Source organism: Bifidobacterium samirii (assembly GCF_003952945.1).
Lineage (GTDB): Bacteria > Actinomycetota > Actinomycetes > Actinomycetales > Bifidobacteriaceae > Bifidobacterium > Bifidobacterium samirii.
Map to the genome: position 1 here is coordinate 1 of NZ_QXGK01000001.1, position 230,686 is coordinate 230,686.

Below are 230,686 nucleotides of genomic sequence, written 5' to 3' on the forward strand. Positions count from 1 at the left end.
GTCACGCATTACTCACCCGTTCGCCACTCTCACCAACCAGCAAGCTGGTCGGATCCCGTTCGACTTGCATGTGTTAAGCACGCCGCCAGCGTTCATCCTGAGCCAGAATCGAACCCTCCACAAAAAAACAGTGAAGAGAACCAATACATTGACTCTCAAAACATAATTGACGGAACATCCTATAAGGAAGGACGTTCGCACAAAAACCCCGCTCCCCCTCGCAACGCTCTCGCGTACCCGGAACAAAACAACCGGGCGAGGAACGGACTGGCAATCATTGACTATAAAGAAGTAGTACAAACACGCTCTTGAGTTCTCAAACCACCACCACGTCAGCAGGGCGACACTCTAATCAAGGAGAAGAACCCCGCCGCGCTGAGCGGCAACAGATGAGTAATTTACACACCCCCGGCCCCCAACGCAAATCGGGCCCGCGGAACAGGGGCAGAATCGTTGGAAACACTGGACTCCATCGGCGTGTCGCACACAGCGAAAACCGGGCGGAACAGCAGTGGACAGACAACGGACAGACGTTCCAGCTACAGGAAACGGGACAACAGGGCCGCAGCGCGACCATACAATTGACGGTCGGCGGATACGCGAACGGGAAAGGGGACGGTCATGATCCGGGTGGCGGTGTGCGACGACGACGAACGGTACGCCGGATACGAGCGGGAGCTCGTCCAACGGTGGGCCGACCTGCGTGGTCTCGACGTGCACGTCGACGTGTTCCCGTCGGCCGAGACGTTCCTGTCACGCTACGAGACGCACCGCGACTACGACATCCTGCTGCTCGACGTGGAAATGGGGCGGATGGACGGCGTCACACTCGCCCGCACCATCCGACGGCAATCCGGTGACGCATCACCGCAGATCGTATTCGTCACCGGATACGACGACTACATCGCCGACGGATACGATGTGGAAGCACTGCACTATCTCATCAAACCCGTCGACGAAGCGAAGACGGCCGCCGTGCTCGACCGGGCGGCGCAGCGCATCGCCGGCAACGAGCGATGCCTCAACCTGCAATGCGTGGACGGCATCGTCCGCATCCCCATCCATCAGGTGCGCTACGTCGACGTGGCGCAGAAGAACTATGCGACCGTCCACGCCGACCGCGACCACACCGTCAAACGGCCCCTGTCCGACTTCGAACCCGAACTGCGGCCCGCGTTCTTCCGCGCCGGACGGGCGCTCATCGTCAACCTCAACGCGATACGGCGCGTCACCCGCACACGCATCGAACTGACCGACGGCACGGTCCTGCCATTGGCGCGCAGCGCCTACGAACCACTCAACCGGGCCATCATCGAAAGGACCTGACATGGCAGTAACGACACCCGGCGAACACCGGCATCGGCTCCCCCGGATCAGACTGCGCGGACGCGCGCAACGCGAGCTCGCCGCCTACCAGCGCAGCCTGCTCGACACGCACCATCACGAGGTCGAAACCATGTACGCGCGCATGCGCACCTGGCGACACGACTACCGCAACCATCTGCAGACCATGAAGGCGCTGGCCGACCAAGGCGATCTGGACGCGCTGCGACGTTACCTCGACGAACTCGACGACCAGCTCACCGCCCTCGACTCCCCCATACGATCCGGCAACGCCATGGCCGACGCGATCCTGAGCAGCAAGATGGCGCTGGCGCAATCGCAGGGCATCGACGTACGGGTCGACGCGCACATCCCCGTACGGCTGCGCGTCGGAGAACTCGACCTGTGCGCCGTCATCGGCAACCTGTTCGACAACGCCATCGAAGCGACCCGGCCGCTCCCCGACGGCGAGCGCCTCATCCGCGTCTACATGGACATGAAAGGCACGCAACTGTACATCTCGTTCACCAACACGACCGCGAGCGCCAAACTGGGAGGGATACGGGGACGGTTCGCATCCACCAAACGCGGAGCCGGGCACGGGTTCGGCCTGCTGAGCGTCGACCGGATCGTCGAGGCGGCCGGCGGGTATCTGAGCCGCAACAGCGAGGACGGGGCGTTCACGACGGAGATCCTGCTGCCGCAGGAGTAGGCGATGGCCATAAATTCACGGCATGCCGTTGTCCGTCGACCGCGTGTCGGCACCCGGATCAGGCGTGTCGGCACCGATGGGAGACGATACGGGAGCAGACGGCGTATCACAGGATCCACAAGGAAAGGGGAACCGTATGGACGACAACGACGGCAACAATCAAATGCAATCCTCGGATGCGCACGCACCGGAACGACCTCGCTACGGCATGTGGCGCAACAGCGCGTTCATGGTGCGACTGGCATGGTGCAACGCGCGCGTCGTGCCGTTCATCGTCGTGGCGATGGCGCTCGCCGCGGCCGGACGGTCCATCACCGAACTGTACGTCGGACCGACCGTGCTGAATCGGATCGAAACGCACGCGTCCCCCGTCCTGCTGCTCGCCACCATCGGCGTGTTCACCGCGACGCTGACCGTGTTCGCCGCGGTACGCGCCTACTTCGACGTGTGCAGCGAAACCGGACGCATCGCCACCCGGATCGCGCTGCTCAGACTCATCAACGGCAAATCCGCGTCCACCGCATACGCCAATACGCTCGACACGCGCTTCCGGGCCAGCGAGGAACAGTCCGCGCAGGCGTGCAACAGCAACTGGACCGCCACCGAACGTATCTGGGACACGTGGACCGTCCTGTTGACCGACATCGTCGGATTCGTCGCCTACCTGAGCGTGCTGTCCGGCCTCGACCCGCGGCTCATCGCGCTCATCCTCGCGACGTCGCTCGCCGCATACCTGCCGGGCAAACGCATCAACGAATGGGGATTCCGGCATCGGCGCGAACTGCAGGCGCGGCGCAAACGGCTCGGCTACCTGTACACGCTCGGCGACGAGCCACGATATGCCAAAGACATACGTATCTTCGGCCTGAGCGGATGGATCGGCGAACTGCGCGACGGCGCCGTACGCGCGATGGCATCGTTCCTGCACCGGCGCGAACGCATCCACCTGTGGGCCAACGTCATCGACGTGGCGCTCGCATTCGCGCGCAACGGCATCGCCTACGCCTACCTGCTGCACCTCACGCTCGACCAGGGACTGTCCGCCTCACGGTTCCTGCTGTACGCGACCGCGGTCAGCGGATTCACCACGTGGGTGACGGACATCCTCGACCGGTTCGGCGAACTCAACCGGCAGAGCCTCGAAATCTCAGCGATACGCGAATTCCTCGAATGGCCCGAACCCGCCGGCATGGAAGGCGGCGAAGCGTTGCACGCCATCCCCGGGCATGAGTACGCGATCGCATTCGACCACGTGTCATACCGGTATCCGGGCGCCGACCACGACAGCGTGCACGACATCGACCTGACCATCCAGCCCGGCGAGAGCATCGCCATCGTCGGACTCAACGGCGCCGGCAAGACCACGCTCGTCAAACTCGCCTGCGGACTGCTCGACCCGACCGAAGGACGCGTCCTGCTCGACGGCATCGACATCCGCCGATACGCCCGACGCGACTACTACGAACTGTTCGCCACCGTATTCCAGGACTTCAGCGTGCTCGACACGACCATCGCACAGAACGTCGCGCAACGCATCGACGGCATCGACACGCGCCGCGTCATCGACTGCCTCGACCAAGCGGGACTGGGCGACACGGTCCGATCCCTGCCCGACGGCGCCGACACGCATCTGGGACGATCCATATACGAAGACGGCATCGAACTCTCCGGCGGACAGACGCAACGGCTCATGCTCGCCCGCGCCCTCTACCGGAACGCGCCCATCCTACTGCTCGACGAACCCACCGCCGCACTCGACCCCATCGCCGAAGACGACATCTACCGCCACTACCAGGCCATGACCGACGGACGGACATCCATGTTCATCTCGCACCGGCTCGCATCCACCCGCTTCTGCGAGCGCATCCTGGTCATGGATGACGGGCGCATCACCGAAGAAGGCACGCACGACTCGCTCCTCGCTGCGAACGGCGCATACGCGCGACTGTTCGACGTGCAAAGCCGCTACTACCGACACGACGCCTAGGAGAACACCATGACCGACAACACGACGACGGACGACGACACCATGACGCAAGACGACATGACCGAAGACACCACCGACCCAGCGGATACGCGCACGCCCCGCACCAGCCGCATCCGCACACTCGCCCACGCTCTCGCCCGCGCATGGAGACACAACCTGCGCGCGACACGGATCGTCGCCGGCATCCGACCACACTGGCTCGCCGCGACCGCACTGCACGCGGCGCTCGCCGCCGCACTCCCCTACGTGACGATATGGTGTTCGGCACGGCTCATCGACGAACTCGCCGGAGCGCGCAACCCGGACGAGCTGGCCAGACGAGCCCTCACGCTCGTCGTGGCGACGGCGGCGTTCACGCTGCTCACCGCCACGGCCGAGCATTGGAAAAACGCCGAGAACGAGATGATCGAAACGATGTTCCGCCAGCCGGTCACCGACAAGCTCATGACGATGGACTTCCCGATCGTCGACGACCAGCGTACTGCCGACGCGGTCGAACGCATCCGGGAAAGCGACAATTTCGCCGGCAAAGGAATACCGCAGACACTGATGATCTTCGAAAACGGGATGCCGGCGCTGTTCCAGCTGATCGGCGGCATCATCCTGTCCGCAGGCCTGTTCATCTCGCCGGTTCCGCAGGCCGACGGCTGGACGGCGGCGCTCGCCGGACCGTGGATGTCCGTCGTGATGTTCGCGCTCATGATCGGTGCGGCGGTCGCGTCGGCGGCGTGCGCGAACCGGTCCGGCTCCTACTGGGCGAAATTCGATGAGGAAGGACGGTTCGGCAACCGGCTGTTCGCGTTCTTCGGCATCGAACTGCCGTACAGTCCCAAGCGTGCGATGGACGTGCGCATCTACCGTCAGCTCGAACGGGTGGGCCTGCCCGGCTGGGAGCGCAACCCGTTCACCGAAGGACCGATCGTGCGCGCCAGCTACGGTCCGATGGGATTGTGGATGGCCGCGTCGGCCGCCATCACCACCATGCTGACCGGCATCGTGTACGTGTTCGTCGCCTGCAAGGCGTGGGCCGGCGCGTTCGGCATCGGTTCGGCAGCCCAATACGTGGGCGCGATCACCACGATGTTCCTCGGCATCGCGCAGCTCATGCAATCCTTCGGCGACATGGTCAACAACGTCGAATTCCTCGACCGGCAGTTCACGTTCCTCGACACGCCCAACCGCATGTATCAGGGGTCGCTCACCACCGAAAAACGCAACGACCGCCAATACGACGTGGAATTCCAGAACGTGTCGTTCCGATATCCGAACGCGCCGGACGGCACATGGGCACTGCGCCACATCAACCTGCGGTTCCGCATCGGCAGCCGGCTCGCCGTCGTCGGCGAGAACGGCAGCGGCAAGACCACGTTCATCAAACTGCTGTGCCGTCTGTACGATCCGACCGAAGGGCGCATCCTGCTCAACGGCATCGACATCCGCAAATACCGGTACGACGAGTACATGCGCATCTTCGCCGTCGTCTTCCAGGACTTCCAGCTGTTCGCCCTGCCGTTGGCGCAGAACGTCGCCTCCAGCGCCCACTACGATCCGCAGCGCGTACGCGACTGTCTGGAAAAGGCCGGATTCGGCGAACGGCTCGCCTCGCTGCCCGACGGATTGGACACGAGCCTGTACCGCGACCTCGACGAGCGCGGCGTGCAGATATCCGGCGGCGAAGCGCAGAAGATCGCCATCGCACGCGCGCTCTACCAGGATGCGCCGTTCATCATCCTCGACGAGCCGACCGCGGCGCTCGACCCCGTCGCCGAAGCGCAGGTCTACGCGAAATTCGACCAGATCGCCGGCGACAAGACCGCCGTGTACATCAGCCACCGGCTGTCGTCATGCCGATTCTGCGACGACATCGCCGTATTCGACCACGGCAGCATCATCCAGCAGGGACCGCACGAACGGCTGCTGGCCGATGTCGGCGGCAAATACCGGGAGCTGTGGCAGGCGCAGGCGCAATACTATGCACAGTGACGCGGCCAGATATGGCGGGACGCAGGCATGACGGTCTGCGGCGGTGGCGTTGGTACCGTTGCTATCGTGGAGTCATGGACGAAACGACGAACACGATCATGACGACTATGACCCCCGTGGCTACGACCGGCACTGACGGTACCGACGCCGCCGGCGATCCCCTGCCCACGCGACTCGACATCGGACAGGCCGCGCCCGATTTCACCCTGCCGGCGGTCATGCCGGACGGAACGACGACGGGCATCACCCTGTCGGATGTGCTTGCGCAGCGGAGACGGCGCGTGATCCTGTACTGCTATCCGGCGGCGATGACGCCGGGATGCACCACACAGGCATGCGACTTCCGCGACAACATCGCCCGACTGGGCGGCATGGGATACACCGTGCTCGGCATGTCGAAGGATCCGATCGACAAGCTCGAACGGTTCCGGCAGCGCGACCAGCTGACGTTCCCGCTCCTGTCCGACCCGGACCTGCGCGTCCACCGCCTGTACGGCGCGTACGGCGAGAAGAAACTGTACGGCCGCACGCACGTCGGCGTCCTGCGATCCACGTTCGTCATCGGCACCGACGGGCGCATCGAACTCGCACGCTACAACGTGCGCGCCAAAGGCCACATCGACTCCCTCATCAAGGCACTCGGCAAACTGGACGACGCCCGATGAGATGAACGAACCGGCAAGAATGGAGGCAAACCACATAAGCAGCATCTACGACGACAGCGAATTCTTCGCAAAATACGCGAACATGGCACGAAGCAAAGGCGGCCTGCAAGCTGCCGGGGAATGACATCAGCTGCAGCCCCTGTTCCCCGACCTGCGCGGCCGGAAGGTATTGGATCTGGGCTGCGGCTATGGGTGGCACTGCGCGTACGCCGCGCGCATGGGAGCCACCGCGGTTCTCCGGCATCGACGGCAGCGAACGCATGATCGTGAAGGCCAGAGCCATCAACGCCGGTGAACGCATCACGTATGAGGTCTGTGATATCGAGGAATACGCGTACCCCGAACGGCATATGATGTAGTCGTCTCCAATCTGGTCCTGCACTATATCGAGGATCTGGACGGCATCTACCGCAAGGTGCATCGCACGTTGACCGACGGTGGATGCTTCCTCTTCAACATCGAACATCCGACCTTCACCGCCGGCGTCGACGAAGACTGGATCTACGACGCGGACGGCAACCCAGCATACTGGCCAATCGACCGATACTACTATCCCGGCGAACGGGAGACGAACTTCCTCGGCCATCGGGTGGCTAAGTACCATCACACCCTGACCCAGATCCTGAACCCGCTGATAGCCGCCGGATTCCGAATCGAAGCCGTCGAATAGGCGACGCCTCCCGCCGACATGCTGGACATTCCGGGAATGCGCGACGAAATGCGTCGTCCCATGATGCTGCTGGTAAAAGCCAGAAAAAGAATCGAAGCTCCGGAGATTATTCCGGAGCTTCGTATCTTGCTGTCTTGCTGAAAAAAACAGTGGCTCCTCAGAAAAAGCACGGAATCACAATCCCGTGCCAACAGTCGTAATAGACATCAATAGCATGGCTGAGGCTCAGTCTCAATGAGAAGAGTCCTTCACCCAACTTGATGCAGGACTCTTTCTCCGATATCACGAATATGAAGGGCGAATCAATTCCGGGGGCTGATCCAACAGCTTCTTCTGTTGCTCAAATTGTTGCTCAAGTCGATGCCAGCAAGGGGCGGTACAGCAATGGGCCGGTCGATACTGCTTGCGGGCCTTCGAAGATAGCGGCTGGTCGCACATTCGACATTTATCACCAGGATTGGCGGGAGTCTCGTACAACGCATTTATCCATTCCTCGATTGTGGCGTCCGGCATTGCTTCGATGACGCTTCGCATATCGGTCGGGATGGTTTTGTCCGAAACGACGTTACGGAACGCAATGCCACGGCTAATGTCTTGCAACGTCGATGCGTTTACCAGCCTAGCTAGTGATACCAGCAATTCACCACACTTCTGCGCATCATATGCGGCAGTGTGATAAAGGGATGCGTTCCAATCTATCCCCTGCGCTTTGCACATGCTGCTTAGCGTATGTTTTCCTTTCCCCTGGCGATTGGGAAACATCAGTTTCGACAATGAGTAAGTGCAGAGGTAATCAAAGGGGCGATACGCCAGATCATAGGAATCACATGCCTTTTCCAAGTGGGGAAGATCGGCACTCTTGGCGTTATGGAATGCGAGTACGTCTTCACCGGTGAAGTCCAGAAAGTCATCGTAAATGTCGCACCATTCGGGTTCGAACATAACGTCTTCAAAGGTAACATGGTTCTTCTTGATGGCCCATTGCTCCCACTGGGAGTACGGAGTTTGAGGTCGCACTTTGACGTCAAATGCTTCTTGCGGCTTTCCGTCTCGGAATCGTACTGCTCCAACCGAGCAGATTGCAGCACCCTGGTTAGCAACCCATTCAAGGTCCACTGCGGTGAAGTCTAGTGGCATATGTACTGAACCTCCTTACTCAGTTTCTGCATATTCCGACCTCGTCTAGGATATCTGCGTCCACAGCCGTGGGTAGACGCTAGCTGTCATAGCCTTAAAATTATCACCGTCACTAAATTTTATCAACCTGAAAATGTGTCGAGGTGATGTTCAGGGCTCTTCGTATTTTGGTGTGTATGAGTAGTGGTTCAGAGGTGGGCCTGGATGGCTTGTCTGAACCCGCCGGTGTGCAGCAGGCTTCTGACGATGTAGTTGCCGAGGCTGCGGAACCCCAGGGCGACGCCCCGGAGGGTCTCGAGCCTGCCGTTGATGGCCTCGGTGGGACCGTTCGCCCCGTGGGGGTGGTCGAAGAACGCGAGCACGTCCGCCATGCGCCGTTTGAGCGTGCGGCCGAGCGCGGCGATCTCCGGGCATCCGGGCGCCGCGCCCCTGACGGCGAGGGACTCGATGAGTTCGGCCATCATGCCCCGTCCCTTCCCGCGGTCCCCCTGCGCATAGCAGTCGATGATCCTCTGGTAGACGCCGTGCGCGAGGGCGAGCGGCCTGTTCGCCGGATCGGCGAGCAGCATGTCGACGCGCGCCTGCTGCCTGTCGGTCCTGAGCCCCGCGGTCCTGAGGAGGATCCTCCTGCCCTTGTAGAGCGGGTCGTCGCGCCGGCCGCGCCGGCCCGTGGCCTCGCGCTGGAGGCGGCATCGCACGGCCGTGAGCCTGTCGCCGGCGAGCCTGACGACGTGGAACGGGTCGAGGATCTCCACGGCGCGGGGCACCTGGCGGGCCGCGGCCCTCTTATAGCCGGCGAACCCGTCCATCGCGACCTCCTTGACCCGGTCCCGGAATGATCGCGGGCGCTCGGCGAGCCATCGGGCGAACGCCTTTTCGCTGCGGCCCTCGACCATGTCGAGCAGACGGGCCGGCCGCCCGTGCCTTCGCGGGGTGAGGTCCACGATGACGGTCACGTACCGGCCGCCCGTGCGGGCGTGCCGCCATACGTGCTCGTCCACGCCGATCGACTCCACGTCGTCCAGCCGGCGCGGGTCCGCGGCCAGCACGCCGGCGCCCTTCTCCAGCACGGCCCGGTTCAAAGCGCCCCACGAGCAATGCAGGTCGTGCGCGCACGCGGACACGCTCTTCGACTTCAGCGCCGCCTCGGCCGCCGCCCACCACACGGCCGCGTTCGTCAGCCGTCTCCCCCTGTCGGCTATGCGGGTCAGATCGTCGGTCCACGAGCGGGCGCACGCCGCGCATTCATAGCGCCTGACCCTCACCAGCAGGTGCACGGCGTGCTGGCCGACGGGAGTGTGCGCAAGCCTGCGGCGCCGCGAGGAGCGAACCCGGCCCATGGCCCCGCATTCCCGGCAGTAGCGGGCGGTCTCGTCCTCGATCTCGCAGCCGATCAGCCACACTCCCGCCCGCGAGCCGGCCGCCACGTGCCTTTGCGAGACGGGGTTCAGCCCCAGTGTGTCCAGGCCGAGCAGGACCCGGCCGTCGAACGCGCTAGACTTGTCACCAAGCCGCGCGGTTTCCTTCACTTTTTCTTTCACACACCGAATGAAACCGCACGGCCCTTACACACCAAAATACGAAGAGCCATGTTCAGTAGCTGAACATCACCTCACCCCCGTATACACGGGGAACACGTTGCATCACCACATTTTCAGGGGATCATCCCCGCCATAGCGGGGCCGAAACCAGAAGGAGTCCTTCCGGACTGCTGCCCGGAAGGACTCCTTCAGAACGCTAGTTCAAGCGTGTCAGATGCTCTCTGATTGAAATCAGGCGAGGATCTTGGTGACACGGCCCGAGCCGACGGTGTGGCCACCCTCACGCACGGCGAAGGTCAGGCCCTCCTCCATAGCGATGGCCTGGATCAGCTCGACGGTGAAGGTCGCGTGATCGCCCGGCTGAACCATCTCGACGCCTTCCGGCAGCTCGATGACGCCGGTGACGTCGGTGGTGCGGAAGTAGAACTGCGGACGGTAGTTGGAGAAGAACGGCGAGTGACGGCCGCCCTCATCCTTGGTCAGAACGTAGACTTCGCCCTCGAACTTGGTGTGCGGGGTGACGGAGCCCGGCTTGACGACGACCTGGCCACGCTCGACATCGGTACGGTTGATGCCGCGGAGCAGCAGACCGGTGTTGTCGCCGGCCTCGCAGGAGTCCATCGTCTTGTGGAAGGTCTCGATGGAGGTGACGGTGGTGCTGCGGGTCTCGCGGATACCGACGATCTCGACCGGGGTGTTGACGGCCAGCTGGCCACGCTCAACACGGCCGGTGACGACGGTGCCACGACCGGAGATGGTGAACACGTCCTCGATCGGCATCAGGAACGGCTTGTCCAGGTCGTGAACCGGGGTCGGGATGTACTCGTCGACGGCAGCCATGAGGGCCTTGACCTGCTCAACCCACTTCTCGTGCTCCGGAGCGTCATCGTGCAGCGCGCCGTAGGCGGACAGACGGATGACCGGGCACTCGCGGTCGAAGCCGTTCTCGTCGAGGAGGTCACGGACCTCTTCCTCAACGAGCTCGATGAGCTCCTCGTCCTCGACCATGTCGCACTTGTTCAGGGCGACCAGGATCTTCGGAACGCCGACCTGACGGGCGAGCAGCACGTGCTCGCGGGTCTGGGCCATCGGGCCGTCGGTGGCGGCCACAACGAGGATGGCGCCGTCCATCTGGGCAGCACCGGTGATCATGTTCTTCACGAAGTCGGCGTGGCCCGGGCAGTCGACGTGGGCGTAGTGACGAGCCTCGGTCTGGTACTCGATGTGAGCGATGTTGATGGTGATACCGCGGGCGGCCTCTTCCGGAGCGGAATCGATCTGGTTGAAGTCGTACTCCGGGTTGACATCCGGGTACTGCTCGTGCAGGACCTTGGAGATGGCCGCGGTCAGCGTGGTCTTGCCGTGATCGACGTGACCGATGGTACCGATGTTAACGTGCGGCTTAGTACGCTCGTACTTTTCCTTTGCCATGTGTGTTTGTCCTCCTGGACGTCTCGTGTAGTACGGCCTTCGGACTCGTGATCCGAAAGCACTCGCTACAGTTTACTGGGTTTCTGGGTTATGTGCCACTTTGGAGCCAGAACCCAGTCAGCGCTACAAAATAGTAGCGCCGACTGGAGACACTGTCACGTCAAAGCGACTGCGCGTGTCACTCGCCGCGCTGGGCCTTGATGATCTCGTCGGAGACGGTCTTCGGGACCTCGGCGTACGAGTCCATCTGCATGGTGAACATCGCGCGGCCCTGGGTCTTGGAACGCAGGTCGCCGATGTAGCCGAACATCTCGCTCAGCGGCACCTTCGCGTCGATGACCTTGACGCCGGTGGCGTCGTTCATCGCGGTGATGCTGCCACGGCGGGAGTTCAGGTCGCCCATGACGTCGCCCATGTACTCCTCCGGAGTACGGACCTCGACGGCCATGATCGGCTCGAGGATGACCGGCTTGGCCTTCGGAGCAGCCTCCTTGAACGCCATGGAACCGGCGATCTTGAAGGCCATTTCGGAGGAGTCGACCGGGTGCATCTGGCCGTCGTAGACCGTGGCCTTGACGCCCACCATCGGGAAGCCCGCGAGCACGCCGGCCTCCATGGCTTCCTTGACACCGGCCTCGATGGGTCCGATGAATTCGCCGCTGATGTGGCCGCCGGTGACCTTGTTCTCGAACTCGAAGGTCTCGCCGGCCTCGGTGTCGAGCGGCTCGAAGTTCATGAAGACCTTCGCGAACTGGCCGGAACCACCGGTCTGCTTCTTGTGGGTGTAGACCTCGTTCATGACCGCCTTGCGGATGGTCTCGCGGTAGGCGACCTGCGGCTTGCCCACGTTGCACTCGACCTTGAACTCGCGGCGCATACGGTCGACGATGATGTCGAGCTGGAGCTCGCCCATGCCGGCGATCAGGGTCTGGCCGGACTCCTCGTCGGTGGTGACCTGGAAGGTCGGATCCTCGTCGGAGAGCTTCGCGAGGGCGACGCCCATCTTCTCCTGGTCGGCCTTGGTCTTCGGTTCGACGGCCACCTGGATGACCGGGTCCGGGAAGGTCATGGACTCGAGGGAGATCGGAGCGTTCTCGGCGCACAGGGTGTCGCCGGTGGTGACGTTCTTCAGGCCCACGAAGGTGTAGATGTTGCCGGCCTCGGCGGAATCCACCGGGTTCTCCTTGTCGGCGTGCATCTGGAAGATCTTGCCGACGCGCTCCTTCTTGCCCTTGGTGGAGTCGAGGACGTTGTCGCCCGGCTTGACGGCGCCGGAGTAGACGCGCACGAACACCAGCTTGCCGTAGAACGGGTGGGTGGAGATCTTGAAGACCAGAGCCGCGAACGGATCGGTGGTCAGCGGCTTGCGGGAGATCTCGATGGACTCGTCCTTCGGGTCGAAGCCCTGGATGGACGGGACGTCCTCCGGGCTCGGCAGGTAGTCGACGACGGCGTCCAGCATCGGCTGAACACCCTTGTCCTTGAACGCGGAACCGCACATGACCGGGTAGGCGCGACGCTCGATGGTCAGCTGACGGATGCCGGCACGCAGCTCCTCCTCGGTCAGCTCGCCGTTCTCGAGGTACTTCTCGGTCAGCTCGTCGCTGGCCTCAGCGACGTCGTCGAGCAGCTGGGAGCGGTACTCCTCGGCCTTGTCCTGCAGGTCGGCCGGGATGTCGGTGGTCTCGTAGTGAGCACCCTGATCGGTGGTCACGTCGTTCCACACATAGGCCTTCATGCGGATCAGGTCGACGACGCCGGAGAAGTCGTTCTCGGCGCCGATCGGCAGCTGGATGACGAGCGGCTTGGCGCCCAGCTTGTCCTTGATGGTCTGGACGGAGAAGTAGAAGTCCGCGCCGAGCTTGTCCATCTTGTTGATGAAGCAGATACGCGGGACGCCGTACTTGTCGGCCTGACGCCACACGGTCTCGGACTGCGGCTCCACGCCTTCCTTGCCGTCGAACACGGCGACGGCGCCATCGAGCACGCGCAGGGAGCGCTCCACCTCGGCCGTGAAGTCCACGTGGCCCGGGGTGTCGATGATGTTGATCTGGAACTTGTCCTTGACGTCGTGGGTCTGACGGTTCCAGAAGCAGGTGGTGGCGGCGGACTGGATGGTGATGCCGCGCTCCTGCTCCTGAGCCATGAAGTCCATCGTCGAGGCGCCGTCGTGGGTCTCACCGATCTTGTAGTTCTTGCCGGTGTAGAAGAGGATGCGCTCCGTCGTGGTGGTCTTACCGGCATCGATGTGGGCCATGATGCCGATGTTACGAACCTGGTTGAGGTCGTTGAGCACGTCTTGTGCCATTGCTTTTCCTTAGCTCTCGATCTGACGGAATTACCAGCGGTAATGAGCGAAGGCCTTGTTGGCCTCGGCCATCTTGTGGGTATCCTCACGACGCTTCACGGAAGCGCCCAGGCCGTTGGAGGCATCGAGGATCTCGTTGGCGAGACGCTCGGCCATGGTCTTCTCGCGACGGGCGCGGGAGAAGTCGGTCAGCCAGCGCAGGCACAGGGTGTTCGCGCGGGCCGGCTTCACCTCGACCGGGACCTGGTAGGTCGCGCCGCCGACGCGGCGGGAGCGGACCTCGAGGGACGGACGGATGTTGTCCAGCGCGCGCTTGAGCACGGCCACCGGCTCCTGGTCCGTCTTCTCCTTGACCATGTCGAGCGCGGAGTACACGATGTCCTCGGCGATCGACTTCTTGCCGTCGAGCAGAATCTTGTTGATCAGCTGAGCCACGACGGTCGAGCCGTAGATCGGATCAGGCAGAACGACGTGCTTCTTAGCGGGTCCTTTACGAGACATATTTCTTACTTCGCCTTCTTTGCTCCGTACAGGGAACGACCCTGCTTGCGATCCTTCACACCCTGGGTATCAAGCGCGCCGCGCACGATGTGGTAGCGCACACCCGGCAGATCCTTGACACGGCCGCCGCGCACGAGCACGATGGAGTGCTCCTGCAGGTTGTGGCCCTCGCCCGGGATGTAGGCGGTGACTTCGACGCCCGAGGACAGGCGCACACGGGCGACCTTACGCAGAGCCGAGTTCGGCTTCTTCGGGGTGGTGGTGTACACACGGGTGCACACGCCGCGACGCAGCGGGCTGCCCTTCAAGGCCAAAGTCTTCGACTTCTTCGGCTTGGCCTGACGTCCCTTACGGACGAGCTGTTCGATAGTAGGCAACTTGAATTCTCCGATTCAGTGGTTTCTTTACTCCTGTGAGACCGCCGCACTGCGCCCACACTCCGCCCACTGAGAGAACGAAGACAGCCACAGTCCACCGGCCCGATGGCCCGCTCCTCTTTCACAGTCCGCATTGCTGCGCGCGATCCAACCGATTCACGGGATATCCCGGCCCGCACACCTGTCACATAAGGCGTACCGCCGGCACACACGAATTCCCATGATACGGACACGCCGGACATTTCCGGACCCGTGCGACACGCCGGCAGCCCGAGCTTCCCCACCATGACCGCAATCCACCGCGACAAGGACGAGGCCCCGTCGGGCTGCCTGCCCGCGGGGCCTCGTCGTGCCGAAGGGACGTCGTCGGTCATATCTCGCATCATCCGGGGCGCCTCCGCGTGGGGAGCGGCCCGACCGACGAACCCTTCGGTGGATATCGTCGCTGCGACCCGGCTTCCTCGCCGTGCTTCCTCGGTGTCGCCTTCGTCACCAGTGTTGAATTGTGTCTGTTGAAAGCGTTGCGCACGTTTACCGAACCGTTGCGCTTCGTTGCGACCTGAAGGATTCCCGACCGATCCGCAACTCCGGCCTTCGGTCCCCAGTATAGTCCGCTTCGTCTCGATGCGCGAGGAACGCCACGGCCGATTCTTGCGTTTCTTCCGCGATGTTGCGTCGCGTTCGTTTCCGGTCGAGTCGAATGCACGATGCCGCACATCGAACCCGTTCATCACGCACAGAACCGCACATTTCCAACGGTTTCCGGCGTGTCATGCCGACATTCCGGCGACCCGGAGAACACCGCGACACGCCGAAGTGGCACTCCCACAGGATTCGTGTATAGTATCCATCTGTTGTCTGGTTCCAGTCCGCTGGAGACGACAATGATGGTGGCTATAGCTCAGTTGGTAGAGCAGCTGATTGTGGTTCAGCAGGTCGCGCGTTCGAGCCGCGTTAGCCACCCCATCACGGAAGGCCTCCCAGTCGGAAGGCCTTTCTGCTTTTCCGCACCGGTTCGTCACCGGCAGCAACCTCAGCGAAGCCTCACATTGCTAGCGCAATCGACAGGTCTGCGCTAGCAATGTGACAATCCGGACGCTCATAACGTCACGTTGCTCGCGCAGACCTCATGATTGCGCGAGCAACGTGAGCCTTCCGGCCCGCATTCGCCGCCACGCGGCATCGAAGCGGCTCTCCGATCCCGGACATCCCGGCCATGAAACGGCCGACGGCGGTAGAGTGTGGGTGGAAACAGACCAGACCCCACCTCCACGTCCAAAGGAGACGACATGCCCGAACCGCAGCTGTCCTTCGCCAACGACTATTCGTGCGGCGCCACGCCTGAGATCCTCGAACGCCTCGCCCGCACCAACGACGTGCAGTATCCCGGCTACGGGTCCGACGACGTGTGCGCGTCCGCCAAGGAGAGGATCCGTCGGGCGTGCGGCGCGCCCGGCGCGGACGTGTGGTTCCTCGTCGGCGGCACGCAGACCAACCAGACCGTCATCGACGCGATCACACCGCAGTACGCCGGCGTCGTCGCAGCGGCCAGCGGGCACGTCAACGTGCACGAGGCCGGCGCCATCGAGGCGACCGGACACAAGGTGCTCACGCTCCCCCATCATGACGGCAGGATCGACGCGGCCGAACTCGACTCCTACTGCGCCACGTTCTACGCCGACGCCAACTACGAGCACATGGTGTTCCCCGGCAGCGTCTACGTGTCGCAGGCCACCGAATACGGCACCCTCTACACCAGGGCCGAGCTGGAGGCCATCGCCGACGTCGCCCACCGCCACGGCATGCCGCTGTTCGTCGACGGCGCGCGCCTCGGCTACGCGCTCACCGCGCAGGGCAACGACCTGACGCTGGAGGATCTGGCGCGCATCGCCGACGTGTTCACTATCGGCGGCACCAAGGTGGGCGCGCTGTTCGGCGAGGCCGTCGTGTTCACCAACCACGGCGGGTATTCGCGCACGCCGAAGCATTTCCTCACGCTCGTCAAGCGGCACGGCGCGCTGCTCGCCAAGGGCTGGCTGCTCGGCGTGCAGTTCGACACGCTGTTCGACGACGGCCTGTACCTGCGCATCGCCGCGCACGCCAACCGCGCCGCCGACCGCATCCGCGCGGCGCTCACGGAACGCGGCTACGAGCTCACGTTCGACGCGCCCACCAACCAGGTGTTCGTCACGCTCGACGACGCCACGCGCGCCCGTCTCGAATCGCAGGTCGCGATGGGCTACATGGAGCCGACCGCCGACGGCCGCACCGTCATGCGGTTCTGCACCAGCTGGTCCACGACCGACGAGCAGGTCGAGCGTCTGATCGCGCTGCTGTGACGCCGCCGTGACGGCATCGCCGCGGATATGACAAGGGGCGTGTGCCCCGCCGTCCGTAAGCGGACGGCGGGGCACACGCCCCTATCGTTGCGGGACGGCGGCCGGCGCACGGTCGCGCCGACGCCTCCCCGGCTACTCCAGCTCCACCGCGCCGGTGTACAGCTGGTAGTACTCGCCCTTGAGGGCGATGAGCTCGTCGTGCGAGCCGCGCTCGATGATGTTGCCGTGGTCGAGCACCATGATCACATCCGAGTTGCGCACGGTCGACAGACGGTGGGCGATGACGAACACGGTGCGGCCCTTCATCAGGTTGTCCATGCCGGCCTGCACGACCTCCTCGGTGCGCGTGTCGATCGACGAGGTCGCCTCGTCGAGGATCAGCGCCGGCGAGTCGGCGACGGCGGCGCGCGCGATCGAGATCAGCTGGCGCTGGCCCTGCGACAGGCCGGAGCCGTCGCCTTCGAGCACCGTCTGGTAGCCCTGCGGCAGCATGCGGATGAAGCCGTCCGCGTTGGTGAGCTTCGCCGCGGCGATGCACTCCTCGTCGGTGGCGTCGAGACGGCCGTAGCGGATGTTGTCCATCACGGTGCCGGTGAACAGGTTCACGTCCTGGAGCACGATGCCCAGCGAGCGGCGCAGATCCGGCTTGCGGATGTTCTTCACGTCGATGCCGTCGTAGAGGATCTGGCCTTCCTGGATGTCGTAGAACCGGTTGATGAGGTTCGTGACGGTGGTCTTGCCGGCGCCGGTCGCGCCGACGAGCGCCATCTTCTGGCCCGGCTTGGCGAACCAGGTGATGTCGTGCAGGACCGGCTTGTCCGGGTTGTAGCCGAACGTGACGTTGGTGAAGCGCACGTCGCCCTGCAGCAGCGTGTAGCAGCCGTCGGGCGAGGTGATCGCCTGCTCCTTGGCCTTGAGCGCGACCTCGCGGGCGGAGCCGTGCAGCTTCTCGGCGGCCTTGAGGGAGCGGGTGCCGTCGTCGTCCGCGGCGCGCTTCCACGCCCAGTGGCCGGTCTCGTGGTCGACTTCGGTCATCGTGCGGCCGTCGGCGCCGAGCTCGACGTTGACGAGCGTGACGGAGCCGTCGTCCTCCTCGACCGGCTCGTCCATCAGCGCGAAGATGCGCGAGGCGCCAGCGAGCGCCATCATGACCATGGTCATCTGCTGGGAGACCTGGCCGATCGGGTTGATGAAGGAACGCGACAGGGTGAGCAGGGAGATGAGCGTACCCAGGGTGAGGTCGCCGAAGCCGGACAGGCCGAAGTTGCCGACGCCGGCGAGGGCCATGGCGCCGCCGACGAGGGCGAGGAGGATGTACAGCAGGTAGCCCATGTTGCCGACGATCGGCATCATGACGTTGCCCCACGTGTTCGCTTCGGCGGAGGCGTGGAACAGCTCCTCGTTCTTCCTGTCGAAGGTCTCCTGCATGGCGTTCTCGTGGTTGAAGACCTTGACGACCTTCTGGCCGTTGACGGCCTCTTCGACGAACGCGTTGACGTCGCCGATGGCGACCTGCTGCTTGACGAAGTAGCGGCCGGAGCGCGAGACGATCTTGCGCAGGATGACGAACAGGGCGGCGGTGAACACGACGACGAACAGCGTGATCGGCACGCTCAGCCACAGCATGGAGATGAGCGCGGCGACCGCGGACACGGCGGACGAGAACATCTGCGGGAACGACTGGCTGATGGCCTGGCGCAGCGTGTCGGTGTCGTTCGTGTAGTGGCTCATGATGTCGCCGTGCTCGTTGGTGTCGAAGTAGCGGATCGGGAGCCGCTGCTGGTGGGCGAACATGTCGTCGCGGATCTTCTTGAGGGTGCCCTGTTCGACGGTGACGATGAGCCACTGCCACAGCCAGGATGCGACGATGCCGGCGACGTACAGGCAGCCCATCAGCGTGATGACGTGCAGCAGCGGCGACCAGTCGGGGTCGGTGGCGCCGACCATCGGCAGGATGTACGAGTCGATGAGGGACTGGAGGAACAGCGCGGAGCCGGCCTGGGCGGCGGCGCCGATGAGGATGCACGCCACGATGGCGATGACGCGCCACTTGTATTGGAAGATGTATCCGAAGATGCGGCGGGTGGTGCCGGGCGCCGCCTGGCCCATGCCCGGCTTGCGCTTGGCGAACGAGTTCTTGTCGCTCACTGCAGCTCTCCTTCCTGGGCGGTGTTCTTGGTCTGGGATTCGTAGATGGAGCGGTATTCGTCGCACGTGGCGAGCAGCTCGTCGTGCGTGCCCTTGGCCATAATGCGTCCCTTGTCCATGACGAGGATCAGGTCGGACTCCTGGACGGAGGCGACGCGCTGGGCGATGATGATCTTCGTCGTGTCGGGGATCTCGTGGTGGAAGGCGCCGCGGATCAGCTGGTCGGTCTTGGTGTCGACGGCGCTGGTGGAGTCGTCGAGGATGAGGATCTTCGGCTTCTTGAGCAGCGCGCGGGCGATGCACAGGCGCTGGCGCTGGCCGCCGGACACGTTGGTGCCGCCCTGTTCGATGTAGGTGTCGTACTTGTCGGGGAACTCCTGGATGAAGCCGTCGGCCTGGGCGAGCTTGCAGGCGTGGCGCAGCTCCTCGTCGGTGGCGTCGGGGTTGCCCCAGCGCAGGTTCTCGGCGATGGTGCCGGCGAACAGGATGTTCTTCTGGAGCACCATGGCGACCTGGTCGCGCAGGACGGTCATGTCGTAGTCGCGCACGTCGACGCCGCCGACCTTGAGGGAGCCTTCGCTCACGTCGTACAGGCGCGGGACGAGCTGGACGAGCGACGACTTGGCGGAGCCGGTGCCGCCGACGATGCCGACGGTCATGCCGGAGCGGATCGTCAGGTCGATGTCGTCGAGGACGGGCTTCTCGGAGCTGTCTGAGTAGCGGAACGTGACGTGGTCGAATTCGATCGTGCCGTCCTTGACGGCGGTGACCGGATGCTCCGGGTCCTTGACGGTGCTCTCCTCCTGCAGCACCTGGCAGATGCGTTCGGCGGAGGCCTGGGAGATGATGAACATGACGAAGATCATCGAGAGCATCATCATGGCCATGAGGATCTGCATCGCGTAGGTGACGAGCGCGGTCAGGTCGCCGGTGGTCAGGCCGAACGCCGCGTTGTTGCCGGATGCGACGATCTGCTGGGCGCCCATCCAGGCGATGAGGATCATCGTGCCGTAGATGCACACCATCATGATCGGGCTGTTGAAGCTCATGATGCGCTCGGCGAGGGTGAAGTCCTTGAAGATCTTCTCGGAGATGCGGCCGAACTTGCCGATCTCGTGGTTCTCGCGGTTGTAGGACTTGACGACGCGGATGCCCTGCAGGTTCTCGTCGACGACGTTGTTGAGGTCGTCGTAGGTGTGGAACACGCGCTCGAACACCGGGTGGACGAGCACGGCCAGGCCGCACAGGCCGATCGCGAGGATCGGGATGCAGGCGAGGAACACCAGCGAGATGGACTTGCTGATGCGGAACGAGAAGATCCACGCGACGACGACCATGATCGGGGCGCGCACGCCCATGCGGATCATCATCGAGTACGCGTTCTGCAGGTTGGTGACGTCGGTGGTCAGTCGGGTCACGATCGAACCGGTGGAGAATCGGTCGATGTTGGTGAAGCTGAAGCCCTGCACCTTCTCGAACTCGTCGTGGCGCAGGTTCTTCGCGAAGCCGGCGCCGGCGATGGCGGCGAACCGGCCGGCCAGGAAGCCGCTGGTCAGCGACACGGCCGAGCAGCACAGCAGGATGATGCCGAACTTGACGATCGCGGGCATGCTGCCGCCGGTGATGCCCTCGTCGATGAGCGAGGCCATGACCGTCGGGATCAGGATCTCCAGGACGCTTTCGACGGCGACGAACGCCGGCGCGAGCCAACTCGCCTTCCTGTATTCGCGCATCGATTTGCCCAGCGTGCGCAGGATATGCTTCGGCCTGGCCGGCTCGTCCGCGCGGCGCCGGGAGTCGGTTGCGGTGGTGCTCACTTGCTTTCCTCCTTCTTGTCGTTCTTGTCGTTCGTTTCGTTCATGTCGCCGCGGGCCGGCTCTCCGGCCTGCGGGGCCGCGGCCGTCTGACGGCGGTCGGGCTGACGGTTCTGGAATTCCCTGCGCGCGTCGTCCAGGTTGGCGCGCATGCGTGCGATGCAGGAGGCGAGCGTCTCAAGCTCCTGCGCGCTCAGGCCGGCCATCAGGCGGCGTTCCATGTCGGCGCCGCTGCGTCTCAGGTCGTTGACGATCGCGTCGGCCTGGTCGGTCAGCACGATCTTCTTGAGCCGGGCGTCGTGGTCCACGGATTCGCGCACGATCATGCCCTTCTTCTCCATCAGCGCCAGCACGCGCGAGGCGGTGGAGCGGGTGATGCAGAACTTCTGCTCGATCGTGTGCTGGTACACGTCCCGGTCGCGGTTGCGCGCCAGGAACATGATGATGTGGGCATTGCCGCCGGTCGCATCGCATGCGGACGGCGGCATCGTCTCGCCCAGATAGCGGTCGATGCTGCGCGTGAGCGCACGCAGGTCCATGCTGAGGATGTGTCGGTCCATGATCCTCCCTCTCCTCAACTGTTGTATATGCAACAGGTGAGGATAATACGTCCCACATACAACAGTTGCACATACAACAATCGGCGTGTCGCGGCGAACCACCCATCCCTTCATCCACGGTGCCATCACCGATACGACGAGGGGTGCCCTCAGAACGATGGATAGGTTCCACGCAGTGGCGGAATATCCAATGGTTACTTCTGGTAACCGTCGTTCTGGGGGCACCCCTTCGATGCGCCGCGGGATCAGGCGGTGCGGCGGGCGTAGTCGGCGAGCATGAACTCGGTGATGGCCTTGCCGCCCTCGCCCATGAGCATGGGCATCGAGTTGACGGGCATGGTCATGAGGAACATGCGCATCATCGAATTGTCGGGCAGCTTGGGCAGGTCGCCGCGTTCGCCGGCGTCGGCCACGGCGGCGACGACCTGCGCGCCGACCGGGTCGGCGGACCATTCGCCGTACGTCGACCATGCGGTCAGCGGCTGCGTCTTGCCGTCGCCGTCGAGCGCGACCGGGACGCGGGCGACGATGTCGCGGCTCGACGTGCCGACCTCGACCGTGTATTCGCCCTCTTCGACGTGCCAGTCGGCGTAGCGCTCCGACCAGTAAGCGAACGCGCGCTCGTCGAGGTCGATCGTCACGGTCGTGGATTCGCCGGCCTTGAGGAACACCTTCTCGAAGCCCTTGAGCTCGTGGACGGGACGGGCGACGTCGGCCTTGCCGGGCGCGACGTACACCTGCACGGTCTCGGCGCCGTCCACGTCGGACGTGTTGGCCACGGTCGCGGTCACGCGCGCCGTGTTCGCGCTGGTCTTCTCCACGCGCACGTCGCCGATCGCGAACGTCGCGTAGCTCAGGCCGTAGCCGAACGGGTAGTCGACGGCCTTGCCGCAGGTGTCGTAGTGGCGGTAGCCGACGAACACGCCCTCGCCGTAGTCGACGTGGCCCTCCTCGCCCGGCCAGTTGAGCATGCTCGGGTCGTCGTTGATGTCCATCGGGATCGACTGGGCGAGCTTGCCGGACGGGCTGGCGTCGCCGAACACGACGTCGGCGAGCGCCGCGCCGCCGGCCTGGCCGAGGAGCCAGGATTCGAGGATGCTTTTGGCGTCGCCGGCCCACGGGCGGATGGTGACGACGGAGCCGTTGGAGAGGATGACGACGGTGTTGGGGTTGGCTGCGGCGATGCGGCGCAGCAGGTCGGTCTGCTTGGCGGGCAGGTCGAGGTGGGTGCGGTCGAAGCCTTCGGATTCGGCTTCTTCGGGCAGTCCGAGGAAGACGATGGCGACGTCGTTGCGGCCGGCGGCTGCGATGGCTTCGGTTTCGAGCGCGGGGTCGGCGGGCGCGAGGTCGAGGGTGTAGCCGGGGGCGAAGTCGGCGTCGATGCCGCGTGCGGCGAGGGCGTCGAGGAAGGAGGTCATGCGGTTGGGGGTGATGTGGGAGGAGCCGCCGCCCTGGTAGCGCGGGGTGCGGGCGAATTCGCCGATGACGGCGATCTTCGCGTCCTTGCGCAGCGGGAGGGTCGCGTCGTCGTTCTTGAGCATGACGATGGATTCGATGGCGGCGCGGCGGGCGACGTCGTCGTGGGCGTCGATGTCGTAGCGGTAGCCGTCGATGCTCATGGCGGCGCGGGTGCGCTCGACGAGGTCGATCATGCCCTGGGCCATGCGGTCGAGCTGGGCGGGGGCGATGCGGCCGTCGCGTACGGCGTGGACGATCTGGTCGTCGGTGTAGCTGGGCGGCATTTCGAGGTTGAGGCCGGCGTTGAGGGAGGCGACGCGGTCGTGGTCGGCGCCCCAGTCGCTCATGACGATGCCGTCGTAGCCCCATTCGCCGCGCAGGAGGTCGGTGAGGAGCCAGTGGTTCTGTGCGGCGTGCACGCCGTTGATCTTGTTGTACGCGCACATGATAGTCCACGGCTTGGCGTGCTTGACGATGTGTTCGAAGGCGGGCAGGTAGATCTCGCGCAGGGCGCGCTGGCTGATGCGTGCGTCGATGCGCAGGCGGTCGGTCTCCTGGTTGTTGGCGGCGAAGTGCTTGAGGGAGGTGCCGACGCCCTTGGACTGGACGCCTTCGACGATGCCGGCGGCCTCATGGCCGGCGAGGTACGGGTCCTCGCTCCAGTATTCGAAGCAGCGGCCGCCGAGCGGGTTGCGCTTGATGTTGACGCCGGGGCCGAGGATGACGGCGACCTTCTCCTGGATGCACTCCTCGCCCATGGCCTCGCCGACTTCGCGGATGAGGGCGGGGTTCCACGAGCTGGACAGGCCGGCGGCGGGCGGGAAGCAGGTGGCGGGCACGGAGTCGTTGAGGTCGGTGTCGCCGGTGTTGGAGGCGAGGGACTTGCGCAGACCGTGGGGGCCGTCGGTGATCATGTAGCCGGGGATGCCCTTGGATTCGACGCCCTGGAGGTGCCAGGCGTCGCCGCCGGAGGTGAGGGACGCCTTCTCCTCGAGGGTGAGGTCGGTGACGGACGGGTATGCGGATTCGCTCATGGTGCCTTCTTTCGCGCCGGGTCGCCGACCGGCAGTGCCGGCTCGGCGGGGGGTGGGTTGTACTGGGTCGGGTTGTGCGATGTTCGGTCCGGTGTTCGATGGTCGTCGTCTCGTCGGCGAAATTGCGACCGACCGGTTGGTAGGTAGATTATCAAAACGAGGGTCGGGACACGCCGGAATCGTTTGGAAAACCTACCGACCGAACGTAAGGTGGCAATCATGACCAACGCAGGCGCATCATCATCCGACAATCCATCGCGCGACGCGATCCTCGACGCCGCGGTCGCGTCGTTCGGCCGGCTCGGCTACCACGGCACGTCGATCCAGCGCATCGCGACCGACGTGGGCCTCACCAAGGCGGGCGTGCTCCACCACGTCGGCAGCAAGGAGGGGCTGCTGCGGCTCGTGCTGACCGAGATGTACGACAGCGGCACCATGGACATCATGGCCGAGACGATCCGCGACGAACGGCCCTCCATCCCGACGATGTGGCGCCGGGTCGTCGCGTTCAACAACCGGCGTCCCGCGCTCGTGCACATGTTCTCCACGCTCAGCGCCGAGGCCATCGACCCGGAGCATCCCGCGCACGACTACTTCGCCACGCGCGAGCACGACATCGTCGCCACCGCGCTCAACATCAACTGGAACGTGCCCGACGGCGTCGACGTGGAGAAGCTGCTGCGCGCCGGCTTCGCGATGATGGACGGCATCCAGCTGCGCTGGCTGCGCACCCCCGGCCAGGACCTCACCGCGATGTGGGCCGACTGCGAGAATGTGCTCTTCCCCCTGCCGCAGTGGGAGGGATACCGGTAGCGCCGCGGCCGCGTCGCGATCCGCATGCGACGGGCCTGATATATACGATTCCCGACGCGGAGAGGCGGCTCCGCGTCGGGAATCGTATGTGAAGGTTCGGAATCGTACAGGAAGCGACGCTACGGGCGTGTGTTGCGTCGTTATCTGTTGATGAAGAGACAAGTCTGTACGGATTGCGACGCTGCGGAGGTCGCAAGCGTCGCGATCCGTATGGGAATGGGGAATCCGTACGGATTGCGACGCTGATCGGCCGGACCGGCCGCCGGACGGGGACGGACGGTCCGGCCGGGGACGTCAGGCGGACCGCAGGTCGGCGACGATGCCGTCGATGCGGGCGTCGAGGTCGTAGAACCACAGGAGCACGGCCATCACCGCCACCATCGCGACCGGCACCCACACGAACGTGTCCACCATCGCGGCGATCGTGCCGGCGGACTGCACCGCGGCGGCGCCGTCGTAGCCGGACATGCCGAGCACCCACGCGATGGCCGCCGACGAGACGCCCATCGCGACCTTCATCGAGAAGCTCGAAGAGCTGAACACGATGCCGTCGGAGCGCACGCCGGTCCTCCACTCGCCGTATTCGACCACGTCGGCGCTCATCGCGTTGAGCGCGGCGTTCATCGGGACGATGCCGACCATGCGCACGACGATCGACACGAAGAACACCCACAGGCTGTTCGGATCGACGAACACGAGCAGGCTGCCGGCGACGACCAGGACCAGGCCTGCGAGCGACGAGTTGCGCTTGCCGAAGCGCGCGACGAGCGGTCCGGCGAACGGCAGCACCACGACCATCGGGATCACCGTGGCCAGGCCGATCACGGCCGTCAGGTTCGAGTTGCCGAGCACGTACTTGGCGATGTAGGCGGCCATGCCGTTGGCGATGCCGTTGTACATCCACAGCGCGAAGTTGAGGCCGAGCGTCAGCCACCAGTAGCGGTTGCGGGCCAGCGCACGGAAATGCTCGGCGATCGGACGGCGGGCCGCGGCGGAACCGGCGGAACCGGAGCCGTCGGGCGAACCGGCGCGCTCACGCGTGTTCGCGAACGTGAACCAGTAGCCGAACGGGATCATCACGGCGATGACGCCGAAGAACACGCTCCAGCCGACCGACGAGCCGCCGAACAGCCCGACCACCGGCATCGCGAGCACGTAGACGAGCATCGCGCCGACGTTGGCCGTGGTCATGCGGTAGATGTTGAGCTTCGTCTTCTCGTTGGTGTCGTCGGTGAGCAGCGACGTGAGCGACGCATACGACACGTTCACGGTCGAATAGGCGACGTTGACCGCCGTGTACACGACCCACGCGTAGATGATGCCGGCCAGCGAGCCGCCGAACGGGTCGACGAACAGGAACAGGAAGGCGACGCCGTAGGCGATGCCGCCGAACAGCATCCACGGGCGCGCCTTGCCCCAGCGCGACTTGGTCTGGTCGACGAGGATGCCGACGGTCAGATCCCAGAACGCGACGGCGAGACGCACGACGAGCAGCATCGCGGCCACCATGGACGGGGACAGGCGGACGACGTCGGTGTAGAACATCGTCAGGTACGTGGACATCGCGATGTTGCCGATGGAAGTCCAGAAGTCGCCCATGCCGAAGGCGAGCTTCGTACGGAGGGAGAGCCCGCGGGACGCGGGGGCGGTGACGGATTGGGACATGGTCGTTCCTGCTTTCGGGAATCGGAAGGACGGGCGAAACGGGGAAAAACGAGCGGCGGGAAGCGGAAGGAATGGGGAAACGGGAGGAACGGGAAACGGATCATCCGGGCCGCCGCACGGAATCGACGGCCCGGATGATCGGCGATCGGCCGATCGGGCGGAATCGGGCGGATCGGAAGACCCGGACCGACCGGCTGCGATCAGACGGACCGGACCGACCCGGTCAGGCGGCCCGGCGGATGCGCACCGCCATCCACTGACGACCCAGGTCGACGCGCACGGAACCCTCGTGCGTGCCCGGCAGCGTCTCGACGGTCATGTTCCAGGTGTCGATGACGTCGACCTCGTAGCGGCCGCCGGCAGGCAGCGGGAACTCGCGGTAGGCGGGACGGTACCAGCCGAAGTAGGTCAGCTGCCAGTCGTCGCCGGAGCGCAGGACCGGCACGTCCCAGTACTGGATCGCCTTCTCCGACGCGGGGGTGAGAACCGTGCCCTCCGGCAGGGCGGAGGCGACCGGCCATACGCGGCGCGCGTCCATCCGCGCGTCGAGCGGGGTCGCGTCGAGCGGCGCCTGATCGAAGATGCCGCGCATGAACGCGATGCGGGCGGGGGCGTCGCCGTGCAGTTCGCCGCCGTGCGCCCACCAGACCTGCTCGCCCTTGTCGATGAAGGTCTCGCCGTGGGTGACGTAGCCGCCGCGCATCGCGCCCTCCCAGAAGCGGCGCATGAGCTCCTCGCCGGTCAGGTTGCCCCAGCCCCAGTAGATGTTGCCCTCGTAGCCGGGTTCGTCGCACACGACCGGCTTGCCGTACACCCTGCGCCAGTCGGCGATGCATTCGGTGGTGCGGGTCACGTCGACGCGCTGGATCGAGCAGTGGGTGCACCACGGCTCGTTGTAGTCGTAGATCGGGATGCAGTTGTGCACGGAGCGCAGGTGGCCGAACGCGTCGTTCGCCATCACGATGCGCGCGTAGTCGCGCCAGTCCTCGAGGGTCTTGTGCGGCAGCAGGTCGTATTCGTTGGCCAGCGACCACCAGACGTTGCGGTACGCGCCGTAGCGGCGGGCCATGTAGCTCAGGTAGAACCCGTCCTCGGCCTTGGTCATCTTCGAGAAGCCCCATTCGGGCTTGTCGTATGGGTGCAGCAGGATGACGTCCGCCTCGATGCCGAGGTCTTGCAGCTGCGCGATCCGACGGTCGAGGTTCTCGAAGAACGCCTCGTTGAAGCGGCTGTGGTCGAAGCCGTCCTCCATGGAGCCTTCGTAGGCGAACATGGCCGGATCGGCGGTGTTGAAGTCGTAGGACTTGGGGAACACGCACATGCGGATCTTGTTGAACGGGGCATGCTTCAGCGTCTCGACGGTGCGGTCCTGCACGTCCGGGGCCTGATTCGTCCACGCGTAGCAGGTGGTGCCGTACGGCTGGTAGGGGGTGCCGTCCTCGTAGCAGAACCGGTAGGCGATCTCGTCGCCGTAGGCCGCGCGCGCCTCGCCGGCGAGCACGTCGGCGGCGCGCAGGACGCGGCCGTGGTTGCCTTCGGAGGCCGGGTCGACGGTCAGCGCGCCGGATGCGCCGTCGAGCGCCGGGTCGTCGCTGGCGGTGACGTAGCGCCAGTCGCCGGTCTCGTCCGGCATGAATCGGATGGCGTAGCGGCCGTCGCCGCGGTAGAAGCCGCCGACGGTGACGGCCTTGCCGCTGCCGGTGTGGGTGAAGGTCGCGCTCAGCTCGACGTCCGCGTACGGGTTGCCGAGCGAGGTTCCGGTCAGGTCGATCTCGTACAGACCGTAGCGCTCGATGTGGGTGGTCTCCGCCATGATGGTGCTTCCTTACTGATCGGGCCGCCGCACGGCTGCGTGCCGACGGCCGGTGTACTACGTACTACGGGGCAGCCGATGATGGGCGGGTACCGGAACCAACCCGCTCATTATCGGTTACTGACCAGTAAGTTACATCCGCGGTGGCGTGCCGTCAAATCGACGACACGCCGCGCAGACCCATCCATGATGCGACGGACAGACGGGCGGATGATGCGCGCCCGACGCGCGGATCAACGGTAGCCGTCCCACAGCGGGGACGGGAACAGGTAGTCGGCGTAGCGGTCCCATTCGGCGACGAAATCGATCTTGTCGGGGTTGGCCAGCCACCGCCCTTCCAGGCCGTACATCGCCGCATTGGCGAGCATGTAGACGAATTCGGCGTCCACGCCGTCCGGCACCGCCCACTCGTGCTCGCGGAACTGCCGGGCCAGCCGCTCGGGACGCTCGGCGAAGTAGGCGTAGGCCGGATGCGTCGGCGACATCGCCTCCGTGTTGAGCATCTCGAACACCTTCACCATCTCCGGCTGGCGGGAGTTCTGCTCGACGACGCGGCGCAGCGCCTCCGGCACGCGCGGCCGGCCGCCTTCGCGCGCGCCGCCCGGCTCGAACAGGGACAGGTAGCGTTCGATCGCGTCGATTTTGTCGTAGTGGCGCTCGATGACCGCGATGAGCAGCCCCTGCTTGCTTTTGACGCGGTGGATGACCGCGGTCTGCGAGACGCCGATCTCGTTGGCGATGTCCTGCAGGGACATGCCGTAGTAGCCCTTCTCTCCGATGAGCCGCACGGCCACGTCCACGATCTGCTCGAAACGCTCCTCGGATGTCATGCGCCGGGGCTTGCGCGCCGCCTTCCCCTGTCCGTCGCCGGACACATGGCCATTGACCAGCTGCGCGATGCGGGCGCGGCCGGCCTCGCCCCTCGTCGCGGGACCGCGCCCATCGGCGGGCGGCGCCGCCTCCGGCCTCCCCGCCGTCGTCTCCACGGTCGTCTCGTCTTCCGCCGCCGCGTATTCGGACGTCATGTATCCCCATCCTTCCCGGAATCCGGCCGGCCCGGTCACACCGCGCACGGAACGCCGCCGGACCCGCATCGGCCCCGATGCGCCGTCCCGCCTCGGGGCCGGCGCATCAGGCTCGAACATCATCATCAGCAATCGGTAACCAAGTCTGCCATGCGCCCGAGTCTGCGACGACGTCATCCGACACGCCGCCTTGACGCCGTTTCGTCACGGGATTATATTCCAAGTTACTAGGTAGTAATCAGTAACCAACGAATGCAGATCCGATGGCCGCCCATTACCACCCAACCGGAACAGCGCAGTTTTATCCGACATACTTCACAGCCAAGGAAGGTGTGAACATGGAAACCCAGACCACGACGGCCGCCCCCCGAGGAGCTGGCCCCCGACACCGGCAGGCCCGTCAGCCGCCTCGACCTCGGACGCTTCGGCGCCGGCTTCATCTTCTTCTGCATCGTCTTCATGATGTCGGGCACCATCGGCTCGACCGTCCTGCTGCCCGCCCGGTTCGACACGCTCGGCATCGGCCAGGGCGAGACGATCCTGGGCACGATGAACTCCGTCGGCATCATCTTCGCGCTCATCTCCAACGTGATCTTCGGCGCGCTGTCCGACTCCTCCCGCTCCCGCTTCGGCAAGCGCACCCCGTGGATCATCGTCGGCGGCCCCATCGCCGGCATCGGCTTCTACCTGACGTCCGTCTCCCCCACGCTCGTCACCATCGTCGCATCGTGGTCGCTGCTGCAGATCGGCCTCAACTGCATGATCGCGCCGTGCGTCGCCATCCTCTCCGACCGCATCCCCGGCAAGTACCGCGGCAGCATGAGCGCGTTCTACGGCGCCGGCCAGATCGTCGGCCAGTCGCTGGGCACCATCATCGGATCGCAGTTCATCGACGCGCCGACCACCGGCTTCATGATCGGCACCGTCTGCTGGTTCCTGTGCGGCGTCGGCACCGTCATGCTCATCCCGCGCGAGCTGCCCGCCGCCGGCGACGGCGAGCGCCGGAAGTTCGACATCCGTCAGGCGTTCATGCAGTTCCGCCCGCCGACCAAGGGCGCGGCCGACTTCTACAAGGCGCTCGTCGGCCGTCTCATGCTCATCTTCGGCTACAACATGATCGTCGGCTACCAGCTGTACGTGTGCATGCGCTACATCGGCCAGGACAAGAACGCCGCGTCCGCGACCGTGTCCGCGATGGCCGTCATCACGATGGTCGTCTCCCTGGTCGTGTCGCTCGCCTCCGGCCCGATCTCCGACCGCATCGGCATGCGCAAGCTGCCCGTGTTCGTCTCCTCCGCGATCATCGCCGTCGGCATCGCCGTGCCGTGGCTGTGGCCGACCAAGGGCGCCATGCTCGTCTACGCCGCCCTCATGGGACTCGGCTACGGCATCTACATGGCCGTCGACCAGGCGCTCAACGTGGACGTGCTGCCCAACCCGGACGAGGCCGGCAAGGATCTGGGCATCCTCAACCTCGCCAACACGCTCGGCCAGGTCATCGCGCCGATCGTCGTCTCCTCGATCGTCGTGGCCACCGGCGGATACTTCCTCGTGTTCCCGATCGCCATCGCCGCCGTCATGGCCGGCGCAGTCGTGATCCTCTTCATCCGCAAGGTCCGCTGACCGGAGCGCACAACCGGCAGCCGACGAAGGCGGCCGTCCCGTGTGCCGGGACGGCCGCCTTCGTCGTCTGATATCTGATAGGGGGTCTCCGCGGGAGCGTCACACGTACCGGCGGCAATAGTCCGCGATGTCGCCGATCACGCGATGCGCCTCCGCCGCATCGGGGTCGCCGGCCTGCACGATGTTGAACACATGGCCCAGCACGCGCTCGTCGCCCTTGGGCCACACGCTCATCGCATGGTCCCTGTGACGGGCGTGCAGGATGCGGGCCAGCTCGTAGGTGTTGTCCGCGATGAAATCCTCCACGCTGGTGATCATGTACACCGGGGGCAGGTCGCTGTCGACCACGAGCCGGTCCAGATCGAGATACGGTTCGATCCTGATGTGATCGGCGGGCGTCTGCAGATAGCCCTCCATGTAGTAGCCCAGCGCGGTGGCATGCACGCCGCCGCGCAGACGGAACATGCCGGACGTCACGACGAGCGCCTTCACATCGACGCCGGAGGCCGTCACCCCCAGCGCGCCGGCGAGTCGCGGCGAGCTGTTGGCCGCCGCAAGATACAGGGCAAGCGCACCGCCGGCGGAATCGCCGGTCACGCACACGCGCCCGGCATTCAGACCGTATTCGGCGCCGTGGTCGCGGACCCATTCGAGCACGGCCATCGCGTCCTGAAGCTGCGCGGGGAAGCTCACGTCGGGCACGAGCCGGTAGTTGGCGTTCACCACGGCGAAGCCGTGACGGGCGAGCAGCATGTCGCGGCACTCGTTGTTCTCCTTGGCGCCGTAGTACAGTCCGCCGCCGTGGAAATCCACGACGACCGGCAGCGGTTCGCCCGATTCGCGCTTCGCGGGGGTGTACACATCCAGCAGATGGTGCCGATCGCCGTCATCCACGTAGGCGATGTCCTTGCGCCGGTCCACGTCGTCCGGCAGCGTCTGCGCGGCGAGATGGGGCGCGTCGCCCGCGGTCATGGCCTTCACGTTCGCCGCGAACAGGTCGCGGGCTTCCTGACTGATCATCGTTGGTCTCCTTCCTGGTTCTTGCAGGGTTCGCATGCGGTGTCGAATCACCGTTCAGCCGCGCACCGGCAGCATGATGGCGGAGGGGCGGTCGGCTCCCATATGGATGGTCTGATGCGCCACCTGCGTGTCGGTCTGCTCGCTCCACAGGCCGGCATGGTTGGTGTGCACGGCGTACTGCGGGAAATCGGACGAGGAGATGTCGCAGCGGATGCGCGATCCGGCGGGCACCTTCCAGCAGATGTCCCACATATCGATGGTCACACGACGGGTCTCGCCGGGAACGTACGGGGCCGCATCCGGCGCGTCCAGCCCGATGGTGGTGATGGAGGTGCGGTAGTTGCGGGCGGTGCCGTCCGGGTCCACGCACATGAGCTTGGCCGTGAACGCGGTGTCCGGTGCGCTCGAGGAGACGTACAGCTCCACGCTGATCCCGCCCTGGATGTGCAGGTCGTGGTCGAGCGGCTCGGATTCGAAGGTGATGACGTCGTCGCGCCAGTTGGCCTCGGGCTGGATGCGCGCGCCGATCTCGTCCATCGTGGTCAGCAGCGCCTCGCCGCCGCGGGTCATGACCGGATCCGTCGGATCGTAGTCGTATTCGGCGCTTGCAGGCTCCTTCGGGGCCTCCGTCACCAGATGACCGTCTGCGGCGAGATACAGGCCGACGGTCCCGGTGTCTCCGGCGGGCAGCGGCCACGAGTCGGCGGTGTGCCAGGAGTCGTCGCCGACCTCGTAGTATTCCACCTTGCGCTCCGGCGTCTGCCTGCGCTTGAGCGTCAGGTCGAACCATTCGAGCGCCGCGGGCACTTCGGTGGCGTCCAGATGCTCCGGTTCCAACCCTTCGAGCGGGTTGAGGAAGTAGTGGTTCCAGCAGCCGATGCGCAGCCACGAGTGCCGCTTGACGTCGTCGTTGAGGGACTCGTAGCCGGTCAGCGCGCTGCCGAGGTGATGGTCGAACCAGCCCTCGTGGATGAACATCGGCACCTTCACGCGGCTGGGAATCTGCTTGAGCAGTCCCCAGAAGCCCTCGTCCCAGTAGGAGTCGTCGCCCTGAGGATGGCTGATCCAGTCGCGATACCAGTCGAGACGACCGCCCCACATGTCCTCGTCGACGGTCATCTGCGGCAGATGGCGCGCCGATTCGAGATAGTCGGCGGAGACGGGGTGGCCGGCGTTCTGCATGGCCCAGGCGGTGAGCACGTCGCAGCGGAACGCCCCCTTCTGGTAGGCGGAGGAGAAGCGGTCGGTGCCGTAGTGGTTGGCGCAGATGGAGGCGACCTTCGGGGTGGTGATGTCCGCCACGGTCCAGCAGGTCAACGACAGGTAGGAGGTGCCCCACAGACCGATGACGTCGATCCATTCCTGCTCCTCGCACCAGGCGAGCAGATCGGCGCCGTCGTTGCGCTCGTTCACGTTCGGCTCCCACACGCCGCCGGAGGTGTAGGTGCCACGGCACCATTGGCAGACCAGCGCATAGCCGCGGCGGTTGAGCTGGTCGCCGTGCAGCTTCCACTGCTCGACCTGCTGCGGATAGGGACAGCGCACCACGATGGTGGGCCATGGGCCGGGAACGGCGGGCTTGTAGATGTCGACCGTCAGCTCCACGCCGTCGCGGCAGGCGACCTTGGTGGTCTCACGCTCGCCGGGCTCGCATTCCGCCGGGAAACGTGAGGATTCATACTGCTTGGTGATGTTGGCGAGGTATCGGGTCATGAAGTCATCGGTGTCGCTCATGATAATGCTCCTTGGTGTATCCGCCGCGCGGCACGGCATCCCGGCCACGCGACGATGAGGGACGGTTGGGAAACGGATGCTGTGGGAATGAACCCTTGGGGATGCCGGGCGGTTCGGGGTTCATACGAACCGCCCCGCGCGATCAGGCCTTCTCGGCCTTCCTGGCGTCCTGATGGAACGGGCGCATACGGAAGCCGACGATCATGCAGATGGCGGCCACGACGTAGAGGGCGACGTTGCCGAACAGGGACGGCACGTAGGATCCGGTGGCGTCGAACACGGCGCCGTGGGCGGTGACGGCGACCGCGGAGGCGATGCTGGCGATCATGCTGTTGATGGACAGGATCTCGCTGTAATCACGCTGGCCGAAGGACTGGCGGATGAACCAGGGCAGGGCGACCAGGACGACGCCCTGACCGATGCCGGCCATGAAACCGGCGACGATCGCCAGGGTGGGTGCGGTGGCGATGGCCATGAGACCCCAGCCGAACAGACCGATGAGCGAGTAGATGACGATGGTGAGTTCCGGCTTGAGGTAGTCGAGCAGAATGCCGATGCCGGCCTTGCCGGCGGCGGCGCCGAGCATGATGCCGGAGACGACGAGTGCGCCCTGTTCGAGGGTCAGGCCCTGGGAGATCTCATGGGCGGAGATGTGCTGGACGACGGCGGCCACGATCTGCAGCAGCACGCCGACGGCGGCGAACAGGATGAAGGTCGGGGTGCGGAACGCCTGCTTGGCGGCGAGACCCGGCAGTTCGGCACCGCCCTTGGCGGCCCCTTCCGCCTTGCCTTCGACATGGCCGTAGGCGTATTCGCCCTTGGCCTCGTCAGGACGGAACTTGAACACGAACAGGGAGAAGGGCAGGATGCACACGAGCAGGATAACCGCGGTGATGCGGTACGAGTTCTGCCAGCCGAGGTTGGTGATGAACGCGGAGACGACCGGGTTGAAGATGGTGCCGCCGATGCCGGACAGGCCCAGGGCGATGCCCATCACCGTGCCGAGCTTGCTTTCGAACCAGTTGGAGAGCAGCACGCTGGGGGCCAGCGAAATCGGGATGACGTAGAGGATGCCCATCAGCGCGAAGGAGACGTAGAACTGCCAGACCGCGGTGAAGAAGGACTGGACGAAGAACAGGGCGGACACGCCGATGATGCACACGCTGATGAGGATGCGCGCGTCGATGATCTTCATGAGCCTGCCGGCGAACAGCATGGCCGGCAGCGCCGCGAAGGCCATGATGGACGAGGCGAAGGCGATCTGCGTGCGCGAGACGTTCAGGGTCTCCCCGAGCGTGGTGAAGTACAGGCCGGGCGTATTGACGATCAGGCCGAATCCGACCAGAGACAGTACGCAGCATCCGATGAAGACCCACCAGGACCGGGCTGAAGATTTGTTGGCTGACATCCGAACCTCCGTTGTTCGTGTGATGTGGTCGCTTGCCGGCGGCGGATCCTTTCATTGCACCCGTCGTCTCGATCAGTAGGTAAGTAAGTACTTACTTTTTGTGATATCAGATAGGTTAGCATTTACTTACTTACCCGTCAATCCCACGACACGCCGCCGGAGACGTCGACCGGCCTTACAATCGGCAGGGAACAGACAGGAACGGCGTCGCACGCATCCATCAGCGCACGACGCCGGATCACGGCAACCACCACACCGAAGGAGAAGCAACGATATGGGCGCACGCGGCGAGGCACGACTCAAGGAAATCGTCGACGCCGCCACCCAAGTGGTGGCCGAACGGGGCTATTACGGCATGACCATCCAGGAGGTGGCCGACCGCGTGGGCATCACGCAGGCCGGACTGCTCAAATACGTCAGGAACAAGAACGGCCTGCTGATGCTGGTGCTACGTCGATACGAGGATTCCAGCGAAGCCGAAGACTACATCCAGAGCAAACTCACGCTCACGCCCGAGCAGCGTGAGCAATCCCCCTTGCTGATGCCCGAATACTACCGGGTCATCGCCGACGACACCATGAAACGACCGCAGCTTACGCAGCTGTATCTGGTGCTGCGCGCCGAGGCCATCGATCCCGATCACCCGGCGCACGAGTACTACGCCCAGCGCGGCGGACGGCTGCGCGCGAAGATCGGCGGATACCCGTGGAAACTGCCGCCCGAATACGACACCCCACAGAAAATCGGCCTGCTGTCGATGTGCGTCGGTTCAGCCATGGAAGGCCTGCAGTCCCGCTGGCTCGGCGAGCCCGATATCGACTTCGCGTCCAGCTGGGCCCAGTATGAGGACATCCTCTTCCCCCTCCCCCATTGGGAGGGCTATCGCTGAGCCACGCCGGAGACACGGCACATCCCGAGATCCGGCAGGAGCCCCCCGGGCCGCGGACCGGCCGGGAAGGCCGTCACCGACCGGTCCGGGACGACGACGATACGGACGTGTGCTGCGTCGTAATCCGCTCACAGAAGACGAAATCCTTACAAGTTGCGACGCTACGAGCGCGTGTTGCGTCGCAATCCATACGGGAATCAGGAAATCCTTACGGATGACGACGCGGAGACGGTCCGCAGCGTCGCAACTCGTTCATGGAAGACGGAATCCTTACGGATGACGACGCTGCGATGCAGGTCGCGGCATCTCCTGCGCGGCGGAATCGAACGGCCGGAAAGTCGGAATCAGTCGGACAGCATGTCGCCGTAGCGGCGGACCAAGCCATCGTTCACGCGCTCGAATTCGGGGATGCAGTCGGCGATGACCGTGTCCACCAGCCGGCGCGCACGGTCGGCGTCGTAGATGTGAGCCGAATCGTTGCGGTCGCGCAGCATGCGCAGCCACAGCGATTCGTCCATGAAATCGTAGTACTGGAACGCCGCCTTGATCACGTCACGCGGCGAACCGGTGGCCGACACCGGATCGCCCTCGTAGGCGAGCATCGTCTTGAACAGCTTCCAGCCGAGTTCGAACTGCAGCTCGAACCTGTCGATCACGCCGCTCTGCACGAACTCGTTGTCCAGGTCCTGCACCGGGGCTTGGCGCAGCGAGGAGAGCGCCGACGCGTAGTTCTCATACTTTTTCATACAGCACCTTTCCGGTCGCGGCGATCTCGCGGCGCAGCGCGTCGGATACCGGGGCGTCGAGGTCGACCACATCCACCTTGAGCAGCGACCACAGGTCGTCCTGCAGCCGGCGCTCCAACGCGGCGAAATCGGCGCACCCCTCCACCGCCAGGTCGATGTCGCTCTTGGGTCGGGCAGTCCCCTTCGCACGCGAGCCGAACAGGATGACGCGGCCGGCACCCGCATCGGCGGCGAATCCGCGGATCTGCGCGTACACGTCCTCGATGGGAATCATGGCGGCCCTCCTTCCGACGTTCCGCACTCCCCGACCATCATACGATGCCATACAGCGGGATACGGATGTGCCGGACCAAGCCGCCGTCGGCGTCGCAACCGGTATGGGAACGGGCGGAATCCTACGGATTGCGACACGGTGGCGACCCTCGGCGTCGCAATCCGCATACAGGGGACGGATCCCATACAGGTTGCGACGCTACGGGCGCTCGTTGCGTCGCAACCTGTTCACGGAAGACGGAACCCATACGGATTGCGACGCTATGACAATGACAAGCGTCGCAATCCGTACGGGAATAGGGGATCCCATGCGGATTGCGACGCGAATCGGGTACGGAGACCGTCAGGCGACGGTGAAGACGGCGCGCCTGAGGTCCTCGCGGCGGCTCGAGTGGCCGATGAGCAGTTCGAACTCGCCCGGCTCGACGATGCGGTTGGCGTCCGGGTCGACGATCGTGCAGTCGGCGACGGGGATGTCGAACGTGACGGTCGCGCTCTCGCCCGGCTCGAGTTCGACGCGGCGGAACGCCTTGAGCTCGCGGTCGGTCCAGCTGTACGAGGTGACGATGTCGCCGATGTACGCCTGCACGACCTCCGCGCCGGCGCGAGCGCCGGTGTTGGTCAGCTCGATCGACGCGTGCACGGTGTCGCCGGTCGCGAACGTGCCGTCCGCGCCGCTCGCACCGCCGGTGATGACGACGTCGCCGTAGGAGAACGTCGTGTAGCCCTCGCCCTCGCCGAACGCGAACGCCGGATCCTGGGTGAGGTCGGCGTAGCGGTCGCCGTGCTGGCCGCGGATCTGGCTGTAGTAGACGGGCAGCTGGCCGACGTGGCGCGGGAACGTGATCGGCAGTCGGCCGGACGGGTTGACCTCGCCCAGGATGATCTCGGCGATCGCGCGGCCGCCCTTCATGCCCGGGCTCGGCGCCCACAGCAGGGAGCCGGTGCCGTTCTCCGGATCGTTGCAGCGCTTGGCGAACACGCCGGATTCGCCGATGATGGACGCGGGCAGCACCTGCGGCTTGGAACTCATGAGCACGGTGACCAGCGGCTTGCCGGTCTCGCGCGCGACGGCGGCGAGCGCGTCGAGCAGCGCGTTCTGTCCGCCGACCAGTTCGAGCGTGCCGGTGGAGCAGGTCTCGCCGATCAGCTGGACGACGTCGCCCACGACGGCGACGATCAGGTCGGATTCGCGGGCGAGCGCGACGGCCTCGTCGATGAGCGTCTGGTCGACGGCGGCGACCACGCCGACCTTCGGTCGCGGCTGGCCGTCCGGGTAGAATTCGCCGGCCGGGTCGGGTACGAGGTCGATGATGTTCGCGCCGCGCGCGTAGGCGACGTCGACGCCGTCGCCGGCGAGCGCCTTGAAGCCGTCGAGGACGGTGTCGATCATCTCGCGCGGGTGGCCGTCGGGCATCCAGTTGACCTGGCCGGAGCTGCCGGCCCAGTCGCCCAGCTGGGTCTGGGCGTCGTCGGCGAGGGGGCCGACGACGGCGATGCGGCGGGTGCCGGCGGCGGCGTGCGGCAGGTGGCCGTCGTTGCGCAGCAGGACGATGGATTCGCGGGCGATCTCGAGGTTGAGGGCCTGGTGTTCGGCGGATCCGATGACGGCGTCGATGCGCGCCTGGTCGGGCAGGCGCGGGTCCTCGAACAGGCCGAGGCGGAACTTGAGGGCGAGGATGCGGGCGACGGCGGCGTCGATGAGGGTTTCGTCGAGCAGGCCGGTGCGTACGGCTTCGATGGCGCCGTCGTAGAACTGGGGGGTGGTCATGATGAGGTCGTTGCCGGCCTTGACGGCGTCGGCGGCGGCGTGCACGTAGTCGGGCTTGACGCGCTGCTCCCAGACGGAGCGGCCGACGTTGTCCCAGTCGGTGATGAGGGTGCCCTGGTAGTTCCATGCGCCGCGCAGCTTGTCGGTGAGGAGCCACTTGTTGAAGGTGACGGGCACGCCTTCGATGGATTCGTAGCCGAGCATGAACGTGCCGCAGCCTTCCTTGGCGACGCGTTCGAACGGGGGCAGGAACCAGGATTCGAGCTTGCGGTGGCTCAGGTCGGCTTCGGAGGCGTCGCGGCCGCCCTGGGTTTCGGAGTAGCCGGCGAAGTGCTTGGCGCAGGCGAGGATGGCGTCCTTGGGGAGGGGTTCGCCCGCCTTGGCACCGCCCTGGTAGCCCTTGACGATGGCGGAGGCGAGTTCGCCGATGAGGTGCGGGTCCTCGCCGAAGGTCTCGCCGACGCGGCCCCAGCGGGTGTCGCGGCCGATGCACAGGACCGGGGAGAAGGTCCAGTGGACGCCGGTGCAGGAGACCTCTTCGGCGGTGGCGCGGCCCATGGCCTCGACCTTGTCGGCGTCCCAGCTGGCGGCCATGCCGAGCTGTTCGGGGAAGATCGTGGCGCCGGGCCAGAACGAGTAGCCGTGGATGCAGTCGTCGCCGATGACGAGCGGGATGTTCAGGCGGGTCCTGGTGTCGACGATGTCGACGGCGCGGGGCAGGTCGGCGGGGCTGGTGTGCAGGATGGAGCCGACGTGGCGGTTGACGATGAGGTCCTCGAGGTCGGCACTGCGGGCGTCGAGCTGCATCATCTGGCCGACCTTCTCTTCGAGGGTCATGCGGCCCAGCAGGTCGGCGATGCGTTCGGCGACGGGCAGGTCGGGGTTCTTGTAGGGCAGGGTTTCGGCGGTGGGTTCGGTGATGCCGGTGGTTTCGGTCATGTCGCGTCGCTTTCCTCGGTGAAATCGGATGCGGTTTAATTACCGATTGGTAGTTTAACATCGACGTAACCGCGACACGCGGCCGGGCCACGCGCGCAACGCCATCGTCGGCGGCCGGCGACGGTCATCGACGGTCATCGACGGTCATCGACGGTCAGCGGTAGCCGTCCCACAGGGGCGACGGGAAGATCATCGGCTCCAGATCGGACCATTCGTCGGCGAGGCCGATCGCCGGCTCGCGCAGCCAGCGCAGCTGCACGCCGTCCATGATCTCCATAGCGCGGCGCACCACCGGGCGCATCGACGCGTCCCACTCCCCCACCGCGGGCGGGATGCGCCAGTCGAAACGCGAGTAGTAGCGCCAGATCTCGTCCTGACGGCCGGCGAACTCGTCGTGCAGCGGATGCGACGGGTTGAACGACTCGACCTGCAGCATCGAGAACAGCTGCACCAGCATGCGCCGGCGCTCGTTGAACGCGACCAGGAAACGCAGGTAGGCGGGGAAGCGCAGGTCGCCGGGCTCGGAGCCGGGCAGGCCGGACGCCATGAACTCCTCGATGTTGCCGGTCACGTTGTAGTTGTCGCGGTACACCATCGCCAGCAGATTGTCCTTGCTGCCGATGTAGCGCAGCACGCCCTGCTTGGTGACGCCCACCTCGTCGGCCACGTCCTGGATGGAGATGCCGTTGTAGCCGCGCTCCGAGATCAGGCGGACGGCGGCGTCGAGGATCTCGCGGCGGCGTTCGTCGGGGCTTTTGCGCACGCGCTTGGGCTGGGGCGATCGGGACGACGGGGATGGTGCAGGTACGGGCATAACTGCCCAGTGTAGCGTCCGGACGGCGGCGGAACCGCGCTCCCCCGCGTGACATGCGGGGCGACCGGCGGCGACACGCCCGGAGTGGTCATACACAACGGCGGTTGGATGCCGAAAACACCGGTTTTCGGCACCCAACCGCCGTTCTGTGTATGCAATCCGGGCGTGCCGCCTCAGGAACCGCCCCGATAGAGACGCCCCACCCCGGCCGGGCGGCCCCTATCAGGCCACGGGCTTCGACCCGTCGGCCCGGTAGTCGAAGAAGTCGAAGTCGGCGGTGCGCTCGTGCAGCGCGGCGTCGGTGACGGCCACGCCGACCATCGTGCCGGTGAACTCGCCGAACTTGCAGTACTCGTCGGAGAAGGTCGTCGTGTCGAAGTCGGGGCCGATCTTCGTCCACGTCTCGCCGTCGTAGCCCCACTCGAACCACAGGGCGCGGCCTTCGACGCGCAGGCGCAGGTAGAGCGGACGGTCGTCGACCGCGACGCGCGTGTCGAGCATCTCGGTCTTCTCGCCGTTCTCCAGGCGGGTCAGCGAGATCGCCGGGCTGCCCAGCGTCTCGGACCAGTACTTGCTGAGGAAGATGTTGTTCATGTTGTCGTAGTAGACGGCGAGGCCCGCGTGGTGCTGGTACACCTCCGGCTCGAACTCCATCTTCGTGGTCACGGTCGCGTACACGCTGGTGAGCTTGCGCGCCAGCAGGCTCGTGCGGTTGAGCGAGGCGAGCGACTCCTGGCCACGGATGCGCGCCCAGCCCGGCCGCGCCGTCACGTCGGTGAACGACGTGGGCATGATGCGCGGCGCGTAGTACCAGTTGCCGAGTTCGCCGCCGTCGAAGTCGTCGAACGACGGGGTCTCGCGCACCGGCACGTCCGGCAGGTCGGCGCCTTCGACGTCGCTCTTGGCGAGGTTGGATCCGTCGGCCATGCGCAGCCAGCCGTCCTCGGTCCACGTCATCTTCTGGATCGCGGTCTCGCGGCCGAGCGTGCAGCGCAGCTCGGGCGCGAACGGGCGGCTCGTCAGATGCGTCAGATACGTCTCGCCGTTGGGCAGGTCGACGTAGCTGCCGTGGCCCGACTTCTGCAGCACGGACGCCGGATTGTAGTACTTGGGCTTCAGATGGTCCGGATCGTGGCGTTCGTTCGACGGCTCCGGCTGGGAGGTGACGATCGCGCCCATCGGGTCCGGCTCGTACGGGCCCCACACGTTACGCGAGCGCCCCATCGTGACCGCATGGTTGTAGCCGGTGCCGCCCTCGGCGCACATGATGTAGTACCAGCCGTCGCGCTTGGTCAGGTGCGGCGCCTCGATGCAGCCGCGGTCGGTCGCGCCGCGCCAGATGCGCTTCGGGTAGCCGACGACGTGCCTGGCGGCCGGATCGTATTCGACCAGACAGATGACGCCCGGCTTCTCGTAGCCTTCGCGGGTCTCCCATTCGAGGGACACGATGTACTTGCGGCCGTCGTCGTCGTGCAGGATCGATGCGTCGAAGCCGGACGAGGTCAGGTAGACCGGCTCGCTCCACGGGCCTTCGATGTTCTTCGCGGTGATGACGTAGTTCTCGACGTCGAAGTAGCGGGCGTTCATCGAGTTCATCACGCCGTACACGACGTAGAACAGGTCCTCGCTCTCGCAGTAGGTCAGGCACGGCGCCCAGATGCCCTTGGCGCTCGGCAGCTTGGTCAGGTTCGGGTTCGTGTCGTCGGTGAGCACGTGGGTGAGCAGCTCCCAGTGCTTCATGTCCTTCGAATGGTAGACGGGGATGCCGGGCATCCATTCGAACGTGGAGACGGCGATGTAGTAGTCGTCGCCCTTGCGGCAGATCGCCGGGTCGGGGTTGAATCCGGGGAGGATGGGGTTGTGCAGCATCATCGCTTGCGTTCCTTTCTGTGGTTCCGTTGGGGTTGTGTCTGTCGATGCGGTCACTTGTGGTTGACGGGGTACCAGTCCTGGGCGATGCAGCGGCCCAGGTCCCAGCAGTCCCAGCCGATCCAGCCGGGGGTGTTGACGGTGTCGGTGAGCAGCTTGTAGTTCCAGTAGTAGTGGCCGGCGCCCTTGGACCAGGCCTTGAGCTGCGAGTCGGCGAGTCCGCGGTAGAGGGCGCGCTTCTCGTCGACGGTGAGGGTTTCGGCGGCGGCGCCCTCCTCGCCGTTGAGCACGCTCTGGCCGCCGTGGGTGTCGACGCCGCAGCCGAGCGAGTTGAACAGGCACCATTCGCCGACGATCACCGGGAAGTAGGCGCTCATCTCCTCGATCATCGGCGCGTACGTGCCCTGCACGAACGCGTCGTAGCCTTCGACGGTCTGCGGGCAGCCGTTGATCTCGGCCATCATCAGGTACTGGTGGGTGTCGAGCACGACGTTGCGGTACTCGTTCTTGTCCTGCATGAAGTCCTTCCACACGGCGATGTCGAAGCCGTCGTGGAACACGATCGCCTTGTCGTCGCCCATGTGGCGGCGGATGCGATGGTAGGCGGTGATGTAGTAGTCCTTGAGCCAGTCGGCCGCGATCGGCGCCGAGCCTTCGGCCATGGCCGGGTCGACGGCCTTGTAGCGCTCCATCGGATTCATCGCGTTCCAGCCGGCTTCGAGCAGCGGCTCGTTGACGATCTCGATGCCGTACAGGCCCTTGCGCGAGCCGTAGCGCTGCGCGAGACGTTCGAGCACGGTGAGCGCGAATTCGACCTCGCTGGGCGTCTGCGCCCATTTGACGACGCCGGACAGGCCGCCGTTGTCGAAGCCGTTCTGGCTCATCGGCACGGTATGCAGGTCGATGAGGACGCTCAGTCCGTACTTCTCGGCCCAGTTGAACGCCTTGTCGAGTTCGTCGACGCAGTCGACGAACGGCGCGCGGTCGCCGAAGATGAAGTAGGGCACGGGGATGCGCACCGAGTTGAGTCCCCACGACCGGATGGTCGCGAAGTCGCGTTCGGTGATGTATTCGGCGCGGTGCGTGCGGATGCGCGCCTCGTAGACGGCCGGGTCGAGCTGGGTGGGCAGATAGTATTCGTCGTCGGCGGTGGTGCCGTCGAAGAGGGCCGGGTTCATCCATTTTTCGAGGACCAGCCAGTTGCCGAGATTCACGCCGTTGATGGTCTCGTTCATTCGCGTTCCTTCCCCCGCCGCGGGTTTCGGCGGGCACGATGGGTCTCCACATTGAGGGTGCGCTCTTGGCGCCGCGATAGTCGCCGGCGGGCGTTCCGTCCGGTCCGGCGGAACGTTACCTAGTAACTACTAAGTAAATAGTAATATGATTTTCCAAACGCCGGGAATCGGCGTGTCGCCGCCGATTCCGCCGCCGTCGCACCGCCGACGACGCGCCTGCGACGCGCGCCGGACACGCCTGCCGAATCATCAGTAGGTACTCTGGTAGCGACACGACGAGAAGGGACGACCATATGCGACGCAGGACGACCGCGACCCCGCGCATGAGCGCCGGGGCGCGCCGCGAAAGCATCCTCAACACGACCATCGGCTGCATCGCGCAGTTCGGCTTCTGGGGGTTCACGATCCGCGACGTCGCCCAGGCCGAGGGCATCACCGAAGCCGGCCTCCTCTACCATTTCAAGGGCAAGGAGGATCTGCTGGCCGAGACGCTCAAGTACGCCGACCACGTCAACCAGATCGCCATCGCCGAACGGCTGGGCGTCGAGGGCGTGACCGGCGACGTGCTCGCCGACGGCATCGCCTACCACTGCGACCACGGACTCAAGACGATCCTCGCCGCCACCGTCGAGACGAACGCGGCACGCCCCGAGCTGGTGCGCCTGTACGCGCTGCTGGAAAGCGAGGCGCTCAGCGCCGACCATCCCGTCCACGCGTACTTCAAGGAACGCGAGACGAACCTGCTGCGCGAGTATGCGTTCGCCGCCGCCCGCGACGGCGTCGCTGACCCGGAGCGCACGGCCCTGCAGGCGCTGTCGGCGATGGAGGGGCTGCAGCTGCGCTGGCTCAACGACGCCAACGACATCGACTTCGTCGCCGAATGGTCGGCGCTGGCCGACCTCATCATCCCGTAGGACCGCCGGATGCGACGGACCCCGCCCCGCCGGGGGAACGGACGGCGGGACGGGGTCGGGTCATCTATACGCCGTCGGCGTGCGGCAGACGCCGACGGGCGGATCGGGCGCTACTTGACGCCCTTGATCATCATGATGAACACGCAGCCGAGCAGCGCGAACACGATGGAGATCGGGAAGGCGGCGGCGTAGCCGATGCTCACGGTGATCGCGGACATGAGCACCGGGCCGAGCATCTGGCCGAGCGTGGTGGCGAGGTTGAGGACGCCCAGGTCCTTGCCGGCCTCCTCCTTGTTCGGCAGCACGTCGACGTTGAGCGCCTGGTCGACCGACGAGTACACGCCGTAGCCGAGGCCGGCGATGGCCGCGTAGAGGAACATGCCGGTCGTGGTCGGCATCAGCCACGGCATCGCCATGCCGATTGCGAACAGCACGGAGGCGGCGATGACCGGGAGCTTGCGGCGGCCGATCTTGTCGGAGATCGGGCCGGCGACGACGGAGCCGCCCAGGGAGACGACCATCGTGATCACGGACATCGTGGCCATCGCAGCCGCGGCGGCCTTGTCGTCCAGGCCGATGTACTTCTGGAAGATGAGCAGCTGGTAGACGGTGATCATCTGGTAGCTGAGCAGCATGCACACGCGGCCGGCGAACGCCTTGTAGAAGTCGTGGGCGGTGGAGAACTTCGGCGGGGTGAAGCTGCGCAGCACGTCGGACGCCTTGCCCTCGTCCTTGGGCAGGAAGTCGGCGGAGCCCTCCTTGGGGACGATCAGGACGGCGACGAGGCCGCCGAGGAACATGAGCACGCCGGCCAGCGCGAAGCCGGCGGTGCGGCTGGCGATGAAGAAGGAGCCGATGAGGGTGCCGATCGGCGCGCCGCAGGTCTGGCCGGCGCCGAAGAATGCGGACATCGTGCCGCGCACGTTCATCGGGATGCGGTCGGAGATCATCGCGACCAGCGGGGCGATCATCGCGTTGAGGCCGAACATGCACAGGCAGTAGATGACCGTGATGGCGACCGGGTTGGCGACCATGCCGGTCAGGAACAGGGTGACGCCGCCGAGCACGGCGCCCAGCAGGATGAACGGGGTGCGGCGGCCCATCTTGGAGCGCGAGCGGTCGGACAGGGTGCCGAACAGCAGGTTCGAGACCAGCGACGCAAACGCGGTGCACGAGTTGATGATGCCGATCAGGCCTTCGACGTCGTCACCGAACAGGCCCTGCAGGTGCTTGGTGAGCAGCACGGACGAGACGATCGCCAGACCGCTCATCCACAGCAGGCCGAACACCAGGAAGCCGGCGCCGAAGCGCATCAGCGTCACCTTGTCGTACGGCTTGCCGGTCTCGGGCGACAGCGTCGGGTCGGCGTCGGCCGCGGCGATGTTCGCGTTGTATGCGGCGAGGCGGTCGTCCACGGCCGCGGTGCGCATGTCTGTCATTGCATCCTCTTTTCTCTTTCCTTATCGGCGATGGCCGATGGTGGGTTCCGGTGCGCGCCGTCGATGCGCGCGGTACGGCCCGTCCGTCGCGGGCGGGCCTGCTGGAGGACGCCGCGTCGTCGACCGGCGTCCGGGAGGAAGGACCATTCACTTACTTAGTGATTACTAGGTACATAGTAATATCATTTGCCGAAGTCGTGCGACGCGGCGTGTCGGCATGGACATCGGCGGCCGATTCGGCGACACGCGCGGATCGGTCGTACGGAAGCGCGGTTGCATCCCGGAATCGGGCGATCATCGTCCGCAACCGCGGTTCTGCATGACCGATCCGGGCGCGTCGCGGCGAGCGACGGCGTCATATGACGGTCGCGTCGCGGCGGAACGGGCCGTCGCGCCGCGGCGGCAGGCGTCAGCCGGCGATGACGGCCAGGTTCCAGCGCGGGATGACCAGCTCGTCGCCGACGGCGACGGTCATGCCCTCGCGTACGGCGAGCGCCGCGGACGCGGTCTCGTCGACGGTGCCGTCGGGGCCGATGATCTGCGGGGCGACGACGATCTCGCCGGCGACGGGGCTGGCGACGCGGACTTCGTCGGCGGAGTAGTTGAGCAGGTAGGTGACCTGCTCCCCCGCGTTGTTGACGCCCTGACGCACCGTGACCTTGCCGGCGAGCGCCGTGCCGTCGGCGGTGATGCCGGCGGCCTCGACGGCCTCGCGGATGATGGCGCGCGTGGTGTCGGCGTCGGGCAGGGTGCCGATCCATTCGCCCCAGCCGTCGCCGTACGCATGGCGGGTGACGGCGGCGTAGGTGTTCCATGCGTAGTGGCCGTAGCGGGCGATGACCTGCGTGTCGGGGTCGGCCTTGAGCAGTTCGATGAGCGCTTCGGCGGGCGTGGAGGGGGTGCCGGCGAGGGGGCCGTCGTCGGTGAAGTCGATGGTGACGTGGCCGGCGGGGCGGGTGAACTGGTTATAGGTGAGGCCGAACACGTCGGTCAGGCCGTGGGGGGCGCGGTCGTGCCAGACGGTGACCTCCTCGTCGGTGACGAAGGATCGCATGGTGGCGAGCAGGTGGCCGCCGTCCTGCACGTAGCCGCGCAGGTTGTCGATGGTGCCCTGGGAGGCGCAGTAGAGCGCGGGCGCGGCGATGAGGTCGTAGCCGGCGAGGCGTTCGGCGGGCGCGTCGGCGGGGAGGATGTCGCATTCGATGTTGAGTTCGAAGAACGCGTCCCAGATGCGGCGCACGACGTCGTTGTACTTGAGTTCGCCGCCGAAGGGGAAGCCCGCTTCGATGAGGAACCAGTCGAGGGCGCTCAGGGATTCGTTGGACACCATGATGGCGGCGCGGTTGCGCTTGGCGAGGTTGACGAGGCGCGCGCCGATCTCGGGGCGGGCGACTTCGCGGCCGAACACGCCGGCCTCCTCGTAGGTGGGGTTGGGTTCGAGGTCGTGGCTGAGCAGGCCCTTCCAGTAGGTCTCGAACGAGTTGTGGATGGAGTGCCAGTGCCAGTATTCGACCATGTCGGCGCCGGAGGCGAGGTGGGAGTAGGCCTGGAGGCGCAGCTGTCCGGGGAAGGGCAGCCAGCCGTGCTGGCCCTGGGCTTCGGTTTCGAGCACGAAGTAGTTGGCCCCGCCCTTGGTGGAGCGGGTGACGTCGCCGCCGAAGGCGATCTCCTTGCCGGTGAGGGAGTCCTCGGTGGGGTGGTAGATGTCGACGCCGGTGACGTCGAGCGTGCGGGAGGCCTTGAAGTGGTCGACGGCGGGCTGGACGCCGTAGGAGTAGCCGCGCCATTCGAAGTCGAAGTTGTGGGTGACGAACTGGTCGTCGCGCGCGTATTCGCGTACGATCGCGGCCTGCCAGTCGAGGAATTCGGCGACCTGGGCGCGGCGGAAGCGGTCGAATTCGCCGCGCAGCGACTGGTTGATGCTTTCGGTGACGTCGGGGAAGTCCTCCCACGCGTTGATGCGGTTGGACCAGTAGTCGAGGCCGAAGTGCGCGTTGAGGGCGTCGAGGTCGCCGTCGAACTTGTCGCGCAGGTACTTGACGAACAGGGCCTGCATGTCGCGGCTGACGGAGTCGTAGTACTTGGTCTCGTTGTCGACCTGGTAGCCGATGACGGCCGGATGGTCGGCGACGTGGGCGATGAGGCGGCGGATGACGCGCTCGCCGTAGTGGCGGTAGGCGGGGTTGACGATGTCCATGATCTGGCGGGCACCGTACTTGCCGGGGCCGGCGGGGGTGTCGGCGAGCACGTCGGGGTGCATGCGCACGAGCCAGGTGGGCACGGCGTAGGTGGGCGTGCCGACGATGACGGCGATGCCGTGGCGGCGCGCCGCATCGAGGGCGCGGTCGACGTGGGTGAAGTCGAAGACGCCCGGCTGCGGTTCGCAGGTGCTCCAGGTGGATTCGGCGATGCGGATGAGGTTGATGCCCGCCCGTTCCATCATCGCCATGTCGGTTTCGATGCGGTCTTCGCCGGCCGGCATGTACTCGTCGTAGTACGCCGCGCCGAACAGGATGTGGTCGACTGACTGCTTGCCCACTTCCGTCTCCTTACTGCATGGTCGCATTCGTCGCTGTCTGCGTTGACTTGATGCCCACCCGCTTACCTAATAACCATTAGATAACGGATGATGTAAGCGATGATAGCGGCGGCGGAAACACGACACGCCGTCGCCGACGATTTTATCTAACAATCATTAGAAAGCGGATCGGAGACCCCGGCCCCTACCGGTAGCCATCCCACAGCGGCGACGGGAAGATCATCTCCTCGAACTCCAGCCATTCGTCGTACAGGTCGACCGGGGGCCGGCGCATCCATCGCAGCTGGATGCCGTCCATCGCGGCCAGCGAGCGCCGCACGAGCGGCCGCATCGACGTCTCCCACTCCCCCATCTGCGGCGGGATGCGCCATGGGTAGCGCGAGTAGTGGTCCCATGTCGCCTCGGGACGGTCCTCGAAGTACTCGTGGAGCGGATGCTCGGGGTCGAACGACTCGGTCTCGAGGATCATGTACAGGCGCAGCAGTTCGGGCCGGGCCGCGTTGAACCGGACCAGATAGCGCAGGTATGCGGGGAACGACGGGCCGTCCGGGTCGCTGCCGGGCAGGCCGGAGGCGAGGAAGTCGTCGGGGGTGCCGTGCGCATCGTAGTCGTCGGTGATGAGCAGCGACAGCAGCCCCTCCTTGTTGCCCACATAGTGCAGCATGCCGGGCTGGCTCATGCCCACCTCGTCGGCGATGTCCTTGAGCGAGGTCCCGTAGTATCCCTTCAGTCCGATGAGCCGCACCGCCGCATCGGTGATCTCGCGGCGTCGTTCCTCCGGGCTCTTGCGTACGCGTCTGCGTTTGTCGTCCACCATGCGCCCCAGTCTATCGAATGGTCGGTAGGTATGACGACACGCCCGGATTGCATACACAGAACGGCAGGCAGGTCCCCGAAACGGGCATTTTGAGAACCTACCTGCCGTTCTGTATACGCAATCCGGGCGTGTCGCCCTATCGCGAGCATGTCGCCGCGGTCACGCCCTTCTGCGCCGTGACCGCGGTGCGGCCGTCAGCGGCGACGCCGCACGACGCCCAGCGAGATGCCGCCGGCCAGGGAGACGAGCGCGGCGACGGCGACCGTGGCCACCGTGGCGCCGGTGCGGCCGATGGTCGGTTTCTTACCGCCTGTTCCGGTGTCCGGCTTCGCCGTCGACGTCGCCTTCACCAGCGCGCCGCGCGCCTTGGCGAGGGCCGTCGCGGCGGCGTCGACCTCGTCCTGCGTGGCGTCGGTCCGCCCGTCGACCTCACGCGCCTTGGCGAGGGCCGTCTGATAGGCGTCCCACGATGCGGCGGTGTAGTCGGACTGCTTCAGACCGTCCGCGCGGGCGATCTCGGCGGCCAGCCCGCTCTTGTCCACGATGACGGGACCGGGTTCTGGGTCGGGCGTCGGGTCAGGGCCGGGATCGGGTTCCGGTTCCGGCTCCGGGTCGGGGTCGGGCTTGGGATCGGGATCCGGGTCAGGCTCCGGATCCGGATCCGGTTCGGCCTCCGCCAGTGCGTCGCGGGCCGCGGCGAGCTTCGCCGTCGCGGCGTCGACCTGTTCCTGGGTGGCGTCGTCCGCTGCGGCGATCTCGCGCGCCTCGGCGAGGGCGGTCTGGTAGTCGGCCCACGATGCGGCGGTGTAGTCGGATTCATCCAGCCCGTCCGCACGGGCGATCTCGGCGTTCAGCCCGTCCTTGTCCACCTCGACCGGACCGGGTTCCGGATCCGGGTCGGGGTCCGGATCGGGATCGGGATCGGGGTCCGTGCCGTCCAGGTCGGTCGTCCAGCCGGCGTCGGTCTTGCCCAGCCGGTCGAGCGCATCCCGGAAGCTCATGATCCCGTCCATGCCGGTGAAGCCGGCCTTCGGCTCCGCGCCTTCGCCGTACGACGTGACGGTGATGGGCTGGTCGTCGGTACCGTAGCCGAACACCGCGAAGTCGCCGGTGAGCGTGGTGCCGGCCTTGACGTGGATGGTCGAGCCGGCGGGCACGGTCACGTCGTGCAGCTGTTCGATGGAGGTCATCGGCGTGCGCTCGCCGCGGCCGTCGCCGGCCTTGTCGGCGGTCGGGTCGATGTAGTAGTCGCGGGCGCCCGTCTCGACGTCGTCCTGATAGTGGAAGACTTCGAGGCGGCTCAGCCGCACCGGGCCGCGGGATGCGGTGATGCGCACGCGCACCGCGTCCACGGTCTTGACGGCGAACCGCAGATTGCGCTGCTGGCCGATGGTGGTGGAGGTGCCGGAGTACAGCCTGCGCCAGACGCCGTCCACGCGGCCTTCCAGTACGAACGATTCGACCTGCTGGCCGGCGCTGCGCACGTCCTCGCCCAGCCGCACCGCGTCCACGGCGGTGGGCGATCCGAGTTCGACCGTGTAGGTCGGGGTGTCGCCCACGGCCTCGTCGGAGCTGAGCTTGGAGCCGTCGGTGAGCTTGGGGGCGGGCACGGCCTCGCCGTCGGCGGAGGCGGCCACGGTGGCGTCGCGTCCCAGCGCCAGGTCGGTGCCGTAGCGCTTCTCCAGCTCCTCGTTCATGCCCCGGAGCATGGCCACGTCGGCGTCGGCCAGCCGTCCGTTCTTGGCGGGCGGCACGTTGAGCAGGTACTGGGAGTTGCGTCCGGTGGACTGCTCGTAGTACTTGACCAGCGTGGCGACGTCGGAGGGGGTGCCGTTCTCCTTGTGGAACCAGCCGTTCGCACTGTTCTTCACGTCGACTTCGGCCGGATACCAGTGCAGCTGGTTCGCGTTGCCGGCGCGGATTTCGGACAGCACGCCCGACGTGGCGCCGAGCACGCCGTCGGCGGCCGTCTGGCTGGGTTTGACCATGACCTTGTCGTCGCCGTCGTTGTAGGCGGCCTGCGGGCTCCACTCGGTCTCGCGCGCCCAGCCGGCCTCGTTGCCGACCCAGCGCGCGTCGTATGCGGCGTTCGCCTGGATGGCCGAGGGCTGGAGCCGGCGGATCATGTCGTAGAACACGCCGTAGTCGTAGTGTTCGGAGCCGGCGGTGTTGCCCTGGGCGCCGTCGAACCAGACTTCGGCGATGTCGCCGTATTCGGTGAGCAGCTCGTACAGCTGGTTGAGCATGTACGCGCCGTAGTCGGTGGCCTCGTATTCGAAGGTCGGCAGCGTGCCGTCGGCGACCAGCTGCGCGCGGTCGTCGTCCTCGACGAGCGTGGGGATCGTGCGCGTGACGCGCGCCGACCCGTTGCCCCACACGCCCTGCTTCTCCATGTAGGAGTCGGCCGGCGAATAGTAGATGCCGACCTTGATGCCGTAACGGCGGGCGGAGTCGACGATCTGGCGCAGCAGGTCCTTCTCGCCGGTGCGTTCGGCCACGGCGGTGTCGGCCCAGTCGTGTCCGGTGTTGTAGCGCGAGTCGTACAGTTCGAAGCCGTCATGGTGTTTGACGGTCACCATCATCATCTTGAATCCGGCGTCGGCGAAGGAGCGCGCCCACTGGTCGGTGTCGAGGTCGGTCGGGTCGACGATCGTCGGATCCTCATCGCCGTAGCCCCATTCCCTGCCGTTGTACGTGTTGACGCCGTAGTGCACGAAGCCGATGCGCCCCCAGTCGATGTAGTCGGCCTGTTCCTCGGTGGGGCGCAGTGAGGAGAGCTTCGCCCTGATCGACGCCGTGCATTCGGCCGGCGTCACCTCGAACGTGTTCGACGGCGAGATGCCGCTCACGTCGCAGTCGGTCGGCGTGTAGACGAGGCGGAACTCCTTGTCCGTGAACGCTTCGCTGGTCCGCGCGAGGCGGATCCGGCCGACCGTGCCCTTGAAGCCGCGTTTGCGCGCGTCGGCGGCGGTGTGCGTTTCGTTGCCGAATCCGACCTGTGCGTTGACCTCGGTGACGAGCGCCGCCCGTCCCGGCACGTCCTTCGTCTGGATGTCGCCGTCGTCCACGCGCATGACCAGCGTCGTCGTGCCGTCGGACTTGGGTATGTAGGCGATGGATACGACGTGCTCCTCGCCGGCGGGGGCCGAGGCGGTGAGCTTGTGGTCGGCCCATGCGCCGTTCGTCTGCGTGGAGATGCCGTAGACGAACGCGCCGTTCTTCTCGTAGCGGACGAAGAGGTTGCCGCCTGCGGCGAACAGCGTCTGCATGTCGTCGGTCGCGGTGGGGGTGAAGCTCATTTCGGCGACCAGCGGCGTCGTCACCGTGTCGCCGTCGCCGAGGGAGAAGTCCGTGGGAGCGAAGTCGAGGCCGGCCGTGCCGCCGGTCAGGCTCACCGCCGAGTCGGCGACGGCCGGGGCGTCCGTGCGCGAGGTCAGCGCGCCCGTCATCTGCTCGTCGCCGGCCTTCGCGTACGTCGTGCCGGAGAACGAGCCGGCGAAGTCGACGTCCATCAGCTGCGTGGCGTCGAGGAACTCCCAGGGGGCGTCCGCGGGAGCGATGCGCGCCCGGTACATGTCCGCCTCGAGGCCTCGGTCGGCCGCCGACGCCGCGGTGTTGACCTCGTAGCCGATGCCGAACCGCTTCGCCAGCCCGTCTCCGATGGCCGCGTACTGGCCGGCGCCGGAGGTGACGGTCGGGCCGGCCGCGCCGTCGACGCTCAGCTGCAGCGTCGAACCGTCCTGTGCGGGCGTGTAGGCGAGCTGGAGGATGTGCCGCACCGTGTTGGCGGGCAGTACGACCGACGTCTTGTGGTCGTGCCAGGTGCCGTCGTCGAGCGACGAGAAGCCGTATTCGAGCCGTCCGGACGATTCCCTCACGAAGATGTTGCCGAATGCGGAGAAGACCGTGTCCATCGAGCCGGGCGTCGTCGTGGTCCGGTATTCCAGTTCGGCCCGGAAGCCGGTCGTCGCCTTGCCGTCGGCGCCGAATTCGGCGTTGGCGTCGAATCGTACGCCGTTGGTTCCGCCGGCCAAGTGGACGCCGCCGCCTTCCAGCGCCGACGGCGTGGACCCGTGACGGGTGACCTTGCCTTTGGCGATTTCGTCGCCGCCGGTGGTGTACGTGTCGTCGGCGAACGTGCCGCCGAAGGCGATGTCGAGATGGTCGGCGTCGGCCGCCTGTGCGGGGATGCTCCCCGCCATCAGGGATGCGCCGAGGATCGCCGCCGCGCCGACCAGCGACAGCGTGCGTTTCAGCGCGCCGCCCGTCGTCCGGCTTCGTGACGAGAACATGGGTTCGCTCCTTCATTGCAGTGTTTGCGCGGACGGCGTCGTCCGCGCGGTATGATGCCGGTCCGTTCCGGCCGGGATCCGACCGGGTTCCGGCCCGTTGCGCCGGACCTCGGTCGGGATGACGGCGGCCCGCCCGCCTCGGTTCGGCGGGGAGGCCCATTCGATGAGGGTCGGGGCGATGCCGGTACAGGCCGTCCCGACCGGGGCGTCGCGCCGGGGCCGCCTTCGGTCCGGCGCGACGCATGGCGCGCGTCCGTCAGCGGCGACGGCGTGCGATGACGATGCCCGCGCCGGCCGTCGCCGCGGCGAGCGCCGCGACCGCGACCGCGGTGACGGCCGAGCCGGTGCTGCCGATCGTCGGCTTCCTGCCCGACTCGGGCTTGGCGGCCGGCTTGGTCTCAGGCTTGGTTTCCGGCTTGGTTTCCGGCTTGGTGTCTGGCTCCTGTCCCGGATCCGGTGTCGGTTCGGGATCCGGTGTGGGTTCCGGTTCCGGATCCGGATCGGGGTCGGGAGTCGGATCCGGGTCAGGCTTGGGATCGGGATCCGGTGTCGGATCCGGATCGGGATCCGGCGTGGGTTCCGGCTCCTTCTCGGTCAGCCCGTCGATCGCATCCCGCAGCGCCGCCGCGGCGTCATCGACCTGTTCCTGCGTGGCCGCGGCGTCGTCGAGCAGCGCCTTGGCGGCGTCGCGCGCCTCGGTGAACGCGGTCCACGATGCGTCCGTGTACGCCGTGCCGTCGTCGCCGTATCCGGCGGCGGAGTCGTAGGCGGACTGCAGCCCGGTCCGGTCGACCGTCACGGGCGCTTCCGTCACGCGCACGTCGAGTCGGCCGTCGTCGAATCCGACGACGTCGGTCGGCTTCGCGACGATGCCGGCGGCGCTCACGTCGACGCAATTGTCGTACGTGCCGGCGAGCCTGAGCGCGGCCGTGGCCGTAGTGCCGGCGACGGTGCCTTCCGGAATGGTCACGGTCATGTCGACGTCGACGCTCCCGCCGGCGGGCAGCGAGCCGATCGTGGCCGGCGCGGCGCTCCACCCGTCGGGCAGGCCTTCCGCCGTGACGGTGACGTCCGTGTAGTCGTTCGTGCCGTCGTTGGTGACGTGCACCGTGGCCGTGGCCTGTGTGGCGCCTTCCTGCACTTCGGTCGTGGCGGTGGCGGTGGCGGTCATGTAGCCGAGCCAGTCGAGCGTGAAGCGCGTGTACATGATCTCGTGGCTGTCGACGCCCGCGGGGTGGACCCAGTCGCCCTCGTAGAGCAGGCCGTATTCGCCGCCGTCACCGTCGAGGGCGGTCATGACCGAGTAGGCGGCGCTGTCCGACTTGAACATGCGGCCGGCGGACCAGGTCGCGCCGTCGTCGAAGGAGATGCGCACGACGCCGTTGCTGCGGCTCGCGTTGTTGTCGGGACCCGAGTAGAGCAGGATCCTCGCCTTGGTGGAGCCTGCGGGCGCGTTGGGGTAGGCGCGCAGCACGTGCGCGTTGTTGTTCGGGTCGGGCAGCTGCGTGTCTTCGGTCACCTCGCCGTAGGTGACGCCGCCGTCCTTGGATACGGCGATCTTGCGGTAGGCCCTCGCCGCGCCGGGGCGCGCGTTGAGCATCACGTCGCCGTTGGACAGTTCGACGACCTTGTTCTCGTCCATGTTGGTGGTGGTGACGGGGTTGCCGACCTGCCATGTCTCGCCGTGGTCGTCGGAGTACACCGACACGGCGTAGTTGATGCCGCCGGTGGTGGGTTTGACGGCGTACTGCTGGATCAGCCGGCCCTTGTGTTCGGCGTTGGTCTTCAGCTGGATGCCGGCGCCCGACGTGGCGAAGCGGGACTTCCATTCGGTCTCGTGGCCTTTGGTGACGTCCTTGGTGATGTTGACCGGCTCGCTCCAGGTGCGCCCGTTGTCGGAGGACCTGACGTAGACGGCCTGCAGGACGTCGCGCGTGTCCTCGACGCCCGCCTGGGAGTTGGCGAAGCCGCGGTCGTAGGACTTGACGAAGAAGAGGAACACGTCGCCGGTCTCCTCGTCCACGACGTAGGAGGGGTCGGAGTAGCCGTATTTGAAGCTGGCGTTACGGCCTCGGGCGACGTACGTGAGTTCGCCCCACGACCTGCCGCCGTCCGTGGAGATGCGCTGGACGATGCTGTTGGGGTTCGGGGCGTCGCCGCCGACCGGCCGCAGGTCCCATGCCGCCAGCAGGTCGCCGTTGGGCGCCTTGGCGATGGCCGGGATGCGGTAGCTTTCGTTGCCGTACTGCTGTGCCCGGGCCAGATACACGGCCTCGCCGTCCCTGCGGTCCGCGGCCGTGGCGGCGTCGTCCGGGGCCGGCGCCTTGATGGTCACCGGATCGCCGGTGACGACGATGCCGTCCTGGATGACGGTGGTGCCCTCACGGTCCCCGGTGGCCTGGAACAGCGTCTCGGGCGTGAAGGTGCCGGCGATGACATCCTCGGCGGTGACGACGTGCGTGGCCAGGCTCCGCTGGTCGCTGTCGCATTGGGAGCTCTGCCCCGCGGCAAGGCCGGTGATGCGGCAGTTGGCCGTGCTCTGGGTGTCGGTGTTGGTCAGGTTCGACATCTTGGGGAACACGGTGACGGGCGACGAACCGGTGTTCGTATAGGTGAACGCGTATCGCAGCCGGGTGCCGACCGCGACGTCCTGCCCGGCGTCGTCGACGCGCTCCATGGTGACGGTCAGTGTGTTCGCCGTCGTCTCGACGGCCTGCGTCGCGTCGACGGCCTGGGCGACGCCGACGCCCAGGGAGGCGAGCATGGCCGTCGCGACGGCGCACGCCCCGATCCCGACCCACGCCGAGTGGCGTGGACGGCGATGTTGAGGATGTGACATGGGGATTCCTTCCACCGGGGCCGACCATCCGGATTCCACCGTGAATCCGGTCGGACGCGGCACCATCGCCGCGAGGCCGCTCTTCTTCGTCCGGTCCTTCCGCGGCCGGGTGCATCCCGCCGCGACAACCGCATCCCATCATACTTCACATCAATGAAGTTAACAACCGACCGCCAACGCGACAATTCCACCGCCGTCACCCTCGAACACACCACAGAACCCAATGATTGCAACGCATTCCAACCCCATAAGACAACCCCGAAGCCCACTCGCCCATCCCACGACGGCGATGCTACACTAAGACAGGTAAAGTTCATTTACAAAATCGACAAGGACGCCGACCGCACACAGAACACGCAACGCCGCAACCGGCCGCCGCCGTCGAGACCGCCCGGCAACGGGCCATCCAGCACACCACCCGCGTGGAACCGACCAGATAAGGAACCATCATGACAACCGGCAAGTCACGGGGCATCGCGCTCCTGGCCGCACTGGGCACGGCGCTCGCCTTCGCCGCGCCAGCCGCGACGGCCGCCGCCGAGGAGACGCCGCCGTCTTCGGGCACCACCTACTACGTATCCGCGGCCAACGGCGACGACGCCAACGACGGCACCAGCCAGTCCTCCCCGTGGAAGACCCTCGACAAGGTCAACGGGATCGCCTCCGACCTGCAGCCCGGCGACGCGGTGCTGCTCGAATACGGCTCCCTGTTCTCCGACCAGTACCTGCACATCGCCGACGTCTCCGGCACGCCCGAGGCGCCGATCCGCATCGGCGCGTACGGCGACGAGGGGCAGGGACGCCCCGTCATCGCCGCCAACGGCGTCAAGGGCAGCCAGTGGCATCAGGACTACCGGGCCAACGTGGGCAACCATCGCACGCACGGCACCGTGTCCACCACACTGCTGCTCAAGGACGTGTCGTACATCACCGTCGCCGACCTGGAGATCACCAACGACGATCCCGACGTGTACGATCCGATCGACACCTGGCAGTGGACCGACCAGGCCGACGCGGACGGCACCAGCCTCGACCGCGCCGCCGACCGCATGGACCGCACCGGCGTGGCCGGCATCGCCGAGAACGGCACCACGATGAGCCACATCACGCTCGACAACCTCGACATCCACGACGTGGACGGCAACCTGTACGACAAGCACATGGCCAACGGCGGCATCTACTTCATGGCGCACCTGCCGCGCGAACGCTCCGGCGCCGCCGACGACGCCTGGCTCAAGGAGCACGTCTCGCGCTTCGACCACATCACCATCCGCAACAGCACCGTCAAGGACGTCGACCGCTGGGGCATCGCCGTCGGCTACACCGCCTACCTCAACTACATCGACCGTTCCACCCGCTGGCAGAACGACTTCGACTACGGCGACGGCACCATCGACGACGCGCTCATCGCCAAATACGGCGCCACCAACGTGCTCATCGAGAACAACACGGTCGTCGGCGCCGGCGGCGACGCCATCACCGTCATGTACTGCGACCGTCCGGTCATCCAGCACAATGTGGGCGACCGCGTCTCCAAGCACATCAACACCGCCGACTACACCGCCAACGTGCTCAACAACACCGGCAACGCAGGCGTCGGCTACGGCCGCGTCGCCGCCGGCATCTGGCCGTGGCGCTGCAAGGACCCGGTGTTCCAGTACAACGAAATGTACGCGAACCTCAACGCCGAACACGGCAACGGCGACGGCCAGGCGTGGGACGCCGACTACGGCGACGGCACGCTCTACCAGTACAACTACTCGTACGGCAACTCGTTCGCCGCGCTCATGATCTGCAACCAGAAGGCCGTCAACACGACGTTCCGCTACAACATCTCGCAGAACGACCGGCGCGGCGTGTTCGACCTGCCGTCCAACGGCCCCGGCAACCACATCTACAACAACACCGCGTACATCGACGCGGACGGCCAGGTGCTCACCGACCGCTCCAACTCGCAGGCGCTGTTCGAGAACAACATCTTCATCAACGCCACCGGCGAGAAGAAGACCGAGACCTGGAACCGCGGCAGCTACAACGGCGGCCAGACCTACGACAACAACCTGTACGTCAACTACGCGAACACGCCCGCCTCCGACCGGCATGCGCTCACCGCCGACGACGCGGCCGCCGTGCTGCGCGACGCCGGCAGCGCGCCCGCCGCACCGCAGGCCGACGGCGCCGCATACGCGCGCGACGGCCAGACCACCGCGTTCGACGGCTACCGTCCCGCCGACGACTCCCCCGCCGTCAACGCCGGCAAGACCATCACCGACCTCAACGACTACGCCGTCGAACACGACTTCCTCGGCGCCGCCATCAAGGGCCGCCCCGATCTGGGCGCCGTCGAATCGCCCGTCGCATCAGCCTCGATGGAATCCTCCCGGCTCGAAACCGGCGTGCGCGACGGCACGCAGGTCATCTACGCGACGTTCACCGACCATAATCCGATGACCGTGGCCGAACTGACCGGCAAGGTCACCGCCGGCAACGGCACCGACGTCACCGTGCTGCGCGACGGCACGGCGCTCGCCGCCGGCGATCCGATCGCCGAAGGCGACATCCTGCGGTTCAGCGTCGACGGCGTCGCCGAGACCGACGACTACACCGTCGTGCGCCGCATCTCCTGGGATTGGGTCGCCGACTACGAGCACGGCGTCCAGGACTTCGACTGGAAGGCCGTCCAGCGCGCCGGCGACGGCGACTGGACCGAAGTCGCCGCCTGGGACACCACCGGCTGGGCCAACTGGAAGATCGCCGGCAAGGACTTCCCCATCGGCATCGAGAACCCGACGCAGGGCGACGTCGCCCCCGCCGACCGCACGTCGATCCACGGTCTGCTGTGCAACGGCCCCGACGGCTACACCGGCGCGATCGCATGGCAGGCGCCCCGCTCCGGCACCATCACGCTCTCGTTCAAGGACGACGAGCCCGCCCGCCGCGCGACCGGCGGCACCGTGAAGGTCAGTGTCGAGCATGACGGCGACGTCCTGCAGACGGCCGCCCTCACCGACAGGACGCGCCCCGCCGGCTGGCAGGCCACGCAGCGCATCGTCGTGCGCGAAGGCGACTGGATCCGCATCAGCGCCGTCGCCGAAGGCGCCGTCGGCAACGGCTCGCTGCGCATCAGCCCGACCATCGCCTACGAGGACGTCGAACCGCCCGCCGGCGCCGAAGCCGACCGCTACGACGTCGCCTACGAGGCCGTGGACGCCGCCGTCGACGCGGAGGCGAGCGCCACGCCCGTCTTCACCGTGTCCGGCGCCGCCGCCGACGCGCCCGCGGGAGACGTGTTCTCGCTCGCGTCCGGCGACGGTCTGAGCGTGGACGGCGCGACCGGCAAGGTGACGTTCACCCCCGACGCGTCGCAGTACGGCGCCGTCGTCTCCGGACGCGTCCGCGTCGCCTACGCCGACGGGTCCGCCGACGAGACGGACGTCACGTTCCGTGTGGCCGCCTCGCATGCGCAGCGCTACGCCGTGCTCTACCGGTCCGTCACCGCCGATGCGGGCACGCGAGTCGTCTCGGCCGCGCCGCGCGTGACGCTCAAGGCCGACGGCGCCGCGGCCGCCCTGCCCGACGGCACCATGTTCTCCCTCGGCGACGGCGCACCCGACGGCGCGACGATCGACCCGGCCACCGGCGTCGTCACGTTCGACGCGGGGCTCAAGGCCGCGACGTTCACGATCCCGGTGAAGGTCACCTACCCGGGTTCCAACGGCGTCACGGACACGTCGGTCGGCGTCACCGTCCGCCGGCCCGCCACGCTCGGCTCCAGCGAACTGGAGACCGCGACCGTGGACGGCGTGCAGGTCGTCTACGCGTCCTTCGCCGCCGACGCGCCGATGAGCGTCGCCGAACTCCTCGCCAAGGTGAGCGCTCAGCCGGCCGACGCCATCAAGGCCGTGTACCGCGGCGATGCGGCGCTCGCGGACGGCGAGCAGGTGCGCGAGGGCGATCTGCTGCGCTTCTCCGCGGCCGGGTCGAGCGTGGCCGACACGTATGAGATCCGCGCGAAGAACGCGTGGGATTGGGTCGACGACTTCGCGGTGCGCGTCCAGGGACCGGTCTGGCACGGTCAACGGCAGACCGCCGACGGCGGCGCGTGGAGCAATATCGCCGACTTCGACGGCACGTATCCGAACTGGATGTACGAGACGTACTACGGTCCGGGCGTCGACTACGCAACGCACGACCTGCCCGCCGACCGCACCGGCATCCACGGTCTGATCAGCGATTCGCCGGCGTCCGCGGGCGGCGCGGCCATGGCGTGGCAGGCGCCCCGCGACGGCAAGGTGACGGTCGCCATCCGCGAGGGTGAACCGTATCTGCGTCAGGACGGCAACCGCAACGGTTCGCTCGTGCTCGCGCTCACGCACGGCGACGAGACGCTGTGCTCCGCCGCACTGTCCGAATCGAAGGCCGTGTCCGACGAGTTCGCGTCGTGCGTGGCCGGACTCGGCGCGATCGACGTGCAGGCCGGCGACTGGATCCGCATCACCGCGACCGCCGAAGGCAGCCCGACCCGCCCGTCGGCGCACGTCAGCCCCGCCATCGCCTACGTGGTCGCCGAAGAGCCGGACCCCGAACCTGAGCCGAAGCCGGAACCGTCGGACAAGGCGGCGCTGCAGGCCGAGATCGCCAAGGCCGACGGACTGGACGAAGCCGGCTACACCGCCGAATCGTGGGTCGACTACCAGACCGCGCTCGCCAGGGCGCGCGAGGTCAACGACGACGCCGACGCCACGCAGGACGAGGTGGACGAGGCCCGCACCGCCCTCGCGGATGCGTACGACGGACTGACCGAGAAGGAACCGGAACCGAAGCCGGATCCGGACCCCGATCCCGAGCCGACCCCGGCGGACAAGACGGCATTGCAGACCGCGTACGACGAGGCCGTGAAGCTGTCCGACGGGTCGTCGTACACGGACGAGTCGTGGGCCGCGTTCATCGCCGCCCGAGACGCCGCCGCATCCGTGCTCGGCAAGGACGACGCCACCCAGAACGAAGTGGACGCGGCGTTGCAGACGCTCGACGACGCATCCCGCAATCTGGTCGAGAAGGAGCCGACGCCCGATCCCGACCCAGACCCAGACCCGGATCCCACACCGGATCCCGACCCGGGTCCGGAGCCGGAGCCCGATCCGACCCCGGACCCGACGCCTACGCCGGACCCCGGCACCCAGCCCGGCACCGATCCCACCACCAAGCCGGACACGGGCAAGAAGCCCGAATCCGGCAGGAAGCCGGTCATCGGCAGCACCGGTTCGGCGGTGACCGCAGTCGCGGCCACGGCGCTCGCGGCCGCTGCCGTCGGCGCGGGCATCGTCATCGCGCGACGTCGCCGCAACGGCTGACGGACCGCATCCGGGCCGCCGCCGTAAGGCTGCGGCCTCCATCCGGGGATGGAGCACCGGCCGACGCCGGGACTCCACCCCCCGTCATACGACACCGAGGACGATCATGACGGCAATGCGACGACCATCATCCGGACGCGGCGGCGACGGCCTGCCGCGGATGCCCCACGGGCGCGACCGCGCACGGCCGCCGCACCACCGGCGTCTGCGCACCGCACTGGCTGCGGCGATGGCCGGCCTGCTGGTCGGCGCGCTCGTCGGCTGCACCTCCCCCGCGGCCGACAGCGGCGACGATCATGTGGACACCGTCGACTTCCCCACGATCACGTTCAATGAAACGGCGGTGACGGAACGCGAGTACACGCAGGCGATGCGCACGCAGCGCACCGCCGCGGTCAGCCATTTCAGCCGCACGTACGGCGTCACGCTCGGCACCGATCCGGAGCAGTGGACCGCCGACCATGACGGCGGCAACGCGTGCGAGTGGCTCGCCCACCGGGTCATCGACGCGCTGCTCGACCGGCATGCCGCCTACCGGATCGCCGCACGCGCCGGACTCGTCGACGACGACTCGTACGAGGGCGTCGAGGCGCGCATGAAAGCCGCCAACGAGGCGAACGCGCGCACGAAGCGCGACGGCGACATCGTGTACGGGCGTTCGTCGTACGACATCGGCTCGTGGCTCGACTACGAGGCCACTGCCCTGCGCAACGCGTACACGGCCGACGAATCCAACCCCGGCATGGCGCTGGGCGACGACGAGGTGCAGGCGTACTACGACGCGCACGACTGGACCGTCGACGGCGTGGACGGCAAGGCGCCGCTCGACAAGGTGCGCGGCAACGTCAAGGCGCAGATGCGCGCCGAACGCTACACGGCGATCGTCGCCGACGAGGCCGCAGCGATCGACGCGGATGTGCCGTGGGACGAGCTGGTCGGGTACACGCTCGACCGGATCTGACGTCGGTGGCGACGGCAAAGTAAGCGGCGTCGCTGGCGACACGCCCGGATTGCGTATGCAGAACGGCAGGTAGGCCCTCACAACGGGCGTTTCAGGAACCTATATGCCGTTCTGCATACGCAATCCGGGCGTGTCGCCAGTAACGCCGCTCAGGCGGCGAACCGCGTACGCCTTATGATGTGACGATGGAGGAACGGCCCCACGTCCGTTCCGCGGACGACGGGAGACGCATGACGGACGACGGGCGACACGACGGGCGACACGACGGGCGAGGCGACGAATCGCAGGACGATTGCCGGGACGCGTACGACGCACAGGGCGACGTCTCGCCGCGCGACGCGCTGGCGACGAGGCTGATGGTCGCGTTCCGCCGCGCCGACCGCGCGATCCAACGGCACGAGGGGGACGTCGTGCACGCGCACGGGCTCACGCCGGCGCAGTTCGGGGCGCTCGACGCGCTGCGCCGCCGCGGGCCGCTGAGCGTCGGCGGCATCATCGAGGAGACGCTGGCCACGTCGGGCAACATGACCGTGGTCATCCGCAACATGGAGCGGGACGGCTACATACGCCGGGAGACCGATCCGGAGGACCGGCGCAGCACCGTGATCTCGCTGACCGACGATGGCCGGCGGATCATCGACGAAACGATGGCCGAGCATCGGCGGCATCTGGGCGACCTGTTCGCCGTCTTCTCCGCCGACGAGCAGCGCGAGCTAATCCGGCTGCTGGAACGGTGCGAACTGCTGCGCTGACGGGACGATGCGGCCGGCACATTCGCCCGGAGCGAATTCCACCGGCTTCCCGCATCCATTTATCACTAACTAGTGATAAATTGGCCGCCGTTACGGACGGCATCCCATCCGGACCACCCGGATCACCCAGACCGACCAGAGCGACACGACAAGGAGCGACCATGACCAAGCACGTCACCTTCATCATCGGTTCCCTGCGCAAGGGATCCTTCAACGCCCAGTTCGCGACGATCGCCGCCGAGGCGCTCGCCCACCGCGGCATCGACGTCGACTACCTCGACTTCGCCGACGTCCCCGTCTTCAACCAGGACACCGAGCAGCCGACGCCGACCGCCGCCGACCGCGTGCGCACGCAGGTCGCCGAAGCCGACGCCCTGTGGGTCTTCTCCCCCGAATACAACTTCAGCTATCCGGGCGGCCTGAAGAACCTGCTCGACTGGCTGTCGCGCCCGATCAAGCCGTTCGACTTCGGCGGCCCGACCCCGCTGAGCGGCAAGACCGTCGCCATCGCCTCCGTGGCCGGCAAGTCCGCCGGCGCCGGCGTGCGCGCCAAGCTCGCCGAGCTGTTCCGTTCGCCGTTCACCAACAACACGCTGATCGGCGGCGAAGGCACCGGCGCCTCCCTGACCCCGGACGCGTTCGCCACCGGCACGGCCTCCTTCGACGAGGAGACCCGCGCCAAGCTCGTCGCCCAGGCCGAGGAGCTCGCCGCGGCGATCGCCGACTGACAGTCCCGACCTCCGACGGATATGGTTGTGGCCCGCATGCCGTAGCATGCGGGCCACAACCATATCCGGGACCGTCCTGCGGAACGTCGTCCGCCGGCCGGATCAGGCGGCGGACTGCTTCGCCGCGTGCGCCTTCTTGGCGGCGGCGATCATGAGCTTGATGCGGTTGAGCTGGTTCGCCTCGCTCGCGCCCGGATCGTAGTCGATGGAGACGATGTTCGCCTCCGGGTGCAGGCGGCGGATCTTGCCGAACATGCCACGGCCGGTCACATGGTTGGGCAGGCAGGCGAACGGCTGTGCGCAGATCACGTTCGGGCAGCCCTGTTCGATGAGCTCCAGGATCTCCGCGGTGAGCAGCCAGCCCTCGCCGGCCTGCACGCCGATCGACGTGACCTCGGCGGCCTTCTTCACGAGTTCGGGCATCGGCTCGTCCTGCTGGAACTTGCCGTTCGCGGAGGCGATGGCGGCGCGGATCGGCGCATTGTAGCGGTCCAGAGCCCAGCGCATGAGCGCGTAGCCGAGCTTGTTGCCGCCCTTGCCGAGGTAGTGCTCGTTCCAGTCGTCCGTGTACGGGCGGGTCGTCATGAACTCCATGATGCCCGGCACCACCGCCTCGCAGTCCTGCGATTCGATGACGTCGACCACATGGTTGTTCGCGTCCGGCTGGTATTTGACGAGGATCTCGCCGACCACGCCGACGCGCACCTTGCGCGGCACGTCCTTGAGGGGCAGCGCGTCGAACGAGCGCACGATCTCCTTGGCGAGCGTTGCGTACGGCAGCCAGCCCTTGCGCAGCCACGGGGTCTTCGCCGCGGTCTTCGACCAGCCGTGGTGTTCGAGCGTCTCGCGCACGATCGTGTCCCACTGCTCGTACAGGCGGTTCGCCGCGCCCGGCTCCGCCTCGTACGGGCGCACGCGGTACAGGCACTTCATGAGCAGGTCGCCCAGCACGAGCGCCTTGACGGCGCGGTGCAGCAGCTGCGGCGTGGCCTTGAAGCCCGGATTGTCCTCCAGGCCCTGCGTGGAGATCGCGATGATCGGGATCTGCGGGTAGCCGGCGTCGATGAGCGCCTTGCGGATCAGGCCGAAGTAGTTGGTCGCACGGCACATGCCGCCGGTCTGCGTGATCGCCAGGCACACCTTGTCCGGGTCGTAGCGGCCGTCGAGGATCGCGTCGATGAGCTGGCCGATGACCATGATCGCCGGATAGCACGCGTCGTTGTTCACGTACTTGAGGCCCGTCTCGACGTCCTCGCGGCTCGCATGCTTGAGGATGTCGAACTTGTATCCGCCGGAGCGGATCACCGATTCGACGAGCGAGAAGTGGATCGGGCTCATCTGCGGGGCCACGATCGTGTAGTCCTTGCGCATGTCCTTGACGAACTTCTCGCGGTGCGCGTAGCGGGTCATCGTCGCGTTGTTGTGGCCCGACTTGGCGGAAGCGCCCGGCTTGCCGGACGCGTCGGCCTTGCCGGCGGCGGACGCGGCGGCCTCGACGTCGCGTCGCAGCGCCTTGCGGGACGCCTCGCGCACCGACTCGGTCAGCTTCGGATTGGCGGCCATCGTCGTGTCGAGCAGCACCTGACGGCCCGGCGTCGGCGCCTTGGATCCGGTGCGGCGGAATCCGGAGGACGACGGCGCGGTGGCCGTGGACGCGACAGCGGCATCGTCGGCGGCCGTCGCGGACGACGCCTCGCCGGACGCGGCGGCGTGGGCGGCCTCGGCCGCGTCCACGGCGGCCTGCGCGGCGGCCAGCTTCGCCTTCGCGTCGGCCAGTTCGGCCTCGGCGCGACGCAGCGCCTCATCGTCGGCGACGTCGCGCTTGGCCGGCGCGGCGGCGACGGACGCGCGGTTGCGCTCGCGCTCCTCGACGGCGGCCTTGAGCGAACGCAGACGGATCTTCGCCGCGCCCAGGTTCGACACCTCGTCGATCTTGAGCAGCGTGTACACGTCGGCCTTGTCGGCGAGCACCTCGGCCACCTGGTCGGTGGTGATCGCGTCGAGGCCGCAGCCGAACGAGTTGAGCTGCACGAGCTCCAGACCCGGGTAGGACGCGACGAAGTTCGCCGCTGCGTACAGGCGCGAATGGTAGGCCCACTGGTTGGTCACGCGCAGCGGCATGCGCGACGTGACCTTGCGGTCGTCCACGTGGCGGAAGCCGTTCGCGTTCCTGGCGCGCGGATCCTCCTCGCCCTCGGCGAGGAACTCGGTCAGGTCGAGCCTGGCGCCCGGCTCCAGCTCGCACACGGAATCCTCGGAGAGCACGACCATGCCCAGCGAGCAGATCGTCTCGGGGATGCCGTGGTTGATCTCCGGGTCGATGTGGTACGGGCGGCCGGCGAGCACGATGCCGCGACAGTCGTGCTCCTTCATGTACGCGAGCGCCTTGAGGCCCTCCTGCTGCACGTCGTGCTTGAAGACCTTGTCCTCGGCGTAGGCGGCGGCGACGGCCTTCTCGGCCTCCTCGCGCGTCACGCCCGCCCAGGCGAACTCCTCGACGATGCGGTCGACCATGAGCGCGTGGTCGGCGAGGTTGAAGTAGGGGTGCATGTAGCGCACGCCCTCGTCGCGCAGTTCGGGCATGTTGGCGCCGACGACGAGCGGATAGTTGGCCACGACGGGGCAGTTGTAGTGGTTGTCGGTGTCGGGCACGAGGTTGTCCTCGTAGCTGACGCACGGGTAGAAGATCGTGCGGACGCCCTTGCCGAGGAGCCATTTGATGTGGCCGTGCACGAGTTTGGCCGGGTAGCAGATGTTCTCGGAGGCGATCGATTCGATGCCGGTCTCGAACAGTTCATGCGAGCTGCGGCCGGAGATCATGACCTTGAAGCCGAGCGAGGTGAGCAGCGTGAACCAGAACGGGTAGTTCTCGTACATGTTCAGGCCGCGCGGGATGCCGATCTCGCCGCGGGTGGCGGCCTTGTCGGTGAGGCGGCGGTAGGCGAAGCAGCGCTTGTACTTGTAGTCGTACAGGTTGGGGCGGTCGCTGCGCTTGCGCTTGGCGTCGCCGCCGCGCTCGCAGCGGTTGCCGGTCACGTAGCGCGAGCCGTCGGCGAACGTGGTGATGGTGAGCTTGCAGTGGTTCTGGCACAGCTTGCACACGTCGCGTTCCGACGTCATCGACATGTTGTCGAGCGCCTCGCCGGTCAGGATCGCGGATGCGGTGTGACGCACGCCGTCGACGACGACGGTCGGCTGCGCGGCGGCCGCGGCCGCGGCGGCATCGTCGGCGGCGTCGGCGTTGCCGTCGGCGGACGCGACGGCCGGCGCGGTGCGGCGGAATCCGTCGGCGTCGGCGATGTCCTCGTAGTGCATGCGGGCGGTGAGGGCCGCGCCGAACGCGCCCATCAGGCCGGCGATGTTCGGACGGGTCACCTCGCGTTCGGTGAGCAGCTCGAACGCGCGCAGCACGGCGTCGTTGAGGAACGTGCCGCCCTGCACGACGACCGTGTCGCCCAGTTCGCCCGAATCGCGCAGCTTGATGACCTTGTACAGCGCGTTGCGCACGACCGAATAGCACAGGCCGGCGGCGATGTCCTCCATCGAGGCGCCTTCCTTCTGCGCCTGCTTGACGGACGAGTTCATGAACACGGTGCATCGCGAGCCGAGGTCGACCGGGTGCGTGGAGTTGAGCGCCGCCTGGGTGAACTCCTCGATCGTCAGGCCCATCGAATGGGCGAAGGTCTGCAGGAACGAGCCGCAGCCCGACGAGCACGCCTCGTTGACGGCAATCGAGTCGATGACGCCGTCGCTGATCGCCAGGTACTTCATGTCCTGGCCGCCGATGTCGATGACGGCGGTGACGCCCGGGCTGGCCATTTCGGCGCCGCGGTAGTGAGCCATCGTCTCGACGACGCCCTCGTCCAGGTGCAGGCCGGTGGCGATGAGGCCCTCGCCGTAGCCGGTGGCGCACGAGCGGGCGATCCACGCGCCTTCGGGCAGTTCGGACTGGATGCGGCGCACGATCTCGATGGCGGCCGTCAGCGGGCTGCCCTCGTTGGTCGCGTAGCTCGACCACACGATCTCGCGGTCGTCGTTGACGAGCGTCGCCTTGATGGTGGTGGAGCCGGCGTCGATGCCCAGGAAGTGCGGGCCGTGCGCGCCCTCCAGCGTGCCCACGTGCACGTGCTCGCGGTGATGGCGGGCCATGAACGACTCGCGGTCCTCTTCGGTGGCGAACAGCGGCGGCATGAGCGGCGTGTTGGCGGGCAGGCTGCGCAGCTCCTCGAGTCCGGCGAGGATGTCGTCGCAGGTGCGCGGGTCGAAATGCTCGCCGTCCACGTCGATGCCGTCCGGTTCGCCGGCGATGAGCGCCGAACCGTACGCCACGTACAGGTGGGCGTCGCCGGGCACGACGAACTCGTCGACCTTGCCGTCGAGCGCGCGCTGGAACGCGGCGCGCAGCTCCGACATGAAGAACAGGGGGCCGCCCAGGAACACGACGGTGCCGTGGATCGGGCGTCCGGACGCCAGGCCGGCGATGGTCTGGGTCGCCACGGCGGTGAAGATCGACGCCGCCAGGTCGGGCTTGGCCGCGCCGTCGTTGATGAGCGGCTGCAGGTCGGTCTTGGCGAACACGCCGCACCGCGACGCGATCGGGTAGAGCGTGCGGTACTCCTTCGCCATGTCGTTGAGGCCGGACGCGTCGGTGTCGAGCAGCGTGGCCATCTGGTCGATGAACGCGCCGGTGCCGCCCGCGCACGAGCCGTTCATGCGCTGTTCGGGCGTGGGCTTGAGATACGTGATCTTGGCGTCCTCGCCGCCCAGTTCGATGATCACGTCCGCCTGCGGATACTCCTGGTCGATCGCGCGCGTCTCGGCGATGACCTCCTGGACGAACGGCACATGCAGGCCGTCGGCGAGCGCCAGGCCGCCGGAGCCGGTGATGGCGAGGCGGATCGGTTCGTCGGCGCGGCCGAGTTCGGCCAGTCGGGCGCGGATGTCGACGAGCAGGCCGGCGACGGTGGCGCGCACGTTGGCGTGATGGCGGCGGTAGTCGGCGAACAGGACGTCGCCCAGGGAGTCGGACCGGTCGAGCACCACGGCCTTGACCGTGGTGGAGCCGATGTCCAGTCCCACGCGCAACGGCTTCGTATCGCGGTTCTGCGCCGCGGTATTCGCTTCCTTCACCATGCAAACCTCTTCAACTGATTTCCGGGGCATGGTCGTTCCACGCCATGCTTCGCCCGGCCACTCAAACCCACCATATTAGTCGGACGCCCCGCCCAAGGCGCGGGCCGGGCTTCTCCCAGCGCGTGATATACGTCATATCACGCGTTTCCGTCGGTATTTCGTCACGGAAGTTCCGAAACGGCATGAATGCGGGTCACCGATTTGATGGCAGGGTGATGCGGACGATCCAGGTGTCGTCCTCGATGCCGGTCTCCATCGTGCCGCCGAGGCCGGCGATGAGTCGCCGGTGCAGCGACAGGCCGCGCCCCGATACCACCGACTCCCGTTCCGGCGGACGTATGGCGTTCATCTCCATCACGCGGATCTCGTCGGCGCCGATGCGCACGGTCATCACGTAGTCCGCCGGTGGCGCGCAATGACGCCGGATGTTGGCGAACAGTTCGCCGATGACGTTCGCCAGCTCGCGCCGGACGTCCGCGGCCGGCGGCGTCGGCTCGCCGTCCATGATGACGTCGCATTCGCCGCGGAAGCCCAGGACCTCCAGTTTCCGTTCCTCCTCGCCGACCATGGTCCGCAGTCCATCGATCCATGATGGCCCCGGATTCTCCGTTGGCGGGATGTCGGGACGCGGCCGGATGGCATCGCCCGGCTCCTCTGCCGCATCGGCGGCATCAGTATCCGGATGGCGTGATGCCGCGCCGCGCAGCACGTCGATCATGTCGTGCGACTGGTCCAGGGCGTGCTGGGCGCGGTCCCGAACGCCCGTCAGCATGGTCTCCATCTGCGGATCCGAACGGTCGAGCAGCATCGTCTCCGTCATCGTGATGATGCAGGAGAGGTCGTTGGTCACGGTGTCGTGGAGACGGCTCGCCAGTTCCAGATGACCCGCGACCGTTTCCGACCGCAATCGGGCCTCGATCGCACGCTCCCGTTCGCTGGCGGCACGGCGCCGCTGCCGGACGGAGAAACCGGCCAATGCCGCCAGCAACTGGAACAGCACCGCTCCGGTCAAGGCCGGCGTCCCTTGCAGCCACAGGGTTTCGATGACGGCGATGCCGGCGAGTCCTGCGGCTGCCGGCATGGGCGTGAAGGCGAACGCGACGCCGACCGCAAGCAGCATGCAGCACGACAGGGCCGGAAATCCCGCCGCCGGCACCGCCATGGCGATCATTCCCGCCGTCACACAGACCGGTGCCGCGCATGCCGGTTTCAGAGGCATCAGACAGCACAGCAGCGTGAACGCCACGAACACGATAACCTGCGGCACGGTCGCCTCCAGCCGGAGCGAGAACAGCGCGAGGTCGGCGAGCGCCGCGGCGGCCGTAAGCGACGGCAGCCACAGGGAACGGGGTCCGGAGTGCCGTCCCATCGCACTACCGCCGACCGTCGTTTGATTTGAGCCAGAGCGCCACCAGATGCGTCCGGTTTCTGGCGCCCAGTTTGGTCATTGCGCGCTGCAGATAGGTGTTGACCGTGGTCACGCCCATGCCCATCCGTTCGGCGATCTGCGCCGACGTGTCGCCCTGCGCGCAGCGTTCGACGACGGCGGTCTCCTGGTTCGACAGCGCGCCGACGCCGTCGAATCCGTCGCGCGCGATGCGCCGGAACGCATCGCCGGGCGGGTCGAACCGGACGCCCGGATACGTGGTCGGCATGCCGTGGCCGGCGATGGCGGTCAGCGCCGCGGCGATGTCCGACACCCGGTTCTTACCGACGATGCCCTGACCGCCGGCCCGGGCGACGTCCGCCGCGTAGTCGCCGACCGGGAACGAAGTCACGGCGAGCATCGCGGTGCGCGCGTTGCGGCTGCGGATGCGGCGCATCACCTCGACGCCGCCGATATCGCCCAGCGACATGTCGACCACGATGATGTCCGGGCATGCGCCGGCGTGCGCGTCGGAGCAGCGCAGCACGCCGTCGCGTCCGCTTTCGACCGCCCAGATGATGTCGAACGCCGATGGCAGCGCCTTGTTCAGGTAGCCGACCATCGCCTGCAGGGCGAACCGGTCGTTGTCGATGACGCCTACGGTGACCGTGCGTTCCGTCATGTCCCTCCCCTCGCCGCCGTTGACTTGCTTCAGTATAGGAGCGCGAACGTCTCCCGAACCGCATTCCTGTCCTGCATTCCGAGGACACGATGCGGCGTTTCGGGAGGATTCGAGGACGCCGACCGCCGTCCCCACATCCCGGCCGCATATCGTACGAACCATATCGTCCGCAACATCGAAAGGGGTTCGCCATGAGGAGGATGCTGGGAGTGCTGATCGGCGTGCTGGTCGCCGTGGCGCTGGTCATCGTCGCGACGGCCGCGTGGGGCATGATCGCGACGCAGTCCACGACCGTCGATCAGGAGGTGCGGTCGTCGGCGTCACTTTCGTAATGGTGAAGCGGCGCAGACCGGTTCAGGAGGCCTGCTGGCCTTCGCCGGCGGCGCGGTCCTTGAGGTAGGTTTCGGGGATGAAGCGCTCCTGGTCGTGCAGTTTGGCCCAGATGACCGGCTCCCCCGCCGCCAGGGAGCGCGGCACGTCGAGGATGCGCTGGTTCCTCGAGCCGCGGAACTGCAGGAGCGAGTCGTGCAGTTCCTGGATGTAGCGGCCGTCGACGAGGATGTCGATCAGGGTGAGCAGTTCGCTCTTGTCGGGCGTCTCGCCGTCGCGCATCAGCTCCTCCCACGTGTAGCCGGTCCAGCACCAGATGTCCTTGTCGTGGCCGAATTCGGCGCGGATGCGTCGGGCGAGCGGGATGAGCACGCCCGTGTTGAGCATCGGCTCGCCGCCGAGGAACGTCAGGCCCTGCACCCAGGGGGCGCGCAGGTCGTCGATGATGCGGTCCTCGAGCTGCTGCGTGTATTCGCGGCCGGCCTTGAAGTCCCAGATCGACGAGTTGAAGCAGCCTTCGCAGTGGAACGGGCAGCCCGACACGTACAGGGAGTTGCGCACGCCTTCGCCGTCGGTGACGAGGAACGTCTTGTAGTCGGCGATCATGCGCTTGGACATGCGCGCCGCGTCCCATTGCCCGGCGCGTGGGTTGTTCGCCTGACGGGTGGGGATCCACGGTCCGCGCCCGGTCTCGTCGGATGCGAAGTCGCGCAGGGTCATCGTCGCCATATCGGCCTCCTTACCTCATCGTTCGCAGAGAACGTCAATCGGGGCGGATCGTCCCGCCCCCGCTCGGGAATCGGCGCGCGCATGCGCCGACGAGCGACGGAAGCCCGGGATGCGTCGTCCGACCGTAGGCTCGGCCGAGCGGCCTTGAGCGTGTCGGATGACGTATCCCGGGCTTCCGTCGCGGACATCCACCTGTCGTCGCTTCACTACGCCGGATTCAGCGGACCGCGATCCACGGTCCCGGCGAAACGGCGACGGCGGGAGCGGAGGCTACTTGGCCTCCTCGAACCATTCGCGGGTCTGGCCGTCGTCGAGCGTGACGCGGCCGGTGGAGCCGCTCATGTGCTTGACGCGGTGCGAGATCTCCTCGTGGCGGCCGTGGACCATCGGACGCTGGACCGGGTTGCCCAGGTAGCCGCAGGTGCGCTTGGTCACGTTGCACTTGTCCGGGTCGGTGTTGCCGCATTCGGGGCACTTGAAGCCCTTGTCGGTGGGGTCGAAGTCGCCCTGGAAGCCGCACACGAAGCAGTGGTCGATCGGGGTGTTGGTGCCCAGGTAGCCGATGCCGATGTTGTACGCGTAGTCCCACACCGCCTCGAGCGCCTTGGGGTTGTCCTGCAGGCACGGGTACTCGCAGTAGTTGATGAAGCCGCCGGACGCGTAGTACGGGAAGTCCTTCTCGTAGTCGAGCTTCTCCATCGGGGTGGGCTGGAGCCACACCGGGTAGTGGAAGGAGTTGGTGTAGAAGTCGTGGTCGGTCACGCCCTCGACCTCGCCGAACTTCTCGCGGTCCATGCGGTTGAAGCGGTCGGTGAGGGATTCGGCCGGGGTGGAGTACACCGAGTAGTGGTAGCCTTCGGCCTTGCTCCACTCGTGGCACAGCTCGCTCATGCGGCGCACGATCGACAGCGCGAACTCCTTGCCTTCCGGATCCCACGCGTGGTCGCGGATCCAGTTCTTGCCGTAGAACACGGCGGTCGCCTCCGCGAGGCCGATGTAGCCCAGCGAGATGGTGGCGCGCTCGTTGCGGAACAGCTGGTCGACGTTGTCGTTGGCGCCGAGGCGGCCGAACGCGCCGAAGCGGAACAGGGTGGGCGCGTTGACGGGCGTGGCCTGCTTGCAGCGCATGATGCGGAACTGCAGCGCCTGGTGGGCGATCTCCATGCGCTCGTCGAACAGCTTCCAGAAGCGGTCCTTGTCGCCGTAGGATTCGAGGGCGATGCGCGGCACGTTGACGGACACGACGCCCAGGTTCATGCGGCCGTCCTCCTCGTCCTGGCCGGTGGCCGGGTTGATCCAGCTCTGCAGGAAGGAGCGGCAGCCCATCGGCGCCTTGAAGGAGCCGGTGATCTTGACGATGTTCTCGTAGAACACGACGTCCGGGTACATGCGCTTGGTGGCGGATTCGAGCGCCAGCTGCTTGAGGTCGTAGTTCGGGTCCTCCGGGTCGGCGTTCACGCCGTGCTTGACGGTGAACACGAGCTTCGGGAAGATCGCGGTGTGGTGGTCCTTGCCGAGGCCGCGGATGCGGTTGAGGAGGATGGCGCGCTGGATCTCGCGGGCGAACCAGTCGGTGCCCAGACCGAAGCCGATGGTCACGAACGGGGTCTGGCCGTTGGAGACGCGGTTGGAGTTGATCTGGTACTCCATGGTCTGCATCGCGTCGTAGATGGCCTTGCGGGTGCGGATCTTGGCGAGGATCTCGCGCTCCTGCTCGAGCTCGTCGACGTCGTCGTGGAACGGGGTGTCCATCGGCAGCGGCTCGCGCGAGCCGAAGTGCAGCTTGGCGGGCTCGTGCTCCTTGGCGTTCTCGACCTGGCGGCGGGCGAATTCGACCGGCATGCCGTCGGGGATGGTCTCGCGGGCCTCCTCGAGGAACTTCTCGTAGTCCTTGCGCGCGTAGCGGGCCAGGTGCTCGTCGGCGCGGTTGGCGGTCTGGCCGCCGTACTGGCTGGAGGCCACGTCCTTCATGATCTGGGTGATCTGGGTGGCGGCGATGGCGATGGACTTCGGGGAGGCCATCGGCGCGTTGCCGAGCGTGAAGCCGTTGGCGAGCATGTCCCAGAAGTTGGGCAGCGAGCAGTTGGACTGGGCGGTGAACGGCGAGTAGTCGGCGTCGTGGAAGTGGATGTCGCCCTTCATGTGCGCGTTGGAGACGGCCGGGGGCAGCATCGTGAACGCGGCGGCCTTGCTGACCGCGCCGGCCAGCAGGTCGCGCTGGGTGGCGTAGACGTTGGCGTCCTTGTTGGCGTTCTCGTGGATGAGGGTCGGGTCCTGGTTGATGAAGCGGGACACGGCCTCGTTGACGTCGGTGGCCTTGGCGCGCTGGATGTCCTTGTCGAGACGGTAGTTGGTGTAGGCGCGGGCCACGTCGTACAGGTGGGCGTCGATGAGCGCATGCTCGACGAGGTTCTGGATGTCCTCGATCTTGGCGGGGCCGTTGTAGCGTTCCTTGATCTCGCCCTCGACCTGGTCGGCGAAGCCGCGGATCAGCTTCTCCTCCTCGGGACCGACCTGCTTCTTGAGGTCGCCGAAGGCGGCCTTGACCGCTTCGATGATGTTGATCGGATCGAAATCGACCACGCGGCCGTCACGCTTCTCGACGAGCACCGTGCCGGCGGGGCGGGCGGTCGTCGTGGCGGTCGTCATCTGAACTTCCATTCGAGGTCCTTCCAAAGTCGTATCTGAAGCGCATACGCCGGGGCGCATGCGGGGCGCGGTCCCGGGAATCATCCCACGCGTGCGGGGAGCGGTCGGGAGCGCTTGCAGACGCGCGGATCCGGGAATCCACGCGGCGGTTAGGCGGGCCGGAGCTTGTCCGGCCTCATAGACTGTACCACTACATCTAGTGACGCCACACGGGCGCAATTCCTAGATATAGCGGTTTTGCGCGGAATGGCGCCAAAACAAGGCACTGTGAGAAACACAACATCGCGCCCCGCCCGCGTGTCGCCCCGAGCACCGGTGCGGCGGGTGTAATCGGGGTCCGCGACGCAGGTCCGGCCCGCCATTGTTGTCCCTTACATGGACGAATCTGGACGCATGACTTGGGACACGAACAACGCGCCGGCACGCCGGCCGCTCGACCAGCTGCCGCGCCTCGCCAGCGAGACCACGGCGCAGAACCCGTGGCCGGTGTCGGTGCTCAGCCAGAAGTTCCACATCGCCGTCGAGAAATGGCCGGCGGCGTGGATCTGCGGGCAGATCACCGAGATCAACACCCGGCGCGCCGGCTCCGCCTATCTGACCGTCCGCGACGATTTCGAGGACATCGCGATCTCCGTATCCGGATGGCGCGAGTTCGCCGCCAAGGCCGCGCAGTTCCGCCAGGGCGACCGGGTCGTCATCCACGGCCGCGCCGACATCTGGGTCAAGCAGACGCGGCTGAGCTTCATCGGCGACGACATCCGCAAGATCGGCTCCGGCGGCGGACTCAAGGAGCAGATCGACGAGCTGCGCCGCAAGCTCAAGGGCGAGGGCCTGTTCGACGCCGACCGCAAGACGCCGCTGCCCGAATTCCCCTCGTGCATCGGCCTAGTGTGCGCCCCGCAGGCGCGCGCCGAGGGCGACGTGGTCACGAACGTGAACCTGCGCTGGCCGACCGTGCGCTTCAAGATCGTGCACGCGCACGTGCAGGGCCCGCAGTGCCCGCCCGACATCGTCGCCGCGATCCGACGCCTCGACGCCGACCCGGACGTCGACGTGATCATCGTCGCGCGCGGCGGCGGCGCGTTCGAGGACCTGATCGGCTTCTCCGACGAGTCGGTCGTGCGCGCCGCGGCCGCGTGCGCCACGCCGCTCGTCTCCGCGATCGGCCACGAGGACGACTGGACGCTCATCGACCTGGCGGCCGACCTGCGCGCGTCGACGCCCACCGACGCGGCCAAGCGCGTCGTGCCCGACGTGCGCGAGCAGATGCAGATCGTCGAGCAGACGATCCGACGCGCCCGCATGCGCGTCGAGGCGCGCGTCGAGAACGAGCGCCGTCTCGTCGACGGCTACGCGAACCGGCCGAGCCTGACGCGGCCGCAGACGATGCTCGACCCGCATCAGCGGCTCGTCGACGACGCCCGCCGGCGCATGGACATCGGATTGCGACGCATCGTCGACGACGCGTCGCTGACCGTCGAGAAGCTGCACGCGAGCCTGACCGCGCTCAGCCCGCAGTCGACGCTCGACCGCGGCTATGCGGTCGTGCAGACCGCCGACGGCCACGTCCTGACCGACGCCGACGCCGTCGCCTCCGGCGACCGGCTCAGGCTGACCCTGCGCCACGGCACGCTCGACGCCACCGCCGACTGACGGACGGCAGCCCACCGCGTCCACGACCGACGACGGACCGGCGGCGGGCCCCGGCAAAGCCGGCACCGCAGCGACCACAACGACCACAACGCCAAACCAGCACGACCATTAGAAGGAACCATCATGACCGACACCGAAACCACCGCCACGACCGACGAGACCACCGAGACCACCGCGCCCGCGCCCGTCTCCACGCTGAGCGACAAGGAGCGCGAGGCGATCGCGCGCATGCCCTACGAGGAGGCGCGCGACAAGCTCATCCAGGCCGTGCAGGCGCTCGAAGCCGGCGGCCTCAACCTCGACCAGTCGATGCGCCAGTGGGAGATCGGCGAGGCGCTCGCCCGCCGCGCCCAGTCGCTGCTCGCCGACGTGCGCGCCCGTCTCGACGCCGCCCAGGCCGAGCAGGCCGCCAACGCCGGCACCGCCGGCACCCAGTCGAACCTCGGCTGAGCGTTCGACGCGACGCCCCCGCGGCAATCCGTGACGATCCCGCAGATGCAAGGAAGGCCCCGACCGAACCGCTTCGGTCGGGGCCTTTCGTCTGCTCCCCTATTCGACGGCGATCGTGGCGATCAGCGCCGCATGGTCGCTGCCGGGCACCTTGGCGGTCGTCACCTGGCCGACCATGATGCCCCGGTCGAGCACGATGTGGTCGATGCCGGCGAACCGGGGCACGCCGAACCGGTCGGCCGGCCAGGTGAACGCGAAGCCGTGCCCGGCGGCCATCGCCGCGTCGACGAAGCGTGTGCCGAGGAAGCTGCGGAACGGCGTGTGGTCGGTCGTCGCGTTGAAGTCGCCCATGAACACGTAGCGCGTGTCCGTGTCGGCGCGCATCAGCGCCAGTTCGTCGAGCGAGCGCCGCCACTGCGCCCAGTAGCCGCGCGTCGGCGACGTGGTGTGGACGGACACGAAGCGGATGTCGACGGCGCCGGTGCCGTCGGATCCCGTCGGGTCGCCGAAGGTGACGGTGCCGCCGGGCATGAACGACGCGCTTGAGTCCACGTCGTCGTCGCGCGGCGAGCCGAGCGGCGTGGCGGACCAGATGCCGTTGCCGTAGATGCCGTCGGACGAGGCGACCTGCGCGTACGGCAGGTAGTCGCCGATGCCGGCGGCGTCGAGCGCGGCGACGAAGTCGTCGCTCGTCTCCTGCAGGGCGAGGACCTCGACGCGCTGGTCGCGCACGAGGCCGACGATCGTGGCCGCGTCGGCGCGCCCCTGATACACGTTGCAGGTCATGACGCGCGCGTACCGGTCGGTCGTGACGGCGCTGGCCTGCGAGACGGCGCTGCCCGCCTCGGCGGGCAGCGGCCGGCTCGCGGCGAAGTACGGATACTGCCACCACGCCTGCAGTCCGATGCAGGCGAGCGCGACGACGACGGTGAAGCCGCGCCGGCCGATCGCGCCGAACACGACGCCCAGTATGGCCGGCAGGACGAACCAGGGTGCGGCGGCCACGACGACCGGCACCCACGGCAGGGACTGCAGGTCGGCGGGCAGTTCGCGCGCCAGGCAGCCGAGCAGCGCGATGATCGTCATGAACGCGCCGAGGGACCCGGCGAAGCGCCGGCCGCGTCGGACCGCGCCCTTGCCGCCTTTGCCGCCCCTGCTCGGCTTGCCTCCGGATCGCCCGCCTTGCTTGCCCGCCATGCATCCTCCCATCGTCATCGGGCCGGCGGAGGCGACTGGCGTCGCGCCGGCCGCCGGCGCTCACACGTTACCGTGCGCCGCCGCCATCCGCCATCGTCCCCGGGAATTACGGATTGCGACGCCGTTGCCCCGTTCTGCGTCGCAATCCGCCAGGATCGGACAGCCGGCATACCGATTGCGACGCTACACCCTCGTTTTGCGTCGCCATCCGTTCACGATGCCATCCGATCTTACGGATTGCGACGCTGAGGAGCCGATTCGCGTCGCCGTTCGTATAAGGGCCCCGTCCGGCATACGGATTGCGACGCGACCAGCCCCAGCCCGACCGACCGGTGCGCCTTCGCCCGGATATGCGAAAGGCCCTCCGCGGGAACGGAGGGCCTTGGCTGGTGCCCCAGATCGGATTCGAACCGACGACACCCGCTTTAGGAGAGCGGTGCTCTATCCACTGAGCTACCAGGGCAACGATGCTCCATTATACATACGCCTCGGCCAGCCCGCCACGCCGCGGACGCACCCTGTGATGCGACGCCACGGCGGAAGCATTCTGCAACCGTTTGCTTGACACGCGGTAACTAGACGACGTGTCAATCGCACCTTTCCGCAAGAGCCCCAAGGCTTCGGTGTCCCGCAGACTAGGCTCCCTTTTCGACAATATATGCGGCAACGGTTGCGAGGTCGCCGCGCAACGCTATGATTTGCGTGTCCCACCACAGTCACAGAGATGATCAAAGGAGAATCATGTCCACGCTCGCCATTGATATCGGAGGAACCAAGATCGCCGCTGCCGTTTGCGATGCAAACGATTCCATCATCCAGCGCTGGCGCGTGCCCACGCCGATGGACGCCGACGCGATCAACCGTCACATCGCCGACGTCTACCGTGAGGCCGTCGCGGCCGGCCACGACGTGCAGGCCATCGGCATCTCCGCGGCCGGCAACGTCGGCGCCGACCGCAAGACCATGACCTTCGCCGCGAACATCCCGGCGTGGATCAACTACAACCTGTCCGAGAACGTCGGTGCGCTCATCGACCACGCGGTGCCGGTCGTCGTCGAGAACGACGCCAACTGCGCCGGCTGGGGCGAGTACGTGCACGGCGCCGGCCAGGGCAGCCGCAACATGGTGGCGCTGACCGTCGGCACCGGTCTGGGCGGCGCGATCGTGATCAACGGCGAGCTGTTCCGCGGCTCCTTCGGCATGGCCGCCGAGCTGGGCCACCTGCCGATGGTCCCGGACGGCGACCACTGCGGCTGCGGCCTGCGCGGCTGTGCCGAACGCTACACGTCCGGCACCTCGCTCGAGAACTTCGCCAAGTCGGCCGTGCGCCGTCGTCCGCAGGACGCCGGTCGTCTGCTGGAGCTGTGCGGCGGCGACGTCACCAAGCTGGAGGGCCCGATGGTCTCCCAGGCCGCGCAGGAGGGCGACGTGCTCGGCCTGTACGCGTTCGGCAAGATCGGCGAATGGCTCGGCCGCACGATGGCCGCCGTGTCCGCCGTGCTCGACCCGGACATCTTCGTCATCGGCGGCGGCGTGGTCGCCGTGGGCGACATCCTGCTGGAGCCGGCCCGCTACAACTACGCCCGATTCCTCGAAGGCAGCGCCTACCGTGGCCATGCGAAGATCGTCGCCGCCACCGCCGGCCAGGACGCCGGCCTGATCGGCGCGGCGAACCTCGCCCTGCGCTGACGCGCGCCCCGGCGAGCGGACATGCATGAGGCGGCCTCCCGCAGCGATGCGGGAGGCCGCCTCATCGTATAGACGCCCGTTGGCCGTCGTCCGACGCCCGATGACCGGCGGCAGTCGCCCGCCGTCGTCAGTCGTCGACGGACGGCAGCAGCTGCCACAACGCGTACGACAGCACCGGGCACACGATCATCGACGTCGTCACGTCGGTCGGGAAATGCACGCCGAGCACGAGCCGTGAGAACGCGACCGCCAGCACCAGCGCCACGCCGGCCACGACGGCGACGAGACGCCAGCGCGTGCCGCGGGTCATCAGCACCAGCATCACGGCGACGATCACGGCCGCCGCGGTATGGCCGCTCGGGAAGCTCGGATCGGACGGCAGGTACGCCGATCCGACCGACGTGGCCGGCCGCGGCCGCACCACCAGCCATTTGACGCCGGTCACGTACAGGATCGGTCCGGCCGCCGCGACCAGTTCGACCAGCAGGCGACGCCACGAGCGCGTGCGCACGTATTCGACGACCGCCAGCAACGCGACGATCGCAACGCACCCGCCGAACGAGAACAGCGCGGCGCACGCGACCGCGTACGCGTGCACCGGCCCGGGCAGCGTGCCGAGCGTTTCGAGGACGGCGGTCTCGCGCGCGGTCATCGCGGCGGACCCGCGCAGCCAGAATCCTTCGACCGGGACCATGACGCACAGCAGCACGGCGAGTGCCAGGGCGAGCGCCCGCCCGCGTTTCATCATCATTCGCATACGTCGATTCTTACGGAACCCGTGGCCGACGCGCCGGCCGGGATGTGAGGGAGTCGTTCAGGACGCTTTTACCAGCGCGACACGCCCGGAGTGGTCATACAGAAAGAGGGTTGCACCCCCGAAAACCGTCCTTATCGAGACCTGACGTCCGTTCTGTGTACGCAATCCGGGTGTGTCGCGTCCATTGAGGGCGGTCGGGATCACCCGACCAGACCGGGTGGGGATCGGACGGACCCGGCACGTCACCACGGCGTCAGGTCAACTTCCCATGAAACGACACGCCCGGAGTGGTCGTACAGAACGAGGGTTGCGTCCCGAAAACCGCCTTTTCAGGGATGCAATGGCCGTTCTGCACAACCATCCCGGGTGTGTCGTGTCCATTGAGCCCGATTGGACGCAATCAGTCGGACCTGATGGGAACGGACGGGTATGACACGTCGTCATAAGGTCAGAGCATCTTCCCATAAAGGGACACGCCCGAATTGGTCATACAGAACAGCTGATACCTCTAGATAAGGGGCGTTTTCATCAGATACCCGCCGTTCCGTATCACCAATCCGGGCGCGTCTCCCCTACCCCGCCAGCGGGAGAGCCACCGTCCGAATCCGGGACCGTCACGTCAGGCGAAGTACGCGTCGACCGCGTCCGGCAGATCGGCGGGCGTTTCGGCGACGGCGACCGCGCCGTGCGCCTCGAGTTCGCCGCCCTCGGCGTAGCCCCAGCGGCAGCCGATGCAGTCGAGGCCGTTGTCGCGCGCGCCGTCCACGTCGTTGTCGCGATCGCCGACCATGACGGCCCGGTCGCCGGCGGCCGGATCGTAGCCGAGCGCGTCGAGCGCGTAGGCGATGACCTGCGGCTTGCGGTTGCGGCTGCGGTCGAGCGTGGCGCCGTACACGGCGTCGACGAGCGGCGTCAGGCCGAAGTGGTCGAGTACGGGGAACGCCATCGCCTCGGGTTTGGCGGTGGCGGTCACGACCGTGCAGCCGCGCGCCTTGAGTTCGCCGATCATCGCCTTGACGCCGTCGTACACGCCGCCCAGCAGGCGGCCTTCGATGAGTTCGCCGGGACGGTCCGGGTCGGGGAAGGACGGGTTGGCGTACACGCGGCGGTAGGCGGCGGTCGCCTCGTCGGCGGTGGCCGCGTCCATGCCGAACGACGCGAACGTCTCGACCAGCGGCGGTCCGATGAAGCGGTTGAGCGCGGCCGCGTCCGGCACGTCGTAGCCGAGTTCCTCGAAGGCGTGACGGACCGACGCGAGGATGCCGGGCGCCGATTCGACCAGCGTCCCGTCCACGTCCAGCATCACGATCCGTCGTCCGCGCGCGCCGCCGTCGGCGGTCGTCGCCGCGGCGTCGGCGCCGGCCGCCGGCGCACCCATCGTCGTTTCCTGCGTCATCGTCGTCTCCTTGCGTATCGTCGTCGATCGCCCGCTGCGGGGCGTGTCGCCGCCACTATACCAACCGTCCGCCACGCACGCCCGCGTGCGGCGCACATGTCGCGCCGGCGCGCGGCCTATCATGGTGGCGACGATTGATCGACGACGATGCGAAAGGCGGCGACGATGGCGGCCATCACCACGGCTGAAGGACACGGCAGAACGGGCGGCGACGCCCACGACGACGGGATCGACGCGGCGGGCGCGGCCGGCGGCGGCGCGGCGCGGCCGATCGACCCGGTGCTGAAGGAGCGGTTCGAACGCTGGACCGAGATCGACGCCGACCTGGACGGACTGGACGAGGCGACGGCGGAACGCTTCCGCCGCAACCGCTACGACACGGCCCTGTTCGACCTGCCGCGCAGCGAATACTGGCACGATCCCGAATCCGTCGACGCGATCTGCGACATCCCCTACCTGCCCGACGGCGGCTACGACCGCGAGGCGGGCCAATGCCGCGGCCATCTGCTCGACATCTACCTGCCGCATGAGGCGGTCGTGCGCGGCGGGCACACCACGCCCGTCTACATCGACATCCACGGCGGCGGGTTCACGTACGGGTACAAGGAGCTCAACCGCAACTTCAACACGCATCTGGCGGCGCGCGGCTTCGCGGTCGCGTCGCTCAACTACCGTCCCGCGCCGCAGACCGGTCTCAAGGGCCAGCTGGCCGACGTGCAGGCGGCATTGCGCTGGCTGCGCGACCATCTGGGTGAGTATCCGGTGAACCCGGACGCGGTGTTCGTGACCGGCGATTCGGCCGGCGGCGCGCTCGCCCTGCTCACGCTGGCGATCGAGGCGAACGCGGATGCGGCGCGCGCGTTCGGCGTGGAGAAGCCGTCGGGCATCGGGTTCAAGGGCGGGGCGCTCGTGTGCGGCGTGTACTCGCTCGCCTCCCCCGACGCGGCGCGCGCGGCCGGGTTCGGCGGCGTCGGCTACGATCCGGCGAAGCGGACCATGCTCGAGGCGATGCTCGGCGAATCGTTCTTCGACGGTCTGGACGACGCCGATCCGACGTGGCTGACCGCCGAGGGCATCGTCGCCAACGCGGACCTGCCGCCGCTGTTCGTCCTGACCGCCGGCGACGACTTCCTGGAGGCGGACGCGCTCGGCCTGTGCGCCGCACTGTCGCGCAAGGGCGCCGACTTCGAACTGTCCGACGTGAAGCCCGGCCGCCACGAGACGCTCGGCCACGTCTACCCCGTCGGCATGACGTGGCTCGATGAGAGCCAGCGCGCCCTCGACGACATCCGCTGCTTCTCCTACGACCGCTGCTGATCCGGAAACGGCAAGGCCGCCGGCATGGCGACATGCCGGCGGCCTTCGGCTGTTCTCCGAACGAGCAACGAAAAAGACTCCCGATGGAATCCATCGGGAGTCTTGGTGGCGACCACGACCGGACTTGAACCGGCGACCTCCGCCGTGACAGGGCGGCGCTCTAACCAACTGAGCTACGCGGCCGTTGTTCTCTCACTTCCGTGAGGCAACGAAATGAAATAATACGCGAAACCACCACGAATGCAAGTCACGGCGTGTCGCCTTAGTTTCCAACGATTTCCGCCTCATCAACCACGTACCTCGCAAGTCGGCCATCGGGCAATGCAGCGACCATTCCGCCCATATCCGCCCGTATCCGACCACATCCGTCCGCGACTAGGATGGCATCAGACGACGAATCGGCCGGACCGACCGGCCACCGGCACCGACGCCGCCGGCCCATCATCATGGAAGGAACGACCATGGCATACGCACTCGTCACCGGCGCATCCAGCGGCATCGGCCGCGAACTGGCGCTGCTGCTCGCCCGCGACGGCCACGACCTCATCCTCGCCGCCCGCAGCCGCAGCCGGCTCGATGCGGTCCGCGCCGTCATCGAACGCGAATGCGGCGAACGCGACGGACGCGGCGTCCACGTCGACGTCATCGCCATCGACCTGAGCGAACCGGACGCGGCCGCACGCCTGCACGAATGGACGCGCAGCCGCGGCCGCGACGTCGACACGCTCGTCAACAACGCCGGATTCGCCGACTGGACCGACTACCTCGACGCCGACTGGGACCGCCAACAGCGCATGATGCGCCTCAACATGGAGACGCTCGCCCACCTGTGCCACCTGTACGGGCACGACATGCGCGACGCCGGCCGCGGCCGCATCCTCAACATCGCGTCCGTCGCCTCGATGATGGCCGGCCCCTACATGGCGACCTACTTCGCGACCAAGGCGTTCGTCCGATCCCTGTCCGAGGCGCTCGCCCACGAGCTGCGCGGCACCGGCGTGAGCGTCACCTGCGTCTGCCCCGGTCCCACCACCACCGGATTCGCCGAGGCGGCGCGCATGTCCGGCCGCAACTTCTTCACGATGACCCGCCCCGCCACCGCCCGCGACCTCGCGCGATACGCGTTCCGTCGGATGAACGCCGGCGCCGTCCTCGCCTACCACGGGCCGCTCACGCGCGCGGGGGCGCTCGCCGAGCGGCTGCTGCCGCGCGCGTTCACCCGCCGCATCGCCGCGCGGATGAACGGCGGCCGGCCGCGGCGCTGACGCCCGGCGATGCCCGATGACGCCTACCGCCCGCCGGTCAGAAGACCAGTTGGACGAGGATCATGTAAAGGATCGTGCCGCCGGCGATCGAGAGCATCATGCTGCGACGCCAGCGGTGCAGGAGCACGATCGCGGCGCAGGCGATCAGCTCCGGCAGACCGTGGTCGCCGGCGGTCGGTGTGACGTTGCGCAGCGAGTAGACGACCAGCAGGCCGGTCATCGCGTACGGGAGCACGCGGCCGATGTAGTCGATGAAGCGCGGAGGCTCCTTCGACTCGGGGAACACCAGGAACGGCAGGAAGCGGGTGAGCAGCGTGCCGGCCGCCACCGCGGCGACCGTCAGCACGCCCTGCAGGACGCTCATCGTCATCGGGAACCCTCCTTATCCGCGGAATCGCCGGCATTATCGCCGGCGTCGGCACTCGCCGACGCGCCGGCGCGCACGTCGAGCCGCGGCCGCAGCACAACGAACAGGACGAGCATCGTCGCCATCGCCGGCACCATGAACCCATCCGCACCGAAGACCGCCAGACAGGCGACGGACGCGAGCACGCCGATCAGCGCGGCCTCGCGGCCGGTGCGCCCGGCGCCGTGCCACTGGTCGAGGAAGATCACCAGGAACAGCGCGGTGAGCACGAAGTCGAGGCCTTCGGTGTCGAACGGCAGGTTCGAGCCGACGAGGCCGCCGATCGTGGCGCCCGCCACCCAGTACGACTGGTTGAGCAGCGTGACCCACAGGTAGAACCATCCGCGGTCGACGCCGCCGGGCACGCGCGTCGACGAGTTGATCGCGAACGTCTCGTCGCACATGCCGTAGATCAGATACGGGCGCTTCCAGCCGAGCCCGCGGAACGCGCGCAGCATCGACAGGCCGTAGAACAGGTGGCGCGCGTTGACCATGAGCGCGAGCAGGAAGCCGGCGAGCGGGTTGAACGCGGACAGCAGCAGGTTGACGGTCACGAACTCCATCGACCCGGCGAAGATCGCCACGCTCATGCACATCGGCCACATGAACGAGAACCCCTTGACGCCCATGAGCACGCCGTACGAGCAGCCGAGGAACAGGAAGCCGAGCGCGATCGGCACGGTCAGCGGGAACGCCGCACGCAGCGCACCGACGATGCGCGCGCGCCGGCCGGCGGCCCTTCCATGATTCATCCCGCCCATGATGCCCCTTTCATCCTTCCGTACGTCACGATCACCCCGGTCGAGTGTATTGCGCCGGCGCCGATGTCCGCCGCGGCGGGTCGCACCGCGAGACGGGCGCGCCGGGCCGTCGTCGGATGCGCGCGGCCGCGCGTCGCCGACGGCGCAACGAGGCCCGTCATTCCGGGGCCTCCTGTACCATGGTGGGCGGTAGTTCGGCCCGGACACGGCCTGCATACGCGCGCGGGACGCCCGCGGCGGGCGTCATCGCGCCCCACCCGGCCGAACGGACGCAGACAGACTGAAAACCGCGCAATTCCAACCCTTCTTAAGGAGAGCATTCAACCAATGGCGGAATTCGTATATCAGATGATCAAGGCCCGTAAGTCGTACGGCGACCGTGTGATCCTCAACGACGTGACGCTCAGCTTCCTGCCCGGCGCGAAGATCGGCGTCGTGGGCCCCAACGGCATGGGCAAGTCCACGCTGCTCAAGATCATGGCCGGCCTGGAAACCGTGAGCAACGGCGAGGCGTACGTCACCCCGGGCTTCACCGTCGGCATCCTGCAGCAGGAGCCGCCGCTGGACGACACCAAGACCGTGGGCGAGAACATCAAGATGGCGTTCGGCGAGATCGCGCAGAAGGTCGCCCGCTTCAACGAGATCGGCGAGGAGATGGCGAACCCGGACGCCGACTTCGACGCGCTGATGGACGAGATGGGCAAGCTGCAGAACGACATCGACGCCGCCAACGGCTGGGATCTCGACTCGCAGCTCGAGCAGGCGATGGACGCGCTGCAGTGCCCGGATCCGGACACGCCGGTCAACGTGTGCTCCGGCGGCGAGCGCCGTCGCGTGGCGCTGTGCAAGCTGCTGCTCGAGGCTCCGGACCTGCTGCTGCTCGACGAGCCCACCAACCATCTGGACGCCGAGTCGATCCTGTGGCTGGAGAAGTTCCTGCACCAGTATCCGGGCGCCGTGATCGCGGTCACCCACGACCGTTACTTCATGGACAACGTGGCCGAGTGGATCTGCGAGGTGGACCGCGGCCAGCTGTACCCGTACAAGGGCAACTACACCACGTATCTGGAGACCAAGGCGAAGCGTATGGAGATCCAGGGCGCCAAGGACGCCAAGCTCGCCAAGCGCCTCAAGAACGAGCTGGAGTGGGTGCGCTCCTCGCCGAAGGCCCGTCAGGCGAAGAACAAGGCGCGTCTGGAGCGCTACGACCAGATGGAGGCCGAGGCCAGGAACAACAAGAAGCTCGACTTCTCCGAGATCCAGATCCCGGCCGGCCCGCGTCTGGGTTCGACCGTTCTGGAGGCGAAGCACATCCACAAGGCGTTCGGCGACCGCGTGCTCATCGACGACCTGTCGTTCTCGCTGCCGCGCAACGGCATCGTGGGCGTCATCGGCCCGAACGGCGTGGGCAAGTCGACGCTGTTCAAGACGATCGTCGGCCTGGAGCCGCTGTCGGGCGGCGAGCTGAACATCGGTGAGACGGTGAAGATCAGCTACGTCGATCAGGGCCGCGAGGGCCTCGATCCGAACAAGAACCTGTGGGAGGCGGTCTCCGGCGGTCTTGACTTCATCGAGGTGGGCGGCGTCGAGGTGCCGACCCGCGCCTATGTGGCGAGCTTCGGCTTCAAGGGCTCCGACCAGCAGAAGCTGACGGGCGTGCTCTCCGGCGGCGAGCGCAACCGTCTGAACCTGGCGCTGACCCTCAAGCAGGGCGGCAACCTGCTGCTGCTCGACGAGCCGACCAACGATCTGGACGTCGAGACGCTGGAGAGCCTGGAGAACGCGCTCATCGAGTTCCCGGGCTGCGCCGTGGTCGTCTCCCACGACCGTTGGTTCCTCGACCGCGTCGCCACGCACATCCTCGCGTGGGAGGGCGATGACGAGAACCCGGCCAACTGGTACTGGTTCGAGGGCAACTTCCAGGCGTATCAGGAGAACAAGATCGCGCGTCTGGGCGAGGAGGCCTCCAAGCCGCATCGTCTGCACCGTAAGCTGACCCGCGTCTGATCGGTTCCGACGCACGCGATCAGTAAGGGGCCCGTTCCTTCCGGCCGTATCCGGCCGAGGGGACGGGCCTTTCGCATATCCGCCGCCGGCACCTGTCCCCGTTTCGCGTCGTCATTCGTATACATCCGGCGTTCCGATCACCGATTGCGACGCCGACAGTCCCGTTCGCGTCGCAATCCGCACACCATCCGGATTCCACATACAGGTTGCGACGCAAACAGCCCCGGTTGCGTCGCCGTCTGCATACGACCGACGTTTCCCTTACGGATTGCGACGCAGAGTCCGCGCCGTGGATCGTCGTCATGCCCGTCGTCACGCCCATCATCGTGGTTGTAACACGGGGGCGATAGGCTACTGGGCGAACCGGCCGCACCGACGACGCGCAGCCGACGGCCGGCGGCGACACACACGGAAGAGGCGCGCCGCAGGCGCAGGATGCAGGCCGGGACCGGCACGAGAAAGGATGCGATATGGCAACGGAGTCGACGCCGCTGGAGCGGCTGGTGAAGGTGCTGGAGCTGGGCGAGCCGTCCGAGCACCGCGGACACACGTATCTGAACGGCGAGAGCATGTACTTCCCCACGGGCCGCGTCTACGGCGGCCAGGTGATCGCCCAGTCGCTGATCGCGGCGGCGAAAACGGTGCCGCAGGGCCGGCTGCCGCATTCGATCCACGGCTATTTCATCGCGATGGGCGACATCCGTCAGGATCTGCTGTTCGACGTGGAGACGCTGCGCGACGGCCGTTCGTTCTCGGCGCGCCGCGTCAACGTGACGCAGGCGGACGGCGCGATCCTGACCGCGATCGCCAGCTTCCAGCAGGACGGCCAGTCGGGCGTCGAGTTCGCCGATCCGATGCCGACGGATGTGCCCGATCCGGAGTCGCTGACGGCCGCGAAGGACCTGATGGCCCCGTTCGCCGCGAAGTCGCCGTTCGCCGAATACTATGCGAAGCGTTCCCCGTTCGACATCCGCCATGTGACGCCGACGATCATGCTGCGGCCGGATGTGCAGAGCGCCGGCCATGATTCGGGCCGCCAGATGGTGTGGATGCGCGCCGACGGCGAACTGCCGGACGCGTCGCAGACACTGCATCGTGCGATGCTGGCGCTCGGCTGCGACCAGGTGATGATGGAGCCGGTGCTGCGCCGCGCCGGATTGAGCATCGCCACGCCGGGCATCTCGTACGCGTCGATCGACCATTCGATGTGGTGGTACCGCGACGTGGACGTCACCCAGTGGCATCTGTACGTGCAGGATACGCCGACCGCCGCGCACGGGCGGGGCCTGGCCACCGCGAAGGTGTACGCGCGCACCGGCGAACTGGTCGCCGCGATGTCCCAGGAGGCGATGATCCGCGTCCCCCAGGCGTGATCGGGACCACGCATCGGCCGGGTGCGACGTCGATGTCGCACCCGGCCGATGCCAGGCCGCAGCGAGTTCAGTGGCTGGTCTTGGCGGTGGCCTGCGCCATGTTGCGGCGCCGGCCGCGCGTCTTGGCGGCGGTGCTTTCGGGGCCGTCCATCGGGGGCAGCTGGCACAGCCACTCCCCCACGATGCCGATGACCATGTCGATCAGGCATACGACGGCGGCGACCGCGCATTCGATGACGGCCTGTCGGTAGTACTCGGCCTCGAAATGAGCCACGCTCAGCAGGATCTGCCCGCCGTACCAGCCGACGAGCGCCGCGCCGGCGAGTCCGAGCGCCTTGGCGAGCACGAGCGTCGACACGGCCTTCTGCGGGTCGAGGGGTTTGAGTTCGGCGCGTTTGCGCGGGTCGGTGGTCGTGTAGCGGTGCACCTGCAGGGCGAGCACGAGCACGGTGACGCCGAGTGCGAGCAGCAGCGCGGACACGAACCAGGGCGCGCCGAGCACGCCGGCACCGGAGCGTTCGTCGTAGGTGGCGGCCATCATGCCGCCGACCAGTCCGGCGAGCATGGCGAGCACGTACTGCCACCAGGGGGTGCGATGGGCGCTCATAGCGTGCCTCCGATGATCCAGTTGTCGGACAGCATGCCGACCTGCGCGGCGTCGGGCGCCATCGCGAGCAGGAACGACACGGGGTCGCCGTCGAGCCGCGCGTCGGGGTCCATGTCGAGCCAGGGGGCGAGCACGGCGGCGCGGGTGCGCGCGGACGGCCACGGCACGCGGCAGTCGGGGTCGTCGGCGTGCACGCCGGGCATGTCGACGAGGTCGAGGTCGAGTCCGCCGCCGACGGCCGCCTCCACGTCGCCGAGCGCGGCGATGAGCGTGCGCGCGTCGAGCCGTGTGGTGATCTGGATGACGGCGGCCATCGCGTCGGGCCGGTCGAAGCGGCTGACATGGTAGAGCGGCGAGATGCCGTCGACCTGGTTGCCGACGATGCCGTCGATGGCGACGATGGCGGTGCGGAAGCGCGTTTCGGCGTCGGCGGACGTGGTGTCCATCGAGATGATCGCCGTGCGGAACGCGTCGGTATCGACGCCGACGATGTCGCCGGCGTTGTGGCCGGCCATCTCGCCCGACGTGCCGTCAGACGCGCTGCCGGGCACACCGCCGTTCGACTCCGCATCCCGTGCCGCTTCACGGTCACCACACTGTTTCACACCTTGTTCCACGACCGTCGGGAACGCCGCGTTCGCGCCTTCCCCGACCGCGGCACCGCCGTCCGACGCCGGTTCCACGCTCACCGTCACGTCCATGCCGGCGAGCAGCGTCTCGACGGCCGGATCGTCGCAGTGCACGATGACGTCGACGTGCAGCCGGCCGGCCAGCGCGGCCGCCGTCGCCTCGTCGAGTCCGCCGTCGCCGTCGCCGCCGATGCGCAGCGTCACGTTCGCGCCGCGAATGTCCATGATTCCTCCTGTAAGACTCGTATCGGACGCCCTTCACGACGTGAGGGGCACGCCATGCACTGGCATGCCCCTCACCTCGATGAGCCGATGCTCCCCGCGAACGCGAAGCCCGCGCCGCGGGAATCCGCCGTCACTCGGTCATTCGGTCACTCGCCGGTCTTCATGCCCGCGGACCGGCGCAGCGACTCGGGGATCTCGACCGGCGGCTTGTCCGAGTCGGGACGGCGCTCGTCGGAGAGCCACACCGGGCGCTTGGGCGCCTTCTTCACGTTGGCGAAGATCTCGGCGAGCTCCTTCTCGTTGAGCGTTTCCTTGACGAGCAGCTGGCGCACGAGCTCGTCGAGCACGTCGCGGTTCTCGTTGATGACGTTCCACGCCTCGGTGTGCGCGGTCTCGACGAGCTTGAGCACCTCGTCGTCGATCTGCTGGGCGGTGCGTTCGGAGAATTGGCGGGCCATCGCGCCCTCCATGCCGCCCTCCTCGCCTTCGGACCACTTGATCGCGCCGAGCGTGGACGAGAAGCCGTATTCCATGACCATCGTGCGGGCGATGTTGGTCGCCTTCTCGATGTCGTTGGACGCGCCGGTGGTCGGATCGTGGAAGACGATCTCCTCGGCGGTGCGGCCGCCCATCGCGTACGCCATCTGGTCGAGCAGCTGGTTGCGCGACATCGAGTAGCGGTCGGACGTGGGCATGACGGCCGTGTAGCCGAGCGCGCGGCCTCGCGGCAGGATCGTGACCTTGGTGACCGGGTCGGTGTCGTTCATCGCGGCGGCGACGAGCGCGTGGCCGCCTTCATGGTAGGCGGTGTTGCGCAGCTCCTCGAGCGCCATGCCCTTCGAGCGGCGCTTGGGGCCGGACTGGACGCGGTCGATGGCCTCGTCGATGGCGCGGTTGTCGATGAGCTGGGCGCCGGCGCGGGCGCACAGCAGCGCGGCCTCGTTGAGCACGTTGGACAGGTCGGCGCCGGTGAAGCCGGGGGTGCGCACGGCGACCGTGTGCAGGTCGACGTCCGGCACGAACGGCTTGCCCTTGGCGTGGACCTTGAGGATCGCCTCGCGGCCTTCCAGGTCCGGCGCCTCGACGGCGACCTGGCGGTCGAAGCGGCCCGGGCGCAGCAGCGCCGGGTCGAGCACGTCGGGTCGGTTGGTCGCGGCGATGATGATCAGGTTCGTGTCGTTGTTGAAGCCGTCCATCTCGACGAGCAGCTGGTTGAGGGTCTGCTCGCGCTCGTCGTGGCCGCCGGACATGCCGGAGCCGCGCTTGCGGCCGACCGCGTCGATCTCGTCGATGAAGATGATCGCCGGGGCGTTCTTCTTGGCCTCGTCGAACAGCTCGCGCACGCGGGAGGCACCCAGGCCGACGAACATCTCGACGAAGTCGGAGCCGGCCATCGAGTAGAACGGCACGCCCGCCTCGCCTGCGATCGCGCGGGCGAGCAGCGTCTTGCCGGTGCCGGGGGGACCGTACAGGAGCACGCCGCGCGGGATGCGCGCGCCGAGCGCCTTGTAGCGCGACGGGTCCTTGAGGAAGTCGCGGATCTCCTCGACCTCCTGCACGGCCGCGTCCTCGCCGGCCACGTCGGAGAACTTCGTGTCGGGGGTCTGGCCTTCGAGCAGCTTGCCGCTGTTCTTCTTGCCGCCCATGCCGAACATGCCGCCGTTACCCATGTTGCGCATGAGCAGCCACCAGAGGGCCACGAGCAGGATGATCGGCAGCAGCGAGCTGAGCAGGTAGCTGAACATGCTGCTCTGGCGCATCGTGGTGGTCCAGCCGTTGGCCGGGTTGGCCTTGGTGACCAGCTGCACGATCTGCGCGCTCTGCGCGTACGCGTAGTAGAACTGCACGTTCTTGCCGTAGTTGCGCGGACGGTTCGTCTCCGGATCGGTCTTGGTGTAGTCGGCGTTCAGCTCCAGCTTGACCTGCTGGGTGTTGTCGACGATCTGCGCGTACTTGACGTTGCCGGACTGCAGCAGCGACAGGCCGTCCTTGGTGTCGATGGTCTGCGTGCCCGTTCCGGCGAACAGCTGGAACGAGACGAGCGCCATCACCACGATGAGCGCGCCCCACAGCCACGGCGACTGCCAGAACTTCTTCGGGCCGTTCTGCCCGTTGCCGTTGTCGCCGCGGCCCGACTGGTTGGAGCCGTTGTCGCCGCGGTTGAAGGGATTGCCGAACGGGTTCGGGTTATTGCCCGGACCGCCCGACCCTTGCGTATAGTTCATTCATTCGCTCCTTGGTACACTTCCGGCCGAAGCACCGCGATCGAGTCGAGGTTGCGGAAGCGTTCGTCGTAGTCGAGGCCGAATCCGACGACGAACTCGTCGGGGATCTCGTAGCCGTGGTACTTGATGTCCACGTCGACTTCGCGTCGGGCGGGCTTCTCCAGCAGGGCGAAGATCTCGACGGACGCCGCGCCGCGGCGCTTGAGCTCCTCGACCAGCCAGGCGAGCGTGCGGCCGGAGTCGACGATGTCCTCGACGATCAGGATGTGGCGGCCGCGCACGTCGGTCGACAGGTCCTGACGGATGGTGACGGTGCCGCTCGACTTGGTGCCCGAGCCGTAGCTCGACAGGCTCATGAAGTCCATCTGGGCGGGGATGCTGACGGCCTGCGCGAAGGCGGCCAGCGTGTTGACCGCGCCCTTGAGCACGGCGAGGAGCAGCAGGTCCTTGTCCTTGTAGTCCTCGCTCACGACGGCCGCAACCTCGTGGATCTTGTGGTCGATTTCTTCTTTGCTGACCAGTTCGTGGTCAATCTGATCTTGAACGTCGGCGATTCGCATGCGCACCATCTTGGCATACGCGAATGACGTGTTTCTGGCGGAAAGCTGAGTATCCGCTGGAAAATGAGACGGCTCCCTGACCGTGCCAGTCGGCCGCCAGCCGCTCCACGGCCTCGATCTGGCGGGCACTCGCCTCGATGCCGGCGGCGCCCAGCGCGTGCGCGATGACGCGCCTGCGGATGGCGGGATGCTCGGCGGCGAGCCGTTTCGCCGACAGTCGCAGCACGTCGCCGGCGGCGTCGACGCGCGCGCGTTCCAGCGCCGCGTCGGCCATCTCGTCGAGGTACGCCTTGTCGGCTCTGAGCGAACGCGACGCGTCGGCCAGATGCGCCGCGATATCGCCGCCGGTGAAATCGCGCAGGTACGGGATGAGCCGCTGGCGGATACGCGAGCGCAACGGCAGCGCGCGCCACGCGTCGTCGTCGGCAGCGTCGGGGTCGGCAGCGTCGCCGTTGGTCGGGTCGTCCCACCATGCGACGTCAAGGTCGCGGCAGATGCCGGTGGTGTCGTCGCGGGTCGTGCGCTCCAGCAGCGGCCGCGCGTAGCGCACGCCGTCGCGTGCGAAGACGGCGGGCATGCCGGCGAGCGCGTCGGTGCCGCCGGAGCGCAGCAGGCCGATGAGCACCGTTTCGGCCTGGTCGTCGCGCGTGTGGGCGAGCAGCACGCATGCGGCGGCGAGCCGGCCGGCGATGCGCGCGATGGCCGCATAGCGCGCGTCGCGGGCGGCCGCCTCCGCTCCCCTGCGGTCGGCGGGCACGTCGATGCGGTCGACGACGACCGGATCGATGCCGAGCGCACGGCAGCGGTCGGCGGCGTCGCGCGCCACGTCGGCGGACCCGTCCTGCATTGCATGGTCGATGATGACGGCGCCGCAGCGTACGCCGAGCGACGCGCATACGATGCGCGCGGTCGCGGCGAGCGCCATCGAGTCGCGGCCGCCGGAGCAGGCGACGAGGACGAGCGGCGCGTCGGGGTCGGGCGCGTGCTCGCCGTGGGTGCGGAAGCGCGGGTCCTGCACGTCGATGCCGAGCGTGGCGAGCGTGGCGCGCACCCCGCCGATCGCGGTGCGCAGCCGGGCCGTGTACGCCATGACTGTTCCTTTCCTTCTCGGTTCGCCGGAGTCGGCCCGGGCTACAGGCGGGCGAGGTCGTCGACGAACGTGTCGATGGCGGCTCGCGCCTCGGCCATGTCGTCGGGCGTGTTGACGACGACGGCGAACACGAGCGTGCCGCCGGCCAGTCGGGTCACGGTGCCGGCCATCGACGTGACCTCGCCCAGGCTGCCGGTCTTGACGCGCAGCAGTCCGGCGGTGTCGTCGGCGACGGCGCGCGTGGCGGCGGTGCCGACGAGGCCGGGGATCGACAGTCCTTCGGCGGCGGCCGCGGCGCCGGCGGCGGTGAGGTTGCGCGCCTGGACGGCGGCGAGTGTGGAAACGCGCACCTTCGACCCGGTGGACAGGCCGGAGCAGTCGGCCATGGTCAGGCCGGTCAGGTCGATGCCGAGCGACGTGAGGGTCTTGCGTACGGCCGCGACGCCGCCCTGCGGACTGTTCGCCTCGCCGGTGGCGAGTGCGGTGAGGCGGCCGAACTCCTCGGCGAGCGTGTTGTCGGAGTGGCGCATCGTGAACGCCATGATCTCGCTCAGCGTGGCGGATTCGACGGCGGCGATGGGGCTGGCGTCGGCGGGCGCGCTGCCGGACGCGGGGCTGCCGTCCACGGTGATGCCGGCGGCGGCGAGCAGCGTGGCGAACGTGTCGGCGGCGTCGAGGGCGGGCGTCTGGCTGAGCGTCGGGTAGGCGTGGAACAGGTCGGGGTCGGCGGGTTCGGCGCCGCCCCATTGGCGGCCGCCGTCGACGGCGAGCGCGCTGACGGCCGTGTAGTACAGATTGTCGGGGTTGTTGTCGGCGACGGTGGCCGGGTAGCGGTCGGTGCCGAACAGCGTGTCGTCGTAGACGAGGCGCACGGTGCCGATGCCGCGTTGGGCGAGCGCCGTGGCGGTGTCGCGGGCGAGGGTGGCGAGTCCGGCGCGGCCGTTGACGTGGCTCGGGTCGGATTCGCCGGCGGACAGGAGCATGTCGCCGTTGCCTTTGAGGGTGAGCGTGGGGGTGGCCGTGCCCTGCGTCAGGTAGGTTTCGGTGGCGAGCGTGGAGCCCATGTCGAGCGTGGACGCGGCGGCGAGCGCGGTGAGCGTCTTGAGCGTGGACGCGGGTTCGCGCGGCGTGTCGGCGGCGTGGGAGGCGAGCGTCGCGCCGGTGCGGTCGGTGACGACGACGGACCAGTCGTCGCCGACGCCGTCGGTCGCACCGAACGCGTCGACGAGCCGTTGGACGGCGGCCGCGTCGGGTGCGGCCGCGTCGTCGGCTTCGGCGACGATGCCGGCGCCGCGCACGGTGCGTGCGGCGGGCACGTCGCGGCGGGCGACCGGGTCGAGGGTGAGCGGGCCGGGCAGGATGCCGGCGATGTCGCCCAGCGCGTAGCCGACGGCGAGCGCGACGACGAGCGTCGCCGACAGGATGATCGTCAGCGTGCGGCGTCTGGCGGCGCGGCGGCGCAGGTCGCGCCGCGTGCCGGGCATCGTCAGCGGCACGATCACGTCGTCGTCATCGGCCGGGCCGAAGGCGGCTGCGCCGACGGATGACGCACCGCCGTCAGCGGGCCTGTCGGCGGAACGTGCGTCGTCGCCGGTCGTCACGTCGCGGGATGACGGGTCCGGGGATGCGGTGCCGGCGGCCGGCACCGTCCCGGACATCGCGTCGGACGCCGTCGCGCCTTCCATCGTCGCGTCATCCATGTGTTCGCCGTGCTCCGGCATATGCCCCTCCCGAACCGGGCGGCCCGGGCGGGCCGCTACTGCTGCAGCGACGCGAACGATTCGAGGTTCCTCATGACCGCCAGCATGCGCGCGTCCAACAGCTTACCGCCCAGCCACGTCCCGAGCGCCGCGACGGCCGCGCCGTTGAGCAGCGATACGGGGATCAGCGCCCCGTACCAGTCGAAGATCGCGCCGGTGAACAGCATCGCGAGCGCCGTGATGCCGGTGGGTGCGAGCAGCAGGATGCCGCCGATCATGTAGATGAGCGGGAAGAACCCCTGGGCGAGCGCGCGGCCCTGCGGCGACGAGAACGGCTTGTCCATCGACGGCACCGGGTACATGAGCGTGCACGACGTGATCTCGGCCATGCCCAGGCCGCACAGGCCCGCGTCGATGCCGATCGCGGCGCACAGGGCGCCGATGAGCAGCCGGTCCGGGCGCGCCCAGTCGCCGGTGACGACGGCGATCACGACGAACAGGATGAGCATGTAGGCGACGATGATGCCCGTGTAGACGCGCACGCGGCCGATGCGGTCGGTCACGCCGTCCACGCCGCAGATGACCTGCATCGCGAATCCGCGGCCGTCGTAGGCGACGCCGTTGCTTTCGGTGATGCTCATCACCCAGCCGCAGAACGGCAGCGCGACCCACATCGCCATCGGCTCGCCGACGGCGTGCGCCTGGAAGGCGAAGATCGCGGCGAAGAACAGCGGCATGGCGAACAGCATCGCCTGCCTCGGGTCGCGGCGCAGGAACGTGAGCAGGCGGGCGGAGACGGCGCCGGACGGCGAGTCGGGCATCCACGCGAACGCGCCCACGCCCTTGGTCTTCACCGCGCCGCCGCCCGCGCCGGCGGTGAGCCGGTCGCGGCGCAGACACCATACGCCGATCAGATAGCATGCGACCCACGTGGCGGCGAGCAGGACCAGCCGCCCGGCCAGCGCGCCCCACGCGCCGGCGGCCGCGTCGAACGGCAGCTGGTAGGCGGCGCCCAGCGGCGTCCACGCGAGGATGGACACGCCGCGCGCCATGCCGGCGATCGCGTCGGCGAGGTCCATGCCGTCGTCGATGCCCGCGCTGAGCGCGATCGACGGCACCTGGAACAGGGCGACGAATAGCAGCACGGTGACCATGTAGAACACGTTCCGGCCGCGCCGCGTGTTGACGAGCGTCGTCGCGGCGGCGATGAGCGCCTTGGCGATGCTCATCATCGTCAGGACGGCGACCGGCGCGGCGACGACGCCGGCGACGACCGCGGCCGCGCCCATCCTCCGGTAGGCGCCCGCCCATGCGAGCAGGGACAGGACGCCGCAGATCGCCGGCAGTCCGCTCAGACCGGCCAGCAGCAGGCCGAACTGGAGCCGGTGGTCGGGGATGCCGTACAGGGCGAACTTGCGCGGGTTCATCGTGGAGCCTTCGCCCAGCAGCATCAGCTGCACGAATGCGATGAACACCGTGGCGAGCGTGCCGGCGAGCACGACGCCGACGTGCAGCAGGCCGCCCGCGCCCAGCAGCGGCAGGGTCGGACCGTCGGGGATTGTCAGTTCCGCCGGCAACGAGCCGACGTCGATCGCCGCGCGGGCGAACATGATGACCGTGCCGGCGGCGAGCGCCAGCGCGATCACGTAGCCGACGGTCTGCCATACGGATTTGCGCAGCGCCGCCCAGGTCAGCGCCCAGCGCAGGCGCACGAGGATCAGGGCCGCGCTCATCGCAGGTCCCCGCTGATGCCGGGCGTCGGATGCGACGCGGATGACGCCGGCGCAGACGGGGCGGCCGGGACCGACGGGGCTGACGGGGCGGGTGCCGGGGATGACGGCGATGCCGGGGCTCCCGCCGGCGTGGGACCATCGGACGCGCCGCCGTCGAGCCACGACAGGTTGGCGGCGGCGTGGCGGCCGCCGACGAGCTGCAGGAAGCGTTCCTCGAGGTCCTCGCCGGCGGCGACCTCCTCGATGGTGCCGGCGGCGCACACGCGGCCCGCGTTGACGACCGCCACATGCGTGCACATGCGTTCGACGAGCGCCATGACGTGCGACGAGATGATGACCGTGCCGCCGGTGCGCGCGTATTCGACGAGGATGTCCTTGAGGTTGGCGCTGGAGACCGGGTCGACGGATTCGAACGGTTCGTCGAGCACGAGGATGCGCGGGCTGTGGATCATCGCGGACGCGAGGCAGATCTTCTTGGTCATGCCGGCCGAATAGTCGGCGACCATCGTGTTCGCCGCCTCGGCCAGGTCGAACGCGGCGAGCAGGTCCTTGGCGCGGCGGGTCGTCTCGGCGCGGTCCATGCCGCGCAGCATGCCCGCGTAGACGAGCAGCTGCATGCCGGTGAGACGGTCGAAGATCTGCTCGGGCTGGGGCATCACGCCGATCATGCGCTTGGCGGCGTTCACGTCGCTCCACACGTCGCGGCCGAGGATCATCGCACCGCCGGCGTCGGGCACGAGCATGCCGGTGACCATGTTGAGCGTGGTGGTCTTGCCGGCGCCGTTGGGGCCGACCAGACCATAGAACGAGCCGACGGGGATGTCGAGCGCCAGCCCGTCGACGGCGACCTTGCCGTCGAAGCGCTTGACGAGACCGCGGATGGAGACGGCGGCGGTCGGGTCGGCGGGCCACGGCGCCATCGGCGCGGCGGCCATCGGCGCGGGCTGCGGCGTCATCGGAGGCATCGCGGTCGTCGGAACAGGCTGCGACGACTGCGGCCCCATCGGCGACCTCGGCATCATCGGCGCGGCGGCCTGCGGATCGGAGTGGAATACGGACGGGGAATCAGGCGGAAAATCGACGTTTCTATCGTCATTGTCTAGACTCATGGCTCCACCGTACCATGCGCGACCACGGGACGCCCCCGCCGGCGTCTCCGGCGCCGTCGCAACCCGCACACCACCCACCGATCCCATACGAATCCCGACGCAACACACGCCCCCCAGCGTCGCAACCCGTACAGGATTCCCAACTCATAAACGAATCCCGACGCAACGCACGGCCGGAGCGTCGCAAACCGTACAGGATTCCCAGTCCGTGAACGGATTACGACGCAAAGCACGTCTCCAGCGTCGCAAACCGTACAGAAGCGCCCGCCCGTGAACGGATTGCGACGCAGCGCCGGCGTTCCGCCGAACGCCGGACGTCAGCCCTTATGGGCGATGGGCTTCCACTGGGCCTTGGCGAAGATCGCCTGGAACGAGATCGGGATGTAGCTGGCCATGTAGATCGGGAAGCTCAGCACGTACGCGAACAGCTCCTTGTTCGTCGCGCCGATCTGGTCGCGTTCCACGATGATCGTCAGCGCGGCGAGCGCCATCATCGTCACGACGGCCGTCACCAGGCTCGACGTCCATCCGCCAGCCCAGCTCAGCTGGCTCTGCCAGGTGACGAATCCGAACGCGGCGAACAGGACGCCCATGATCACGCGGATCACGGCGAGCACGGTGAACGGGCACAGCAGCAGCGTGAAGTCGACGGCGGAGAAGTCGCGTTCGCGCACGGCGCGTTTGATGAGCGCCGGACCGTAGTAGCGGAACACCTGCAGGAAGCCCTTGCTCCAGCGCAGGCGCTGACGCCAGCTCTGCTGGAACGTGACCGGCTGCTCGTCGTACAGGATCGCGGTGCCGCAGTAGCCGATGCGGTCGCCGTGCAGCAGCGAGTCCATCGTGAATTCGAGGTCCTCGGTGAGCAGGTGGAACTTCCAGCCGTTGTTGCGCTTCATCACCTCGCGCGAGAACATGAAGCCGGTGCCGCCCACGTGGCAGCTGTTGCCGAGCCACATGCGCGAGGCGCTCAGGAAGCGCGATTCGCGGATGAACCACAGCGCCGAACCGCTCGACACCCAGTTGTCGGACAGGTTGACCGAGTTGCGGTAGCTGGTGAGGATGCGGAAGCCTGCCTGGAACGCCTTGTTCATCTCCTCGAAGTAGCGGCGGTCGAGCTTGTTGTCCGCGTCGAACACGAAGAACGCGTCGTAGCGGTCCGACGCGCCGGTCTCGTTCATGTGGTCGAGCAGGTAGGTGAGCGCGTACCCCTTGCCGATGAGCTCCTTGTTGAAGCGTTCGACGACGTGGCAGCCCTTGGCGCGGGCCACGTCGGCGGTGTGGTCGTCGCAGTTGTCGGCGACGAGCCATATGTCGATGAGAGCGCTCGGGTACGTCTGCGTCTGGATGCAGTCGATGAGGTTGGAGATGACGTTCTCCTCGTTGCGCGCCGAGATGAGGACCGCGTAATGGCGGTCCATCGGCGCGTCGGGGAACGTGACCGGCTTGGCGAACAGGGAGATCACGACGCACAGCGCCTGATAGCCGATGCCGACGGCGCCGATGACCGCGAGCATCAGATCGAGGATCGACAGCAGTACCATCAGCGCCAGCCGCTCCTCGGATTGTCGGATGCGCGGCGTGCGGCCGCGTCGCCGCCATCCGTCGGACGCGCGGCCGAGGCCGGGGCCGCCGGTGAGGACGGTGCCGCAGGATCGTCGGACGTCGGATGATCGTCGTCCGCGGCAGAATCGCCGGCCGTCGGATGGCCGCCGTCGGCCGCCGGATCGGCGACGCCGGACAGACCGGCCAGTCCGGCCGGCGCGTGCGCGTCGTCGGCGCGCACCGACGGGAACGCGACGCCCTGCGGGATGGCGACGGTCTGCGAGTCGTCGAGTTCCTGCGACGTCGGCATGTGCGGCGCGTGCTGCGGCGCCGACGGATCGTCGTGCGACGGCGTCATGTACACCTGCTCGGCCAGATGCTGCAGCTCCTCGCTGGCGCTGACGCGGGCGCTCGACCCGCGCACCGCGCGCGGCATGTGCTCGCCGATGCGGCTGATCTGCTCGCCGATCGCCTCCGCGCCCTCCACGACCTTCGACTTGCTCGTCGGATCCGGGTCGCGCATGAGCGGCGAGTCGACCAGCTCGTAGCGCTTCGTGTACACCTTGAAGATCGCCTGCAGGCTCGCCGTGACCGGCAGCGCGAGGAACGCGCCCAGCGCGCCGAACACGGAGCCGAACACCAGCACCGACAGGAACGCGACCGCCGGATTGAGGTCCATCGTGCGTTCCGAGATCTTCGGCGACAGGATCAGGTTCTCGAACTGCTGGTAGACGGTGATGAACACGAGCACGCCCACCGCGTACGCGACGCCGTTCGACCCCCAGGCGAACACGACCGGCAGCGCGCCGCCGATGTACGTGCCGACCGTCGGGATGAACTGCGAGACGATGCCGCAGAACAGGGCCAGCGGCAGCCAGTACGGCACGTGGATGATCTCGAGGAACACGGCCGTGCACGCCGCGTTGATCAGTGCCAGGATCGACCGGGAGAACAGGAAGCCGGAGATCTGGTCCTGCACGATCGTCCACGCGAGCAGGAAGCGGCGCTGCTGCGTCTGCCCCATCCACTGGCACAGCGAACGGCGCAGCTTCGGGCCGGCCGCCGACAGATAGTAGGTGACCATGACCACGGTCAGCATGTCGAGCAGCGCGCTGAACGCGCCCATCGTGGTGCTCAGCGCCTGGCCGGCGAAATCGGTCACCCACGACGTCTGGATGCTGTTGACGATCTCGAAGCCGAGGTCGTTGATCTCCGGCAGCCGGAACGTGGTGTACTGGTCGACCGCCTCGCGGATCTGCTCGTACAGGGCCGGCATGCCCTTGACCATCGAGATCATCTGCTGGACGAACATGCTGCCGAATAGCGTGAACAGCGCGCCGACCACCACGGCCAGCGATACGAGGCTCACCGCGGCCGCCGCGCCGCGCTTCCAGCCGTGGCGCACCAATGCCACGACCATCGGCTCGATCGCGAGCGCGATGAACAGCGAGATCACCACGTCGAGGACGATGCCGTCGATGCGCCCCCACGAATTCCACACGAAATACGCCAGGAACGCGGCGATCACCACGTACAGCAATCCCCGTCCCCACCATTCGGGAGGCCTGCGCGGGTCGCCCTTCGCGGGGAACACCGAGCCGAAATCGATTCTCTGATCGTCCTGTTGCGTCATGAGGCACCATTCTAGTACCCGGCCCGCGGCCGGGATCGTGTTCACTCCTGCGAGGATTCCGCGGCGGGCGCGTCGGCCGGCGCTGCCACCGCGTCGGCGGCGGGCGCGTCGGCGTCGACGGCGGGTGCGGCGGCTTCATCGAACGCGACGGCATCATCGGAACCGGCGCGCGCGTCTAGGTCGAACTCGCGGCGCGCCAGCTCCATCTGCTCGCGGAACCACACCTGTTCGGCCGGGTTGACGTCCTGCACGGCCAGCAGCTTCTGGTACACCGGATAGAGCGCGTGCAGCCACGGGTACATCGCGTACAGGCGGCGTTCGGAGCGATGCTCGCGCCAATGGTTCGGATGCGCCTCGAACGTGTTGCGGAAGCGCTTCATGTACCGGTGGAACGAGCGGAACGACGTGTCCATGCGCCGCGCGGAGATGCCGCACACCATGCGCTGCGAGTACACGGTCTTCAGGCCCTTGCCCAGCAGGTGCAGCGACACGTCGATGTCCTCGTGCATCACGTCGCTGCGGTCCTGGCAGACCTCGCCGGCGATGGCGTGCCAGGCGCTCGCCCGCAGCGCCATGTTCGAGCCGAACAGCAGCACCTCGTTGCCGTCGGCGCGGTACGTGTGACGGCGGATGTGGTCGTCGCCGCGCAGGCCGACGCGCTTGCCGGGCATGTCGTAGTACATGACGGGTCCGGTGGCGCCCATCGCGTCCGGATCTCCGGTGAAGATGCCGGAGACGACCTCCACCCAGTCGGGTTTGAGCATGCAGTCGGCGTCGATGCGGCCGAGCACGTCGCCGGTGGCGGCGTTCAGTCCGTAGTCGCGGGTGGGGATGAGCCCCTGTTCGGCGTCCTGGTGCAGCAGTCGGACCGGCGCGCCGGGATGGTCGGCGATGTAGCGTTCCACGACGGCGACGGTGTCGTCGGTCGACCGGTTGTCGACGACGATCACCTCATACGGTGCGACGGTCTGCCGGAGCGCGTTGTTCAGACAGTCGACGATGCGCTCCTGTTCGTTCCATGCGGGGATGACGATCGAAACATTCAGCATATTTCCAGCATAGCGGGGCGCGGCCCCGTTCCCGCGGACCGAACCCTCATGCGCCCCCGATTCCTCCCCTGATTCCCGCGCCTCCTCCACCGGCTCCCGCACTCGTGCGTGACCTGAGTCCGAGTACCCAGATGATGCTCGGACTCAGGTCACGCGAATAGGTGGGCCCGCGTGACCGGAGTCCGAGAACCTCGGGAATCCCCGGAATCAAGTCACGCGAACCGCCCCATCTGCGTGACCAAAGCCCGAGTAGACGGCCGATCCTCGGACTCCGGTCACGCAAACCGCCCCACCTGCGTGACCAAAGTCCGAGAACCCAGCCAATCCTCGGACTCCGGTCACGCAAAACGGCGTCCCCCGCTCCGGAATCGGAACGGGGGACGCGCGGGAATCATCGGATGCGCCGGACCGGACGGCGGGCCGAGGCGAAGGCCCCGGTCATGCCGGCCGGCCCGGCGGCATCGGTCACATCAGCGACTTGTAGATCGCGAGGATGTCCTCCTCGGTGGCCTGACGCGGGTTGCCCGGGGTGCACACGTCGGCGAACGCGTCGTGGGCCAGGCCCTCCAGGTCGGCCTCGGTGGCGCCCACCTCGGAGATGGTGGTCGGGTTGCCCAGTTCGACGGTCAGGTCGTGCACCGCCTTGACGGCCGCGTCGCGCACGGTCTCCAGGTCGTCGGTGTACGCGCCCTCGACGCCGAACGCGTCGGCGATGTCACGGTACTTCTCTCCGGTGTACTCCTTGTTGTACTCCATGACCGGAGCCAGCAGGATGCCGTTGGCGACGCCGTGCGCCACGTTGAGGCGGCCGCCCAGCGGGTGCGCCATGCCGTGCACCAGGCCCAGGCCGACGTTCGAGTAGGCCATGCCGGTGATGTAGGACGCGTACGCCATCTGCTCGCCGGCCGGCACGTCGCCCTCGGCGGACTTGGCGAGGTTCTTGGCAATCATGCGGATCGTCTGCATCGACAGGCAGTCGGACAGGCTCCACGCGCCCGGCGTGATGTAGCCCTCGATCGCGTGGGTCAGGGCGTCCAGACCGGTGGCGACCTTCAGGCCGCGCGGCATCGAGTCGGTCAGGTCCGGGTCGACGAACGCGACGATCGGGATGTCGTGCGGGTCGACGGCCACGAACTTGCGCTTGTTGGCCGTGTCGGTGACCACGTAGTTGATGGTCGTCTCGGAAGCGGTGCCGGCGGTGGTCGGCACGCCGAAGATCGGCACGGACGGGTTCTTCGTGTCGGCCACGCCCTCCAGCGACAGCACGTCGGCGAACTCCGGGTTGGCGGTGATGATGCCGATGCCCTTGCAGGTGTCCTGCGGGGAACCGCCGCCCAGGCCGATCAGGAAGTCGGCGCCGGATTCGGCGAACTTGGCGACGCCGTCCTGGATGCACTCGACCGGCGGGTTCGGCTTGACGTTGTCGAAGATCTCGTACGGCATATCGGCCGCGTCGAGCACGTCGGTGACCTTCTTGACGGTTCCGGTCTCCAGCAGCACCGGGTCGGTGACGATGAACGCCTTGGTGAAGCCGTGCGCCTTGGCGACGCCCGGGATCTCCTGGATGGCGCCGCGGCCGAAATACGCGGTCTGGTTGAAGATCATGCGATAGACCATACTGGTTCTCCTTCGAAACAGTGACTGCGGGGCTCGCGCCCCTACGCCTTCGTTGCGTTGACGGTTCCTTATCGTACGCCGGTTCCTGAGAACACGCCGGCAATCCGGCTGGAGAGTCGCCGGGAACCGGCGGCGACGACTCGGCCACGCCCGCGCACGCCGTCGACGGCCGGCGCGGGCGGTCATCGAACGTCAGGCGGCGCGCGACGCGCGGGTGGCGCGCAGGGCGGTCATCGTGCTGCGCACGGCGAGGAACGCGAGCCACGCGGCGAACAGCAGCGAGCCGGCGCGCGGCGAGATCATGCCGGCCATCGTCGTGCCCAGCGGCGCGGTCAGGGCGGCGCAGCAGCCGACGATCAGGCCGCTTTTCAGGTGCACGATGCCGCGCCGCCAGTTCGCGACCGTGCCGCTGATCGCGCCGGGGAACATCACCAGCAGCGACGTGCCGCGGGCCATCAGGTCGCTCGCGCCGAGCACGAACGAGAGCGCCGGCATCATGATCGCGCCGCCGCCGATGCCGAGGATGCCCGCCAGCGACCCGGTCAGCACGCCCAGCGCGGCGAGGAACACGCCCGACCAGACGTGCAGCACGAGCACGCCGTCGCGCGGCGGCGTGAACGTGACCTGCTGGACGATCACGAACACGAGGAACACGACCCACACCCAGCGCAGCGTCACCTCCGACAGCCGTCCCAGCAGCATGCTGCCGATCTGGCTGCCGACGACGACGCCGGCGGCGAGCAGCAGCGCCGCCAGCCAGTTCACGTTGCCGCCCAGCGCATACGAGACGACGCCGGAGACGGACGTGGGCACGATCGCCGCCAGCGACGTCGCCGCCGCGTGGCGCTGGCTCAGACCCAGCCACACCAGCGCGGGCACGATGATCGTCCCGCCGCCGATGCCGAACAGGCCCGACAGGATGCCGCACGCCAGTCCGACCGCGACCAGCACGGCCACGCCGCGCGCGTCGAGCCGTTCGACCGCGCGTTCCGCCGACGCACGCTCGGCCGACGGCGATGCCGCTTCGTTCCGGCCGCCCATCCCGCCGTTCGATCCGTTCGATTCGTTCGATTCGTTCGATTCGTGTTGTTCGCTACGCTTCTGCACAGCCGTCACCGTACCCCGGGTACTACACTGGTGCACGGCGTCGTCCGGCGGACGGACACGCCGCACCGCGGGCGCGCGGCCGCACCATGGTCGCCGCACGCCACGCGCATACGCTTATGGACACATGGACACAACGGAGGATCCCATGCTCGTCGCGGTCGACATCGGCAACACCAACATCGTGCTCGGCTTTCTCGACGGCGACGACATCGTCGGCACGTACCGCATCACCACCCGTTCGGAGCACACGTCCGACGAATACGGGGCGATGATCGGCCAGTTCCTCGCGTTCAGCGGATTCTCCCCCGCCGACGTGGACGACGTGATCATCGCGTCCGTCGTGCCGAAGGTGATGCATTCGTTCCGCGCCAGCATCGTCAAGTTCCTCGGCGTCGACCCGATGATCGTCGGCCCGGGCGTGAGGACCGGCATCAACATCCGCATGGACGACCCCAAGTCGATGGGCGCCGACTGTCTGGCCGACTGCGCCGGCGCGTACGTCACGTACGGCGGGCCGCTGCTCGTCATCGACTTCGGCACGGCGACCACGTTCAACTACGTCGATAGGACCGGCACGATCACCGCGGGCCTGATCACCACCGGCATCCGCACGGCCGCCGCCGCCCTGTGGGGGCAGACCGCGCAGCTGCCGGAGGTGGAGATCACGCGGCCGCGTTCGATCCTGGCGACCGGCACGAAGACCGCGATGCAGGCCGGCCTGTACTACAACTTCCTCGGCGGCATCGAACGCACGATCGAACAGTTCCACGCCGAAATCGACGAGGACTTCACCGTCGTGGCGACCGGCGGCCTCGGCCGCGTGTTCGAGAACGACACGGACCTCATCGACGTGTACGACCCGGACCTCATCTTCAAGGGCATGGCCGCGATCTACCGCCGCAACGCGCGCTGAACAAGGCGATACAGGCCCGACCGAGGGCAAGCCGCATCCTGGACGGCCCGTTTGCGTGACCGGAGTCCGAGCATACGACCCGTTCTCGGAGTCAGGTCACGCAAACCCGACCGATTGCGTGACCTGAGTCCGGCTATCAGGAATCTCCTCGGAACGAAGTCACCCAAACCCGGGCATCTCCGTAACCTGAGCCCGATTACCTGAAATCTTCTCGGACTCAGATCACGCAAGCCCGGCCGCTCCGCATAAGCCCATCTACTCGATCGTGAAGCCCTGGTTGAAGCCGTACTCCTTGAGATCGGCCTGCCATGATTCGAGGCCGTCCATGAGCGTGATGCGCTTGCCGGGATGCTCCGGCAGGGTGAGCGCGTCGCCGTTGCGCTTCGTCTCGCCCGCCTCGATGCGGTCCTTGACGTCCTCGTAGTGCCGTTTGGCCGCCGACCATTCGTACGCGTCGGTCACGGTCGAGGAGAAGTCGGAGCGCGCGTACACCTCGAACGGCAGGTACTCGTAGTCGGTGGACACGTATTCGGCGGCCTGGGAGAGCACCTTGTTGTACTGCTGCCCGCCGAAGTACGGCACGTCGATGCCGCGCGAGTCGCGCACGGTGGTGCGCTCCAGGAAGTCCTCGCTCGACAGGGTCGCATTGTCGGCGGGGAACGCGCCGCCGGCGACGCGTTCGGCGATGCCGTCCTCGCTGTGGCACACGTAGTCGACGAACCGCATCGCCGCGTCGGGCTTGCGCGTCGACTGGAGCACGGTGAGAGCCGATCCGCCGTTCTCGGCGTTGGCGGGTTCGCCGTCGGCGGTGGGGATCTGCGCGACCCGCCACAGTCCGGCGCCGCCGGGCACGTCGGCGAGCAGCAGCGACGGCATCCACGCGCCGGCGAACACGGAGGCGATCTGCCCGCTGCCGACCTGCTTCTTCCAGCTGTGCGACCAGGTGGCGGCGCTCGTGTCGACGAGGCCCTCGTCGATCATGCGCTGCCAGAATTCGGTGAACGTGCGGGTGCCCTCGTCATGGTCGAGGTCGATGGTGACGGTCTTGCCGTCGTCGGACGTGTGGAAGGGGCGGCCGCCGGCGAGCCAGATCATCGCCGCGTAGAAGCTGGCGTCGCCCGCGTCGGAGGTGATGTACACGCCGATCTTCTTGAGTTTCCTGGCCGCCTCGTAGTAGTCGTCCCACGTGCGGATCGTGCTCGCGTCGACGCCGGCCTGGTCGAACACGTCCTTGTTGTAGAAGAACGCCATCGGTCCGGAGTCCATCGGCAGGCCGTAGACGCGGTCGGCGAGCTGCACCGACGACCAGGTGCCGGGCGTGTAGTACCCGTCGTAGCCGGCGACGCGGTCGGTGATGTCGAGCAGCTGGCCGGACACGGCGTACTGCGGCAGCGCGAAGTATTCGATCTGGGCGACGTCGGGCAGGCCGTAGCCGTCCTGGATGGCGGCGTTGAGGTTGGAGTAGCCGCTGGTGTCGCGTACGGTGACGCGGATGTCGGGATTGTCGGCTTCGAAGGCGCGGGCGAGCGCCGTCATGCTCGGCTCCCATGACCAGACGACGATTTCGGTGCGCGGGTCGCTGGCGCATGCGCCGGTGAGGGTGACGGCGGCCGTGGTGAGGATCGTCAGGATCGCGGTGATGATGCGCTTCGTCCCGCCGATTGCCATGCTGCCGCTCCTTGCCGTGCCGGTTCGTCGATGCGGCGGCGTCGATCCGCCGCCGTATCGAGTCTACCGTCCCGTCCTCCCGGATGCCCGATGCCCGGATTCCCCGATTCCCGGATGACGTCCGGATGCGTCGGGGCCGCCTCCGTTGCGGGAGGCGGCCGGTCTGCTCAGCGCCTGGCGACGGCGACGCCGTTGGGGGCGATCGTGACGGCGGCGCCGTCGTCGGTCGCGCCGGCGAGGGAGGCGACAAGCAGCGTGGCGTCCTCGTCCAGCGGCACGGTCACCGGGTGGTGGGTGCGGTTGAACAGGAACGTGAACGCGGCGGTGCCGTCGTCGGCGACGCGTTCGACGCGCAGGACGTCGCCGGCGCCGTCCGTCTCGTCGGCGGCGTCGACGCCGAGGGCGGCGAGCAGGTCGGGCAGGCTGGCGGCGATGCCGTCGCGGCCGAGCCGGCAGCCGACGTAGGCGGCGCGGCCGTCGCCGTAGTCGTTGACGGTGATGGCGGGCACGCCGTCCATGCCGGTCCACGGGTCGGCCCGGTAGGAGGCGAGGACGCGCGCGCCGGGGGCGACGGAGGTGATCCAGTCGGCGAAGTCGTGCGCGACGGTGCCGTTGGTGAGGTCGAGGTGGTCGAGGGTGCCGTCGTGGTCGTCGCCCAGCGGCGCGAATTCCTCGATGCGCACGCCGACGACGTCGCGGATGGAGCCGGGGTAGCCGCCGAGCCAGATGTGGTCCTTCTCGTCGGCGATGCCGGTGTAGTAGGTGGCGATGAGGCGGCCGCCGCGCTTCACGTAGTCGCGTACGCGGCCGCTGTTGGCCTCGTCGAGCAGGTAGACGCTGGGCAGCACGACGGTGTCGTACGTGTCCCAGTCGCCGCGGATCGGCACCACGTCGGCGGTGACGCCGCGGTCGGCGAGGGCGCGGAACCAGTCGAGCGGCTCGGTCCAGTGGTGCACGTTCTGCGTGGGGGTGGCGGTGTGTTCGGTGGCCCACTGGGATTCGTAGTCGAAGACGACGGCGACCTTCGACTTGGCGAGGCGCGTGCCGATGAGGCCTTCGTCGGCGAGCAGGCGCAGGTCGGCGCCCAGTTCGCACACGTCGCGGAAGTCCTGCGAGTCCTCGCCGGCGTGCGGCACCATCGCGGTGTGGAACTTCTCGGCGCCGGCCTTGGATTGGCGCCACTGGAAGTAGCAGATCGCGTCGGCGCCCATGGACAGGTGGACGAGCGCGTCGCGCACGAGCTGGCCGGGTTCCTTGCGGTAGTTGATGCGTCGCCAGTTGACGGCGCCGGTGGAGTTCTCCATGAGGAACCACGGGTTCTTGCGGGCGATGCCGTCGGTGAGCGAGGCCGAGTAGGCCATTTCGTCGAGGTGGGATTCGCCGGGCGTGAAGTAGTGGTCGTTGGAGACGAAGTCGACTTCGTTGCCCCAGTCGTCGTAGTCGAGGCCGGTGCCGGCGGCGGAGACCATGAAGTTGGTGGTCAGCGGGCGGCCGGGGGTGATCTCGGCGAGCAGGTCGCGTTCGGCGATGTAGAACGTCTTGAGCGCGTCGGAGCTGAAGCGCTTGAAGTCGAGGAGCTTGCCGGGGTTCATGAAGTTGCCGTCGCCGATGAATCGCGGCGGCACGATCTCGCTGAAGTCGTTCATGCGCTGCGCCCAGAAGGCGGTGCCCCACGCGTCGTTGACGGCCTCGATGGTGCCGTAGCGTTCGCGGCACCACTCCTGGAAGGCGCGCTGGGCGTCGTCGGAGTAGTCGAAGCGGTTGTGGCAGCCGTATTCGTTGCCGACGTGCCAGGCGACGACGTACGGGTTGTCCTTGTAGTGTTCGGCCATCGCGCGGCACAGGGTGAGCGCGTATTCGCGGAAGACGGGGCTGGTGGGGCGCCAGTGCTGGCGGGCGCCCGGCTGGCACACGTCGCCGCGGTAGTCCTGCCAGAGGACTTCGGGGTGGGCCTGGGTGAGCCACATCGGCGGCGAGGCGGTGGCGGAGGCGAGGTCGACGGCGATGCCGGCATGGCCGAGCTTGTCGATGATGCGGTCGAGCCAGTCGAAGTCGTATTCGCCTTCGCGCGGTTCGATCTTCGCCCAGCTGAAGATGCCGACGGACACGAGGTTGACCCCGGCCTTGGTCATGAGCCGGATGTCGTCGTCCCAGACCTCTTCGGGCCACTGGTCGGGGTTGTAGTCCCCGCCGTACCAGATGCGCGGCTCGTCGCCTTCCAGCGGCTGCGGCCATCTGAATTCCCTGCGCTGCGCCATTGCCGTTCCTTTCGTGGGAATCTGCCGGCGGCCGTCGCCTTGGCGGCCGTCTCGGATGTTTGCGTTATCATCGTAGCATCCTCCACGATTCCGGCCACCACCGGCGCGGCGCGAATCGGGCCGACGACACGTCGGATGCTATCGTTGGTATCGATAACGGAAGCGAAACGACGCAAGGAGGCGGACATGGGCGGATCCATCAACGGCGGACCTACGGGAGACACGGCGGCGGACCGGCCGGCGGCGGCCGGCCGCGCGACGACCGTGTCGATGCAGGACGTCGCGCGCGAGGCCGGCGTCTCCCCGCAGACCGTCTCGCGCGTCGCCAACGGCAGCGACGCGGTGCGCCCCGAGACGCGCCTGCGCGTCGAGCAGGCGATGGAGAGGCTCGGCTACCGGCCCAACTACGCCGCCCGCGCGCTCAAGCGCGGACGCTTCCGCGCCGTGGGCGTCGTCCTGTTCGACATGGCCCGGTTCGGCAACGCGCGCATCCTCGCCGGCATCACCGCCGCCGCCAACGACGAAGGCTACGCGACCACGATCCACACGATCGGCAAGGGACGGCGCCACACGCTGCAATCCATCATCGAACGGATGAAGCAGCTGCCGGTCGACGGCGTCATCGTCGTGCTCGAGGAGCCGATCGACGACATGGACGACTTCACGCCGCCCGCCGACCTGCCCGTCGTGCTCGTCAATGAGCGCCCATCCGACGGCTGCCCCACCGTCGACGCCGACCAGTACGGCTGTTCGACGGCGCTCGTCGACTATCTGCTCGCCAAGGGGCACCGCACCGTCTACCACATCGCCGGCCCGGCCGCGTCGCGGGCCGCGGAGAGCCGCGCCCGCGGCTGGCGGGACGCGCTGCATCAGGCCGGCGCACCCGTCCCACCCACCTACATCGGCGACTGGGGCGCCGACAGCGGCTATCAGGCCGGTCTTGCGCTGGCGCACGAACGCGACTGCACCGCCGTGTACGCGGCGAACGACCAGATGGCGTACGGCGCGATCCTCGGTCTGCGCGCGGCGGGCCGTCGCGTCCCGGAGGATGTGAGCGTCGTCGGCGTCGACGATTCGCTGGTCGGCATGGTGCCGCGGCTGGAACTGACCACGATGCGCATGCCGTTCGCCGAGATCGGCCGGCGCGCCTTCTCGATGGTGCTGCGCCGCTGCGAGGGCGAGCCGGTGCCGGTCGGCGTCAAGACCGTCGTGCCCACCGAACTGGTCGAACGCTCGTCGGTGCGCGATCTGGCCGCCGGCGCGGTCTGACCTTCCGACCGGCGGCGGCCGGCCGGATGCCGCCGCCGGTCAGGCGCCGCCCAGCGGGATGCGCGAGACGAACTCGCGTTCCTCGCCGCTCACCGGGTCGGTGAACGCGAGCCGGCGGGCGACGAGTTCCAGCGGCCGGGAGAAGTCGTCGTAGGCGCGCGTCTCGATGCGCGGGTACAGGTCGTCGCCGACGATCGGCAGGCCGAGCGCGTTCATGTGCACGCGCAGCTGGTGCGTCTTGCCGGTGCGCGGGTGCAGCGTGTACGCGCGCACGCGGCCGGCCGTGCGCGCGGGGCCGGCTCCGTCGGCGACGGCCGCATGTCCGCCGCCGGCCGACCACTCCCCCAGTTCGATCGTCGTCTCGGCGTTCACCTCGCCCGGCTCCTCGTACGCCTGCAGGATGCCGCGCCGTTTGACGATGCGCGAGCGCCGTCGCAGCGGGAACGTGCGCGGCGCCTCCAGACGTTCGACGGTCCCGTATCGCGGCAGCGTGGCCGGGGCGGCCGGGGCGAGGCATTCGTAGACCTTGCCGGTGCGGCGTTCCTGGAACATCGTCTGATAGGCGCCGCGCAGCGCGCGGTCGCGTACGAACACGACGATGCCGGCGGTCATGCGGTCGAGCCGGTGGGCGGGGACGATCGAGTCGTCGCCGTACGCCTCGCGCAGGCGGATGAGCGCCGTCTCGCGGTACCACATGCCGCGCGGCGTGGTCGCGAGGAAGTGCGGCTTGTCGACGACGATGATGCCCGCGTCCTCGTAGATCACGTCGAGGTCGAACGGGATGCGCGGCTCGTCGGTCACATACCGGTGCATCATTCGACCGTGACGGACTTGGCGAGGTTGCGCGGCTTGTCGACGTCGTAGCCCTTGAGCTTGGCCATGTCCATCGCGAACAGCTGCAGCGGCACCACGTCGACGAGCGGGCTGAGCAGCGTGGGGCACTTGGGGCGCCAGAACACGATGTCGGCGTAGCGCTGCGCGTCGCGGTCGCCCTCCTCGGCCACGGCGATGATGAACGCGCCGCGCGCCTTGACCTCCTCGATGCCGGAGACGACCTTGGCGTGCAGCACGTCGCGGCCGCGTTCGGGCGGCACGATGAACACGACCGGCTCGCCTTCGTCGACGAGCGCGATGGGGCCGTGCTTGAGCTCGCCGGCGGCGAAGCCTTCGGTGAACGTGTAGGCGATCTCCTTGAGCTTGAGCGCGCCCTCCATCGCGACCGGGTAGCCGACGTGGCGTCCGAGGAACAGCACGGAGCGCGCGTCGGCCATCTGCGCGGCGGCGGCGTGCACGGTCTTGGTCTGCGTGTCGAGGATCCACTGGATCTTGGCGGGCATGGCCTTGAGCGCGTCGAGCGTGGTCTGGATCTCGTCGCGGTACATGGTGCCCTTGACCTGCGCGAGGTACAGGCCGAGCACGTAGGCGGCGGTGATCTGCGCGACGAACGCCTTGGTGGAGGCGACGGCGACCTCGGGGCCGGCGTGCGTGTAGAGCACGGCGTCGGATTCGCGCGGGATGGACGCGCCCTGCGCGTTGCAGATCGCCAGCACCTTGGAGCCCTGTTCGCGCGCGTGGCGCAGCGCCATGAGCGTGTCCATCGTCTCGCCGGACTGGGAGATGGCCACGACGAGCGTGCGCGGCGTGAGGATCGGGTCGCGGTAGCGGAATTCGTGCGCGAGTTCGACTTCGACGGGGATGCGCACCCAGTGTTCGATCGCGTAGCGGGCGACCTGGCCGGCGTAGGCGGCGGTGCCGCATGCGATGACGATGATCTTGTCGATGGCCTTGAAGTCGTGCTCCTCGATGCGCACCTCGTCGAGGTTGATGTCGCCGTGCGCGTCGAGCCGGCCGAGGAGCGTGCGCTGGACGGCGGCCGGGTCCTCGTGGATCTCCTTGTCCATGAACGACTCCCAGCCGCCCTTCTCGGCGGCGGACGCGTCCCAGTCGATCGTGTACGTCGTGGGGTTCTCGACGGGGTTGCCGTAGAAGTCGGTGACGGTGACGCCGTCGGCGGAGACGCACACGGCCTGGTCCTGGTCGACTTCGAGCGCGCGCTTGGTGTAGGCGACGAATGCGGCGACGTCGGAGCCGAGGAAGTTCTCCCCGTCGCCGAGGCCCACGACGAGCGGCGAGTCGTGGCGGGCGCCGACGACGATGCCGGGCTGGCGGCAGTCGGTCGCCAGGATCGTGAACGCGCCTTCGAGCATGCGGGCGAGCCGGCGGACGGCCTTGAACAGGTCGGGCGCGCCTTCCTCGGCGATGATCGCGTCGACGATCTTGCCGAGCAGCTTGGCGGCGACCTCCGTGTCGGTGGCGGACGAGAAGCGGTAGCCTTCCGCCTGCAGGTCGAGGCGCAGCTGGGAGGCGTTCTCGATGATGCCGTTGTGGATGATCGCGACCTTGCCGTCGCGGCTGGTGTGCGGGTGCGAGTTGACGTCGCTGGGCACGCCGTTGGTGGCCCAGCGCGTGTGGCCGATGCCGACGGTCGCGGCCGGCATGGGCCGGCGTTCGACGCTGTCGACGAGGTTGGCGAGGCGGCCGGCCTTCTTGCGCACCTCGACATGGTCCATGCCGGGGGCGCTCAGCGCCACGCCGGCCGAGTCGTAGCCGCGGTATTCGAGGCGCGCCAGTCCCTGGAGGCACACTTCGAGCGGCTTGCCGCATGCGGCGTCGATGTTTCCTGCATATCCTACGATTCCACACATGGTTCACCAGAATAACGGAACCGCACGGCCCCGCCCCGGTGCAACCCGCCGCCTTCGCAGGATTGCCGCATTGCGGAGCCGCCCGCATATGCGGATCCCGCCGCGGAGTCCCCGATCCGTTCCGATCGGGGGTTCCGTGGCGGGATTCGCGTAAGGGAGAGGACGCGGGAGACCCCTTACAGCACGTGCTGGAGGAAGTCCTTGAAGCGCGGCTCGGTGGGGTTGTCGATGATCTCGGGGCCGCCCTTCTCGACGACGACGCCGTCGGCCATGAACACGATCTGGTCGGCGACCTCGCGGGCGAAGCCGATCTCGTGCGTCACGACGATCATCGTCATGCCCTCATCCGCGAGCGAGCGCATGACGTTCAGCACCTCGCCCACGAGTTCGGGGTCGAGCGCGGAGGTCGGCTCGTCGAACAGCATGATGTCGGGCTTCATCGCCAGGGCGCGGGCGATGGCGACGCGCTGCTGCTGGCCGCCGGAGAGCTCGGCCGGATAGTGGCCGGCGCGCTCGCCCAGTCCCACGCGTTCCAGTTCGGCCATCGCGAGTTCGCGCGCCTCGGCCTTCTTCATGCCCTTGACGTGGATGGGCGCCTCCATCACGTTCTCGAGCGCGGTCATGTGCGGGAACAGGTTGAAGCGCTGGAACACCATGCCGAGCTTGGCGCGCTGGGCGGCGATCTCGCGGTCGTCGAGCGTCTGGAGCATGTCGCGGCCGTTCTTCGTGACGTGCCTGTAGCCGATGAGCTCGCCGTCGACCTCGATGGAGCCGCCGGTGAGCGTCTCCAGCTGGTTGATGAGGCGCAGGAACGTGGATTTGCCCGAGCCGGAGGGGCCGAGCATGACGGTGACGGTGCCGGGGGCGACGGTCAGGTCGACGCCCTTGAGCACGTGCAGCGACCCGTAGGCCTTGTGGACCTGCACGGCCCTGACGGCCGGCGTGGCGGCTGTGGCCGCGGCTGCGGCGGTGGCGGTGGTGTTCATGACGGTGCCCTCCCCGGAATGCGGTGCCGATGCGTTGGTGTGGCCGGTGCTCATGCGGTCATCCCGTTGAACGTGGCCGCGTTGAGCTTGTTGATGTCGTCCTTGGGTTCGCCGTCGGTCTTGCCCGGCAGCGGCGGCTGCTTGCCGCGCGAGCCGGTGGGGCGCGCGTCGAAGCCCTTGCCGAAATGCTTTTCGAGGCGCGACTGGACGACCATGAGGATCGACGTGATGAGCAGGTACCAGAAGCAGGCCACGATGAGCAGCGGGATCGGCTTGTAGATGCGGCTGGCGATCGCGTTGGTGGCGAACTGGAGCTCCAGCGTGAACGGGACGGCGGTGACGAGCGACGTGGTCTTGAGCATGCCGATCGTCTCGTTGCCGGTGGGCGGGATGATGATGCGCATGGCCTGCGGCAGGACGATGCGGCGCATGATGAGCGAGCGCTTCATGCCGAGCGCCTGTGCGGCCTCGGTCTGGCCCGGGTCGACCGCTTCGAGGCCGGCGCGCACGATCTCGGACAGGTAGGCGGCCTCGTTGAGCGCCAGGCCGATCCATGCGGCGTTGAACGCGGTGATGACGGTGGTCGAGTCGACGCTCCAGAATTCGATGGACGTGAACGGGATGCCCAGGCCGATGCGCGGGATGAGCACGGCGAACAGGCCCCAGAACACGAGCTGCGTGTAGACGGGGGTGCCGCGGAAGAACCAGATGAAGAACCAGCTGACGGCGCGCAGCACCGGGTTGATGGACTTGCGCATGATCGCGAGGATCACGGCGAGCACGATCGCCACGACCATGGAGATGACGGTCAGTTCGAGCGTGTAGCGGATGCCTTCGAGCACGTTCTCGTTGAACAGGTACTTCCACACCACGTCCCATTCGAAACGCGGGTTGGTGACCAGGCCCTGCACGAGCATCGCGGCGAGCAGGAGCACGATCACGGCGGCCACGATGGGGCCGGGCCGGCGTACGGGCAGCGCCTCGATGCGGTTCGGGATGTCCAGTCCGTCGCCGTCGGCTTGTTTCTTCGCCATGTGTCTTCCTTTTCTGCAATGCGTGCGCCGCCGGCGTCCCGTGTTCGGGAGGCCGACGGCGCCGCGCGGATGGGGATCGGGTCAGCTCAGGTCGGTGGGGTTGATCTCGGCCTTGTCGAGGGCGCCGGCTTCGGTGCCCCAGTGCTTGAGGATCTTCATGTAGGTGCCGTCGTCCATGAGCTTCTGCATGGCCTGCTGGACGGCATGGTCCATCGCCTCGTCGCCCTTGGCGATGGCGACGCCCTGCTTGGCGACGCCCTCGACGTCGCCGAGGGATTCGAGTTCGCCGCCGGTCTGGCTGATCGCGTAGCCGCCGACGGGCGAGTCGGCGTAGAACACGTCGGCCTTGCCGGTCACGACGCTGGTGGCGGCCTCGGTCTGCTGCTTGAGCGACATCACCTCGATGGCGTCCTTGCCGTCGGCCTTGCACTTGGCGGCGGCCGCGTTGGCCTCCTCCTCCTGCACGGTGCCGGTCTGGACGGCGATCTTCAGGCCGCACAGGTTAGAGGTGTCGACGCCGTTCGGGTTGCCCTTCCTGACGATCCAGCTGAAGCCGGCCTTGTAGTAGCTGACGAAGTCGACGGACTTCATGCGCTCCTCGTTGATGGTCATCGCGGTGATGCCCAGATCGTACTTGGCGCCCACGGACGCGACGATCGAGTCGAACGAGGAGGAGACGATCTCGGTCTCCAGACCCATCACCTTGCCGAGCGCGGTGGCGATGTCGACGTCGTAGCCGACGGGCGTCTTGCCGTCCTCGGCGAGGAATTCGGCCGGCGCGTACGACAGCTCCATGCCGACGCTCAGCTTGCCGCTCTTGGCGACGTCCTCGGGCACGAGCGCGGCGATCGCGTCGTCCTTGGCGACGGACGACACGTCGTAGCCGACGGTCGCGTTGGTGGCGTTGCCGTCGTCGTCGACGGTGGCGTCGGTGGTGCCGCAGGCGGACGCGCCCAGCAGCATGGCCGCGCCGAGCATGGCGGCGACGGCGGTTTTCAGGGTCTTGAACGACATGTCGTCCTCTCTTCTCCGGATGATTCGTGGAATGTGGCCGTGATGCACTGCCCGGCCGATTCGTGACTCGCCTCGATTATACAAAGGGGCCGGGCATCGGCCCGGCCCCGAACGCATCCCGCGGACGTGCGCCCCGATTCAGCGGGCGCGCATGTTGCGGTAACGCATGATGCGCAGCGCCTCGCGCTTGTCCTGCTCCTCGCGCAGGGCCTGGCGCTTGTCGAATTCCTTCTTGCCCCGAGCCAGCGCGATCTCGGCCTTGACGCGGCCGTCCTTGAAGTACAGGCTGATCGGGATGATCGTGTAGCCCTTCGCCTCGGACTGGCGGGCGAGCTTGACGATCTCGCGCGCGTGCAGCAGCAGCTTGCGGCGGCGCTTGGGCGCGTGGTTGTTCCACGTGCCGTTGAGGTATTCGGGGATGTTCGCCCCTTCGAGCCACATCTCGCCGCGGCGGTCGATGCTGACGAACGCCTCGGACAGCGACGCGCGTCCCTCGCGCAGCGACTTCACCTCGGTGCCGGTCAGCGACAGGCCCGCCTCGTAATGGTCCTCGATCGCGTAGTCGTGACGCGCCTTCTTGTTCTGCACGATGATCTTCGTGCCGGTCTCCTTGGCCATATGCCTCCTCTCCTTCTCCCTGTTCCGTTATCGCGAGTATGCGCCGGGCGCATGCCCGAGTCGTCAGTGCACGAACCAGTACTGGCCGTAGTTGGTGAGCGTGCGGTAGGTGATCACGTACAGGCCGGCTACGTTCGATTCGGAGATCAGGAACGTGCCGTTCGAGTACACCGCCTCGACGACGGCGACATGGCCGTACGTCGCGTCGGCGCCGTCCTGTCCGCGCAGGAACGAGAGCGCCGCGCCCACCTCGGGATTGTGGTCGACGCGCAGACCGTAGCTGGGGGCGCTCACGTACCAGTCGCCGCCGTTGCCCAGATACGACGGGGTGCCGATGCCCATCTGACGGCGGCGCTCGTACGCCCACCAGGTGCACTGGCCGGCCGCGTACGCGTTGCCGTAGTCGCCGTTGGACGTGCCCTGGCCGCCCGTATTGCCGCCCGACGGCGTGGTGGGCGTCGTCGGCGTGCTCGGGGTGGTGCCGCCGCCACCGGTGTTGCCGCCCGTGTTCCCACCGGTATTGCCGCCGGTGTTCCCGCCCGTGTTGCCGCCGGGGTTGACCTGGTTGCCGTTGTTCGGCTTCTGCGCGGCCTCCCAGCGTTCCTTCTCGTACTGGTTGTTGAGCGAGTCGACCTTCGACTGCAGCAGCACGGTCTGCGCGGCCTGCTTGGCCACGTCGCTCTCCAGCTGGTCCTGCATGCTCTCCAGTTCGGCGCGCTTCGCCTCGCCGGTGTTGCGCAGCTCCTCCAGCGAGCTGCGCTTCTCCTGCGCGTCCGCGGCCGCGGTGCGCGCGGTCGCCGCGGCCGTGTCCGCCTTGGCCTTGAGCTGGGTGATCTGCTCCTCGATCGCCTTGAGGCGCTCGCCGCGGTTCATCGACGTGTTGAGCGTGACCGCCGCGTCGGATGCGGCGTTCGATTCGGTGCGCGACAGCGCGTCGCGCGTCTGCATCGAGTTGACGAACTCCTTGGTGGTGGTCGATCCGGTGACCATGCTCATCACGTCGGATGCGACCGAGCCGTGCAGTGACTCGCGCGCCATCTGCGCGACGGCCGCATGCGCGTCGTCGTAGTCCTCGCCGGTCTTCGCGATCTCGGCCTCGAGGTTCTCCTTGTCCTTCTGCGCGGCGGCGAGACGGTCGGCGAGCGCGTCCGCCTCGGACTGCGCCTTGGCGGCCGCGTCGTTCGCCGTGCTTTCGGCGGCCTGCGCGGCCGGGATCGTCACGTTGGTGAGCGTGTCGAGTTCGACGATCTTGTCCGCCAGATCGGCGTTGACGCCCGACAGCTGCGAGCGCAGCTGCGCTTCGCGCGACGCGGCGTTCTGCTGCTGGTTCTGCGCGTTCACCAGATCGGTGTACGTGTCGGCCGTGGCCTGCGGCACGGGGGCGAGCGCGGCGAATCCGGCCGTGGCGCACAGCGTGGCGGCCAGGGCGGCGGCGATCATGGGACGGGTCACTCGGAGTCGAAGCATCGACGCATTCCTTTCGTCAAACAGCCACACGATACCATACGAAGATGAGAACGCGGCGGCCGCCCATCGGAGCGCCCGCCGCGTGCAGGGGACCGGCGGACGATCATCGGACCGCCGCCGGACGCCGGTCATGCGACCGCCGTCACGCCTTGAGATAACGGTGCAGCGACACCAGCGACGCGATCGCGGACAGCAGCACCGCGCCGGCCACCAGGAACGGCGAGATCACGAGCACGGTCCACTGGTCCACGTACGGGATCCACGTGACCGTATCGGCCAGCCAGCCGGTCACGAACACGCGCACGATCGCCGACAGCATCACGCACGAGAGCACCGAGCCGACCAGCGACGCGAGCACGCCCTCGAGGATGAACGGCAGCCGGATCGTCCAGTTCGACGCGCCCACCAGACGCATGATCTCCGTCTCCTTGCTGCGCGACGCCGCCGACATGCGGATCGTGGTGCCGGTCAGCATGATCGCGACGAGCACCATCACCGCGGCCAGCACGGCCGTGACCATCGTGGCCCGGTTGAGCACCGCGAACACCGGTTCGAAGATCTGCCGCTGGTCCGACACCTCCTCGACGCCGTCCTGCCCCGACAGCACCTCGGCGACCACCTGGTACTTCTCCGGGTTCTTGAGCTTGAGCCACAGCGACGCCTGCATGTCGTCCGCGGTCATCGTGCTGCCCTGGTACTCGCCGTCCGGATACCGTTCGAGGAACGTGTTCTTGTAGTAGTCCTCCTTGGACACGTACGTGATGTTCTCCACCACGTCCGCCAGATCGTTGCGGATCGTCTTCTGCAGCGCCGTCACCTCGGCGTTCGTCGGCGACGTGCCGCTCGCGCAGTTCGCCGAACGGCTCGTGCCGTCCGGGCACAGCCACACCACGACCTCGACCTGGTCGTACCAGCCGCCCTTCGCCTTCGTCACCTGCGCCTGCGTGAGCACCGACGCGCCGATGAACAGGAACGAGATGAACGTCACCAGCATCACCGACAGGAGCATCGGCACGTTGCGCTTCAGACTCGTCCACGTCTCCGACAGGATGAACCGCATCCTCATCGCCTCGCATCCCCCTTCGTATCGTCCGTTCCCTCATGCGTTCCGTCCGCGCGCGGCGCCGGCGGTGCCGGCGGCATCGGCGGCGCGGGAGGAGCCGGCGGCATGGCCGCGGCCGGGCCCGCCGCCTCGTACGGGGCCGGCATGTCATGCGCCGCACCGTCCGCCGGTCCGGACTCGGACGCGGACAGCGCCGCGGACACGCCCGCAGGCGACAGGTCGATGTCCGGCACCGACGTGTCGACGGCCGGCGCCGACTCGCCGTCGGCCGCACGCGCCGCGGCGCCGGTCGCGCCGACGGACGCGGCGTCCGGCGCATCCTGCGATCCGGCCGCATCCGCCGCTGCGGTCCCGCCCGACGGCTCGGCCGCCTGCTCGGCCGCGGCCGCGGCCTCCTGCTCCGACTTGCCGGCCGCCAGCGACGCCTCGTACTCGTCGAGCCGCAGTCCACGGCCCCACGTCAACGTCGTCTCCACCGGCGCGAACGCCTCGCCGTAGCGGCCGGTACGACCCGAATGCACCGAACTGGCCAGACGGGCGATGCCCTCGTCCGCCGTATCCGCGTTCACCGCCTGCGACACCTGCTCGACGACCATCGCGGCGCGGCGCTCGCGCTCGTCGCGCGTCTCGGCGCGCTCCGGCACGTCGTCCGACGGCGCGGCGATCGCGATCGGGCCGGTCGTCTCCGCGGCCGGCGCGTGCGCGTCGACCATCGCGAGCGTGCGGCCGATCGCCTGCTGGCTCTTCGCCTCGACCTGCGCGTCGGGGAAGTACAGGGCCGAATCGTACGATCCGTTCCTCTCGTCGCGCACGATCTTTCCGGCATGGAGTTCGACGACGCGCTTGCGCATCGAGTTGACGATCTCCTCGTTGTGGGTCGCCATCACGATCGTGGTGCCGGTGCGGTTGATCGCCTCCAGCACCTCCATGATGCCCAGCGACGTGGTCGGGTCCAGGTTGCCGGTGGGCTCGTCGGCCAGCAGGATGTCCGGATGGTTCACGTAGGCGCGCGCGATCGTCACGCGCTGCTGCTCGCCGCCCGACAGCTCCTGCGGGTAGCTGTTCTCCTTGCCGGTCAGGCCGACCGTCTCCAGCACCTTGGGCACGAGCGATTTGATCGTGGAGCGGCGCGTGCCGATCACCTCGAGCGCGAACGCGACGTTCTGCCACACGGTCTTGTTGTCGAGCAGCTTGTAGTCCTGGAAGATGAAGCCGAGCGAACGCCGGTACTGCGGCACCTGACGGTTCGACAGGCGGCGCAGGTCGTGGCCGGCCACGTGGATCTCGCCGTCCGTGGCCTCCTCCTCGCGCAGCATCAGGCTCAGCAGCGTCGTCTTGCCGGAGCCGGACGCGCCCACGAGGAACACGAACTCACCCCGGTCGATATGCAGATTGACGTCGTCCAGCGCGGGACGCGTGCCCCGCGGGTAGATCTTGCTCACATGATCCAACGAGATGAGCGACATGTCGTCTCCTCACATTCCGCGTCCCCGGTCGTCCGATGAGGCGCCGGGGACGCGATGGTTTTCCGTATGTCCGCCGATCGGCCGCCGGTTACTCGGCGGCGGCCTCGCGGCGCTGCTCGTGACGCCAGCGGATGCCGGCCTCGATGAACGCGTCGATGTCGCCGTCGAACACGGCCTGCGTCTGGCTGGTCTCGTGGCCGGTGCGCAGGTCCTTGACCATCTGGTACGGGTGCAGCACGTACGAGCGCATCTGGTCGCCCCAGCTGGCCTTGATGTCGCCGGCGATCTCCTTCTTCTTCTTCGCCTCCTCCTCGTGGCGCAGCACGAGCAGTCGCGACTGGAGCACGGCCATGGCGGCGGCGCGGTTCTGGATCTGCGAACGCTCGTCCTGCATCGTCACGACGATGCCGGTGGGAAGGTGGGTGATGCGCACGGCCGAATACGTGGTGTTCACGCCCTGGCCGCCGGGGCCGGACGCGCAGTACGTGTCGACGCGGATGTCCGTGTCGGGGATCTCGATGTGGTCGGTCGCCTCGACGAGCGGCACCACCTCGACCGCGGCGAAGCTGGTCTGGCGGCGGCCCTGGTTGTCGAACGGGGAGATGCGCACGAGGCGGTGCGTGCCGCCCTCGACCGACAGGCGGCCGAACGCGTACGGGGCGTCCACCTGGAACGTGGCGGACTTGATGCCCGCCTCCTCCGCGTACGACGTGTCCATCACCTTCGCCTTGAAGCCGTTGCGCTCGGCCCAGCGCACGTACATGCGCAGCAGCATCTGCGCGAAGTCGGCCGCGTCGACGCCGCCGGCGCCGGCGCGCACCGTCACGACCGCGGAGCGCTCGTCGTATTCGCCGTCGAGCAGCGTCTGGATCTCCATCGCGTCGAGGTCCTGCTGGATGCTCGCGAGCTCGGTCTGCGCCTCGCCCAGCGAGTCGTCGTCGCCCATCTCGCGGCCCAGTTCGACGAGCGTCTCGACGTCGTCGATGCGCTGCGACGCCGAGTTGAGACGGCGCATCTGCGCCTGGGCGCCGGAGAGCTTGCTCGTGATCTTCTGCGCGTTCTCCGGATCGTCCCACAGGCCCGGTTCGGCCGCCTGACGTTCCAGCTGCTCGATCTCGGCCTTGAGCCGATCCATGTCCAACGCCTTGGCGATGGAACCGTACTTGGCGCGCGCGTCGGCGATCGCCTGGGAGTAATCAAATTCTGCCATCGTTAACCACCATACATTTCCGGATTGGGAACCGATTCGTCTGCATTCGTTCCGCCACCTATCATCACATACCCGATGCACATGCGCGTCTCGTACGCGCGGTGCGCACGCGCATGCGCGCGTCGCATCGGCGGCGGTCCCGCGCACATCCCCCGTCGGGCATACGCGGGCGGCGACGGAGTCAAAGACCCGCGTAGATCGCGGGCACGACCAGGGACAGCAGCACCGCGGCGGCGACGACCGCGCACACCGCCCGCATCATCATGCGGCGGCGTCGCTCATGCCGTTCGCGTTCCGTCCGATAGTCGTCCACAGGCGGCCATCATACGCAACGGCGCGGATTTACGCTCTGGGCAACGACTATGCTTGGGAGCACCCCTTCAGTAGTTAGGAGACACACATGACCGAATCGCGCACCGCATGGGGCTGGGGTCTGGCGTCCATCGACGCGGCCGGATCCACGCTCGACGTCTGGTATCCCACGCTCGCCCTCGGCGACGCCCCGGACGAGACGTCGCGCCCCAACCACGGCTTCGGCGACATGGCCACGGCCGAACCGGACGCGCGCGGCGCGCGCCGCATCCCCGTGTTCACCGTCAGCAAGCTCGACGAGCCGATCGAGGACGCCGCCGACGCCTACCTGCGCCTGCACCTGATGTCCATGCGCATGGCCCAGCCCAACACCCTCAACCTCGACGGCATCTTCGCCAAGCTCAACACCGTCGTGTGGACCAACTACGGCCCGTTCGCCGTCGCCGACTTCGCGCTGCGCAAGATCGACGTCGAAGCCGCCGCCAACCGCATGATGCCGGGCATGCCGCATGCGGGCGTGCACGTCAGCGGCCTCGACAAGTTCCCGAACATGCTCGACTACGTGACCCCCTCCGGCGTGCGCGTCGCCGACACGAGCCGCGTGCGCCTGGGCGCCTACCTGTCCGCAGGCACCACCGTCATGCACGCCGGATTCGTCAACTTCAACGCCGGCACGCTCGGCACGTCGATGGTCGAGGGCCGCATCTCGCAGGGCGTCGTCGTGGGCAACGGCTCCGACATCGGCGGCGGCGCGTCCATCATGGGCACCCTGTCGGGCGGCGGCAAGCACCGCGTCACCATCGGCGAACGCTCGCTGCTGGGCGCCAACGCGGGCATCGGCATCTCGCTGGGCGACGACTGCACCGTCGAGGCGGGCCTGTACATCACCGCCGGCACCAAGATCACCCTCTGGGACAAGGAGAAGGCCGCCGCGGGCGAGCCGCTCGAGGTCGTCAAGGGCAAGGACCTGTCGGGCAAGAACAACATCCTGTTCATCCGCAACTCGCTGACCGGCCGCATCGAAGCGCGCCACCGCGCCACCGGCATCGAACTCAACGAGCAGCTCCACAAGCACAACTGATCCGATGATCTGACCGGTCGCGGGTTTTCCGGCTCCGGACCTTCGCAACGGGCACGCATTCGAAAGACATGCGTGCCCGTTGTGATGTTTCGGGTGATTGAAACCTCGCAACGGGCACGCGGACCGGTCGATCGCGCGTCCATTGCGAAGGACTGTCATCCGCCTGCGTCCGGATGACGGTCGGCGCCTGCCGGCTCTCGTCAGCGCCGGTCGAGGGGGATGTAGTCGCGTTGGGTCTCGCCGGTGTAGACCTGGCGGGGGCGGCCGATCTTCGTGTTCGGGTCGGCGAGCATCTCGCGGTACTGGGCGATCCAGCCGGGGATGCGGCCGAGTGCGAACAGCGTGGTGAACATGGCCGGGTCGAAGCCGATCGCCCGGTAGATCAGGCCGGTGTAGAAGTCGACGTTCGGGTACAGGTGGCGGCTGACGAAGTAGTCGTCGTTCAGCGCGATCGATTCGAGTTCGGTGGCCACGTCGAACAGGGCGCGCTCGTCGGCCGGCAGGTGAAGCGTGTCGGCGCGGGCCATGATCTTCTCCAGATAGTCCTTGGCGATGGCGGCGCGCGGATCGTACGACTTGTACACGCGGTGGCCGAGGCCGGAGATGCGCTGCCCGTCGCGCTTGGCGTCCTCGACGAATGCGCGCACGCTCTTGCCGGAGTCGCGGATCGCCTCCAGCTGGCGCAATACCGCCTCGTTGGCGCCGCCGTGCAGCGGTCCCGACAGCGCGTTGACGCCGGCGGCGACGGCCGAGTACAGGTTGGCGTGGGCGCTGCCGGCGATGCGCACCACCGACGTGGAGCAGTTCTGCTCGTGGTCGGCGTGGATGATGAGCAGGCGGCCGAGCGCGTGCACGGCCAGCGGGTCCGATTCGAACGGCTCGTACGGCACGGCGAAGCACATGCGCAGGAAGTCGTCGACGTAGCCGCGCGCGTAGTCGGGGTACAGCATCGGCTCGTCGCGGCGGCGTCGGAAGATGTACGACACGATCGTGCGCGCCTTGGCCATGATGATCGCGGCGGATTCGTCGAGCTGCGCCGGGTCGGTGATGTCGGTCGTGTCGGGGTGGAACGTGGCGAGCGCGTTGATCGCGGACGCGAGCACGCTCATCGGGTGCGCGGTGCGCGGGAACGATCCCATGAACGTGCGGAAGTCCTCGCCGACCATCGTGCGGTGGTTGATGTCGGCGACGAAGCGCTCGTATTCGTCGCGCGACGGCAGGTCGCCGTGGCGCAGCAGCCATGCGACCTCGAGGAAGTCGGATTCCTCGCACAATTGCTCGATCGGGTAGCCGCGGTAGCGCAGGATCGAGTTGTGCCCGTCGATGTACGTGATCTTCGACTCGCATTGCGCGGTGGTGAGGAAGCCGGGGTCGAGCGTGACCCAGCCGTCGTTGCGCAGTTTCGACACGACGATGCCGTCGGGGCCGGCGCTGGCTTGAAGGACGGGCAGGGTGTAGTCGTTGTCGTCGACGTTCAGTCGTGCGGTTGCCATGCGTGCTCCCATCGGTCGGGTTCGGGAATATCGCTCACTATAGGGCACGCGTGTTGCGCCGAGGGGCGCGCGTCTCACGGTGGGAGGGCCGCGTATGCGGACGGCCGGCGGGGACTCGCGTCCCGCCGGCCGTCCGGATCGTGGGTCGCCGATGGTTACCGGCTGGTATGGATCACAGGTTGGTGCGGTCGGTGAAGATGATCGGACCGTCGTCGGTGATCGCGATGGTGTGCTCGCTGTGGGCGCCGCGCGATCCGTCCTCGGAACGCAGCGTCCAGCCGTCCTGCGGATCCTGGTAGATCTCGTCGGTGGTCTTGAGGAACCACGGTTCGATGGCGATCACGAGGCCGGAGCGCAGGCGGTAGCCGTGGTGGGCGCGGCCGTCGTTGGGCACGTGCGGGTCGCCGTGCATGATGTGGCCGACGCCGTGGCCGCCGAAGTCGAGGTTGATCGGGTAGCCGTAGGAGCGGGCCACGTCTCCGATGGTGGCGGAGATGTCTCCCAGTCGGTTGCCCGGCTTGGCCGCGTCGATGGCGGCGGCGAGCGCCTCCTCGGTGCACTTGATGATGCGCAGGTCCTCGGGGTCCTGCTTCTCGCCGACGACGAAGCTGATGGCGGAGTCGGCGACCCAGCCGTTGACGCTGATGGCGAGGTCGAGGCTGACGAGGTCACCGTCCTTGAGCGCGTAGTCGTAGGGCACGCCGTGCAGGACGGCGTCGTTGACGGACGTGCAGATGTAGTGGGCGAACGGGCCGGTGCCGAAGTCGGGCGCGTAGTCGACGTAGCAGGATTCGGCGCCCTTGCGGTCGACGATCTTCCTGTGGACGAATTCGTCGATCTCCAGCAGGTTGGTGCCGACCTTGGTGGTTTCCTTGAGTTCCTTGAGGATGCCGGCGACGAATCGTCCGGCGGGCCGCATCTCTTCGATTTCGCGGGGGGTCTTCAGTTCGATCATGGGTTCCAGCGTACTCGCCGGGCCCTACTCCGGTGCGGGGTGGCGGAGTCGGGATGCGGCGGGGCCGGGCGGGCGGCGTCCGCGCGGCGACGGGAAGCAGAATGCGACGTTTTGTCTAGTTATGCCGAAGGCGAGAATTAGGCAAAGTGTCTAACATGGAAGACGGTCATCATACGACGGCGTCAACGGACGGCCGTCATCAGCAAGGAGCGGACATGGACGACAGGAACGACGCGAACGGAACGAACGGCGTCAACGGCCCCGATCAGAGCAACGGAACGAACGGCGCGAACGGGACGCCGGAATACGGGGCGTACGCACCACAGGGGCAGCCGAACAACACCAACTACCCGTACGGCGCACCGGACGCGAACAACACCAACGCACAGAACAACGGGCAGCCGCAGTACGGCCAGCCGTACGCCTACCAGCCCAACGGCAACCCGTACGGCGGCAACTCGTATGGCGGCGGATACCAGCAGAACGCATACCAGAACGGCTACCAGCCGAACCAAAGCATGCCCGGATTCGGACCCGACGGCGGCGCATGGCGCGACGGCGGGCCGTTCCGCCTCATCGAGGAGATCCTGCCCGACAAGGCCAAAAGCGCGATCCGCAGCCTGTACGGCGTGATCGGCGTCGCCGCCGTACTGCTCGGCGCGGCCCTGCTCATCTGGCCCGCGAACACGCTCACCGTGTTCGCCGTCACCCTCGGCCTCTACTTCATCGTCTCCGGCGCGATCCGCATCGTCAGCGCGCTCGTCACCATCGGCCTGCCCGGCGGATGGCGCGTCCTCGACGTGCTCGTCGGCATACTCCTCGCCTTCGGCGGCGTCGTCATGCTCAAGAACGCCGTCCTGTCCGGCACCACGATCGCCGTGTTCGCCACGCTCATCGTCGGCTTCGGATGGATCCTCGAAGGCGCGGTGGCGCTCGCCGAATCGTGGCGTCTCAAGCGCTCCGGCTGGGCGATGGCCTACGCGGCCGTCTCCATCGTCGCCGGCATCGTGCTGCTGTTCTCCCCCGTCTCCTCGACGCTGTTCCTCATCGTCTTCGCCGGAATCGCGCTCATCGTGATGGGCGCCTCCGCGATCGTGCGCGCCTTCACCTTCGGCAAGCCGCGCCGGAAGTGAAGGCCCAGCAGGGGCATCCGGAGCTACAACACCTGTTTCGGCATCACGTCGGTGTTGGCGTAGAACAGGCCGTTGGCCACCATGCATGACAGCACCTCCATGTCGGAGATGTCAAACGAGAACTCCTGTTCGGCCGATTCCTTAGAGAAGCGCTCCACCGTATAGTCGTGATCGACCAGATCATGCCGGTGCAGACAATCGACGATGCCCGTGGCGGAGTCCTCATATAGATTGGGGTTGTCCAACTGCGCCTCGTACACGGCTTCGACGTACATGGTGTGCGTGACGCTGCACTCGGACACGTCCGCCAGAAACGCATCGGCGCTCGACGCGTCGCCGGATACGACCGCCTGATGATACAGCCCGTTCGGATATTTGACAAGTACCGGCTCCGGATTCCCCTTATCGACCATGCACTGCCGATAATTGGACCAGACCTGCTCGTATTCGGCCACAGACACGACCCCTTCGGCCTTCGCCGATTCCAACACCGTCATCTGCTCCGCAGCGACCGTGCCATCGGCGCGCGCCTGCTCGAGCATCATATCGACGAACGAGGAGAACGAATCGGCGAGCCGGCTGCGGGACCCCTCATCGGAAACCCCTCCGGAAGCCTCCGATCCATCCGAAGACACCCCGTCATCCGAATGAACCCGACCGGCAGCAAACCCGCAACCGCCCAACAACGCCGGCATGAGCAGCACCGCCGCCGCCATGGATACCACACGCATCCACTCGAAATGGCTCATCGTCACATCAACGCCCCAAACTCAGCGATAACCAAGACCAGCAGCAGCATAATCATCCAGCAACGCGGAATTACCATGAATGGACGCACTGGCATGCAAGCCTCCAGGACGATTATCCAATGCCCGATTGCCGTCCTGCACGGCCAAGGCATAATGCCCATACTTCTTCGAGTACGAACTCGCGGAAGAGAACGATGAGTTCCAGCTCCACGCCGCATTTACATTGGCATTGTTCAGCTGCCCCTCCCCGGCGAACGATTCACGAACACTGAAACCTAGACAGAGCACAGCCGTCAACAAAGCCGTTACAAATACGACAAAAAACTCTGGATGCGTTTGCTTGACATGGAATCCCCCTGCCTATCGAACGAATGGGAACATCAGCGTTCCAAAGTTCATAATAGGATAAAGCAAATCGCAACGCAAGCCAGACCGGAACGAAGTTTTCCATCACATGCGTGGGAACGGCACCGCAAAGACCGGCCGGCGGCAATCGACGCCATGCGGGCGTTTGTCATTTCGCGCGGTTAGGCTGAGGCCATGACCAAACCATTGATTTCAGGCCTCGACCCGGCCTCGTTCTCCGCCGTCACCAAGCCCGGCGACGACCTCTTCCGCTACGTCAACGGCCCGTGGATCGACACCTACCGCCTGCCCGACGACCGCTCCCGCTACGGATCCTTCGACAAGCTCGCCGAAGACGCCGAAAACCAGATCCGCGACATCCTCGAGGACGACGACTGCCCCGCCGTCAAATCCCACGCCCTCTACCGCTCCTTCCTCGACGTCGACGCCATCGAAGCCGCCGGCATCGACCCGATCCGCCCCGCGCTCGACCAGATCGACGCCGCCGCCGACAAGACCGCCCTCATCCGCGTCCTCGGCACCCTCAACCCCACCGGCGGCCCCGACCTGTTCGGCATCGGCATCTACGGCGACCCCAAGGACCCCGACACCAACGTCGTGCACATCGAACAGGCCGGCCTCGGCCTGCCCGACGAAGCGTACTACCGCGACGACAACTACGCGCCCATCCGCGACGCGTACGCCGCGATGGTCGCCCGCCAGCTCGTCAACGCCGGCTACGGCGACGAACAGACCGCCGCGCAGGACGCCGCCCGGTTCCTCGACGTCGAAACCCGCATCGCCTCCCACCATTGGGACGTCGTCGCCACCCGCGACTCGCAGAAGACCTACAACCCCACCGACTTCAGCCAGCTCGCCGAAGCGCTCGCCCACGTCGACATCGCCGCCTGGGCGCAGGCCTGGCAGGCCGCGTACGACGCGACCGAAGCGGCCGCCGCGCAGCCGGTCGACATGGCCGCGGCGCTCGCCCACACGATCGTGCACGAGCCGGACTTCCTGACCGGACTCGACGCGTTCTGGGCCGCCGCCGACCTCGACGACCTCAAGCTGTGGGCGCGCGTGCACATGATCGTCGGCTCCGCGTCGATGCTCAGCCACGACTTCGACGAGGCGAACTTCGACTTCTACGGCAAGGTGCTCTCCGGCACCCGCCAGCAGCGCGACCGTTGGAAGCGCGCCGTGGCGCTCGTCAACGGCGTCAGCGGCGAGGAGGTGGGCCGCGAGTATGTGCGCCGTCACTTCCCCGAAAGCTCCAAGCAGCGCATGGAGCAGCTCGTCGCCAACCTGATCGACGCGTACCGCGTCTCGATCGCCCACAGCGACTGGCTGGGTGCCGAAACCCGCGACAAGGCGCTCGAGAAGCTCTCCAAGTTCACGCCGATGATCGGCTACACCGAGCATTGGCGCGACTACACGGCGCTCGACGTGCGCGAGGACGCCGGTCTCGTCGCCAACATGGCCGCCGCCTCCCTGTACGAGTCGGGCTATCAGCTCGCCAAGGCCGGCAAGCCGGTCGACCGCGGCGAATGGCTCATGAACCCGCAGACCGTCAACGCCTACTATGAGCCGAGCATGAACGTGATCGTGTTCCCGGCGGCGATCCTGCAGCCTCCGTTCTTCAACCCGGAGGCGGAGGATGCGGCCAACTACGGCGGCATCGGCGCGGTCATCGGCCACGAGATCGGCCACGGCTTCGACGATCAGGGCGCCCAGTACGACGGCGACGGCGTGCTCAACGACTGGTGGACCGCCGAGGACAAGGCGAACTTCGAGCAGCGCACCAAGGCGCTCATCGCCCAGTACGACGAGTTCGTGCCGGTGCAGCTGGCCGAGAAGTACGCCGACGAGCCGGGCCGCGCCCCGCACGTCAACGGCGCGCTCACCATCGGCGAGAACATCGGCGACCTGGGCGGCGTGACCATCGCGCTCAAGGCGTACGCGTTCGCCCTCGACAAGGCCGCCGGCCGCGAATCCGACGGCTCCGCCGAGGCGATCGAGGCGTCGCTGGCCACCGCCCCGGAGATGGACGGCTTCACCGGCCTGCAGCGCTTCTTCCTCAGCTACGCGTCGATCTGGCGCGGCAAGAACCGCGACGAGCTGGCCGAACAGTACCTGCAGATCGACCCGCACTCCCCCGCCGAATGCCGCACCAACGGCATCGCGCGCAACGTCGACCTGTTCTACAAGGCGTTCGGCGTGACCGAATCCGACGCGATGTGGCTCGCCCCCGAGGCGCGCGTCTCCATCTGGTAGCCATTTAGGTCGGTGGCCGGCCGTATTCGGCTGGCCACCGACAATCTTCGGCACCCGATGCGCGAACCGCCGAATAATGGCCATGCCATAGCGGCGCTGAACGTCAGGGCTAGACTTGACGCATATGCAAACTTCTCCGGGCGCCCCCATCTCCATAGCCATCATCGACAATGACCCCATCACGCTCATGGCGTTGCGGTCCATACTCGAACAACGTTACGGATTTTCGGTGGCATGGGTCGCGAACGGAGGGCGGGAAGCCATCGCTCTCAGTCATGAACGACGTCCGCCTGATGTCATGCTCGTGGACATGTCCCTTGTTGATATGAGCGGAACGGACGTTTGCAGAGAGATACGTGCCGGCAATGCAACGACCGCGATATTGGGAATCACGTCGTATCCGATTGAACGATATGCGGCGGATATATCCGAATGCGGAGCTCAGGGTATCGTCGAAAAAACCAATGTCCGAACAATAGCGGATGCAATACGCACCCTCGCTTGCGGGGAAGTCCTTATGCCTCCGCCGCAATGTCGGAATGTTTCATTTAATACCGCAATACGCAGTCACAACCGCGAAACCGAGCGCTCGGCAAAGAGGAATACGCCGTCTCTCGGCTTGCGAGAGATTCAGGTTCTGGAGCTTACTTTGCACGGATACGACCAGAACGAGATATCCGCTCAGCTTGGAGTCTCCCCAGTGACCGTACGCACGTATACGAAGAGGATCAGGGAAAAGATGGATTGCCGGACTTTAGCTCAGGCGGCCGCACAATGGGTTCACTTGAGAGCCTCATATTCTTCCCTGTTGGGAATGATCGAAAGCAGCCACGGTATCTGATGAGTGTATGGCGACGCAAGAGTCTGTACGTATCAATCGGCTTTTCGGTACTCACAAGCATATATTGGGCAAGCTTCTCGTACTTCTTCCCCGACTTTCCTCTCTGGACACCGGCATTGCTTGTTTCATGTCTGTTCCATCTATGCTGCCTGATGTTTTTTTATCGCAATCCTCGTGTCATCTCCACGCTCATCATCATAAATTACTGCATCATCGTATTGTCTCCGATGAGTTATGGCGCAATTCAACGTTACGGCGTCTTTCTGGCGCTTGCCCATCTATCCTTTTCCGAAAACACCCGACGTTCGCTTCTCGCAGGAACAGCCATCCTCGCATGTGAAGGCGCCTGCATCTTTCTATTCGATGTTCCCGTTCCGCAATTCCTCACTTCAGCTGCATGCTTCGAGCTCGCATTCATGGCCGGATTATGCGCAAGAACAATACGACAAGATAAGCTGATCGCGGCGAACCGTCATCAATTGGAAACATATCTCAATCAGCATCGCATAGCTCAGGTTCTCCATGATTCGGCGACCAGCGAACTATCCGCAGTGATACTGCTTTGCGAACAAGAGAAATCGGCGTCAAGCGACCATTCGCAAATCATCGAAAGCATCCATTCACAGTCACTCCAGGCCTTGCACAACATCCAGATCATAATTCGCACGCTACGGGACAGTTGCGAAGACGTTTCTTTCATCGAAAGGAATTCCAGCCTGAACGACTGTATCGAAGAGGGCGACAAATTACTTAACATTGCCGGATTTCACGGACGGACACGACTGTCGGGGAAATCACCGCATGTATTGAGCCAACGGACGGAGGCGATTGCCGCAATCGCATTAAGGGAAATATATTCGAATATACTACGGCACTGTCCAGCGTACGGAAACTATACCGTCAACGTGAACATCACTTCGACTTCGATCACCATCACCGAAAGCAACCCCTATGAGCAAGACTCTGCGAACAGAATGACATCCGGTTTCGGTCTTCAGTCGCTGCAAATGCTTGTCTCCAATGCAGGCGGGACGGTAGACACATCAATCGCAAACGACTTGTGGGCGATATCCGTCACTATCGAAAACTAGAATATGCGTTTGCTCTAATCGATAATGCAGCGCGGATTAATGAATCTCTGGAATATCATCAGGAGTGATCTCGCCCAGGGAATGCATAGACGCAATCACTGCATCCCAGGGCGTAGCGATTCGATATCAACATCTGTCGTGCATGCGCAGAAGCTCCTCTTTCAACTCCGTGTATTGCTGCGCAAGCCGGCGTGCGACAGTATCACGCCGGCTGAGACAGTCCCCGATTGCGGCATCGATGAGTCTGAGCACAATCTCAGATGGTTCGACTTTCCGAGACGGGCAGTCCGGGTCATGGGCGGCGCGCAGGGATTCCATGAGCCGCATGCGGGTCGGCATATCGCATGGCAGGTCGGGATGGAAGACGATGGAGAACTCGTCGAGGAGCCGCGGCGCGATCGCCATCCGATCCCAATCCACCAGCACGATGGTGTCGTCGGCGATCAGGATGTTGCCGGGAACCATGTCCCCATGGCTGTACGTCATGCAGTCGCAGCAGGTCGCGCAGAGCCTGTTCAGATTCGTCTGTGCCGTCGTGCCCGCGTCGGACGACTCCTTGCGGGATGAATCCGCTGACGGTCGTGTTTCGAGGAGGTCCTGCAGTCCGGCGTCGAGCAGCGCCGCCATCCGTTGGCGGGGCGGCACCGAAAGCAGGTTGGAGCCGTCGACGATCGCATAGGTGACATGGTCTCCCGAGGATCGTGTCGCGTCGATCCGCGGCATGTGCCGGTCATATACCTGACGGAACGCATCATACTGCCGGACGAACGCGTCGCAATCGAAACCCTGCGGGTGGACCTGCGTGAATTCGGTCGCGTTGTGGCTGTCGAGATGGAACGTCAGATACGACCGCTTCCCGCTCGTGCCCGCACCCGGGTACGGGAGCCTCGCCTTGCCCGCGTAGGCGAGCATCGGGAGGGATAGCAGCGCGAGGGCCACGGCGCACCACAGCCAGTACGTCTGCATCGACTGCACGTCGTCGGTCGCGACCAGACTGATCAGGAAGTTGATCAGGGACGCGATCAGATTGGCGACGGTGTTCACCGTGCTGAACCACAGTGCCGTCTGTCCGACGAACGGCGACGATTTCATCGCCATATCCGAGTATTCGGCCCGGTAATTGCCCTTGAGGATGCACACCAGCAGATAGCCGACCAGCACCAGCATGGAGTTATCGGATGCCAGCAGCATGGTGGACAATGCCAGGATGCCCAGCAGGATCAGCGTGACATGCCGGAACGCGAGACGGTTCAGCAGACGTTCGACCGACCGTCCGACGCCGATGACGGTGATGAGGTTGCCGGCGAACAGGAACATCGCGACCGTCCACAGCGGATCCACACCCGCGATGGAGAAACTGCCGGAAAGCAGCTGGATGGTCCGGTTCTGGAACTGCACATAGCCGTTGAACAGGCCGTACGCCACGCAGATCATGACCAATCCGACCAGATAGCGGATGCAACCTGAGCGGTTGTCGGCGTTCAGAACCAGCTGCCGCAAGCTGACGCGACGGCCGGCACCAGGCTCCCGACCCGCATGCCTCTGCGCACCCTTCGCATTCACGCTGATGGTGAGCACGCAGATGCCGGCGACAAGGATCAGCGCCGCCTGAAGCGAGAACAGCAGCACCGGATCGAACAGATACAATCCGATGCCCGCGAAGAAGAGCACGCTGGTGAGCAGATAGAACCATGTCGACAGCCGGTACATGCTCTTCCGGTAGTCGTCATGGCCGACGATCGACCGCAGCAGGGCGCCGTCCGCGCCCGACATCAATCCCTCGGCAAGCGTATTGGAACACACGTAGGCGATGAAGAAGACCGGCGAACTCGCCAAGGCCACGAACAGGAACGACAGCGAGAACACGCACAATCCCACGCCGTAGGACAGCCGTGCGCCCATCCTGTCGGCGAGATACGAAAGCGGCAGGTCGATGACCATCACCAAGACGGTGACCGCCGACATCAGGCCGAGGTACATGGACATGGACACGTGCACATGATCGATCCACCAAGTCGGCAGCACCGACATCACCAGCGCGGTGGACCGGCATACGTACGCGACCTGGTACTTCCTGAAATCGTCATCAGCAGATGCCACAGAACACCTTCCTCTACAATCGCGGCAAATACCAGTCCGGCGCAATGATTCTCGAACGGCCGTGCGATTCCAACGGTCGGTTTTGAAATCCTTCAGACCACACAGAGTGTTCGAATGGAAAAGGCCCTACCGTTATGTCCAATTCCAAAGAATCATATGATTTTTGCATATTAGAAGACCCGCGGCGCGCTGCGGTGCCTTGAGTCAACGTTCGTTGACCGCAGACATCACATGTTGACTCAACAGGTACCGACGAGATACCACAATATCGACCCCCTTAATGTCCCCGTCCTTCCCGGTGGGATCCCCCTCGGATCACAGTCCCGGAAAACGACACCGCCTCGCGGCCGTCTGGGCGGCACCCCAACCCGCCTCCCAGACGACCATGCGTCAGTCGACATCCGCTCCCGCCTCGACCAGCGGCACGATATCGCCGATGGAGGCCGGATCGAACGTCAGTATGTCCCAATCACGCTGCAGGTTGAGCCAGAACTTCGGCGTGGTGCGGAACGCGGCCGCAAGGCGATGGGCCATCGCCACACTGATGCGCCGCTTGCCCTTGACTATCTCGCCGACGGCCGTCTCCGACACGCCGATGGCCTTCGCCAACCGGTACCCGGTGATGCCGGCCGGCTCCATGAACTCCTCCCGCAGGATCTCCCCCGGCGTGCTCAGATACAACTCATCCGCGGTGATAGTCATCGGTTCCTGTGCTGCTTCCATATTCATCAATACTATCGCAATACGTTAGTATCGCAATACGTTAGCAATGATTGGCGGATGGACCGTCAGAAGGCGGGGTCGTCGAAGTCGGCGGGCGGGGCGTCCGGCGGAGGGACGTCGTCTGCGGGAGATGTGGGTGCGGACTCGGCGACGGGCGCGGCGGGTACGGCGGACGAGGCAGGTGCCGCGGCCGACATCACGGCGTCGGCTTCGGCGGTGGCGGCAGCGGCGGCGAGGAACGGGTCGGCGACATCATCGGAGACGTCGATGCTGACCGGCGCGACCGGTCCGACCGGTCCGCCGACCTGCGGCGGACGACCGGGCGTGAAGCCCGATGACGGAACCGGCGCGAAGGGATCGGCGTTGCCGGCGCCCGTACCGCCGTTCGGACCGAAGTTCGGCCCGCCGGCGGGACCGCCGTTGCCGGTGCCGTCGGCGGGTTGCCCGTTGACGGGCTGTCCGTTGACGGGCTGTCCGTTGGCGGCGGGCTGGTCGCGTCGCGGCTGCGACAGGTAGGTGGTGCCGTAGTTCAGGTCATGGCCGACGGTGCTGGCGTTGACGAACAGGTTCGTCTGGCGTCGTCCGTTCGCGTCGGACCATTCGTCCATGCCGAGCGTGCCGGTCACGATCACCGGATTGCCCTTGTGCAGGCAGGTGAGCACGTTGTGGGCCAGCGCACGGTACGCCTTGACCGTCACCCATGTGGTCGGCAGCGTGCGCCATTGGCGGGCATCGTCGTAGTAGCCGCGCGACACGGCCAGTCGGAACGAGCACATCGTGGGCGGTTGGGACGGGCCGAACGGCTGTGGTTCGGCGCCGAGACGGCCGGTGAGGGTGATGGTGTTCTGCTGCAGTGCCATGACGGCTCCTTTCGAAGTGGACTGCACGAACCACGATGCTGGGACCTGGCTGGCCCGGAATGGAGGTGTGGTGCGAGAGAAGGCGAAGCCGTCAACCAGCACCGTGATCCGCGCGGTGCATCCCACTATGCCCGAACGTCCGCGTCCGGCGGAGGGGTTCCGGCCATTGTGGACGCAATCGAAGGGCGTCGGCGTGTTGTGGACAACTCGCGGTGGATAACCCGCCGACTTGTCCCCACGCCCCCGGGTTATCCACAACAATCCATCCACAATCCCACGCAGCACACGTCATCACGTCCCTCTGCCACCGGCGACGCCGCCGACCGACGGAACAAACACTCACCATGGATACGCGAAGCCCCGCCGTCCACACAGGACGGCGGGGCTTTCGCATCAGCGCATCAGCGCATCAGCGGCAAATCAGCGGATCACCGGCGACCGACGGCTCACAGACGGCCGGCGATCTCGGCGGCGGCGTCGGCGACCGGCACGGCGACCGAATTCTCGCCGTTGCGGTCGCGCACCTCGATCGTGCCGTTGTTGACCGTGTCGCGGCCGACGACGGCGATCAGCGGCACGCCGATCAGCTCGGCATCCTTGAACTTGACGCCCGGCGACACCTTGCGGCGATCATCGTAGATGACCTCGATGCCGCGCTCCTCCAGTTCGGCGACCAGCTTCTCGGCGGCGTCGAACGCGGCCTCGTCCTTGCCGGTGGCGACGACGTGCACCTGCGCCGGGGCGATGATCGACGGCCAGGCCAGGCCCTTGTCGTCGTGGTGGATCTCGGCGATGCAGGCGAGCACGCGGCTCACGCCGATGCCGTAGCAGCCCATCCACACCGGCACGGCCTTGCCGTTCTGGTCGAGGACCTTCAGGTCGAGCGCCTTCGAGTACTTGAGACCCAGCTGGAACACCTGGCCGATCTCCACGCCGCGCTCGAAGCTGAGCGGGCCGGAGCCGTCCGGGCTCATGTCGCCGTGGCGCACCTCGACGGCCTCGACGGTGCCGTCGGCCTCGAAGTCGCGGCCGTACACCAGATCGTAGTAGTCGACCTCATGCTCGTCGGCGCCGGTGAACCATGCGGAGCCGCGGGCGATGTGCGCGTCGACCAGGTAGCGCACCGGCTCGTCGACGCCGGCGACCTTGCCCTGCGGGCCGAGCACCATCGGACCGATGTAGCCGGGCACCAGTTCGGGATGCTTCTTGAGGTCCTCCTCGCCGGCCTCCTCGATCTCGAACGGCGCGAACTGCGCTTCGAGACGCTTCATGTCGACCTGACGGTCGCCCGGCACGCCGATGACGACGACCTCGCGCCAGCCTTCCGGATGCTCCTCGTCCTCGGTGTGCTTGACCACGATGGCCACGTTCTTGAGGATGTCGGTCGCGGCCCAGCCGCGGCCGTCCTCGCGCGGGTACATCGCGTCGGCGCACGTCACCATCTTCTCAATGGTCTTCGCGTCCGGCGTCGGACGCTTGGTCGCGGCCGGCGTGGCGGAGCAGTCGACCTCGGGCACGGCCGGCGTGGTCAGCGCCTCCACGTTCCACGCCTTGCCGGACGGGGCGAGCGCGAACGTGTCCTCACCGATCGGCATCGGGGCGAGGAACTCCTCGGACGCGGAGCCGCCCATCGGGCCGGACATCGCGAACACGGGCACGTACGGCAGGTCGAGGCGCTGGAACACGCGCTCGTAGGCGCCGCGCTCGTCCATGTAGGCCTTGCGCATGCCCTCCTCGTCGATGGTGAACGAGTAGGCGTCCTTCATCACGAACTCACGGCCGCGGATCAGGCCGGCGCGCGGGCGGAACTCGTCGCGGTACTTGGTCTGGATCTGGTAGAGGGTGACCGGCAGGTCCTTGTAGGACGAATACATGTCCTTGACCAGCAGGGTGAACATCTCCTCGTGGGTGGGGGCGAGCAGATAGTCGGCGTCGTGGCGGTCCTTGAGACGGAACAGGTTCTCGCCGTACTCCTCCCAGCGGTGCGTCGCCTCGTACGGCTCGCGCGGCAGCAGGGCCGGGAAGTGCACCTCCTGGGCGCCGATGCCGTTCATCTCCTCGCGGATCACGGCCTCGATCTTGTTGAGGACCTTCAGACCCAGCGGCAGCCAGGTCCAGATGCCCGGGGCGGCCTTGCGCACGTATCCGGCGCGCTGCAGCAGCTTGGCGGAATCGACGTCCGCGTCGGCGGGATCCTCGCGCAGGGTGCGCAGGAACATGGTAGACATACGAAGTGCTGTGGAACTCATGCGTCCAAACGTACTCAATCAAGGGGACGTGGGGCGGCCGCAGACGGCTTCCCGTCTCACGTCCGCCGCATCCCGGCCATCATCATGCCGGCGACGACGTCGGACGGCCGCCCGGCCACCCAACCTGCGGTTAGTATGCGTCCCGACGACGATGCCGCGCACAAACCGCGGTTCCGACCCCTCGTTTCTGCGGTTTGTATGCGGCGGCCTCGACGGGACGCATACAAACCGCCGTCGCGGATGGTCGTCGCTGCGGTTTGTGCGCGTCCCCCTCGTCGGGACGCGTACAAACCGCAGCAGCGGGGATGACGATGCGGTCCGGTCGTCGGGGCCGCCCCGACCGACCGCCGCGGTCAGAACGGTCAGAACAGTTCGTCCTGGGTGAAGTCGGGCGCGGCGTCGTCGGCGTCGGCGACGGGCGGACGCGGGACGAACGCGTCGGGGCCGTCCTCGTCCAGCCGGACGGCGGCGGCACGCGAATCGTCGCGCAGACGACCGTCGAGACGCACCGCGTCGGGCGAGACGAGGAACATGCGTTCGTTGACGCCGCCGAGGAACAGGCCGTCCATGCGTTCGACGCGCGACAGCGCCACGTAGCCCATGCCGGGCGCGAACGTGCGGCGCAGGTCCATGACGGCGCGTTCCAGCGTCATGCCCTGCGATTTGTGGATCGTGATCGCCCACGCGCAGCGCAGCGGCACCTGGCTGACGGACGCGAGCACCGTCTCGCCGTCGGTCATCTCCCACGAGGCCGGCTTCATCGTGACGATGTTGCCGTTCTCGAATTCGACGATCGGCCAGCCGCCCTTGGCTTCGGCGGTGAATCCGCGCACCGTGCCGAGCGACCCGTTGACGTACTGGCGGTCGGCGTCGTTGCGCAGGGCCATCACGGTCGCGCCGGTCTTGAGGACGAGATGCTCGGGGGCGAGCATGTTCTTCTTGAGCCGGTCGACGAGGTTCGCGGGACCGGCCTGCTCGGCGTAGAAGCCGTGCTCGTCGTCGTCGATCTCGGCCAGACGCAGGTCGTTGAGCGAATCGGCCTGCCGGTTGACGGGGAACAGGTGGACGGCGACCTCGCCGGGCGCGGGCATCACGCCGAGGCGCGTGACGAGCGCGTCGCGGTCGGCGTCGGTGACGGCGCCGTCGCGGATGTCGGTGAGCACGCCGAGCAGCCGCCCGTCGTCCTGACGGTGCTGTTCGGTCAGGTAGCAGACGGTCGGCGCCAGCTGGTCCCAGACAAGCGATTCGGTGACGAAGCCCTCCGGGTTGCGGCCGGCCTTCGCGTAGCGTTCGCGCATGATGACGAATTCGGGCGGCGGCGCGATCAGATCGTGGTTGCGGCCCGACACGCTCACCGGCGGCAGCTGGAAGAAGTCGCCCGACATGACGACCTGCAGTCCGCCGAACGGCCGCGGATCGCGCCTGAGGCGCCGGCACACCTCGTCAACCATGTCGAACAGCCACGCGTGCATCATCGACACCTCGTCGATGACGAGGATGTCGGCCGCTTCGATCTTGCGTCGCCGGCGCGAGCGGATCGTCCGATACAGGGATTCGGTGAGCGCCGTGGCCACGCCGACGCCGCTCCACGAGTGGATCGTCTGCCCGTTGATGTGCGTGGACGCGATGCCGGTGGACGCGGTGACCGCCACCGACGCGCCGGCCGCGCGCGCGGCGGCGATGAAGCGGTTGAGCACGTACGTCTTGCCGGCGCCGGGCGCGCCGGTAAGGAACACGCTCGCGCCCGCTTCGAGGATCGCGAGGGCTTCGCTCTGTCGCATCGGTCGACTCCTTCGGTTGCGGTCGGCGGGTTGCGTTCGGCTGGTTTGGATCGGCTGGTTTGGTCGATGGAAAGGCCGGAATCCGGCTACGCGACGATCCGGTCGATGACCTGCAGCACGCCGTGCTCGGCGTTCGTCGGCGCGATGTAGCGGGCGGCGCGTTTGAGGTCGGGGTGCGCGTTGCCCATCGCGAACGAGAATTCGCCGGCGGCGAGCATGCCCAGGTCGTTGAGGTAGTCGCCGAACACGGCGGTCTGTTCGGGGGTGACGCCGAAGTGCCGCTGCAGCGCCTCGACGCCGCGGCGCTTGTCGGTGTCGGGGTTCATCACGTCGACCCAGTGCGCGCCGGAGACGACCATCGCATAGTCGGCGGCCGCGGGGGCGAGCACGTCGCGGGCGGTGGATTCGACGTCGCCGAAGTCGAAGACGGCGAGTTTGATCATGGTCTCCTCGCCGCTCTCGACCAGTCCGATCACGTCGTGCAGGTCGTCGACGATGCGCAGCGCATGGTAGTACTTGCGGCATTCGTCGAGGAACGGCTCGTCGCGCCGCTGCACGTACGCGGTGGTCAGGCCGCACAGGACGAGGCCCACGTCGTGCGCGCCGCTCGCGCACGCCGCGTCGACCAGGTCGATGACGGTGCGCGTGATGGCCGTGTCCACGCCGCTCACGTCGACGATCTCGCCGTCGGCGGCCACGACGCCGCCGTTCTCCGCCACGTACGAGAGCTCGTAGCCGACGCGGTCGGCGAACATCGCGCGCAGCGTCGCGTACTGGCGTCCCGACGCCGGCACGAAGTGCACGCCGCGCCCGTGCAGGCGTTCGAGCGTCGTCCAGAAGCCGTCGGGGACGGCGCTGTGCTCGTCGAGCAGCGTGCCGTCCAGGTCGGTCACGATCAGGCGGATGTCCTGCGGTCCGTTGATGGCGGTCCAGTCGGATGCGGTCATGATGGTCCTTTCGTCAGGCGTCGGGCAGTATCGTCAGGCGGTCGGCGGACGCCGGCGGGTCAGGCGGCGTGGATGCCGGTGGCGACGATGCGGTCGGCGATGGCCTTCGCGTCGGCGGCGGACGGGCCGGGCGCGGCCGCCATGATCGCCTCGCGGTAGTAGCGCAGTTCGTCGAGCGATTCGATGATGTCGGCGAGCGCCCGGTGGCCGCCGGCCTTGGCGGGGCGGTTCTCGTAGACGGCCGGGTACCAGCGGCGTGCGAGCTCCTTGAAGGTGCTGACGTCGATGCTGCGGTAGTGCAGGCGGCTCATGAGGTCGGGCATGTAGTGGTCGAGGAACTTCTTGTCGCTGCCGATGGTGTTGCCGGCGAGCAGCGGGCGCACGCCCTGCGGGGTGAAGCGTTCGACGTATTCGATGACGCGCTGTTCGGCCTCACGCAGGCTCAGGCCGTGTTCCCATTCGTCGATGAGGCCGGAGCGGGTGTGCATGCCGCGCACGAAGTCGTTCATGTGGGCGACGGCCGTGTCGCTGGGCTTGATGACGTAGTCGATGCCCTGGTCGAGGACGTTGAGGTCGAAGTCGGTGGGGACGACGGACACTTCGACGAGTTCGTCGCCACCGAAGATGTCGAGTCCGGTCATCTCGCAGTCGATCCAGATGAGGCGGGATCCTTCCGCCGTGTAGGTTTCGCCGTCGTGCGCGTCCGCCATGTGTGCCTCTTTCCCGTTGCGGATTCCTGTGTTCCCGTGCGCGCGGTCTGCCCGGCGCACGTCGTCCCCGGCCGGGTTCCCGGCCGGACGGAACAGTTCAGCCTACATCGCGCCGCCTACATCGGGGCGTGCGCCGGCGTCCGTCGTCCGATTGGTTCCGGTGTCTATTGCAGCGTCGCTGTCGGCCATTCTGGTTTCGATGAACCGACCGACCGTGGCCCGGTGCACATGGTATCGGCGTGCGATCTCGGCTTTGGTGATGCCGGCGTCCAGCATCGCCCGGATGTCCTGTTCGTATCCGGAGAGCTTCACCACCGCCGACCGGCGGCCTACGGGACGCCCCAGCGTCACGCCTTCCTGCCGTCGCCGCGCGAGGGCCTCCTTGGTGCGCTGGCTGATGAGGTTGCGTTCGATCTCGGCGGACAGGCCGAACGCGAACGCGAGGACCTTGCTTTGGATGTCGTCGCCGAGCCGATACCCCTCCTTGACGGTCCAGACGCGCACGCCTTGTTCCATGCACTGGTTGAGTATGTCCATGATCATGAACAGGCTGCGTCCAAGCCGGGACAGTTCGGAGCAGATGATCAGGTCGCCTTCCTCGATCGTCTCGAGCAGTTCGCCCAGTTTGCGCTTGTTCACCGCCTTGGTGCCGCTGATGGTCTCCTCGATCCATCCGTCGACTTCCAATCCTTCCGTTTCGGCGAAGCGGGTGATTTCGAAGCGCTGGTTCTCCACGGTCTGCCGGTCGGTGCTGACTCTGATGTATCCATAGATCATGATGTCAGTGTTGCAGCCATTCGGATGATTTCTCTCAACCGAAGATCGTGTGGGGCAATCTCAGCCTGAACGCGAAGTACGCGATGGTGGAGGATGATGCGATCGTGTGCGCCCCGTCTCCGTTCATCGCGACCGATGACTGGTTCCTGCTGGGCGTGCTGAACTCCCATGCAGCGGACTGGTACGTGCATCAGGTCGCCGTTACACGAAGCGGCGGCTACATGGAATACAAGCCCGTTTTCGTCGAGCAGATTCCGATTCCGACAGCAGTGGAGTCGGATGTCCGTGGGCGGATCGCGGTTTTGGCGCAATCCGCTCAGCAGAAGTGTCAGAGCGGAGTGTCCGCAAAGGACGAGGAACGGGAGATCGACGAACTGGTGTATGCCGCGTTCGGTATCACCGCCGAGGAACGGCAGGAGATCGAACAATCCTCACTGTGAGAACCGTTCGATGAAATCCATCTCGGGGCGGGTCAGACCGATTCGGGATGCGATGCATTCATCGATGGCATGGTCCAGTTCCTGCAGCTCAGCCTCGCTCCGTCCGTCATCAAGCCGCTGACGGATCAGCTGTAGGAACGTCTCTCGTTCCGCACCATCGAACAACGCTATCGGCAGTTGTTCGATGGTGTATTTCTTCCAACGCACGGTTCCCATACCGGTGGTGGTCCCCAACGTGGAGAAGTAATATTCGGCCAGACGGGAGTTCAGGAACCCCAGAATCGGCAGCAGGTCGGAGCCCACCATCAGGAAGGTGGTGGCCTCCGGAACATAATCGCCGCCGCCGTCGAACGCGAACTTCGCCCTGTCGGAGATCTCACCCCACACGATCTTCGGTTGAGAGAAATCATCCGAATAAGATATCGCGTCCTGGGTCTCGAACCATTTGTTACCTGTCTTCTTCCGGCTCTTGAAGCGCACTCCCTCACACTTGTGCTCGGCACCGGTCTGTTCAAGACGCAGCCGTCCCGTACCGATAGGACTGCTCGTGCGCCCCGACAGGACCCAGTCGCCGTTGATCAGCCAATCTTTCACGGCAGGATACCGGTCGATGTCATACTCCAAGGAGGGGAACAGTGTGATGGTGTACAAGTCCGCGAACTCGTAACGGTAGCGCTTGACGTCGCGGCCTCGGAGCACCGGGCGGATGATCTCGGCGCTCTTCGGGTCGGCGGCGATCAGCTCGTCGCGCTTCTCCTTGGAGATGATGAACGCATCGTTCAGACCTGTCTTCACACCGTAGTTGATGCGGACGTCCAGATCCTTGAGAAGGGTACCGGCCTCGTCCATCCGATGTTTGATGGAGCGTTCCACATCGCTCAGGATCACCCAGGGAGAGGAGCCCCGCACCGCCGCCGCGGTGTTCCGGTCGTATCCTTCCGTGTCGAACGGAATGACCGTCGCATGCTCCCCGACGTACGAGCCGATGTCGTCCAGCGAATCACCGGTGTAGCGCACCGCCTGGAGCACGCCGTCCGCGCGCCCCTTCCTCAGCAGCATGATGTTGGTGTCGACTGTGGCGCTGCTGAAGCGCCCGGCGCCCAGGTCGATGAGCGTGATCACCTCGGCGTTCGCGGCGAGATACGACCGGAGCTCCACGCCGTACTTGTTGCGCATCCACTTATTGGAGGTGATGAAGTCCAGCACGCCCCGGTCGGACAGCATCATCAGCCCGCGTTCGTAGAACAGCTCGTACAGGTCGCCGGTCTGATTGTACGACTTGTATGCCAAGGACGCGTACTTGTGCTTGTCCGCCATCTTCTGCAGCTGCACATACGGCGGGTTGCCGATGACGACGTCGAACCTGTTCACGCCGAACATGAAATCCGGGTCGAAGAACGGTGCATGCCCGGCTTCGGACGACACCGACGCATGGGGGTGGAAGGCCGAGAGCTGCCTGCTGCGCTCCGAGGCCATGTCACCATGGCCAAGCTGCCGGATGATGTCCTCGAACCGTTGCATCAGCCGGCTCTTGTTCTCGGCACCCGTAACGTGGAAATACTGGGAGCGGATCTCCCCAAGCTCGTCCATCAGGGCGGCATCGTCACCGTTCAGGGCCAAGAGAACCTGATCGTAAGCGGCTCCGTTGGCCGGGAGCACATCCGTGGCGTCCTCCCCCACTGCCAACGGCACGACGGAATCCGCGCACACGAACTTGAAGTCCAGATTCGGCAGCGGTTCCACGTCGTCGATGGATCCGCGCTCCACGATCATCGACAGCCAGACGCGCAGTCGCGCGACCTCCACCGCCATGGGTTCGATGTCCACACCGAAAATGTTCCGCTGCAGGATCCGCATCTTCCGCTCGTAGGCGTCCGCCACGGCCTTCCTGCCCTGGAGCCTTGCATGGCAGCGCATCAGCAGCTGCAGCATGCCCATGGGGAACGCGCCCGATCCGACCGCCGGGTCGAGCACGCGCACACCGTCGAGTGCCTGGATCGCGAGCGGCAGCACCGTGGCCGTGTTGGAGCCCCACAAGGTCCTGCGCGCATCGCCGTTCCGCTCCCATTCGCCGTCCGTCGTGTCCAGCAGACGGTCCACGCCGACGTGGACGCCCTTGCCGTCCCCCAGCACGTTGTACAGGTACTGGCGCAGGGATTCGCGGCACATGTAGGAGACGATCTGCCTCGGCGTGTAGAACGCGCCCTTGGCATTGCGCGCGGTCTTGCCGGTGTCATCCATCTGCTCGGCGAGCAGCGATTCGAAGATGCGGCCCAGCATCTCCGGGTCGATGGCGACCTGCTCGTAGTCCGGCGTGGATTCGTCGGTGGTGAAGTCGTACTGGCGGAAATGCGCGTACAGGCTCGTGAAGAAGTCGTCGGGGAACGCGATCGTCTCATTCGGGAAATCGGTGGTCTGCTCCTCGAACAGTCCGCCGTTGAGGAACGGCGTGACGAAGTCGCCGTCCTCGTCACGGTCCTGCCTGGCCGTGTTCAGCGTCGCGAAGAACAGCCGTTTGAGTTTGCGCTCGTAGTAACCGGCCGCGTCAAGCCCGTCGGTCTCCAGATAGCGTTCCTCGGGGTTGAGGAACCCCTTCCGGTCCAGGAACCATGCGAACAGGATGCGGCCGATCAGACGGCTGGCGAACAGCTTCGCCTCGTCCGCGTCGTGACCGGAGGCGACGATCGACTGGACCAGCTCGTTGAACCGCACCGCGATACCCTGGTAGAAGCTGCGGTTCACTTCCGTCACGTTCAGCGCGTCCCACAGCTCTGCATGGATGCGCGGCTTGTCGTCGTCGGTCAGACCGTCCGCCGCCAACAGTCCCGACAGTCGTTCGAGGATGCGCTTCTGCGTGTTCGACAACGTGCCGCGCAGTTCCATCGTGCGCAGATTGCCGGATTTCGAAACCGCGATAATGATCGACTGCGTGTTGGCGGGTGCGAAGAAGTGGATGCCCACGGGGAAGATATCGTAGAGGTTCGAGGGCAGAGACAGCCCATCCTCCCAATGGTCCCGCATCGACACGCATGCGCTGATGCGCGTCTTCACGGCGGATCCCCGCAATGCCATGAATGTGGCGGCGTACGGCATGCCCGGCTCGGTGAGTTCGCACACCATCGGCGCGTCCAGCTGCGGATGCCCGACGAACCATTCCTCGTGCGAGTCCGCGCCGACCTCATTGAGCAGCGCGTCCTCGACGTCGATGTCCGCCGCGGATGCGCCCTGCAGCAGCGCAAGCACCTGCACGGCCACCCGGGCCGCGGCCATGGTGCGATCATCGTCACGCACGGTATCGGAGATGTCATAACGGGAGTAGTCGTCGAGCGACTGCTGCAGCTCAGCGAATGAGGTCATGCCCCACGCTCCTTTCGATGGTTCGTCACGCCAATGGATTCTAACGCGACCGGGTCTCACAGATCCTGCGACATACTGCTCAGCCGGCAGCTCCACTTGCTGTCGGAACCAGCGTCATCCAAATCGAGATCGGCGATGAACGTCCGCCAGTCCTCGAGCAGTCCTTCGCTGATCGGCGGCGCGGACGGGTCGGCGGCGTCCGGAATCTCCTTCTTCAGCCGTCGCATCAGTTCGTTGTACCGCTGTCCCGCCTGCACCAGTTCCGCGACCTTGCCGAGCGCGGCCAGTACGTTCCCGGTGTTCAGCTGCTTCTGCAGCAGACTCAGGTAGATCTTCTCGGGCATGCTCTTCGGGCGGTATGCGGACACGGAAGCACGGCGTCCGCGCACGCCGGCCATTGCCTTCGCCTTACTCTCAACGTCCTTCCGCGTAATCCGCGCATGATCCAGCCTTCTGACGTTGTCATCCGGATCGGTCCGGAACATCGACAGGGCGGCTTCCGGGGGAAGCAGCGACGCAAAGTTACGTTCGCCCGTCACATCCACATGGATGAATCGGTGGTTCGCGAAGGTCCCCGATTCGCTCTTCTGCTCGAACAGGCATACGACGGTATGATTCACCGATGCCTTCGCGGGCAGGTAGTTCCACTTGCCCTTCGGCATGGCCCTGACCCGCTTGATGTCCGACGGTTCCGCCTGACGCAGGAACTCCCTGAGCGCGTACACGTGCTCGTTCTGCCAGGACAGCATGTCGTTGTCCTCATCCATCCGGTCGACGGCCTCGCGGACACGCTCCTCGTCGCCGCTGTAGATCTCCTGGATGTATTCGATGGGGTTCTCGTCGGCTTCCGTCAGAATGCCCTGATCGGTGCCGATCGAATGCTTGATCGTCTCGATCTTCCCCTGCAGCTTGGCGATCAGCCCCAGATAGTATTCCAGATCAGCGGCCGGCGCCATATTGCCGATAAGCACCCGGTCGTACCGCGAGCCAAGACGGTTCACACGGCCGTTGCGCTGCACCATGCGCACCGGATTCCAATGCAGGTCGTAGTTGATCAGGATGCCGGCGTCCTGCAGGTTCTGTCCTTCCGAAAGCACGTCGGTGGAGAACAGGTAATCCAGTTCATGCTCGCCATCCGCCAGCTTGTACTTCTTCGAGACCGGAGAGAAGCGTTTCACCGTCCTCTCCAGATCGGTCGCCGCGGCGGTGAGGAACGCGGATTTTTCGGAGAACCGGTCGATGCTGCCGCCCAGCAGGGACGGGAGCCTCTTCTGCAGATACCGGATGGTGTCCGCGTAGGCGCTGAACACCAGAATCTTCCGCCCGTAGACGCCGTCTGCGAGGACCTTCTCGAACGCCTCGCACAACGCTTCGAGTTTGGCGTCCATGCCGTTCTCGATGCAGCGGTCCAACGATTCGATCAGCACCGCGACGATGCCTAGGTCGCGTCTGACATCGCGACGGAGACCGTCCACGTCGAGCAGTGTAGAATCGGCCGGCACATAGGGGATGCCTTTATCCTTGAGCATCTGTTCGATGTCGGACGAATCGGTTTGCCACAGCGTCGAGGAGTTCCCGTCTTCATCATCGTCATCCAGCACCGCCAGGCCGGACATCTCCACGATGTACCCCCGGTCCAGCCATGTCATGAACCGGTCCAGACGGTCGCGGTACCGTGTCACGGACAGGCGCAGGGCATCCAGGGAGGATTCCAATCGCTTCAGCCAGAGCGTCTGAAGGATGTTGTGGATGGTCATCGACGACTGGAGCGCCGACGCCTCCTCGTCGGGAAGTCTCATCGCATCGATGTCGTCAAGCGTGGCCTCACGGTACTCCCATTGGTAGAGCATCGATCGGTAGGCGGGGAATCCCAGCAGCGACATCAAGCGGAACACCGAATCGACCAGGGAACGGGAGCCGGAGATATTCCCCAGGAACCGGGAGGGAGCCTGCCGGACGGTATCGAGAGGATGCACCAGACGACGGGTTTCATCAGCCAATTCGGTCAGATTCACGGCGAACGGATCCACGCCTTCGAAAGCCGGCGCATTACGTGCGATCACGCGATCGACCGTTTCGGTCGCCTGATCGGAGAACGAATAGCCGACCGTCTCGAACTTGTTGTCTGGGAAGCGGAGGGATGATCCGGATTCCAGCAGCTTCGACTCCTCCTGCACGCCCTGCCGGGTGGAACGGACCACGAAATGGCCGATTCCCTGGGACAGCGGCTGACGATACCGTTCCCAATCGAATCGTGCGCCCCTGCGTTCGGCGGCTTTGCGGCGACCTTCCAGATCACGGAGGAAGTCGAAGAAATCCTTGCTCTGCACCGTCGCTTCGCGGTTGGATGGGTTCTCGTACGACACGATGACGCCGGACTGCGTACGTCCGCCCAATCCGAGCTCCAGCTGGCTGATCAGATCCTTGAAGCCGTTGTTGATGGGGGTTGCCGTCAGCAGCAGCACCTTGGCGTCCGGGTTCTCCGCGATCAGCCCCAGCACCGTCTTGAAGCGTTCGGAATGCTCGTTGCGGAGATTATGGGCCTCGTCGATCACGATGAGATCGGCCGGATACGATCTGCGATAGGCGGCGCGCAGTTCCTGGATGGCTTGGATGTCCTGCTGGGAGACGAGTTCGTAATCCCCCTCCCCGAGTCCGAAGAACTCGCTCAGGTCCATGCGCCACTGCCCCTTCAGCTTGGCCGGGGGCAGGATGACGATGTTCCGCTTACCGGCATTCCGGTAATGGCGGATGACGCCGCCGGCAGTCACGGTCTTGCCCAGACCGACCGAATCCGCGAGGATGGCCGTGCCCACGCGATCCAGCTTATTGACCAGGATGCCGGCGTTGCGCTTCTGGTAGGAGTACATGACATCGGCGCCGCCGTCAGCGGGGGAATCCGCGTCCTCGGCCATCTCATCCGGGAACAGGCGCATGAGGAGATTCATGTACACGTCATACGGCCCATACGTCTTGTTGCCGACGGGCGAGGAGCTCAGGATCTCCTGGAAGTCGCCGGTCCAATCCTCGACATCTGGCAGGTCCCACATCATGTCGAACCAGGACAGATGGCCGTACTGCTGCTTCTCGTTCATCGGACGGTACAGGACCGTGGACTCCATGTCCTCGAGATAGTTCAGTTCGGCGTTGCCGCCGACCGCGATGTTGGAAAGCCCCCTGCCCGTGAAGTTGGAGGAGCCGATGATACCGACCGCACCCTCGGTATCGTACGAACCGAACACGTATTCCTTCGCGTGGATGAACGGCTTCCTGCAGATGCGCACCTGCAGACGGCCCTCGTGAATCATCGCCGCGACGATGCGCGCCGTCTCACGATACTTGGCCACGTCATCATCCGGCAGGTTCCCGAGTTCCCGGAGGTCTTCGGTGATGTCCGCCGCAGGGAAATCCTCGTAGAGGTTCGTGAGATTCAGCCGCCTGTTGGCATACGGTTCCGCGCCGATGAGAATGCGTACGGAACGATAGTCCTTGATGAGGTCGATCAGCATCGACGTGCCGATCATATCCCAGTATCCGGTGGCGACGGCCAGATCCCTGTATGTGGGATCGGAGGCCACCTTGCGCAGGACCTCCCCTAGGGATCCCCTGCGATTGTCGACGAAATGAACCAGCTTCTCCATAGTCCCCTCCTCGGTTTCGGCTGCGTGCGCGTATTCGACTCTGAGCGCAATTGCCACTATACATGACCGGACAATGCCGTCAGTCCTCTGAAGGCGCGGCGCCGGGCCGCATACGGCGAGGCCCTTCCGGCCGTGTGGTCGCGGTTGGAAGGGCCTCGTTCGGATCGGTTCCGTCGGTCCGTCAGCCGGTCGCTACCGGCTTCGGATCACCGTCGTCAGCGGCTCGTGTAGTTCGGCGCCTCGGCGGTCATCACGATGTCGTGCGGGTGGGATTCGCGCAGGCCGGCGTCCGTGATGCGGATGAAGCGGCCCTTCTCGCTCATCTCGGCGATGTTGTGCGCGCCGATGTAGAACATCGACTGGTGCAGGCCGCCGATCATCTGGTACAGGACGGCGTTCAGCGGTCCGCGGTACGGCACCTCGCCCTCGACGCCTTCCGGCACGACCTTGTCGTTGGAGGTGACGTCGGCCTGGAAGTAGCGGTCCTTGGAGTAGGACTTCTTGCCGCGCGGGGCCATCGCGCCCAGGGAGCCCATGCCGCGGTACAGCTTGTACTGCTTGCCGTGCAGCAGAACCTTCTCGCCCGGGGCCTCCTCGCAGCCGGCGAGCGTGCCGCCGAGCATGACCGAGGACGCGCCGGCCACGAGGGCCTTGGCGATGTCGCCGGAGTAGTGGATGCCGCCGTCCGCGATGCACGGGACGCCGGCGGCCTTGCAGGCCTGGGCGGCCTCGTACACGGCCGTCAGCTGCGGGACGCCGACGCCGGCGACCACGCGGGTGGTGCAGATGGAGCCGGGGCCGACGCCGACCTTGACGGCGTCGACGCCCGCGTCGATCATGGCCTGCGCGCCGGAGCGGGTGGCGATGTTGCCGCCGATGACCTGCACGTCGCGGAACGCCGGATCGTTCTTGATGCGGCGGATCATGTCGAGGGCCAGACGGGCCTCGCCGTTGGCGGTGTCGACGACGAGCACGTCGACGCCGGCCTCCATCAGGGCGGAGGCGCGCTGCCAGGCGTCGCCGAGGAAGCCGACGCCGGCGGCGACGCGCAGACGGCCCTGCGCGTCCTTGGTGGCGTCCGGGTACTGCTCGGTCTTGACGAAGTCCTTGACGGTGATCAGGCCGGTCAGGTGTCCTTCGGCGTCGACCAGCGGCAGCTTCTCGACCTTGTGCTGGGCGAGCAGGCGGTGGGCGTCGTCCTTGGAGATGTTCGACGGGCCGGTGACCAGGTTGTCCTTGGTCATCACGTCGCGCACCTTGAGGTGGTCGTAGTCGTCGGACGCGATGAAGCGCATGTCGCGGTTGGTGATGATGCCGACGAGCTTGTTGTCCTTGTCGACGACCGGCAGGCCGGAGATGTGGAACTTGCCGCACAGCTTGTCGAGGTCGGCGAGGGTGACGTCCGGGTTGACGGTCAGCGGGTCGGTGATCATGCCGGATTCGGAGCGCTTGACGACGTCGACCTGGGCGGCCTGGTCGTCGATCGACAGGTTGCGGTGCAGCACGCCGATGCCGCCGTTGCGGGCCATGGCGATCGCCATCTCGGACTCGGTAACGGTGTCCATGGCGGCGGAGATCGCCGGGACCTTCATCGTGATCTCACGGGTCAGGTGCGTGGTGGTGTCGACCTCGGAGGGAATCACGTCCGTCTCGTTCGGCAGCAGCAGCACATCGTCATAGGCGAGGCCGAGCTGCGAGAAAATCGGGGGAAGGGGGGCGTAATTGGATTCTGAGTTCATATCAGGAATGAAAGCCATAGATGCACTATATGAGCGTGCCCCGACCTTAACGACACGCGCCGCCGCGTCAATGCGTCGGCGCCGCAGCGAGAGCGTCGCAATCCGCGTACGGACCCGTCGTCGCATACGAATCCCGACGCAACACTCCCCCTCCGCGTCGCAATCCGTAAGGGAATCCATCGGAACATGCAGGTTGCGACGCAACGCACGTTATCGGCGTCGCAATCTGCATGTGGACGTCATCCCGCATACGAATCCCGACGCAACGCGCAACGCCAGCGTCGCAATCCGCATGGGAATCCACCGGAACCTACGGATTGCGACGCGGCCGGCAACGGACCGACGGCGGCGACCGTCAGCGACGGCCTGGATCGGAGGAACGGCGGGCCTGATCGAGCGCGGCGTTCTCCGCGCGAATCTCGGGGATGCGGTGGCGCAGGTACGGGTACATCGTGACCACGCCCAGCACGACCGCCGCGACGGCCATGCCGACCAGCACGCGCGACAGGGGGAAGAAAAGGATCATGATCGAACCGAACGCGATCAGCGCGGCCCAGCTCCACAGGATCGCCACCGCGCCCGGCACGCTGTGGCCCAGCTTGAGCATCCGGTGGTGCAGGTGCATGCGGTCGGGGTGCATCGGCGACTGGCCTTTGGCGAGCCGTCGCACGATCGCCATGCACATGTCGAGCACCGGCAGGAACAGGACGAGCACCGGCAGCAGGATCGGCATGAACACCGGCAGGTACACGCTCGCGTGGATCGACGCCGGGTCGAGACGGCCCGTCATCACGATCGACGCGCAGGTGATGAGATAGCCCAGCAGCATCGACCCGGAGTCGCCCATGAACAGCTTCGCCGGATGCCAGTTGTGCAGGATGAATCCGGCGCAGATGCCCACCATCGCCACGTCGATCAGCGTCGCCATCGACGCGTACGACGGCGACGAGCGCGCCAGGATGTACGAGTAGGCGGCGAACGCGATGCCGCCGATCGCGACGATGCCGGACGCGAGTCCGTCGAGGCCGTCGACGAAGTTCACCGCGTTGATCGACGCGACGATCAGGAACGCGGTGATCGTGATCGAGATGCTCGGGCTGGCCGCCCACAGCGAGCCGATCGGCAGCGAGATGATCTGCAGGCCTCCCCATGCGACGAACACGGCGATGAGCAGCTGGCCCGCCATCTTGAGCATCCAGTCGAGGTCCCACAGATCGTCGGCCATGCCCAGCAGGCAGATCATCACGCCGCCGGCCATCACCACCCACGCCTGATGCCCCGACGTGAACAGGTCATCGAGGAACGGCATGCGGCTGGCGACCAGCATCGCGCCGACGAAGCCGAACATCATCGCCAGACCGCCCATGCGCGGCGTCGGGATCGTGTGCACGTCGCGGGCGCGCACCTGGCCGACCGCGCCGATGCGGATCGCCAGATGGCGGATCAGCGGGGTGAGCAGGTAGGTGATGCCGCCGGCCATGGCGGCGATGAACAGGTAGACCCTCACTCGCCCAGTCCTCCCCCGTTGACGTGCAGCGCGCGGCGGATCGCCGACTGCGGGATCACGCCTTCGCGCAGGATGTCGATGCCGTCGCGCGACAGCGGGTTCGCCGCCACCACGGTGCTCGCGACGTGCCCCTGCGTGGGACCGCCGTCGAAATACAGGTCGACCGTGTCGCCGAACGCGGCGACCGCCTCCTGCACGCTCTGCGCGCTCTCCTCGCCCGACCGGTTCGCGCTCGATGCGGCCAGCGGGCCGAGCGCGGCGAGGATGCGCAGCGCCGCCGTCGAATGGGGGATGCGCACGCCCTGCGTGGCCACGCCGCGCGGCGTCGGGTTGAGGGTCTTCAGATCGCAGTCGGCGCGCGCCTCGGCGATCGGCGAGAACGCGCCGGGCATGAACTGCGCGGCGAGGCGGTTGAGCGGTGCCGGCAGGTCGAGGCCGAGTTCGTCGAGCTGGTCGACGTCGGCGAGCAGCACCTGCAGCGCCTTGAACCGCGGGCGGCCCTTCGCCTCGTAGATGCGGGCGATCGCGTCCGCGTTGCGCGGGTCGCAGGCCACGCCGTACACCGTGTCGGTGGGGATGACGACCAGTCCCCCGGCGGCTATGATCCGCCGTGCCTCGTCCAGCGATTCATCGGTTACCGTGCATACCGCGCTCATGCTTCCTCCTGACGTGTCAAACCCCATCATTGCACCATTGCGCCCAGACCGGCAAGATCGAACGAATATACGGCGGAATATACGACGGAATATACGGCGGATATCCACCGAATCATCGGACGGATATCCGATGGATCCGGCCTGTCGGCGTCGTCTCGACGGTCCGGCGTGTACGCTCGCATACGGATACACCGCCGGCGTGCGCGCCTTCCGGCCCGCCGGCACGACCGGACCACCCCGCAAAGGAGCATCACATGACCGACGACACCGCCATCCCGCCTATCGAACCGCGCACGCCGCGCCGAAGCGAACGCGAGGAGATGCTCGACGGCAAGCTGTACGACGCCGGCGATCCCGAGCTGTCGGCGCTGCGCGACAAGGCGGCCGATCTGTGCACGCGCTTCAACGCGCTGCCCCGCAACGCCGCCGCCGAACGCGACGCCGTGCTCGACGAGCTGCTGCCCGGCCACGGCGCGCATCTGAGCATGCTGGGACCGGTGTTCTTCGACTACGGGTGCCATACGACCATCGGCGAGAACGTGTTCGCGAACTTCAACTTCACCGTGCTGGACGCCGGCCCGGTGACGATCGGCGACAACGTGCTGTTCGGCCCGAACGTGTCGCTGCTGCCGCCCATGCATCCGATCCGCTGGCAGGACCGCAACATCCGCCGGCTGCCCGACGGCGGCATGGTCGAATACGAGTACGCGCTGCCGATCGAGATCGGCTCGAACTGCTGGTTCGGCGGCAACGTGACCGTGCTCGGCGGCGTGACGATCGGCGACGGCTGCGTGATAGGCGCCGGCTCGGTCGTCGTCAGGGACATTCCGGCGAACTCGGTCGCCGTGGGCAATCCGGCGCGCGTCGTGCGCACGATCGGCGACGCGGACGCGTCCGTCTATCAGGAATACGCGCAGTAGCTCCGCCGAAACGAAGGAGGGTTCCCGCGCGGAAGCACGCAGGAACCCTCCCAACAGACGTCACACGGCCGTCACGCGCCCAGATACGCCTTGCGCACCTGCTCGTCGTGCAGCAGGTCGGAGGCCTTGCCCTCCATCGTGATGCGGCCGGTCTCCAGCACGTACGCGCGGTCCGCGATGGACAGCGCCATCTTCGCGTTCTGCTCGACCAGCAGCACGGTGATGCCCTTGTCGCGCAGCGTGACGATGATGTCGAAGATCTCCTTGACCATGAGCGGCGACAGGCCCATCGACGGCTCGTCCATGAGGATGGTCTTCGGGTGGCCCATGAGGGCGCGGCCCATCGCCACCATCTGCTGCTCGCCGCCGGAGAGCGTGCCGGCGAGCTGGCGGCGGCGTTCGCGCAGACGCGGGAAGTATTCGAACACCATCTCCAGGTCGCGGCCGATGCCCGACTGGTCCTTGAGGCTGAACGCGCCCATCTCCAGGTTCTCCTGCACGGTCATGCGGGTGAAGACGTGGCGGCCTTCGGGCACGTGCGCCATGCCGAGCGTGATGATCTTCTCGGCGTGCGTCTTGAGCAGGTCGTGGCCGTCGTAGGTGATGGAGCCGGATTTCGCCGGCACCAGACCGGTGATGGTGTGCAGCGTGGTGGTCTTGCCGGCGCCGTTCGCGCCGATGAGCGAGACGATCTCGCCTTCGTCGACGTGCAGGGAGATGCCCTTGACGGCGTCGATGGCGCCGTACGAGACGTGCAGGTCCTTGATCTCCAGCATCAGCGTTCGCCTCCGTTCGTGCCGTTCGTGCCGTTCGTGCCGTTCGCGGCTTCGGTTTCCTTCGCGCCCTGCAGGGACTTGACGATGTCGTCGCCCTCGCCTTCGACGAGGTGGTCGTCCGCGCCCAGGTAGGCGGAGATGACCTGCGGGTCGTTGGCGATCTGCTCGGGCGTGCCCGACGCGATGGTGCGGCCGTAGTCGAGCACCTGGATGCGCTGGCAGACGCGCATGACGAGGCTCATGTCGTGTTCGATGAGCAGGATGGCCACGCCGAAGCGGTCGCGGATCACGTTGATGCACCGCAGCAGGTCCTCGGTTTCGGTGGGGTTCATGCCGGCGGCCGGCTCGTCGAGGAGCAGCAGCTTCATGCCGGTGGCCAGGGCGCGGGCGATCTCCAGCTTGCGCTGCTGGCCGTACGGCAGGTTCGCGGCCTGCGTGGAGGCCAGGCCGTCGAGGTCGAAGATCTTCAGCAGGTCCATGGCCTTCTCGTGCATCTCGTGCTCCTGTCGCCAGAAGCGCGGGGTGCGGAAGATGGCGCCGCCCAGATGGTAGGAGAAGGATTCGTCGAAGGCGACGAGCACGTTCTCCTCCACGGTGAGCTGCTTGAACAGGCGGATGTTCTGGAAGGTGCGGGCGATGCCGGCGCGCACGACCTGGTAGGTCTTCTTGCCGTTCATGTGTTCGCCGTCGAGCCAGAAGTCGCCTTCGGTGGGCTTGTACACGCCGGTGAGCAGGTTGAACACGGTGGTCTTGCCGGCGCCGTTGGGGCCGATGAGGCCGATGAGCTCGCCCGCGTTGATGGTCATGGTGAAGTCGGACACGGCCTTGAGGCCGCCGAAGGTGATGCCGAGATGCTCGGCCTTGAGGATGGGCTGCGTCTGCTCGCTCATCTCACGCCTCCTTCTTCGATGCGGCGGATGCTGCGGCCACGGCGGCACCGGACTCGTCGGACGTTTCCGATCCGGCCTCGGAAGCCGCCTTCTCCTGGGCGGCGGCCTTGGGGTTGCGCAGCAGCAGGCGGTTGACGACCTGCGGCAGGGAGAACTCCCACGAGCCGAAGATGCCCTGCGGGCGGAAGATCATGACGAGCACGAGCACGACCGAGTAGACGAGCATGCGGTATTCGGCGAAGGCGCGCAGCAGCTCGGGCAGGATGGTCAGGCCCACCGCGGACACGATGGAGCCGGTGATGGAGCCCATGCCGCCGAACACGACCATGATGACGTAGTTGATGGAGTTGAGCCAGCCGGCCATCGAGGGGTTGAGCGAGCCGATGTACTGGGCGAAGATGCCGCCCGCGATGCCGGCGAAGAACGCGGAGATCGCGAAGACGAGCACCTTGAGGTAGGTGGTGTTGAGGCCGGATGCGCCGGCGGCGATCTCGTCGTCGCGGATGGCCTTGACGGCGCGGCCGTAGCGGGAGCGGCCGAACATGAACAGCACGGCGACGCTGACGACCATGATCCAGAACACGACGTACAGGTTGGCGGTGCGGTCGATGCCGATGAGCGCCTGACCCGCGGCGCCCTGGTCGAGGCCCATGCCGCCGGCCACCTTGAGGTTCTGGATGACCACGCGGATGATCTCGCCGAAGCCGAGGGTGATGATGGCGAGGTAGTCGCCGTGCAGGCGCAGCGCGGGGATGCCGATGAGGATGCCGAACACGCAGGCGACGACGCCGCCGAGCAGCGTGGTGATGAGGAAGCGCGTGGTCGGGTCGAGGCCCATGCCGTTGGCGATCATGAGCTTGGAGGCGAGGGCGGCGACGTACGCGCCGATGGCCTGGAAGCCGCAGCAGCCGAGGGTGAGCTGGCCGAGCACGCCGATGGTGAGGTTCAGGGAGGTGGTCATGATGATCGCGATGCACGCGGTCATCATGATGCCCTTGATGTAGTAGTCGGCCAGTCCGGTCTCGCACAGGAAGGCCACCACGCCGAACGCGGCGAGCACGCCGAGCGCGCACACCAGATACGACTGGGCGGCGGAAAGCATCGTCTTCTTCATTGGATCAGACCTTCTCCCCTTCGTTCTTGCCCATGATGCCGGACGGCTTGACGAGCAGCACCACGATCAGGATGGCGAACACGATGGCGTCGGAGAACGCCGACGTGATGATGCCGGCGGTCAGCGTGCCGATGTACGCCTTGGTGAGGCTTTCGACCAGGCCGATGGCCAGACCGCCGACCATGGCGCCCGGGATGGAGCCGATGCCGCCGAGCACGGCGGCGACGAAGGCCTTGAGGCCGAGCATGGCGCCCATCGTGGGCGAGGCCTGCGGGTAGGCGGCGCAGTACATGAGCGAGGCCACGGCTGCCAGGCCGGCGCCGATCGCGAAGGTGAGCGCGATGGTGGAGTTCACGTTGATGCCCATGAGCGTGGCGGCCTCCTTGTCCTCGGAGACGGCGCGCATGGCCTTGCCCTGGCGGGTGAACTTGACGAACAGCTGGAGACCGACCATGATGCACACGCCGATGGCGATGGTCAGCAGCGTGTCGCCGGCCAGGTGCAGCTTGCCGAACGCGAGGGAGGGCAGGTGGAAGATGGTGGGCACGGTCTGGAAGTCGGCGCCGAAGACGGCCTGGGCGCCGTTCTCCAGCAGCAGCGACATGGCGATGGCGGTGATGAGCGCCGTCATCGAATTGCCCTTCTCGCGCACCGGCTTGTAGGCGGCCTTCTCGACGATGACGCCGACGGCGACGCACACGAGGATGGCGGGCACGACCGCCAGCCAGGCGGGCAGTCCCAGCGCCACGATGGCGGGAATGGTGAGCATGAGCACGTAGGCGCCGACCATGATGAAGTCGCCGTGGGCGAAGTTGATCAGTCGGATGATGCCGTAGACCATGGTGTAGCCGAGCGCCACGAGCGCGTACACGCTGCCGATCTTGAGACCGTTGAACAGCTGGCTGACGAACATGATGAGTTGGTCGGTCATCGCTTCCCCCTTTCTTTCCTGTCTTCCTGAGTCTTGCTTAGTCGTTCTTGTCTTCCACCGCCCGGATCACTTGGGCTGGATGGTGGTGTTGTAGGTGGGCTTGCCGTCCTTGAGCTCGAGCACGATGACGGTCTTGGTCGGCGAGCCGGACTTGTCCATCGTGAAGGAGCCGGTGACGCCTTCGAACTCCATGCCGGCCACCGCATCGCGCACGGCAGCGCGGGTGAGGTTGTCGCCGGCCTCCTCGATGGCCTGCTTGATCATGTAGATGGTGTCGTAGCCGAGCGCGGAGAAGGTGTTCGGATCGGAGCCGTTCTTCTTCCTGAAGTTCGTGATGAAGTCCTGGACCTTGCTGTTGGATTCGTCGTCGGCGGAGTAGTGCGTGGTGTAGAAGGTCCCGTCGTACTGGGACTTGTCGCCGGTGAGCTTGAGGCCGTCGTAGCCGTCGGGGCCCATCACGTAGCCGTCGAAGCCCACGGAGCGGGCCTGCGGGATGATGTACGGTCCGGCCACGGAGTAGTAGTACGGCGCGTACAGCAGTTCGGCGCCGGCGGCCTGGATCTTCTGCAGCTGGGCGGAGTATTCGGTGTCGTCGGCGGACGAGGAGCTTTCCTTGGCGACCACCTCGAGTCCGAGCTCCTCGGCGGCCTTGGCGAACGCCTCGCCCACGCCGGAGGAGTACGGGTCGCCGGTGCCGTAGAGCACGGCCACCTTCTTGACCTTGAGGTTCTCGGCGGCGAAGCGTGCGGCGACCTCGCCCTGGTACGAGTCCTTGAAGCAGGTGCGGAACAGGTAGCCGCCGGTCTCGATGGAGTCGGAGGTGGCGGCCGGGGAGATGGTGACGAGCTGGGTCTGGTCGGCCAGCGGCGCGATCGCGGCGGTGGTGGCGGAGATGGTGGGTCCGGCCACGGCGACCACGTTGGCGTCGCCGGCGAGCTTGTTGAACGCGTTGGACGCTTCGGTGGCGTCGCCCTTGTCGTCCATGGATTCGAGCGCGACCTGCTTGCCGTCGATGCCGCCGGCCGCGTTGATCTCGTCCACGGCGAGCTGGAAGCCCTGGAGTTCGGCCTCGCCGTAGGCGGCCGCGCTGCCGGAGTTGGTGGTCACCGAGCCGATGACGATCGTGTCGCCGGTGATGACGGCGGAGGCTCCGGAGGGGTAGTTCATGTTGCCGCCGTCGCATCCGGCGAGGGACAGGGCCATGACGACGGCCGAGCCGGCCGCGGCGAGCTTGGTGGAGAACTTCACGTTCGGTCTTCCTTCTTCTGTCGTTCCATCGCATCGCGGATGCCGCGCGCGGCGCGCGTGGGGTCGTATGGACCTCGGGTCCGGCCCCGCGACGGCCTGCGGCCTCCGCTTTCCCCTTCCGCGATGATTGCCGCCGACCGTTATACAGGCATCCGCCTACCGGCCGCCCGTTTTTCCCTCATCGTGAGACGTCGCGCAACCGGGCTGCGTTCCGGTTCTTCCCTGTTTCTTCCCTGTTTCTCCCCTACTTCTCCGCGAACAGGTAGCGTTCGCGGCCGGTCCAGTCGCGGCCGGTGCGCGCGACGGAGAAGCCGTGCGCGAGCGCGTAGGCGACGAGCGCGTCGCCCTGGCTCACGTCGTGCTCCATGACGAGGGCGCCGCCGGCGCGCAGCAGCGCCGCGGCACGGCCCACGATGCGTTCGGGGATCTCGAGTCCGTCCGGCGAGCCGCCGTAGAGCGCCATGTCGGGATCGTGGTCGCGCGCTTCGGGCTGTTCCGGGATCTGGGCGAGCGGCACGTAGGGCGGGTTGGTGATGACGATGTCGATCGTGCCGTCCAGCTGGGGAAGGACGAACTGGCTGGTCGCGTCGCCCAGTTCCAGCTGGTAGTTGCAGCCGGCCGACGGGTTCGCCGCGGCGACCCGGTCGCGGTTGCGTTCGGTCCACGCGTACGCTTCGGGCGAGCGTTCGACCGCCCACACCTGCGCGCCGGGCGCTTCGGTGACGACGGCCAGGCCGATGGCGCCCGATCCGGCGCACAGGTCCACGACGCGCGGGCCGTACAGCCCGTGCTCGGTGATCCAGTCGAGGCCGGCCTGCACGACCGTCTCCGTCTCGGGACGCGGCACGAACACGCCGGGCCCGACCAGCAGGTCGAGATAGCGGAACGGCGCATGGCCGGTGATGTGCTGCAGCGGCTCGCGCGTCGCGCGTCGCGCGATCATCGCGTCGAAGCGCGCGACGACCGCGGATGCGGACGCATCGGCGGCATCATCGGCATCGGCGACGGACGGACCGGACGGCAGCGCGGCGACGTCGTCGCCCATCAGCATGGCCTTGTCGACGTCGCGCAGCTCGCAGCCGGCCGCGGCGGCCAGCAGCAGCTTCGCATCATGGTCGGGCGTGTCCACGCCTGCCTCGCGCAGCCGCGCCGCCGCGGAGCGGATCGTTTCGATGACGGTGCCCACCGGACCTACTTCTGGTTGGCGAGGCGCTCGGCCTCGTCGGCCTGGATGTCGGAGTCGATGACGGCCTGCAGATCGCCGTCGAGCACCGCGTCGAGGTTGTACGCCTTGTAGTTGGTGCGGTGGTCGACGATGCGGTTCTCCGGGAAGTTGTACGTGCGGATGCGCTCGGAACGGTCGAGCGAACGCACCTGCGAGTGGCGCATGTCGGCGGCCTCGGCGGCCTCCTGCTCGTGCTTCATGGCGAGCAGGCGGCTCTTGAGCACGCGCAGCGCGGCCGCGCGGTTCTGGATCTGCGACTTCTCGTCCTGCATGCTCACGACGATGCCGGTGGGGATGTGGGTCATGCGCACCGCGGAATACGTGGTGTTGACCGACTGGCCGCCGGGGCCGGAGCTCATGAAGATGTCGATCTTAAGGTCCTTCTGGTCGATCTGGATCTCGTCGTCGTCCTCGTCGGCCTCCGGGAAGACGATCACGCCGGCGGCGGACGTCTGGATGCGGCCCTGCGATTCGGTGACGGGGATGCGTTGCACGCGGTGCACGCCGCCCTCGTACTTGAGCGACGCCCACACGCCGTCCTCCGGCGCGGGCGTGCCCTTGGCGCGGATGGCGATCTGCACGTCCTTGACGCCGCCCAGCTCGGTCGTGTTCTCCGACTGGACGACGACGTTCCAGCCGCGCTTCTCCGCGTAGCGCGTGTACATGCGCAGCAGGTCGCCGGCGAACAGCGCGGCCTCCTCGCCGCCGGTGCCGGCCTTGATCTCCATGATCGTGTCGCGCGCGTCGTCCGGGTCGCGCGGGATCAGCGCGGTGCGCAGCTTCTCCTCGACGGCCGGCAGCTCGCCTTCCAGACGCTTGGCCTCCTCGGCGAAGTCGGGGTCGTCGGCGGCCATCTCGCGGGCGGCCTCCAGGTCGTCACGCGTCTGCAGGTACGCGGTGTACGCGGACACGATCGCGCCCAGCTCGGCGTGGCGTCGGCCGAGCTTGCGCATCATCTCGGGGTTCATCACCACTTCCGGGGTGGCCATCTGCGCTTCGATGGACCGGTACTCCTCCAATGCGGTGGCCGCCGCGGGGAACTGCTCGTCTGCCATGCTTGTCCTTGCCTGTCCTTTGTCGTCTCGTCGGTGTCGGGGTGGGTCTGGTCTCGGGGTGCGGTCTTGGTGTGAGGGCGGCCGTCCGCAATGGCCGCGGCGCAGGGTCCGGATCCCGGTCCGGATACCGTCCGGATATCGGTCCGGATATACAAAAACGCCAGTCCCCGGGCGGGTCGCCGAGGCGACGCCGCGTTCCGATGGGACTGGCGTTGGGGAAGCTACTTGGTGCGCTTGCCGTAACGCTTCTCGAAGCGGGCCACGCGGCCGCCGGTGTCGAGGATCTTCTGCTTGCCGGTGTAGAACGGGTGGCAGCTGGAGCACACGTCGATCGTCATGTGGTCGTTCTTCGAGGTGGAACGGGTGACGAAGGTGTTGCCGCACGAGCAAGTGACCTGAACGGTCTGGTATTCGGGATGGATTCCCTGCTTCATGATGTCTCCTATGGAATTCGGGGGACTCCGGGTCGCCCGCCCCGATGGCTGGCGTGAACCGGAACCTTGAGGATTGTACGCCGGGGAGCGGACGGGATGCGCCGGTGCGCCGAGGACGCAACGCCGGCGTCGACGGGACGGCAGCCGGCCCGCGTCCGGAACGGAAAACCGCCGCTCCGGAAGTCCGGAACGGCGGTGATGGGTAGGGCCGCAGGGGCTTGAACCCTGGACCTGGCGATTATGAGTCGCTCGCTCTAACCGACTGAGCTACGGCCCCACATCGGCGCGCCGCGGCGATGCCGGGCGCGGACCAACCTGTTCAGTGTAGCAAACCGGCCGGCCGAACCGCCGCAATCCGGCGGCTTCGTGTTGGGACCATGCCCGCGGCGATCCTGCGCTCAGGCCATGCGTTCGGCGCGCAGCGCGCGACCGGACGGCAGTCGGTCGAGCACGCCGGTGCGGCCGATCGCGCGGTACAGATACCAGCTCATCACGCCGCTAATCGCGATGCCGCCGATGACCTCGCAGATCATGTGGGTGATGCCGCGCGGGCTGAGGAACGCGACGCCCTGGTAGCGGAACAGCATCAGATACACGCCGTATTCGAGCGCGACGAGCGCGCCGGAAATCATGGAGACGGGCAGGTCGTAGCGCCGGTAGCGGGTGATCGCGAACGGAATCTCGGCGAACACGCCCTGCAGCAGGGCGGAGACGAGCACGAATCCGATCGCGAACTGGCTGCCGACCACCGATTCGACGAGCGTGCCGACCAGGTTGACGTACAGTGCGGCGCCGGGCTTGCGCAGGATCAGCAGGGCGAGCGTGCCGGAGAAGTACCAGACGGCGTGCACGAGGCTCGCCAGGCCGGGCAGGACCGCGCCGAGCAGGGACAAGACGGGCATGTAGGCGAAGTTGAACGCCCAGAAGATCAGGCCGCAGGCCGCGCCGAGCGCGGCGCCGACGGCGATCTCCTGCGGGGTCCAGCGCAGCCGGACGGGGATCTCGGCGGCGACCGCCGACGAGACCGCGCCGTGGCCGGACGCGGACGGATCGGACGGATCGGATGAATCGAAGGAATCGAATGACGATGAATGGGTATGACGGTCGGACATGGTACTCCCCTGCCGGTTCTGGCCGCGCACAGCAGTTTCCGCGAACGACGTCGGCACCGGCCTTGACGGTCCCGTCCGGAATCATCGACCCATCGGCGTCACCGTCGTGCGAATCACCGGGGCGACGGGAACGACCGGGCGGTCCACTTTCCAGACGTCGTCTCGCGTGGCGCTCCTTGACCTGCGCGGCCCGGGCGGAAGCGCCTGCGCCATCTTATCAGGCGGCCTGCGCCGATTTCGCCGTCCGGATATACGTATGATCGATGACCGGTTATCACGTGCGCCACGCCGCCGACCCGCCCGCCGCACGTCCGCGCCTCACATCCGCACCTTGCATCCGACACACGGTCATCCTCTCCCCTGCGCGAGGACCGGCGTGCGTGATACACTCGACTTTATAGTTCAATCATCTAACTATCTGCCCGCGGCCGCATGCGATCGACGCATCGGAGGCGACCGTCGGGAACGTTGCAAGGAGGCACCATGACCCGAATGCTCGTGGCCGGCGTCGATACGTCGACCCAGTCCACCAAGGTGCGCGTCACCGACGCCGCGACCGGCGAACTCGTGCGCTTCGGCCAGGCCAAGCACCCCGACGGCACCAGCTGCGACCCCGCCGCCTGGTGGGACGCGTTCCAGGAGGCCGCCGCCCAGGCCGGCGGCCTCGACGACGTCGCCGCCCTCGGCGTAGGCGGCCAGCAGCACGGCATGGTCCTGCTCGACCGTCAGGGCAACGTCGTGCGCGACGCCCTGCTGTGGAACGACACCCGCTCCGCCGGCGACGCCGAGCGTCTCATCGGCCAGCTGGGCGCCGCCCCCAAGCGCGACGGCGAGGACGACCTGGCCGACGACCCGGTCATGCGCGGCCGCCAGCGCTGGGTCAAGGCCGTCGGATCGTCGCTCGTCGCGTCGCTGACCATCACCAAGATCGCGTGGGTCGCCGCCAACGAGCCCGAGAACGCCGCCAAGGTCGCCGCCGTCTGCCTGCCGCACGACTGGCTCAGCTGGCGCATCGCCGGCCACGGCCCGGTCGCCGACGGCGACGCCGACCTCGACGCGCTGTTCACCGACCGCTCCGACGCGTCCGGCACCGGCTACTTCGACGCCGCGTCCGACGAATACCGCATGGACCTGTTCGAGCTCGCGTTCGGCCGCCGCGACGTCACGCTGCCGCGCGTCCTCGGCCCGACCGGCATCGGCGCGGTCGCCGACCCGGCCATCGCCGGCAAGGACGTGCCCGGCGGCTGCATCATCACCCCCGGCGGCGGCGACAACGCGATGGCGTCGCTCGGCCTGAGCATGGGCGTCGGCGACGTGAGCATCTCGCTGGGCACCTCCGGCGTGGCCGCGGCCATCTCCCCCGTCCCCGCCTACGACATGACCGCGTCCGTCACCGGCTTCGCCGACTGCACCGGCCACTGGCTGCCGCTGGCGTGCACGATCAACGGCTCGCGCATCTCCGATGCCGGCCGCGCCGCACTGGGCGTCGACTACGACGAGCTGGCCGAGCTGGCGTCGCAGTCCGTGCCGGGCGCCGAAGGCGTCACCCTCATCCCCTACTTCGACGGCGAGCGCACCCCGAACCGCCCGGACGCCACCGCGACCCTGCACGGCCTGACGCTGAAGAACACCACCAAGGCGAACATCGCCCGCGCGTTCGTCGAGGGCCTGCTGTGCTCGCAGCGCGACTGCCTGGAGCTGGTCAAGGGGCTGGGCGTCGAGGTCAGGCGCATCCTGCTGATCGGCGGCGGCGCCAAGTCGGCCGCGGTGCGCGCGTACGCGCCGGGCATCCTGGGCATGGACGTCGTGCTGCCGGCCACCGACGAGTACGTGGCGATCGGCGCGGCCCGCCAGGCCGCGTGGGTCCTCTCCGGCGAGGCCGAGCCGCCGGCGTGGGAGCTGACCGTCGACGGCACGCTCTCCGGCGAGCTGACCCCTCAGGTCTACGAGCAGTACGCCGCCTACCGCGGCTGATCCGGCCGGTCCGGTCGGCGTCTCCGGACGGACCGATAGTCGTGTAGGGCCGTTTCGCGTCGCAATCCGCATGCATCAGCGCCGATGTTTACGGATTGCGACGCGGAACGGCCATCCAGCGTCGCAATCCGCACATCGACCCGTCCCGACAAACGGGTTGCGACGCAACACACTCCCTCAGCGTCGCAATCCGCACATCAACCCGCCCCCGCAAACGGATTGCGACGCGAAACGGCCATCCAGCGTCGCAATCCGTAACACCAACGTCTAGCCGTGCGGATCACGGTACGCCGCACCGCCCCCGGCGGCACGTATCCGCCGCCACCGCTTTAGGGAACACGTCCGGGGCAAAGCGAGGCGGATTCCGCGGATCCCGGAACACGATGAGGCCGCCCGTGCTCCGGATTTCGGAGCACGGGCGACCTCAGGATGATGAAAGGAAAGCCGGCCGGCTTCTTCGGCCGGCCGTGGCGATCGGGCTCAGGCCTTGGCCAAGGTCTCGATCATGTAGTTGCCGATGGTGCCCTTGACGCACTCGAGGTGGTCGGACTTGGTGGCGGCGATCAGCTCGGCCTGCGGCTTGTCGAGCGCGTACTCCTCGAGGGTCGCCAGGGTGGCGGTGCCGTTCTCGATGGTCGCGCCGATGCCGGAGTCGTAGGAGCTGTAGCGCTCGGCCTGCAGGTTCTCGATGAACTTGTCCTGGTGCATCTTGTCGGCGATGAGCAGGCCGGCCGCGAAGGCGTCCATGCCGGCGATGTGGGCGCGGAACAGGTCCTCCTCGTAGAAGGAGGTACGGCGCGGCTTGGCGTCGAAGTTCAGGCCGCCCTTCGGGCCGATGGAGCCCTCGTCGAGGACCTCCCACATGACGGCGACGGTCTCGTACAGGTCGGTCGGGAACTCGTCGAGGTCCCAGCCGAGGAGCTTGTCGCCCTGGTTGGCGTCGAGGGAGCCGAGGTAGCCGGCCTCGCGGGCGGTGCGGATCTCGTGCTGGTAGGTGTGGCCGGCGAGGTTGGCGTGGTTGCCTTCCAGGTTCAGCTTCATGAAGTCGATGCCGTAGGTCTTGAGGAACGCGATGGCGGTGGCGGCGTCGAAGTCGTACTGGTGGGTCGTGGGCTCCTTGGCCTTCGGCTCGATCAGGAACTGGGCGTCCAGGCCGATCTCCTTGGCGTAGTCGTGGCACATGGAGAAGAACTTGGCCATGTGCTCCTGCTCGCGCTTCATCTGGGTGTTCCAGATGTTCTCGTAGCCTTCGCGGCCGCCCCAGAACACGTAGTTCTCGGCGCCGAGGCGCTTGGCGATCTCGAGGGAGTGCTTGAGCTGGCCGGCGGAGTAGGCGTAGATGTCGGCGTACGGCGAGGTGGAGGCGCCGGAGACGAAGCGCGGGTTGGTGAACAGGGAGGAGGTGTTCCACAGCAGCTTGACGCCGGTGGCCTTCATGTTCTCCTCGATCTTGTCGACGACCTTGTCGAGCATGGCGTTGGTCTCGCGCAGGGTGTCGCCTTCCGGAGCAATGTCGCGGTCGTGGAAGCAGAAGTACTCGACGCCCAGCTTGGTGAAGAACTCGAACGCGTAGTCGACCTTGGCGAGCGCCAGGTCCATCGGGTCGGAGTACTTGCCGGCCCACGGACGGTGGGCAGTGCCCACGCCGAACGGGTCGACGAGCTCGGCGTCGAAGGTGTGCCAGTAGGCGACGCCGAAGCGCAGCCAGTCCTTCATCTTCTTGCCGGCGACGACCTTGTCGGCGTCGTAGTAGCGGAAGCCGAGACCCTGCTCGATGTTGTCGCGACCGACGTACTCGATCTTGTCGATGTCCCACAGACCCATAGTGTGTTCTCCTCGTGACTGCTTCGTTGCCCGGTGCCGCATCGGTTGCGTTCCCGGCTGACGGGTTCAAATATAAATCCATCGAACTATATTTGTCAAATCACTGAACTTTAAAGACGATATAGGCGTGTCGCCAACAATTTCAACGATTTCAGACAGCCGCCCAACCTGAGAAAAGCGACGGAATCACCGATCCCGCACCATCGCGACCGCCGGTTAGTTTGCTCATTTAACTCACACTGACAGGTCAGTTCGGCCCCACCCGGGTCCGTTCAGCCGTGACCGCATCCACGCGCCCTGGCCAAACCCCCGCTCGGTCCGCCCGGGTCTGCTCAACCCCGCTCAGGCCCGTCCGTCCTCACTCATCAATCCGGCCGATCCATCCGGCCGACCCATCCGCCCCGCCCCAGACGCCGCATGCGGCGGGTGCGGCGGGGCGGCCCCCCACTCTGCCCGCATCCGCCGCACCCCTTGCGCTATTCGGCGTCCATGAACGCCAGCGGGTTGCGGAACAGCGCGTCCAGTCCCATCACCGCCGCGCCGTACATCGCCGGATGCTCGGTGACCGGCGGGAACAGCAGCCGCACCTTGAGCACGTCGCGCGCCAGGATCTGCGATTGGACACGCCGCTCCAGGTTCTCGCGCAGGTCGTCGCCGAATTCGCTCCACAATCCGCCCAAGATCACCGTGTCGATGTCGAGGATGTTCACCGTGGACGCGATGACGCTCGCCAGCGCGCTCACCGCGTTCTCGACGGCGAACACGGCCTTGGTGTCGCCGCCGCGCCACGCCTCGTGCAGCCGCGGCAGCAGTTCGGTGCGCGCCGCATCCTTGTCGTTGCCGGCCAGTCCGGCGTCGATCATCATCGCACGACGGCCCGCGTACAGCTCCAGGCATCCGTGGCGGCCGCAGCGGCACAGCGGCCCGCGCAGGTTGACGCTGACATGGCCCACTTCGCCGGCGAACCCGTTGTCGCCCATGACGATCTGGCCGCCGCGCACGAACGCGCCGCCGATGCCGACATCGGTGGACAGGTAGACGAACGAGTCGAGCGGTCCGATCGGCCAGTCGCCGACGGCCCGCTGCGACGCGTATCCGGGGATCTGCGCGATCGCGGCGAGCGTCGCCTCGTTGGCGGCCTCCGCGCGGAGTCGGCGGAACACGTCGAAGCGGGTCAGGTCGAGGTCCCGCCATCCGAGATTGCGCGCGTCGAGCAGCATGTTGCGGTTGGTGACGAGGCCGGGCAGGGCGAGCTGCGCGCCGGTCACCGTGCAGCCGCGTTCGGCCAGCCGCCGTTCGACCGGCGCGACGAGCGCGTCGAGACGGTCGAACACGGCGTCCGGATTCGCCCCGTCGAGCGAGCATTCGACCCACGCGCTTTCGACGACGGCCCCGGTCACGTCAAGCACCGTATACCCGTAGCCGTCGGTGTTGATCTGCATGCCCAGTCCGACCCAACGACCCGAATCGAACGTCAGCGGCGTGCTGGGCCGACCGAACGATGCGCCGGACGTCGGCTGCAGCTGTCGGAGGACCCCGTTGCGCAGCAGGATGTCGCTCAGCAGCGACAGCGTCGCCTTCGTCAACCCCGTCTCCTTGGCGAGCGCCGCGCGGCTCATCGGCTCGCGCGAGCGGGCCAGCGCGGACAGCACCACCGACAGGTTGTGGTTGCGCAGGTCGTCCTGGTTGATGCTCTTGACCAGAGGCATGACGATTCCCCTTCCATGTTGCGCCCGGCTTGCGTGCGGGCGACGTCGCTCCGCACGACTCCGGGACGACGGCTCCGACCGCCCGGCCGCTCCGACGGCGTGCCGTCGGCGGTCCGGACGATCCGGCGACGCATCCCGTCCTCACCTGGGACCATATTCCGCGCGTATCTTACAGCATCCGCACGGAACAGCATCCGCACGGACGCGCATCACGCGTCGCCCCGCGCGCGGCGACACGCCCGGACTGATAGGGTGGGACGTGACGCGACCGTCTTGAGCCTCATCGACGAGGCATCCGAGTCCCGCGCCCACAAGGCCAAAGGAGACCGACCATGTCCACCAACCCCAGCAATCCCAGCAATCCCATCAATCCCGCCATCACCGCCGATACCACCGACCGCAACGCGGCCGCCGACCCGGCCCGCGTGCTCATGCAGCCGCTCGACATCCGCCACATGCGGCTCAAGAACCGCATCATGTTCCCGCCCATGACCACCGGCTACGAGGCGCGCGACGGATCCATCACCGAACAGAGCATCAACTTCTACCGCCGCGTCGCCGAAGGCGGCACCGCGTACATCGTGCTCGGCGACGTCACCCCCGTGCACACCATCTCCCCCACACCCAAGCTCGTCACCGACGAGCAGATCCCCTCGTTCAAGGCGCTCGCCGACGCGCTGCACGAGTTCGACTGCAAACTCGGCCTGCAGGTCTTCCACCCCGAATACGACACGGTCGCCGTGGCCGAACTGTTCGCCAAGGGCGACATGGCGGGCGCCCGCGCCAAGCTCCACCACGACATGGCGCACTACATCAACGAGGTGGGCGCGGACCGGCTGGCCGAGATCCTCGAATCGATCAAGGCGCTGGCCCGTCGCGCCGCGCAGGCGGGCGCGGACGCGATCGAGGTGCACGGCGACCGTCTCGTCGGCTCCCTGTGCTCACCGCTGATCAACGAACGCGACGACGAGTACGGCGGCTCGTTCGAGAACCGCACGCGCTTCGCCCGTCAGGTGGTGCGCGCGATCCGCGAGGGCTCACCCGACATCTGCATCGACTACAAGCTGCCGATCATCACCGAGGATCCGCAGATCGGCCGCGGCGGCCTGTTCATCGACGAGGCGGCGACGCTGGCGCGCCTGCTCGTCGAGGACGGCGTCGACACGTTCCACGTCGGCCAGGCGAACCACACCGGCAATCTCAACGACACGATCCCGGCGATGGGCACCCGCCCCGACTCGTTCATGGAACCGTATTCGCGGCGCATCAGGGAGACGGTTGACGTGCCGGTGTCGACGGTGGGCGCGATCCCCGACGCCGCCGAGGCGGCGCGTCTGATCGCCGAGGGCGCGTGCGACTACGTGGGCCTGGGCCGTCCGATCCTGTGCGACCCGGATTACGCGAACAAGGTCGCCGCCGGCCAGGCCGACCTGATCCGCCCGTGCATCCTGTGCAACCGCGGCTGCACCGACGCGATCGCGTCGCGCCGGTTCATCTCCTGCGTGCTCAACGCGCAGGGCGGCTACGAGTACCGTCGCGTCATCGAACCGGCCGCCGAGCCGAAGCGCGTCGCCGTCGTCGGCGGCGGTCCGGCCGGCCTGGAGGCGGCCCGCGTCGCCGCCCTGCGCGGCCATACGGTGACGCTGTACGAGCGTGCCGGCGAGCTGGGCGGCCAGCTGGGCATCGCCAGCGTGCCGCCGCGCAAGGAGACGATGCGGCGTGCGACCCGCTGGTTCGAGCGCGCGGTCGACGCGGCCGGCGTCGACGTGCGCCTCGGCGTCGACGTGACGCCCGCGATGCTGCTCGACGAGCGGCCCGACGCGGTCGTCGTCGCCGTGGGCGGCCGCAACGCGACGCCGCCGATCCCCGGCGCCGACGCCCCGCACGTGCTCGACGCATGGAAGGTGCTCGCCGGCGAGCAGCGGCCGCACGGGCGGACCGTCATCATCGGCGGCGGCCTCGTCGGCGCGGAGACGGCCGAGCTGATCGCGCAGGACGACTACGGCTGCGAGGTGACGATCGTCGAGATGATGGGCCGGATCGCCGGCGAGGAGTCGAGCACGATCCTGCCGATCATGATGGAGGACTTCGCCGCGCACCATGTCGTCACGATGGTCAACACGAAGGTCGAGCGCATCGGCGAGACGAGCGTCGAGGCGGTCGAGACGCTCAATCCGCCCGCTTCGGCAGGCCGTCCCGGCGCGCCGGGCGCGGTGCCTGCCGAGGATGCGCCCGAGCCGCAGACCCGGCCGGTGTCCATCCCGTGCGACTGCGTCGTCATGGCCGTAGGCACCGCGCCGCTCGCCTTCGACACGACCGCGCTGGAGGAGGCCGGCATCGCGGTGACGCGCGTCGGCGACTGCAACGGTCGCGCCGCCGACATCAACCGCGCCGTCGAGGAGGGCTGGCTCGCCGCCGCCGCGCTCTGACGCGCCGGCATCATCGGATGCGACGGACCGGGCCGAAGGACCGTCATCGCCGCCGCCCGCCGACGACGCAACGCAGCGCGCCGCACGTTCCCCCGTGCGGCGCGTTGCCGTATCCGCGCCGCTATGCTGTGTTTCGGTTTTCCCGCGCCGGCGACGACGATCGGTCGCATCGGCGCCGCGGACGACGTGACGAAGGAGACGGCATGACGGACATCATCGACGACACGACCGGCGTTCCGGCCGACCGGCCGACGACGGCGGACGACGGAACGACCGCCGTCGGCATCGAACACCACGACCGCCCGAGCTGCGGCGACGGGACGACGCGCTCCGCCGCGTCCCTGCTGCGCCGCCGCCCACGCCTCTCCCCCACGGTCGGCAAGCTGATGCTGCTGGCGTGCGCGATGCTGTGGGGCGGCAGCTATCCGACCGCGAAGGTCGCGATGGGCGCCGTCACCCCGCAATGGCTGATGGCGATCCGCCTGCTGGCCGCCGCGTCGATCATGGTGGTGCTGTTCCGCCGGCAGATCCTGCCGTATCTCGACCGGCGGATCATCGTGCCCGGCCTGCTGGTGGGCGTCACCTACTGGGGCACGATGGTCAGCCAGATGACCGGCCTGACGATGATCGAACCGGGCCGCAGCTCGTTCCTGACGGCCGCCTACTGCGTGCTCGTGCCGTTCACGTCGTGGCTGCTGCTGCGCCAGAAGCCGGCCCTGCGCAACCTCGTGTCGGCCGCACTGTGCCTGACCGGCGTGGGATTCGTGTCGTTCAGCTCCGGACTGGGCGGACTGACCGTCGGCACCGGCGACCTGCTCACCCTGCTGTGCGCGCTCGTCTTCTCGTTCAACCTCGTGTGGCTGGGCAAGTTCGGCCGGCACATCCACCCGGTCACGCTCACGTTCGCCCAGTTCGTCGTCGCCGGTCTGCTGTGCCTGGGAGGCGCGATCCTGACCGAGCCAGCACCGACCGCCGCATGGCTCGCCCCGGACGTGCTCGCCTGCCTGTGCTACCTGTTCTTCGGCGCGACGATGCTCGCGCAGATCATGCAGAACGTGGGCCTCAAGGTCACGCCGCCCTCGCAGGCGTCGCTGATCATGTGTCTGGAGACGGTGTTCAGCCTGCTGTTCTCGGTCGTGTTCTACGGCGAGACGGTCGAACCGGCCGCCGGCGTCGGCTTCGCGCTCATCTTCCTCGCGATCCTCGTCTCCCAGATCCGCCTCGGCGCCCGCTAGCGTCGCCGTCCGTCCCGGTCGCGTCGCAATCCGCATGATTCCGGACTTCCGTTTACGGATTGCGACGCTAGCCGGCCCATCCGCGTCGCAATCCGCATACGACTTACCTCCCGATTACGGATTGCGACGTTGGAAGCCCTATTTGCGTCGCAATCCGTAAGACGACCGGATTCCACGTACCGATTGCGACGCAAAACGCCCGGTCCGCGTCGTAATCCGCATGATTTCAGGCTCCCGCATACAGGTTGCGACGCGGAAACCGTTGGCCCGACGGTCCGATAAGGTAAATCGCATGATCAAAGGAGGTTCGATGCTCGTCACCTGGCTGCTGCTGTTCGCCACCATCGCCTGCGAGGTCGTCGCGACGTTGTCGCTGCGCGCCTCGGCCGGCTTCTCCAAGCCGATCTGGGCGATCCCGGTCGTCATCGGCTACGTCGTGTGCTTCTACCTGCTGTCGGTCGTGCTGGAACGCGGCATGCCCACGGCGCTCGCGTACGGCGTGTGGTCGTGCGTCGGCATCATCCTGACGGCCGTCGCCGCGCGGTTCATCTTCGACGACCCGCTCAACTGGAAGATGTTCCTGGGCATGGCGATCATGATCGTCGGCATCATCGTCATGCAGTGGGGCACGCACGCCACATCCTGACGGCCGTCGCTTATCGGTCACGCCCCGACCGCGGCCGATAAGCAACCGATACACGTCCTATGCACGGCGGCACCGCAGCCGCCCGCGCATCCTCCCGCACAGCCGTCCTCACTCACCCGCATACCCGCGCAATCTCATATAGCCGCCGTATTCCGTCCCCGGTGAAACCCGGCGGCTAGGATGGATTCCATGAGTGAATCCACAACGCCCGCATCCGTTGCCGACGCGCAATGGACCAATCCCCTGCGTGACCCGCGCGACCTGCGCCTGCCGCGCATCGCCGGGCCGTGCAGCATCGTGATCTTCGGCGTGACCGGCGATCTGTCCCGTAAGAAGCTGCTGCCCGCCATCTACGATCTGGCCAACCGCGGCCTGCTGCCGCCGAGCTTCGGCCTGACCGGCTTCGCCCGCCGCGAGTGGAGCGAGGACCAGTTCAAGGACTTCGTGCGCGAGAACGTCATCGCGCACTGCCGCACCCCGTTCAAGGAGTCCACGTGGACGCAGCTGGCCGACGGCATCCGCTTCGTCCAGGGCACCTTCGACGATCCGAAGGCGTTCGAGCGCCTCTCCGACACGGTCGCCGAACTCGACCGCGACCGCGGCACGCGCGGCAACCACGCGTTCTACATGTCGGTGCCGCCGCGCGCGTTCCCGCAGGTGTCGCGCCAGCTGGCCGACTGCGGCCTGTCGCGTTCCACCGAGGGCGCGTGGCGCCGCGTCATCATCGAGAAGCCGTTCGGCCACGACCTGGCCAGCGCCAAGGAGCTCGACCGGGTCGTCTCCGAGGTGTTCGACCCGTCCAGCGTGTTCCGCATCGACCATTATCTCGGCAAGGAGACGGTGCAGAACATGATGGCGCTGCGCTTCGCCAACGCCATGTACGAGCCGATCTGGAACGCCAACTACGTCGACCATGTGCAGATCACCATGGCCGAGGACATCGGCGTGGCCGGTCGCGCCGGCTACTACGACGGCATCGGCGCGGCGCGCGACATCATCCAGAACCATCTGCTGCAGCTGCTCGCCCTCACCGCGATGGAGGAGCCGGTCTCGTTCGCCCCGGCCGACCTGACCGCGGAGAAGACGAAGATCCTCTCCGCCGTGCGTCTGCCGAAGGATCTGGCCGCGCACACCGCGCGAGGCCAGTACGCCGCGGGTTGGCAGGGTTCGCATGAGGTCGTCGGCTATCTGGACGAGAAGGGCATCGACCCGCAGTCCACGACCGAGACGTACGCGGCGATCCGCCTCGACGTCGACACGCGCCGCTGGGCGGGCGTGCCGTTCTACCTGCGCGCCGGCAAGCGTCTCGGCAAGCGCGTCACCGAGATCGCGGTCGTGTTCAAGCGCGCCCCGCATCTGCCGTTCGAGTCGACCGCCACGCGTGAGCTGGGCAAAAACGCGATCGTGATCCGCGTGCAGCCCGACGAGGGCGTCACGATGCGCTTCGGCGCGAAGGTGCCGGGCGGCTCGTCGATGGAGGTGCGCGACGTGTCGATGGACTTCAGCTACGGCCGTTCGTTCACCGAAAGCTCGCCGGAGGCGTACGAGCGTCTGATCCTCGACGTGCTGCTGGGCGACCCGCCGCTGTTCCCGACCACGCGCGAGGTGGAGCTCAGCTGGGAGATCCTCGACCCGATCGAGGAGTTCTGGTCGACGCTTGGCCAGCCGCAGCCCTACCGTGCCGGCACCTGGGGTCCGCAGGAGGCCGACGAGATGCTCGCCCGTGACGGACGCCATTGGAGGATGCCATGATCATCGATATGCCCAACACCCGCACGCGCGACATCTCGCGTGCGATCGACGAACTGCACGACGAGCGCGGAGAGGCCGCGACCGGCCGTGTGCTCACGCTGCTCATCTCCACGAACGAGGACGAGCTGGAGCATGCGCTGGAGCTGGCGAACGCGGCCAGCCGCGAGCATCCGTGCCGCGTCATCGCGATAAGCCCGCGCCGCGCCGCCGCGCCCGACGCCACGTCCGGCGCGTCCGCCGAGGAGATCGCCGCGTTCGAGGAGTCGAATCTCGACGCCCAGGTGCGTTTCGGCGCGGATGCGGGCGCCGGCGAGATCATCGTGCTGCATCCGCGCGGCGGTCTCGTCCACCATCCCGACACGATGGTGATCCCGCTGCTCGTCCCGGACGCGCCGGTCGTGGCCTGGTGGCCGACCGAGGCGCCGGCGAACCCGTCGAAGGACCTGCTGGGCGCGATGGCCCGCAGCCGCATCACCGACGCGCTGCGCTCGTCGAACCCGTTCCGCACGATGGGCGACCTGCGTCGCAACTGGTCGCCGAAGAACGTGGACATGTCGTGGACGCGTCTGACCGTCTGGCGTGCGATGCTCGCCTCGATGCTCGACCAGCCGCCGCATCTGCCGATCAGCGCCGCGCGCGTCACCGGCCCGGCCGACTTCCTGCCGATGGACCTGCTGGCCGCCTGGCTGCGGCTCAAGCTCAACGTGCCGGTCACCGTCGAGACGATCCCGGGCGCCAACGCGGTCACCGGCGTGTATCTGACACGCGCCGACGGCGTGCTGTCGCTGGAGCGCCCCGACCCGGAGTCCGGCACCGCGATCATCAGCATGCCCGGCCAGTCGCCGCAGACCATCAGCGTGCCCGCGCGCACGCTCGAGGAGTGCCTGAGCGAGGAGCTGCGCCGACTCGACCCGGACGAGGTGTACGCCGAGGTCATCACGCAGGGCTGGGACCTTATCCACCCGACCGACTGAATCGAAGGAACCATGAGCCATCCGACGACCATCATCCATCCGAATCCGACCGTGCTCGCGCAGGCGGTCGCCGCGCGCACGCTGCTGACGATCGGCGACCTGCTGGCCGAGCCGGGCCGCACGCGCGTCGACGTCGCCGTCACCGGCGGCACCGACGGCAACCGCGTGCTCGCCGCCGTCAAGGACAGTCCGCTCGCCGCCGCAATCGACTGGTCGCGCGTCCACATCTGGTGGGGCGACGAGCGTTTCGTCCCCGCCGCCGACGCCGACCGTAACGCCGGCCAGGCGCGCGGCATCCTGTTCGACTCGCTGATCGCGTCGGGCGCGATGCCGGCGGCGAACCTGCATGAGATGCCCGCCGACCGTCGTTCCGCCGACGAGATCGCCACCGCCTCCCCGGAGGAGACCGACGCGGTGCTGGCGGCCGCCGCGGCCGACTACCAGCGCGAGCTGACCGCCGAGCTGGGCGACGAGCCGCGTCTCGACATCGCGATGTTCGGCATGGGCCCCGACGCGCATTTCGCGTCGCTGTTCCCCGGCCTGCCGCAGGTGCTCATCGACGATCCGCATGTGCTGGTCGCCGGCGTGCGCGATTCGCCCAAGCCGCCGCCGCTGCGCGTGACGCTCACCGTGCCGATGATCGCCCGTTCGCGCCACACGTGGATGATCACCTCCGAGGCCCGCAAGGCCGAGGCGGTAGCCCGCGTCTTCGCCGCCGCGCGCAATCCGCAGGCCCCCAGCTCGTTCGCCGCCGGCGACGAGCTGCTCTGGCTCGTCGACGAGGGCGCCGCCTCCCTCCTCTGACGGCTGTGGCCGGTCTTCCGCACCGGCCGTCCGCCCCCTCCGGATACGACTGAACCGTCACGGCCCATGCACGTTCACTGATCATGCATGGGCCGTGACGGTTCAATCTATCGGTTCAACGGAAGCCGCAACCGGAACACCGGCGGAACGAGGGGATCAGGCCTCGATCTCCTCACGCTCCTCGGTGGCCCACAGCGTGTGGAACGCACCCGGCATGTCGACGCGCTGGTAGGTGTGCGCACCGAAATAGTCGCGCTGACCCTGGATCAGGGCGGCGGGCAGGCGGTCGGAGCGCAGGCCGTCGAAGTAGGCCAGCGACGAGGAGAACGCCGGGACCGGGATGCCGAACGCGACCGCGCGCGACACAACGCGGCGCCACGAACGCTGGGCGGTCTCGATCGCATCCTTGAAGTACGGGGCGAACAGCAGCGACACGTTGGCCTCGCCGGATTCGAACGCCTCGGAGATGCGGTTGAGGAACTTGGCACGGATGATGCAGCCGCCGCGCCAGATGCGCGCGACCGCCGCCAGATCGATGTCCCAGCCGTACTTCTTGGCCGCTTCGGTGATCTCGTTGAAGCCCTGCGCGTACGCGACGATCTTCGACGCGTACAGCGCCTCGCGGATGTCCTCGACGAACGCGGCGCAGTCCTCGGCCGGCATGTCGATGGCGCCGGTCGGGCCGTCGAAGCCCTGACGCTGCGCCTCCTCGCGCAGGTCGCCCTGCGAGGAGAGGCCGCGGGCGAACACGGCCTCGCCGATGCCGGTGACCGGCACGGCCAGGTCGAGCGCCGCCTGCACGGTCCACGTGCCGGTGCCCTTCATGCCCGCATGGTCGACGATGAGGTCGACGAGCGGCTTGCCGGTCTTCTTGTCGACCTGGCGCAGCACTTCGGCGGTGATCTCGATCAGGTAGGAGTCGAGTTCGGTCTCGTTCCATGCGGCGAACACGTCGCCGATCTCGGCGGGGGTCATGCCCAGGCCGCGGCGCATCAGGTCGTAGCTTTCGGCGATGAGCTGCATGTCGGAGTATTCGATGCCGTTGTGGACCATCTTGACGAAGTGGCCGGCGCCGTCCGCGCCGATGTGGGTCACGCACGGCTCGCCTTCGGCCTTCGCGGCGATGGATTCGAAGATCGGCTTGAGGGTGGTCCAGGACTCCTCGGTGCCGCCGGGCATCATCGACGGGCCAAGCAGCGCGCCTTCCTCGCCGCCGGAGACGCCGCAGCCGACGAAGTGCAGGCCGCGCGCGGAGATCGCCTTCTCGCGGCGGATCGTGTCCGGGAAGTGCGCGTTGCCGGCGTCGACGATGATGTCGCCCGGCTCCATGAGGTCGGCCAGCGCGTCGATCATCGCGTCGGTCGGCTCGCCGGCCTTGACCATGATGATCGCGGTGCGCGGCTTGGCGAGGGAGTCGACGAACGCCTCCATCGTTTCGGCCGGGAAGAACGCGCCTTCGTCGCCGTGCTCGGCGATGAGCTTTTCGGTGCGCGCGTAGGAGCGGTTGTACACGGCGACCTTGTTGCCGTGGCGGGCCAGGTTGCGGGCGAGGCTGGCGCCCATGGCGGCAAGGCCGACGACGCCGACGTTTGCTTCAGCGGACATGCTGGTTCCTTCCGAAAGGTAGTACGTTTGCCGTATTCCAGTGTATTACCGCCGTCGCCCCAACAGGCCGGCCGTTCTCACCCCGCGGAGCCGGCGGCATCCGTCCCGACGGCATCCATCCCGGCGGCGTCCGTCCCGACGTCTGCTCCCCCGCCGACGATCTGCCCGTACAGTCGTTCCAGCCGCTCCTCGCGTACGGCCCTGCCCAGTTCGCATTCCCATACGACGATGACGTTCCAGCCGTCGTCGCGCAGCGTCGCCTGCTGGCGTGCGTCGCGCTCGCGGTTGCGTGCCAGTTTCGCGGTCCAGAATTCGACGTTCGACTTGGGTATGCTGCGTTTGGGGCATCCTTCGTGCGCGTGCCAGAAGCATCCGTTGACGAACACGATCGCATGGTATTTGGGCAGCACCACGTCGGGATGCCCCGGATAGCGCCGGTCGTTCTTGCGGAACCGCAGTCCGCGCCGGAACAGGTAGCTGCGCACCAGCGTCTCGATCGACGTGTCCTTGCCGCGGATGCGCGACATCGTGTAGCTGCGCGTGCCGCGCTCGTACCGGCTCGCCGGTTTCGTCTTCGTCTCCTTGACCACCGCATCATTATCGGCCACGCCGCCGATCGTGCGCGTCGCGCGAATCTACAATGGTGACGGTCGTATCCGTGCGGACGGCGGCGTCTTGCGCCCGCCGCCGCAACATCATTCAAGGAGGAATCATGAGCCGACTCAACGGCAGGCGGACCGAGGCGCGCGAGCAGGGCCTCAAGGTCAATGTGGCGATCCTGGGCGCGGGCCGCATCGCCCATTCGATGGCGACGACGCTGGTGAGGATGGCCGCCGACCCGCGCTATGCGGATCTGGTCGCCCCGTACGCGGTCGCGGCGCGCGACGCCGACCGCGCGGCCGAGTTCGCCGCCCAGTACGGGTTCCCGGTGTCGTACGGCTCGTACGAGGAGCTGCTGGCCGACCCGGACGTCGATCTGGTGTACATCGCCACGCCGCACAGCCTGCACGCGCAGCAGGGCATCGCGTGTCTGGAGGCGGGCAAGAACATCCTGGTCGAGAAGTCGTTCACGGCGAATGCGGCGCAGGCTCGCGAGCTGCTCGACGTGGCCGAGCGTACGGGGCTGCTGTGCACGGAGGCGATCTGGACGCGATACATGCCGTCGCGTGCGCTGATCGACGAGGTCGTGGCCTCGGGTGAGATCGGCGAGGTGAGGATGATCGCCGCGAACCTGTGCTATCCGGTGTCGCGCAAGGCGCGTATGACCGATCCGGCGCTGGCGGGCGGCGCGCTGCTCGATGTGGGCGTCTATCCGCTGAACTTCATCGACATGGTGATGGGCGGTCATGGTGCCACGCCGGTCGAGCGCATCGACACGTCGATGGTGCCGTATGAGACGGGTGTGGACGCGCATAATGCGACGACGCTCGTGTATGCGGATGGGACGATGGCGTCGGCCACGTCGTCGATGCTGGTCGCTTCGGACCGTGACGGCGCGATCTGGGGTACGGACGGCTACGTGCAGTGCCGCAACATCAACAATGTGGAGGCGATCGACGTGTATGGCCCGGATCATGTGCTGCGCCGCCGCATCGAGGTGCCGGAGCAGCTGACCGGCTACGAGTATCAGGTGGCCGCGGCCGCGGAGGCGATTCTCGACGGGCGCACCGAATGCGAGGCGATGCCGCACGCCGATACGCTGCGCATCATGGAGCTGATGGACGGCATCCGTGCCAAGTGGGGCCTGACCTACCCGTTCGAGTAGGGCCTGTCGGGACGCATCTAGTATGCGGGTGGCCGGGCGGCGTCTTCCGTGAGCGCCGTTCGGCCGCCTTTACCGGACGTTGCGACCGTGCCGCCGCGGCGGCGAGGGCGATGATGCGAATCGCATTGCGGATACGGAAAACCCCGCAAGCCTTGCGACTTGCGGGGTTCCGCGTGGTGGCTCCGAGCGGGATCGATCCGCTGACCTAACGATTTTCAGTCGTTCGCTCTACCAACTGAGCTACAGAGCCGGAGACAGTTGAAAAAACCCGGCGAACCGGGTTCTTTCACCATCAGCGACCACGACCGGACTTGAACCGGCGACCTCCGCCGTGACAGGGCGGCGCTCTAACCAACTGAGCTACGCGGCCGTTGTTTTCTCACTTGCGTGAGGCAACGAGTAGATATATTACCCATCTCGGCGACTTACGCAAGTCTCGGCGTGTCGCACCAGTCGGAAATTCCTCAACAGCAATGAGAGACGCACTAATATCGTTGTAATTCCAACGCTTTCAGATGGCAACCGTCCGCTCAGCCAAGCAGATTCACCGCAACCACCCCTCGCACGTCAAGCACCGGTTCCGACACCGTTTCGCCGCCGAAATCGACGTCGAAATCGGTTCCGAAAGTGCCGTTCGGCGTGTCGCCGACCCATTTCGACGCGTCCAGACCGCCCACGCCGAAATCATCCCAGTCGAAGTCGCCCCATTCGCGTTCGAGGTCGTCGAGACTGTAGCATTCGCCGTCGATTTCGACCGGGCAGTCGGCATCGTTGTAGTCGTAGGAGTAGGAGTGCGACGAGCCCTGATCGTCCGAGTATCGGATCGCCGTGTCGATGGCCCATCCGACGAACACGATGCCCACGACCCACAGCGCCGTCAGCACGCCGCCGACGACGATGCCGGCGATCGACAGTCCGCGGCTGCGTTCGCGCGTCCGGTTGATCTGGACGAGTGCGATGGCCGACAGGATCACGCCGACCGGCGGAATCACGAATGCGAGGACAAATCCGACGATGCACAGCACGTTCCAGCGTTCGTTTGTCGGCATCGGATAGCCATAGCCGTACACATACGCGCCCTGCGGCGGGTATTGTCCGGCCGGCGGGGCGGCTTGCGGCGCCTGCGCCGATTGACCGGATTGGCTCTGTCCGTACTGGCCGTATTGCCCGTACCGTCCGGTCTGCGCATATGGGGCCGCCGCATTCGGCTGGCCATATTGATCATGCTGACCGTATTGACCGGACTGTCCGTATTGCTCGTATGAGCCGGTCGAACCGTACTGTCCTTGCCCGTATTGCCAAGCCTGATTCGTCTCCCCCGCCGGACCGGCCTGAGCGCATCCGGATGCCCATCCGCCCTGACCGGCCGGATCGTTCGATGCGAAGCCGGCCGACGTGCCGGGGTCGGCCGCCGTTGATTCGTACGAAGCCTGCGGCTGATTATCGCCTGCGGGCAGCTGCGCCCGTCCGTCATTGTCGTTCATGACGCCAGAGTACGCCACGTTCCCAACATCGCCGGCAGACCGTCAACGACTGCAACTGAATCGCGAGAGTCTTCAGCACGGTAACCTCCCTGCGGATCGAAACGGCTTCACGACGATGGTGGCCGGGTTCCGTGGGAAGGCCGGCCACCGTTATGGTTCATCGTTCGTCATCATGGCCGAATATACCGTCAATCGTCACGGTTACCCCCACCGCCTCATTGCGCCGACCGCCGGCAACAAGAAGACGACGACACTCCCGGACACCACCGTTCGGACCATTGCCCACCGCAACATTCCCGTATTCAGAAGACACGCATCTCATCCCGGATACCGCCCGGAATCCGTCCAAAACGATTCGGACCGGAAAACAGAAAAGCGCTGAAACCTTTGAGTTTCAGCGCTTTTCACAGCTTCCGCCGTTGGTACCCCCAGAGAGAGTCGAACTCTCGTTGTCAGATTGAAAGTCTGGTGTCCTAACCGTTAGACGATGGGGGCGGACAACTCGATTAAATATACGCGAGTCATCCGGTTTTGGCAACATACGGCGTGTCGCAAGGAATCGCAACGGTTTTGCAGTACTGCACTTCGTACCGCCGCCGTCGCGCCCCCAGCTGCCCCTCGCCTATTCGGCGCTCACCGTGCGGTACGTGAAGTCGTGGATGACACGACCGGCGGCCAGACCCTTCTTCTCGAAGTTGGTGAGCACGCGGCCATCAAACCGTTCGGATTCGGTGAAGTCGGCGTGCGGCAGTCCGGCGGCGTCCTCGGCGTTGCCCTTGCCGACGTGTTCGGTCGGCAGGCTCACGGTCACGCCGCCCGCGTTGGCGAACCCGTCGAGGCCGTCCATCACTTCGTGCACGTGCAGCGCGTAGTCCTCGATGTCGGTGGCGATGCGCCATGCGCCGCCGGGGACGAGCGCGCGGTGCACGTCGGCGGCCAGTTCGGCCTGCACGATGCGGCGCTTGTGGTGGCGCATCTTGGGCCACGGGTCGGGGAAGAACGTCCACACTTCGGCGAGCGCCCCGTCGGTGCATGCGGCGATGAGTTCGGGCGCGTTGACCTGGGCGATGCGCAGGTTGTTGAGGTCGCGTTTGCCGGCGAGGAGGAGCGTGTGGGCCACGCCGGGGTCGTAGACTTCGAGTGCGAGGAAGTTGAGTTCGGGGTGTGCTTCGGCCGCGGCGACGATGTTCTCGCCTTGGCCGCTGCCGATTTCGATGATGAGCGGATGCCCGTTGCCCCACGTGTCGTTCACGTACGCGGCGTCGATGCGCACGTCGTCGCGTACGGCGAGGGATCCTTCGCCGGCGGCGACGTCAAGCAGGTAGCGGTCGGCGTACGTGTCCCATGCGCGCTGGAGTCGTTCGTCGAGGCGTGCGGACCGGCGTACGAACGACATGACCTTGCGTCCGTAGAGCGCGGGGCGGTCGGCGGCGTCGTCGGTCGGCGGTTCGGCGGCGGGCCCGCCGTCGGCGGTCGGCGCGACGGCGGTGGTGTCATTCCATTCTTCTTGCATACGCACGATGGTAAGGCGAGCGCCGGTCAGCGCTCGTCGTCGAGCCGGGCGGCGACCCAGTCGACGATGTACGGGGCGACGTGCTCGATCTGTTCGATGGCGACCTGGAATTCGTGGGCGCCGCCGTACCACGGGTCGACGAGGTCGATGCTTTCCTCGTGGCCGGCGACGACGGTCAGGTCGGGGTCGAAGCTGCGGTACATGTGCACGGCGCCGCGCTTGGCGTCGGGCAGCTGGCGCAGCAGGGCGCGCATGTGCGACGCGGTCATCGGCAGGAACAGGTCGGACGCTTCGATCTCCTCGCGGGTGATGCGGTGCGCGAAGTGGCGTGCCGGGATCTGGTAGCCGTCGGCCTGCAGCACGCGTACGGCGCGGCGGTCGATCGGGTTGCCGTACTCCTCGTCGGAGACGCCGCTGGAGACGACGCGCACGCGGTCGCCCAGGCCGCGCGCCTCGAATTCGGCGCGCAGGATGATCTCGGCCATCGGCGAACGGCAGATGTTGCCGGTGCAGACGGTCATGACGGTATACGGTCGGTTGGTCATGGGACTCCCCTTTTCTGTCCGGTGTTGTCCGGTACGGTCCGGCGTTATCCGGTGCTATCCCGGCGCTCAGGCCTTGGCGATGGTCACGAAACGGTAGGCGCGCACGCCTGCGGACTTGGACGGGCGGCGTTCGCCCGTGTCGATGACGCGCCATGCGCCGGATTCGACGAGGCCGCGGATGTCGGGCGCGTACGTGTCGGCGTCCACGTCGGCGTCCAGCAGCGTCACGTACGCCTTGGTCGCCATCGGCAGCGCCTCGCGGAACAGCTGCGCGCCTCCGATGACCCAGATCTCGCTGCGGTCCATGCCGTCGTCGGGGATGGCCTCCTGACGCGCGTAGTCGAGCGCGTCGTCGAGACTTTCGGCGACGGTCGCGCCGATCGCGCGGTACTGCGCGTCGTGCGAGACGACGATGTTGTCGCGGTTGGGCAGCGGACGGTACTTCGGGTCGAGCGACTCCCACGTGCGCCGGCCCATGATCACCGGGTGGGAGACGGTCAGCTCCTTGAAATGCTTCATGTCCTCGGCGCAATGCCAGGGCATGCCGCCTGCGAAGCCGATGGCGCCGTCGCGACCGTCCTTGTCGCGGGCCTCGGCCCAGATGAGGTTGACCGAGAAGGTCTTGGGGAAGTCGTCCCCCCAGTCCTCGGTCTCTTCCAGCCCGGCGACCCCGGGCTCGGGTTCGTGATAGCCACTGCGGCTACTATCGTGCTCCATTTCAGTCTCCTTGGGTCGAACTGGGTCAGAAGTGTAATGGACGACTCGGACTCGGGGCGGACTCGCCTCTCGGTAGGGTCGGTCCGGGGTCGGTCCGGAGTCGTCCATGCACGTCTGATTCAGCCGACGGGACGTCCGTCGGGACCGCCGTCGGACGTCGGTCCGGCCTGCTGGTCGGACGACCGTCAGATGGCCGCCGACGGTCCGTCAGACGGCCACCGGCGCCTTGATGGTCGGATGATGACGGTAGTCGACGATCGTGAAGTCCTCGTACGCATAGTCGAACAGCGAGTCGGCCTTGCGGATCTCGATGCGCGGGTACGGGTAGGGTTCGCGCGACAGCTGTTCGAGCACCTGCTCGATGTGGTTGTCGTAGATGTGGCAGTCGCCGCCGGTCCACACGAACTCGCCCGGCTCCAATCCGGCCTGCTGTGCCATCATGAGCGTGAGCAGCGAGTAGGAGGCGATGTTGAACGGCACGCCGAGGAACATGTCGCAGCTGCGCTGGTACAGCTGGCAGCTGAGGCGGCCGTCGGCCACGTAGAACTGGAACAGGGCGTGGCACGGCGGCAGCGCCATGTGCTCCACTTCGGCCGGGTTCCATGCGGAGACGACCATGCGGCGCGAGTCGGGATGGTTGCGGATCAGGTCGAGCACGTTGGCGATCTGGTCGATGGTGCGGTTCGGGTCGTCGGGCGTGGGGGCCGGCCAGCTGCGCCACTGCGCGCCGTACACGGGGCCGAGGTCGCCGTTCTCGTCGGCCCACTCGTCCCAGATGTGCACGTTGTGCTCCTGCAGCCAGCGCACGTTCGTGGCGCCCTTGAGGAACCACAGCAGCTCGTACGCGAGGCCCTTGAAGAACACGGTCTTGGTGGTCAGCAGCGGGAACGATTCGGACAGGTCGAAGCGCATCTGCCGGCCGAACAGGGAGATCGTGCCGGTGCCGGTGCGGTCGGACTTGTGCTTGCCTTCGGTCAGGATCGTGCGCACAAGATCCTCGTAGGGGGTGGGGATGTCGGTGTCCGGACGGGCCGGGATACGGGTGCGGATGTCCGCGAGCTGTTCTGGTGTCAATGCCATGGACCCAGCATAACCGCGGGCCGGGAAACGGGCGTTCGTCGGAGGATGAACGTCGTCCGTCAGGCGCCGCACCTGGGCGACACGCCCGGATTGGTCATACGGAACGGCGGTTACGTCACCGATCGTCGGCATGTCGTCCGGCAACCCCCGTTCTGTATGACCAACCCGGGTGTGTCGCCCCGATACGACTCCCCCACCCCCAGTTCCGTACGACCAACCCGGGCGTGTCACCCTGACATGACTCCCCCAACCCCAGTTCCGTACGACCAATCCGGGCGTGTCACCCCGACGGACCGTCCCGGACGCCGCCGTCGGACGCCCGACCGCCGCCCGACGGACGCAGCCCGCCCGCCGCACGCCGCGGTGCGCTACATTGGGTAGCATCCGACGGCGGTCGTCGCCGTCGTGCACACCGATACAGGAACAGGGAGGCATCCATGGGCAAGCGACTGTGGGTCGAGCGCAACAAGGACGGTTCGTGGGACGCGTTCAGCGACGACGGCGCGCATATCAAGTTCGGTCATGGCAAAGGAGTCTTCACGCCGGGCGATCTGATGAAGATCGCGCTGGCGGGCTGCGCGGCGCTGTCCAGCCAGTTCGCCATCGAGCATACGCTGGGCGAGGGCAACGGCGCGAAGGTCGTCGTGGACGGCACGTACGACGCCGACCATGACGCGTACATCAACTTCAACGAGCAGCTGGTCGTCGACGCCGTCGACGCCGGACTGAGCGACGAGGACGCCGAGAAGCTCAAGGAGCGCATCGTGCGCCACGTCGACAAGGGCTGCACCGTCAAGCACACGTACGTGCAGGAGACGCCGGTGCGCATGGACGTGACGATCCGCCACTGACCGTCGCCGCCGATACGGCCGCGGCGGGGACGGTAGGCGGGATGACCGCCCGTCCGTCCCGCCGCATCGCCGGCGCATCTGGATATGACGAAGGCTCCCCTCGGGGAGCCTTCTTGCGTTACGGTCGACGGCCGTCAGTCGGCCGTCCGACGGCAGGCCGTCACGACGACAGCCTGCCGGACCGTCTACTGGCGGTGCGGGTCGATGGTCGTCTCGATCGCCTCGGCGACTTCGGCGGCGGCGGTCGGCACGGCGACCTCCTCGACGCCGCTGATCTCGTCGAGCGACTTGACGGGCACTTCGGCCGGCGAGCTGGGCACGGTGTCGAGGCGCGTCTCGGCGGCCTCCACGTACTTGCGCGGCACCACGTATACGGGGGTGACGGCGTGCTGGAGCAGGCCTTGGCTGGTCGAGCCGAGCAGCAGGCCGGTGAAGCCGCCGCGGCCGCGCGAGCCGACGACCACGACGTCATGGTCGTAGCTGGCCTTGGTGAGCGCGTTGACGGCCGAGCCGGGCACGACGGACTTGTGGATCTTCAGGTTCGGGTGGCGTTCCGTGATCGGCTTGAGGCGCATGTCGAGATCCTCCATGTAGGATTCCATGACCGCGTCGCCGGCGTCGACGCCCTGCATCTTGGGAACGGCGGAGATCACGTCGAGTTCGGCGTCCCAGCCGTCGGCGAATGCGGCGGCGATGTCGAGCGCCTTGAGGCCCCACTTGGATTCGTCGGCACCGACGGCCACGCGGGTGATCGTGTTGTTGAGGTGCATCAGGTTGCCGTCGTCGTCGGTGTAGGGCACGACGACGATCGGGCAGTACGCGTACGCGGGCAGCGACGACGACGTGGTGCCCAGCAGGCGTTCGGCCAGGCCGCCCTTGCCGCGGTTGCCGATGACGATCAGGTTGTAGTTGCGCGACAGTTCCACGAACACGGACGCCGGGTCGCCGGTGACGATGAGCGTGGCGGCTTCGACGCCCTGCTCGTCGGCGATGGCCTTGGCCTTGGACAGGATCTCCTGGGCGTCGCTGTGTGCCGCGTTGTCGTCCCCCATCGCGGTGTACGTGGCGTCGAACGAGACGGCGGCGTAGCTCGGCAGCGAGTACGCGCACACGATCTGCAGCGTCAGTCCGGCGTGCTTGGCGTAGTTGGCGGCCCACCAGGTGGCCTTGTAGCTGGCGTGCGATCCGTCCACGCCCACGAGAATGGCCTTGTCGTTGATCATGACGACCTCCTTGGATTCCTCCGACGCTTCGGCGCGCCGGCCTCACCACCCTAGGATACCCGCTTGCCGTGCGGATCGCGTGTTTTCCCGCCCGCGAAACGCGGAACGGCCCTCCCGTTCGTGGGGAGGGCCGTCCGAAGGAATGCTGCGATGCGATGCGTCGTGCGATGCGTCAGACGACGCGGCGGATCGAATAGCCGCCGGTGAACACACCCAGACCGGTGATCTGCGTGCCCTGCGCCGGGTTGAGCGCGTTGATGACCATGCCGCCGCCGATGTAGATGGCCGCGTGGGCGCCGTTGGCGATGATGTCGCCCGGCTGCGCTTCGGCGAGGCTGCCGACCGCGGTGCCGACCGCCGCCTGGGCGCCCGACGAGCGCGGCAGGCTGATGCCGTACTGGGCGAACACGTACTGGACGAAGCCGGAGCAGTCCCAGCCGCTCGGCGTGTTGCCGCCGTAGACGTACGGGTAGCCCTGGAACTGGGTGGCGAACGCGGCGATGGCCTGGCCGGTGGCGCTGCCCGTGGCGGACGGCAGGGTGCCGGTCGCGGAGGAGCCGGTGCCTTCGGTCAGTCCGGAACGGTCGGAGGAACGGCTTGCGGCCTGCGATTGGGCCTGTGCGGCCTGCTCTTGGGCCTGGCGCTCGGCCTCCTCGGCGGCCGCGGCGGCCGCTTCGGCGTCCTTTTCGGCCTGGGACTTGGTCTGCGGCACGTCGAGGTTCTCGGCTTCGCCCCAGTTCTCGTCGGTTTCGGCGTTCACGGCCGACGCTTCGGCGAACAGGTCGCGGGTGACGGTCTGGGCCTTGGGGAAGGAACGCGAGGAGGTCACCGCGGCGTCGTCGTTCGCGGCGAAGGCAATGGGGGCGCCGATCGCGGCCATGCAGGCGCAGGCGGCGACGGCGGCAATCACGGTATGGATACGCTTAACACTCATCAGGACAGAAGTCTACTATGCGACGTGGTCATCGGAACGCCGGCATATGGAAACGCATCATCCGCAACGTGGACGGCAGGCGCGGCGAGGCCGCGGACCGATGTCCCGGGAACCCGCGGATCAGTAGTGGATGTAGGTCAGCGAGGCGGCGTCGGCGGCCGAGATCGTGCGGTTGGAGATGACGCCCAGTCCCTTCACGTTCGACTCGGAGATCTCGATGGAGCCGTCCTCGTTGATGCGCTCGACGACCGCGACATGGCCGTAGGTCGCGTCGGCGTTCAGCTGGCCGGACGCGAACGAGACGATGTCGCCCACGTGGCGCGGCGTGGAGTCGACCCAGTAGCCGAGCGCGGCGGCGCTGGCGCCCCACATGTTGCCGTTGCCGAACTGCGAGCCGACCGGCAGGCCCAGCTGCACGCGGCGCTCGTAGGCGTACCAGGTGCACTGGCCGTACGGGTAGGCGTTGCCGTTGTCGCCGGTGGCGTGGTTCGGGTCGAAGCCGGCGGGCAGGGACGCGTAGTCGATGTCCATGAGCGCGGCGACGTACGGGTTGTTGGCGGTGGAGCGGGACATGACGTTCGTGTCGAGGGCGGAGCCGTCGCCGTCCATCGTCCATTCGCCGTCGCTGGTGGTCTGCCGCTGCGTCGTGGCGGTCAGCGAGCCGATCGCGGCGCGGTCCTCGGAACGCGACGCGGAGGCGGAGGTGGACTCCACGCGCTTGATCTGCATCGTCGTGGTCGCCTCGTCGGCGAGTCGGAACGACGTCGTGTCGTCGGCGTTGGAGAACGCCACCATCGTGGCGGCGGTGCCCACGAGGGCGGCCAGCGACGTGGAGGCGACGATGTGGGAGCGGCGTTCGGCGGCGCGGGCGGCCTCGCGCATGGCGCGGCGGGTCTGCGGCGCAAGCTCGTTGAGCTTGTCGGCGACCGCCTGGTCGAGGCCGAGGATGGCGCCGTTGTTCGCGGCCATCTGCACGGCACGGACGCTGGAGGTGCTGTGGGATCCCTTGCGCGACGAGAACACCTCGGACCATGCGATGCGCTGATCGACGGCCTTGGGGGCTTTGTGGGATCCATGCTTCATGACTGATTCGCTCCTATCGGATTGCGGGCTGGCGGTCGTTTCCGATGGCCGTTCATGGCCGTTCACGGCAACGTCACGCCGCGGGCATCACTAGCACATTACTACGAGCGGCGGTCATCGTCCACGGGGATGACTCCGGGGCGGCGTGTCCGCGAACGCCGGCGGCCGCCTTGCGCCGCCCGTTCGCCGGCCATGCGCGGGTCCGCCAAACGGACGCCTCGGCAGGCGTGCGGCGGCGTCCCGTTACGCTGGATGGCATGGCGAATACGATCATCATCCCCGATTCACTCCTGCCCGAGGACGGCCGTTTCGGCGCCGGCCCGAGCAAGATCCGCGACGATCAGGCCGACGCGCTGGCCGCGGCGGTCCACTCCCCGCTGGGCACGTCCCACCGTCAGGCTCCGGTGCGGCGGATCGTCGGTTCGATCCGCGAGGGGCTGTCCGAGTTCTTCTCCCTGCCCGACGGCTATGAGGTCGCGCTGGGCAACGGCGGCGCGAGCGCCTTCTGGGATATGGCGTGCGCGTCGCTGATCTCGCGCCGCGCCGCGTTCGGCTCGTATGGTTCGTTCAGCGCGAAGTTCGCCGCGTCGGCCGCGTCGGCGCCGTTCCTGGAGTCGCCGGTCGTGTTCAAGGGCGAGCCGGGCACGTACCGGCTGCCGGAACTGACGGACGGCGTGGACGCCTACTGCTGGGCGCATAACGAGACGTCGACGGGCGTGATGGCGCCGGTGCGCCGCGTGGAGGGCAGCCGTGAGCAGGGTGCGCTGACGCTGGTCGACGCCACGTCGGGCGCGGGCGCGCTGCCGGTGGACATCGCGCAGACCGACGCCTACTATTTCTCCCCGCAGAAGGCGTTCGGCTCGGACGGCGGCCTGTGGGTGGCCGTGCTGTCGCCGCAGGCGGTGGAGCGTGCCGAGCGCGTCGAGGCGGGCGCGAAGCTGGAGGGCGCGCGCCGCTGGGTGCCGCCGTTCCTGTCGCTGACGTCGGCGGTCGCGAATTCGCGCAAGGATCAGACGCTCAACACGCCGGCGGTGGCGACGCTGATCATGCTGGAGAACCAGGTGCGCTGGCTGAACGGCCATGGCGGGCTGGATTGGGCGGTCGCCCGGTGCGCCAAGTCCGCGTCGATCCTGTATTCGTGGGCGGAGCGTTCCGATTATGCGACGCCGTTCGTCGCCGACGTGGACGCGCGGTCGAACTGCGTGGTGACGATCGACCTCGATCCGTCGGTGAACGCGTCGCAGGTCGTGTCCGCGCTGCGCGACAACGGCATCGTGGACACGTCCGGCTATCGCAAGCTGGGCCGCAACCAGCTGCGCATCGGCGTGTTCCCGTCGGTCGAGCCGGCCGACGTGCAGGCGCTCACCGAGTGCGTCGACTACGTCGCGCAGCGGCTGTAGGCGCGGCGGAATCGTCGGTCCCTCATTTCCTTGACGGCGGCCGTCGGACGGTATGGTCCGGCCGCCGTCGTTTCGCGAGGCGTGGAATCATCCCTGCGGACCATGCCGTGGGGTGGGGCCGCGGTTAAGGTGACGGGTATGAAGTTCGCACCGATCATCAATCCGGACGTGTGCCGTCCGGCGCCCAAGCCCGTGCGCGTGGACCTGCGCAAGACGTTCCTGTTCGGCACCGCGCTGTGGACGGTGTCGCTGGTGGTCGCCACCGTGCTGCTGTTCCTCGGGTTCGATGTGCTGCGCGGTCTCGTGGTGTGCGCATGCGGCACGGTGATCGGCGTGATGATGCTCATCTGGGAGCATTTCGACCGCTGGGACTACCGGCGTCTCGGCGCGTAGCGGCCTTGCAATCACAGGGCGACCGGCAGTGAAAGCGTGAACGTGGCGCCGCTGCCGGGCATGCTCCACACCGTCACGCCGCCGTGATGGGCCAGCGCCACATGCTTGACGATCGCCAATCCCAGTCCGATGCCGTCGCGCGACGCCGCCGTCTGGTTCGACCCGCGATAGAACCGTTCGAAGATGCGCTCCTGTTCGTCCTTGACGATGCCCACGCCCTGGTCGATGACGCGGATCAGCGCCTGCGTCCCGTCGGCGGACGGCATCGCCGCGACGTGCACCACGCCGCCGGGCGATGAGTAGACGACCGCGTTGTGCATGAGCTTGGCGACGGCCGCGGCCAGCTGGCCAGCGTCGCCGTTGACCGTCAGTCCGTCCGCGCAGTCGACGTCGACGCGCACGCGCCGACGGGCCGCTGCGTCGTGGACGATGCCGGTCGCGTCGGCCAGCAGGCGCGCGACCTCCACCCGGTTCGCCGACGACGGCATGACCGGTTCCTGCGCTTCGATGAGCAGCAGCAGGTCGGCGACCATATGGTCGAGCCGGTCGCATGAGGCGCGCACCTGATGCGCGTTCCAGGAGATCTGCTCGGCGTCGAGCGCGTCATCCTCCAGCGAGTCGGCGAGCTGGGCGAGCGCCTGGGTGGGTTTGCGCAACTGCTGCGACACGTTGACGATGAACGAGTCGCGCATCTGTGCGAAGCGTATCGTGCCGCTCACGTCGTCGATCAGGATGACGGCGAACGCGCCGATGCGTCCGACCGTCACCTTGAGCCAGTTGGGCCGGGTCACGCCCTGCACCCGCAGTGCGGATTCCGGGTCGGCGCCGCGACTGTCGGGCGTATGGGTCGTCAGGTCGAACCGGCGCCGCTCCCCCGTCTCCAGCACGCGGCGCACCTCCTCGCGCACCCGGTCGTCCATGATCGCATCGTCGTCGACGACGCCGAGCGTGTACGCGGCGTGGTTGGCTCGCACCACCTCGCCGTGCCGGTCTACGACAACCGCTGCCTGGGGCAGCATCGCCAGCAGCGCGGTCGTCGATTCGTCGAGATCCTCGTCCCCGGCTTTCGTCGATTCCGAGACGGCGGCGCCGCCGCAACGGCCGCGCCTACGGGTACGCAACCGCGCACCTAGGCGGGCACGCAGTCGGGCGATCGGACCGCCGACGGCCGCGGCACCGGGCCGCACGTCGGCGCGACCATCCTCATCATCGTCCTCGTCATCCTCATCATCATCCTCGCCGGCTGCGGAACCGCCGGAGACGGACCCGTCGGCGGCGGCGCGCGACGAACCGGAGCCGACGCCCGCGGCGAAGCGGTTGTCGAACAGCGGACGGACCGCATCGTAGATGCGGAACAGCACCATCGTCACGGCGGCGAGCGCCATGAGCGCGAACGGCGCGGCGACGATCAGGGTCTGGAGTTGCTGGGGCATACCGTCATTGTTCCACAGGCGCCCGTGGCGGCATCCCGCGTATGCGACGGTTCGGGTTGCCGGGTGCGGTCGGGAAGATGAACGTTCGCTGAACTGCGTGTGCGGCGGGGTGCGTGCGGCGGGTGGCGAGAGACGGCGCCTCTACACTGGAGGGTAGTTGCACGCGAACAGGAAAGGGTTACTATGCGCGTTATTTTCAACGAGGAGATGAAGGCGGTGGCCGACGATCTCGATCGCATGGCGCAGGACGTGCGCAACGCGATCAATCTGGCCGGCGATGCGCTGCTGCGTCGTGACGTGGAGGCCGCGCAGGCGGTCATCGACGGCGATGCGCGGATCGACGAGCTTGAGGCGAGCGTCATCGACCAGTGCGTGCGTCTGCTGGCCAAGCAGACGCCGGTGGCGACCGATCTGCGCGTCGTGGTGTCGACGCTGCGGTTGGCGGCCACGTTCGAGCGTATGGGCGATCTGGCGAAGCATATCGCCGAGTCGGCGCGCTGCGCCTATCCGGAGTCGCCGCTGCCGGCGGATGCGGTCGAGGTGTTCTCGCAGATGCAGGATTTCCTGAGCGAGACGGCCGACAATGTGGTGGCGATGCTGTCGGACCGTGACGCGCGCATCGCCGACCGGGTGATCCGCAACGACGACAAGCTCGACGCGATGCATCATCGCACGTTCGAACTGGCGTTGTCGGATGATTGGGACGGCACGAACCAGCAGCTGATCGACGTGGTGCTGCTCGGCCGGTTCATGGAGCGCATCGGCGACCATGCGGTGTCGGCGGCGAGGCGTGTCGTGTTCATCGTGTCCGGGTTCGACCCGAGCAAGGAGCCGGGTCCGGACGAGGACGGTTCGGTCGAATAGTCCGATGCCTCTCGTATGCGGATCCGCATACGAGAGGATCCGCATACGAGAGGAGGGCGGGAACCCCTGATGGGATTCCCGCCCTCCTGCGCTATATGCTCCCTCGCCTCACCGGCCGTCGCTGGCGACGGTGCCGGTGGGCGGGCCGGATCACTTCTGGCCCTGGGCGGCGACGGCGGCGGCACCGGCGGCGGCGGCCTCCGGGTCCAGATACTCGCCACGCGGCTTGATCGGCTTGAAGTTCTCGTCGAGCTCGTACAGCAGCGGCATCGCGGTCGGGATGTTGACCTTGGCGATCTCCTCTTCGGTCAGATCGTCGAGCATCTTGACGATGGCGCGCAGCGAGTTGCCGTGGGCGGCGATCATGACGGTCTTGCCGGCCTTGAGCTCCGGGATGATGTCGGACTCGAAGTACGGCTTGACGCGCTCGACCACGTCGGCCAGGCACTCGGTCTCCGGAACCGGATCGCCCGCGTAGCGCGGGTCGTTGTTCTGGGAGTACTGGTCGTTCGGATCGATCTCCGGCGGCGGGGTCGCGTAGGAGCGGCGCCACAGCATGAACTTCTCGTCGCCGTACTCCTCGCGGATCTCGGTCTTGTTCTTGCCCTGCAGAGCGCCGTAGTGACGCTCGTTGAGACGCCAGTTGCGCTTGACCGGAATCCACAGGCGGTCGGCCTCATCCAGCGCGACGTTGGCGGTGTTGATGGCGCGGCGCAGCATCGAGGTGAAGACGATGTCCGGGAGGACGTTCTTCTCCTTGAGCAGGCGGCCACCGTTCTTGGCCTCCTCGACACCCTGCTCGGTCAGCGGGACGTCGACCCAGCCGGTGAACTGATTGGTTTTGTTCCATGCGCTCTGTCCGTGACGGAGCAGTACCAGTTTGTAAGTCATAGGCCCCAGTCTACCGCCGTAACTCCCCCGACGCGCACCGTGTCCCGTTTTTCGCCGTCGGCCGCACCGCGATGTGACGATCCGTCACCATGCGCAGACCAGCGTGACGGCGGCGAACAGCAGCGGCTGGAATCCGGCGAAGGTCAGCGCCCTGCGCCAATCATGGTAGCGGACGTGACCCCAGACACAGGTCGCGAACACCAGCATGACGTAGCACGACGATACCGCCGCCGGCCTGGTCAGCGCCGCCGTCGCATAGGCGCACACCGCCCCGGCGAGCGTGCAGACGGCGAGCGCCCGCCGTGCGCCGCACTCCCCCAGTCGCACGGCCAGCGTGCGTTTGCCGTGCTCACGGTCGGCGTCCAGGTCACGCAGGTTGTTGACCATGAGCAGCGTCACCGATTCGAGTCCGACGCCGACCGCGCCAATCATGCCGGCCGCGTCGATGCGGCCGACGAGCGCGGCCTGCGTACCGAGCGTCGCCACGAGTCCGAAGAACACGAATACGAACACCTCACCCAATCCCCGGTAGCCGTACGGATGCCGCCCGCCCGTATAGCACCAGCCGGCCGGCAGGCACAGCGCGCCGACGACGATCAGCCACCATCGGCCGCTCACCGCAGCCACGCCCACGCCGGCGACACATGCGACCGCGGCGGCGATGCCGGCTGCGGCGAGCACATGACGCGGCGGCACGAGGCCCGACGCGACGAGCCGCTGCGGGCTGCCGGTCGCCGATTCGGCCGCGCCGCGACCGTCGTCGGTGCCGCGGATGCCGTCGGAATAGTCGTTGGCGAAGTTGACGGCGACCTGCATGCCGACGGCGACGACGGCGCACAGGATCGCGATCAGCCAGAATCGCGGCGTCCCGGCCGTCGTCATCGGATTCTGATCCGACACGGCGGGAGCGACGCAGCGTTCCAACAGCGGACGGGATGCGTCGCACACGTCCCGCAGGTCCAGCATCCACGCGCAGCAGGCGCCCACGATCACCGGCGCGACGCTCGCCGGCAGCGTCCGGGGCCGCATCCCCCGGATCCACAGTCCCATCGTTCCCCTGGTCATGCCGCCTATCATAACGGTCCCGGGTCAGCGGACCGGCGGGCAGCGTCGTCGATCGTATGGAATCGGGACTTCACATACGGATTGCGACGCAACGCGCCCCGCCGGCGTCGCAATCCGCATGGGAAACGGAATCTGCGAACGGATTGCGACGCGAACAGAGCCTGTTGCGTCGCAATCCGCACAGGAATCCACCTTCACATACGAACGACGACGTGACGCCCCCCCTGCCAGCGTCGCAATCGGTATGGGGATTGGGAATCATGTGCGAATTGCGACGTGGACGGAGCCTGTTGCGTCGCAATCCGCACGTCGTAATCGGTACGGGAACCCACCTTCACATACGAACGGCGACGCAACACACCCAGCCAGCGTCGCAATCCGTATGAGAAAGGGAATCCGCGAACAGATTGCGACGCGGACAGGGACTGTTGCGTCGCAACCGGTATGGGGATTGGGAATCGTATGCGGATTGCGACGCAAACGAGGGCCGCTCCGTCGCAATCCGTAAGGGAAATGGGTCCGGGAGGCTGCGGATATGGGTCCGGATATGCGTGTGCCCCGCCGGGATGGGCCGGCGGGGCACCGCGGAGGACACGCTGGCGAAAGGACGTCAGCGGGTCTTGCCGTAGGTCTTGAAGAAGACGCTCATCGCGGCGATGTAGAGCACGCCGACGGTCATCATGAGGATGGCGCCCAGCTGCATGCCCATCATGTCGGAGGCGAGGCCCATGAGCGGCGGGAAGATGGCGCCGCCGATCAGGCCGATCATCATGAGACCGGAGACCTCGTTCTGACGTTCCGGCATGTGCAGCAGGCCGGTGGTCAGCATGATGGAGAACACGTTCGCGTTGCCCATGCCCACGCAGGCGAGGCCGGCGTACGCGAGCAGCACCGGCATGCCCGGCACGGCGGCGAACAGGATGAAGCAGATGGAGGAGGCGACCATCAGGGCCGCGCAGCCGCGCAGGATCTGCTTGCGGGTGAACTTCTGCAGCAGCACCGAGCCGGACAGGCAGGCCAGGGTGCGGAACGCGAAGTAGACGCTGGTGGCGCCGCCGGCCGCCTCGATGGTCATGGACGAGTGCTCCATGAGGATCTTCGGCGCGGTGGCGTTGATGCCGACGTCGACGCCCACGTGGCACACGATGCCGAGGAAGCACAGCAGGATGACCGGGTTCTTGAGCAGCGACAGGCAGCTGGCGACGCTGGTCTCGCCGGCGTCCGGCTCGTTCTCCTCGATCTTGTCGAGGGACAGCATGACGAAGGTGAGCAGGCCGAACACCAGGTAGATCGGGTAGAGCAGCCACCACTTGCCGAAGGACACGGCGGCCCAGCCGGCGATCAGCGGGGCGATGAACGAGGCGATGGCCTTGACGAACTGGCCGAAGGTGAGCATGCCGGCGAGCTTCTCGTCGTGGGCGAGGTTGCCGACGAGCGGGTTGAGGGACACCTGCATGAAGGTGTTGCTGATGCCCAGCAGGCAGAAGGAGATGATCACGAAGACCAGCTGGACCATCTTGACTGGCACGATGTAGCCGATGACGGGCAGCAGGCAGCCGGCGGCGGCGATGCCGATGCCGAGCAGCACGGTCATGCGGCGGCCGATGCGGTTCATGAGCATGCCGGCCGGCACGGAGAGCACCAGGAACCAGAAGAAGGTCATGGTGGTGAAGATGTTGCTGACCGAATCGGACAGGCCGAAGTCGGACTGCACGTAGTTGGATGCGGTGCCGACGAGGTCGACGAAGCCCATCACGAAGAACGACATCATGACGGGGAGGAGGACGGCGAAAGGCGCGCTGCCGAGCTTGTCGGCCTGCGGGCGCTGGGACATCGAGGCGTTCACTGCGGTCTCTTTCTCTCTGAATACCGTTTCATGGTGCGGGGTGCGACGTCGGCATCGGCGACGGCACGACCGCGGCTTGAGGTACGAGGATGACTCGGTAACGCTTCCGCTCCGGCCCTCCGCATCGAGAGTGGCCTCACCGGCGAGGTGGTGGAATAACGCCTTCAATCGTTAACTATGTTAAAACTTAAACGAAGGAAACACAATTTGACGACACGCCGAAGCGGCGTCATCGGCAGGAGACAGCCCACTCCACGACTTCGCCCACCAGACGACGTCAGCCCAATGACACTTAACTGTCTTATGATTACCTTAATCGTGATACAGTTAATTACAACATCGTTAAGAAGGTTTGGTGGTTGGATGTTCGTCGCGCGTGAACACGAATTATGCACACTGGAACAGTTGTACGCCAGTGACACATTCGAGTTGGTCGTGTTGTACGGTCGCCGTCGGGTCGGTAAAACTGCGTTGATCGACGAGTTCACCAAAGACAAGCGGACGCTGTATTTCACGGCGATGCAGCAGAGCGCGAAACTGAACCTGCAGGATTTCTCTCGTGCGGCGCTGACTTTCTTCGGCATGCCCGACACCACCCCGTCGTTCACAGACTGGCCGTCGGCGCTGTCGTTCGTGGCGCAGCGCGCTCGCGAAACGGCAGAACGATTCGTGTTCGTGTTCGACGAGTTCCCTTATGCGGCCGCCAGCGAGCCCGCACTGCCGTCCATCATGCAGATCGCCATCGATCATGGACTGCTCGACACGAACGTGACGATGATCCTGTCCGGCAGCAACGAAGGATTCATGGAAAGCGACGTGCTGGGGCGCAAGAGTCCGCTGTATGGAAGGCGTACCGCGCAGATCAGGCTATTGCCGTTCGACTACGCGGACGCGGCGAAATTCCTCCCCGATACCCTGCCTCAAGACCGCGTGCGCTATTACGCAGCGTTCGGCGGTACCCCGTACTATCTGGCGCGAATCCGCGAATCCGAAGGATTCGAATCCAATGTAATTCGTCTGATGTTCGATACTCTCGGCCCTTTGCGGGAGGAGCCGATGATGCTGCTCCGTCAGGAGCTGCGGGAGCCCGCCGCCTACTATTCCGTGCTACAGGCCATCGCATCCGGTAATGCGACGCCGAAACTGATAGCGGAACACGCCGGTGTGGAATCAGACGCCATCGGCAACTATCTGAAGACGCTGTCGTCACTGCGCCTGATCGAACGCAAGGTGCCGTTCGGCGACAATCCCGACAAATCCCGCAAGGGCATGTACGGCATCGCCGACCCCTTTTTCGCGTACTGGTTCCGTTTCGTCGGGCGCAACATGGGCATCCTCGAAACTGGAGTGAGTGAACGGGTCGCACACAGGCTCGCATTCGGCCCCTCGTTCGACACATACGTCGGACAGCAGTTCGAAACCATCTGCCAGCAATGGCTCGTCCGTCGCAACGCCGACGGCGACCTGCCGTTCATCGCCACGCAATTCGGCAAATGGTGGGGCAACGATCCCATCGCCCGAGAACAGACCGACATTGACGTGATCGCCGCCGACCCGCAGGATAAGCGGATCCTGCTCGGCGAGTGCAAATGGCGTAATTCGTTCAACGAGACGGAGACCCTTGAACGATTGCACCGACGAGCCGCACTGATCCACGGATACCCGGCCGATAGCGCGCACTTCGTCCTCTTCACCAAGAACCCGGTTGGAGAGTCGACGCAAAACCGATACCAGCACAACGACGCCATGGCATTCATATCGACGGATGACCTGTACAGCTGAGGCCGGCGACTCGGGAGACGTGCCAGATTCGGCAGGCGATCGAATAACGCGATGAGGCGTTTCTCCTTGGGACCGCAGTCCCAAAAACGATGCCGCTCCCGGTCCGCGTGGTTCGCATTCGCACTGACCGTCTCTCCTTGTCACCGGCGCTAAGGAGAGACGGTCAGTACTGGTTAGAGACGAGGACGCCCCGGCCTTCGTCCATGCGGATGAAGGATTCTTGAAACACGCAGACCGCTGTCATACATAGTATTCGGATGATCTGGTGCTGCCTCGGTGGAGCACCAATCCTTCGGATTCCATGGACTTCAGCAGTCGCAGGGTCGTTGTGTAGCTTTTCCCGTAATGCTCGGCGATCTGCGGCACCGACGCCGAGCCTCCCAATGACCGGATGATTTGAACGATTCGATCGGTTTTCGACACCGCCAAGGCATCGTCTCCGGCGCCCCGGGCGATGACGCTTTCGTATACGGACTTCCCTCGCGCCACCACCACGCCCAGTGCAGACAGGTCGTGCAGGGCCAAGGCCACACGCTCCCGGTCGAGACTGGTCCTTCGGGCAATGTCGGATTCGTTCAACGCTCCGTACTGGTGCAACGCGGCAAGCACGATTAGCGATTCCGCCGGCAGCGATGATTCTCGTCTGGTGGTTGCATCGTCGATCAGACGCGCGAACGACTCATCTGCTGCGGTGTTGCGCAGAAACAGTACGACTTCTTCGGAGGTTGATTGTGAATAATCCGGCAGCGGACGACCGGAGATGACCGTTCTTGCGAAAATACGGTCGATGCCGCGTCCCGTCCGCTCTACGTATCCACACCGTTTCAGAATGTCGGCGAGTCGCGGATTCCTTGGCGTCGGCGATACGGTAAGGAGGTTTCCGAAATTGACGCCTCGCATGAACCCGCCCGGATTGGCCACAGTCAGTCCAGCCTCGTCGATCTGGAAACGCACCGGCGACATGATGGTGTAGTCACGATGGCAGAAAGCATTGGCCATGGCCTCGCGGAATGCGCTTTTGTCGAACACCGAGTAGTTTGCACGCTGGCTCCCCAGCATGATTTCCGTTTGCGGATTCCATGGAGCGAGAAGTTCCTCGACGCGTCGGAACATGCGGACCAGTGGCATTCTGATTCGCTCGTCCACAATCGGGGATCCGTCCTTCATGATCTGGAATGTCGCTGTTGCGGTCGGCACGCGACGCATGAGCGCCCGCTGCGTGCCGATCATCACGATTCCGGCGATTGTCGGCGTAGTCGCGCCGTCGCTGGCCCTCCGGGTCGTCAATCCCAATGCGCCGTCGAAATCCGCATCGGATAGGGATAGCATGTCGTCATCAGAGTGCGTGCGTGCGATTCCTTCTCTCAACATGTCTCTGGCCTGCGGGTCGAGGTCCGTCAGGACCGCTTCCGGAGCCGGCTGTGCGCTGTAGTCATAGCTGCCTATCGAGGACAGTCGGGAGACGAATTCATATGGATACATGGTGACGACTTCAGGTTCTCCGTTCGCCTTCAGCACACGATGCATGACCCTGCCGCCTTTCGTGCAGGTCAGCTGGGAGGATTCGTCGACGCCGATGGCAACCACGCGAAGATCACCGTCCCCCAGTATGACGGGACGAGTCTGTACCGGAGGGACCGTGTTGTTGAAGATATAAGCCGCCAACTGGGTGATGTTTCGGTGGCCTCGACTGACACCTGTGGGCGTGCCGTCGTCTTCGATGCCAAGATACAGTGTGCCGCCGCTGGTATTGGCGAATGCGACCACGTTGGCAATGATGACGGAGTCATCGATCGGACCGGACCGTTCGCTTTTGAACTCCACTTGAAGTGATTCCCTAGGCGGAATGTGCAGATGTCCTTCCAACGACACCAACCTTTCATTAATCCTATCGTCGGCGACATTAATCCTATCATTGATAGAATTAATGTCGCCGACGATAGGATTCGCCCCCAATCAAGTTTGCCGCCCGGAGAAAAGACAAGTACCGATTCCACGACATGACCATCGCCAGCTGCACGCCACTATTCCCAGACCCTGACGAGCAAGACCCGGTCCGCGCGGTTCGCATTCGCGCAGACCGGGTCTTGCCACCGGCGCAAAGAGCGACGGTCAGTACTGGTTGGAGACGAGGACCACCCGACCTTCGGCAACGTCGCGCAGGTGCCGGCCGTACGGGGACTTGCCGTACCGGTCCGCGGACTCCAACAGCGCGGCACGGTCGATCCACCCGTTCTCGAACGCGATCTCCTCCACCACCGCAATCGGCAGACCCTGGGCGCGCTGCACCGTACGCACGAACTCGCCCGCCTCGTACAGCGAATCCATCGTGCCGGTGTCCAGCCACGCATAGCCGCGGCCCAGCGTGCGCACGCTGAGCGAGCCGTCCTCCAGATACATGCGGTTGAGGTCCGTGATCTCCAGTTCACCTCGCGCGGACGGGCGCACACGCTTGGCGAACTCCACCACGCGATGATCATAGAAGTACAGGCCAGTCACTGCGTAATTACTGGCCGGATGCTCCGGTTTCTCCACGATGGACCGTACTCTGCCGCTGTCGTGTCCGTCGAATTCGATGACGCCGTACCGTTCGGGATCGTCCACCCAGTAGCCGAATATCGTGGCCCCCACTCCGGTTTCGGCTTTTTCGGCGGCTTTGAGCAGCGTTCGCCGCAGTCCGTTGCCGTAGAAGATGTTGTCGCCCAATACCAGCGCGCACGGCTCGCCGTCGATGAATTCCTCGCCGATCAGGAACGCCTGGGCCAATCCGTCCGGCGACGGCTGCTCCTTGTAGGAGAAGCGCACGCCGTATTGCGTTCCATCGCCGAGCAGGTGTTGGAAATTCGGTAGGTCCTTCGGCGTGGAGATGATGAGGATGTCGCGGATTCCGGCCATCATCAGCACCGACAGCGGGTAGAAGATCATCGGCTTGTCGTACACGGGAAGCAGTTGCTTCGATGTGACCGTGGTCAGCGGGTATAGTCTCGTTCCCGCGCCGCCGGCCAGTATGATGCCTTTCATCGACGTCCTCCGTTCCTTTCCGGTTTCGCCGTTACGCGTCAGCCTATCGTATCGGCGTTGCTCATGTTTCGTTCCGATGGATGCCGGCCGGTTTGTCTGCGGATGATTGATACAGCTCGATGGATGGCCTCTCCGATTAGATGACCGGATGAATCTCTCCCCTCCCATTCCGGATTTCGGATTCACGATATGCTGAGACCATTGTGAGGACGTCCACAGATGGGGTCAGTCGTTTTCATATCCGACGATTCGCCGCCGGCTCACTGGCCCTGCCGCTTGTACTTCGCCTCGGTCGCGGCCTTGGCCGGCTCCCACCAGGCACGGTTGGCCACGTACCAGTCGATCGTCTCGCGGATGCCCGCCTGGAAGTCCGTATGCTTCGGCTCCCAGCCCAGCTCGGTGCGCAGCTTCGTCGCGTCGATGGCGTAGCGGCGGTCATGGCCCGGACGGTCCTTGACCCAGTCGAAGTCGTCCGCGTCCCTGCCCATGACGGTCAGGATGTCCCGGAGCACGGTCAGGTTGTTCCGTTCGCCGTCCGCGCCGATCAGGTACGTCTCGCCCAGACGACCCTTGGTCAGGATGGTCCACACGGCCGAGCTGTGGTCCTCGGTGTGGATCCAGTCGCGCACGTTCAGACCGTCGCCGTACAGCTTCGGACGCTGGCCCTCCAGGATGTTCGTGATCTGACGCGGGATGAACTTCTCCACGTGCTGGAACGGACCGTAGTTGTTGGAGCAGTTGCTGATCGTCATGCGCACCCCGAACGTGCGGTGCCAGGCGCGCACCAGCAGGTCCGAGCTCGCCTTCGTGGACGAGTACGGGCTGGACGGATGGTACGGGGTCTCCTCGGTGAACCTCGCCGGATCGTCCAGCGCGAGGTCGCCGTACACCTCGTCCGTGCTCACGTGATGGTAGCGCACATCGTACTTGCGCGCGGCCTCCAGCAGTCGGTACGTGCCCTCCACGTTCGTGCGCAGGAACGGCTCCGGGTTGGCGATGGAGTTGTCGTTGTGCGACTCGGCCGCGTAGTGCACGATCGCGTCATGCCCCGGCACCAGACGGTCCAGGAGCTCAGCGTCGCAGATGTCGCCGTGCACGAACTCCACACGATCCCCCAGAATGCCCCTGATGTTCTCCAGGTTGCCCGCATAGGTCAGCGCGTCCAGTACGGTGACATGCACGTCGGGATGGTTGTTGTACACGTAGTGAACGAAGTTCGAACCGATGAAACCACAACCACCGGTCACAATGATGTTGCACGGAGCGAAAAGATCTTCAACCATACCGCGCTACCTTACTCTCACGCACCTGCCCCCCGGTTTTCTTCCCCTTGGATATACAGAGATTCGCCCCACGTACGGAAACGCCCATGATCGAACACGGAGTAGCAGTCAATCTGATTCATCGACTATCATGAAGAAGCTGGTACTTGCTGTGGGGGTCTAGTGTCAGGCCTCGATTCATAAGACAGACAAGACACTTAACCGATGAAGGGAGCGGAGCGATGGCATCTATCACTGTACATCCGGCTACGCTCCGGTGGGCCGTCAACCAGAGCGGCGTGGATCCACTGGCTGTTGCGCATAAGGAAGGGCTCGCGGATTTCCCGCATTGGCTCAATGAATCCGATCCAGTGCAGCTATCTTTCACTAAATTGTCCGCAATCGGCTCTGCATTACATATTCCATTCGGTGCGCTAGTACGTTCCGTGGTTCCCGAATCCCATGACGAGAGTCTGATACGTTACCGCACAATCGATAACCGTGACGTAGCACCAAGCCGGAATCTTACCGATACGATTGCCATCATGCGGAATCGGCAGGATTGGGCGCGAGATGAAATGATTGCTCAGGGGTTCGACGAGAATCTGTTAGTAGGTAGTGTAGCGTTACCTACCTCCGCGCGGAATCTTGCTCTACGTATCCGGGAAGGATTAACACTAGACCCAGGTTGGAGTCTCCATAAAACAAACGACCAGCGCTTCCGTTTCCTGCGCGATAAGGCATCCGATGCAGGAATGATGGTTATGGTGGATTCCAAGGTCGGCACAGCCAATTCCCGGCGTCTGGACGTAAGTGAATTCCGAGCGTTCGTGCTTCTGGATAAGGTGGCACCACTGATTTTCATCAATCGGAACGATTCCTATACGGCGATGTTATTTTCTCTGCTGCATGAAATCGGCCATGTGTTGTTGGGATCCAATGAAGTGTATAACGATAATGGATTCTCTGGGGAAAATGATACGGAACGACTCATCAATCAGGCGATTGTGTTGACCGTCGTAGATGATGATGAGCAATTCCGCAACTATTGGGGAGTTCAGCGCAGGAAAACCGGAGATGCGACGTTCGGATCGGAACTGTATAGTGTAGTGGATACTCGATCTCTTAAACTCGCGGCAACAGCGTTCGCGATCTCAGCCGCTTCCTCGGGGTCGGTACCCGACACCGTAATATCAATCATGTACGTCTCGTTCGGCCGCGTGGCAAACACGCTCGCCGCCAAATCGTTTACGCTGATCTGCAGCCCTAGTTCGGCAATCACCGGTTGCAGAATCGCCTCGGTTTTAACCAGATTCGGATACGACTTGAGCTGAGTGTTGATATACGAGGTGGCAGAATATCTCGTAGACACGGATGCCCCGCCTTTATAGCTCGCAAAAACAGTAGCCGTAGCGGAATATGTCGGAATTCGGGTGAACGCATACATACTCATTCCGGCTACGACCACTACTAATGCAATCAAGGCAGGGATTATATGGCGTCTGATCACTTTCAAAAGTCCCACGAGCGTCATCATTCGCCTCCCCCCCTCTCGTGACAGCACCCTGTCAATCCTATATGGTGGCCACTACCAATCCGCACGATTCACAGGTCCGGAGATCCGCCGAGGCAACGCCCTATGTCACCATGGCGGATCTCCGTGCAGGCTATACGCCCACTGCACTACGACATCTACCGAGACTTACAGCGCCAGCGGCTTGACCAGCGGGAAGGTGATGGTCTCGCGGATCGTGGCGCCGGTCAGGGCGATGAGCAGTCGGTCGATGCCCATGCCGGTGCCGCCGGCCGGCGGCATGCCCACGCCGAGGGCCTCCAGGAAGTCCTCGTCGATGTCGCAGGCCTCCTCGTCGCCAGCCATCGCGGCCTTCGCCTGCTCGACGAAGCGCTCGCGCTGCACGACCGGGTCGTTGAGCTCGGAGTAGCCGGTGGCCAGCTCGAAGCCGCGCACGTACAGATCCCACTTCTCGACCACGCCCGGCTTGGAACGGTGGCCCTTGACCAGCGGGGACGTCTCGACCGGGAAGTCGCGCACGAAGGTCGGCTCCCACAGCTTGTCCTCGTAGAAGTGCTCCCACAGGTGCTCGACGAGCTTGCCGTGATTCTCCACGTCGTCGCGCTCCACGCCCAGCTTGTCGGCGATGGCGCCCAGATGCTCCACGGACGTGCCCGGATGCTCGGGGCCGCCGTTGGGGACGATCTCCTCGCCCAGCGCCTCGGACAGCGAGTCGTACATGCTGATCGACTTCCATTCGCCGCCGAGGTCGTATTCGGTGCCGTCGAGCAGCGTGACCTTGTGCGAGCCGAAGACGTCCATCGCGGTCTTCTGCACGAGCTCCTTGACGAGCTGGCCGATCGTGTCGTAGTTGCCGTACGCCTGGTACGCCTCGAGCATCGTGAACTCGGGGGCGTGCGTCGCGTCGACGCCCTCGTTGCGGAAGTCGCGGTTGATCTCGAACACGCGGTCGATGCCGCCCACGAGGCAGCGCTTGAGGAACAGCTCCGGCGCGATGCGCAGGTACAGGTCCAGGTCGAACGCGTTCATGTGCGTGGTGAACGGGCGGGCAGCGGCGCCGCCGTGCACGGTCTGCAGCATCGGGGTCTCCACCTCGATGAAGTCGTGCGAGGCGAACGTGGAGCGCAGCGAGGCGACGGCCTTGGAGCGGTTGCGCACCATGTTGCGGATGTTCTCGTCGGCGATCATGCCGATGTACGGCTTGCGGGTGCGCGTGTCGTCGTTGAGTTCCTTGTGCAGGGCCGGCAGCGGCTGCAGCGCCTTGGCGGCGATCGCCCACTCGGTCGCGAACACGGACAGCTCGCCGGTCTTGGACGAGATGACGCGGCCGCGCAGATACAGGTGGTCGCCCAGGTCGACCAGCTGCTTGAACTGCTTGATCGAGTCGGCGCCGACCTCCTTCTTGGAGATCATGCCCTGGATCTTGGTGCCGTCGCCGGCGGACAGCTGCACGAAGCACAGGCCGCCCGCGTTGCGCACGAACAGCACGCGGCCGGCGATGCCCACCACGTCCTCGGTCTCCTGACCGGCCTCGAGCTTGCCGTCGTATGCGGCGCGCACCTGCTCGATCGTATGGTCGACGTCCAGCGTGACCGGATACGGGTCCATGCCGTTCTCCAGCATCATCGCACGCTTGGCGACACGCATCTGCACCTGCTCGGGGTGCGCCAGCGGGCCGAACTCCTTGTTCGACGGGTCGACGGCCTCGTCGAGGGTCGCACCGCCCTTGATGCGCTCGCGGATCGCCGCGTCCTGCGCGAGCAGCATCTCGGCGCGCTCGACGGTGGTCATCGCGGGGGCCTGCACAGCCTCGTCCGCGGTCTCGTTCGCTTGGGATTCTTGGGATTCACACATAGTCGCCCAGTGTAGCGAACCGTCGATACAGTGCCACGACACGCCGAGGTTTGACTCTGCGCCCGGAAACGGTAATATATCCAATCGTTGCCAAACGGGCTGTAGCGCAGCTTGGTAGCGCGCTTCGTTCGGGACGAAGAGGCCGCGGGTTCAAATCCCGCCAGCCCGACCAGATAAGGGAATCATCGCTTGCGATGGTTCCCTTTTCTTATATCGTCGCCCGGCGGATCGGGGCGACGGGATCGCAGTCGGCCCGCCGGCGCCCCGTCGCAGGTCCCGTCGCCGCCGTCGCCGACGCCCCACCACCCCTGAAGGAAAGCAATGAAGAAGAGTCTTCTCGCGCTCGCATCGGGCGCGTTCATCCTCGGCGCGGCCGAATTCGTGATGATGGGCATCCTGCCGCAGGCGGCCGCCGCGACCGGCGTGGACATCCCCACCGCCGGCCACTACATCTCCGCGTACGCGATCGGCGTGTGCGTCGGCACGCTGATGCTCGTGTTCGGCCGCAAGGTGCCGCCGCGCACGCTCATCGTCGCGTTCATGGCGATCGCGTTCGCCGGCAACCTGATGTCGGTGTTCGCGCCGAACGCGCCGGTGCTGCTCGTCGCGCGCTTCATCGCCGGCCTGCCGCACGGCGCGTTCTTCGGCACGGCGACGCTCATCGCCAAGACCCTGGCCGAGAAGGGCAAGGAGGCGCAGGCCGTCTCGATGATGGTGACCGGCCAGACCGTGGCGAACATGCTGGGCGTGCCCGCCGGCACGCTGATGGCCGAGTTCCTGTCGTGGCGACTCGCGTTCGGCATCCTCGCCGCGTGGGCGGCGATGACGATCGTGCTGGCGCGCACGTGGATTCCGTTCGTCGCGCCGGTCGAGGACGCGGGTCTGTTCGGCCAGTTCCGCTTCCTCACCAAGCCCGGCCCGTGGGTGATCCTGCTGGCCGTGTTCACCGGCAACGCGGGCGTGTTCTGCTGGTGGAGCTACGTGTCGCCGTGGCTGCAGAAGACCGGCGGCTGGTCGTCGTCGCTGGTGCCGCTGCTCATGATGCTCGCCGGCTTCGGCATGGTGCTGGGCGGCCTGATGGGCGGCCGTCTGACGGACCGCTGGCGTCACGCCGGCGCCGCCGCCGTCGGCCAGCTGATCTCCTGCTCGGGTCTGCTGCTCGTGCTGGTGCTGCCGGGCAACCTGTGGACGACGATGCTGCTGACGTTCTGGATCGCCGTCGGCCTGTTCTTCACGTCCGCCCCGCAGCAGCTGCTCATGACGGAGGCCGGTCGTGGCGGCGGCGAGCTGATCGCCGGCGCCGCCGTGCAGGTCGCGTTCAACTTCGGCAACGCGGTCGGGTCGATCGTGGGCGGCATGATGCTCAACGCGTTCGCGATGGACTACCGGTTCACCGGCCTGGGCGGCATGCCGCTGGGCCTGATCGCCGTGGCCCTGCTCGCCGGCTATTCGTGGCGCTGCGAGGGCGCGGCCCGGCGCTGACGCCGCCGCCGCACAGCCGTCGTTCGACAGACGCCCGACTCCGTGTCGTATTCACGGGGCCGGGCGTTTCGTTTTCCCGGACACGCTCCTACACTGAGGCACGACGCAACGAGACAGGACGGAATCGCCGCGACGGCGGCGGAAGGAACGGCATCATGGCACATGACGACGGATATGAGGAAGACGCATATGACGAAGACGGATCCGAGGAGCGCGAGACGGTCGGCACGTTCGACGCCGACGCGTTCCTGAGCGGGCTCGACAAGATCTTCGCCGCGCACGAGGGCGCCACCAAGGCCGGCCCGTATCTCGAACAGGCGGCCGTCGACGCGGAGAACGCCGGCGACGACGCCGGCCTGCTCACCGTGCTCAACGAGACGATCGGCTACTACCGTTCGCAGGGACGGCATGCCGAGAACCAGTGGGTCATCCAGCGCGCGCTCGAACTCGCCGCCCGCATGGGACTGGAGGGCAGCGACGCGTGGACCGGCACGCTCATCAACGCGGCCACCGGCATGCGCGCCGCCGGCCGGCACAACCAGGCCGAGGACCTGTACCGCATGGCCCTGCGGTCGGCCGAACGCACCCTCTCCCCCATCGACCGCCGGCTCGCCGCCCTGCACAACAACCTGTCGATGCTGTACAGCGAGACCGACCGCGCGCATCAGGCGGAGATCGAGCTGCGCGAGGCGCTGCGCATCCTCGAATCGGCCAGCGTCAACGCCGGCGAGGACATCGACGTGGCGTCCACGAACACCAACCTCGCGCTCGTGCTGCTCGCCGAAGACAAGCTGGAGGAGGCCGAACGCCATGCGGCCACCGCGCTCGGCATCTACCGTGCTGGGCATCTCGAGCACGAGGCGCACTACGCGTCGGCGCTGGCCGGCTACGCCCAGGTGCGGTTCGCGGCCGGCGAGTACGGCTGCGCGGCCGCCTGGTACCGCCGCGCGCTCGCGGTCATCGAGGAATGCTACGGCACCGACGCCGACTCGTATGCGACGACCGCCGACAATCTGCGCCGCGCCGAGGAGGAGGCGCGCCGCGCCGGCCAGCCGGTCGGCGACGACGCCGCCGACGATGCCGCCGCACATGATGCGGGCACGTCCGGCGACGACGCGCGCGCCGCGGCCATGTCCGGCGGTGCGGCGACGTCCGCCGCACCGTCCGTCACACCGTCCACTGCACCGTCCGACGCGCCGGCGAACGCCCCTGAGCAGTCGTCGGCTTCGGATGCGGCCCGGCAGCTGACGGGCCTGCAGCTGGCGCGCGCGTTCTGGAACGAGGTCGGCCGGCCGATGGTCGAGGCGAAGTATCCGGAGTATCGTGGCCGCATCGCCGCCGGACTGGTCGGGCACGGGTCGGAGTGCTACGGGTTCGACGACGCGCGTTCGCGCGACCATGATTTCGGCCCGCGGTTCTGCCTGTGGCTCACCGACGAGGATTATGCGCGGATCGGCGAGCGTCTGCAGGCCGATTACGAGGCGTTGCCGGGGGTGCGTTCCGGGTCGTTCATGGGTGTGCCGGCGGCTGCGGCGACGCCGCGCGCGCAGGGGGCAGGCCGTCGTGACGGCGTGTTCGCGATCGGGGATTTCTTCGAGTCGATCACCGGCTATCGGATGGCGCCGGCGGAGGATCATCCGTATGAGTGGATGATGCTGGATGAGGCGACGTTGGCTGCGGCGACGAACGGCGAGGTGTTCGCCGACCCGTTGGGCGCGTTCTCGAAGGCGCGGCAGGGGTTCAAGCTGATGCCGGAGGATGTGCGCCTGGCGTTGGTTTCGCGGCGCCTGGGCATGATGGCTCAGGCGGGCCAGTATAACGTGCCGCGCATGCTGGAGCGCGGCGATGGGGCGGCCGCGTGGCTGGCGGTGGACGAGTTCGTGCGGGCCGCGGCGTCGCTGGTGTTCCTGCTCAACCAGCCGGTGTCGGTGGGGTATCTGCCGTATTACAAGTGGTCGTTCGCGGCGCTGCGTCGGCTGAGCGGCCGGCTGGCGACGCGGCTCGCGGATGTGTGCGACCAGTTGGAGTCGTTGATGCGTCTGGCGTCGGCGGCCTGCTATGGCGGCGCCGGGTTCGGTGAGGGCGGCCGTGGCGCGGCTCCGGCGGCGGCGCAGGTGACGGGTGCGATCGAACGGATCTGCGGAGAGGTGGTGGCCGAACTGCGCCGTGAGGGGCTGACGCCGAGCGGGGATTCGTTCCTGGAGTGGCAGCGGCCGTATGTCGAGGAGCATATCGTCTCGCAGGAGCCCTGCCTGCATTCGCTGTAGGCGGCGCGGTCGGTACAGTTGGTGCCGTGACGATGGTTGCCGTGGATCCGGTTCGCCGGGTCCGCGGTTCGACGCCGGCGATGATGGTCGTCGGCGGTTGACGGGAAGGCGGGCATCATGGTCGATGCGATGGATGACATGGCGTACGACGAGGTCGGAGAGACGGTCGAATCGTTGACGGAGCGGATCGTGGCGTTGGAGTGGGATCAGTTCCAGCGTACGGAGAACGAGGGCGGGCGTGCGTCCTGTCAGGGCAATTGGCCGGTGTTCCGTCAGATGCGCTCCAGCCAGTTCCTCACGTGGCCGCCCGACCTGCTCGCCTCCTACCGGGACGATCTGGTCGAGGCGGACCGGGTGGGCCGCAATCTCGTGACCGAGAAGTATGCGCGCATGATGGCGTCGACCGCGCCCGTCGAGTATCGCGAGCGCATCGAACCGTATATTCCGCGCCTGTCCGCCGATCGGATCGCGCGTCAGGAGCGGGTGATCGGCGTGCAGGTGGCGTGGGCGGCCGCGTTCCGCGAACGCTGGCCGAAGCTCGGCATGGCGATGCGCGTGCTCACCACGGCCGAGGACACGCCTGAGGACACGTCATTCGAGACGTATCTGCGCGGCGAACTGGGCACGTATTCGGAGGCGACGTTCGCCCGCTACGAGCGGATGGTCGACGACTGGAGTGCGGCCGGCCGCAATCTGACCGAGGCGACGGTGCGCAACACGGTAGTCATGGGCGGATTCGCCGATCTCGACGAGGCCGAAGCCGCGCAGTAGACGGGACGGGCGCCGGGCGCGCTGCTCCCGCCGTCCGCCCGGCCCCGCCGGCGTCAGACGATCAGACGATGCGCCGGTCGGCGGCCCAGCGGGTCAGTTCGGTACGGTTCGACAGCTGGAGCTTGCGCAGTACAGCGCTCACGTGCGTTTCGACGGTTTTGATCGAGATGTACAGTTCGGCGGCGACCTCCTTGTACGTGTAGCCGCGGGCGATGAGCCGCATCACCTCCTGTTCGCGCCGCGAGAGCCGGTCGAGCTCCTCGTCGCGGATGCCGCCGGGCGCGTCCTCGCCGACCGGCACGCCCTGGAACGCGGAGAGCACGAATCCGGCGAGCTTGGGCGAGAACACCGCGTAGCCGTCGTTGACCTGCCGGATCGAGCCGATCAGGTCGGCGCCGGTGATGGTCTTGGTCACGTAGCCGCGGGCGCCCGCGCGGATCACCGAGCCCACGTCCTGCGGCGAATCCGACACGGACAGGGCGAGGAACGCGGTGGACGGCGAGTACAGGAGCGACTTGGCGAGGATCTCCGCACCGCCGCCGCCCTGCCCGCCGGGCACGTGCACGTCGAGCAGCACCACGTCGGGTTTGGTCGCGGCGATCGTGGCGACCGATCCGTCCACGTCGGCGGCCTGGCCGACGATGTCGAAGTAGGGTCGCAGCGTGGCGATGACGCCCGCGCGGAACATCTCATGGTCGTCGACGACGACGATGCGGATCGGCCGGCCGCCGTCGGCCGCCGTCGCGCCGCCGACCGGCGCGCCCATCGCGCCCGGCTGCGCCGACGGCGTCGTCATATCGTCCATGTCATGCGTTGCGTTCATCCGCTCCTCTTCCCGTCGTCGTTGCCGCCGAGATCGGCATGCGCATGCGCACTTCGGTGCCCCATCCCGGTCTCGATACGATGTCCACTGTACCGCCGCGTCGGCGCACGCGGCCGACGATCGACTCGCGGATGCCGAGTCTCCCCTCCGGGATCGACTCGGGGTCGAATCCGTCGCCGTGGTCGCGTACGAACAGTTCGATCAGGTCCGGTCCGGCCTCGCAGTACACGGACACGGGTTCGCCGCCGTGCGTCACCGCGTTGACGAGCGCCTGGCGGGCCGCGTCGAGCAGCGCGTCGGTCTGCGCGCTGGGCTGCGCGTCGCCGACGGTGACCACGTCGATCGGCCGGCCGTGCGCGTCCTCGACCTCGCCGGCGACCTCCTTGATGCCGGCGCTCACCGACCTGTCCGACGTGGTGCGCTCCTGGTACAGCCATTCGCGCAGTTCGCGCTCCTGCTGGCGGGCGAGCGCGAACACGGTCGCCGACTCGGTGCTGTGCAATTGGATGAGCGCGAGCGTCTGCAGCACGCCGTCGTGCAGGTGCGCGGTCATGTCGGCGCGCTCCTCCTCGCGTTCCTTCGACGCGCGTTCGGCGCCCAGCGAGCGGATCAGCGCGGTGATCCACGGCACGATGGCGAGCGCGCATCCGGCGAGCAGCAGCGCGCCGGCGACGATGGGCTGCAGCAGGTCGGCGAAGCGGCCGGGGCGGGCCGTGTGCGCGACGAACAGCGCGTACGCGGCGAACAGGAGCGCGATGCCGCCGATCATCGTCCATAGCTGGCCGTCCTTCGCGTCGCGGCGCAGCCAGGCGACGCCCACGCCGGCCAGGGCGAGCGTGACCGGCACCAGCAGCATCACGTCGACCCGGCGGTACAGCAGCAGTCCGGCGAGCGCCAGCAGCGCGATGCCGCCGACGGCGACGAGCGCCGGCTTGGGCGCGTGGCGGATCGCGTCGAGCAGGTCCTCCTGCGCGGATGATTCCAACGGTTCGTCCGGCCGCATCGCTTCGTCGTCGACCGGCCGGTTGCCGCGCGAGAGCGGCGCGCGGGCGGCGGGTATGGCGGCGAATCGCATGTCCGTCAGGAGCATCGGGTCGCCGGAGGGGACGAACAGCCAGAGGAACACGTAGGCGACGACGCCCGCACCGCCGCAGCAGGCGACGACGGTGAAGATCAGCCGTATCAGCCAGACGGGCATGCTCAGGTGGATGGCGACGCCGCGGCATACGCCGCACAGGAGCCGTCCGTGGCGCGGGCGCAGCAGCGGCGGGCGCGGGGGCGGCGGCGCGCTCGGGGCGCTCGGGGCGCTCGGGACGTATGCGGCCTCCGATGCCGTGCGGGTGCGTTCAGGTGATGTCATGCGTTCCATTGTGCCGTTCCCCGGAGGCTCACCGGGTGCCGCCACGCGCCTTTCAGGGGAGAATCAGGGTGTTCACCCACGTCTTGGGCGGCGTCGGATTGCTGTAATGGAAGCATGAACGAGAAGAACGATTCCGGATTCTTTGACTGGATCCGCCGCGGCGGCATCCGACGCACCGACGACCGTTGGCTGGGCGGCGTGTGCGGCGGTCTCGCCCGCTATTTCGGCATCAGCCCGGTGCTGATGCGCGCCATCATGCTCGTCGCGGGCATGATGTTCGGCTTCGGCCTGTGCTTCTACGCGCTCGCCTGGTTCCTGCTGCCCGACGAGCGCGACGGCGTCATCGTGTGCGAGCGCCTGTTCCGCGGTTCGTGGGATTGGTCGTTCCTCGGCACGGTCGTGATGCTGCTGGTCGCCCTGTGGATGTTCCCGTGGGCGTTCCTGGGCACGCTGGGATTGGGCGCGCTGGCGTTGTGGATCCTCAACACGCGCGAGCTGCGCCGTCAGCGCGGCTACGGCGGTGCGGTCCGCTATGATGCGGCCGCCCCGTACGGCGGCGCGGTTCCGCCGGCGGGTGTCGGCATGCCGCCCGCCGGCGGTCCGACGGCGGCGCCCGGCATGACGCCCCGCGACGGCACGCACGTTCCGTATCCGGGTGGACCGGCCGGCATGCCGACCGGTGCGCCGACGGCCATGCCGAACGTTCCCGGCCCGCAGTCGGCCGGTCAGACGCCCGGTCAGACGCCCGGTCGTGCGCCCGCGGCCGGCATGCCGCCGGCCGACGGCCCGCTGACCGGCGCACCTCGCCCGTCGGCGCAACCGACGGCGCAGCCGACCACGCAACCGTCCGCACCGGCGTCCCCGATGGCGTCCGTCACGCCCGCCGCATTCTCCCCGTACGCAACGCCGCGCCCGTCGGCTCCGGCGTCCTCCACGTTCCCGTCGGCCACTCCGGCCGCCGCGGCGCATCCGATGACGTCCCCATGGGTCGCGCCCCAGCCGGCGCCGCAGCCGCGTCGCGGCCGTCGCCGTCCGGCGGGTCCGCTGATCGTGACGCTGACGTTCGGCGCGATCCTGATTTCGATTGCCGCTCTGCTGATGTACTGCGGCATCGACCTGCCGTCGAGGGTGCGCGTCTCCTCGTACTGGATCGGCGGCGTGTGCGTCGCGCTCGGTCTGCTCATCACCGTGCTGGGCCTGCGCGGCCGTCGCGCCGGCGGCCTGATCCCGATCGCCTGGCTCGCGGCGTTCACCGCGATGGCGGTCATGGCGCTCAACATCGGCTATTCGTATGTGTCGACGCGGTTCGACGCTCTCACGGCCTCGTATCGGATCGTGAATGTCTACTCGGTGAAGTCCCAGACCAGCATGGTTGACGGCACCGCGATAAAATCCCGCATCTGGACGATCGACGACACGGATTTCGAGTCGCTCGAACACGGCGTGTGGCTGCGCGGCTCCGACTACCACACCGACGAGGTCACGCTCGACCTGACCGGATTCGCCGACGGCCCGTCCCACAAAGTGGCGCTGGGCGACGGCTCCACCACGGCCCAGTCGTCGTGCCCGGCCGGGCAGATCAACCTGGCGGTCACGAACGCGCGTGTGACGGTGCTCGTGCCGGAAGGCTGCTCGTACGCGTTCGGCAGCACCGACACCGGGTACCGCATGGGCGGCGATATGGTCGGCGGCATCCGGTCGGCGATGATCGGCGCCTTCGGCGTCGACATTGACGTCATGTCTTCCATGCAATCGCCGATCGCCCACACCTGGTCGTGCGACGACTATCCCGACTACGACTACGGATACGGATACGAATACGACGATGCGTCCGACGCGGATGCGGATGTCCCCACCGAATGCCGCTGGTATCAGGACTGGCATCAGATGCCGCAGGAGAGTCCCGAACTGCTCGTCGATCCGGTGGCGATGATCAGCGGACAGGTGACCATCCGCTACCCGGGCGACGGCCCCACGTCCCTCAAGGAGGATGACTGACATGACCGACAACGAACGTCTCGCCCCGACCATGCCGATCCCGGCGGCCGGCGGCGCCGACACCGCCGACACGCTGCACCTGCCGATCGCGCAGCTGGCGCAGACCCGCGCATTCGCCGCGGTCGACGCCACCGACACGACCGTCCTCAACGTGACCGAACGGCATGACGCCCCTGAAACGGCCGATACGACCGTCATCGACGTGGCCGACCGTCACGACAGCTCTGATACGACCATCATCGACATGACCGACCGTCACGGCGGTGCCGACACTACCGTCGCCACGACCGCCGTCGGCGGGGATGCCGACGCAACCGCGACGCACGTCCTCGACGCCGGCGGGCACGACGACTCGTCGGACGACGCGGACACCACCGACGCGCCCGGCGCATCCGACGCATCCGACGGCAAACCGGCCACGGCGCTGCCGACCGTCGAGGACAAGGTCCTCTCCCCCACGACCGCACTACCGCACGACGCCGGCGCGCGCCGGCCGGGCACGTCCGCCGACGCGCGGGACACGGCCGTCTTCGACGACGCCATCCCGACGGTGACGTTCCCGTCGGGCGGCACGGCGTCCCCGAACGGTCCCGTCAGTCCCGTCAACGCGACCAAGCCGACCAACCCGGTCCGCCCGATGAGTCCCGTCAACCCGGTCAATCCCGCCAACCCGGTCAATCCCGCCAACCCGGTCAATCCCGCCAACCCGGTCAATCCCGCCAACCCGGTCAATCCCGCCAACCCGGTCAACCCGACTCCGGCCTCGGCCGCGCCGAACCCGTTCCTTGCGGGCGGCGCGCCGGATGTGCCCACGTACGCGCCGCCGCGCGACGCACACTGGAACGATCCGGCGCCGGAACCCGAGATCATCCGACCGACCGGCGCGAGCATGGCGACGATCGTGTTCGGCCTGCTCGGCGTGCTGCTGGGCGCGGTCATGATCGTGCTGGGCGTCGCCTTCCCCATACCGCTGATGCAGTGGTTCGACGCCGACCCGCGCGTCGTCGTCGCGCTCGGATTCACCGCCGTGGGCGGTCTGCTGGTCGTCGTCGCGATCGTATGGTCGGTGGCGAAGCTGCTCTCCTCCAGCAAGGCCGACCAGTCCGACCGGGCCGATACGGACGGCATGCCCTCCGACGGCGTCGAAGCGCCCGGCGGCGAGCTGCGCGGCTGAACCCCGCCTTATCGAAGCGGCCCTTTCCGGCGGTGATGCCGGGAAGGGCCGCTGTCGTATGCCGGATCGCTCCTTCGGCTCAGTCGAGGATGCCCAGTTCGCGCAGGTCGCGGCGCAGCGAGGACGTGTCGGTGAATCGGATGCCGTGCAGTCCGACGGCGGTGGCGGCGTCGGCGTTGCGCGCCTTGTCGTCGACGAACACGGTCGCGGACGGGTCGACGCCGAACCGGTCGATCGCACGACGGTACAGGTGCGGGTCGGGCTTGCGCAGCCCCTCCTCAGACGAGACGACCGTGTCGCGCAGCAGCGACATCCACGGAAACTTGGCGTGCGCGGCGCTCACGTACGCGGTGGTGAAGTTCGTCAGGCCCCACAGGCGCACGCCGGCACGATCCAGGTCGCGCAGCAGCAGCGGCATCCCGTCGACCATGTCGTACAGAGCGAGCAGACGGCGGTCGAAATACCGGCGCAGCACCCACGCGACGGCCGGACCGTGGTGACGCTCATAGTCGGCCAGCACGCGCTCGTCGCTCCAGCCGCAGTCGCTCATCGCATCGTAGTAGGCGAACCCGTACGGGTCGGCCGGGTCGAAGATCATGTCGACGACGCCGGGCGGATACTGGCCTTCCAACGGCAGCCACGGACGCCAGTCCAGCAGCACGTCGCAGTAGTCGAAGATCACGTCGGTGGTCGCGCTCGCGCCCATGATTCCCCCGATTCCGGTTGCGGATAAGGAAAAGGCCCCGGAGCGAGCCGGGGCCGGAGGCGGATGAGGCGAGATTCGAACTCGCGGAAGGTCGCCCTTCAACGGTTTTCAAGACCGTCTCCTTAGACCGCTCGGACACTCATCCAGTGCGTCGCCGCAAGGCGTGCACGGGGTCAGTCTAATGGGTCGTGGCGACGACGGGGCCTGAACGGGACTCCCGCCAGTCGGACACGCCCGGGTTGGTCACGCAGAACGCCATATAGGTCCGATTCCGGCCCCGATTCGGGACCTAACCGCCATTGTGTATGACCAATCCGGGTGTGTCACCTCCAGATCACGCCCGACACGACGAAAGGCGGCCCCGAAGGACCGCCTTTCATCTCATGTCAAGGTCATGTCAAGGTCATGGCAAGGCCGTATCAGGCCCCGGACCGGGTCACGCCTCCCACGCGGTGGGTTCGATGACCTCGCGGCCGCCCATGTACGGGCGCATCGCAGCCGGCACCACGATGGAGCCGTCCTTCTGCTGGTGGTTCTCCATGATCGCCACAAGCCAGCGGGTGGTGGCCAGCGTGCCGTTGAGGGTGGAGACCGGGCGGGTCGAGCCGTCCTCGGTGCGTTCGCGCACGTTGAGGCGGCGGGCCTGGTACTCGGTGCAGTTCGAGGTGGAGGTCAGCTCGCGGTAGCGGCCCTGGGTCGGCACCCACGCCTCGCAGTCGAACTTGCGGGCGGCGGAGGAGCCCAGGTCGCCGGCGGCGGTGTCGATGATGCGGTACGGCACCTCGACCTTGGCGAGCATCTGCTGCTCCATGTCGAGCAGGTGCTGGTGCTCGGCGCGCGAGTCCTCCTGCTTGCAGTAGACGAACATCTCGACCTTGTCGAACTGGTGGACGCGGATGATGCCCGACGTGTCCTTGCCCGCGGAACCGGCCTCGCGGCGGTAGCAGGACGACCAGCCGCTGTAGCGCAGCGGGCCGTTGGACAGGTCGAGAATCTCGTCGGAGTGCATGCCGGCGAGCGCCACTTCGGAGGTGCCGACGAGGTACTGGTCGTCGGGTTCGCGCAGACGGTAGATCTCGTCGGCGTGGGAGTTGAGGAAGCCGGTGCCGCGCATGATCTCGGGGCGCACGAGCGTGGGGGTGACGGCGAGGGTGAAGCCGTTGGCTTCGGCCTGGTCGACGGCCATGGTGAGCATGGCGATCTGCATGCGTGCGACGGCGCCGCGCAGGAAGTAGAAGCGGGAGCCGGAGACCTTGACGCCGCGGCGCATGTCGATGCCGGCGACGCCGGTGCCGAGGGTCAGGTGGTCCTTGGGTTCGAAGCCTTCGGCCGCGAAGTCGCGGATCTGGCCGACCTTCTTGACGACGACGTAATCGTCCTCGCCGCCTTCGGGGGCCTCGTCCTCCACGATGTTGGACAGCTTCCACATGGCGGTGGTGTATTCCTCGGCGGCGCCGTCGGCGGTGGCCTTGTATTCGGTGACCTTGGCGGCGAGCTCCTTGGTCTGGGCGATCAGCGCGGCCTTCTCCTCGGCGGGCGCGGCGGCGACCTTCTTGCCGATCTCCTTCTGCTGGGCGCGGGCGGCTTCGAATTCCTTGAGTGCGGCGCGACGGGTCTCGTCGGAGCGCAGCACCTCGTCGACGAGTTCGACGGATTCGCCGCGCTTGCGCTGCGATTCCTTGACGATGTCGGCGTGTTCACGGATGAATTGAATATCAAGCATGGCCCCAGCCTACCGCCGCAATCCGACACGGCCGGGCCTCGTCTCACGCCTGTTCCGCGCCGGTTTCCGCGCCGGTTTCCATGGCGGCGGTTCCGCCGTCTGCGCCCCGTCCGATCGCGCGTATTGCGGCGCGTGTGCACGACTCGTCGGGTTTTGACACGTCGGCCCGGTTTGTTCCGTGGTTGCCGTCACAATGGATGTCATGCCTGAACCCATGATCGTCACCTTCGTCGTCATCCTGGCCGTCCTCGCCGTCGCGGCCGCCGCGTTCCTCGCCTGGCGCGCGTACCGTCGCGCCCGTCTGGCCGAGCAGCTGGTCAAGCGCGACGACGATCAGGTGCATTACGCGTTCATCGTCAACCCGTCGAAGCCGCAGGCGGCGGAGCGCGAGGCGCAGATCCGCCGCTTCTGCGCCGACAAGGGGCTGACGCAGATCGAGTTCATCGAGACGCAGCTCGACAAGGACGGCCGCGCGTGCGCGCTGGAGGCGCTGGATCATGGCGCGGACGTGGTCGTCGCCGTGGGCGGCGACGGCACGGTGCGCACGGTCGCGAGCGCCGTGTCGGGCACGGGTCATGCGCTGGGCATCATTCCGATCGGCACGGGCAATCTGTTCGCGCGCAACATGGGCATTCCGGTGGACGACATCGAGGCGGCGCTGACGGTCGCCACGTCGCATGGCTCGCGTCATGTGGACATGGGCCGGCTGACGCTGCTGGACGAGCCGGACCGCGATCACGGCCATGCGTTCCTGATCATCGCGGGCATCGGCTTCGACGCGGTGATGATCGGCGACACGGATCCGGAGCTGAAGAAGAACATCAGCTGGCTGGCGTATTTCGTGTCCGGTGCGAAGAACCTGTTCGCGCCCAAGTACCGCGGCGATGTGACGATCACGCGCGCCGACGGCGATTCGCATACGATCACGGGGCTGACGTTCCGTACGTTCATGGCGGGCAACTGCGGCCAGATCCCGATGTTCTCGCTGATGCCGGACGCCTCGTACGACGACGGCATCCTCGATTTCCAGATCATCGACACGTCGGGCGGCCTGCTGGGCTGGGCGAACCTGTTCGGCGACGTGGTGCATCAGACGATCACCGGCAAGTCGGGGTCGAGCCCGCTGTCGACGAATTCGACGATCGACAACATCCAGGGCGTGAGCGCGGAGATCGTGCTGGAGAAGCCGACGCTGGCGGAGGTGGACGGCGACATGCTGCCGGCCACGAGGCATATCCGCTTCGATGTGGAGCGTCAGGCGCTGTGCGTGCGCGTGCCGGAGGTGGAGCCGGACCTGTCGGCCACGGGCGTGATCCCGCCGGTGCGGGTCTGACCGGACGATTCGGTCGTTCCCCGTCGTCGATGATGACGGCGGAACGGCACGGACCGGAGCAACGAATGTAAGACGAAAAAGGCCCCTTCCGGCAGGAGGGGCCGTCATGACCGGGCGAAGGATTGGCAGGATTCCCGGTCATGATGGCCCGTCCCGTCGGAAGGGGCCGATTGCGGACGCCGACCGGAGCCGGCGTCCGCAACCACAGCTTCGATCACAGCAGATCGAGCAGCGTCGGATCGGCGAGGGCGATGACGGCCTCGCGCGCCTCGAGCGCGACCTCGGCCATGCGCTCGCAGGTCGCCAGGTCGTGCAGGCGCAGCGCGGCGCGCACGGCGGTGACCTTCTTCGGGGCCATCGACAGCGAGCCGACGCCCAGGCCGGTGAGGACGAGCGCCAGCAGCGGGTCGCCGCCGGCCTCGCCGCACACGCCCACGTACTTGCCGGTGGTCTTGCCGCCGTCGCAGGCGGCCTTGATCATCGCGAGCACGGCGGGCTGCCACGGGGTGAGCAGGTTCGCCAGGTCGCCCTTGAGGCGGTCGGCGGCCATCGTGTACTGGGACAGGTCGTTGGTGCCCAGCGACGCGAAGTCCACGACGGACAGCAGGTGCGAGGAGCGGATCGCGGCGGCGGGCACCTCGATCATAATGCCGACCTTGGGCAGGCCCAGGGCGCGCACCTTGGCGGCGAACCATTCGGCCTCGTCCACGGTGGCGACCATCGGGGCCATGACCCACAGGTCGCCGTGGGTGGCCTCGTAGGCGGCGGCGAGCGCCTGGAGCTGCGTGTCGAGCAGGTCCTCGCGGCGCTGGCTCAGGCGCAGGCCGCGCACGCCGAGGGCCGGGTTCTCCTCCTCGCCGAGGTCGGCGAAGGCGAGCGGCTTGTCGGCGCCGGCGTCGAGGGTGCGCACGACGACGCGGCGGTCGCCGAACGCCTGGAGCACCTTGGTGTAGGTCTCGGTCTGCTCTTCGAGGGTCGGGGCGCTTTCGCGGCCGAGGAACAGGAATTCGGTGCGGAACAGGCCGGAGCCTTCCAGATCGAACTTCGAGGCGTTCTCGGCGTCGGCGAGGGTGCCGATGTTGGCGAGGAGCTTGACCTTGTGGCCGTCGCGGGTGGCGCCTTCGCCGTGGGAGTCGGCGAGGGCGGCGGCGCGGCGGCGGGAGCGTTCGGCCAGCTGCTCGCATTCCTCGTCGGTCGGCGTGACGATGATCTCGCCCATGCCGCCGTCGAGGGCGATGCGGTCGCCTTCGGTCACGGCGTCGAGGATGCCGGCGGCCTTGACGACGGCCGGGATGCCCAGCTGGGCCGCGAGGATCGCGGTGTGGCTGGTCGGGCCGCCCTCTTCGGTGATGACGCCGAGCACGGTGTCGGGGCTGAGCGTGGCGGTCTCGGCCGGGGCGAGGTCGCGGGCGACGAGCACGACGGGCTCGGTGATGTCCGGGACGCCGGGGGCCGGCAGGCCGCGCAGCTCGCAGATGGTGCGGTCGCGCACGTCGTTGAGGTCGGTGACGCGTTCGGCCATGTAGCCGCCGAGCTTCTTGAGCATCTCGGCGTAGCCTTCGACGGCGTTGTGGACCGCGTGGGTCAGGCCGTCGCCGGCCTTGAGGCGCTTGCCGATGGCCTTGGCCAGGCCGCGGTCGCCGGCCAGCTGGGCGGTCGCCTCGAGCACGGCGCGGGACTTGTCGGACGTGGCCTTCTCGGCGCGGGCCTTGAGGGACGCCACGACGGCGGCCATGGCCTCCTTGACGCGCTCGAGGTCGGCGGCCGGGTCGGTGCAGGCCGGCTCGTGCTCGTCGACGCCCGGGGCCTGACGCACCATGGCCAGCGTGCCGCTGGCGGTGCCGGCGCACACGCCGATGCCGTGGAGGATCTGGTGTTCGCTTGCCATATCCGCCTTCTCTTACTCGGCGTCCAGATCGGTGGCGAGCATCGCGGCGAGCTCGTCCATGGCCTCGGCGGCGGAGTCGTCGTCGCAGGTGAGGGTGACGGTGTCGCCGTGCTTGACGCCAAGGGTCATGATCTCGAGGGCGCTGGCGGCGTCGGCCTCTTCGCCGTTGAAGGTGATGGTGACGTCGAGTTCCTTGTCGTCGACAGCCTGCGCGAACAGGGCGGCGGGACGGGCATGAAGACCGACGGAGGCTCCGATGACTGCGGTACGGGTGATCATGGTGGTTTCCTTTCTGTTGTGGCGGCCGGGGCCGCCGGTGGGTTTGGTAAGTATGCTATCGCGTGCGGGCAGGGTCCGTCATCGGGCCGCGTAGCCGGTCACGCGTGCGACGTGCATCGCCAGGTAGGCGATCTCGTCGTCGCTGATGTCGGTTTCGAGGCGCAGCTCCAGCACGGATGCGATCGTGCGCGCGCACTTCATCGCCTCGGGGTGCGAGCCGGCGATCGCCTCGATGATCATCGGCGGCTCGTCGTTCAGCTGTTTGCCCTGATGGATGCGCACGAACAGGTAGCGCAGGTGGGTGATGAAGCGGCCGACGTTGACCGACTCCTGGTCGAGCGTGACGCCGTAGCTCTGCTCGATGATGTCGATCATCTGCTGGATGACGCCGGTCATCGTGTACGTGTACGACAGGTCGCCGGTGGAGAACCCCGCGTTGACGAGGTGCATCGCCAGCGACGTCTCCTCGCCTTCCGGCAGCGTGACCGGCAGGCGACGGTTGAGCGCGGCGAGCAGCGCCTCGCCCTGGGCGTATTCGTCCGGGTAGAGGTTGCTGACCTCGCCGCGCAGCGGATAGGTGACGGTGATGTGCTTCTCGACGCGCATGATCGCGCCGGCGACATGGTCGGCGAGCGCCATGACCAGCGTGGTGCTGGCGATCTGCGTGTCGCTCAGGCCGGCGTCGCGCATCGAGTCGACGACCGCGCGGATGGTTTCGGGGGGAATGTCGGAGAGCATCTGGGCCAGATGGTCCGGGTCGCGTCCGTCGGCGGGGACGAACTTGCGCACGACCTTGGATGGGTCGACGGGGCGTCCCGGCCGGGCCTGGAATCCCAGGCCGCGGCCGGTGAGGATGACCTCGCTGCCGTCGTCGTCCTTCGCGAGGACGACGTTGTTGTTGAATACGCGCAGGATTTCCATACGCCCCTGTACCCCCCGAAATCGTCAGCGCTCGACTGCGATCACGGGGTCTCCGGCTGCGACGTCCTTGCCGGTGAGCGGCGTGACCGACGCGAGCTTCTTGGTATTGGTGACGGCGATGATGGTGGCGGTGCTGTAGCCTGCGGCGGTGACCTTGTCGAAATCGACGGTGGCCAGCGGGTCCCCCGCGCTCACGCGCTGTCCCTTGGCCACGGCCACGTCGAAGCCGTCACCCTCCATCTTCACCGTGTCGATACCGATGTGAACCAGCACTTCGACGCCATCGTCGGTCTTGATGCCGAAGGCGTGGCCAGTCTTGGCCACCGTCTTCAGCGTACCAGAGACCGGGGCCTTCACGACGGATTCGGTCGGCACGACGGCGACGCCCTCGCCCAAGGCGCGGGACGCGAACACCGCGTCGCCGGTCTCGCTCAGGTCGATCACATGGCCGGCGACCGGGGAGACGACCTCGCGGGTCGGCTCGACCGGAGCGGCCGGCTCGGCCGGAGCGGCCTCGGCGGCAGCGGCCGGGGCGGGCGCCGGAGCGGCGGCCGGAGCCGGAGCGGCGGCGGCCTGGGCCTCGAGCTTGCGGTCCTCCTGCTCCTGGGCCACGCGGGCCAGGACCTCGGCCTTCTGCTCCGGGGTGCGGTAGTCGAAGGTGACGATCATCAGGAAGGCGACGACGAACGCGACGGCGATGGACACGCCGTACACCCACATCTGGTCGAAGACCGGGATGGTCAGCAGGGAGGTGAACGCGAACGCGGTGGTGGTCACGCCGTGCACGGTCTCGCCGGCGGCGGTGACGGACGGGAAGAGCCAGCCGAGGATGGCGATGACGACGCCGCCGACGCCGCAGCCCACGAGCATGCGCTTGTAGATCATCTTGTAGCGCAGGTGGATGCCGTACAGGCTCGGCTCGGACACGCCGCCGAGCAGGCCGGCCGCGAGGGCGCCGATGGCGGTCTGGCGCATCTCCTTGTCCTTGTCCTTGATGGAGAGGAAGAGCACGCCGGCGGTGGTGCCGAAGCAGGCGAAGTTCCACACGCCCATCGGGCCCTGGATGAAGTCGTAGCCCATCGACTGGATGTTCATCAGCATGAGGGCGTTGAGCGGCCAGTGCAGGCCCAGCGGCACGAGGAACGGGTAGAGCAGCGGGATGGCGATCGCGAAGATGAACGGCGCGTGCGAGTTCATCCAGGCGAGCACGACGCCCAGGCCGTTGCCGACCCACACGCCCAGCGGGCCGATGAGGAACGCGGTGAGCGTGCCGACGATGATCATCGCGAAGAACGGGACGAACACCAGCTGGACGCTTTCGGGGATGATGCGCTTGAGGCCGTGGTAGACGAGCGCGAGCACGGCCGCCATCATGAGCGGGACGAACACGTTGCCGGAGTAGTCGGACAGCTGCATCGGCAGGCCGAACACGGTGGCGGTGCAGTCGGTGGTGCCCAGCGTCGTGTTCTCGACGCACTTGACGGCGTCGCCCCAGGTCTCCTGGTTCGACAGGGAGGTGAATTGCGGGGTCATGAGCATGGCCATGATCGAGCCGCCCAGCCAGGCGTCGACCTTGAGCTTCTTGGACGCGTTGTAGGCGACCATGATCGGCAGGAAGTAGAACACGCCCTTCCAGATCGCCTTGATGAACATCAGGGACGTGTTGTCCTCGTCGCCGGCGATGACGCCCAGCGAGATGAACAGGTTGACCAGCGCGATGATGATGGACGCGCCGAGCAGGACGCCCAGGATCGGGCGGAACGAGTCGGCGAGGTACTCGAAGAACGAGTCGAGCCACGCGACCTTGCCGCGCGCCTTGGCGCGGGCCGCGGCCTTGACGTCCGCGTTGGACATGCCGCCGTTGCCGGACGCCTTCGCGCCGGAGCCGGCGTTCGCCATCTCCGGCAGGTGCATGATCTCCTCGTAGACGGTGGCAACGCCGCCACCGATGACGACCTGGAAACGGTCGCCGGACTGCGGGACCGCGCCGAGCACGCCGTCCATGTGCTCGAGACGCTCCTGATCGACCTTGCCCGCGTCGACCAGCTCGAAACGCAGACGGGTCGCGCAGTGGGTCAGGCTGGTGACGTTGCCGGCACCGCCGATGGCTTCGATGATCTGCGATGCAGTGGACTCGGCCATCTTGCTCCCTTCCTTGACTTGTCGGATGTCTTCCCTCCGGGCCTTCGCAGGGGCGTCCGGGCAACAAAAAAAGACCCGAGGCATGGCAATGCCTCAGGTCTTGCGTCGCTAGGACTTGCAACCCTGCAAAAGTGAAGAAGTGGTAAGCAGTATATGGCCCGTCTGAGAACCTTCGCAAACCCCGGCGTGTCCCACGTTTCGGACATGAGGCCGCGCATGTCCACCCCGGCCGGCCGTGTCCCGACCGCCCTGCGCCGCGGTCCCGCACCGGCGTGTCGGCGTCGGATCCGGTCGTATGCTGTTACCCGAAAACGTCGTCAACAGGATTGTTACTCGACACGAGGCAAGACCTGGAGCAGCGGGAGGACCGCGGCTCCGGGTCTTTTCTTATTTTCGGCCCCGTTTCGCCCCTATCGATGAGGATGGAAGGAAGGAAGGAACCCATGACCACGTCGCTGCAACCCGCCGAATCCCACGGCTTCTCCACCCGCTTCCCGCTCAACAGCGCGTTCATCTTCACGTTCGGCGCGCTCGGCGGCATGCTCTTCGGCTTCGACACCGGCATCATCTCCGGCGCGTCCCCGCTCATCGAGGCCGACTTCGGCCTGAGCGTGTCGCAGACCGGCTTCATCACCTCGTCCGTGCTCATCGGCTCGTGCGTCGGCGCGCTGTCGATCGGCGCGCTCTCCGACCGCTTCGGCCGCAAGAAGCTGCTCATCGTCTCCGCGATCCTCTTCCTGCTCGGCTCCAGCCTGTGCGCCGGAGCGACCGGCTTCGCGATGATGGTGTTCGCGCGCATCCTGCTCGGTCTGGCCGTCGGCGCCGCGTCCGCCCTCACCCCCGCCTACCTGGCCGAGCTGGCCCCCAAGGAGCGCCGAGGATCGCTGTCCACGCTGTTCCAGCTCATGGTCACGTTCGGCATCCTGCTCGCCTACGCGTCCAACCTCGGCTTCCTCCACCACGACCTGCTCGGCTTCGCCGACTGGCGCTGGATGCTCGGCTCGGCCCTCGTGCCCGCCGCGCTGCTGCTCATCGGCGGCATCCTGCTGCCCGAATCGCCGCGCTACCTCGTCAACAAGGGCGACGTTCGCAACGCGTTCAAGGTGCTGACCCTCATCCGCAAGGACGTCGACCAGGCGCAGGTGCAGGTCGAGCTCGACGAGATCGTCGCCGTCGCCGCGCAGGACACCAAGGGCGGCGTGCGCGAGCTGTTCCGCATCGCCCGCCCGGCGCTCGTCGCCGCCGTCGGCATCATGCTCTTCCAGCAGCTCGTCGGCATCAACTCGGTCATCTACTTCCTGCCGCAGGTGTTCATCAAGGGCTTCGGCTTCCCCGAAGGCGACGCGATCTGGGTGTCGGTCGGCATCGGCGTCGTCAACTTCGTCAGCACCATCGTCGCCACGCTGATCATGGACCGCTTCGGCCGCAAGCAGCTGCTGCTGGTCGGCTCCGTCGTCATGACGCTCTCGCTGGCGATCCTGGCCGTCATGAACTTCGTCGGCGACGTGGCCGCGCTCGCCGTGCCCACGATGGTCCTCATCGCCGTCTACATCCTCGGCTTCGCCGTCTCGTGGGGCCCGATCGCGTGGGTGCTGATCGGCGAGATCTTCCCGCTGAGCGTGCGCGGCATCGGCTCGTCGTTCGGTTCGGCCGCCAACTGGCTGGGCAACTTCATCGTCTCCCAGTTCTTCCTCGTGCTGCTCGACGCGTTCGGCAACAACGTGGGCGGCCCGTTCGCGATCTTCGGCGTGTTCGCCGCGCTGTCCATCCCGTTCGTGATCCGATTCGTGCCCGAGACCAAGGGCAAGTCGCTCGAGCAGATCGAGGCGGAGATGACCCGCCGCTGACCTGCGCGCGTCGCCGTCGGCCGCCGCCGGCCGCCGACTCCGTCACGGGGCCGTTCCGGACACGTCGTCCGGGGCGGCCCCGTCGCATCCCCGGCGGCGGCATAACGAGACATTACCCGTCGGAACGTCGAAAGCGTGGCAGAATAGAGGACTATGGTAGCTAACAATGCGGGCATGCCCGCCACCCCTGAAGATCTGATCAATGTCGACGAGGTCATTGGCAAGTACTACGACGTCGTCCCCGATCCGTCCGTCCCGGCCCAGCGCGTCTCCTTCGGCACGTCCGGCCACCGCGGATCGTCCCTGAAGACCTCGTTCAACGAGGCCCACATCGTCGCCATCACCCAGGCGATCGCCGAATACCGCAAGAAGGCCGGCGTGACCGGCCCGCTGTACATCGGCCGCGACACGCACGCCCTGTCCGGCCCGGCCGAGAAGACCGCCATCGAGGTGCTCGTCGCCAACGGCGTGCACGTGCGCGTCGACTCGCGCGGCGACTACGTGCCCACCCCGGTCGTCTCCCACGCGATCCTCACCCACAACCGCGCCGCCGACGGCACTCAGCGCTTCACCGGCGAAGGTCTGGCCGACGGCATCGTCGTCACCCCGTCGCACAACCCGCCCACCGACGGCGGCTTCAAGTACGACCCGGTCACCGGCGGCCCGGCCCCGGCCGACGTGACCAACGCGATCGCCGACCGCGCCAACGAGCTGCTCGGCGACTACAAGTCGATCAAGCGCGTGCCGTACGAGGAGGCGATCAAGTCCGACCTCGTCGAGGGCTTCGACTTCCGCGACCACTACGTGTCCGATCTGGCCGACGTGATCGACATGGACGCGATCCGCACGTCCGGCGTACGTCTGGGCATCGACCCGCTGGGCGGCGCCTCCGTCAACTACTGGCCGCTCATGAACGAGAAGTTCGGCCTGTCGATCGACGTCGTGCGCCCCGAGGTCGACCCGACCTGGCGCTTCATGACCATCGACCACGACGGCAAGATCCGCATGGACCCCTCCTCCACCTACGCGATGAAGGGCCTCGTCGACGAGCTCAACGCCGGCGCCTGGGACAAGTACGACCTGGTCGGCGGCACCGA

At 66.9% G+C, this 230,686-nt stretch carries 169 protein-coding genes, 9 tRNA genes, 1 rRNA gene and 6 pseudogenes (1 of these 185 cut by a window edge); 58 read left to right on the forward strand and 127 right to left on the reverse strand.

The window, feature by feature from the left end; all coding sequences use genetic code 11:
* A 16S ribosomal RNA gene (locus tag D2E24_RS00005) occupies positions 1 to 124 on the reverse strand; the annotation flags it as partial.
* Between the two features lie 497 nt (positions 125 to 621).
* Here D2E24_RS00005 and D2E24_RS00010 point away from each other — a divergent pair.
* The 7 genes from D2E24_RS00010 to D2E24_RS10500 all read left to right on the forward strand — a co-directional run bounded on the left by D2E24_RS00010 (position 622) and on the right by D2E24_RS10500 (position 7,340).
* Positions 622 to 1,326 carry a LytR/AlgR family response regulator transcription factor gene (locus D2E24_RS00010; RefSeq protein WP_125967296.1) on the forward strand — a complete coding sequence of 235 codons (705 nt, stop codon included), beginning with the start codon at positions 622 to 624 and terminating at the stop codon, positions 1,324 to 1,326.
* A 1-nt stretch (position 1,327) separates the two neighbouring features.
* Entirely contained in the window at positions 1,328 to 2,035 is a 708-nt protein-coding gene (locus D2E24_RS00015; protein ID WP_125967297.1) for a sensor histidine kinase, read from the forward strand.
* Positions 2,036 to 2,171: 136 nt separating this feature from the next.
* On the forward strand, positions 2,172 to 4,022 hold the full coding sequence (locus D2E24_RS00020) for an ABC transporter ATP-binding protein (protein ID WP_206430890.1): 1,851 nt from the start codon (positions 2,172 to 2,174) through the stop codon (positions 4,020 to 4,022).
* Positions 4,023 to 4,031: 9 nt separating this feature from the next.
* The gene (locus tag D2E24_RS00025) at positions 4,032 to 6,005 is read left to right on the forward strand and encodes an ABC transporter ATP-binding protein (protein ID WP_206430891.1); all 1,974 of its coding nucleotides are present in this window, start codon (positions 4,032 to 4,034) and stop codon (positions 6,003 to 6,005) included.
* A 107-nt stretch (positions 6,006 to 6,112) separates the two neighbouring features.
* Positions 6,113 to 6,670: a peroxiredoxin gene (locus tag D2E24_RS00030; RefSeq protein ID WP_125967489.1), complete on the forward strand. Its 558-nt coding sequence runs from the start codon at positions 6,113 to 6,115 to the stop codon at positions 6,668 to 6,670.
* A gap of 188 nt (positions 6,671 to 6,858) precedes the next feature.
* Positions 6,859 to 7,029: a class I SAM-dependent methyltransferase gene (locus D2E24_RS10490; protein WP_241222770.1), complete on the forward strand. Its 171-nt coding sequence runs from the start codon at positions 6,859 to 6,861 to the stop codon at positions 7,027 to 7,029.
* A gap of 68 nt (positions 7,030 to 7,097) precedes the next feature.
* The gene (locus D2E24_RS10500; protein ID WP_241222771.1) at positions 7,098 to 7,340 is read left to right on the forward strand and encodes a hypothetical protein; all 243 of its coding nucleotides are present in this window, start codon (positions 7,098 to 7,100) and stop codon (positions 7,338 to 7,340) included.
* A 282-nt stretch (positions 7,341 to 7,622) separates the two neighbouring features.
* Here D2E24_RS10500 and D2E24_RS00040 read toward each other — a convergent pair whose 3' ends face one another.
* The 6 genes from D2E24_RS00040 to rpsL all read right to left on the reverse strand — a co-directional run bounded on the left by D2E24_RS00040 (position 7,623) and on the right by rpsL (position 14,635).
* Positions 7,623 to 8,477, reverse strand: coding sequence for a 3'-5' exonuclease (locus tag D2E24_RS00040; RefSeq protein WP_125967298.1), 855 nt, complete (start codon positions 8,475 to 8,477; stop codon positions 7,623 to 7,625).
* A gap of 188 nt (positions 8,478 to 8,665) precedes the next feature.
* Entirely contained in the window at positions 8,666 to 9,952 is a 1,287-nt protein-coding gene (locus tag D2E24_RS00045; protein ID WP_164520946.1) for an ISL3 family transposase, read from the reverse strand.
* A 297-nt stretch (positions 9,953 to 10,249) separates the two neighbouring features.
* Entirely contained in the window at positions 10,250 to 11,449 is a 1,200-nt protein-coding gene (tuf, locus tag D2E24_RS00050) for an elongation factor Tu (protein ID WP_125967299.1), read from the reverse strand.
* Positions 11,450 to 11,627: 178 nt separating this feature from the next.
* Positions 11,628 to 13,757 carry an elongation factor G gene (gene fusA, locus D2E24_RS00055; protein ID WP_125967300.1) on the reverse strand — a complete coding sequence of 710 codons (2,130 nt, stop codon included), beginning with the start codon at positions 13,755 to 13,757 and terminating at the stop codon, positions 11,628 to 11,630.
* A 30-nt stretch (positions 13,758 to 13,787) separates the two neighbouring features.
* Positions 13,788 to 14,258 carry a 30S ribosomal protein S7 gene (rpsG, locus tag D2E24_RS00060; protein WP_125967301.1) on the reverse strand — a complete coding sequence of 157 codons (471 nt, stop codon included), beginning with the start codon at positions 14,256 to 14,258 and terminating at the stop codon, positions 13,788 to 13,790.
* Positions 14,259 to 14,263: 5 nt separating this feature from the next.
* The gene (gene rpsL, locus D2E24_RS00065) at positions 14,264 to 14,635 is read right to left on the reverse strand and encodes a 30S ribosomal protein S12 (protein WP_003808601.1); all 372 of its coding nucleotides are present in this window, start codon (positions 14,633 to 14,635) and stop codon (positions 14,264 to 14,266) included.
* Positions 14,636 to 15,525: 890 nt separating this feature from the next.
* On the opposite strand from rpsL, the gene D2E24_RS00070 reads away from it, so the two are divergent.
* Together D2E24_RS00070 and D2E24_RS00075 are read left to right on the forward strand one after the other, a co-directional pair.
* A tRNA-His gene (locus tag D2E24_RS00070) sits at positions 15,526 to 15,601 on the forward strand.
* A gap of 323 nt (positions 15,602 to 15,924) precedes the next feature.
* Positions 15,925 to 16,974 (forward strand): threonine aldolase family protein, encoded by a 1,050-nt coding sequence (locus D2E24_RS00075; protein ID WP_125967302.1) that lies wholly within the window; start codon positions 15,925 to 15,927, stop codon positions 16,972 to 16,974.
* A gap of 132 nt (positions 16,975 to 17,106) precedes the next feature.
* On the opposite strand, the gene D2E24_RS00080 is transcribed toward D2E24_RS00075, so the two are convergent.
* The 4 genes from D2E24_RS00080 to D2E24_RS00095 all read right to left on the reverse strand — a co-directional run bounded on the left by D2E24_RS00080 (position 17,107) and on the right by D2E24_RS00095 (position 23,988).
* The gene (locus D2E24_RS00080) at positions 17,107 to 19,083 is read right to left on the reverse strand and encodes an ABC transporter ATP-binding protein (RefSeq protein ID WP_420897455.1); all 1,977 of its coding nucleotides are present in this window, start codon (positions 19,081 to 19,083) and stop codon (positions 17,107 to 17,109) included.
* 35 nt (positions 19,084 to 19,118) lie between these two features.
* Positions 19,119 to 20,939 carry an ABC transporter ATP-binding protein gene (locus D2E24_RS00085; RefSeq protein ID WP_277594527.1) on the reverse strand — a complete coding sequence of 607 codons (1,821 nt, stop codon included), beginning with the start codon at positions 20,937 to 20,939 and terminating at the stop codon, positions 19,119 to 19,121.
* Positions 20,936 to 21,496, reverse strand: a complete 561-nt coding sequence (locus tag D2E24_RS00090; protein WP_241222775.1) for a MarR family winged helix-turn-helix transcriptional regulator — start codon at positions 21,494 to 21,496, stop codon at positions 20,936 to 20,938. Before D2E24_RS00090 ends, D2E24_RS00085 begins: the two co-directional genes overlap by 4 nt.
* Before the next feature lie 245 nt (positions 21,497 to 21,741).
* Positions 21,742 to 23,988: an exo-alpha-(1->6)-L-arabinopyranosidase gene (locus D2E24_RS00095; RefSeq protein WP_125967304.1), complete on the reverse strand. Its 2,247-nt coding sequence runs from the start codon at positions 23,986 to 23,988 to the stop codon at positions 21,742 to 21,744.
* Between the two features lie 219 nt (positions 23,989 to 24,207).
* On the opposite strand from D2E24_RS00095, the gene D2E24_RS00100 reads away from it, so the two are divergent.
* A complete protein-coding gene (locus tag D2E24_RS00100) occupies positions 24,208 to 24,801 on the forward strand; it encodes a TetR/AcrR family transcriptional regulator (protein ID WP_125967305.1) in 594 nt (197 codons plus the stop codon).
* Positions 24,802 to 25,095: 294 nt separating this feature from the next.
* Here the strand turns inward: D2E24_RS00100 and D2E24_RS00105 are convergent, their stop codons facing one another.
* From D2E24_RS00105 to D2E24_RS00115, 3 genes are all read right to left on the reverse strand, one after another.
* Positions 25,096 to 26,466 (reverse strand): MFS transporter, encoded by a 1,371-nt coding sequence (locus tag D2E24_RS00105; RefSeq protein ID WP_125967306.1) that lies wholly within the window; start codon positions 26,464 to 26,466, stop codon positions 25,096 to 25,098.
* A gap of 223 nt (positions 26,467 to 26,689) precedes the next feature.
* Positions 26,690 to 28,279 (reverse strand): DUF5605 domain-containing protein, encoded by a 1,590-nt coding sequence (locus D2E24_RS00110; protein WP_125967307.1) that lies wholly within the window; start codon positions 28,277 to 28,279, stop codon positions 26,690 to 26,692.
* Between the two features lie 233 nt (positions 28,280 to 28,512).
* Entirely contained in the window at positions 28,513 to 29,304 is a 792-nt protein-coding gene (locus D2E24_RS00115) for a TetR/AcrR family transcriptional regulator (RefSeq protein WP_206430892.1), read from the reverse strand.
* A gap of 375 nt (positions 29,305 to 29,679) precedes the next feature.
* On the opposite strand from D2E24_RS00115, the gene D2E24_RS00120 reads away from it, so the two are divergent.
* Positions 29,680 to 30,927: an MFS transporter gene (locus tag D2E24_RS00120; RefSeq protein ID WP_125967308.1), complete on the forward strand. Its 1,248-nt coding sequence runs from the start codon at positions 29,680 to 29,682 to the stop codon at positions 30,925 to 30,927.
* Positions 30,928 to 31,026: 99 nt separating this feature from the next.
* Here the strand turns inward: D2E24_RS00120 and D2E24_RS00125 are convergent, their stop codons facing one another.
* From D2E24_RS00125 to D2E24_RS00135, 3 genes are all read right to left on the reverse strand, one after another.
* Positions 31,027 to 31,947 carry an alpha/beta hydrolase gene (locus D2E24_RS00125; RefSeq protein WP_125967309.1) on the reverse strand — a complete coding sequence of 307 codons (921 nt, stop codon included), beginning with the start codon at positions 31,945 to 31,947 and terminating at the stop codon, positions 31,027 to 31,029.
* A 54-nt stretch (positions 31,948 to 32,001) separates the two neighbouring features.
* Positions 32,002 to 33,681 (reverse strand): CocE/NonD family hydrolase, encoded by a 1,680-nt coding sequence (locus D2E24_RS00130; protein WP_125967310.1) that lies wholly within the window; start codon positions 33,679 to 33,681, stop codon positions 32,002 to 32,004.
* A 142-nt stretch (positions 33,682 to 33,823) separates the two neighbouring features.
* Entirely contained in the window at positions 33,824 to 35,089 is a 1,266-nt protein-coding gene (locus tag D2E24_RS00135) for an MFS transporter (protein WP_125967311.1), read from the reverse strand.
* Between the two features lie 274 nt (positions 35,090 to 35,363).
* Between D2E24_RS00135 and D2E24_RS00140 the strand changes: the two genes are divergently transcribed.
* Positions 35,364 to 35,978 (forward strand): TetR/AcrR family transcriptional regulator, encoded by a 615-nt coding sequence (locus D2E24_RS00140; protein WP_125967312.1) that lies wholly within the window; start codon positions 35,364 to 35,366, stop codon positions 35,976 to 35,978.
* A gap of 344 nt (positions 35,979 to 36,322) precedes the next feature.
* On the opposite strand, the gene D2E24_RS00145 is transcribed toward D2E24_RS00140, so the two are convergent.
* The 6 genes from D2E24_RS00145 to D2E24_RS00170 form a co-directional block, all read right to left on the reverse strand.
* On the reverse strand, positions 36,323 to 36,724 hold the full coding sequence (locus tag D2E24_RS00145; RefSeq protein WP_125967313.1) for an HI0074 family nucleotidyltransferase substrate-binding subunit: 402 nt from the start codon (positions 36,722 to 36,724) through the stop codon (positions 36,323 to 36,325).
* Positions 36,711 to 36,998 carry a nucleotidyltransferase family protein gene (locus D2E24_RS00150; RefSeq protein WP_125967314.1) on the reverse strand — a complete coding sequence of 96 codons (288 nt, stop codon included), beginning with the start codon at positions 36,996 to 36,998 and terminating at the stop codon, positions 36,711 to 36,713. Before D2E24_RS00150 ends, D2E24_RS00145 begins: the two co-directional genes overlap by 14 nt.
* Positions 36,999 to 37,340: 342 nt before the next feature.
* Positions 37,341 to 39,707: a glycoside hydrolase family 3 N-terminal domain-containing protein gene (locus D2E24_RS00155; protein WP_125967315.1), complete on the reverse strand. Its 2,367-nt coding sequence runs from the start codon at positions 39,705 to 39,707 to the stop codon at positions 37,341 to 37,343.
* 154 nt (positions 39,708 to 39,861) lie between these two features.
* Positions 39,862 to 40,521 carry a TetR/AcrR family transcriptional regulator gene (locus D2E24_RS00160; RefSeq protein ID WP_125967316.1) on the reverse strand — a complete coding sequence of 220 codons (660 nt, stop codon included), beginning with the start codon at positions 40,519 to 40,521 and terminating at the stop codon, positions 39,862 to 39,864.
* Positions 40,522 to 40,743: 222 nt separating this feature from the next.
* The gene (locus D2E24_RS00165; RefSeq protein WP_241222777.1) at positions 40,744 to 42,393 is read right to left on the reverse strand and encodes a glycoside hydrolase family 43 protein; all 1,650 of its coding nucleotides are present in this window, start codon (positions 42,391 to 42,393) and stop codon (positions 40,744 to 40,746) included.
* Between the two features lie 50 nt (positions 42,394 to 42,443).
* On the reverse strand, positions 42,444 to 43,625 hold the full coding sequence (locus tag D2E24_RS00170) for a glycoside hydrolase family 5 protein (RefSeq protein ID WP_125967317.1): 1,182 nt from the start codon (positions 43,623 to 43,625) through the stop codon (positions 42,444 to 42,446).
* 293 nt (positions 43,626 to 43,918) lie between these two features.
* Between D2E24_RS00170 and D2E24_RS00175 the strand changes: the two genes are divergently transcribed.
* On the forward strand, positions 43,919 to 44,539 hold the full coding sequence (locus tag D2E24_RS00175; RefSeq protein ID WP_125967318.1) for a TetR/AcrR family transcriptional regulator: 621 nt from the start codon (positions 43,919 to 43,921) through the stop codon (positions 44,537 to 44,539).
* A 110-nt stretch (positions 44,540 to 44,649) separates the two neighbouring features.
* Here D2E24_RS00175 and D2E24_RS00180 read toward each other — a convergent pair whose 3' ends face one another.
* From D2E24_RS00180 to D2E24_RS00200, 5 genes are all read right to left on the reverse strand, one after another.
* Positions 44,650 to 45,978, reverse strand: coding sequence for an MFS transporter (locus D2E24_RS00180; protein WP_241222778.1), 1,329 nt, complete (start codon positions 45,976 to 45,978; stop codon positions 44,650 to 44,652).
* 409 nt (positions 45,979 to 46,387) lie between these two features.
* On the reverse strand, positions 46,388 to 48,517 hold the full coding sequence (locus D2E24_RS00185; RefSeq protein ID WP_125967319.1) for a beta-galactosidase: 2,130 nt from the start codon (positions 48,515 to 48,517) through the stop codon (positions 46,388 to 46,390).
* Between the two features lie 184 nt (positions 48,518 to 48,701).
* Complete coding sequence (locus D2E24_RS00190; RefSeq protein WP_125967320.1) at positions 48,702 to 49,334, reverse strand: TetR/AcrR family transcriptional regulator; 633 nt, start codon at positions 49,332 to 49,334, stop codon at positions 48,702 to 48,704.
* 194 nt (positions 49,335 to 49,528) lie between these two features.
* Positions 49,529 to 53,626, reverse strand: coding sequence for an alpha-L-fucosidase (locus tag D2E24_RS00195; RefSeq protein ID WP_241222779.1), 4,098 nt, complete (start codon positions 53,624 to 53,626; stop codon positions 49,529 to 49,531).
* Between the two features lie 256 nt (positions 53,627 to 53,882).
* Entirely contained in the window at positions 53,883 to 56,465 is a 2,583-nt protein-coding gene (locus tag D2E24_RS00200) for an exo-alpha-sialidase (RefSeq protein WP_241222780.1), read from the reverse strand.
* 449 nt (positions 56,466 to 56,914) lie between these two features.
* On the opposite strand from D2E24_RS00200, the gene lnbX reads away from it, so the two are divergent.
* The 4 genes from lnbX to D2E24_RS00225 all read left to right on the forward strand — a co-directional run bounded on the left by lnbX (position 56,915) and on the right by D2E24_RS00225 (position 64,260).
* Positions 56,915 to 61,819 carry a lacto-N-biosidase gene (gene lnbX / locus D2E24_RS10690; protein ID WP_164520932.1) on the forward strand — a complete coding sequence of 1,635 codons (4,905 nt, stop codon included), beginning with the start codon at positions 56,915 to 56,917 and terminating at the stop codon, positions 61,817 to 61,819.
* A gap of 106 nt (positions 61,820 to 61,925) precedes the next feature.
* Positions 61,926 to 62,780, forward strand: a complete 855-nt coding sequence (lnbY, locus tag D2E24_RS00215; RefSeq protein WP_125967322.1) for a lacto-N-biosidase chaperone LnbY — start codon at positions 61,926 to 61,928, stop codon at positions 62,778 to 62,780.
* Between the two features lie 230 nt (positions 62,781 to 63,010).
* Positions 63,011 to 63,532: a MarR family winged helix-turn-helix transcriptional regulator gene (locus D2E24_RS00220; RefSeq protein ID WP_164520933.1), complete on the forward strand. Its 522-nt coding sequence runs from the start codon at positions 63,011 to 63,013 to the stop codon at positions 63,530 to 63,532.
* Between the two features lie 161 nt (positions 63,533 to 63,693).
* Complete coding sequence (locus D2E24_RS00225; protein WP_125967324.1) at positions 63,694 to 64,260, forward strand: NADPH-dependent FMN reductase; 567 nt, start codon at positions 63,694 to 63,696, stop codon at positions 64,258 to 64,260.
* Between the two features lie 102 nt (positions 64,261 to 64,362).
* On the opposite strand, the pseudogene D2E24_RS10745 reads toward D2E24_RS00225, so the two are convergent.
* The 4 genes and pseudogenes from D2E24_RS10745 to D2E24_RS00240 all read right to left on the reverse strand — a co-directional run.
* Positions 64,363 to 65,694 (reverse strand): annotated as a pseudogene (locus D2E24_RS10745) (activase); the annotation flags it as partial.
* Between the two features lie 126 nt (positions 65,695 to 65,820).
* Positions 65,821 to 69,393: pseudogene (locus tag D2E24_RS00230) on the reverse strand (acyl-CoA dehydratase activase-related protein); the annotation flags it as partial.
* 193 nt (positions 69,394 to 69,586) lie between these two features.
* Positions 69,587 to 70,762, reverse strand: a complete 1,176-nt coding sequence (locus D2E24_RS00235) for a histidine kinase (protein ID WP_125967326.1) — start codon at positions 70,760 to 70,762, stop codon at positions 69,587 to 69,589.
* Positions 70,763 to 70,766: 4 nt separating this feature from the next.
* Positions 70,767 to 71,441 (reverse strand): response regulator transcription factor, encoded by a 675-nt coding sequence (locus D2E24_RS00240; RefSeq protein WP_164520934.1) that lies wholly within the window; start codon positions 71,439 to 71,441, stop codon positions 70,767 to 70,769.
* Between the two features lie 191 nt (positions 71,442 to 71,632).
* On the opposite strand from D2E24_RS00240, the gene D2E24_RS10225 reads away from it, so the two are divergent.
* Positions 71,633 to 71,773 (forward strand): hypothetical protein, encoded by a 141-nt coding sequence (locus D2E24_RS10225; RefSeq protein WP_164520935.1) that lies wholly within the window; start codon positions 71,633 to 71,635, stop codon positions 71,771 to 71,773.
* 22 nt (positions 71,774 to 71,795) lie between these two features.
* Here the strand turns inward: D2E24_RS10225 and nrdG are convergent, their stop codons facing one another.
* Positions 71,796 to 72,500: an anaerobic ribonucleoside-triphosphate reductase activating protein gene (nrdG, locus tag D2E24_RS00245; RefSeq protein ID WP_125967328.1), complete on the reverse strand. Its 705-nt coding sequence runs from the start codon at positions 72,498 to 72,500 to the stop codon at positions 71,796 to 71,798.
* Between the two features lie 270 nt (positions 72,501 to 72,770).
* Positions 72,771 to 75,161 (reverse strand): anaerobic ribonucleoside-triphosphate reductase, encoded by a 2,391-nt coding sequence (gene nrdD, locus D2E24_RS00250; RefSeq protein ID WP_125967329.1) that lies wholly within the window; start codon positions 75,159 to 75,161, stop codon positions 72,771 to 72,773.
* 381 nt (positions 75,162 to 75,542) lie between these two features.
* Here nrdD and xseA point away from each other — a divergent pair, with 381 nt between their 5' ends.
* Together xseA and D2E24_RS00260 are read left to right on the forward strand one after the other, a co-directional pair.
* Positions 75,543 to 76,802 (forward strand): exodeoxyribonuclease VII large subunit, encoded by a 1,260-nt coding sequence (xseA, locus tag D2E24_RS00255; RefSeq protein ID WP_164520936.1) that lies wholly within the window; start codon positions 75,543 to 75,545, stop codon positions 76,800 to 76,802.
* Between the two features lie 123 nt (positions 76,803 to 76,925).
* Complete coding sequence (locus tag D2E24_RS00260) at positions 76,926 to 77,252, forward strand: exodeoxyribonuclease VII small subunit (RefSeq protein ID WP_125967331.1); 327 nt, start codon at positions 76,926 to 76,928, stop codon at positions 77,250 to 77,252.
* A 99-nt stretch (positions 77,253 to 77,351) separates the two neighbouring features.
* Here the strand turns inward: D2E24_RS00260 and D2E24_RS00265 are convergent, their stop codons facing one another.
* Together D2E24_RS00265 and D2E24_RS00270 are read right to left on the reverse strand one after the other, a co-directional pair.
* Positions 77,352 to 78,449, reverse strand: coding sequence for an endonuclease/exonuclease/phosphatase family protein (locus tag D2E24_RS00265; RefSeq protein WP_125967332.1), 1,098 nt, complete (start codon positions 78,447 to 78,449; stop codon positions 77,352 to 77,354).
* Between the two features lie 387 nt (positions 78,450 to 78,836).
* Positions 78,837 to 78,912: transfer RNA gene (locus tag D2E24_RS00270), tRNA-Arg, on the reverse strand.
* A 278-nt stretch (positions 78,913 to 79,190) separates the two neighbouring features.
* Between D2E24_RS00270 and D2E24_RS00275 the strand changes: the two genes are divergently transcribed.
* Positions 79,191 to 80,138, forward strand: coding sequence for an ROK family glucokinase (locus D2E24_RS00275; RefSeq protein WP_125967333.1), 948 nt, complete (start codon positions 79,191 to 79,193; stop codon positions 80,136 to 80,138).
* 127 nt (positions 80,139 to 80,265) lie between these two features.
* Here the strand turns inward: D2E24_RS00275 and D2E24_RS00280 are convergent, their stop codons facing one another.
* Both D2E24_RS00280 and D2E24_RS00285 read right to left on the reverse strand, forming a co-directional pair.
* On the reverse strand, positions 80,266 to 80,895 hold the full coding sequence (locus D2E24_RS00280; RefSeq protein WP_338142197.1) for a phosphatase PAP2 family protein: 630 nt from the start codon (positions 80,893 to 80,895) through the stop codon (positions 80,266 to 80,268).
* Positions 80,896 to 81,514: 619 nt separating this feature from the next.
* Positions 81,515 to 82,291, reverse strand: coding sequence for an HAD family hydrolase (locus D2E24_RS00285; RefSeq protein WP_164520937.1), 777 nt, complete (start codon positions 82,289 to 82,291; stop codon positions 81,515 to 81,517).
* A 165-nt stretch (positions 82,292 to 82,456) separates the two neighbouring features.
* Between D2E24_RS00285 and D2E24_RS00290 the strand changes: the two genes are divergently transcribed.
* Positions 82,457 to 83,608, forward strand: a complete 1,152-nt coding sequence (locus D2E24_RS00290; protein WP_125967335.1) for an alpha/beta hydrolase — start codon at positions 82,457 to 82,459, stop codon at positions 83,606 to 83,608.
* Positions 83,609 to 83,714: 106 nt separating this feature from the next.
* Here the strand turns inward: D2E24_RS00290 and D2E24_RS00295 are convergent.
* Positions 83,715 to 83,791, reverse strand: a tRNA-Asp gene (locus tag D2E24_RS00295).
* A 278-nt stretch (positions 83,792 to 84,069) separates the two neighbouring features.
* On the opposite strand from D2E24_RS00295, the gene D2E24_RS00300 reads away from it, so the two are divergent.
* Positions 84,070 to 84,873, forward strand: coding sequence for an SDR family NAD(P)-dependent oxidoreductase (locus tag D2E24_RS00300; protein WP_125967336.1), 804 nt, complete (start codon positions 84,070 to 84,072; stop codon positions 84,871 to 84,873).
* A 37-nt stretch (positions 84,874 to 84,910) separates the two neighbouring features.
* Here D2E24_RS00300 and D2E24_RS00305 read toward each other — a convergent pair whose 3' ends face one another.
* On the reverse strand, positions 84,911 to 85,243 hold the full coding sequence (locus D2E24_RS00305) for a branched-chain amino acid transporter permease (RefSeq protein WP_125967337.1): 333 nt from the start codon (positions 85,241 to 85,243) through the stop codon (positions 84,911 to 84,913).
* Positions 85,240 to 86,031 carry an AzlC family ABC transporter permease gene (locus tag D2E24_RS00310; protein WP_164520938.1) on the reverse strand — a complete coding sequence of 264 codons (792 nt, stop codon included), beginning with the start codon at positions 86,029 to 86,031 and terminating at the stop codon, positions 85,240 to 85,242. The genes D2E24_RS00305 and D2E24_RS00310 overlap by 4 nt, the downstream gene beginning before the upstream one ends.
* 336 nt (positions 86,032 to 86,367) lie before the next feature.
* Between D2E24_RS00310 and ettA the strand changes: the two genes are divergently transcribed.
* A complete protein-coding gene (ettA, locus tag D2E24_RS00315) occupies positions 86,368 to 88,047 on the forward strand; it encodes an energy-dependent translational throttle protein EttA (RefSeq protein WP_125967339.1) in 1,680 nt (559 codons plus the stop codon).
* 470 nt (positions 88,048 to 88,517) lie between these two features.
* On the forward strand, positions 88,518 to 89,420 hold the full coding sequence (locus D2E24_RS00320; RefSeq protein ID WP_125967340.1) for an acyl-CoA thioesterase: 903 nt from the start codon (positions 88,518 to 88,520) through the stop codon (positions 89,418 to 89,420).
* 67 nt (positions 89,421 to 89,487) lie between these two features.
* On the opposite strand, the gene D2E24_RS00325 is transcribed toward D2E24_RS00320, so the two are convergent.
* The 13 genes and pseudogenes from D2E24_RS00325 to D2E24_RS00385 all read right to left on the reverse strand — a co-directional run bounded on the left by D2E24_RS00325 (position 89,488) and on the right by D2E24_RS00385 (position 106,180).
* The gene (locus tag D2E24_RS00325) at positions 89,488 to 90,027 is read right to left on the reverse strand and encodes a DUF3180 domain-containing protein (RefSeq protein WP_125967341.1); all 540 of its coding nucleotides are present in this window, start codon (positions 90,025 to 90,027) and stop codon (positions 89,488 to 89,490) included.
* Positions 90,024 to 90,491, reverse strand: a pseudogene (locus tag D2E24_RS10515) (2-amino-4-hydroxy-6-hydroxymethyldihydropteridine diphosphokinase); the annotation flags it as partial. The gene D2E24_RS00325 and the pseudogene D2E24_RS10515, both read right to left, overlap by 4 nt.
* A 536-nt stretch (positions 90,492 to 91,027) precedes the next feature.
* A complete protein-coding gene (gene ftsH, locus D2E24_RS00335) occupies positions 91,028 to 93,106 on the reverse strand; it encodes an ATP-dependent zinc metalloprotease FtsH (RefSeq protein WP_125967343.1) in 2,079 nt (692 codons plus the stop codon).
* A complete protein-coding gene (hpt, locus tag D2E24_RS00340) occupies positions 93,103 to 93,666 on the reverse strand; it encodes a hypoxanthine phosphoribosyltransferase (protein WP_125967344.1) in 564 nt (187 codons plus the stop codon). The genes ftsH and hpt overlap by 4 nt, the downstream gene beginning before the upstream one ends.
* Complete coding sequence (tilS, locus tag D2E24_RS00345; RefSeq protein WP_125967345.1) at positions 93,635 to 94,756, reverse strand: tRNA lysidine(34) synthetase TilS; 1,122 nt, start codon at positions 94,754 to 94,756, stop codon at positions 93,635 to 93,637. The genes hpt and tilS overlap by 32 nt, the downstream gene beginning before the upstream one ends.
* Positions 94,757 to 94,797: 41 nt before the next feature.
* Positions 94,798 to 96,240 (reverse strand): D-alanyl-D-alanine carboxypeptidase/D-alanyl-D-alanine-endopeptidase, encoded by a 1,443-nt coding sequence (locus D2E24_RS00350; RefSeq protein WP_125967497.1) that lies wholly within the window; start codon positions 96,238 to 96,240, stop codon positions 94,798 to 94,800.
* A 272-nt stretch (positions 96,241 to 96,512) separates the two neighbouring features.
* Entirely contained in the window at positions 96,513 to 98,189 is a 1,677-nt protein-coding gene (locus tag D2E24_RS00355; protein WP_125967346.1) for an ABC transporter permease, read from the reverse strand.
* Positions 98,186 to 99,145, reverse strand: a complete 960-nt coding sequence (locus D2E24_RS00360) for an ABC transporter ATP-binding protein (protein WP_241222792.1) — start codon at positions 99,143 to 99,145, stop codon at positions 98,186 to 98,188. Before D2E24_RS00360 ends, D2E24_RS00355 begins: the two co-directional genes overlap by 4 nt.
* 470 nt (positions 99,146 to 99,615) lie before the next feature.
* Complete coding sequence (locus D2E24_RS00365) at positions 99,616 to 100,839, reverse strand: glycosyltransferase family 2 protein (protein WP_125967347.1); 1,224 nt, start codon at positions 100,837 to 100,839, stop codon at positions 99,616 to 99,618.
* Entirely contained in the window at positions 100,839 to 102,473 is a 1,635-nt protein-coding gene (locus tag D2E24_RS00370; RefSeq protein ID WP_125967348.1) for an AI-2E family transporter, read from the reverse strand. The genes D2E24_RS00365 and D2E24_RS00370 overlap by 1 nt, the downstream gene beginning before the upstream one ends.
* Positions 102,474 to 102,514: 41 nt before the next feature.
* Positions 102,515 to 103,522, reverse strand: coding sequence for a glycosyltransferase family 2 protein (locus D2E24_RS00375; RefSeq protein ID WP_125967349.1), 1,008 nt, complete (start codon positions 103,520 to 103,522; stop codon positions 102,515 to 102,517).
* 465 nt (positions 103,523 to 103,987) lie between these two features.
* A complete protein-coding gene (fucO, locus tag D2E24_RS00380) occupies positions 103,988 to 105,139 on the reverse strand; it encodes a lactaldehyde reductase (RefSeq protein WP_125967350.1) in 1,152 nt (383 codons plus the stop codon).
* 192 nt (positions 105,140 to 105,331) lie between these two features.
* Complete coding sequence (locus D2E24_RS00385; RefSeq protein ID WP_125967499.1) at positions 105,332 to 106,180, reverse strand: sulfite exporter TauE/SafE family protein; 849 nt, start codon at positions 106,178 to 106,180, stop codon at positions 105,332 to 105,334.
* A 211-nt stretch (positions 106,181 to 106,391) separates the two neighbouring features.
* Between D2E24_RS00385 and D2E24_RS00390 the strand changes: the two genes are divergently transcribed.
* Positions 106,392 to 107,159 (forward strand): type III pantothenate kinase, encoded by a 768-nt coding sequence (locus D2E24_RS00390; protein WP_125967500.1) that lies wholly within the window; start codon positions 106,392 to 106,394, stop codon positions 107,157 to 107,159.
* Between the two features lie 255 nt (positions 107,160 to 107,414).
* Here D2E24_RS00390 and D2E24_RS00395 read toward each other — a convergent pair whose 3' ends face one another.
* Both D2E24_RS00395 and D2E24_RS00400 read right to left on the reverse strand, forming a co-directional pair.
* A complete protein-coding gene (locus D2E24_RS00395) occupies positions 107,415 to 108,827 on the reverse strand; it encodes an ABC transporter substrate-binding protein (protein ID WP_125967351.1) in 1,413 nt (470 codons plus the stop codon).
* A 167-nt stretch (positions 108,828 to 108,994) separates the two neighbouring features.
* Complete coding sequence (locus tag D2E24_RS00400; RefSeq protein WP_125967352.1) at positions 108,995 to 111,085, reverse strand: beta-galactosidase; 2,091 nt, start codon at positions 111,083 to 111,085, stop codon at positions 108,995 to 108,997.
* A gap of 270 nt (positions 111,086 to 111,355) precedes the next feature.
* On the opposite strand from D2E24_RS00400, the gene D2E24_RS00405 reads away from it, so the two are divergent.
* Positions 111,356 to 112,354, forward strand: coding sequence for a LacI family DNA-binding transcriptional regulator (locus D2E24_RS00405; protein ID WP_125967501.1), 999 nt, complete (start codon positions 111,356 to 111,358; stop codon positions 112,352 to 112,354).
* A 39-nt stretch (positions 112,355 to 112,393) separates the two neighbouring features.
* Here the strand turns inward: D2E24_RS00405 and D2E24_RS00410 are convergent, their stop codons facing one another.
* The 11 genes and pseudogenes from D2E24_RS00410 to D2E24_RS10695 all read right to left on the reverse strand — a co-directional run bounded on the left by D2E24_RS00410 (position 112,394) and on the right by D2E24_RS10695 (position 124,230).
* Complete coding sequence (locus D2E24_RS00410; protein ID WP_206430900.1) at positions 112,394 to 113,167, reverse strand: pseudouridine synthase; 774 nt, start codon at positions 113,165 to 113,167, stop codon at positions 112,394 to 112,396.
* Entirely contained in the window at positions 113,167 to 115,059 is a 1,893-nt protein-coding gene (glmS, locus tag D2E24_RS00415; RefSeq protein ID WP_125967354.1) for a glutamine--fructose-6-phosphate transaminase (isomerizing), read from the reverse strand. Before glmS ends, D2E24_RS00410 begins: the two co-directional genes overlap by 1 nt.
* A gap of 176 nt (positions 115,060 to 115,235) precedes the next feature.
* Positions 115,236 to 116,045 carry an amino acid ABC transporter ATP-binding protein gene (locus tag D2E24_RS00420; protein ID WP_125967502.1) on the reverse strand — a complete coding sequence of 270 codons (810 nt, stop codon included), beginning with the start codon at positions 116,043 to 116,045 and terminating at the stop codon, positions 115,236 to 115,238.
* A gap of 50 nt (positions 116,046 to 116,095) precedes the next feature.
* Positions 116,096 to 117,079: an amino acid ABC transporter permease gene (locus tag D2E24_RS00425; protein WP_125967355.1), complete on the reverse strand. Its 984-nt coding sequence runs from the start codon at positions 117,077 to 117,079 to the stop codon at positions 116,096 to 116,098.
* A gap of 81 nt (positions 117,080 to 117,160) precedes the next feature.
* Positions 117,161 to 118,093 carry an ABC transporter substrate-binding protein gene (locus D2E24_RS00430; protein ID WP_125967356.1) on the reverse strand — a complete coding sequence of 311 codons (933 nt, stop codon included), beginning with the start codon at positions 118,091 to 118,093 and terminating at the stop codon, positions 117,161 to 117,163.
* A 138-nt stretch (positions 118,094 to 118,231) separates the two neighbouring features.
* Positions 118,232 to 118,711 carry an SsrA-binding protein SmpB gene (gene smpB, locus D2E24_RS00435; RefSeq protein ID WP_125967357.1) on the reverse strand — a complete coding sequence of 160 codons (480 nt, stop codon included), beginning with the start codon at positions 118,709 to 118,711 and terminating at the stop codon, positions 118,232 to 118,234.
* Between the two features lie 63 nt (positions 118,712 to 118,774).
* The gene (locus tag D2E24_RS00440) at positions 118,775 to 120,178 is read right to left on the reverse strand and encodes a CHAP domain-containing protein (RefSeq protein ID WP_125967358.1); all 1,404 of its coding nucleotides are present in this window, start codon (positions 120,176 to 120,178) and stop codon (positions 118,775 to 118,777) included.
* 142 nt (positions 120,179 to 120,320) lie between these two features.
* Complete coding sequence (gene ftsX, locus D2E24_RS00445; protein WP_125967359.1) at positions 120,321 to 121,244, reverse strand: permease-like cell division protein FtsX; 924 nt, start codon at positions 121,242 to 121,244, stop codon at positions 120,321 to 120,323.
* Positions 121,245 to 121,684: 440 nt separating this feature from the next.
* Positions 121,685 to 122,707, reverse strand: a pseudogene (ftsE, locus tag D2E24_RS00450) (cell division ATP-binding protein FtsE); the annotation flags it as partial.
* Positions 122,708 to 122,795: 88 nt separating this feature from the next.
* Complete coding sequence (gene prfB / locus D2E24_RS00455) at positions 122,796 to 123,917, reverse strand: peptide chain release factor 2 (RefSeq protein WP_125967361.1); 1,122 nt, start codon at positions 123,915 to 123,917, stop codon at positions 122,796 to 122,798.
* Positions 123,918 to 124,098: 181 nt separating this feature from the next.
* Positions 124,099 to 124,230, reverse strand: coding sequence for a hypothetical protein (locus D2E24_RS10695; protein WP_277594528.1), 132 nt, complete (start codon positions 124,228 to 124,230; stop codon positions 124,099 to 124,101).
* An 87-nt stretch (positions 124,231 to 124,317) separates the two neighbouring features.
* Between D2E24_RS10695 and dapD the strand changes: the two genes are divergently transcribed.
* Positions 124,318 to 125,310: a 2,3,4,5-tetrahydropyridine-2,6-dicarboxylate N-succinyltransferase gene (gene dapD / locus D2E24_RS00460; protein WP_125967362.1), complete on the forward strand. Its 993-nt coding sequence runs from the start codon at positions 124,318 to 124,320 to the stop codon at positions 125,308 to 125,310.
* Positions 125,311 to 125,510: 200 nt separating this feature from the next.
* On the opposite strand, the gene D2E24_RS00465 is transcribed toward dapD, so the two are convergent.
* Together D2E24_RS00465 and map are read right to left on the reverse strand one after the other, a co-directional pair.
* Entirely contained in the window at positions 125,511 to 126,803 is a 1,293-nt protein-coding gene (locus D2E24_RS00465; protein WP_125967363.1) for a citrate synthase, read from the reverse strand.
* A 172-nt stretch (positions 126,804 to 126,975) separates the two neighbouring features.
* Positions 126,976 to 127,758 (reverse strand): type I methionyl aminopeptidase, encoded by a 783-nt coding sequence (gene map, locus D2E24_RS00470; RefSeq protein WP_125967364.1) that lies wholly within the window; start codon positions 127,756 to 127,758, stop codon positions 126,976 to 126,978.
* 215 nt (positions 127,759 to 127,973) lie between these two features.
* Between map and D2E24_RS00475 the strand changes: the two genes are divergently transcribed.
* On the forward strand, positions 127,974 to 128,891 hold the full coding sequence (locus D2E24_RS00475; protein WP_125967365.1) for an HdeD family acid-resistance protein: 918 nt from the start codon (positions 127,974 to 127,976) through the stop codon (positions 128,889 to 128,891).
* Between the two features lie 23 nt (positions 128,892 to 128,914).
* Here the strand turns inward: D2E24_RS00475 and D2E24_RS00480 are convergent, their stop codons facing one another.
* The gene (locus D2E24_RS00480; protein WP_125967366.1) at positions 128,915 to 129,640 is read right to left on the reverse strand and encodes a hypothetical protein; all 726 of its coding nucleotides are present in this window, start codon (positions 129,638 to 129,640) and stop codon (positions 128,915 to 128,917) included.
* Between the two features lie 21 nt (positions 129,641 to 129,661).
* Positions 129,662 to 129,937, reverse strand: a complete 276-nt coding sequence (locus D2E24_RS00485; RefSeq protein WP_125967367.1) for a hypothetical protein — start codon at positions 129,935 to 129,937, stop codon at positions 129,662 to 129,664.
* A 243-nt stretch (positions 129,938 to 130,180) separates the two neighbouring features.
* On the opposite strand from D2E24_RS00485, the gene D2E24_RS00490 reads away from it, so the two are divergent.
* From D2E24_RS00490 to D2E24_RS00500, 3 genes are all read left to right on the forward strand, one after another.
* On the forward strand, positions 130,181 to 132,259 hold the full coding sequence (locus D2E24_RS00490) for a M13 family metallopeptidase (protein WP_125967368.1): 2,079 nt from the start codon (positions 130,181 to 130,183) through the stop codon (positions 132,257 to 132,259).
* Between the two features lie 124 nt (positions 132,260 to 132,383).
* Complete coding sequence (locus tag D2E24_RS00495; protein ID WP_125967369.1) at positions 132,384 to 133,100, forward strand: response regulator transcription factor; 717 nt, start codon at positions 132,384 to 132,386, stop codon at positions 133,098 to 133,100.
* 227 nt (positions 133,101 to 133,327) lie between these two features.
* Positions 133,328 to 134,191, forward strand: coding sequence for a sensor histidine kinase (locus D2E24_RS00500; protein ID WP_125967370.1), 864 nt, complete (start codon positions 133,328 to 133,330; stop codon positions 134,189 to 134,191).
* A 126-nt stretch (positions 134,192 to 134,317) separates the two neighbouring features.
* Here D2E24_RS00500 and D2E24_RS00505 read toward each other — a convergent pair whose 3' ends face one another.
* The 8 genes from D2E24_RS00505 to D2E24_RS00540 form a co-directional block, all read right to left on the reverse strand.
* The gene (locus tag D2E24_RS00505) at positions 134,318 to 136,291 is read right to left on the reverse strand and encodes an MFS transporter (RefSeq protein ID WP_125967371.1); all 1,974 of its coding nucleotides are present in this window, start codon (positions 136,289 to 136,291) and stop codon (positions 134,318 to 134,320) included.
* A gap of 390 nt (positions 136,292 to 136,681) precedes the next feature.
* Positions 136,682 to 136,993: a HigA family addiction module antitoxin gene (locus D2E24_RS00510; RefSeq protein WP_125967372.1), complete on the reverse strand. Its 312-nt coding sequence runs from the start codon at positions 136,991 to 136,993 to the stop codon at positions 136,682 to 136,684.
* Positions 136,994 to 137,079: 86 nt separating this feature from the next.
* Positions 137,080 to 137,874, reverse strand: a complete 795-nt coding sequence (locus D2E24_RS00515; protein WP_125967373.1) for a single-stranded DNA-binding protein — start codon at positions 137,872 to 137,874, stop codon at positions 137,080 to 137,082.
* 446 nt (positions 137,875 to 138,320) lie between these two features.
* Positions 138,321 to 140,123 (reverse strand): proline--tRNA ligase, encoded by a 1,803-nt coding sequence (locus D2E24_RS00520; protein ID WP_164520940.1) that lies wholly within the window; start codon positions 140,121 to 140,123, stop codon positions 138,321 to 138,323.
* A gap of 362 nt (positions 140,124 to 140,485) precedes the next feature.
* On the reverse strand, positions 140,486 to 141,904 hold the full coding sequence (locus tag D2E24_RS00525) for a PIF1 family DEAD/DEAH box helicase (RefSeq protein WP_125967375.1): 1,419 nt from the start codon (positions 141,902 to 141,904) through the stop codon (positions 140,486 to 140,488).
* 86 nt (positions 141,905 to 141,990) lie between these two features.
* On the reverse strand, positions 141,991 to 142,851 hold the full coding sequence (locus tag D2E24_RS00530; RefSeq protein ID WP_125967376.1) for a Cof-type HAD-IIB family hydrolase: 861 nt from the start codon (positions 142,849 to 142,851) through the stop codon (positions 141,991 to 141,993).
* 59 nt (positions 142,852 to 142,910) lie between these two features.
* Positions 142,911 to 143,561: an oligoribonuclease gene (gene orn / locus D2E24_RS00535; protein ID WP_125967377.1), complete on the reverse strand. Its 651-nt coding sequence runs from the start codon at positions 143,559 to 143,561 to the stop codon at positions 142,911 to 142,913.
* 102 nt (positions 143,562 to 143,663) lie between these two features.
* On the reverse strand, positions 143,664 to 144,338 hold the full coding sequence (locus D2E24_RS00540; protein ID WP_125967378.1) for a master DNA invertase Mpi family serine-type recombinase: 675 nt from the start codon (positions 144,336 to 144,338) through the stop codon (positions 143,664 to 143,666).
* Positions 144,339 to 144,379: 41 nt separating this feature from the next.
* Between D2E24_RS00540 and D2E24_RS00545 the strand changes: the two are divergent.
* Positions 144,380 to 144,778 (forward strand): annotated as a pseudogene (locus tag D2E24_RS00545) (TaqI-like C-terminal specificity domain-containing protein); the annotation flags it as partial.
* Here the strand turns inward: D2E24_RS00545 and D2E24_RS00550 are convergent.
* The 5 genes from D2E24_RS00550 to D2E24_RS00570 all read right to left on the reverse strand — a co-directional run bounded on the left by D2E24_RS00550 (position 144,770) and on the right by D2E24_RS00570 (position 155,678).
* Positions 144,770 to 148,135 carry an Eco57I restriction-modification methylase domain-containing protein gene (locus D2E24_RS00550; protein WP_125967380.1) on the reverse strand — a complete coding sequence of 1,122 codons (3,366 nt, stop codon included), beginning with the start codon at positions 148,133 to 148,135 and terminating at the stop codon, positions 144,770 to 144,772. The pseudogene D2E24_RS00545 and the gene D2E24_RS00550 overlap by 9 nt on opposite strands.
* Before the next feature lie 56 nt (positions 148,136 to 148,191).
* Positions 148,192 to 151,776: an SNF2-related protein gene (locus D2E24_RS00555; protein WP_125967381.1), complete on the reverse strand. Its 3,585-nt coding sequence runs from the start codon at positions 151,774 to 151,776 to the stop codon at positions 148,192 to 148,194.
* A 215-nt stretch (positions 151,777 to 151,991) separates the two neighbouring features.
* The gene (gene guaB, locus D2E24_RS00560) at positions 151,992 to 153,533 is read right to left on the reverse strand and encodes an IMP dehydrogenase (RefSeq protein WP_125967382.1); all 1,542 of its coding nucleotides are present in this window, start codon (positions 153,531 to 153,533) and stop codon (positions 151,992 to 151,994) included.
* Positions 153,534 to 153,870: 337 nt separating this feature from the next.
* A complete protein-coding gene (locus D2E24_RS00565) occupies positions 153,871 to 155,022 on the reverse strand; it encodes an MraY family glycosyltransferase (RefSeq protein ID WP_125967383.1) in 1,152 nt (383 codons plus the stop codon).
* Positions 155,019 to 155,678 (reverse strand): L-threonylcarbamoyladenylate synthase, encoded by a 660-nt coding sequence (locus tag D2E24_RS00570; protein WP_125967384.1) that lies wholly within the window; start codon positions 155,676 to 155,678, stop codon positions 155,019 to 155,021. Before D2E24_RS00570 ends, D2E24_RS00565 begins: the two co-directional genes overlap by 4 nt.
* A 254-nt stretch (positions 155,679 to 155,932) precedes the next feature.
* Between D2E24_RS00570 and D2E24_RS00575 the strand changes: the two genes are divergently transcribed.
* A complete protein-coding gene (locus tag D2E24_RS00575) occupies positions 155,933 to 156,598 on the forward strand; it encodes a sugar O-acetyltransferase (RefSeq protein WP_241222782.1) in 666 nt (221 codons plus the stop codon).
* 71 nt (positions 156,599 to 156,669) lie between these two features.
* Here the strand turns inward: D2E24_RS00575 and D2E24_RS00580 are convergent, their stop codons facing one another.
* The 10 genes from D2E24_RS00580 to D2E24_RS00625 form a co-directional block, all read right to left on the reverse strand.
* Entirely contained in the window at positions 156,670 to 157,374 is a 705-nt protein-coding gene (locus tag D2E24_RS00580) for an ABC transporter ATP-binding protein (protein ID WP_125967385.1), read from the reverse strand.
* Entirely contained in the window at positions 157,374 to 158,264 is an 891-nt protein-coding gene (locus tag D2E24_RS00585; protein WP_241222783.1) for an ABC transporter ATP-binding protein, read from the reverse strand. Before D2E24_RS00585 ends, D2E24_RS00580 begins: the two co-directional genes overlap by 1 nt.
* Before the next feature lies 1 nt (position 158,265).
* Positions 158,266 to 159,378 (reverse strand): branched-chain amino acid ABC transporter permease, encoded by a 1,113-nt coding sequence (locus D2E24_RS00590; RefSeq protein WP_164520942.1) that lies wholly within the window; start codon positions 159,376 to 159,378, stop codon positions 158,266 to 158,268.
* A gap of 4 nt (positions 159,379 to 159,382) precedes the next feature.
* A complete protein-coding gene (locus tag D2E24_RS00595; RefSeq protein WP_125967386.1) occupies positions 159,383 to 160,309 on the reverse strand; it encodes a branched-chain amino acid ABC transporter permease in 927 nt (308 codons plus the stop codon).
* Positions 160,310 to 160,375: 66 nt separating this feature from the next.
* A complete protein-coding gene (locus D2E24_RS00600) occupies positions 160,376 to 161,512 on the reverse strand; it encodes an ABC transporter substrate-binding protein (RefSeq protein WP_125967505.1) in 1,137 nt (378 codons plus the stop codon).
* A 289-nt stretch (positions 161,513 to 161,801) separates the two neighbouring features.
* The gene (gene prmC, locus D2E24_RS00605; protein ID WP_164520943.1) at positions 161,802 to 162,743 is read right to left on the reverse strand and encodes a peptide chain release factor N(5)-glutamine methyltransferase; all 942 of its coding nucleotides are present in this window, start codon (positions 162,741 to 162,743) and stop codon (positions 161,802 to 161,804) included.
* A 5-nt stretch (positions 162,744 to 162,748) separates the two neighbouring features.
* A complete protein-coding gene (gene prfA / locus D2E24_RS00610) occupies positions 162,749 to 163,837 on the reverse strand; it encodes a peptide chain release factor 1 (protein WP_125967387.1) in 1,089 nt (362 codons plus the stop codon).
* A 221-nt stretch (positions 163,838 to 164,058) separates the two neighbouring features.
* Entirely contained in the window at positions 164,059 to 164,271 is a 213-nt protein-coding gene (gene rpmE / locus D2E24_RS00615) for a 50S ribosomal protein L31 (protein WP_125967388.1), read from the reverse strand.
* A gap of 203 nt (positions 164,272 to 164,474) precedes the next feature.
* A tRNA-Met gene (locus tag D2E24_RS00620) sits at positions 164,475 to 164,548 on the reverse strand.
* A gap of 121 nt (positions 164,549 to 164,669) precedes the next feature.
* Positions 164,670 to 165,383 carry an ECF transporter S component gene (locus D2E24_RS00625; protein WP_125967389.1) on the reverse strand — a complete coding sequence of 238 codons (714 nt, stop codon included), beginning with the start codon at positions 165,381 to 165,383 and terminating at the stop codon, positions 164,670 to 164,672.
* Positions 165,384 to 165,866: 483 nt separating this feature from the next.
* Between D2E24_RS00625 and D2E24_RS00630 the strand changes: the two genes are divergently transcribed.
* Positions 165,867 to 167,357 (forward strand): xylulokinase, encoded by a 1,491-nt coding sequence (locus D2E24_RS00630; protein WP_125967390.1) that lies wholly within the window; start codon positions 165,867 to 165,869, stop codon positions 167,355 to 167,357.
* A gap of 480 nt (positions 167,358 to 167,837) precedes the next feature.
* Here D2E24_RS00630 and xylA read toward each other — a convergent pair whose 3' ends face one another.
* Together xylA and D2E24_RS00640 are read right to left on the reverse strand one after the other, a co-directional pair.
* Positions 167,838 to 169,181 carry a xylose isomerase gene (gene xylA / locus D2E24_RS00635; RefSeq protein ID WP_125967391.1) on the reverse strand — a complete coding sequence of 448 codons (1,344 nt, stop codon included), beginning with the start codon at positions 169,179 to 169,181 and terminating at the stop codon, positions 167,838 to 167,840.
* Positions 169,182 to 169,657: 476 nt separating this feature from the next.
* On the reverse strand, positions 169,658 to 170,890 hold the full coding sequence (locus tag D2E24_RS00640) for an ROK family protein (RefSeq protein WP_125967392.1): 1,233 nt from the start codon (positions 170,888 to 170,890) through the stop codon (positions 169,658 to 169,660).
* A gap of 332 nt (positions 170,891 to 171,222) precedes the next feature.
* Here D2E24_RS00640 and bilR point away from each other — a divergent pair, with 332 nt between their 5' ends.
* The 6 genes from bilR to pgl all read left to right on the forward strand — a co-directional run bounded on the left by bilR (position 171,223) and on the right by pgl (position 178,730).
* The gene (bilR, locus tag D2E24_RS00645; RefSeq protein WP_125967393.1) at positions 171,223 to 173,319 is read left to right on the forward strand and encodes a bilirubin reductase, long form; all 2,097 of its coding nucleotides are present in this window, start codon (positions 171,223 to 171,225) and stop codon (positions 173,317 to 173,319) included.
* Between the two features lie 386 nt (positions 173,320 to 173,705).
* On the forward strand, positions 173,706 to 174,554 hold the full coding sequence (locus D2E24_RS00650; RefSeq protein ID WP_125967507.1) for an EamA family transporter: 849 nt from the start codon (positions 173,706 to 173,708) through the stop codon (positions 174,552 to 174,554).
* A gap of 292 nt (positions 174,555 to 174,846) precedes the next feature.
* Complete coding sequence (locus tag D2E24_RS00655) at positions 174,847 to 175,200, forward strand: DMT family transporter (protein ID WP_241222785.1); 354 nt, start codon at positions 174,847 to 174,849, stop codon at positions 175,198 to 175,200.
* A 189-nt stretch (positions 175,201 to 175,389) separates the two neighbouring features.
* Entirely contained in the window at positions 175,390 to 176,952 is a 1,563-nt protein-coding gene (gene zwf, locus D2E24_RS00660; RefSeq protein ID WP_125967394.1) for a glucose-6-phosphate dehydrogenase, read from the forward strand.
* Positions 176,949 to 177,926 (forward strand): glucose-6-phosphate dehydrogenase assembly protein OpcA, encoded by a 978-nt coding sequence (locus D2E24_RS00665; protein WP_125967395.1) that lies wholly within the window; start codon positions 176,949 to 176,951, stop codon positions 177,924 to 177,926. The genes zwf and D2E24_RS00665 overlap by 4 nt, the downstream gene beginning before the upstream one ends.
* A gap of 12 nt (positions 177,927 to 177,938) precedes the next feature.
* Entirely contained in the window at positions 177,939 to 178,730 is a 792-nt protein-coding gene (gene pgl / locus D2E24_RS00670; protein WP_125967396.1) for a 6-phosphogluconolactonase, read from the forward strand.
* A gap of 156 nt (positions 178,731 to 178,886) precedes the next feature.
* Here pgl and gndA read toward each other — a convergent pair whose 3' ends face one another.
* Positions 178,887 to 180,335: an NADP-dependent phosphogluconate dehydrogenase gene (gndA, locus tag D2E24_RS00675; protein ID WP_125967397.1), complete on the reverse strand. Its 1,449-nt coding sequence runs from the start codon at positions 180,333 to 180,335 to the stop codon at positions 178,887 to 178,889.
* Between the two features lie 77 nt (positions 180,336 to 180,412).
* Positions 180,413 to 180,952 (reverse strand): very short patch repair endonuclease, encoded by a 540-nt coding sequence (locus D2E24_RS00680; protein WP_420897456.1) that lies wholly within the window; start codon positions 180,950 to 180,952, stop codon positions 180,413 to 180,415.
* Between the two features lie 95 nt (positions 180,953 to 181,047).
* Between D2E24_RS00680 and D2E24_RS00685 the strand changes: the two genes are divergently transcribed.
* The gene (locus tag D2E24_RS00685) at positions 181,048 to 182,100 is read left to right on the forward strand and encodes a Gfo/Idh/MocA family protein (protein WP_125967398.1); all 1,053 of its coding nucleotides are present in this window, start codon (positions 181,048 to 181,050) and stop codon (positions 182,098 to 182,100) included.
* 174 nt (positions 182,101 to 182,274) lie between these two features.
* Here D2E24_RS00685 and D2E24_RS00690 read toward each other — a convergent pair.
* From D2E24_RS00690 to D2E24_RS00700, 3 genes are all read right to left on the reverse strand, one after another.
* Positions 182,275 to 182,350: transfer RNA gene (locus D2E24_RS00690), tRNA-Phe, on the reverse strand.
* Between the two features lie 46 nt (positions 182,351 to 182,396).
* Positions 182,397 to 182,470: transfer RNA gene (locus D2E24_RS00695), tRNA-Asp, on the reverse strand.
* A 160-nt stretch (positions 182,471 to 182,630) separates the two neighbouring features.
* Entirely contained in the window at positions 182,631 to 183,149 is a 519-nt protein-coding gene (locus D2E24_RS00700; protein ID WP_125967399.1) for a DUF4190 domain-containing protein, read from the reverse strand.
* A 433-nt stretch (positions 183,150 to 183,582) separates the two neighbouring features.
* On the opposite strand from D2E24_RS00700, the gene D2E24_RS00705 reads away from it, so the two are divergent.
* On the forward strand, positions 183,583 to 183,966 hold the full coding sequence (locus D2E24_RS00705; RefSeq protein ID WP_125967400.1) for a hypothetical protein: 384 nt from the start codon (positions 183,583 to 183,585) through the stop codon (positions 183,964 to 183,966).
* 38 nt (positions 183,967 to 184,004) lie between these two features.
* Here the strand turns inward: D2E24_RS00705 and D2E24_RS00710 are convergent.
* The 5 genes from D2E24_RS00710 to D2E24_RS00730 all read right to left on the reverse strand — a co-directional run bounded on the left by D2E24_RS00710 (position 184,005) and on the right by D2E24_RS00730 (position 187,439).
* Positions 184,005 to 184,079 (reverse strand) — tRNA-Glu (locus D2E24_RS00710).
* Positions 184,080 to 184,206: 127 nt separating this feature from the next.
* Positions 184,207 to 185,097 (reverse strand): tRNA (guanosine(46)-N7)-methyltransferase TrmB, encoded by an 891-nt coding sequence (gene trmB, locus D2E24_RS00715; protein ID WP_125967401.1) that lies wholly within the window; start codon positions 185,095 to 185,097, stop codon positions 184,207 to 184,209.
* A gap of 26 nt (positions 185,098 to 185,123) precedes the next feature.
* Positions 185,124 to 185,642 (reverse strand): low molecular weight protein-tyrosine-phosphatase, encoded by a 519-nt coding sequence (locus D2E24_RS00720; RefSeq protein WP_125967402.1) that lies wholly within the window; start codon positions 185,640 to 185,642, stop codon positions 185,124 to 185,126.
* Positions 185,643 to 185,708: 66 nt separating this feature from the next.
* On the reverse strand, positions 185,709 to 186,359 hold the full coding sequence (locus tag D2E24_RS00725) for a dihydrofolate reductase (RefSeq protein ID WP_125967403.1): 651 nt from the start codon (positions 186,357 to 186,359) through the stop codon (positions 185,709 to 185,711).
* 207 nt (positions 186,360 to 186,566) lie between these two features.
* Positions 186,567 to 187,439, reverse strand: coding sequence for a thymidylate synthase (locus D2E24_RS00730; RefSeq protein WP_125967404.1), 873 nt, complete (start codon positions 187,437 to 187,439; stop codon positions 186,567 to 186,569).
* 437 nt (positions 187,440 to 187,876) lie between these two features.
* On the opposite strand from D2E24_RS00730, the gene D2E24_RS00735 reads away from it, so the two are divergent.
* Positions 187,877 to 188,290, forward strand: coding sequence for an OsmC family protein (locus tag D2E24_RS00735; RefSeq protein ID WP_125967405.1), 414 nt, complete (start codon positions 187,877 to 187,879; stop codon positions 188,288 to 188,290).
* A gap of 185 nt (positions 188,291 to 188,475) precedes the next feature.
* On the opposite strand, the gene D2E24_RS00740 is transcribed toward D2E24_RS00735, so the two are convergent.
* From D2E24_RS00740 to D2E24_RS00750, 3 genes are all read right to left on the reverse strand, one after another.
* Positions 188,476 to 189,513, reverse strand: coding sequence for a universal stress protein (locus D2E24_RS00740; RefSeq protein WP_125967406.1), 1,038 nt, complete (start codon positions 189,511 to 189,513; stop codon positions 188,476 to 188,478).
* A gap of 172 nt (positions 189,514 to 189,685) precedes the next feature.
* A complete protein-coding gene (locus tag D2E24_RS00745) occupies positions 189,686 to 190,447 on the reverse strand; it encodes a C40 family peptidase (protein WP_125967407.1) in 762 nt (253 codons plus the stop codon).
* Positions 190,448 to 190,567: 120 nt separating this feature from the next.
* A complete protein-coding gene (locus tag D2E24_RS00750; protein WP_125967408.1) occupies positions 190,568 to 191,530 on the reverse strand; it encodes a CHAP domain-containing protein in 963 nt (320 codons plus the stop codon).
* A gap of 257 nt (positions 191,531 to 191,787) precedes the next feature.
* Between D2E24_RS00750 and serC the strand changes: the two genes are divergently transcribed.
* A complete protein-coding gene (gene serC / locus D2E24_RS00755; protein ID WP_125967409.1) occupies positions 191,788 to 192,930 on the forward strand; it encodes a phosphoserine transaminase in 1,143 nt (380 codons plus the stop codon).
* 138 nt (positions 192,931 to 193,068) lie between these two features.
* Positions 193,069 to 193,323, forward strand: coding sequence for a hypothetical protein (locus D2E24_RS00760; protein ID WP_125967410.1), 255 nt, complete (start codon positions 193,069 to 193,071; stop codon positions 193,321 to 193,323).
* Between the two features lie 11 nt (positions 193,324 to 193,334).
* On the opposite strand, the gene D2E24_RS00765 is transcribed toward D2E24_RS00760, so the two are convergent.
* Positions 193,335 to 194,756, reverse strand: a complete 1,422-nt coding sequence (locus D2E24_RS00765; protein WP_241222786.1) for a sensor histidine kinase — start codon at positions 194,754 to 194,756, stop codon at positions 193,335 to 193,337.
* A gap of 183 nt (positions 194,757 to 194,939) precedes the next feature.
* On the opposite strand from D2E24_RS00765, the gene phoU reads away from it, so the two are divergent.
* Entirely contained in the window at positions 194,940 to 195,620 is a 681-nt protein-coding gene (gene phoU, locus D2E24_RS00770) for a phosphate signaling complex protein PhoU (RefSeq protein WP_125967411.1), read from the forward strand.
* A 150-nt stretch (positions 195,621 to 195,770) separates the two neighbouring features.
* Here phoU and D2E24_RS00775 read toward each other — a convergent pair whose 3' ends face one another.
* From D2E24_RS00775 to D2E24_RS00785, 3 genes are all read right to left on the reverse strand, one after another.
* Positions 195,771 to 196,511, reverse strand: coding sequence for a phosphoglyceromutase (locus D2E24_RS00775; protein ID WP_125967412.1), 741 nt, complete (start codon positions 196,509 to 196,511; stop codon positions 195,771 to 195,773).
* Between the two features lie 84 nt (positions 196,512 to 196,595).
* Positions 196,596 to 197,576 (reverse strand): 1,4-dihydroxy-2-naphthoate octaprenyltransferase, encoded by a 981-nt coding sequence (gene menA / locus D2E24_RS00780; protein WP_125967413.1) that lies wholly within the window; start codon positions 197,574 to 197,576, stop codon positions 196,596 to 196,598.
* 610 nt (positions 197,577 to 198,186) lie between these two features.
* Positions 198,187 to 199,422 carry an MFS transporter gene (locus D2E24_RS00785; protein WP_241222787.1) on the reverse strand — a complete coding sequence of 412 codons (1,236 nt, stop codon included), beginning with the start codon at positions 199,420 to 199,422 and terminating at the stop codon, positions 198,187 to 198,189.
* A 303-nt stretch (positions 199,423 to 199,725) separates the two neighbouring features.
* Here D2E24_RS00785 and D2E24_RS00790 point away from each other — a divergent pair, with 303 nt between their 5' ends.
* Positions 199,726 to 201,204 carry an ATP-binding protein gene (locus tag D2E24_RS00790; RefSeq protein WP_241222788.1) on the forward strand — a complete coding sequence of 493 codons (1,479 nt, stop codon included), beginning with the start codon at positions 199,726 to 199,728 and terminating at the stop codon, positions 201,202 to 201,204.
* A gap of 240 nt (positions 201,205 to 201,444) precedes the next feature.
* On the opposite strand, the gene D2E24_RS00795 is transcribed toward D2E24_RS00790, so the two are convergent.
* The 3 genes from D2E24_RS00795 to rfbB form a co-directional block, all read right to left on the reverse strand.
* Positions 201,445 to 203,070, reverse strand: coding sequence for an RNA-binding domain-containing protein (locus D2E24_RS00795; RefSeq protein WP_164520944.1), 1,626 nt, complete (start codon positions 203,068 to 203,070; stop codon positions 201,445 to 201,447).
* 246 nt (positions 203,071 to 203,316) lie between these two features.
* On the reverse strand, positions 203,317 to 204,225 hold the full coding sequence (rfbA, locus tag D2E24_RS00800) for a glucose-1-phosphate thymidylyltransferase RfbA (protein WP_125967416.1): 909 nt from the start codon (positions 204,223 to 204,225) through the stop codon (positions 203,317 to 203,319).
* 260 nt (positions 204,226 to 204,485) lie between these two features.
* Complete coding sequence (gene rfbB / locus D2E24_RS00805) at positions 204,486 to 205,508, reverse strand: dTDP-glucose 4,6-dehydratase (RefSeq protein WP_125967417.1); 1,023 nt, start codon at positions 205,506 to 205,508, stop codon at positions 204,486 to 204,488.
* 743 nt (positions 205,509 to 206,251) lie between these two features.
* Between rfbB and D2E24_RS10750 the strand changes: the two genes are divergently transcribed.
* Complete coding sequence (locus tag D2E24_RS10750) at positions 206,252 to 206,821, forward strand: ImmA/IrrE family metallo-endopeptidase (RefSeq protein WP_420897457.1); 570 nt, start codon at positions 206,252 to 206,254, stop codon at positions 206,819 to 206,821.
* Here D2E24_RS10750 and D2E24_RS10755 read toward each other — a convergent pair.
* Positions 206,815 to 207,024 (reverse strand): annotated as a pseudogene (locus D2E24_RS10755) (Wzz/FepE/Etk N-terminal domain-containing protein); the annotation flags it as partial. The gene D2E24_RS10750 and the pseudogene D2E24_RS10755 overlap by 7 nt on opposite strands.
* A 165-nt stretch (positions 207,025 to 207,189) precedes the next feature.
* Positions 207,190 to 208,875: a lysine--tRNA ligase gene (lysS, locus tag D2E24_RS00820; RefSeq protein WP_125967420.1), complete on the reverse strand. Its 1,686-nt coding sequence runs from the start codon at positions 208,873 to 208,875 to the stop codon at positions 207,190 to 207,192.
* 95 nt (positions 208,876 to 208,970) lie between these two features.
* On the opposite strand from lysS, the gene D2E24_RS00825 reads away from it, so the two are divergent.
* From D2E24_RS00825 to D2E24_RS00840, 4 genes are all read left to right on the forward strand, one after another.
* A tRNA-Pro gene (locus D2E24_RS00825) sits at positions 208,971 to 209,047 on the forward strand.
* Positions 209,048 to 209,196: 149 nt separating this feature from the next.
* Positions 209,197 to 210,357, forward strand: a complete 1,161-nt coding sequence (locus tag D2E24_RS00830) for an MFS transporter (RefSeq protein WP_125967421.1) — start codon at positions 209,197 to 209,199, stop codon at positions 210,355 to 210,357.
* A gap of 155 nt (positions 210,358 to 210,512) precedes the next feature.
* On the forward strand, positions 210,513 to 212,624 hold the full coding sequence (locus D2E24_RS00835; RefSeq protein WP_125967422.1) for a DUF4037 domain-containing protein: 2,112 nt from the start codon (positions 210,513 to 210,515) through the stop codon (positions 212,622 to 212,624).
* Between the two features lie 117 nt (positions 212,625 to 212,741).
* On the forward strand, positions 212,742 to 213,395 hold the full coding sequence (locus D2E24_RS00840) for a DUF4125 family protein (RefSeq protein ID WP_420897454.1): 654 nt from the start codon (positions 212,742 to 212,744) through the stop codon (positions 213,393 to 213,395).
* Positions 213,396 to 213,456: 61 nt separating this feature from the next.
* Here D2E24_RS00840 and D2E24_RS00845 read toward each other — a convergent pair whose 3' ends face one another.
* Positions 213,457 to 214,161 (reverse strand): LuxR C-terminal-related transcriptional regulator, encoded by a 705-nt coding sequence (locus tag D2E24_RS00845; RefSeq protein ID WP_125967513.1) that lies wholly within the window; start codon positions 214,159 to 214,161, stop codon positions 213,457 to 213,459.
* Between the two features lie 40 nt (positions 214,162 to 214,201).
* Entirely contained in the window at positions 214,202 to 215,578 is a 1,377-nt protein-coding gene (locus tag D2E24_RS00850; RefSeq protein ID WP_125967423.1) for an ATP-binding protein, read from the reverse strand.
* 114 nt (positions 215,579 to 215,692) lie between these two features.
* Between D2E24_RS00850 and D2E24_RS00855 the strand changes: the two genes are divergently transcribed.
* Together D2E24_RS00855 and D2E24_RS10520 are read left to right on the forward strand one after the other, a co-directional pair.
* Positions 215,693 to 217,576 carry a PspC domain-containing protein gene (locus tag D2E24_RS00855; protein WP_125967424.1) on the forward strand — a complete coding sequence of 628 codons (1,884 nt, stop codon included), beginning with the start codon at positions 215,693 to 215,695 and terminating at the stop codon, positions 217,574 to 217,576.
* 1 nt (position 217,577) lies between these two features.
* Entirely contained in the window at positions 217,578 to 218,750 is a 1,173-nt protein-coding gene (locus D2E24_RS10520; RefSeq protein WP_125967425.1) for a hypothetical protein, read from the forward strand.
* Between the two features lie 79 nt (positions 218,751 to 218,829).
* Here D2E24_RS10520 and D2E24_RS00865 read toward each other — a convergent pair whose 3' ends face one another.
* The 3 genes from D2E24_RS00865 to serS form a co-directional block, all read right to left on the reverse strand.
* Positions 218,830 to 219,456, reverse strand: a complete 627-nt coding sequence (locus D2E24_RS00865) for an HAD family hydrolase (protein ID WP_125967426.1) — start codon at positions 219,454 to 219,456, stop codon at positions 218,830 to 218,832.
* A gap of 60 nt (positions 219,457 to 219,516) precedes the next feature.
* A tRNA-Ser gene (locus D2E24_RS00870) sits at positions 219,517 to 219,601 on the reverse strand.
* Between the two features lie 291 nt (positions 219,602 to 219,892).
* Positions 219,893 to 221,179 (reverse strand): serine--tRNA ligase, encoded by a 1,287-nt coding sequence (gene serS / locus D2E24_RS00875; protein WP_125967427.1) that lies wholly within the window; start codon positions 221,177 to 221,179, stop codon positions 219,893 to 219,895.
* Between the two features lie 202 nt (positions 221,180 to 221,381).
* Between serS and D2E24_RS00880 the strand changes: the two genes are divergently transcribed.
* Positions 221,382 to 222,512 carry a diacylglycerol/lipid kinase family protein gene (locus tag D2E24_RS00880; RefSeq protein ID WP_206430896.1) on the forward strand — a complete coding sequence of 377 codons (1,131 nt, stop codon included), beginning with the start codon at positions 221,382 to 221,384 and terminating at the stop codon, positions 222,510 to 222,512.
* A 214-nt stretch (positions 222,513 to 222,726) separates the two neighbouring features.
* Here D2E24_RS00880 and ptsP read toward each other — a convergent pair whose 3' ends face one another.
* The 4 genes from ptsP to D2E24_RS00900 all read right to left on the reverse strand — a co-directional run bounded on the left by ptsP (position 222,727) and on the right by D2E24_RS00900 (position 227,742).
* Positions 222,727 to 224,400: a phosphoenolpyruvate--protein phosphotransferase gene (gene ptsP, locus D2E24_RS00885; RefSeq protein ID WP_125967429.1), complete on the reverse strand. Its 1,674-nt coding sequence runs from the start codon at positions 224,398 to 224,400 to the stop codon at positions 222,727 to 222,729.
* Positions 224,401 to 224,412: 12 nt separating this feature from the next.
* The gene (locus D2E24_RS10420; RefSeq protein WP_125967430.1) at positions 224,413 to 224,679 is read right to left on the reverse strand and encodes an HPr family phosphocarrier protein; all 267 of its coding nucleotides are present in this window, start codon (positions 224,677 to 224,679) and stop codon (positions 224,413 to 224,415) included.
* A 78-nt stretch (positions 224,680 to 224,757) separates the two neighbouring features.
* Positions 224,758 to 225,600, reverse strand: a complete 843-nt coding sequence (locus D2E24_RS00895; RefSeq protein ID WP_125967431.1) for a PRD domain-containing protein — start codon at positions 225,598 to 225,600, stop codon at positions 224,758 to 224,760.
* 24 nt (positions 225,601 to 225,624) lie between these two features.
* Complete coding sequence (locus tag D2E24_RS00900) at positions 225,625 to 227,742, reverse strand: glucose PTS transporter subunit IIA (protein WP_125967432.1); 2,118 nt, start codon at positions 227,740 to 227,742, stop codon at positions 225,625 to 225,627.
* A gap of 443 nt (positions 227,743 to 228,185) precedes the next feature.
* Between D2E24_RS00900 and D2E24_RS00905 the strand changes: the two genes are divergently transcribed.
* Both D2E24_RS00905 and pgm read left to right on the forward strand, forming a co-directional pair.
* Positions 228,186 to 229,589: a sugar porter family MFS transporter gene (locus tag D2E24_RS00905; RefSeq protein ID WP_338142198.1), complete on the forward strand. Its 1,404-nt coding sequence runs from the start codon at positions 228,186 to 228,188 to the stop codon at positions 229,587 to 229,589.
* A gap of 153 nt (positions 229,590 to 229,742) precedes the next feature.
* Positions 229,743 to 230,686: the 5' portion of a phosphoglucomutase (alpha-D-glucose-1,6-bisphosphate-dependent) gene (gene pgm, locus D2E24_RS00910; RefSeq protein ID WP_125967434.1), read on the forward strand. It continues 733 nt past the right edge of the window; only the first 944 of its 1,677 coding nucleotides appear in the window; the start codon lies at positions 229,743 to 229,745; its stop codon lies beyond the right edge, outside the window.

Coding starts and splice junctions, on each gene's coding strand:
- D2E24_RS00010 (WP_125967296.1), top strand. CDS start 622: ATGATCCGGGTGGCGGTGTGCGACGACGACGAACGGTACGCCGGATAC.
- D2E24_RS00015 (WP_125967297.1), top strand. CDS start 1,328: ATGGCAGTAACGACACCCGGCGAACACCGGCATCGGCTCCCCCGGATC.
- D2E24_RS00020 (WP_206430890.1), top strand. CDS start 2,172: ATGGACGACAACGACGGCAACAATCAAATGCAATCCTCGGATGCGCAC.
- D2E24_RS00025 (WP_206430891.1), top strand. CDS start 4,032: ATGACCGACAACACGACGACGGACGACGACACCATGACGCAAGACGAC.
- D2E24_RS00030 (WP_125967489.1), top strand. CDS start 6,113: ATGACCCCCGTGGCTACGACCGGCACTGACGGTACCGACGCCGCCGGC.
- D2E24_RS10490 (WP_241222770.1), top strand. CDS start 6,859: ATGGGTGGCACTGCGCGTACGCCGCGCGCATGGGAGCCACCGCGGTTC.
- D2E24_RS00040 (WP_125967298.1), bottom strand. CDS start 8,477: ATGCCACTAGACTTCACCGCAGTGGACCTTGAATGGGTTGCTAACCAG.
- tuf (WP_125967299.1), bottom strand. CDS start 11,449: ATGGCAAAGGAAAAGTACGAGCGTACTAAGCCGCACGTTAACATCGGT.
- fusA (WP_125967300.1), bottom strand. CDS start 13,757: ATGGCACAAGACGTGCTCAACGACCTCAACCAGGTTCGTAACATCGGC.
- rpsG (WP_125967301.1), bottom strand. CDS start 14,258: ATGTCTCGTAAAGGACCCGCTAAGAAGCACGTCGTTCTGCCTGATCCG.
- D2E24_RS00075 (WP_125967302.1), top strand. CDS start 15,925: ATGCCCGAACCGCAGCTGTCCTTCGCCAACGACTATTCGTGCGGCGCC.
- D2E24_RS00080 (WP_420897455.1), bottom strand. CDS start 19,083: ATGGGCCAGGCGGCGCCCGGCACCACCCGCCGCATCTTCGGATACATC.
- D2E24_RS00090 (WP_241222775.1), bottom strand. CDS start 21,496: ATGGACCGACACATCCTCAGCATGGACCTGCGTGCGCTCACGCGCAGC.
- D2E24_RS00095 (WP_125967304.1), bottom strand. CDS start 23,988: ATGAGCGAATCCGCATACCCGTCCGTCACCGACCTCACCCTCGAGGAG.
- D2E24_RS00100 (WP_125967305.1), top strand. CDS start 24,208: ATGACCAACGCAGGCGCATCATCATCCGACAATCCATCGCGCGACGCG.
- D2E24_RS00105 (WP_125967306.1), bottom strand. CDS start 26,466: ATGTCCCAATCCGTCACCGCCCCCGCGTCCCGCGGGCTCTCCCTCCGT.
- D2E24_RS00110 (WP_125967307.1), bottom strand. CDS start 28,279: ATGGCGGAGACCACCCACATCGAGCGCTACGGTCTGTACGAGATCGAC.
- D2E24_RS00115 (WP_206430892.1), bottom strand. CDS start 29,304: ATGACGTCCGAATACGCGGCGGCGGAAGACGAGACGACCGTGGAGACG.
- D2E24_RS00125 (WP_125967309.1), bottom strand. CDS start 31,947: ATGATCAGTCAGGAAGCCCGCGACCTGTTCGCGGCGAACGTGAAGGCC.
- D2E24_RS00130 (WP_125967310.1), bottom strand. CDS start 33,681: ATGAGCGACACCGATGACTTCATGACCCGATACCTCGCCAACATCACC.
- D2E24_RS00135 (WP_125967311.1), bottom strand. CDS start 35,089: ATGTCAGCCAACAAATCTTCAGCCCGGTCCTGGTGGGTCTTCATCGGA.
- D2E24_RS00140 (WP_125967312.1), top strand. CDS start 35,364: ATGGGCGCACGCGGCGAGGCACGACTCAAGGAAATCGTCGACGCCGCC.
- D2E24_RS00145 (WP_125967313.1), bottom strand. CDS start 36,724: ATGAAAAAGTATGAGAACTACGCGTCGGCGCTCTCCTCGCTGCGCCAA.
- D2E24_RS00150 (WP_125967314.1), bottom strand. CDS start 36,998: ATGATTCCCATCGAGGACGTGTACGCGCAGATCCGCGGATTCGCCGCC.
- D2E24_RS00155 (WP_125967315.1), bottom strand. CDS start 39,707: ATGACCGAAACCACCGGCATCACCGAACCCACCGCCGAAACCCTGCCC.
- D2E24_RS00160 (WP_125967316.1), bottom strand. CDS start 40,521: ATGCCCGTACCTGCACCATCCCCGTCGTCCCGATCGCCCCAGCCCAAG.
- D2E24_RS00165 (WP_241222777.1), bottom strand. CDS start 42,393: ATGATGCTGCACAACCCCATCCTCCCCGGATTCAACCCCGACCCGGCG.
- D2E24_RS00170 (WP_125967317.1), bottom strand. CDS start 43,625: ATGAACGAGACCATCAACGGCGTGAATCTCGGCAACTGGCTGGTCCTC.
- D2E24_RS00175 (WP_125967318.1), top strand. CDS start 43,919: ATGCGACGCAGGACGACCGCGACCCCGCGCATGAGCGCCGGGGCGCGC.
- D2E24_RS00180 (WP_241222778.1), bottom strand. CDS start 45,978: ATGACAGACATGCGCACCGCGGCCGTGGACGACCGCCTCGCCGCATAC.
- D2E24_RS00190 (WP_125967320.1), bottom strand. CDS start 49,334: ATGGTGGACGACAAACGCAGACGCGTACGCAAGAGCCCGGAGGAACGA.
- D2E24_RS00195 (WP_241222779.1), bottom strand. CDS start 53,626: ATGTTCTCGTCACGAAGCCGGACGACGGGCGGCGCGCTGAAACGCACG.
- D2E24_RS00200 (WP_241222780.1), bottom strand. CDS start 56,465: ATGTCACATCCTCAACATCGCCGTCCACGCCACTCGGCGTGGGTCGGG.
- lnbX (WP_164520932.1), top strand. CDS start 56,915: ATGACAACCGGCAAGTCACGGGGCATCGCGCTCCTGGCCGCACTGGGC.
- lnbY (WP_125967322.1), top strand. CDS start 61,926: ATGACGGCAATGCGACGACCATCATCCGGACGCGGCGGCGACGGCCTG.
- D2E24_RS00220 (WP_164520933.1), top strand. CDS start 63,011: ATGACGGACGACGGGCGACACGACGGGCGACACGACGGGCGAGGCGAC.
- D2E24_RS00225 (WP_125967324.1), top strand. CDS start 63,694: ATGACCAAGCACGTCACCTTCATCATCGGTTCCCTGCGCAAGGGATCC.
- D2E24_RS00235 (WP_125967326.1), bottom strand. CDS start 70,762: ATGGGACGGCACTCCGGACCCCGTTCCCTGTGGCTGCCGTCGCTTACG.
- D2E24_RS00240 (WP_164520934.1), bottom strand. CDS start 71,441: ATGACGGAACGCACGGTCACCGTAGGCGTCATCGACAACGACCGGTTC.
- D2E24_RS10225 (WP_164520935.1), top strand. CDS start 71,633: ATGAGGAGGATGCTGGGAGTGCTGATCGGCGTGCTGGTCGCCGTGGCG.
- nrdG (WP_125967328.1), bottom strand. CDS start 72,500: ATGGCGACGATGACCCTGCGCGACTTCGCATCCGACGAGACCGGGCGC.
- nrdD (WP_125967329.1), bottom strand. CDS start 75,161: ATGGAAGTTCAGATGACGACCGCCACGACGACCGCCCGCCCCGCCGGC.
- xseA (WP_164520936.1), top strand. CDS start 75,543: ATGACTTGGGACACGAACAACGCGCCGGCACGCCGGCCGCTCGACCAG.
- D2E24_RS00260 (WP_125967331.1), top strand. CDS start 76,926: ATGACCGACACCGAAACCACCGCCACGACCGACGAGACCACCGAGACC.
- D2E24_RS00265 (WP_125967332.1), bottom strand. CDS start 78,449: ATGGCGGGCAAGCAAGGCGGGCGATCCGGAGGCAAGCCGAGCAGGGGC.
- D2E24_RS00275 (WP_125967333.1), top strand. CDS start 79,191: ATGTCCACGCTCGCCATTGATATCGGAGGAACCAAGATCGCCGCTGCC.
- D2E24_RS00280 (WP_338142197.1), bottom strand. CDS start 80,895: ATGCGAATGATGATGAAACGCGGGCGGGCGCTCGCCCTGGCACTCGCC.
- D2E24_RS00285 (WP_164520937.1), bottom strand. CDS start 82,291: ATGACGCAGGAAACGACGATGGGTGCGCCGGCGGCCGGCGCCGACGCC.
- D2E24_RS00290 (WP_125967335.1), top strand. CDS start 82,457: ATGGCGGCCATCACCACGGCTGAAGGACACGGCAGAACGGGCGGCGAC.
- D2E24_RS00300 (WP_125967336.1), top strand. CDS start 84,070: ATGGCATACGCACTCGTCACCGGCGCATCCAGCGGCATCGGCCGCGAA.
- D2E24_RS00305 (WP_125967337.1), bottom strand. CDS start 85,243: ATGACGATGAGCGTCCTGCAGGGCGTGCTGACGGTCGCCGCGGTGGCG.
- D2E24_RS00310 (WP_164520938.1), bottom strand. CDS start 86,031: ATGAATCATGGAAGGGCCGCCGGCCGGCGCGCGCGCATCGTCGGTGCG.
- ettA (WP_125967339.1), top strand. CDS start 86,368: ATGGCGGAATTCGTATATCAGATGATCAAGGCCCGTAAGTCGTACGGC.
- D2E24_RS00320 (WP_125967340.1), top strand. CDS start 88,518: ATGGCAACGGAGTCGACGCCGCTGGAGCGGCTGGTGAAGGTGCTGGAG.
- D2E24_RS00325 (WP_125967341.1), bottom strand. CDS start 90,027: ATGAGCGCCCATCGCACCCCCTGGTGGCAGTACGTGCTCGCCATGCTC.
- ftsH (WP_125967343.1), bottom strand. CDS start 93,106: ATGAACTATACGCAAGGGTCGGGCGGTCCGGGCAATAACCCGAACCCG.
- hpt (WP_125967344.1), bottom strand. CDS start 93,666: ATGCGAATCGCCGACGTTCAAGATCAGATTGACCACGAACTGGTCAGC.
- tilS (WP_125967345.1), bottom strand. CDS start 94,756: ATGGCGTACACGGCCCGGCTGCGCACCGCGATCGGCGGGGTGCGCGCC.
- D2E24_RS00350 (WP_125967497.1), bottom strand. CDS start 96,240: ATGCCCGGCACGCGGCGCGACCTGCGCCGCCGCGCCGCCAGACGCCGC.
- D2E24_RS00355 (WP_125967346.1), bottom strand. CDS start 98,189: ATGAGCGCGGCCCTGATCCTCGTGCGCCTGCGCTGGGCGCTGACCTGG.
- D2E24_RS00360 (WP_241222792.1), bottom strand. CDS start 99,145: ATGACGCCGCAGCCCGCGCCGATGGCCGCCGCGCCGATGGCGCCGTGG.
- D2E24_RS00365 (WP_125967347.1), bottom strand. CDS start 100,839: ATGGTACTGCTGTCGATCCTCGATCTGATGCTCGCGGTCATCGGCGCC.
- D2E24_RS00370 (WP_125967348.1), bottom strand. CDS start 102,473: ATGACGCAACAGGACGATCAGAGAATCGATTTCGGCTCGGTGTTCCCC.
- D2E24_RS00375 (WP_125967349.1), bottom strand. CDS start 103,522: ATGCTGAATGTTTCGATCGTCATCCCCGCATGGAACGAACAGGAGCGC.
- fucO (WP_125967350.1), bottom strand. CDS start 105,139: ATGGTCTATCGCATGATCTTCAACCAGACCGCGTATTTCGGCCGCGGC.
- D2E24_RS00385 (WP_125967499.1), bottom strand. CDS start 106,180: ATGGGCGGCCGGAACGAAGCGGCATCGCCGTCGGCCGAGCGTGCGTCG.
- D2E24_RS00390 (WP_125967500.1), top strand. CDS start 106,392: ATGCTCGTCGCGGTCGACATCGGCAACACCAACATCGTGCTCGGCTTT.
- D2E24_RS00395 (WP_125967351.1), bottom strand. CDS start 108,827: ATGGCAATCGGCGGGACGAAGCGCATCATCACCGCGATCCTGACGATC.
- D2E24_RS00400 (WP_125967352.1), bottom strand. CDS start 111,085: ATGGCGCAGCGCAGGGAATTCAGATGGCCGCAGCCGCTGGAAGGCGAC.
- D2E24_RS00405 (WP_125967501.1), top strand. CDS start 111,356: ATGCAGGACGTCGCGCGCGAGGCCGGCGTCTCCCCGCAGACCGTCTCG.
- D2E24_RS00410 (WP_206430900.1), bottom strand. CDS start 113,167: ATGCACCGGTATGTGACCGACGAGCCGCGCATCCCGTTCGACCTCGAC.
- glmS (WP_125967354.1), bottom strand. CDS start 115,059: ATGTGTGGAATCGTAGGATATGCAGGAAACATCGACGCCGCATGCGGC.
- D2E24_RS00420 (WP_125967502.1), bottom strand. CDS start 116,045: ATGAACACCACCGCCACCGCCGCAGCCGCGGCCACAGCCGCCACGCCG.
- D2E24_RS00425 (WP_125967355.1), bottom strand. CDS start 117,079: ATGGCGAAGAAACAAGCCGACGGCGACGGACTGGACATCCCGAACCGC.
- D2E24_RS00430 (WP_125967356.1), bottom strand. CDS start 118,093: ATGTCGTTCAAGACCCTGAAAACCGCCGTCGCCGCCATGCTCGGCGCG.
- smpB (WP_125967357.1), bottom strand. CDS start 118,711: ATGGCCAAGGAGACCGGCACGAAGATCATCGTGCAGAACAAGAAGGCG.
- D2E24_RS00440 (WP_125967358.1), bottom strand. CDS start 120,178: ATGCTTCGACTCCGAGTGACCCGTCCCATGATCGCCGCCGCCCTGGCC.
- ftsX (WP_125967359.1), bottom strand. CDS start 121,244: ATGAGGATGCGGTTCATCCTGTCGGAGACGTGGACGAGTCTGAAGCGC.
- prfB (WP_125967361.1), bottom strand. CDS start 123,917: ATGGCAGAATTTGATTACTCCCAGGCGATCGCCGACGCGCGCGCCAAG.
- dapD (WP_125967362.1), top strand. CDS start 124,318: ATGACCGAATCGCGCACCGCATGGGGCTGGGGTCTGGCGTCCATCGAC.
- D2E24_RS00465 (WP_125967363.1), bottom strand. CDS start 126,803: ATGGCAACCGCACGACTGAACGTCGACGACAACGACTACACCCTGCCC.
- map (WP_125967364.1), bottom strand. CDS start 127,758: ATGATCGAACTGAAGACCCCCCGCGAAATCGAAGAGATGCGGCCCGCC.
- D2E24_RS00475 (WP_125967365.1), top strand. CDS start 127,974: ATGGACGACAGGAACGACGCGAACGGAACGAACGGCGTCAACGGCCCC.
- D2E24_RS00480 (WP_125967366.1), bottom strand. CDS start 129,640: ATGAGCCATTTCGAGTGGATGCGTGTGGTATCCATGGCGGCGGCGGTG.
- D2E24_RS00490 (WP_125967368.1), top strand. CDS start 130,181: ATGACCAAACCATTGATTTCAGGCCTCGACCCGGCCTCGTTCTCCGCC.
- D2E24_RS00495 (WP_125967369.1), top strand. CDS start 132,384: ATGCAAACTTCTCCGGGCGCCCCCATCTCCATAGCCATCATCGACAAT.
- D2E24_RS00500 (WP_125967370.1), top strand. CDS start 133,328: ATGAGTTATGGCGCAATTCAACGTTACGGCGTCTTTCTGGCGCTTGCC.
- D2E24_RS00510 (WP_125967372.1), bottom strand. CDS start 136,993: ATGACTATCACCGCGGATGAGTTGTATCTGAGCACGCCGGGGGAGATC.
- D2E24_RS00515 (WP_125967373.1), bottom strand. CDS start 137,874: ATGGCACTGCAGCAGAACACCATCACCCTCACCGGCCGTCTCGGCGCC.
- D2E24_RS00520 (WP_164520940.1), bottom strand. CDS start 140,123: ATGAGTTCCACAGCACTTCGTATGTCTACCATGTTCCTGCGCACCCTG.
- D2E24_RS00525 (WP_125967375.1), bottom strand. CDS start 141,904: ATGCGACAGAGCGAAGCCCTCGCGATCCTCGAAGCGGGCGCGAGCGTG.
- D2E24_RS00530 (WP_125967376.1), bottom strand. CDS start 142,851: ATGACCGCATCCGACTGGACCGCCATCAACGGACCGCAGGACATCCGC.
- orn (WP_125967377.1), bottom strand. CDS start 143,561: ATGGCGGACGCGCACGACGGCGAAACCTACACGGCGGAAGGATCCCGC.
- D2E24_RS00540 (WP_125967378.1), bottom strand. CDS start 144,338: ATGATCTATGGATACATCAGAGTCAGCACCGACCGGCAGACCGTGGAG.
- D2E24_RS00550 (WP_125967380.1), bottom strand. CDS start 148,135: ATGACCTCATTCGCTGAGCTGCAGCAGTCGCTCGACGACTACTCCCGT.
- D2E24_RS00555 (WP_125967381.1), bottom strand. CDS start 151,776: ATGGAGAAGCTGGTTCATTTCGTCGACAATCGCAGGGGATCCCTAGGG.
- guaB (WP_125967382.1), bottom strand. CDS start 153,533: ATGGCTTTCATTCCTGATATGAACTCAGAATCCAATTACGCCCCCCTT.
- D2E24_RS00570 (WP_125967384.1), bottom strand. CDS start 155,678: ATGAGCGCGGTATGCACGGTAACCGATGAATCGCTGGACGAGGCACGG.
- D2E24_RS00575 (WP_241222782.1), top strand. CDS start 155,933: ATGACCGACGACACCGCCATCCCGCCTATCGAACCGCGCACGCCGCGC.
- D2E24_RS00580 (WP_125967385.1), bottom strand. CDS start 157,374: ATGCTGGAGATCAAGGACCTGCACGTCTCGTACGGCGCCATCGACGCC.
- D2E24_RS00585 (WP_241222783.1), bottom strand. CDS start 158,264: ATGAGCGAGCAGACGCAGCCCATCCTCAAGGCCGAGCATCTCGGCATC.
- D2E24_RS00590 (WP_164520942.1), bottom strand. CDS start 159,378: ATGAAGAAGACGATGCTTTCCGCCGCCCAGTCGTATCTGGTGTGCGCG.
- D2E24_RS00595 (WP_125967386.1), bottom strand. CDS start 160,309: ATGACCGACCAACTCATCATGTTCGTCAGCCAGCTGTTCAACGGTCTC.
- D2E24_RS00600 (WP_125967505.1), bottom strand. CDS start 161,512: ATGGCCCTGTCCCTCGCCGGATGCGACGGCGGCAACATGAACTACCCC.
- prfA (WP_125967387.1), bottom strand. CDS start 163,837: ATGGCAGACGAGCAGTTCCCCGCGGCGGCCACCGCATTGGAGGAGTAC.
- rpmE (WP_125967388.1), bottom strand. CDS start 164,271: ATGAAGCAGGGAATCCATCCCGAATACCAGACCGTTCAGGTCACTTGC.
- D2E24_RS00625 (WP_125967389.1), bottom strand. CDS start 165,383: ATGTCCGACCGTCATACCCATTCATCGTCATTCGATTCCTTCGATTCA.
- D2E24_RS00630 (WP_125967390.1), top strand. CDS start 165,867: ATGACCCGAATGCTCGTGGCCGGCGTCGATACGTCGACCCAGTCCACC.
- xylA (WP_125967391.1), bottom strand. CDS start 169,181: ATGGGTCTGTGGGACATCGACAAGATCGAGTACGTCGGTCGCGACAAC.
- D2E24_RS00640 (WP_125967392.1), bottom strand. CDS start 170,890: ATGCCTCTGGTCAAGAGCATCAACCAGGACGACCTGCGCAACCACAAC.
- bilR (WP_125967393.1), top strand. CDS start 171,223: ATGTCCACCAACCCCAGCAATCCCAGCAATCCCATCAATCCCGCCATC.
- D2E24_RS00650 (WP_125967507.1), top strand. CDS start 173,706: ATGCTGCTGGCGTGCGCGATGCTGTGGGGCGGCAGCTATCCGACCGCG.
- D2E24_RS00655 (WP_241222785.1), top strand. CDS start 174,847: ATGATCAAAGGAGGTTCGATGCTCGTCACCTGGCTGCTGCTGTTCGCC.
- zwf (WP_125967394.1), top strand. CDS start 175,390: ATGAGTGAATCCACAACGCCCGCATCCGTTGCCGACGCGCAATGGACC.
- D2E24_RS00665 (WP_125967395.1), top strand. CDS start 176,949: ATGATCATCGATATGCCCAACACCCGCACGCGCGACATCTCGCGTGCG.
- pgl (WP_125967396.1), top strand. CDS start 177,939: ATGAGCCATCCGACGACCATCATCCATCCGAATCCGACCGTGCTCGCG.
- gndA (WP_125967397.1), bottom strand. CDS start 180,335: ATGTCCGCTGAAGCAAACGTCGGCGTCGTCGGCCTTGCCGCCATGGGC.
- D2E24_RS00685 (WP_125967398.1), top strand. CDS start 181,048: ATGAGCCGACTCAACGGCAGGCGGACCGAGGCGCGCGAGCAGGGCCTC.
- D2E24_RS00700 (WP_125967399.1), bottom strand. CDS start 183,149: ATGCCGACAAACGAACGCTGGAACGTGCTGTGCATCGTCGGATTTGTC.
- D2E24_RS00705 (WP_125967400.1), top strand. CDS start 183,583: ATGACGCCAGAGTACGCCACGTTCCCAACATCGCCGGCAGACCGTCAA.
- trmB (WP_125967401.1), bottom strand. CDS start 185,097: ATGCAAGAAGAATGGAATGACACCACCGCCGTCGCGCCGACCGCCGAC.
- D2E24_RS00720 (WP_125967402.1), bottom strand. CDS start 185,642: ATGACCAACCGACCGTATACCGTCATGACCGTCTGCACCGGCAACATC.
- D2E24_RS00725 (WP_125967403.1), bottom strand. CDS start 186,359: ATGGAGCACGATAGTAGCCGCAGTGGCTATCACGAACCCGAGCCCGGG.
- D2E24_RS00730 (WP_125967404.1), bottom strand. CDS start 187,439: ATGGCATTGACACCAGAACAGCTCGCGGACATCCGCACCCGTATCCCG.
- D2E24_RS00735 (WP_125967405.1), top strand. CDS start 187,877: ATGGGCAAGCGACTGTGGGTCGAGCGCAACAAGGACGGTTCGTGGGAC.
- D2E24_RS00740 (WP_125967406.1), bottom strand. CDS start 189,513: ATGATCAACGACAAGGCCATTCTCGTGGGCGTGGACGGATCGCACGCC.
- D2E24_RS00745 (WP_125967407.1), bottom strand. CDS start 190,447: ATGAGTGTTAAGCGTATCCATACCGTGATTGCCGCCGTCGCCGCCTGC.
- D2E24_RS00750 (WP_125967408.1), bottom strand. CDS start 191,530: ATGAAGCATGGATCCCACAAAGCCCCCAAGGCCGTCGATCAGCGCATC.
- serC (WP_125967409.1), top strand. CDS start 191,788: ATGGCGAATACGATCATCATCCCCGATTCACTCCTGCCCGAGGACGGC.
- D2E24_RS00760 (WP_125967410.1), top strand. CDS start 193,069: ATGAAGTTCGCACCGATCATCAATCCGGACGTGTGCCGTCCGGCGCCC.
- D2E24_RS00765 (WP_241222786.1), bottom strand. CDS start 194,756: ATGCCCCAGCAACTCCAGACCCTGATCGTCGCCGCGCCGTTCGCGCTC.
- phoU (WP_125967411.1), top strand. CDS start 194,940: ATGCGCGTTATTTTCAACGAGGAGATGAAGGCGGTGGCCGACGATCTC.
- D2E24_RS00775 (WP_125967412.1), bottom strand. CDS start 196,511: ATGACTTACAAACTGGTACTGCTCCGTCACGGACAGAGCGCATGGAAC.
- menA (WP_125967413.1), bottom strand. CDS start 197,576: ATGACCAGGGGAACGATGGGACTGTGGATCCGGGGGATGCGGCCCCGG.
- D2E24_RS00790 (WP_241222788.1), top strand. CDS start 199,726: ATGATTACCTTAATCGTGATACAGTTAATTACAACATCGTTAAGAAGG.
- rfbA (WP_125967416.1), bottom strand. CDS start 204,225: ATGAAAGGCATCATACTGGCCGGCGGCGCGGGAACGAGACTATACCCG.
- rfbB (WP_125967417.1), bottom strand. CDS start 205,508: ATGGTTGAAGATCTTTTCGCTCCGTGCAACATCATTGTGACCGGTGGT.
- D2E24_RS10750 (WP_420897457.1), top strand. CDS start 206,252: ATGGTGGATTCCAAGGTCGGCACAGCCAATTCCCGGCGTCTGGACGTA.
- lysS (WP_125967420.1), bottom strand. CDS start 208,875: ATGTGTGAATCCCAAGAATCCCAAGCGAACGAGACCGCGGACGAGGCT.
- D2E24_RS00830 (WP_125967421.1), top strand. CDS start 209,197: ATGAAGAAGAGTCTTCTCGCGCTCGCATCGGGCGCGTTCATCCTCGGC.
- D2E24_RS00835 (WP_125967422.1), top strand. CDS start 210,513: ATGGCACATGACGACGGATATGAGGAAGACGCATATGACGAAGACGGA.
- D2E24_RS00840 (WP_420897454.1), top strand. CDS start 212,742: ATGGTCGATGCGATGGATGACATGGCGTACGACGAGGTCGGAGAGACG.
- D2E24_RS00845 (WP_125967513.1), bottom strand. CDS start 214,161: ATGGGCGCGCCGGTCGGCGGCGCGACGGCGGCCGACGGCGGCCGGCCG.
- D2E24_RS00850 (WP_125967423.1), bottom strand. CDS start 215,578: ATGACATCACCTGAACGCACCCGCACGGCATCGGAGGCCGCATACGTC.
- D2E24_RS00855 (WP_125967424.1), top strand. CDS start 215,693: ATGAACGAGAAGAACGATTCCGGATTCTTTGACTGGATCCGCCGCGGC.
- D2E24_RS10520 (WP_125967425.1), top strand. CDS start 217,578: ATGACCGACAACGAACGTCTCGCCCCGACCATGCCGATCCCGGCGGCC.
- D2E24_RS00865 (WP_125967426.1), bottom strand. CDS start 219,456: ATGGGCGCGAGCGCGACCACCGACGTGATCTTCGACTACTGCGACGTG.
- serS (WP_125967427.1), bottom strand. CDS start 221,179: ATGCTTGATATTCAATTCATCCGTGAACACGCCGACATCGTCAAGGAA.
- D2E24_RS00880 (WP_206430896.1), top strand. CDS start 221,382: ATGCCTGAACCCATGATCGTCACCTTCGTCGTCATCCTGGCCGTCCTC.
- ptsP (WP_125967429.1), bottom strand. CDS start 224,400: ATGGCAAGCGAACACCAGATCCTCCACGGCATCGGCGTGTGCGCCGGC.
- D2E24_RS10420 (WP_125967430.1), bottom strand. CDS start 224,679: ATGATCACCCGTACCGCAGTCATCGGAGCCTCCGTCGGTCTTCATGCC.
- D2E24_RS00895 (WP_125967431.1), bottom strand. CDS start 225,600: ATGGAAATCCTGCGCGTATTCAACAACAACGTCGTCCTCGCGAAGGAC.
- D2E24_RS00900 (WP_125967432.1), bottom strand. CDS start 227,742: ATGGCCGAGTCCACTGCATCGCAGATCATCGAAGCCATCGGCGGTGCC.
- D2E24_RS00905 (WP_338142198.1), top strand. CDS start 228,186: ATGACCACGTCGCTGCAACCCGCCGAATCCCACGGCTTCTCCACCCGC.